Here is a 228,610-nt window from a genome sequence, read left to right on the forward strand (position 1 = left end):
AGCTGGTCGAGGCGGTCGGCGACGCCATGACCGGCTGAGCCCGGAACTTCCGGCGGAGACGGAACGACAAATGACCGTGACAGCACCTCGCACCGGGGCCGCCCGCTGGCCCGTGATCCGGCCCTGGCTCGGCGTCGCAGCCCGACTCGGCCTCGCCGCCGTCTGGCTGGTCGCCGGCGCGTCGAAGGTCGGCGACCTGGCCGCGTCCGGCCGGGCCGTGAACGCCTACCAGGTGATGCCGTACGACGTGGCGACCGTGGTCGGCGCGGCGCTGCCGTTCGTCGAGCTGGCGCTGGGCGTGCTCCTGCTGGTCGGGTTGGCCACCCGACTCAGCGCCGGGGTCTCCGCCGCACTGCTGGTGGTCTTCATCGTGGGGATCTCCTCGGCCTGGGCACGGGGTCTGTCCATCGACTGCGGCTGCTTCGGCAGCGGCGGGCAACTCGGCGCGGGGGAGGCCCCCAGTTACCTCCCGGAGATCCTGCGCGACCTGGGATTCTTGGTGCTGGCCGGATTTCTGCTGACCTGGCCACGTACGCCCATCTCGGTGGATACGTGGCTGTCCGGTGAACCCGCCGTGGAGGACGAGGATGAGTAGTCGCAAAGAGCAGCGGGACGCGGCCCGGGTGGTGCGTGAGCAGTTGGCCCGCGAACGGCGGCGCCGACGCACGATCTGGGTCTCCGTTGCCGCCGTCGCCGTGCTGGTGATCGCCGGCCTGATCGGCTGGGGCGTCTGGTCGAGCCAACGCTCGGACGGCTTCACCACCCCGCCCGGCGCGAACGGGCCCGGCACCGGCATCGTCACCGGCGACGGGCCGGTCACCATCGACGTCTACGAGGACTTCCAATGCCCGGTCTGCAAGCAGTTCGAGCAGGCCAGCGGGGCCACGTTGGAGCAACTGGTGGCCGAGAAGAAGGCGAAGGTCGTCTACCACCCGGTGGCCTTCCTCGACCGCTTCTCCACCACCGAGTACTCCACCCGCTCCTCGGCCGCCTCCGGCTGCGCGGCGGTCGGCGGGAAGTTCCATGAGTACGCCAAGGCGCTGTTCGACAAGCAGCCACCGGAGGGCAGCGCCGGGCTCACCAACGACGAGTTGATCGACATCGGCGTCGGCGTGGGGCTCGACCGTGGCTCATTCGGCGGCTGCGTCAAGGACGGCACGTACCGGACGTGGACCGGACACGTCACCGACCAGGCCAGCCGCGACAACGTCACCGGCACGCCGACCATCCTGGTCAACGGTAAGCCGGTAGAGGACCGCAGCCCGGACGGTCTCACCGCGGCCGTGGCGGCGGCCGGTAAGTGATCCGTACCCTGCTGGCCCGTGCCGGATTGGTGGCCGCCGCCGCCGGCGCGACCACCCTGCTCGCCGCGGCGCCGGCCGCCGCGCACGGCGCGGACGCCCCGGACGGCACCGACTACCGCACCCGCACCAGCGGCGTCGCGCCGGCCCGCCCCGGACTCGAGGTACGCGTCATCGAGGCGGGCGCCCGGCTGGAGCTGACCAACCGCACCGGCCGCCCGATCGAGATCATCGGCTACTCCGGTGAGCCGTACCTGCGGGTCGGCCCGGACGGGGTCTTCGAGAACACCCGGTCCCCCGCCACCTACCTCAACCAGACCATCGCCGGGGACACCGCGCTGCCCACCGAGGCCGACCCGGCAGCCCCGCCGTCCTGGCGGCGGATCGCCGACGGGACAACGGCACGCTGGCACGACCAGCGCGCGTTGTGGCAGGAGTCGGCACCACCGGACGCTGTCCGGGCCGCGCCGGACCGGGAGCACCGGGTCCGGGACTGGACGATCCCGCTGCACGACGGCGCCGACCCGGTGCAGATCAGCGGCACACTGGACTGGGTGCCGCCGCCGGACGCGTACACCTGGTGGGCGGTGACCATCGTGGGGCTGCTCGCCGTCGGCGCGCTCGGCCTGCTCGTCGCCACCGCGCCGGCCGGCGTCCGGGCGCTGTCCGCGCTCGGTGCGCTGCTGATCGTCGGCGGCGCGGTCGCCGTGGCCTACCCGGTGGGCCGGGAGCTGGACGCCGGTGCCCAGGGCGTCGGCGGGGTGCTGCTCGGGCTGCTGTCCGGGCAGGTCTGGTCCCTGCTCACCGGCCTCGGTGCGATCGCCGCCGGCGGCTACGCGCTGACCCGCCGCCCGGCCGCCGACTTCGCGATGGCGCTGGCCGGGGCCTGCGTGGCGCTCTTCGCCGGGGTGGCGAACGCCGCGGTGTTCGCCCGGTCGGTCGCCCCGGTCCCCTGGTCAGCCGAGACCGCCCGGATCATGGTGGCGCTGGTGCTGATCACCGGAGCCGGCGCGACCGCCGCCGGCGTCCTCCGCCTCCACGCCGCCTCCCGAACCCCCGCCGCGCCAGGCAGGGTGCGGATCACGGCTGAGGAGTGAAGCCGTAGGGGAGTTCCAGGCGGTGTTCGGCCAGCAGCGAGGAGTCGGCCAGGAGAGCCGGGGTGGGGGCGTCCGCCACGATCCGGCCGCCGTCCAGGATCACCGAGCGGGGGCACAGCTCCGCCGCGTACGGCAGGTCGTGGGTCACCATCAGCAGCGTCACCGGCAACTCGCGCAGGATCTCGGCCAACTCGCGCCGGGCCGCCGGGTCCAGGTTCGACGACGGCTCGTCCAGCACCAGGATCTCCGGGTGCATGGCGAGCACGGTGGCCACCGCCACCCGGCGACGCTGCCCGAAGGAGAGGTGCTGAGGCGCCCGGCCACGGTGCTCGCTCATCCCCACCGCGGCGAGCGCCTCATCCACCCGGGCGGCCAGCTCAGCCCCGCGCAGGCCCAGGTTGGCCGGCCCGAACGCGACGTCCTCCGCGACGGTGGGCAGGAAGAGCTGGTCGTCCGGGTCCTGGAAGACGATCCCCACCCGGCGGCGCACCTCGGCCAGGGTGGCCCGGTCCGGTGTGACGGTCAGCCCGCCGACGCTCACACTGCCCTCGGTCGGCGTGAGGATGCCGTTGAGGTGCAGCACCAACGTGGTCTTGCCGGCGCCGTTCGGCCCGAGCAGCGCCACCCGGTCCCCGCGCGCGACCGTCAGGTCCACCCCCTGCAGGGCCACCTGCCCGTCCGGGTACGCGTACCGGACACCACGAACGTCCAGCGAGACAGCGGTCTGCACAGCACCGATCATGTCAGCACGACAGCGGTGGCGGCGATGGAGGCCGCCAGCACCGGCACGGTCGCCGCGACCAACCACTGGCCAGGGGTGGCCGCGCCGTCGCCCTGCCACACCGCCGGCATACGGCCGGAGTAGCCCCGGGACAGCATCGCCAGGTACACCCGCTCACCGCGTTCGAAGGCGCGCAGGAACAGCGCCCCGATCCCGGCGGCGAAGCCGCGCAACTGCCACAGGAAGCGCGGGTCGTCACCCCGGGAGATCCGGGCGACCCGCATCCGCCGCGCCTCGCCGACCAGCACGTCGAGGTAGCGCAGCATGAACGTGGCGATCTGGGTGAACACCTGCGGGCAGTGCAGCCGATCCAGGCCGACGATCAGGTCCCGAGTGGTGGTCGTCGCGGCGAGCAGCAGCGAGGCGAGGACACCCAGGGTGCCCTTGGCCACGATGTTCCACGCGCCGTGCAGGCCGTCCTCGGAGAGCCGCAGGCCCAGCACGTCGACCCGTGGACCGCTGCCGAGGAACGGCAGCGCGACCGCGAAGAGCACGAACGGCAGCTCGATCAGCGCCCGGCTGAGCAGCCACCGCGGCCCCACCCGGGCCAGCGCCGCCACCGCCACCACCAGCAGGGCGTACGCCCCGAAGGCCCAGAACGCCGTGCGCGGGGTGGCGACCACGGCGACGGTGAAGACCACCATCGCCACGATCTTGACCTCGGGCGGGAGCCGGTGCACCGGCGAGTCCGACTCGCGGTACAGCACGTGCCCGTGACCGGCGCCCATTCGCGTACCCCTGCTCAGCTGGCCGCGTCGGCGCGGACGTCGTCGGACGCCGCGGCGTCGACCCCGGCGGGCGTCGTCGCGGTGGCCGTGCCCGCCGCCGTGCCCCGGCGGCGCAGCAGCCAGAAGCCGCCAGCGCCGACCGCGAAGGTGAGCAGCACTCCGAGCACCCCGGAGAGACCCGTGGAGAGGAAGCCGTTCTCCACGCCACGCACCCCGTAGTCGGCGAGCGGGCTGTCCGCCAACTCGTGATCCCGGGCCTGCTGGGCGGGGCAACTGCCGCCGGTGATGGTGTCGTCGGCGTCGACGGTGCAGCCCTTGAGCAGGGAGGAATCCAGCCCGTCGGGGTGGGAGGAGGCGTAGTTGCTCACCACGCCGGCCAGCAGCAGGGCGACCAGCAGGCCACCGACCAGGAAACTCCAGGAACGGTTCTTCACCGGACACCTCCGACGGCCGCAACGGTGGGGACGGCGGACGTGCGCAGCCCGCGGAGCGCGTACACCAGATCGGGGCGCACCTTCGCCACGGTCACCACGGTGGTCGCGGTGATCAGGCCCTCGCCGATGCCGATCAGCAGGTGGGCCCCGGCCATCGTGCCGGCCAGGCCGGTCAGGTTGCTGCCCAGGTCGGTGGTGCCGCCCAGCCAGTATTCGAGGACGAAGCCCTGGGAGGCGACGACGACGCTGAGCACGGCGGACACGAACGCGGTCACGGCCAGACCGGCCGGCGTGCGGGGCAGCACCCGCAACAGCAGTGCGATCAGCAGGTACGCCGCGGCGGTGCCGATCAGCGCCATGTTGGTGATGTTGAGGCCGAGCATCGCCACGCCGCCGTCGCCGAAGACCAGTGCCTGCACGACCAGCACCACGGCCACGCAGAGCGCGCCGACCCAGGGGCCGACCAGCATCGCGGCGAGCGCGCCTCCGAGCAGGTGACCGCTCACCCCCGCCGTGAAGATCGGAAAGTTCAGCATCTGGACGGCGAAGATGAACGCGGCCACCAGGCCGGCCATCGGCGCCAACCGGTCGTCGAGGTCACGCCGACCACGCAGGACGCAGGCGGTGAGCGCAGCGAGGGCGAGCGCCGCGAAGATCGCTGCGACGGGGCCCTCGATGATCCCGTTCGAGATGTGCATCGCCAGGGTTCTCACGCGACCTCCCACGCGTCAGCCGGCCCGGCCGGGTCGGCGCGATCAGCCTATTTCCCAAGCCTCGCTGTTGCCAGACTCTGGCAACAAGGCATGGTGTTGATCACCTTTGCGGCCGGGGAGCTCGGCCGGACGGCGCGCCGCCGACGACGGCACCGGCCGGTCCGGCGGTAGGGTCGGGGCCATGACCGCGCCCGACCGCCTCTCCCCCGGTGACCCCGCGCCCGAATTCACCCTCGCCACCGACACCGGTGACCAGCTCTCCCTGGCCGACCTGCGAGGCCGCAAGGTGGTCCTGTACGCCTACCCGGCGGCGATGACCCCCGGCTGCACCAAGCAGGCCTGCGACTTCCGCGACTCGCTCGCCTCCCTCCAGGCCGCCGGCTACGAGGTGGTCGGCATCTCCCCCGACAAGCCGGAGAAGCTGGCCAAGTTCCGCGACCGCGACGCGATCACCTTCCCGCTCGTGTCGGACACCGACAAGGCGGTCCTGATCGCCTACGGCGCATACGGCGAGAAGCAGCTGTACGGCAAGACCGTGACCGGGGTGATCCGCTCGACCTTCGTCATCGACGCCGACGGAAAGATCGAACGGGCACTCTACAACGTCAAGGCCACCGGCCACGTCGCCAAGCTCCGCCGCGACCTCGGCCTCGACTGAGGCTGTCGCACCGGATTCACGCGCGACCGTCCCGAGGGAGGCCGGGGCTCAACACCGTCCAAGCCAGACGCTCTAGACTCAGCGCGTTGGCGGGAGTGGCGTAATGGCAGCCGCGATAGGTTTAGGTCCTATTGTCCGAAAGGGCGTGGGGGTTCGAATCCCCCCTCCCGCACCAGTCAACGCACCCGGCCCGCCTGCGGGCCGAGCTTGTCGGGCTCGTCACGGTCGTGGGCCGTGGGCCTGGTCGCCGGGTCAGGATGATCGTCGTGAGCCTGCGCTTCATCCTCGACCCCGAGCTGACCCCCCATCTGCGCGCCGAGATCGTCGCCCTCTGGGTGGACGTCACCAACGCCGGCGGAGCGGTCGGCTTCGTGCCGCCGGTCACCACGGCCGACGTACGCGCCACCGCCGATCCGACCTTCGCCGGGATCGCGGACGGACCGGACCGGCTGCTCCTCGGGTACGCCAACGACCGACTGGTGGCCCTGCTGATCTTCAGCGACAACCGGTTCGGGCTGAAGGCGCACTGGTGCGTGCTGAAGCGGGTGATGGTCCACCCGGACACCCAGGGCAGCGGGTACGGCTCGGCGCTGATGCGCGAGGCCGCCCGGCTGGGGCGGGAGCTGGGCCGCGAGGCGCTGCACGTGACGGTGCGGGACGGGTTGGGGTTGGACGGGTTCTATCGCCGCCTGGGCTACCGGGAGATCGGCCGGCTGCCGGGCGCGCTGCGGCTGGCGCCCGGCGACGACCGGGACGAGGTCCTGATGTGGCTCGACCTCATGCCGACCGACTGACCGGTCAGCCTTCGCACCAGCGGGCCGTCGCGCCGGCCGGCCGGGTGGCCGCCGCGTCGACCACCGCCGGGGCCGAGGCGCTCACCGGCGTCTTCTGGGCCGGGCTGCGGGCCGCTGTCGGCGTTCCGCCGGGCCGGGCGGTCGACGGCCGGGACGGACGCGCGGTGGTCGCGGCCGAGCCACGGTCGTACATCCGCACCACACTGGTCTGCACCTGACCGGGCGCCATCCGGATGCCGGCGACGGTGACGCGGTGGCCGTACACGTCGCTCACCCGCAGGCTGTACGGGCCGGGGCCGGCGCCGGAGGCGATCAGCCAGTAGTTGTAGTCCTGGCGAGCGGCCGACCGCCAAGGGCCCGAGGTGCCCTGCCGGACCTCGACCGAGCGCAGTGGGTTGCCGTGGTTGCCGACGCGTACGGCGAACCACCACTGCGAAGCGCCCTCCTTGATCCGGAAGGTGAGTGGGCCGGGCAGCGGCGGGTTCACCACCGCGCGGTAGGTGACCGGGACGAGGCCCTGGACCGGGTTGGCGATCCGGGCGAACGCCTCCCGGGACAGGTCGAGATGCCCGGGGGCGCACTCCGGGCACTGATCCATGATCAGCACGCGGACCGTCCCCTTCGGGCCGGTCACGTCGAGGAATCCGCCGCAGGCGGCACCCGCCGAGTATTCCGTCGGGCCGAGTGCGACGTAGAGCCGATTGGGCGGCGCGGCCGGGTTCGAGCAGTTGCCGCCGGCGCCGTTCGAGTCGTAGAAGGTCGCTTTTCCGCTGTGCGCGGCGGTGCCGGTGGGCGGGGCGACGGCGAGTGGACGGCCGGCGGCGCAGGCCGGGGTGGAGCCCGCGCGCAGCGTCAGGGTCAGTCCGAGCACCGCCGCGAGGGCGGTGACACCGGCGGCGACCAACCAGGGCGCCGGGCCGAAGGAGCGCCGGGGTCGATCGTCCGGGGCCCGTTCCACATCCAGGTCGATGTCGACGCCGCCGGGAGCGCTTGCGTCCGTCACGCGGGCGATGCTGCCGGACCGCGCGCGAGGGGACAAGCCGGCTAAGCCAAAGCTAAGACAGCATCGACGGATAGTGAACGGTGGGTCAGGAGTCGACGACGATCGGCGCACCCATCGCCAGTGGTCCACTGTCGACGGGCACGAGGTGCAGCCCGAAGAGCAGCTTCTGCTGGACGTTGCGGTGCCGGCCGAGCGTGCGCAGTGGCTCTTTGCCGCGTACCCCGGTCTCCTGGTCGGTCGTGGTCACCACGCAGCGCTCGCACGGCCCCGCGGCGCGGAAGCGCAGGTCGCCGATGCGCAGCGACTGGCCGACCCAGTCGTCCTCGGCCCAGGCGGGCGCCCCCTCGACCACCAGGTTGGGCCGGAACCGTGCCATCGGCACCGGCTCCTCGCCGGCCTCGGCCAGCCAACCGTTGAGGGCGTCGAGGGAGGCGGCGTTCGCCAGCAACAGCGGGTAGGCGTCGGCGAAGCTGACCTGGTCGCCGGTGTCGTACGGGCGCTCCTCGACAGCCAGGTGCCGGGTTGGCTGGGCCAGCCAGACCAGCCGTACCGGCCGGCCGAGCAGCGCGCCGAGCCAGGCGTCGGCCGCCGGACCGGCGGCCAGGGCGGGGACCGGGATGTGCCGGTGGCGGAAGGTGCGCACGTCGATCTGGTCGCCGCCGGTCGGCTCGGGTACGTCGATGTCGGGCTGCCCGTCCGCGCGCAGCGACAGGCCACCGGTGTGGACGGCGGCACGCAGGGCGACCATTCGCGGCGTGTCCCGCTGCGTCACGCCGATGCCGTCGGCGTCCACGACCATCCAGCGCCGGTCGCCGGCCAGGCCCCACGGCTGCACGAGCGCACCGTCGTGGTCGAGCCGGTGACAGCCCTTGACGGGGTACGTGTGGATCGAGGTCAGCCGCACCCGGCAACCATGCCATGCCGTCGTCGCGGTCGGGGACCTCGCCGGTCCAGTTTGGCCTGATGGTGGGCGGTGGTGGCCGGACGAGGGTACTCGTTCGTAAATAAGGTTCAGTACGATCGCGCCCATGTCACGTCCTGAACAGACCGCCGATCCCGGCGCGGACCCGACCACCGGTGTCACCGACGGGCCGGAGCCGGTCGAGGGGTCAGAGCCGACCGAGACGTCCCCGGGCGAGGCGCCGCCGCGCCGTCGCCGGTGGCGGCGCGTCGTCCTGATCAGCCTGCTGGTGCTGGTGCTGGTCGGTGCTGGTGGCGTGGTGGCCGGTGGGCTCTACCTGCGATCGGTCGAGTCGGACATCGAGCGGGTCGACGCCTTCCAGGGTGTGCCCGAGGAGTCCCGCCCGCAGCCCGTCGTCACCGGAGCCATGAACATCATGATCCTGGGCAGCGACTCCCGCGATCCGGAGAAGACGAGCGGCTCGCGGACCGACACGATCATCCTGGCGCACCTGCCGAAGGACCGCTCGAGCGTCCAGTTGATCTCGATTCCCCGCGACACCTGGGTGGCGGTGCCGAAGTCCAAGGACGGCAACCACGGCGGTCGGGACGCGAAGGTCAACGCCGCGTACGCCTGGGGTGGGGTGCCCCTCATGGTGCAGACCGTGGAGTCGTTCACCAAGGTCCGGGTGGACCACGTGGCTCTGATCGACTTCGCCGGCTTCAAGGAGATCATCGACGCGCTGGGGGGTGTCGACATCAACTCGGAGAAGTCCTTCACCTCGATCCACCCGCCGTTCCGCACCTTCAAGCAGGGTGTGCAGCGGATGAACGGCGAGGCGGCGTTGGACTACTCCCGCCAGCGCAAGCAATTCGCGGACGGTGACTTCGCCCGGATCCGTCACCAGCAGCAGGTGATCCGGGCCATCATCGACAAGGTCTCCTCGGGCGGCATCATCACCAACCCCGGCAAGCTGAACAGCTTCCTCCAGGCCACCTCGGGCTCGGTCTCGGTGGACAAGGGCCTGTCTCTGCTGGACATGGCGACGCAGCTCCGCGACATCCGGGGCGGGAACATGATGTTCCTCACCAGCCCGACCAAGGGCACCGGGCAGGTCGGCTCGGAGAGCGTGGTGTTCGCCGACACGACCCGGGTCAAGTCGTTCTACGAGGCGGTCCGCCGGGACTCGGTCAGCGAGATCGTCAGCGCCGGAAAGAAGTGACCGGGCCGGTGACGGGGTGGGGCCGCGAGGCCGCCACCCCGTCACGGGTCAGTAGGCCCCGCGCCGCGCCAGCACCACGCTGACCGTCTTCCACAGGATGGCGAGGTCGTAGATCAGCGACCAGTTGTCGACGTAGTGCAGGTCCAGTCGGACCGCGTCGTCCCAGGTCAGGTCGGAGCGGCCGGAGATCTGCCAGAGGCCGGTGATGCCCGGTCGCACCAACAGCCGTCGCCGTACGTCGCCGCGGTAGTCGTCGTCCTCGGTGGGGAGTGGCCGCGGACCGACCAGCGACATCTGCCCGCGCAGGACGTTGATCAGTTGCGGCAGCTCGTCCAGTGAGAGCGCCCTGAGGTGCCGGCCGATCCGCGTGACCCGGGGATCGTCCTTCATCTTGAAGAGCAGCCCGTCGCTCTCGTTACGGTCCCGCAGAGCCGCCAGACGCTGCTCGGCGTCGGTGTACATGGTCCGGAACTTCCAGACCTTGAAGGCCCGACCCTCGTGGCCGATCCGGGTCTGTCGGAACATCACCGGGCCCGGGTCGCCGACCCGGATCGCCACCGCGATGGCGAGCAGCACGGGGCTCAGCACCACCAACCCGACCAGCGCGGTGAGCCGGTCGAGGACGCTCTTGGCCAGCAGCGACAGGCCGGAGATGGTCGGTTCGTCCACGTTGAGCAGGGGCAGACCCTCGATCGGCCGGACGTGGATGCGCGGCCCGGTCACGTCGGTCACCTGTGGGACCACCACCAGGTTCAGGCCGGTGCCCTCCAACTGCCAGGCCAACTTGCGCAGTTCGTACGACTCCAGGCTCGCCGGACCGCAGACGGCGATGGTGTCCGCACCGAGCTGCTGCACCAGCGGCACCAGGTCCCAGCCGACGTAGACCGGCACCGGCGCGGTCACCCGCTCGCCCGGCCGGGGGTGGCGGGGCAGGTGGATGGCGATCGGGTGCAGCCCGGCGCCCTGGTTGCGCGTCACCACCTCGTGCAGGGCGAGCGCGTCCGAGAGCCGCCCGACCAGGAGCACCTGCTGCGACGCCCGGCCGCCTCGTCGGATCCGCCGCAGCACCACCCGGGCCGCGAAGCGGGCCACCAACGTGTAGAGCAGCAGGCAGATGATGACGGCGGCGACCGTCGCCCGGGACAGGTCCTTCTTGAAGCCGAGCGCCAGGAACGAGACCGTGGCGGCCATCGCGAGGTTGGCCCGGGCCACCCGCTTGAGCTCCTCGGTGCCCAACCCGAGCACCCGCCGGTCGTACGCCCCGGCGGCGCCGAGCATGATCAGCCAGCCCAGGGGGACGCCGAGGTTCACCACCAGGGTGAACGAGCTGACGTCCCCGAGCACCTGCTGGTCCCAGAAGCCGGCGTCGGCCTCGTCGAGCAGGGCGACCACCGTCCGGCTTGCGGCCAGGGCGACGAGCACGTCGAGCAGGACGAGGCAGGCGACGTACCGCCTGCGCCAGTTGGACCGCGGCGCGACGGGACGCGCGAACACGGACCGGGCCATACCGTTGGAGGGAGGGGTGATCACCCCCAGCTCGGGGTCGTACCTCGGTGTCTGCTGGGGTGTGACAGCTGAGAGGAACTGGGTGTTGGCGGACACGAGCTTCCTTTCCACCGATACATGTCGTCGAAGCTGGGAACGGTTGGCACGGCGCTCACCCGGTCGCCGTGTCGATCCGCTCAGTCGGGGCTCGGAGCGGCTCCGCTGGGGCGCGGAAGCCGCCGCAACTCGTCGATCAGGGCGGCGTGGGCGGGCTTCGGGACCAGCGCCGCGTTGAAGAGGCAGGCCGCGCCGTACCCCTGGTGGTAGCTGGGGATCCAGCTGCGCGCGTCGGTGAAACCCCACACGGTGAACGAGACGCAGGCGGGCACGGCGAGACAGGCTTGGAGCATCTGCCGGTAGAGCGCCGCCTGGCGGTCCAGCTTCGCGGCGGTCTCCGGCAGCTCGATGCGGACGTCGAGTTCGGTGATCGCCACCGACACGCCGAGTTGCGCGAAGCGGCGCAGGTTACCCAGCAGGTCGCGTGGCTGCTCGTTCCACCTGAGGTGGCTCTGGAAGCCGACCCCGTCCACCGGCACCCCGGAGCGGCGTAGGTCCCGGACCATGGCGAGCAGGGCATCGGCCTTGCGGGTCCGACCCTCGACGCCGTAGTCGTTGATGAACAGCCGCGCGCCGGGGTCGGCCGCGTGCGCCCACCGGAACAGGTCGGCCACGTAACCGGGGCCCAGCTTGCGCAGCCACAGCGTCTCGCGCAGCGAGCCGTCCTCGTCCAGCGCCTCGTTGACCACGTCCCACGCCCAGACCCGACCCCGGTAGCGGGAGACCACGGCGGTCACGTGCTCACGGAGCACCGTCCGCAGCTGATCCGACGACCAGGACGGGTCCACCCACTTCGGTACGTCGCTCTGACCCAGCAGGGTGTGGCCGTACACCGCCTGGTCGTGCTGGTCGGCGAACTCGACGAGCTGGTCGGCGCCGGCCCACGCGTACACGTTGGGCGACGGTTCGAGGTTGCCCCATTTCATGGCGTTCTCGGGCGTGACGGCGTTGAACTCCGCGCCGAGCAGCTCGGCGTACTCCGGGTCGAGGCTCATCCCCCGGCCGTCCGCCGCCGACCCGATGCGGACGCGGGGCGGCATCAGGTCCCGGAGCACCGGCCGCTGGGGCACGGTGGGTGCCGAGCTGGTCGGCGCGGCGGGAGCGGCCCGGTCGCCGGGGGACCGCTTGGCGCCGCACGCCACCGCCAGGCCGGCCACCAGCAGCACGACCACCACCACCAGCGTGAGCGCCACGGGCAGCACCGGCACCCGACGGGATCGCCGGCCCGTGGGGTGGCCCGGCCCCATCCCCGGCGGCTGGACGAACGCCAGCCCCGGCGTGATCGGCTCCCGCTCCTGCGTGGTCACCCGGTCGGTCACTCCGGTGACGGACCCGCTGCGGGACCGAGCGCCCACGGCGCCCGGGTGAAGTTCCACCGTGCCCGCTCGGCGAAGACCTCGCGCGGCAGACCGGGCGTGCTCGGGTCGGTGAGCAGGCTGGCCATCATGCGTGTCACCTCCGCCGGGTCCTCGGGCACCCGGCCGAGCCGCAGCGTGGGCGGCTGGCTGATCTCGTCCAGAAAGTCGTCGCACTTCTGCTGGTACGGCACCAGTGCGAAGGGCACGCCGGCCAGGTAGGCGAAGACCGCCCCGTGCAACCGCATGTGCAGGCCCAGGTCACACTGCTTCATCTCGGCCCAGCACGCCCGTACGCCGTCGCGCGCGGTCACCACCCGGACGTCGCAGTGGTCGGCGACGGCGGCGCGGAGCCGCTCGCTGACCTGCTCGTCGCCGTGCTCGGGGTGGGTGTTGAAGACGAACACGGTGACGTCCACCGGCTCCTTGAGCACCAGCGCCCGAACGCCCTCGACCAGGGCGTCCTCGCGTCGCCGTACCTCCGGAGCGGCGGCCTCGTAGTCGACGCCGAGCAGGGTCACCCCGAGCCGCGCCCGGGCACCCGGGGCCGGGCGGGGTCGACGCGGCGGGATCGGCTCGCCGAGCGCCTCGGGCAGCAGACCGGCGAGGTCGCCCGCGGGGATGAGCAGACCGGGGTAGCCGGCCCGGCGGAGCACCTCCGCCGAGGCGGAGTCGCGGACACCGATGACGTCGATCCGCTTGAGCACCTCGACCAGGCGGCGTTCGGCGGCGGCGGACAGGAACGGACCGACCGAGACACCGACGGCCGCCATCGGATGCCCGGAGAACCGGCTGAACAGCGCGAACAGCTTCTTCTCGCTGAGCCGGCCCATGTCCCGGAAGACCGAGCCACCACCGAAGACCAGCATCGAGGACCGGCTCAGCAGGGCGGCCTTCGTGAGCAGTGCACCGGCCCGCTCGGCGGCCCCACGGCCGCCGTACCACCGAGCGCTCATGCCGGTGGTCCCCTCGGGCAGGTCGGCCATCGGCGGGGCGGCGAAGACGGGTTGCGCGGCACCCCAGTAGGTGCGGGTCGCCCAGTCCAGGACGACGCAGAAGGCGTTGTCCCCCACGTTCTCCATGCCGTAGTACCCGACGACGAGGGGACGCCGGGCCGCCGCGCTCGGTTCAGGACGCACGTGGAGTCTCCCTTGTCAGGCGCCGGCGCAGATCGTGCCACGGTGGCAGAGGAGCGTCACCGACCACCCGTCGGCGTACCGCGATCCAGAACAGCACACAGAGGACGATCTCGGCCAGGACGGTCGCCACTGCCGCACCCATGATGCCCCAGACCGGGGTGGCGATCGCCAGGGCCACGAGGAACACCAGGGCTCCCACCCCCTGGTAGGCGACCTTTCGACGGAGCAGGCCACCGCTGGTGAGCAGTGAGGCCACTGCGGCGCCTCCGAACCGGAACGGGATGGCCAGGGCGAGCACGGCCAGGACCCGGGCGGACTCCCGGTACTCCTCGCCGAGCAGGAAGGGCAGTGTCGGCAGCCCGCCGAGTGCCACCAGCAGCGCGATGACGGCGCCGAGCGCCACCATCCCGGTGCCGCCGTAGCGGTACGCCATCAGGATCGCCCCGCGGTCGGTGCCCGACCAGCGGTGCAGCTTGGCCAGGAAGTACTGCTGGTAGACCACCCGGGGGACGAGGTACACGGCGGTCAGCACGGACATCGGCACCGACAGCACCGCCGCCGCCTCGGGGCCGCTCACCTCGGCGACCACCACTGTGCCCAGGTACATGCCCAGCAGGTAGAACACGTTGCCCAGCACGAACGGAGTGGCGGCCCGGGCGACCCGGGTCACCGGCACCGCGGGCCCGGGTGGCGACGTGGTGTCCGGCCGCTGGTGCCCCTCCAGCGGCATGTCACCGCGGACGAAGGGCCGCATGACGAGCACGCAGGCCAGCACCGTGAGCAGGGCGACCACGGCGTAGCCGGCAGCGGCGGCCACCACCGACAACCCGAACAGCCACACGGCCAGCACCACCACGACCCGGCCCAGGTGCGGCGCGACCTGAAGCGCGGACAGGCCGGCGTACGCGCCGCGGAGCTGCTGCACCGACGCGACGAGGGCCAGACCGGCCTGCGCCACGATCACGCTGGCCAGGAGCGCGCGGACTGCCCCGGAGTCGGCGTCGGCGGGCCACTCGGCGAGGCTCCACGCCATCGTGGCGGCGACGAGCGCCGCACTCGCGACCAGCACCAGCCGGAGCGACGGACCCACCCAGCGGTGGGCCCGTCCGCCCTCCTGCCCGAAACGCTGCAACCACAGCTCGGAGACGCCGAACACCGCCAGCGGCGCGGTCAGCGACACCACGGCGAGTGCCGCGGTGAACGTGCCGAACGCGGCCTGCGGAAGGCTGCGGGCCAGCAGGATCTGCGTGGCGAACGCCGCGACGGTGACACCCACCTGGCTCAGGCCGAGCATGCTCAGGTGGGCCAACACGCGGATCACCCGGCCGCGCGGAGCCCGTGGGCGCGCCGGTACGGCGGGGTCGAGGTCAACGGATGCGGGTGACAAACCACTTGCCCGTCTCGCTCAGCGTTCGGAGCGCCTTGATGCCGAGACCCACCCCAGGCACCCGGGACGGCTGGTACATGTCGATCAGCCGGAACCAGAAGACCAACCCGCCGAGCCGGCCCCGGGTGACGTTGCCGTCGTGGCGTTGGAATCGCACGATCGGGTGGTCGAGGTGGCAGGGGTGCACACCGGACCGGAGTGCGCGCAGCATCAACTCGACGTCCTCGAAGAGCCGGAAGCTCTCGTCGTACACGCCGATGGTGTCCAGAACGTGCCGGTCGATGGTGGTGCCGGAGTGCTTGAACGGCAGGCGAGGGCGGGTCAGCACGCCGAGCAGCATCCGGTCGGCCGAGGCGTACTCGGGCAGCCGAATGGGACGGGTGGCGCCCCGGGTGATCTCGATGTAGTCGGCGTAGACCCAGCTCCGCCCGGTGGTGGTGAGCAGTTCGTGCAGTCGGGCCAGCGCGTCGGGGGTGAGTTCGTCGTCCGAGTCGAGCACGGTGACGTACCGGCCGACGGCTGCGCGCAGGCCCCGGTTGCGGGCCTCGGCGATGCCGGTGGGCGGCTGGCTCAACACCCTGACCCGGCGGTCCGCGGTGAGTCGCGCCTCCTCGATCACCCGGCCGACCGGGACCTGCGAGCCGTCGTCGACGATGACGAGCTCGAAATCCCGGAACGTGTTGTCCAGGACGCTGCGCACCGCGTTGACGAGCAGTGTCGCCCGGTCACGCACCACGATGCAGACCGAGAAGGTCGGCCGGACCAGTGGCGTGGTGACCGCGTCCACCGCGGGCCGCTCTATGGGCTCGACGGCCCCACCCTGCCGTGGCGGGTTGGGGTGTGCCCCTCGGACCGGAGCCGGGACGGAGGGGTTCATCACGTCGTACCGCCCGCCACCACCGACTCGTTGTCGGCGGGCCGCTCGGCGGCCGGCTCGGGCTGGTCACCCTCACCTGTCTCGACGTCCACGGCGAGCACCGCCAGCACGCCGAGGAAGAAGAGCCAGAGGAAGTACGGGTACGCCAGGGGCTTCTGGGTGAGCCCGAAGATGACGAGCGTCGCGAAGAGCACCAGCAGTGGCAGTCGACCGGACCGGCCGGTCTGCGCGCGGACGAGACGGTACAGCCCGACGAGGATCGCGGCGGTCAGGACGACGCCGACGACCCCCCAGATCACCATGACCCGGATCAGGTCGTTGTGCATGTCCCAGGGCTCGTAGCCGAAGCCGAACAGCCAGACGTCCAGCGACGAGCGGCCCAGGATCTCCGCGACGTCGTTCCAGATCGCGCCCCGGCCGTGCATGAAGGTGTCGGAGCGGACGTCGAGCGACCCCACCTCGGTGAAGGCCACCCGCACGCGTTCCCAGATGGCTCCGCCCCAGAGGCCACCGGCGACGGCGGCAACCACGACCACGGCGCCGCTCACCAGCAGCGCCGCCCGACGGTTCACCCGCGTGCCGGCCCGCCGGGAAGCGATGAGGTCACGGACCCGCCGCGCCTCGAAAGCCGCCACGATGATGACCAGGCAGATGAGCGTGAAGCGGTGCAGTGAGACGGCGCCGGTGGCGACGAACAGGCCGATCAGCGCGTACCGGACGGCGGCGGGCACTCGGAGCCGGTCCTTCAGGACGTAGACCAGGAACACCGAGAAGATGAGCAGTCGACCGAGCGACATGGGGTGGTAGTAGCCCCCGGAGGGGCGGCCGATCTTCTGCCAGTTGGCCAGCTCGAAGTAGAACGAGTACGGAATGACGCCGGCGACCTGGAGCCAGGCCAGCACACAGTGGACGATGGCGCCGAGCAGCACCACCCCGGTCACCAGGACGAGCCGGCGGGTGGAGATGAAGCCCCGGCGTACCAGCATCAGCCCGAGGAGCGCGATCGGAGCGAAGCCGACGATCAGCCGTAGCGCCTCGGCGGGAATGGCCCGGGTGGGTTCGAGGTGTGTGCCGTAGATCGGGTAACGCCGCACGTCGAAGAGGTCCAGCAGGTCGGCACGGGCGCCGATGAGCAGGTAACTGACCGCCGACATGACCAGCAGCAGCGCCAACCCACCCGCCATGAGCAGCAGCGGCCGGGGCGGCAGCCGACGGGCGCCGAGAGCGACCAGCCCGTACGCCGCGATCATCAACGCGGCCCCGATGGCGGTGAGCACCACGCCCAGGTCGACCCCACCACCGGCGTCCTTCTCGCCGATGTCGAGCAGTGGTTTCACCGCGACGAGCGCCAGGGCGGCGGTCACCAGGTGACTGGCGATCCGCTCGTGGCGGGGCGTCAGCACGTCCCCGTGCCCCGCCTCCGGCCGTGGTCCGCGGGCCGGAGTGGTCAAGATTCCCATCGCGGGCGTGTCTCCTCATCAGTGTCCGCCGCAGGCGGCGGCCGACATCGCGGGCACGCCGCCGCGCCGGCCGACGCCGTCCCGACCATCGTTCTCTGGCCGGCGATGACCGCCGATGGGCGGAGACTGAGCGGAATGTCGGAAATGGACATCCACTTTGCTCAATCGCCACCCGGCCTCAGAATCACGAGGACGATACCAAGGCAGGGCTGTTCTCCGGGGTCCGGCCATCGGGCAGAAGCACCCGTCGGGGCCTGATGCCGACCACCTTGGGTGGACATATCCGGTTGATTTGGTCGGCCCGTATCGGACCCACCTTGCGACGGCGGCGCACTCTCCGGCAAGCTGGACCGCCGTGTGCCCCCGATGCGACGTGGCACTTCGTCCGGCACGGCACCGCCGATCCGACCTGGACCAGCCTCGACTGTGGAACGGTGCGACATTTCGATGATTTCTGTGGTGATCGCCGCACACAACGAGGCCCGTGTCATCGGGGGTTGCCTCGACGCGCTACTCGCCGACGACGGCTCGGATGACCTGGACATCGTGGTGGTGGCCAACGGTTGCACCGACGACACCGCGCGGGTCGCCGCGCAGCGACCGGGCGTACGGGTCATCGAGGTGGCCGAGGCGGGCAAGGCCAACGCGCTCAACGTGGGTGACAGCGCCGCCAAGGGCTTCCCCCGGATCTACCTCGACGCCGACGTGGTGCTGACCCCGGGCGCGCTGCACCGGATGGCCGCGGCGCTGACCGAAGGCGACGCGGCACCGCTGGCGGTCATGCCCCGCCGGCACCTGGTGACCGAAGGCCGCCCGTTGGCGGTGCACGCGTACTACGCCATCAACACCCGGCTGCCGATCTTCGCGGACGCGCTCTTCGGTCGCGGTGCCATCGCCATCTCGGCGGCCGGCCACCAACGGTTCGACCGTTTTCCCGAACAGATCGCCGACGACCTCTTCCTGGATTCGCAGTTCTCGTCGGCCGAGAAGCGGGAGGTGGCCGACGCCACCTCGTACGTGCAGGCGCCGCGCCGCACCCGCGACCTGCTTCGCACCCTGGCTCGGGTCCGCGCCGGCAACACGATGCTGCGCGCGAGCCACACGGGCGTCCGGGCCTCGGTCCCCTCCTCCTGGCTGCGCGACGTGGTCCTGCCCCGACCGTGGCTCGCCCCGGCCGCCACCATCTACGTGGCGGTCACCGTCGCGGCCGCGCTCAAGGCCCGGCGGCACCCGCGCGATGCCTGGGGACGGGACGACTCGACGCGCTGAGCAGGCCCCCGCCGCGCGGTCCGGCTCCCGTCAGTAGCGGGGCCGGCGGCGGAGGAGCACCACCACGAGGACGACCAACCCGACCACCAGCGCACCCCCGAACCCCGCGAGCAACGCCATCGGAAGCCGGGACGAGCCGTCCGACTCACCGGCGAGCCGGGCCCGGTCCACGGCGTTCTGCCGGTACGCCTGCGCCAGCAGGTTGGCCGGTGAACTCGACGCGACCCGGTCGAAGCTGTCGATGGCGTCGTCGTTCCGGCCGGCGAAGAACGCGTCCAGCCCGTCCCGGTACACCCGGTCGGTGTCGGCGAGGCTGCTGCTGGCACCGGCCTCGCTGAGCAGTCCGGTGACCACCGCGACCGGCACCAGTGCGCGGTTCGCCCCGCCGCTGGCCGCCCGGTCGTTGTCCAGCACACCGACCACCCGACCGGCGGTGTCCAACGCGACGCCGCCGCTCGAATAGATGCCGACGTCGTCGTTGAGGCGGGACACGCTGACCGAGCCCTGGTTGGCGGTGCCCGCGACCTGGGCCGGCTTGCTCTCCACGGTGTAGGTCGCGGCCCGGAAGTCCGCGTCGGTGGTGCGGTAACCCATCACGAGCAGCGCGGCGCCCGGACCCGGCGCGCCACCGCTGGCCAACTCCACGGCCGGGAGGCTCGGCTGGGCCAGCTTGAGCAGCGCGAGGTTTCCGGCGTCGGGGTCGAGGACCCGCACCACCTGGCCGGGGATGGCGGGACTGGCGGTGAGGTCGCCCCGGGCGACGTTGAACTGGCCGAACACCTGACTGGTGGGCTCGGAGCCGGGTGTGGCTCCGGTGAACGCCGTGGTGCTCAGCCGAGTGCGGACGTACTCGTCCAGGCCAGGGGCGGCGAGCTTCTTCTGCTCGATGAGGATCCGGCCCAGCGTGTAGAGGGCCCGCTCACGGGCCGCGTCGACCGACGGGCGGACGCACTGACCGTTGGTGACCGCCTGCCCGTCCGGGTGCACCACGAAGCCGCTGCACCGCCGCTTGAAGGTGACCGGCGTGACGCTCAACGGGACCCCGGACTTCGCCTCCCGGAGGGTGCCCGTGAAGACCGCCTCCACGAACACCATCGACGGTGCGGCGACGGCGAGTGCACGCTCCTCGGGGCTGTACGGCGCGGCCTGGGCCCATGGCCTCATCCCGGGGTTGACCGCCTGGGCCGTCGGGAAGGCGGTCGTGCCGACCGCCGTGGGCGGGGTCTGCGGGTCGCTCGGGTCGTCGCCGCCGGTGAGTGCCCAGACGGTGGCACCGGCGCCCAGGGCGACGACCAGCGCGGCGGCGCCGACACCGACCCAGGGCCCGGTGCGCCGCTTGGGCGGCGGTGAGGGCTGGATCCGCCGGACCGGTGCGGTGAACGGATCGCGGACGTCGGACGGCCCGGGGGTGTCCGACGGGATCGTCGGGTCCGCGGCGGCGGAGGCGGCACCGGCGCCGGAGACCGGATGGGGCGCCGCGGAGACCGGCTGCACCGGGATGGGGCCGCCGTGCATCGCCCAGGGCGCGTGGGGCGGCCCGGAGACCTGCGGGGCGCCGGACACCGGCAACGGCGGTGCGGAGACCTGCGGCACACCCGAGACCGGCATCGGCGGCGCGGAGACCTGCGGCACACCGGACACCGGCATCGGCGGTGCGACCGGGTCGGTGGGACCAGGTGCCGGCGGAGTGTCCACCGTGGAGGATCCGACGACGGTGCCGGGAATCGGCTCGTAGTCCAAGCCCAGCGCCCGGAAGAGTTTCTCCGCGCCCGGGCCGGCCTCCGCCGGGTAGGCGACCCACGGTGCCGCGGCCCCGAAGTCCGCGTACGCGAACGGCTGGCCGCCCTGCGTCTGCGCCATGGCGTTCGCGGTGCCGACGAACGCCTCGCGCCAGGCGGGCGTCGCCGCGACGGTCGCGTCCAGCACGGCCACGGTGACCAGCCGACCCTGCTCGTCGATGGCCGCCCACGCCTTCCCCACCTGGCATCCGCCCAACATGTGGGTGAACCTGTACGGGCCGTCCGGCTGCATCCGCACTCCTCCGCTCAACCGCCGTGCGGATACTACAGAGGCCACGCTCAACCGGCTTCCCTCTGGTGACCGAGAGGTGTGCCACCGAACGGTTGCTCTCTGAAAGTTTTCATGCATAGAGTCGCAGCGTGAATGACGGAGGTGTCGAGGCGACGGCCGAGCAGGTGCTCGACCTGTTCGACGGGGTGCGCCTCACCCCGACCCAGCGTCGGATCGCACACTGCCTGGTCCAGCACGCGCCGGCCGTGGCCTACCTGTCCGCTGCCGAGGTGGCCGAGCTGGCCGGGGTCAGCCAGCCCTCGGTCACCCGGTTCGCCGTCGCGCTCGGCCACGACGGCTATCCCGCGCTGCGCCGCCGCCTGCGCGACCTCACCACCGCCGCGCCGGGCGGGCCCGCCGACGCCGGCAACGAGCTCCAGCAGGCGGTACGCGCCGAGATGGGCAACCTGGACCGGCTGGCCGGTCAGCTCGCCGACCGGGACCGGATCGCCGAGACCGGCCGGCTGCTCGCCGCCAGCCGCCCGCTGCCGGTGCTCGGTCTGCGGGCCGCGGCGCCGCTGGCCGCGTACTTCGCCTACTTCGCGGCGAAGGTGCACCCGGACGTGCGGGTCATCGACGACGGCGGCAGCCTGCTCACCGACCGGCTGGAGCAGGCCGCCGAGGCGGGCGCCTCGGCGGTGCTGGCCTTCGTGCTGCCCCGCTACCCCCGCGAGACCCTGGACGCGCTGCGGGCGGCGCGCACCGCCGGGCTGACCGTGGTGGCGATCACCGACTCGCCGGTCAGTCCGGCCACCGAGCACGCCGACGTGGTGCTGCCCGCCGCGGTCGGCGCCCAACTCGTCTTCGACCTGCACACCGCCCCGATGACCCTGGCCATGGTGGTGCTGCAGGCGATCTGCGACGCCGCACCGGCCGACACCCAGCGCCGGCTGGAGGCGTTCGAAGCCTCCGCGGCCCGCCGTCAGTTGTTCCTCGGATGACCGGAGGAGACCAGAGATGACCCAGCCCGTCCGTGCCGCACGAGGCAGCCAGCTCACCACCCGAGGGTGGCCGCAGGAGGCCGCCCTGCGGATGCTGATGAACAACCTCGACCCCGAGGTGGCCGAACGCCCCGACGACCTGGTGGTCTACGGCGGCACCGGCAAGGCGGCACGGGACTGGCCGTCGTACCACGCACTGGTCCGTACGCTGACCGACCTGCGCGAGGACGAGACGATGCTGGTGCAGTCGGGCCGCCCGGTCGGGGTCATGCGCACCCATGAGTGGGCGCCCCGGGTGCTGCTGGCCAACTCGAACCTGGTCGGCGACTGGGCGACCTGGCCGGAGTTCCGCCGGCTGGAGCAGCTCGGCCTGACCATGTACGGGCAGATGACCGCCGGCTCGTGGATCTACATCGGCACCCAGGGCATCCTCCAGGGCACCTACGAGACGTTCGCGGCCGTCGCGGCCAAGAGGTTCGACAGCACTCTCGCCGGCACGTTGACGCTGACCGCCGGCTGCGGCGGGATGGGTGGCGCGCAGCCGCTCGCGGTCACCATGAACGGTGGCGTCTGCCTGATCGTGGACGTGGACCGGACCCGGCTCGACCGCCGGGTGCACGACCGCTACCTGGACGAGGTCGCCGACTCCCTGGACGACGCGATCGCCCGGGTCCGCGCGGCGAAGCGGGAGCGCCGGGCGCTGAGCGTGGGCGTGGTCGGCAACGCCGCCGAGGTCTTTCCGGAGCTGCTGACCCGGGGCGTCGAGATCGACATCGTGACCGACCAGACCAGCGCGCACGACCCGCTGGCGTACCTGCCGCTCGGCGTGGAGCTGGCCGACGCCCGGGACTACGCGACGGCGAAGCCGGCCGAGTTCACCGACCGGGCCCGGGCGTCGATGGCGAAGCACGTCGAGGCGATGGTCGGCTTCCTCGACGCCGGCGCCGAGGTCTTCGACTACGGCAACTCGATCCGGGGCGAGGCGCAGCTCGGCGGCTACCAGCGCGCGTTCGACTTCCCGGGGTTCGTGCCCGCGTACATCCGGCCGTTGTTCTGCGAGGGCAGGGGCCCGTTCCGGTGGGCGGCGCTCTCCGGCGACCCGGCCGACATCGCCGCCACCGACCGGGCCATCCTGGAGCTGTTCCCGGAGAACGAGTCCCTGGCCCGCTGGATCAAACTGGCCGGCGAGCGGGTCGCCTTCCAGGGCCTGCCGGCCCGGATCTGCTGGCTCGGCCAGGGCGAGCGGGACAAGGCCGGCGTGCGGTTCAACGACATGGTCGCCTCCGGCGAACTCTCCGCCCCGGTGGTCATCGGCCGGGACCACCTGGACACCGGCAGCGTCGCCAGCCCGTACCGGGAGACCGAGGGGATGGCCGACGGTTCCGACGCGATCGCCGACTGGCCGCTGCTCAACGCGCTGGTCAACACGGCCAGCGGCGCGTCCTGGGTGTCCATCCACCACGGCGGTGGGGTGGGCATCGGCCGGTCGATCCACGCCGGTCAGGTCTGCGTGGCCGACGGCACCGCCCTCGCCGGGCAGAAGATCGAGCGGGTGCTGACCAACGACCCGGCGATGGGTGTCATCCGGCACGTCGACGCCGGCTACGACTCAGCCCGCGAGGTCGCCGAGCGCACCGGCGTGCGCGTCCCGATGACCGAGGGGCCGGCGTGACCGACGACCTGACCGCCCGGTTCCGGGCCCTGTGGGACGAGATCGCGCCGGTCGGGCGGGACGCCGGCAGCGGTGGCTACCTGCGTTACGCCCTGACCGAGCCCGAGCTGGCGCTGCGGGCTTGGTTCCGTTCGCAGGCCGAGCAGCGCGGCATGCCGGTCACCGAGGACGGCAACGGCAACCTGTACGCCCACTGGGGTGACCCGGAGTCCGGGAACGCGGTGCTGACCGGGAGCCACTTCGACTCGGTGCCGCACGGCGGGGCGTACGACGGGCCGCTCGGCATCGTCAGCGCGTTCCTCGCCGTGGACGAGCTGCGCGCCGCCGGCATCGCCCCGGACCGGCCGCTGGTGCTGGGTGCGTTCGTCGAGGAGGAGGGCGCCCGCTTCGGCGTACCGTGCCTGGGGTCGCGCCTGCTCACCGGTGCACTGTCGGTGGAGCGCGCGGCCGGGCTGCGCGACGCGGCCGGGGTGAGCTTCGCCGAGGCCCTCGGCGACCGGCCGGCGGGCGCCCGCCCGGAGCTGCTGGGCCGGTTCGGCGCCTTCGTGGAGCTGCACGTCGAGCAGGGCCGCGCGCTGGTCGACGCGGACGCGCCGGTCGCGGTGGCCAGCGCGATCTGGCCGCACGGCCGGTGGCGCTTCGACGTGGTCGGCGAGGGCAACCACGCGGGTACGACCCGGATGGCCGATCGCCGCGACCCGATGCTCACCTACGCGTTCACCGTGCTGGCGGCCAACAAGGAGGCCCGGCTGCGCGGCGCGCACGCCACGGTGGGCCGGGTGTCCGTCGAGCCGAACGCCACCAACGCCATCCCGTCGAAGGTGACCGGTTGGCTGGACGCCCGGGCCGCCGACCCGGAGACCCTGACCGGCCTGGTCGACGCGGTCCGAGGCAAGGTCACCGAGCGGGCCCGCCGCGACGGTACGGCGGTCACGCTGACCGAGGAGTCGGCGACGCCGCTGGTCGCGTTCGACGGGGGGCTGGCGGGTCGGCTGGCCACGCTGCTCGACGCGCCGGTGCTGCCGACCGGCGCGGGCCACGACGCCGGGGTGCTCGCCGCCCACCTGCCGACCGCGATGCTGTTCGTCCGTAACCCGACCGGGGTGTCGCACTCGCCGGCCGAGGCAGCCACCGACGTCGACTGCGCCGCCGGGGTACGGGCGCTGGCCCAGGTGCTCGAGGAGTTGACCCGCGCATGACCACCACCCGTTGGCTCGCGGAGTACGCCTGGCTGCCCGACCACGCCGAGCCCACGCCCGACGTGCTGATCGAGACCGACGGGGGGCGGATCACCGGCGTGACGCCGTTGACCGCCGGAAGTCGGCCGCCCGCCGGGGTCGAGGTGTTCCCCGACGCCGTGGCGCTGCCCGGGTTGACCCTGCCCGGGTTGGCCAACGCGCACTCGCACGCCTTCCACCGGGCCCTGCGCGGGCGCACCCACGGCGGCCGGGGTGACTTCTGGAGCTGGCGGGACCGGATGTACGACGTCGCGGCCCGCCTGGACCCGGACACCTACCTGGCGCTGGCCCGGGCGGTCTACGCCGAGATGGCGCTGAGCGGGGTCACCTGCGTCGGTGAGTTCCACTACCTGCACCACCGGCCCGACGGCGGCGCCTACGACGACCCGAACGCGATGAGCGCCGCGTTGGTGGAGGCCGCCGCGCATGCGGGGATCCGGCTCACCCTGCTGGACACCTGTTACCTGACCGCCGGCGTGGACGGCCAGGCCCTGGCGGGGCCGCAGCGGCGCTTCGGCGACGGTGACGCGGCCCGCTGGGCCGAGCGAGCGGCGGCGTTCCAGCCCACGGACTCCCACGCGCGGGTCGGCGCCGCCGTGCACTCGGTGCGGGCGGTCCCCGCCGACCAGCTCGGCACGGTGGCCGACTGGGCCCGGGAGCGGCAGGCGCCGCTGCACGTGCACCTGTCCGAGCAGCCCGCCGAGAACGACGAGTGCCGGGCCGTGCACGGTCGCACCCCGACCGCTCTGCTCGCCGAGCACGGCGTGCTCGGGTCGGACACCACCGCCGTCCACGCCACCCACCCGACCAGCGGCGATGTGACCCTGCTCGGGGAGAGCCGGACCGGCGTGTGCCTCTGCCCGACCACCGAACGCGACCTCGCCGACGGGATCGGCCCGGCGCGGCGGATGGCCGACGGTGGTATCCGGTTGAGTCTGGGCAGCGACAGCCACGCGGTGATCGACCTCTTCGAGGAGGCCCGGGCCGTGGAGCTGGACGAGCGGTTGCGCACCCGACGTCGTGGCCTGTTCACGCCGGTCGAGCTGCTGACCGCCGCCAGCGCCGCCGGGCACGCCGCGCTGGGCTGGGCCGACGCCGGGCGGATCGCCGTCGGCGCCCGCGCCGACCTGGTCACGGTACGGCTGGACAGCGCCCGCACCGCCGGGGTGCCGCCGGTTGGCGCGTTCTTCGCGGCCGGGGCGGCGGACGTCGACCACGTGGTGGTGGACGGCCGGGTGGTGGTCGCCGAGGGCCGGCACCTGAGCGTGGACGTCCCGGCCGAGCTGGCGGCCTCGATCGAGGCGGTGACTCCCGCATGAGCAGCCTGCTGGTGGACAACATCGGGGAGCTGGTCACCAACGGGACCGGCGAGGGCGTGCTGGGCATCCGCCGGAACGCCGCCGTGCTGGTCGAGGAGGGCCGGGTGGTCTGGGTCGGGCCGGCCGCGTACGCCCCGGCCGCCGACCGGCGGATCGACGCCGGTGGAGCCGCCGTACTGCCCGGCTTCGTGGACAGCCACGCACATCTCGTCTTCGCCGGTGACCGGGCCGCCGAGTTCGCCGCCCGGATGGCCGGCCAGCCGTACACCGGCGGCGGCATCCGGACCACGGTCGGCGCGACCCGGGCCGCCACCGACGGGGAACTGCGGGCCAACGTGCGCCGGCTGCGCGGGGAGGCGCTGCGCCAGGGCACCACGACCATGGAGATCAAGAGTGGGTACGGGCTGACCGTCGCCGACGAGGCCCGCTCGCTGCGGATCGCAGCCGAGTCCAGCACCGAGACCACGTTCCTGGGCGCGCACGTGGTGCCCGCCGAGTACGCCGACCGCCCCGACGACTACGTGGGGCTGGTCTGCGGGCCGATGCTGGCCGCCGCCAAGCCCTACGCGAAGTGGATCGACGTGTTCTGCGAGCGGGGCGCCTTCGACGTCGACCACGCCCGAGCCATCCTGGCCTGCGGTCAGGCCGCCGGGCTGGGCGTACGGGTGCACGCGAACCAGCTCGGCCCCGGCGCGGGGGTGCAGCTCGGGGTGGAGCTGGGCGCGGCGAGCGTCGACCACTGCACCCACCTGAGCGACGCCGACGTGGACGCGCTGGCCTCGACGGCGGTGGACTGGACGTCCGGCACGTCGACGACCACCGTGGCCACCCTGCTGCCCGGTGCCGAGTTCTCCACCCGCTCTCCCTACCCGGACGCCCGTCGACTGCTCGACGCCGGCGTCACCGTCGCGCTGGCGACCGACTGCAACCCCGGCTCGTCGTACACCTCGTCGATGCCCTTCTGTGTGGCCCTCGCCGTCCGCGAGATGGCCATGACCCCGGCGGAGGCGGTCTGGGCCGCGACCGTCGGCGGCGCGCGGGCGCTGCGGCGCGACGACATCGGCGTGCTCACCCCCGGTGCCCGGGCCGACCTCGTCGTCCTGGACGCACCGTCCTACCTGCACCTGGCCTACCGGCCCGGTGTTCCACTGATCCGCCAGGTCCTGCTCAACGGAGTGCCCCAATGACGACCGTGACCATCCAGCCCACCGGAATCTCCGCCGACGACGTGCTCGCGGTGGCCCGCGGCACCGCCACGGTGGTCCTCGACCCGGCCACCCGGGACGCGATGGCCACCAGCCGCGCGATCGTGGACGGCATCGAGGCCGCCGGACGGCCCGTGTACGGCGTCTCGACCGGGTTCGGGGCGCTGGCCAACACCTTCGTCGCCCCGGAGCGCCGGGCCGAGCTGCAGCACGCGCTGATCCGCTCGCACGCCGCCGGGGTGGGTGCCCCGATGCCACGCGAAGTGGTCCGGGCCATGATGCTGCTGCGGGTCCGGTCGCTCGCCCTGGGCCACTCCGGGGTCCGCCCGCTGGTCGCCGAGGCGCTGGTCGACCTGCTCAACCACGACATCACCCCGTGGGTGCCGGAGCACGGCTCGCTGGGCGCGTCCGGTGACCTGGCGCCGCTGGCGCACTGTGCGCTGGTGCTGCTCGGCGAGGGTTGGGTGCTCGGCCCGGCCGGCGAACGCCAGGACGCCGCCGACGTGCTGCACGCCGCCGGGCTCAAGCCGATCGAGCTGGCCGCCAAGGAGGGGCTGGCGCTGATCAACGGCACCGACGGCATGCTCGGCATGCTGTTGCTGGCCATCCACGACGCGGCGCACCTGTTCGCCATGGCCGACGTGACCGCCGCACTGGCCATCGAGGCGATGCTCGGCTCGGAGCGGCCGTTCCTGCCCGAGCTGCACGCGATCCGACCGCACCCCGGTCAGGCGGCGTCGGCGGCGAACATCCACCGGTTGTTGCAGGACTCCCGGGTGATGGACTCGCACCGCGACGACCTGGCGCACGCCGTGCAGGACGCGTACTCGATGCGCTGCGCACCGCAGGTGGCCGGCGCGGCCCGCGACACTCTGGACTTCGTCCGCACGGTCGCCGGCCGCGAGCTGGTGTCCGTTGTGGACAACCCGGTGGTGCTGCCGGACGGCCGGGTCGAGTCGACCGGCAACTTCCATGGCGCGCCGCTCGGTTTCGCCGCGGACTTCCTGGCCATCGCCGCCGCCGAGGTGGGTGCGATCGCCGAACGGCGGGTGGACCGGCTGCTCGACGTCACCCGGTCCCGGGAACTGCCGGCGTTCCTCTCCCCCGACGCCGGGGTGAACTCCGGGCTGATGATCGCCCAGTACACGGCGGCCGGCATCGTCGCCGAGAACCGTCGGCTGGCCGCCCCCGCCTCGGTGGACTCGCTGCCCACCAGCGGCATGCAGGAGGACCACGTCTCGATGGGCTGGGCTGCGGCCAAGAAGCTGCGGACGGTGCTGGACAACCTGACCAGCCTGCTCGCGGTGGAACTGCTGGCCGGCGTACGCGGACTGCAGCTGCGCGCCCCGCTGGTGCCGTCGCCGGCCGGCCGGGCCGCCGTCGCCGCGCTGGGCGGGGCGGCCGGCGAGCCGGGCCCGGACGTGTTCCTCGCACCGGTCATGGAGGCCGCCCGCGCGGTGCTGGCCGGCCCGGACCTGCGCGCCGCCATCGAACGGGAGGTCGGCCCGCTGGGCTGACCTCCGCCGAGTCGCTGTCGTCCGCCGCGGGTCAGGCGGCGGGCGGCAGCACCTTGGCGACCAGCTTGGCCAGCTCGCGCAGCGCCTTACCGCGGTGGCTGATGGCGTCCTTCTCGGCCGGGGTCAGCTCGGCGTTGGTCCGGTCCTGCCCGTCGCCCAGGAAGATCGGGTCGTAGCCGAACCCACCGTCGCCGCGCGGGGAGCGCAGCACCCGCCCGGACTGCCGGCCGTCGACCAGGTGCTCCTTGCCGTTGGGCAGCACCAGCGCCACCGTGCAGACGAAGGATGCGGCCCGCTGCTCGTCGGGCACGTCGGCGATCTGGTTGAGCACGAGCTGGAGGTTGGCGTGGTCGTCGCCGTGCTGGCCGGACCAGCGGGCGCTGAACACGCCCGGCATCCCGCTGAGCGCGTCCACGGCGAGACCGGAGTCGTCGGCGATGGTCGGCAGTCCGGTACGCCGGCAACCCTCCCGCGCCTTGATCAGCGCGTTCTCGCCGAAGGTCAGGCCCGTCTCCGGCAGCTCCGCGTACGCCTCGACGTCGTCCAGCCCGAGCAGGGCGATCCGGTGCGCGCCGAGAGCGCCGTCCAGGATCCGCTGCAGCTCCACGAGCTTCTTGCGGTTGCGGGTGGCGAGCAGGACCTTGTTCATGACAGAACCTTCCGCTGGGCTTCGGCCAACTCGGCGCACCCGGCCACGGCCAGGTCGAGCAGGCTGTCGAGCTGGTCGCGGGCGAACACGCCCGCCTCGCCGGTGCCCTGCACCTCGACGAAGTCGCCCGCGCCGGTGCAGACCACGTTCATGTCCACCTCGGCCGCCACGTCCTCCTCGTAGCAGAGGTCGAGTCGCGCCTCACCGGCGATGATGCCCACGCTGACCGCGGCCACCGAGCGGTGCATCACCTTGTCCGGCTTACCGGCGAGCGCCTTACGGGCGGCCAACCAGTCGACCGCGTCGTGCAGCGCCACGTACGCGCCGGTGATCGCGGCGGTGCGGGTGCCGCCGTCGGCCTGGAGCACGTCGCAGTCGAGCACCACCGAGTTCTCGCCGAGCGCCTTGAGGTCGATCGAGGCGCGCAGGCTACGGCCGATCAGCCGGGAGATCTCGTGGGTCCGGCCGCCGACCCGACCCTTGACGCTCTCCCGGTCGGAGCGGGTGTTGGTGGCCCGGGGCAGCATCGCGTACTCGGCGGTCACCCAGCCCAGCCCGGAGCCCTTGCGCCAGCGGGGCACACCCTCGGTGACGCTGGCCGTGCAGAGCACCCGGGTGCCGCCGAACTCGACGAGCACCGAGCCTTCGGGATGGGTGCTCCAGCCTCGGGTCAGGGTCACCGGTCGGAGTTGATTGGGCCCTCGCCCGTCAGGTCGCGCCATGCCTGCACCCTATGCGGTGCGGTGATCCACCTGCCCCGGGGTGCCCCGGCCGACCGTGGCGTCGTGGGTCAGACGTCGTAGCTGGCGCCGGGCCGGACCACCTCGAGCGGCCCGGTGTACGCGGTGGCGGCCGACTCGAGCGTGTGCGCCTCGCTGCCCCAGGCGGACACGAGGTGGGTGAGCAGCAGTCGGCCCACCTCAGCCTTGGTCGCCGCCTCGCCCGCCTCCCGGCCGGTCAGGTGCAGATCCGGCGGATTGTCCACGCCGTCGAGGTAGCTGGCCTCGCAGAGGAAGACGTCGGCGTTCTGGGCCAGCCGCAGCAGCGCCTCGCAGGGCGCGGTGTCCGACGAGTAGCACAGCGACCGGCCGTCGTGTTCCAGCCGCACGCCGTACGTCTCCACGGGGTGGTTGACCCGGTCGACGGTGACCGTGAACGGGCCGATCGGGAAGGTGCCCGGCTCGAGGGCGTAGAACTGGTAGACGTCCTCCACCGAGCTGTCGTCGCCGTACGCGGCGCTGAGCCGGTCCGGCGCGCCGGCGGGCGCGTAGACGGGCAAAGCCGGGTAGGGGCCGTCCGGGGCGTACCGACGGACCACCACGTACAACACGGCGTCGAACATGTGGTCGCAGTGCAGGTGGGTCAGCAGGATCGCGTCGGGGGCGTGCAGCCCCGCGTACCGCTGGAGGCTGGACAGCGACCCCGAACCGAAGTCGACCAGGAGCCGGAAGCCGTCGGCCTCGACCAGATAGGCCGAGCAGGGCGACTCGGGGCCAGGAAAACTGCCGGCGCTTCCCAGAACGGTCAGTCGCATCGAGTGGTCTCGCTGTCACTATCAGTAGCACCCGTGCCGGCGGTCGTCCCGGCCATGATCTCTACCGACGCGTACGCCACGCTGCGCAGCCTACGCTGGGGTAGCCGGCAGCAAGAATCATCCGCTGGAAGTTGTCACGAACGTGACACCCGCTCACTGGGCCCCGGACCGCGTACGGGCCGTCGACGCGCGTCGACGGCCCGTACCCGAGCAGAGCAGGCCGGTCAGGCCCAGAGCTGGCCCTCCAGGGCGTCCTCGGCGTCGGCCAGCGTGCCGCCGTACGCGCCGGTGGACAGGTATTTCCAGCCGCCGTCGGCGACCACGAAGGCGACGTCGGCGCGGCGGCCGTCGCGCACCGCCTCGTGCGCCACCGCCAGCGCGGCGTGCAGGATGGCGCCCGTGGAGAAGCCCGCGAAGATGCCCTCCACCTCGACGAGCTGCCGGGTACGCAGCACCGCGTCCCGGGTGCCGACCGAGAAGCGCCGGGAGAGCACCGAGGCGTCGTAGAGCTCCGGCACGTACCCCTCGTCGATGTTGCGCAGGCCGTAGACCACCTCGCCGTAACGCGGCTCGGCGGCCACGACCTGGATGCCCTCGACCTTCTCCCGCAGGTAACGCCCGGTGCCCATCAGGGTGCCGGTGGTGCCCAGCCCGGCCACGAAGTGCGTGATGGTGGGCAGGTCGTGCAGCAGCTCCGGCCCGGTCGTCTCGTAGTGCGCCCGGGCGTTGGCCTCGTTGCCGTACTGGTAGAGCATCACCCAGTCCGGGTGCTCGCTGGCGATCTGCTTGGCGGTGGCGACGGCCTGGTTGGAGCCGCCCGCCGCCGGCGAAAAGATGATCTCGGCGCCGTACATCCGGAGCAGTTGGACCCGCTCGGTGGAGACGTTCTCGGGCATCACGCAGACCAGCCGGTACCCCCGGAGCTTGGCCACCATGGCCAGTGCGATGCCGGTGTTGCCGCTGGTCGGCTCCAGGATGGTGTCACCCGCCCGGAGCCGGCCAGCCTCTTCCGCGGCGCGGACCATGAACAGCGCCGCCCGGTCCTTGATGCTGCCGGTCGGGTTCCGGTCCTCCAGCTTTGCCCAGAGCCGCACCGGCGGAGCACCGTCGGGCACCGTCGGGGACAGCCGGGGCAGGCCGACCAGCGGCGTGCCACCACAGGCATCGAGCAGGCTGTCGTACCGCGCCATGGCGGCCGCCCTCAGCGACCAGCGACGGCGCGCTGGCCGATCGCCGCCGCGGCGACGCCGTGCTGGCTGATCGCCGCTGCCGCCGCGCCGTGCTGGCTGATCGCCGCTGCCGCGGCGAAGCCGAACGCGCCGCCGGCGACCGCCGGCAGGATCGTCACGCTGTCGCCGTCGGTGACCTTGGCGTCCAGTGCGCCGAGGAAACGGACGTCCTCGTCGTTGACGTAGACGTTGACGAAGCGGTGCAGTGCGCCGGCCTCGGTGACCAGCCGGCCGCGCAGCCCGGCGTGCCGGGAGTCGAGGTCGGCGAGCAGGTCGGCGATGGTGTCGCCCGAGCCCTCGACGACCTTGGCGCCGCCGGTGTAGCTGCGCAGGATGGTGGGGATGCGAACCTCGATAGCCATGATGTGGTGCTCCTCGTTCGGGTGTGCCAACGGTGACGGGACGAAACGCTGCGGACGCTGACGGATCAGCGGTCGGAACACTCGTAGTCGACCGTCGCCGGGCTCTGCCCGAACATGTAGGACTGGACGGCGTGCGGGTCCACCCCGGCCGCCACGATCCGGACCGGCTCCTCGGTCACCACACCGTCGACGATCCGAAACGAGCGGATCTCCTCGGAGTCGGGCTCACGGGTGGAGACGAGCAGGTAGTGCGCGCCCGGCTCGCCAGCGAAGGAGACGTCGGTGCGCGACGGGTACGCCTCGGTCGCGGTGTGCGAGTGATAGATGATCACGGGCTCCTCGTCCCGGTCGTCCATCTCCCGCCAGACCCGCAGATGCTCCATCGAGTCGAACTCGTAGAAGGTCATCGAACGCGCGGCATTGTCCATCGGGATGTGCCGGGTGGGGGTGTCGCTGCCGACGGGACCGGCGACCACGCCGCACGCCTCGTCTGGGTGGTCCCGGCGCGCGTGGGCGACGATCGCGTCGATGATCGACCGGTCGATGCTCAGCACGTCCACCAGCCTAACGCCTGCCGGGTACGCCTCAGAAGTGGTGCCGGTCACCGCTAGTCGATCAGGGCGTTGAGCAGCGACTCCTGAAGATAGCCGAGGTACGCGTAGACCGAGAGCTGGAAGACCCTGCTGGAGGCCGGGTCCTCGGCGACCGCGTCGTCCAACTCCTCGCCGAGGTCCGTGCCGTCCTTGATCTCCAGCCGGACGCCCATCGCGAGCCGGGCGTCGTTCAACGCCCGCAGCCATGCCTCGGCCGCCTCGGCGTCCAGCCGCACCTCGCCACCGGAAGCCTCGGGCAGCGCGGCCAGGATCGCTCCCGCCTGGTCGATCTTCGCGGTCTTCAGGTCGCCCTCGGTGTAGCGACGGAATTCGGCGGAGCCCGCCGCGTCCTCCGGGTAGACCGCCGGAAAGAGCCGGCCGACCACCGGATCGGTGTGGTCGAAGCCGTCGGTGAGCAGGCCGACCACCTCGGAGGCGACCTTACGCAGCACCCGCGCCTCGTCGACGGCGAACGTGGCGACGTACCGACCGGCCTGGCGACGGAACATGCTCACGAGCGGTCCACCGTCGCCCACAGCCCGTACGCGTGCAGCTGCGACGCGTCGTGCTCCATTCGTTCCCGGGCACCGGTGGAGACCACCGCGCGACCCTTGTGGTGCACGTCCATCATGAGCTGCTCGGCCCTCTCCCGGCTGTAGCCGAAGAGCTTCTGGAAAACCCAGGTCACGTATGTCATCAGGTTGACCGGGTCGTCCCAGACGATGGTCACCCACTGCCGGTCCGACGCCGGCACCTCATCGGTGGCCGGCGTCTCGACCGGTGCAACCTGCGGAGCCGCCATGCCCCCCATCGTGCCACCGCTTTCCCGGAACCGAGGAACCGGAACGCCGGCCCGCCGAGGATCGCCAGCCTCGGCCGCCCCCGACCGGCGGCGACCGCCGTCGGACGCGCGGTGCGACACGGACCCGGACCGGGTGGCAGCGGCGCCGTCAGGCGAGCAGGATGCCGTGGTCGACTGCATCGTTGAGCACCACGCCCAGCGAGAGGCGGATCACCTCGAACCGTCGGGAGATCTCCCGCGACAGCTCCAGCTCGACCTCCCGCAGCGCCCGCTGGGACCAGGCACGGGCCGCGTTGTGGTCGCCGTTGCCCGGGGTACGCCATTGCTGCCAGCACCCGCCGGAGAGCGCCACCGCGACCGGTGGGAGCACCTCGTCGCGGGCTGCCGTCGGATAGCCGGCCAGCGCGTCGATCGCCTCCGCTCCGGTCAGCCCCGCCACCCCGGCCGTGCTGGTGATCAGCAGTACCCGGTCCAGGTCACGGCCGACCCGGTGATCGGTCAGGCCGTACTGCATGGCGATGGCGATCCGGCGGCGTACGCCCTCGACCGGTGGCGCGCCGAGCACCCGGGTCGCGGCGTCGGACACGATGCCTCGGACCGCGTGGTCGCACTGCGCGGTGGCCAGCAGCGACAGCGCGGCCATCTCCCGGTCCAGCAACTCGGGCAGGCCGGCGCTGCCGACCCCGAAGACGATCTCCTGGACCGCCCGCAGGTGGACGTTCGCCAACTCCAACGCCAGGTGCTGACGGATCCGCTGTGCGCACGAGCGGGTCTGCCGGTCGAGCTGCTCGGACCAGTCGCCCGGATCGGCGACGACGCTCACCCGACCGGTCTGGCCCGGCGGCACCGGCGGGGCCGCGCTCCCCCGCTCCAACGCCTCGCCCGCCGCCCAGTTGACCAACGCCCGACGCAGGTCGGCGGCCGAGTCGGCATCGTCGACGGGGAACCACCGCGCGCCAGCCAGCGCCGGAACCGCGGCCAACAGCGCCGCCCGGTGCGCCGCCACGGTCACCGCCACCGGGTCCACCTCCCCGGAGCCACCGCCAGCCGGCGGGACGGACGCCCCCGCGTCCTCCGTCGTCGCCGCGCTGTCGGCCAGCGGGGCCCAACCCGCCGCGCCGGGCGTGACCGCGAAGACGACCTGCACCGGGGTCGGGGCGACCTCGGCGAGCAGGTTGAGCTCCGCGGCGGTGAACGCCTGGTCGGCGGCGATCACGAAGAGCAGCGCGCCGGCCCGGCCGACCGCGTCGAGCAGCACCCGGCTCCCCGCCACGCCGAGCGCGCCGGTGTCCGGCGTGTCGATCAGGGTGAAGTGCCGCAGCAGCGGCTCGGGGACGCTCAACTCGACCCGTCGGGGTGGGCGGGCCAGCGCCGGACCGGCGGCGTCCCGGTCCGCACCGTACGAGTGCGGCTGGCGGTAGCCCGGCACGAACGCCGACCGGGTGGGCACCTTGGCGTGCCGCACCAGCAGCCAACTGCCCGCCGGCACGGTGAGCATGACCGGGTCGAGCCCGAGCAGGACGGCGAGCACCGAGCGCCGCTCGGCACCGGCCGGGCCGACGGCGACCACACCGAGCGGCTCCTCCGACCCGGGGCCGCTCACTCCGACCTCGGTGGGCAGCGGACCGCAGCGTGGCAGGTCGGCTGAGCCAGCCATGTCGTCCGACGAGTCGACGGCGGGGAGAGGACCCTGCTTCATCAGGCAGCTCCCGTGGCGGGCGACCGGACACGACCGGCCGCGAGGAGAAAATCCGGTGAAGTTACCCAGATGCCGGAAGAGTACGGGCGGTACCGGAACCTGGCGGAACACCGCGGATACTCACCGGTAATTGTGCGATTACTCAACTTCGCTGCGTGACGCTACACGCGCGGACAGATCTCGGTGGATATGCTGCCCGAATGAGTCGGTGGAAGTTCGTCGGCCGCACGGATGAGCTGAACCGCCTGCTGGCGGCGGTGACCGGCGAAGCCGGCCGGGGGCTCTTCTTCAGCGGCAGCGCGGGCATTGGCAAGAGCAGGCTACTGCGCGAGGGCGTGGCCGCGCTGCCCACCGACCGGCACGCCATCTGGTCCATCGCGGCCAGCGCCACCACCGCGGCGCTACCGTTCGGCGGGCTCGTGCAGGTCCTCCCCGCCGAACAGCCCGAGGGCCTCTCGCCCGCCGGCATCCTGCGCTGGGCGCTGGGCGTGCTGCACCAGCAGGCCGCCGGCCGGCGGATCGTGCTCGCCATCGACGACGCGCACCTGCTCGACCCGCCTTCGGCGGCGCTCGTGCACCTCGTCGCCCGCGACGAGAACGCCACGGTCATCGGCACCCTGCGCGACGGCGAGCAGATCCCGCTGCCGATTCGTGCACTCTGGACCGACGACCTCGTCGAACACGTCGAGCTGACTCCGATGCCACCGGCGGAGACCGCCGGCCTGCTGGCGGCGATCCTGGGCGGCCCGGTCGACGCCAGCTCCGCCGACCGCCTGGGCCGACTGTCCGCCGGCAACCCGCTGCTGCTGCGGGAGCTGGTGCACGCGGCCAACGGCAGCGAGGAGTTGCAGCGCACCTACGGGATCTGGAAGTGGACCGGGCGGCTGGAGCTGGCTCCCAACCTGACCGACCTGATCGACACCCGGGTCGGGCAGCTCACCGACGGCGTCCGCGCGGTCGGTGAGCTGGTGGCCTTCGGTGAGCCCCTCGGCCTGCACCTGCTCTACCAGGCGGCCGCGCAGGCCGACGTGGAGGCCGCCGAGGAACGCGGGCTGATCAGCGTCGTCCAGCACGACCGCCGCACCAACGTCCGGCTGGCCCACCCGCTCTACGGCGAGGTGCTGCGCCGCCGCTGCCCGGTCAGCCGCACCCGACGGCTCCAGGCCCACCTCGCCGAGTTGTTGGAGCGGGTCGGCAAACGCCGCCGGGACGACCTGCTGCGGGTGGCGGTGTGGCGCCTCGACTCGGGCACCGCGCAGGACGGCGCCCTGCTGCTGGACGCCGCCGTGCAGGCGTTCACCCGCTACGACGTACCGTTGGCGACCCGGCTGGCCCGGGCGGCCCTGAACGCCGACGTGGGCTCGGACGCGGCCGAGCTGCTGGCCACCATCCTGATGTTCGCCGACCGCCCCGAAGAGGCGATCGACGTGCTGGACGCGGTGACGCCCGAGTCCGGCGACGAGCGGCGGCTCTGCCGGTGGCTGACCGTGCGGGGCATGGTCAGCTACTGGGGCCTGAGTCGGGAATCCACGGTGGAGGAGATCGCCGCCCGGGTCGAGCAGCTCAGCGACTCCGCCGACCGGGCCCGCGTGCACGCCTTCGAGGCGACCATGCGGCTGCACGGGATGGACACGACCACCGCCGTACGGCTCAGCCAGCAGGTGCTCGACCGCCCGGCGGCCACCGTCGCCGCCCGCGAGTTGGCCCGCTGCACCATCGCGTACCTCCAGGCGGTGCAGGGCCAGTTGACGCTGAGCGGCACGGCGATCGCCCAGGTGCACTCCGCGGCCGCCAGCTGGCGCACCGACATGCCGTACCTGCAACTGGCCCTGGAGCTGGCCCGGGGCACCCGGCTCATGCTCACCGGCGACCTGACCGGGATCGACGCGATCGTGGCCGACGAGTTCGCCGACCTCGCCGGCGCCGGGGACTTCCGGCTCGGCACCGGCTACCTGGCGATCCTCCAGGCGTACGCGGCGCGGCTCCGCGGGCAGAGCGACGCGGCCATGCGGACCTCGCTGGGCGCCTGCGCGGTGCTCGCCACCAGCCGGGTCTACGCCGGCCTGGCGCAGGCCGAGCGGGCCCAGTGCGCGGCGCTGCGCGGAGAGGCGGCACAGGCGTCCGAGGCGATGGCCGAGGCCGACCGCACGCACGCGCCGGGCATGGCGGTGCTCTACCCGTGGCTGGAGCAGGCCCGAGGCGCCGTACTCGCCGCGTCCGGCGACCTTCCCGGCGCGATCAAGCAGCTCACCCACCTCGTGGACCGGCTCCGCGCGGACGGCTTCGCCGGGCACGAGGTGCACGTCCTGCACGACCTCGTCCGACTGGACCAGGCGGGCATGCCGGTCGGGCCCACCTGCTCCGACGGCAGCCGGCGTACGGTCGCGCAGCGCCTCGCCGAGCTGTCCGAACGGGTCGACGGGGTGCTTCCACCGCTGCTGGCCCGACACGCCCGCGCCGCGGTGACCGACTCCGCCACGGACCTGCTCGCGATCGCCGACGACTACGCCGCGCTGGAGCTGACCGTGTACGCCGCCGAGGCCACCGCCCAGGCCCTGCACCGGCTGCGCCAGCAACAGTCCACGGCGGCGGGCGCGGCCCGGGAACGCCTGGCCGGGCTGCTCGGCCGCTGCGATGAGATCCGCACGCCGGCTCTGTACGCGGGGGCGCCGGTGCTGAGCGAGCGCGAGTGGCAGGTTGCTCGGCTCGCGGCGCACGGCGCGACCAGCAAGGCCATCGCCGAGCGCCTCTACCTCTCCGCCCGTACGGTGGAGAACCATCTCCAGCGGATCTACACCAAGCTCGGTGTGACCGGCCGGGCCGAGTTGTGGGCGGCGCTGCGGTCGATCCCGGGCCACGAGGGCGGCGAGGCGAGCTGAACCTTAGGCTGGGGCGGTGAGCACCCTCCGCCCCGCGCTGCTGACCGACCACTACGAGCTGACCATGGTCAGCGCGGCCCTGAAGGACGGCACCGCCGACCGCCGCTGCGTCTTCGAGGTGTTCAGCCGCCGACTACCGGCCGGCCGCCGATACGGCGTCGTCGCCGGCACGGGCCGCCTGATCGAGCTGATCCGCGACTTCCGCTTCGACCCGACGGAGATCGACTTCCTGCGTCGGACCGGGGTCGTCGACGAGGCGGCCGCGGCCTGGCTCGCCGACTACCGCTTCACCGGCGACATCGACGGGTACGCCGAGGGCGAGCTCTTCTTCCCCGGTTCACCGATCCTCACCGTCACCGGCGGCTTCGCCGAGTGCGTGGTCCTGGAGACGCTCGCGCTCTCCGTGCTCAACCACGACAGCGCCATCGCGGCCGCGGCGGCCCGGATGGTGACCGCCGCGCGGGGCCGGGCGTTGATCGAGATGGGCTCGCGCCGGGCGCACGAGGAGTCCGCGGTGGCGGCGGCGCGGGCCGCGTACCTGGCCGGGTTCCGGTTCACCTCCAACCTCGCGGCCGGAGCGCGCTACGGCATCCCGACCGCCGGTACCGCGGCGCACGCGTTCACCCTGCTGCACGACGACGAGCGGGCGGCGTTCGCGTCGCAGGTTGCCACGCTGGGCAAGGACACCACGCTGCTGGTGGACACGTACGACATCAGCCAGGGCATCCGCAACGCGATCGCGGTTGCCGGTCCGGAGTTGCGGGCGGTCCGGATCGACTCGGGTGACCTGGCGGTGATCGCCCAGCAGTCGAGAGAGTTGCTGGACTCGCTGGGCGCCACCGAGACCAAGATCATCGTCTCCGGCGACCTCGACGAGTACTCCATCGCCGCCCTGGCCGCCGAGCCGGTGGACATGTACGGCGCGGGCACAGCCGTGGTCACCGGCTCCGGGGCACCCACCGCCGGGCTGGTCTACAAGCTCGTCGAGGTCGAGGGACGGCCGGTGGTGAAGCGCTCCGAGCACAAGGCGACCATCGGCGGCCGGAAGGTGGCGGTCCGCCGGCACAAGCCGACCGGCACCGCGACCGAGGAGGTCATCGTCCCGCAGGGCGTACCGGACCGGCAGCCCAACGACCGGATGCTCCAGCGCTCGTACGTGGTCGACGGCGAGCCGGTGGCCCTGCCCACCATCGAGGAGTCACGGGAGCACCTGCGGCAGGGCCTGATCTCCATCCCGTGGGAGGGTCTGAAGCTCTCCGCCGGGGACCCGGCGATCCCGGTGACCGTCGTACCCGCCGGATAGAACCCCCGTAGGCACCGCGCTGACGAATGGAGCGACCGTGCGCAACGCGCTGATCATCGTGGACGTGCAGAACGACTTCTGCGAGGGCGGCTCGCTGGCCGTCCAGGGCGGTGCCGACGTCGCCGCCGGCATCTCCCGGCTGCTCGTCGCCGAGCCGGAGCGGTGGGCGCACGTGGTCGCCACCAAGGATTACCACGTCGACCCGGGCGCGCACTTTGGTGATCCACCGGATTTCGTGGAGTCCTGGCCCCGGCACTGCGTGGTCGGCACCAGCGGGTCGGAGTTCCACCCCGACCTGGAGACCGGGCGGGTCGAGGCGATCTTTCACAAGGGCGAGCACGCGGCGGCGTACTCCGGGTTCGAGGGGCATGCCGCCGACGGCGAGTGCCTTGCCGACTGGCTGCGTCGGCACGACGTCGACCGGGTCGACGTGGTCGGCATCGCCACCGACCACTGCGTCCGGGCGACCGCGCTGGACGCCGCCCGGGAGGGCTTCGCCACCACCGTGCTGCTCGACCTGACCGCAGCGGTCGCCCCCGCGACGACCGACGTGGCGCTGCGGGCGATGGACGGCGCCGGGGTGACCCTGCACGGCGACCCTGTGATCAGGACCGCATGATCCGGTAATCAGGTGGTCATTGGTCCGCCGCCGGTCGAGGATGTGGCCGGAGGTACGGACCGTCGTGAACATGAAGCCTTACCGGCAAACGCTCGCCCTACCCGGCCTGCGGTCATTGCTGCTGGTCGCGGTGCTCGCCCGCATCCCGCTCACCGCGACCGGGGTGACGCTGACCTTCCACGTGGTGCTCGACCTCGATCGGGGCTACGGGGCGGCCGGCCTGGTCGGCGCGGCCAGCACGGTGGGCGCGGCGATCGGCGGCCCACTGCTCGGCCGGCTGGTCGACCGGCGGGGCCTACGCCCGGTCCTGGTGCTCACCGGGATCGTCGAGGCCGTGTTCTGGTCCACCGCGCCCTCGCTGCCGTACCCGCTGCTGCTGCCGGCCGCCTTCGTGGCCGGCTCGCTCGCCCTGCCCATCTTCTCGGTGGTCCGTCAGTCGATCGCCGCGCTGGTCCCGGAGGACGGGCGCCGACCGGCGTACGCGCTGGACTCGATGTCGGTGGAGCTGTCCTTCATGATCGGCCCGGCGCTGGCTGTGGCTCTGGTCACCGCGATCTCCGCGCAGACCACCATGTACCTCGTCGGCGCCGGCATCGTCGCCGCCGGGGTCGCCCTGTGGCTGCTCGACCCGCCGATCCGCAGCGCCACCGAGCCCGCCGGCCCGCCGCGCCGGGTGCCCCGCCGGGAATGGCTGACCCCGCGACTGCTCGCCGTGCTGGCCGTCAGCGCGGCGGCCACCCTGGTGCTCGGTGGCACCGACGTGGCGGTGGTCGCCGTGCTGCGGGCCAGCGGTGAGATCGGGTGGACCGGCGCGGTGCTGGCCATCTGGGCGGTCGCCTCGCTGGCCGGCGGTTTCGCCTACGGTGCCGTCCACCGCTCACTGTCTCCGCTGGCGCTGACCGCGGCCCTCGGTCTCTGCACCATCCCGGTCGGGCTCGGCGGCGCACACTGGTGGCTGCTCTGCCTGACGCTGATCCCGGCCGGGGCGCTGTGCGCACCGACCATCGCGGCCTCGGCCGACGCGGTCAGCCGGCTGGCCCCGGCCGAGGTCCGTGGCGAGGCCATGGGCCTGCACGGTTCCGCGGTCACCGTCGGCATCGCGGTCGGCGCGCCGCTCGCCGGCGCCGTGATCGACGCCAGCGCGCCGCTCTGGGGCTTCGTGGTGACCGGAGCGCTCGGCGCGCTGGTGACCCTGGTGGTGCTGCCGATCGAGCTGCGCCGCCGCCGAACCGCCGCAGCGGCGGCGGACCCGGCGACCACCGACGCCGACCTCACGAGCGCCACCCACTGACCCGCGTTCCCGCCACCCCGCGCTCCCCCGCCCTGCGTCTCGGCCACCCCGCGCTCCCCCCGCTCCCCCCGTCGCCGGGCAGGCAGGTGCGCTCGACCCAGGAAGTAGTGGCATCCGGTCGCACCGAGGCCACTACTTCCTGGATCGAGCGCGAACGTGGGAGTGTGGCGGCCGGCACGAGAGTGCCGGCCCGGGCAGGGTGGGGGGAGGCCCGGGCGGGCGCCGCTCCCGGTGACCCGGGGGCGGCGCCCGTCGTTGAGCTGTGGAGCTGAGTCCTACTTCCGGTCGAGGTCGCTGGCGACGTCCTCGCGGTAGCTGGCCCCGCCGTCCGACTCGCTGGTGAGCGGCTTGGAGCCGCCCTCCGGCGGGCCGGCCAGGCTCTGGCCTGCGGCCAGCTCCGGGAACTTCATGTCGAACGCCGGCCGCTCGGAGCGGATCCGGGGCATCCGGTCGAAGTTACGCAGCGGCGGCGGGCTGCTCGTCGCCCACTCCAGCGAGTTGCCGTGACCCCAGGGGTCGTTCACCTCGACCACCGGGCCGGTCTTGTACGACTTCCAGCAGTTGTAGATGAACGGCAGCGTGGAGATACCGGTGATGAACGCGCCGATCGTGGAGATCGTGTTCAACGTGGTGAAGCCGTCGCGGGGCAGGTAGTCGACGTACCGGCGGGGCATGCCCTCGTTGCCGAGCCAGTGCTGCACCAGGAACGTGGTGTGGAAACCGATCATGGTGAGCCAGAAGTGCACCTTGCCCAAGCGCTCGTCGAGCATCCGGCCGAACATCTTTGGGAACCAGAAGTAGATGCCGGCGAAGACCGCGAACACGATGGTGCCGAAGAGCACGTAGTGGAAGTGCGCCACCACGAAGTACGAGTCGGACACGTGGAAGTCGATCGGCGGGCTGGCCAGCAGCACACCGGTCAGACCACCGAAGAGGAAGGTGACCAGGAAGCCGATCGCCCAGAGCATGGGCGTCTCGAAGCTGATCTGGCCCCGCCACATGGTGCCGATCCAGTTGAAGAACTTCATACCGGTGGGCACGGCGATCAGGTAGCTCAGGAAGCTGAAGAACGGCAGCAGCACCTGGCCGGTGGCGAACATGTGGTGCGCCCAGACACTCATGGAGAGCGCGGCGATCGCGATGGTCGCGGCGACCAGACCCTTGTAGCCGAAGATCGGCTTGCGGGAGAAGACCGGGATGACCTCGCTGATGATGCCGAAGAACGGCAGCGCGACGATGTAGACCTCGGGGTGCCCGAAGAACCAGAACAGGTGCTGCCAGAGCATTGGCCCACCGGTCGCCGGATCGTACACATGGGCGCCGATGATGCGGTCCGCGGCGAGCGCGAAGAGCGCGGCGGCCAGCAGCGGGAAGACCAGGATGACCAGCAGGCTGGTGACCAGGATGTTCCACGTGAAGATCGGCATCCGGAACATGGTCATGCCGGGCGCCCGCAGGGTGAGCACCGTGGTGATCATGTTGACCGCGCCGAGGATCGTGCCCAGGCCGGAGATGGCCAGGCCCACGATCCACATGTTGCCGCCGACGCCGGGCGAGTGCTCGACGCTGCTCAGCGGCGCGTAGGCGAACCAGCCGAAGTCGGCGGCGCCACCCGGCGTGAGGAAGCCGGCGGTCGCGATCGTGCCGCCGAACAGGTACAGCCAGTAGGCGAAGCTGTTCAGACGCGGGAACGAGACGTCCGGCGCGCCGATCTGGATCGGCACGATGTAGTTCGCGAACGCGAAGACGATCGGCGTCGCGAAGAACAGCAGCATGATCGTGCCGTGCATGGTGAAGAGCTGGTTGTACTGCTCGGGCGACAGGAACTGCAACCCGGGCCGGGCCAGCTCGGCCCGCATGATCAGGGCCATCAGGCCACCGATCATGAAGAACGCGAAAGCGGTGACCATGTACATGATCCCGATTTGTTTCGCGTCCGTGGTACGCAGCAGCCGCGCGAGGGCCGACCCCTTGACCGGCTCCCGGACCGGCCAGGGCCGGGTCACGACCGGCTTGGGTGCGACGGTGGTCACGAGTGGCCTCCGGTTCTCGGTTGTCGCGCTCGGCACGCGCAGGTTATTCAGCGGGCCGTCATCCGCAAGGAGGATAGTCCCCGGCAGGTCGTAGCGCCGCGTGGGGTGGCGGACCCGATCTAGAGCGGGCCAACCAGCAACCGGTAGTGCTCCCCGAAGATCCGGCCGCCGCGTCCGCGCAGCAGCGGGTCGCGCAGCGCCGGCGGCACGTCCCGGGTCCGATTGCGGTCCCGGGTGCGGTCCCGCACCCATCGGGTACGCGGGCGACGACGACTCTCGTACGCCACCAGGGCCGCCTCGACGCTGCCGGCGGCGCGGAGCGACTCGGCCAGCACGACGGCGTCCTCCAGCGCCATCGCCGCCCCCTGTGACAACGTCGGCGCAGTGGCGTGCGCGGCGTCACCGACCAGCAGCACCCGCCCTCGGGACCAGCGGCCCAACTCCACCTCGTCGGTGATCCCGACGTGCACCTTCTCGAGCGTCGCCAGCACCTCGGGCACCGGGCCGCGGTAGTCGGCGAACAGGTCGCGCAGCCGGGCCAGCGGGTCGGCCGGCGCGACGGTGCCGGCCTCGTCGGCGTAGCAGTGCAGCCGTCCGGCACCGATCGGCACCATGAGGAAACCGGAGCGCTGCCCGAGCAGGGCGGTCCACTCGGTGACCGGCGGGCCGTCGCGCAGCACCGCTCGGTAGACCACCTGCCCGGCCGGACGGGGCGGCCCGCCGAGCGACGCCAGCGCGCGGACCGAGGAGCGTGGGCCGTCGGCACCGATGACCAGGTCGTACTCGGTGCGGGTGCCGTCGGTGAAGGTGACGCCGACCGCGCCCGGAAGCAGATCCAGGGTGCGGACCTCGGCCCCGTGCCGGACGGCGCCGCCGGCCCCGGTGAGCAGCACCCGGTGCAGTTCCGCCCGGGGCAGCGCCCGGCATTCGCCCACGCCGGCCCAGAGTGCGTCGAGGTCGACCTCGCAGAGCGGCAGGCCGGCGGCGTCGAAGAACCGCTGCCGTCTGATCACCTGGCCGAGCGGGCGGACCGGGTCGTGCAGGTCCAGTCGGTGCAGTGCGCGAGCCGCGTTGCCCAGCAGGTAGAGGCCGGTTTCGGTGGATTCCCCCGGTGGCAGCTTGTCGGTGACGTCCGGCCGGAAGCCCGCCAGGCGCAGCGCCCGGGCCACGGCCAGGCCGGCGATGCCCGCGCCGACGACGAGGATGCGCAGGGGGGAGCCACCCATGGTGGTGTACGCCTCCGGAGGGGGATTTCGGTACGCGTTGGAGGCAATACGCTACTCGGCGCAATTGGCGCACACCAGGGCCGATCGGCCCGCCCGAAACCGCTCGTCGGCGACCCGCGCCGCTTAGCTGGACCTCTGCGGACGACCGTCCGGAGGGCGCGTGGCAATCCTCACATTTCACCAGTTTGACGCTTCCGGTTGCGCATTAGTTTCAGGGATGTAAATGTGTCATAGAGCGTGGGAGCGCTCCCGCCCCAGCCCAAGACCATTCGGCGTCCCCGTGCGCCGCATCCAAGGAGCGTCATGAAACGTCCACTTCGAGCCCTGCTCGCCGCCGGCCTCCTGACCACCGGCTCACTGGTCGCCGTGGCACTCGGCGGCAGCGCCTCCGCCGACACGCAGATCTGCGAGCCGTTCGGGTCGACCGTCATCCAGAGCCGGTACGTAGTGCAGAACAACCGTTGGGGCACCAGTGCCCAGCAGTGCATCAACGTCACCGGCACCGGCTTCGAGATCACCACCCAGAACGGCAGCAACCCCACCAACGGCGCGCCCACGGCGTACCCCTCGGTCTTTCTGGGTTGTCACTACACCAACTGCTCCCCCGGCACGAACCTGCCGATCCAGGTAAGCCAGATCAGCAGTGCCACCAGCAGCATCGCCTACCGCTACGTCAGCGGCGCGACCTACAACGCCTCGTACGACATCTGGCTGGACCCGACACCCAAGCGCGACGGGGTGAACCAGATGGAGATCATGATCTGGCTCAACCGACAGGGCTCGATCCAACCCATCGGCTCGCCGGTCGGCACGGCCACCCTGGCCGGCCGGACGTGGGAGGTCTGGCGTGGCAACAACGGCGGAAACAACGTCATCTCCTACGTCGCGCCGTCGCCGATCTCCAGCCTGAACTTCAGCGTGCTCGACTTCATCAACGATGTCCGTAACCGGGGCGCGATCACCAACTCCTGGTACCTGACCAGCATCCAGGCCGGCTTCGAGCCCTGGCAGGGCGGCGTCGGCCTGGCGGTGACCTCGTTCTCCGCCGCAGTGAATGGTGGCGGCACCCCGACGGACCCGCCGCCGACCACCCCACCGCCGAGCGGCACCGGGTGCGCGGTGAAGTACACGCCGAACTCGTGGAACAACGGCTTCACGGCCGACGTGCAGATCACCAACACCGGAACCAGCACGGTCAACGGCTGGACGCTGACCTACAACCTGCCGAGCGGGCAGCAGGTGACCAGCGCGTGGAACGCCACGGTGAGCCAGAGTGGATCGACGGTGACCGCGCGGAACCTGAGCTGGAACGGCACGCTCGCGCCGGGCGGCACGGCCAGCTTCGGGTACCAGGGGACCTTGAGCGGGGCCTACTCGTCACCGACGAGCTTCACGCTCAACGGGGCAACCTGCGCCCGGGTCTGAGCAGTACCGCCACTGACGGTGGGGGCGTGACCATCCGGTCACGCCCCCACTACTGCCGAGACGCCAGCAGAGGCGGTAGGGCTACGGCGCGGGGTCCTTGACGACCTGCGCGTTGTACAACGCCAGTACCTGGGCCTCCGTCATCGCGCCCTGGTAGGTAGCGACGTCGTCGATCCGGCCGAACATCGGATTGAAGTCGCCCCAGCCGCTGCCGACCCGCAGCGGTCCGTTCGCCTGCCAGGGCTGCCAGGTCGAACTGAAAGGGACGGCGGACGGCTTCGTGCCGTTGGGGGCGACGTAGAGGTCACCGTCGACGTACAACCTCAACTCACGCCGGCCGACATCGGACACGCCGACCAGGTGGTGCCAACTCGTGTCCGCGTTCAGAGCGGGTACCACGGCGATGGTGGGATCGGGACCTCCGTCCTGGGTGACCGCATCCTTGAGGATCTTGAACTTCCACTCACCACCGTTGGCGGGCAGGTAGTAGAGGTAGAAGCCGTTGTTCACGCTGCCCTCCTGGGCCAGCACGAACTGCGTCACATCGGTGCGGTCCAGCCGGACCCACGCTGACACGGTGAACGACTGGTCGGTCCGCACCACCGGCGTGTGCTGCCAGACCGTGTACTGGTTACCTTCCGGGTCCGGCGGCGTGATCCCGTTCTTGACGGCGGAGCGGGCCCATTCCTTCGTCACCTCCGTGGACCCCGTCTGCTCGGGGTAGAACAAGCCGTCCAGTTCGAGGCCGTTGTCCCGGTTGCCGGCGACGTTCACGTCCGCGCCCCGCCGCAGGGCGAGCCACCTGCCGAAGCCGGTGCTGTCGGGAGCCTCGCACGTGTCGACGAGGTCCTGGGTCCAGCACCCCACGGCCCCTTCGAAGCCCCATTCGCCCACCAGAACCGGGTTCAGCATCCCCGGCTCGTCGACGCCACCCGAGTCGGCGTCCGATGCCAGCTGACCGGTGAAGTCGCCGCTCACCACCACCCGGTCGAAGATCTGCACGTCGGCCAGGTTGCCCTTCCACCAGGTGCTCCCCGACCGACCGATCAACACGGGCCACGCGGCGTCGTTGAACCCGGTGACGCCCGTGACCGTCGCCTCGAGCGTGCCGTTGACGTACAACTTCAGGGTGTGTTCGACCGCGTCGTAAGCCGTCGCGAGGTGGGTCCAGGCCCCGACCTGTGGCACGGTGGTGGACCGGGCGTTCCACCACGTGATGGAGCTGCCCGAGGTGACTGAGGGCATCTGCGCCAGCCAACGGTCGCTGCTCTTCTGGTACTGGAAGTACAGGGACGCGTTGCCACTTGCGTCCTTCGTGAGGACGGTGTGGTCTGCGGACTTCTCGGTCAGCCGTACCCAGGCGGCGACCGAGAAGCTGTTCGACGTGTTCAACGCGGCCGCCGGCGCCGTCAGGTACGACGTTCCGTTGAAGCTGGCGGACTCCCCACCGAGCAGCCGGGCATCCCGGGTCCAGCTGACGTTCGTCGGCGTGAGCGGCGTGTCACCGCCGAGCGACGGCTGACTGTCCGCGACGGCCTGCGCCTGACTCCGACCCGGATAGCTCTCCAGCCCCCACCGGGCGACCGCCGGGCTCGCCCGGCCGACGATGAACTCCTTACTGCCCCAGCCCTCGTTGAGGGTGGCGTCGACCGCGGAGACGTAGAGGATGTTCCGGCCGTACTTCGGCGCGGTCAGAGTGACCGTGGCGCTCTTCGGGGTGCCGCTGGCCGCGATCGGGGTGGTGGCGCCGGTCCAGCCGTACCTGAAGCCGGTCACATCGGTGGCGCTGGACTCGATCCTGAAGGTACCGGCCTTGCCCGGTCCGCTCGGGGCGGTGAGCACCGTGACCGTCACCGGTGGCACGGTGGTGTCGACCCTGAACTGGCACCAGCTCGACCATGCGCTCCACTGCCAGTACGGCCCGGGATCCTGCGCGGCGACCCGGAAGGCGTAGGTCTTCTCCTTGGCCGCGGTCACCGGGGCCGTGACCGCCCGGCCGTTCGCCGGCGCGGCGACCTTGGGCGGAGGGGGGAGCCGGGCAGGGTAGGTGTCCGTGAGGGTGCCGACACCACCCGCGGGCACCTCCACCCACTCGTACGTGCCGACCAGCGCCTGAGTGGTGTCGGCGTCGGGGTGGATCGCGGAGAGGGTGGGGGTCAGGGTGCCGGTGGTCATCACGCCCGAGGCCGGACAGGCTACCCCGGCGAGTTGGAGGTTGCTCGGCGTGCCCGGCCTCGAGTCGTAGTCGACGACGAGCTTCGCCTTGTTCGGCAGGAACTTCTTCCAACGGTCCTGCGCGGTCTCCCAGCCGCCGTCCGAGTTGCAGGCGCAGAAGCCGATCGTGATGGTGTTCCAGCTGCCGGTCGCGACGGTCTGCATCTGCTTGGTGACGGCCGAGCCGGTGAAGTTCATCGTCATGTCGGGCTGCGGCGAGTCGGAACAGCCGCTGCCCTTGTTGGCGTGGCCCTCGGCCGAGTCCAGCCACGTCTTGAGCCCCATCGACGAGAACGAGGCCCTCATCGTCGCGTTGATCCCCGACGCGAGGTACATGTGCGTCCACGTGTTCGTGCACGACCATGAGTGGTAGAGGCTCATCTGTACGTAGGCCGACTCGATGTGCTTGCCCTTGAGGGACACGCTGCCACTGGTCGTCGGGAACTCGAAGAACGACCGGAACCGCGACCCGACGCACGGCCCGTCGGGGCTGTACCCGACCCGAGCCACCGAGTAGTCGGTGTTGGAGCAGCCGTTACTGGTGGCGTAGGCCCACTTCGACTTCGCTACGGACCACGCGGGATCAACGTAGACGGGGTAGGTCGCGGAGGCGAGCAGCTTCGCGTCCGGCACCAGCCGTAGCTCACCGCGGGCAACCTGGACCGCCACGGCGGCGGTGCGGGCGCCGTCCCCGGCGGTCAGCGCGTCGGAGCGGGCCAGACCCGCCTCCTGCCCGGGCGACACGCTGCGGACCGGCTGGGACGAATCCCACATCACGGCCCGCTCCGCCGACGCTATCGGGGTGGTCCCCACCGCGGCTCGCAGCGAACCGTCGTGGAGCAGGGCGATCTCCGCGTCCCCGCCGGACTTCAGCGCGATCTCCCGGACGGCCGGGTTGGCGGCCGCCTGCGGGGTCTTGAGCACCAGCACGTGCGTGAAGCCGGTGTGGGTGGCCCGAACCACGAGGTCCACGTCCGGCAGGACGCCGGGATAGGTCGCCGAGTCGTTGACGACCACCGGCGTTGGCAGCCGACCCGGCCAGGACAGTGTCATCGTGCTGCCGGCCCGCTTCAGGGTGATGAGCGGCGTGGCGCCACCGGCCGAGAAGGCCACGTCGGCCACCGACGCGGCCGGTCGCAGCAATCCGTCGCCACCCTTACCCAGCGTCAGATCCACGTCGACCCACGTGCCGTCGGCGCCTCGGGTGCGCTGCGGTTCCACCGCCGACTCCAGCTGCAGCCGGCCGTCCGGCTGCGCCACCACCTGGGTGTACTCGGACCGGGAGACCTCGACCGCGACAGGCTGGCGGCACGCGGCAGCGGTCGCGACCGCATCCCGTTCGGTCGCCTTTGCCGGCGCGCACGCCGGAGCGGCCTGGGCGGGCGACGGCACCGAAGTCGCCACGAACACCACACCCGTGGCCGCGGCCAAGGTCGCGACGGTGAGCCCGGCCAATCGGCCCCGGATCCGGGGCGGTCCAGACATCGCCTGCCCGCCTGTGGGCATGGTCCTGCGTTTCGCCATCCTGATACTCCCCCGTGTGAGCAATTATGATCAGCGAAACGCTACGTAGCCGTAGGACGACAGACAATCGGCCGTTCAGTGCTCCAATTGTGGCGGGCTGCGGTCCTCTTCGGAGGACCGCAGGCCGCTCCATACGGACACCGTTGGGCGGCGCATGGCCTGGGAGCTGCGGGGGCGTGACCTGAGGTCACGCTGTGCCGGCCCGCGCCCCTCCCCAGCGGGCGCGGGCCGGAGTTCGTCAGACCCGCGTGAGCCGTACGGCGTCGGCGATGACCAGGCCGGCGCCGTTGCTCCACCGGCTCACCGCCACCCGGTTGGCGTCCCCGGCCGGCAGCGTGAACGTGCCGAGGACCCGCCACTGTCCACCGGTGGCCCGCTGGTCGACGATGACCGTCTGGTTGCCGGTGCTGGTGGCGACGATGTACGGGGCGGCGCTGTTGTAACCGGCGTTCGCGGGCCACCACGCCTCGACCCGGTAGCTGGCGGTGGCCGGCACGTTGAAGCGGTACCAGGCAGGGTCGCTGGCCGCGACCGGGTCGGCGTACCGGTAGTCCGCGCCGTACCGCTGCCCGGAGTACGACGACACACCCCAGTTGGCGCTGGCGGTGAACCGGCCGGCGGTGGCGTTGTCCACGATGGACGACCAGGCCGGGCCGCCGCCGGCCATCTTCGTGGCGACGTCGGCCCGCATCACGTTCAGGTCGATGAACGACGGGTCGATCTTGCCGCTGGTGCTGGTCTCCCGGTGCCCCCGGGCGTAGCTGCTGTCCCTGCCGAGTCGGGTGAGTACGGCGGCGGTGGCGGCGATCGACGCGTTGTACTGCGCGGCGGTCATCTCCTGGTTGACGCCGTTGTAGTCGATCTCCCACCCGATCATCAGGGTGTTGCCGTCGCCGGCGGGGATCGGCCCGCTGCCGCGACTCGCTCCGGCGTGGTTGCACCGGCCGGCGGAGATGACGTGGAAGACGCCGTTGTAGTCGACGAGCGCCTGGCAGAGCGGCCCGGCCAGGTCCGGCCGCCCGTTGATGCAGATGCCGAGCGCCGGGTGCGGGTTGCTGGCGCTGGAGGTCGAGGCGGTGTGGTGCCAGAGCACCCCGATCGGGTCGAAGGAACCCGGTCGCATCCGGTTGAGCCAGTCGCCCTCGACGACGACCTGGACCCCGGCGGCGCGCAGCACGTCTACGAGCCATCCGATGGTGGCCATCAGGACTCCCCGAGCAGGTCGGCCAGGCACTCGGGCTTCGGCGCGGCGGCGGCCGGGGCGGGTCGGACGACGATGGTCAGCGCGGCGGCCACCATGGCGGGGATGCCGAGCAACCCACGGCGGCGCAGACGGATGGATCGGGACGTTGCCATGGCGCTCCTCCAGCGGACGGCGTCGGGCTCGATCGGATCGACGATCGTGATGCCGCGCACGGTATCCCGTTACGAACGTCGATGTCGATAGCCTTCATGGCCGATGCGCTCACTGAAGGAATTTGGCAAACTCGACCGGTCAGACCTCGCCGAGAGCGTCGATGTCGCGCATCTCCTCCGCGGTCAGCGAAAAGTGGAAGACGTCGAAGTTGGCGCTGATCCGCTCCGGGGTCACCGACTTCGGGATCACCACGATCTCGTGGTCGATGTGCCAGCGCAGCACCACCTGGGCCGGCGAGACGCCGTGCGCGCTGGCGATCCTGGTGAGCACCGGGTCGCTGAGGTCGCTGGTCTTGAACGGGCTGTACCCCTCCAGCACCACACCCCGGTCCCGGTGCTCGGCGTGCCGCTGTCGGTCGTACAGCGCGGGGCTCCACGAGATCTGGTTGACCGCCGGATTCTCCTCGGTCGACTGGATCAGCTCGTCGATCATCGCGGTGCTGTAGTTGCTGACCCCGACCGCCCGAGCCAGGTCCTCGTCCCGGGCGGCCAACAGCTCACGCCACAGCGGGATGCTGTCCCCCGGCGACGACGGCGGCCAGTGGATCAGCCACAGGTCCACGTGGTCGACGCCGAGCGCGTCCAGGCTGGCCTCGAGCGTCTGTCGTTCCCGGCCCACCCGGTCCGGCGGAAGCTTGGTGGTGATGAAGATGTCCTCCCGGCGCAGCCCGCTCTCCTTGACCGCCCGACCGACCTCCTTCTCGTTGCCGTAGACGGTCGCCGTGTCGAGGTGTCGGTAGCCGGTGTCGAGCGCGGCCAGCACCGCGTCGTAGCCGGCCTGGCCGGTCGCCTGCCAGGTGCCGAAGCCGAGCAGGGGCATGTGCACGTCACCCGGGAGCAGGACGGTGGGCTGGTCGGTGAGGTCCATGCTGACCGTTCTACCCCGCCGGGCACCCGGCCGACATGCGAACCGGACACTCCGGGGTCCGCGCGGCGGTCGGGTTGTCGCGGAGAATGCGGGTGTGATGGGCTAGCTGAGCATCGACGCGGTCTGACCGTGAGGAGCGACGTGTACCTGACCCACCTGGAATGTCCGCGCTGCGGTCGGGAGCACGCCGCCGACCAGTTGCAGAACCTGTGCGAGTGCGGCTCGCCGGTGCTGGCCCGCTATGACCTGCCGGCGGTGGCGAAGGCGGTCACCCCGGAGCGGTTCCCGCTACGCCCGGCCGACCTGTGGCGCTACCGGGAGCTGCTGCCGGTCGGTGACCCGCGGTACGTCACCACGCTCGGCGAAGGCTGGACGCCGCTGCTGCGGGCCCCGGCGTACGGCGCCGAGATCGGCATCGCGGACCTCATGGTCAAGGACGAGGGGTTGGTCCCGACCGGCTCCTTCAAGGCGCGCGGTGCGGCGGTCGGCGTGAGCCGGGCCCGTGAGCTGGGCGTCGAGCGGATCGCCATGCCCACGAACGGCAACGCCGGGTCGGCCTGGGCGACGTACGCGGCGCGAGCCGGCATGCAGGCCACCATCGTCATGCCGCTGGGGGCGCCGACCATCTGTCGCCGTGAGTGCGTGGCCGCCGGTGCCGATCTGCGCCTGGTCGACGGGTTGATCAGCGACGCCGGCCGGCGGGTGGCCGAGCTGGTCGCGGAGTCGGCCGGGGCGATCTTCGACGCCGGCACACTGCGCGAGCCCTACCGGCTGGAGGGCAAGAAGACGATGGGGTACGAGATCGTCGAGCAGCTCGGCTGGCAGGTGCCCGACGTGATCCTCTACCCGACGGGCGGCGGGGTCGGCCTGATCGGCATCCACAAGGCGCTGCACGAGCTGCGCGAGCTGGGCTGGATCGGCGACAAGCTGCCCCGGCTGGTGGCGGTGCAGTCGACCGGCTGCGCGCCGATCGTCCGGGCCTTCGCGGCTGGCGAGGATCGGGCCCGACCGTGGGCCGACGCGCACACCGTGGCGTTCGGCATCAACGTGCCGTCGCCGCTGGCCGACGAGCTGATCCTGACCGCGCTGCGGGAGTCCGCCGGCACCGCGGTCGCCGTCGACGATGCCGACATCCTGGCCGACCTGCGGGCCTTCGCGACCCGGGAAGGGCTGCTGCTCTGCCCGGAGGGTGCGGCCTGCCTGACCGCGGCGCGGCAGCTCCGCGCCGGCGGTTGGATCCGCTCCGGGGAGCGGGTGGTGGTGCTCAACACCGGCGCCGGCTTGAAGTATCCCGAGACGGTCGACGTCTCCGACGTGCCGGTGGTGGCCTGAGTCAGAAGCTGCCCGGTTCGGTCAGCCGCCAGGCCGCGTTGATCAGGCCGATGTGCGACAGCGCCTGCGGCGTGTTGCCGAGCTGCGCCCCGGTCACCAGGTCGATCTGCTCGCTGAACAGCCCCACGTCGTTGGCGTTGCCCACCACCCGTTCGAACAGCTCCTCGGCCCGCCGCTGCTCGCCGGCCATCGCCAGACACTCCACCAGCCAGAACGAGCACAGCATGAAGCCGGCGGGGTCGCTCGACCAGCGCCGCACCAGCCCGGAATCGGTGCCCAACTCCCGCTCCACAAGCTCGATGGTGGCGCGCATCCGCGGGTCGTTGGCCGGCAGGAAGCGCACCACCGGTAGGAAGAGGGCGGACGCGTCCAACTCGACCGAGCCGAACGCGCCGGTGTACGCGCCGATCCGCTCGTTCCACCCCTCGCGGAGCACCACGTCGCGGATCTCGTCGCGGACTCGCGCCCAGCGGGCCGGGTCGGCCCCCTCGCCCAGTCGGTCGGCGAGCCGCACCCCCCGGTCCATCGTCACCCAACAGAGCACCTTGGACGACAGGTAGTGCCGCTCGATGTCCCGGGTCTCCCACATGCCCCGGTCCGGCAGGTGCCAGGTCGCGGCCACCTGCTCGACGAGCCCGAGCACCATCTCCCGCAGTTCCAGGTCGAACGTCGCGCCCAGATAGTCGCGCAGCCGGTAGACCGACGAGATCACCTCACCCGGCACGTCGAGCTGCCGCTGCCGCCAGGCGTCGTTACCGATCCGGACCGGCCGGCTGTCGGCGTAGCCGCGCAGGTGCGTGCAGTGGTGCTCGCTCAGGTCGCGCTCCCCCTCCAACCCGAACAGCACCGGCACCGGGTCCTCGCCGATCCGGCCGATCGAGCGGGCCACCCAGGCGAACAGTCGGGAGGCCTCGGTGGGGCAGGCCGCCACCCAGAGGGCGCGCATGGTCATCGAGAAGTCGCGCAGCCAGGAGTAGCGGTAGTCGTAGTTGCGGTCGCCGCCGATCCGCTCCGGCAGCGACGTGGTCAGCGCGGCGGCGACCGCGCCGCTGCGGGCGTACGTGAGGCCGGCCAGCACGGTGGCGCTGTGCCGGACCAGCTCGGGATACCGGCCGGTGTACCCGTGCGTCTCCCGGTACGCCTCCCACGCCCGTGTCGTCTCGGCGAGCGTGGCCACCGGATCCAGCCGGGCCGGCGGGTCGCCGTACGTCTCGCCGAACGCCACGTCCATCCCGATGACCTGGCCGACGGAGACCTCGAACTCGTGGGTCACCCGGTCCCGGCCGGCCCGCAGCGGCAGGTCACCGGCGCGCAGCGCCAGTACCGCCGGGCCGGCCCGGGCCACCACCCCGCCGTCCGGCTGCTCGTGCAGGTACGGGGTGAGCAGGCCGTACTCCGGGCGGGGCATGAATTCCAGCGCCATCCGGACCCGCCCGGTCAGCCCCTCGACCACCCGGATCAGCACGGCGGGTGAGTTCATGCCCATTTCGTGGGCGCGGGCGCCGATCTCCGCGGCGAGCGTGTCGGTGACCGCGACGCTGCCCTGCGGTGTGTGGTGCACCGTGCGCAGCACCAACGTGTCCGGCTGGTACGCGCGCTCCATCCGGTACCCCGGTCCACCGAGGTCGACCGGTGCCACCCGGAAATGCCCGGCCCGTGGGTCGAGCAGCCGCCCGAACACCGAGGCGCCATCGAACCGGCGTGGACACCACCAGTCGATCGAGCCGTCCCTGCCGACCAGGGCACCCGAGCGGGAGTCTGAGAGGAATGCGTAGTCGGAGATCGCCGGCTGCTGTTCCACCCGCCGCGGGTACCCGAATCGGTCCGGATCAGGCCGCCGCCCGCCGCGTCAGGACGTCGGCGGCTCGTCCTTGCCGGCCTCCTCGGCCTTGTCGGCCTCCTCCTTGGTCTTGTGTACGGCCTTGTCGGCGTGCTCCGGCGGGCCGTAGACGGTGTAGAGGACCAGCGGGTTGGGGCCGGCGTTGACGAAGTTGTGCTTCGTGCCGGACGGCACCACGACCAGGTCACCCGAGACGACCTTCCTCGTGTTGCCGCCGACGCGGGCTTCGCCGACGCCGCTCACGAAGGTCAGGATCTGGTCGACCTCGTGCACCTCCTCGCCGATCTCACCGTCCGGCGGGATGGTCATGATGACCAGTTGGGTGTGCTCACCGGTCCACAGCACACGCCGGAAATCCGGGCTCTTCTCGGCAACGGTCGCGATAGTGAAATGCTCCATGTCCGCGCTCATACCCAGTTCGGCGGCGCGTCACGCCGGGACTCGCAGATGGCAGAATTCCCCGCGCGTGGCAGGTTTGGATCCGTGCCGTCCGGGGATCGTCATGGTCGACCGGTGCTGTCGGCCGGTCGAGCCAGGTCCCCGCTGGCGTACTGCCGAACGGCTGCGACGGTGGGAGACGGCCAGAGCGCGGCGACGTTCCGACCCCAGGTCGAAGCGGCGCCGTGCGCTCATGTGCGCGTACGGTCAGCCGTCGCGGTGCAGCCAGGCGAGCAGGTCCGGCGGTGCGAGGCTTGCCACCCGCGCCTGGTAGCGGGCCAGCCCGGCCGCGTCCAGCAGCTCCCGCCCCTGCCCCGAGCTACCGCGACGGAAGAACGCCTGGCGGTCGCGCAGCACGCCGAGCGTGTCCGGGGCGAGCAGGTCGGCGCGCTCCCGCATCCGACCGAAGGTGGCCGCCTCGACCAGTTCGGGCCACCGCTCCGCGGGCACCGCGATGCCCCACCGGTCGGCCAGCCGGCGCATCTCGCCGTCCAGGTCGGCCCGCAGGTCGTCGTAGTGCACCAGCTCGACGTTCGGGTCGTGTCGGCGAGCCCAGGCGTCGTTCAGGTGCCGAAACACCCCGGGCAGCGAGTCGAGCGCGACGCGCGGGTCCACCTGCCGGTCGACCCAGTTCGGCAGCCACTGCTGCACCGGTGGGCGGGCCCGCGATGGCCCCGCGGGCTCGCCGGTCAGCTCACTGAGCCGTGCCCGGTCCAGGTTGCCGCTCTGGTGGTAGAGGGAGACCGCCATGTCCAGCGGATGCCGGGCCACCACCACGTAGTGCACCCGTGGGTCGAGCGGCACCCCGTCCAACGGGGTGTGCGTCTTGATGAACCGCCGGTGGCGCTGGCCGGCGAGCCGGCGGTACACCGTGTCCTGCGGCTCGACCAGCCAGTCCAGCCACGGCGACAGCTCGGAAAGCGGCGCCGGCAGCTCCGGCGTGCCCAGCACGAGCAGCGCGCAGATCATCTGCATCCAGGTGGTGCCGCTCTTGGACCGGGTGCTGATCACGATGTCGCCGTCGCGGAACGGGAAGCCGAGCCAGCGGGCGCTGTCCTCTTCGTCGGACTGGTAACGGTGGGCTGGCGCGGGCACCGAGCGATCGTAGTTGCTTCTACTGCTGCTCGGTGAACCCGAACTGGATGATGCCCTCATCGTCGACGGTGGCGTCGACCGAGGCGTCGCCGAGGAGTTCGGCGGCGTCCGCGTCCAGGAAGATCCGGGCGCCCTGGTTGTCGACAACCCGGTCGCCCTGCTCCGGCTCGGGCACCAACTCGACGGTGAGCGACCCGGCCTCGGCGTCGGCGGCGATCCGCACGCCGCCGTCCTCGGCGACGTCCTGCTGACTGGCCAGGTCACGGATGACGAGCACGGCGTTGTCGGTCATGGTGAGCATTGGCGGAAACTCCTCGTGGATTCTCGGCTCGCGGTCGGTTACCGCGCAGACCGGACAGTCGGCCCGCTAACGAGCACACGCGGGAGGCGACAGGAGGGGCGAACGGTCGTCGCCGTCGCATCGCATCGGGGCAGCTGACGGGCCCCGTCACCACCCACCGTGCCCCCTGCCCGGCGATCCGTCAAATAGAGCCGGGTCAGTCGAGAACGGCAGCCGGAGCGAGCAGAGCGCGGATCTCGTTGACCGCGGCACGGCCGGCCCGGTTGGCACCGATGGTGCTCGCCGACGGCCCGTACCCGATCAGGTGGATACGCCCGTCCGCGACCACTCTGGTGCCGTCCATCGTGATACCGCCGCCCGGCCCGCGCAGACCCAGCGGGGCGAGATGGTCGAGTGCGGCGCGGAAGCCGGTGCACCAGAGGATCACGTCCGCCGGCACGAACCGCCCGTCCGCCCAGGCCACCCCGTCGGGCGTGATCCGGTCGAAGACGGGTAGCCGATCGAGCACGCCGCGCTCGCGCAGACGGCGCACCTCCGGAGTGTCGACCAGCCCGGTCACGCCCACCACGCTGCCGGGTGGGCGCCCGGCCCGCACCGCCGCGTCGACCCGTGCCACAGCCGTTCGCCCCAGTTCGGGCCCGAACTCCTCGTCCTGGAACAGCGGTGGCCGGCGGGTCACCCAGGTGGTGGCGGCTGCGACGGTGGAGACCTCACCGAGCAGTTGCACGGCCGAGGTGCCGCCGCCGACCACCACGACCCGACGGCCGGCGAACCCCGCCGGCCCGCGGTAGTCGGCGGTGTGCAGCTGCCTGCCCCGGAAGGACGACCGGCCCGGGTAGTGCGGCCAGAACGGCCGGGTCCAGGTGCCGGTCGCGTTGACCAGGGCTCGCGCGGTCCACGTTCCGTGCTCAGTGCCGACGTCCAGCCGGCCGTCCGCCCGGTCGTGCACCGAACGGACCCGGACCGGCCGCCGGACCGGCAGGCCATACGCCCGCTCGTACGCGGCGAAGTAGGCGCTGACCTGCTCGGACGCCGGCCGCTGCGGGTCCTTGGCCGGGAAGGGCATCCCGGGCAGGTCGGAGAAGCCGTGCACCCGGTCCAGTCGCAGCGTCGGCCAGCGGTGCTGCCAGGCCCCGCCCGGGCCGTCGTCACCGTCGAGGATGACGAAGCCGGTGTCCGGGGCGAAGCCGGTGCGGCGCAGGTGGTAGCCCGCGCTCAGACCGGCCTGACCGGCTCCGATCACGACGACGTCGACAGAGTGGGTCTCCACGCCGGGTGCAACACCGGATCCGCCGTGGCTCTGCCCGGCGCCGGCCGTCGCGCGGCTCACAGACCCCGATTCCGGCACCGAGGCCCCGAGCCTTCCTTACGCTCAGTGAATGGAAGATGCCCGTCGTGCCGCAGCCGAGTTCCTCGGCACCCTGCTGCTGGTCTTCTTCGGGGTGGGCGCCGCCATCGCCGCGCGGGTCGAAGGTGGCGTGGTGGTGGTCGCTCTGGCCTTCGGCTTCGTGCAGCTCGCCCTGGTCTACACGATCGGCCCGCTCTCCGGCAGCCACGTCAATCCGGCGGTCACGCTCGGTGTGCTGCTGTCCGGAAAGATCTCGGTCATCGGTGCGGTGGCCTACTGGATCGCGCAGTTCGCCGGCGCGACCGTGGCGGGCTTCGTGCTCTGGGCGCTCGCCCGTTGGGGTGACGTCGCGGATCAGACCGGAGCGTTGGGGTCGAACGGGTACGGCGCGCACATCAACCGGGGCGGGGCGGCCGTGCTGGAGATCGTCCTGACGTTCCTGTTCGTGCTGGTCGTCCTGGTGGTGACCACCCGTAGCGAGAACCCCGGCATCGCCGGGGTGGCCATCGGCCTGGCCCTGGCCGCGACGCAACTGGTCGGCGTGACGCTGGACGGCGCGGCGGTCAACCCGGCCCGCGCCTTCGGCCCGGCCGTCTTCGAGGGTGGCGTGGCCCTGCGTCAGCTCTGGGTGTTCATCGTCTTCCCGCTGCTCGGCGGGGCGCTCGCCGCGCTGGTGGCCCCCATGATCATGGGGGCGCAGCGGCACTACTGGGGTGGGCACGACAAGTCGGTCGGCGGGCCGGCCCGATCCGATCGGCAATAACCTTCGCTCAACACCCTTTCGTGGCGAATACCTTCGTGGCAGCATCAGCGCATGCACCGTCGTCTCTTCCCGCGGTCCCTCGCGCTGCTCGCGCTGGTCGCCACCGCGGCCACCGCCGGTGCGCCCGGCGCCACCGCCGAGTCGCCGACCCCCTCGACGACCCAACTGCGCGCCACCATCGACACGATCCTCGCCGACACCCGGCTGGCCGGCGGGCAGACGTCCGTCGTCGTGGTCGACACCAGTACGGGGCAGACCCTCTACGACCGTAACGGTGACCGCCGGCTGATCCCGGCCTCCAACACCAAGCTGCTGACCTCGACTGCCGCCCTGGAGTTGCTCGGCCCCGGGCACCACTTCACCACCGACGTGCAGACCACCGGGAGGCGCCGCGCCGGGCTACTCTCCGGCAACCTCTACCTGCGGGGCGGCGGCGACCCGACGATGCTCGCCGCCGACTACGACGCGCTCGCCGCGCAGGTCGCAGCCGTCGGTGTACGGGTGGTCACCGGCAACCTGGTCGCCGACGACACCCGCTACGACCGCACCCGGCTCGGCCCCGACTGGACCTGGGACGACGAGCCCTACTACTACGCCGCCCAGGTCTCCGCGCTGACCGTCGCGCCGGACACCGACTACGACGCGGGCACCGTGATCGTGCACGCCGCCCCGGCCGACCGGGCCGGCGCACCGGCGGTGGTGAGCACCACCCCGGCCACCGGTTACGTCCGGATCGACAACCGCACCGAGACGGTCACCAAGGGCGAGACCTCGATCTCGATCGAGCGCGAGCACGGCGGCAACACGGTGGTGGTGACCGGGCAGATCGCGGTCGGCGACGAGCCGGCCAGCGACTGGGTGACCGTCTGGGAGCCCACCGGCTACGCCGCCGACGTGTTCCGGGCGGCACTGCAACGGCACGGCGTCCGGGTGCTCGGCCAGACACTGCTCGGCCAGCCCACTCCGGAGGCGGCCAGGCCGGTGGCCCGGCACGAGTCGATGAGCCTGGCGGAGTTGATGACGCCGTTCCTCAAGCTCTCCAACAACGGGCACGCCGAGGTGTTGACCAAGGAGATCGGGCGGGTGCTGTCCGGTTCGGGCACCTGGTCCGCCGGGCTCACGGCGATCAGCGAGTACGTCGCCGACACCGGGATGGACACCGGCACGCTGCGCCAACGTGACGGCTCAGGGCTGTCCCGGCGCAACCTGATCCCGGCGACGGAGTTCGTCGACCTGCTGGCCGCCGTACGAGCCGAGCCCTGGTTCGCGACCTGGTACGCGGCGCTGCCGATCGCTGGACGACCCGAGCGGTTCGTCGGCGGTACGCTCCGCAGCCGGATGGCCGGCACCCTGGCGGCGGGCAACGTGCACGCCAAGACCGGCAGCCTGACCGGCGTGTCCGGCCTCTCCGGCTATGTCACCAGCGCCGACGGTCGACTGCTGGCGTTCTCCATCCTGCTGAACAACTATCTGACGGCGTCGGTCAAGTCGCTGGAGGACCAGATCGCCGTGGCGCTGGCCGGCCATCGCGAGGGCGGCGCGGCGATCGCGGCGCGGACGGCACCGCCGGCGGTGCCGGACACGCCCCGGACGCCGGAGGGCGTGGAGTGCTCCTGGGTCAAGCCGATCACCTGCTGAAACGGCGAGACCGAAGCGTTCAGGCTGGGCGATCCGGCGGTGGGACCACCGCTGCCGGGTCGCCTCGCTCGATGAGCGCCGCGATCTCGGCGCCGCCCAGCCCGCGCAGCGTCAGCACGCGGGTGCCCCAGCGGTGCAGCCGACACGGGTGCGGGCTGGCGTCGTTGCGGCAGACCATGCCACCCGACCACCGCTGGGGAGCGTGCACCACCACCGCTCGCACGGCGAACTGGGCGTCCTCGACCGTCACGTACGGCGGCAGGGGAATGTCGCGAAGCACCTCCCCGGGCCTGTCGCCGGCGCCGGACTGAGCGACGGGTCGGACACGGTAGACGGTACTGCTGCTCATCTGCGCTGCCTCCACACTGGATGGACGGACGGGGACAGCAGAAAGTTACGGCACCCGCGACCCTGCGCGACGGACAAACTGTCCCGCCACCTCGCCGGTCAGCGCACCGCCACGGCCTGGAGGCCGACGTTGCCGCAGCGGTCGGTGAAGACCTTCTCGACGGTCCAGGTCAGGATCAGCCGAGCGTCCTTCGGCACCCGGAACCGGACGGTGAACTGGGCGGTCCGGCTGGTGTACGGGTCCTCCAACCGCAGCGTGCTGGCCGGCCCACCGGTCGACAGCCGTGCCTCCAACCGACCCCGGGCCATCCAGGTCCCGGCGTAGAGCTGGACCGTGCGCAGCTCGCCGCTGCCGGCCACGGCGAGGGTGAACCCGTTACCCACCCCGCAGGTGTAGACCCCGTTCGGAGTGTCGCGTACCGACCGCTCGGGCGCGCCGTCCCGCCAGCTGAAGACCTCCTGGTTGCCGTCCCACCCGACCCGGTTGCCGTGACCGCCACCGTCGACGATCTCCCCGGAGCCGCCGCGCTTGCGGACCGTGGACTTGCCGCCGCGCAGGCCCCAGAACAGCCAGTCCCGGGTGCCCACGGCGGTGAGGTCGACCTCGGCGGCCACGTCCGCCCGGCTCACTGACAACGTCGACCCTGCCGGTGGCGGCGGGGCCGGCGAGCTGGCCGACGGAGTCGGGTCGGGCGAGGGCGTCCGTTGCCGGGGGCGCAGGCCGGGCATCGCCGGCCCGGCCTCCGAGGTCCGCCCGTCCGCGCCGGGGAGGCCGGTGGGCCGGCCGGCGGACACGCCAGCCGGGCGATCCGCCGCGTCACCGTCCGGGTCCGGGTCGGATCGCGTGCCGAGGTACGACAGCAGCGCCACCAGGCACGCGAGTACGGCGACTCCCTCGACCGCCCAGCGCCGCCGCCTGCGGGTGCGGGCGAGGCGGCGCAGCGTGCTGCGGGTCTGCCCGGTGGTGGTCTCGGCTGGTCGATGCGGGGCAGGTCGGTCGGTCGACTCGTCCGCGGGCTGCGAACCCGCCCGCGTGCGGTCTTCGTCCGCCACCGACCCCTCCAACTCCGCCAAACCGGCCGCCTTCGACCGTCGCGGACCGCAAGAATCCACTGTGGATCGTTATTCGTTTGCACCGGTGTGGACGACACGCTAGATCCGGACGGGTGGGCGTGTCTAGTCCGTTACCGGACGGTATCGGACGGTCAACCGATCTGGAAGCCGAGCGCCTGCGCGACGATCACGGCCTGCTCGGCGTCGATGATCGCCCCGGCCCGCTCGACCGACACCGGGTCCAGGGCGGTGAGGTCGCTGCCGCGCAGGTCGGCGCCGCTGAGCCGGACGCCGGTCAGTTGCGCACCGGAGAGGTCGACGCCAGTCACCGTGGCGCCGGTCAGATGTGCGCCGGTCAGGTCGATCTCGCGCATCCGAACATCGGTGAACCGGACGCCGCGCAGGTCGGCGCCGGGCAGCGCGACGAAGGACCAGTCGCCGCCGGCCACCGTCAGCGGGCGCAGGTCGCACTCGCTGAAGACGCTGCCCACCAACTTGCAGCCGGTGAACTCGGCCTCGAAGAAGTTGCACCGCTTGAACGTGCAGCGGGTGAAGGCGGAGTCGAGGTGCCGGGAGGCGTTGAACAGCACGTTGCCGAACGTGCAGCCGGTGAAGACCGCGCCCCGGCTGACCGCCTCGGTCAGGTCCACGTGGAAGAACTCGCAGCCCACGAAGTGCCGGTCGGTGAGCTCCTCGGCGTACCAGTCCTCGTTGCGGAAGGTCACGTCCTCGGTCGACTTCGGCATTCAGCCAGGCTAGTGCCGGCCACCGACGGCGAGCCGATCGGCCCGCGGCTCCCCCTTCCGATACCGGCCTACCGACTAGTAGGTTCGGCGACGTGAGTGTGGCGCAGAGCATCGACCCGGACCAGATCGGCTTCGACCCGGCGCGGCTGGCGCGGATCGACGAGCATTTCGGCGCGTACGTCGACGACGGCCGGCTGGCCGGCTGGCAGCTGCTGGTGACCCGCCACGGCGAGGTGGCGCACTCCTCGACGTACGGGCTTCGGGACCGGGAGGCGGGCGCGCCGGTCGAGGCCGACACGCTCTGGCGGATCTACTCGATGACCAAGCCGGTCACCTCGGTCGCGGCGATGATGCTGTGGGAGGAGGGCCGCTTCGAGCTGACCGACGAGATCAGCCGCTGGCTGCCCGAGTTCGCTGACCTGCGGGTCTACTCGAAGGGGTCCACGCTCAAGCCGTACACCGTGCCGGCGGTCGAGCCGATCCGCGTGTGGCACCTGCTCACCCACACCGCCGGCCTGACGTACGGCTTCATGCAGACCTCGGTGGTCGACGGCCTCTACCGGGCGGCCGGCTACGACCTGTTTCCGCCGTCGGACGTCGACCTGGCCGGCGCCTGCGCGGCCTTCGGCGAGCTGCCGCTGCTGTTCCAACCCGGCACCGCCTGGGGCTACTCGGTCGCCACCGACGTGCTCGGCCGGCTGGTCGAGGTCGTCTCCGGGCAGAGCCTCGACGCGTTCTTCGCGGACCGGATCTTCGGCCCGCTGGGCATGACCGACACCCGCTGGTGGGTCGAGGGCGACGAGGCCGACCGGCTGGCCGCGCTCTACCTGCCGAACCCGCGCGGCGGCCAGGCGGTCCGCTACGACAGCGTCGGCGCGCTCGCGTACCGCAAGCCCACCCTGCTCTCCGGCGGTGGCGGCCTGATCTCCAGCGCCGCCGACTACCACCGCTTCACCCAACTGCTGCTGCGCGGCGGCGAGCTGGACGGGGTCCGCCTGCTGGGGCCCCGCACGGTGCGTTTCATGACCCGCAACCACCTGCCCGGGGGCCAGGACCTGGGCACCCTGTCCACCGGCGGCTTCGCCGAGTCCACCCTGGACGGTGTCGGCTTCGGCCTCGGCTTCGCGGTCGTCGACGACCCGATCCCCAGCCGGGTGCCGAGCAGCGTCGGCGAGTTCTACTGGGGTGGCGTGGCGAGCACCGCGTTCTGGGTGGACCCGTCCGAGGAGATCAGCGCGCTCTTCTTCACCCAGCTCATGCCGTCGAGCACGTACCCGGTGCGCTCCCAACTGCGCCAGCTCGTCTACGCAGCCCTGACCGACTGAGGGTGCGGGGGCCCGGCCGGTCAGTCGGCGAGGCGGGCCGGGAAGCCGCCGGTGGCGATCGGGCCCCACGCGTCGATGTCGACCCGGATCAGCGACTTGCCCTGACGCACCATGGCGCTGCGGTACTCGTCCCAGTCCGGGTGCTCGCCGGAGATGCTGCGGAAGTATTCGACCAGCGGTTCCACCGACTCGGGCAGGTCCAGCACCTCGGCGGTGCCGTCGAGCTGCACCCAGGGCCCGTTCCAGTCGTCGGAGAGCACGCAGGCCGAGACCCGGGGGTCGCGGCGGATGTTGGTCACCTTGGCCCGCTCGGGGTAGGTGGAGACGACCAGCCGCCCCTGGCTGTCGATGCCGGCGGAGACCGGGGAGGACTGCGGGCGGCCGTCGGCACGGGTGGTCATCAGGATGACGCGGTGTCGCGGCCGGAGGAAGTCGAGCAGGGCATCCCGGTCGACCCGGGTGTTCGTCGCGATGCTGCGTGCCATCACTCGTTCCTACCAGGCCGGCGGCGAAGCCGAGGCGCCGGGTTAGTGGGGCCGGGCCTCCGAGCCGTGGACCGCCTGGGTGGGCACCCGGGGCCGGCCCGACGGGCGCCAGGCACGGCCGTTGGCGTAGATCACCCGGAAACCGAGGTACGACGCGAGCGGCGCCCAGTGCGCCGAGCCCATCCGCAGCTCGGCGGCGTTGTGCCGCTGGCCGTTGGCCAGCACGTCGAGCAGGACGGTTTCGAATGCGGCCGACTCGACCCAGTCGACTTCACGGGTGAAACCGCAGATCAGCGCCGCGCCGGTGACCTCCAGGAAGTCGCGTAGCACCGCGTCCGAGGCGCGCAGCACCGAGCAGCTGCCGAAGTAGAGCCGGCGCCCCTCACAGCGCCCGGCCATCAGGTCGGCCACCTCGCTCAGCTCGACCGACTGCCAGTCGGTCAGGCAGAGCCGGCTCGGCTCACCGTGCATCGCGAAGAAGCCGACCTTGTGGTCGGCGTACTGCTTGAGCAGCCAACGGTCCAGGAAGTAGAACAGCTCGTCGCGGGTGGCCGCGTCCTTGTGGATAAAGCGGATCTTGCCCAGCCGTTCGAGCAACTCGAGGGTGGGCAGCACGGAACCCCGCTCGTTGAGGTCGCGGTGCCACTGACCCTCGACACAGAACACGCCACCACGTGCCACCTGCACCTCCGCCCTTCCGCCGCCCGAGCTGACGGTACCGGCCGCCTGTGGCCAGGCAACATCACCCTCGGTGGGACTGGTTGCGACGTTCGGTGTGGTTGGCCCACCCAAGGGGTGGATCGGAGGTAATTGACTGTTTCCTAAATCAGCCGAATTCACAGCCAAGACCCAGGCACAGGAGTTCGCGAGGACAATTCTCGTTAATTGCCGCCAACCACCCTGATCGGTGCGAGGGTGGAGTTCGCGGGACGTCCCGGTCGATGTCCTGGCGGCCACCCCATTCGCTCTCCTGTCGGGAGGACTTCTGTGCGCGTCAATACCTTGAAGCGAGCTGCCGTCGCATTCGCTCTGGCGCTGCCCGGTGCAGCGATCGCCTCGGTGGTCGCCGCGCCAGCGGCGCACGCGGATGGCTGCTACACCTGGACCCGCAACCTGTACCAGGGAAGCTCGGGCGCCGACGTTCGCCAACTGCAGATCCGGGTCGCCGGTTGGGCCGGCTACCGGGACATCGTGGAGAACGACGGCCGCTACGGACCGAAGACCGCCGCCGCGGTCAAGCGGTTCCAGCAGGCGTACGGGCTGCGCGCCGACGGGATTGCCGGCCCGCAGACCTACGGCAAGCTGTACCAGCTCCAGGACAACGACTGCACGCCCGCGCACTTCAGCCACGGCGAGTTGGACGATGGATGTGGCGGCAGCGGGTACGACGGTGGCCCGCTCTCGGAGGCCCAGACCCGGCAGAACGCGCTGCGCACGATGTGGAAGCTGGAGGCCCTGCGCAAGAGTCTCGGCGACAAGCCGCTCGACGTGTCCGGCGGGTTCCGCAGCCGGGCCTGCAACAACCGGGTCGGCGGCGCGGCGGACAGCCAACACCTGTACGGCAACGCGGCCGACGTCACCTCGCGGACGAAGTCGCTGTGCCAGGTCGCCCGGGACGCCCGCGACAACGGGTTCAGCGGCATCTACGGCCCCGGCTACCCGGACCACGACGACCACGTGCACGTCGACTCGCGGCGGGAGAACAACGCCGACCGCAGCTCGAACACGACGAGTTGGTCCGCACCGGACTGCGGGGTCGGCAACTGACCGGCTCGCAGGCATGAAGCCGGCCCGGCGCGGGGTGGGGAACCGCGTCGGGCCGGCGTCGTGTCGCCCCGGGTCGGGTGGTCGGCGGAAGCGCCGCTCAGCTCGCCCGGGGCCAGCGCGGCGTGGTGACGGGGGGAGTCACCGGCCGGCCAGGAGCGGTGGGCCGTACCCCCTGCGGGACGGCCCGCGCGGCCGGGCCCGGGTGGCCGCCGGCACGCGGGGCCGGGTAGCCGCCGGGGCGCGCGGGCGACGGCCCGGTCGCGGTGAACGGGAAGGGCACGTGCACGAACGGGTTGCCGTGTCGGATCAACGCCTCGATCTGCCGCTCGTTGAGCCCGTGGGTCTCCAACACCCGCCGCCCCCACCGGTGCAGGCGGCACGGGTAGGAGGCGCCGTCGTTGCGGCACAGCGGCCCCGTGGGCCACTCCTCCGCGGTGTGCACGACCACCGCACGGACCGCGAGCCGGACATCCTCGGGGGTCAGCGGTGCCGGCATTGGCACCTCTCCCAGTACCTGATCGATGGGATCCGTCGACTGCTCACCAACGCGCACGGCAGGCCTCCCGCAGTTCGGCAGCGGTACGGCGGACCCACCGCACCGACATCCTCGGGCATTGGTACGGCCGACACCGGACGAAAGTTCAATCCCGGTACGCGCTGAGCAGATCCTGCGGAGAGAGCACTCGTGCGCCCTCGACGGCTGCGCCGCTGCGGGAAACGACTACCGGCGGCACCGTCTCGTCGGCGCCGGGCAACCGGGACCGGTGCAGCAGCAGACGCCCCAGGTCATGCGCATCGAAGGGCCGGTTCTCCTGCCACTTGATCGAGCCGACGAAACTGATGCGTCGGGCCACCGGCCCACGATCGGCGCCCACAAGGTCGATCTCCGGATCGTTGGTCCGCGTCCAGTAGCCGCCGATCACCGCCGTCTCCGCCGGCAACTGCTCGCCGGGAAGCCGGCGCAGTGCCTCACGGATGACGGGTTCGATCGCCCGCCCCCGCCAGGACGCCCATGACGTGACGATCCGGGCCAGGGTCAGGTCGCCCCTGCCCCGCTCGATCTCCGCGAGGTGGGGCCCCAGGAACGACAGCCAGAAGCGCAGGTACGGGTCGGCCACCACGTACCGGGTCTCCCGAGACGGTCTCGTCGAGAGCGGAAGCGTGTCCTCCACCGCCCGTTTCTGGATCAGCAGGCGCAGGGCCCGACTCAACGACGCCTGTGGAAGGTCCCCCGCCGCACGGGCGATCAGCGAAAAGGTCCGTTCACCGGAACCGATCGCCCGCAGCACCAGACCCGCCTGCGATTGGGGCGGGAACTCGGCCGCCACCGCTCGCTCGCCGCTGACCAGCAGGGCCGACGTAGGATCCCGTACCGCTTCGCTCAGATACTGGTGCACCGATGCGCCGGCCGGCCATTCGTCGAGGATCAGCGGTAGGCCGCCCGACACCAGGTAGGCGTCGAACGCGTCGGCGGCGGACAGGTCGAGCATGTCGCGGACATCGGCGGGGCTCAACGGCGGGATGACCATCTCGGTGGCCCGCTGGTGGAACGGTCGACCGTAGGCGTTCAGGGCCTCCATCATCGCCAGATCCGATCCGACACAGATCAGCAGGACCGGCCGCCGGGACAGCTCGCGATCGAAGATCTTCTGCAGCGTCCCCTCGAAGCCCGGGTCGCTCGCGATGAGGTACGGCATCTCGTCCAGCACGACGACACTCGGCCGGTCGGTCGGCAGCGCGGCCACGAGCAGGGTGAGCGCCGCGTCCCAGGTCCGAGGTTGCTGCTCGCTGAGGACTTGAGCCCCCGGCAGCGTCGAGGCGGCCGCCGCCTCCACGAAGAGCGCGAGGTCCGCAGCCACGGTCGGCTGCGCCGAGGCGGTGAAGAAGAGGTGCGGCACCTCGGCTCGCTCGACGAACTCCTCCACGAGCCGGGACTTGCCGACGCGTCGCCGACCACGCATGAGAAGGGCACGACCGGGTCGACCAGCCCGGCCGCCGCGCTTCACCCGGCCGAGCATGGCGTTCAGCAGGGCCAGTTCCCGGTCCCGCCCGACGAAGCCGTCCACGCCACCACCTCTGATGCTTCCAAATTTGGAACACTCAGCGATGAGTGTATCAGTGGCACTACCACGGACGACGTTCTCGAGTCGGCGCAGGCCCGCTCAGACCAGGCCGGCGTCGTGCACCAGCAGGGCCACCTGGACCCGGTTGTTGAGGTCGAGCCGGGTCAACAGCCGGGAGACGTACGCCTTCACCGTCGCCACGCTCATGAACAGCTCCCCCGCGATCTCCGCGTTGGTGCGGCCCTTGCCCAGCGCGACGGCCACCTGCCGCTCCCGTTCACTCAGGCCGGTGAGCAGCCGCAGCGCCCGCTCCTGACGCGGGTCGGGGCCGACCGGGTGGGGGGCGGCGGCGGTCACGTGGGCGATCAGCGTCCGGGTCACCGTCGGGGAGAGCGTCGCCTCACCGGCCGCCACCCGCCGCACCGCGTGCACGATGTCGGCCGGCGGGGTGTCCTTGAGCAGGAAACCGGCCGCCCCGGCGCGCAGCGCCCGCAGCACCTGCTCGTCGGCGTTGAAGGTGGTCAGCACCAGCACCTCCGGAGGGGCCGGCTGGGCACGCAGTGCCTCGGTGGCGGCCAGCCCGTCCACCCGGGGCATCCGGATGTCCATGAGCACCACGTCCGGGGCGTACGCGGCGACCGCGGCCGGCACCTCGCTGCCGTCGGCCGCCTCGCCCACCACGGTCAGGTCCGGCAGACCGCCGAGGATCATCGAGAGCCCGGCCCGGACCAGCGCGTCGTCGTCCACGATCAGCACCCGCACCGGTGGCGTGCCGCTGTCGCCGGACTGCCCGGTCACGCCGGCCACGGCAGCCAGGCGGCCAGCCGGAAGTCGCCCGCGTCGTCCCGCCCGTACGCCAGCCGACCGCCGGCCAGCGTGACCCGCTCGGTGATGCCGACCAGGCCGGTGCCGGCGCCCGGCAACTCGCCACCGACCGGGGTGCCCACCGGCCAGCGGTTGCTGATCGCCACGGTCAGCCCGGTGCCCGACCCACCGGCCACGTCCACGGTGACGGCCGCGCCGGTCGCGTGCTTGCGGGCGTTGGTCAGCCCCTCCTGCACGATCCGGTACGCGGCCCGGCCCAACGCCGCCGGCACGGTTTCCGGCGCGGCGACGGTGTCGGTGACGTTCACACGGACCCCGGCCGCCCGGGACTCGGCGATCAGGGCCGGCACGTCGGCCAGGGTGGGTTGCGGGGGCTCCGGGGCGTCGCTGGCACCGTCCGCCCGGAGCACCCCGATCACCTCGCGCAGATCCTGGAGGGCGGCGTGCGCGCTGCCCCGGATCACTCCGGCGGCCCGGGCCACCTCGTCCGAGGGCGCGTCCGGGCGGAATTCCAGTGCGCCCGCGTGCAGGCTGAGCAGCGAGATCCGGTGGGCCAGCACGTCGTGCATCTCCCGGGCGATCCGGGTGCGCTCGAGCTGGCGGGCCTGTGCCACACGGAGCTGCTGTTCCGCCTCGGCCCGCTCGGCCCGATCCCGCAGCGACACGATCAACTGCCGGCGGGCCCGGACGAACATCCCCCAGGCCAGCACGGCGAAAGTGATCACCACGCCCCACAGCACGGTCGCCCAGTACGGCATCTTCGGGTCCGGACGCGCCCAACTGAAGACCAGGTTGGTGAGGAGCCCGGCACCGGTGACCGCGATCGTGACGGCGGTCCGGCGATGCACGACCACGGTGAAGTAGATGATCAGCAGTGGGATGGCGGCGGCCATCGAGAACAGGTTCAGGGGCAGGGTGGCCAGCGCCAGCCCGAGCGGCCACCGCCGACGTAGCCAGAGCAGCCCGCAGCAGACCAGCCCGATCAGCGCGTCGACGCCGACCATCCAGTCGTGCGGCAACGGGATCGCCGCCTCGGGGGCGGGCGACAGGCCGTCGGCGGTGGCGAACAGCACCCAGAGCAGCCCGATCAGGAAGGCGAGGCTGTCCACGATCCAGTCACGCGCGGTGCGGCGCGGGTGCGCCCGGTCACGCTCGGCGGGCACGACCAGCGCCCCGGGCAGCAGCCAGGGGTGTTCCGGGACGGCGAGGCTGGTCACGCCGCCAATGCTAGGCACCCGAGCGGCGCCACGACCAGCTACCAAAGTCGAGACCCGGGTATCGACCAAGGTCTGCTCGGTGCCGACCGCTGGCCGCAGCGGATGGCCGGTCGGCGCGGGCAGGCTCGACGACATGATCACCGTGGAGAACCTCACCAAGCGATACGGGCCACACCCGGCGGTGGACGACGTGTCGTTCCACTGCGAGCCGGGCACGGTCACCGGCTTCCTCGGCCCCAACGGCGCCGGCAAGTCGACCACCATGCGGATGATCTGCGGGCTCACCGCACCGACAGCCGGCCGCGCCACCGTCTCCGGGCGGCCCTACCGGGAACTGCCCAACCCGGGGCGTGAGGTCGGGGTGCTGCTGGACGCGTCCGCCCAGCACGCCGGGCGGACCGGCCGCGAGGCGTTGACGCTGTCCGCGTACACCATGGGTCTGGACCGGCGCGAGGTCGCCGCGAAGCTCGACCTGGTCGGGTTGAACGCGGTGGCCGCGAAGCGGCGGGTACGGGCGTACTCGCTGGGGATGCGCCAGCGGCTCGGGCTGGCGCAGGCGCTGCTCGGCGACCCCCGGGTGCTGATCCTCGACGAGCCGGCGAACGGCCTGGACCCGGAGGGGATCTTCTGGATGCGCGGCCTGCTGCGCGACTTCGCCGACCGGGGCGGCACCGTGCTGCTCTCCTCCCACCTGCTGCGTGAGGTGGAGGCGGTCGCGGACCGGCTGGTGGTGATCGGGGGCGGCCGGATCGTGGCCCAGGGCGACAAGGCGGAGTTGCTGGCCGGTGGCGGCACGGTGGTCCGAGCGCGCGACGACGCGGCGCTGCGCCGGGCGCTGGAAACGGCCGGCCTGACCGCCGCCGACAGCTCCGACGGGCTGCTCGTGCAGGCCGACGCCGAGGTCGTCGGCCAGGCCGCCGCCGATGCCGGTGTCGCACTGGCCGAGCTGCGGCCGGCCGGCGGCGGTGGCCTGGAACAGCTCTTCCTCACCCTGACCGCCGGCGAATCCACCAAGGAGGCCGTCCGATGACCACCACCACCGCGCCCACCGCCGACGCCGTCGCGCCCCGGCAGCACGCTCCGGTACGCCGCCCGTCGCTGGCCCGGCTGAGCGTCGTGGAACTGCGCAAGCTCGTCGACACCCGGGCCGGACGCTGGCTGTTGATCACCATCGGCCTGATCGCCGCGGTGATCGTCACCCTCCAGTTGATCTACGCCGAGGACGCCGACCAGACGTTCGCCAACTTCTTCGTCCCCTCGCTGCTGCCGGTGGGGGTGCTGCTGCCGGTGCTCGGCATCCTCTCGATCACCAGCGAGTGGTCGCAGCGCACCGCCCTCAGCACGTACGCCCTGGTGCCCCGCCGGGAACGGGTGGTGACCGCGAAGCTGGTCGCGGTCATGGTGGCGGCGCTCGCCTCGGTGCTGGCCAGCCTGGCCCTCGCCGCCGTCGGGACGCTGGTGGCGTCCGCCACCGGCGGTGCGGGCACCTGGCAGATCGACGTCGCGCTGATCCTGCACGCGGTGGTCCTCCAGGTCACCAGCGTGCTGATGGGCGCCGCCTTCGGCCTGCTGCTGCTCAACCCGCCGCTGGCGATCGTGGGCTACTTCCTGCTACCCACCATCTGGGGGGTGCTGGGCGAGATGGTCCGGCCGCTGCGCGGCCCGTCCGATTGGTTGGACACCAGCAAGACCATGGAACCCCTGTTCAGCAGCGACGCCCTCACCGGCGAGCAGTGGTCGAAGGTGGTGGTGTCCCTGCTGGTCTGGATGGTCCTCCCGCTCGCCGCCGGCCTGGTCCGTACGCTGCGCCGAGAGGTGTCCTGACCATGGACGCCGCTGACTACCGCCGACGCGCCGTGGTCAGCGGCGGCCCGCTGGAGCTGGCGGTCATGTGGGGTGGCTTCCCGCTGCTCGGGGCCGGCGCCGGTTGGCTGGTCGCGGCGGCGGTGGGCTGGCTCGCCGGGCTGCCCTGGGTGCCGTTCCACGATCTGATCGAGTGGCTGGACGGGCTGCCCGAGCGGCCGGCCACCGCGGGCACGATCGCGGTGGGCGTCCTGGCCGGCCTGGTCGTCGCCGGGATCGGCACCTTCGAACGGCTGATCGTCACCGTCGACGCGGCGCGGGTCCGGCTGCGCCGCGGCGGCGAGGACACCGACGTGGGCCGGATCGACACCCGCGCGGTCTTCGTCGACGGTAAGCACCTGGTGCTGCTGGACGCCGACGGCGCCGAGCTGGCCCGGGAGAAGTCGGATCTGCCGGCCGCCGGGCTGGCGACGGCGTTCCGGTCGAACGGCTGGCCGTGGGCGGACGACGACCCGCACCGGTCGGCGTACCGGCTGTGGGTGCCCGACCTGCCCGGGCTGCCCGCCGGGGCGGACGCACTGCTGCGGGCCCGCGAACGGGCGATCCGGAAGGAGCGCGGCGACGACATCCGGGAACTGCGCGCGGAGCTCGGTCGGATCGGGGTGGTGCTGCGCGACGAGGGGAAGCGGCAGTACTGGCGGCTGCACGGGCGCGCGGTCCTCCCCGGACCCGAGGAGCCGACTTCGGCCGAACGAGGGCCGAACGGGCGGTAGCGTTCCTCCCAGGAGACCCTGGGAGCGCGATGACAGAGCGGCAGCCGTACCGGGTGGTGGCCCGACACCCCGGCTTCGAGCTGCGCCGATACTCCCCTCACCTGGTGGCCGAGATGCAGGTCCAGGCGTCCTTCACCCGGGCTCCGATCGAGGCGTTCCGGCCACTGGCCGCGTACCTGGCGGGCGCCAACCGGGCCCGGGTGACGACGTCCGGGATGCCGGGGGGCACCGGCATGGAGAAGATCGCGATGACCGCGCCGGTGGTCCAGGTGGAGGGCGAGCGTCCCGGTGCGTACCTGATCCAGTTCGTCATGCCGGCCAGCTTCACCGCCGCGACGCTGCCCGAGCCGACGGACCCACGGGTGCGGATCCGCGAGATCCAGGGCCAGCTCTCGGCGGCGATGCGCTTCTCCGGACGGTGGACGGAGAAGGCGTTCGACGAGAAGGCCACCATGCTCGGCCGGTCGGTCACCGCGGCGGGGCTGCAACCCACCGGCGCGATCCGGTACGCCCGGTTCGACCCGCCGTGGAAGCCGTGGTTCCTGCGCCGCAACGAGGTCGTGCTGCCCGTCGTGGAGTGAGCTAGTGGCGGTCCTTCAGCGTCGGCCTGGCCAGCAGCAGGGCCATCCCGAGCCCGGCGAGCAGCCCGACCAGCGAGAGCAGCACGTCGGAGTCGGCGGAGTTGATCGGGCTGTTGCCGGCCAACGCCGTGAACTGCGCGCCGATCGGCACCAGCCCGATCATGGCGATGACCACGGCCAGCAGCAGCGACATCGGAGCCACCAGTGCCGCGACGGCCGCCAGCGCGTGGTGCCGCCAGACCGGCCGGCCACCCGGCCAGTCCCACGCCAGCAGGGTGACCCCGGTGAGCAGCACCGCGCCCAGAGCAACCTCCGGCAGCAATCGCGGACCCGGCGGAACAGCACGGATCCACCAGACCGCGAGCAGAGACGCCACGGCGAGGCCGGCCGCCAGCCCGCAGCGGGCCCGGGTCCGCGCCGGAGCCGCCGCCAGGGCGGCACCGATGGTCAGGGCGACCAGCAGCGCCGACGTGGCCAGGGCGCCCTGGTTCAGCTCCGGCTCCCGATCGGTCGGCGACTCCATGCCTGCGGCCACCAGCGTCAGCACCCCGGCCACACAGGCCGCGCCGGTCAACACCCTCCGCTCGGTGGCTGGCGGCGTGCCACGCTCCGACCACCAGAGGCCCGCCGCCAGCACACCGATCGCGACGCAGCCGCCGGCGGCGAGCAGCACGGTCGGCCGCACACCGGTCGGGTCGGCCCGGTCGATCGCCACGTCGGCGGCGACCCAGACACCGCCGAGCAGCACCGCCGGGCCGCTCCACCGCAGGCGGCCACGGCCGGCCAGCAGCAACCCCAGGACCACCGCGACGATCGCCGTGAACCGCAGGTCGCGCGCCCAGTACGCGTTGTTGCCCGGCAGCCGCTCGGACCAGGGGCCGAGCGGCTCGGTCAGCGGTTGCAGCACCGTCATGCCGACCGCCCAGAGCACGACGGCGGCGGCGGAGAGGAGCAGCCCGACCGGGCGCGCGAGACGCATCCGTGGACGATAGCCGCCCGCCGGCCGGCCCGGCGGCCCCCGAAGGGGCGACCGGGCCGGCACGCGGTTCACCCGGCGAACCTGTGGACCGGCGGCCGGCCGGGTCGGTGCCGCAGGAACCGCCACGTCGGCAGCACGCTCGCCAGCGCCGCCAACAGCAGGCAGAGCCCCACCACACCGGCGATCACCGACCACGGCACCACCAGGTCGACGGGGGCACCGACCTGCTCGGCGAGGCCGGCGCGGATGCTCAGCAGACCGACGAACGCGACGGCTCCACCGAGCACCGCACCGATCAGCACCACCAGGGCAGACTCGGCCGTGACCAGCCAGACGACCTGTCGCCGCGTCGCGCCGGCCAGCCGGATCAGCCGCAGGTCCGCGGCTCGGCCGGCGGCGGCCAGGAGGAGCGTGTTGACCACCGCGATGGACCCGTAACCCGCCGACACACCGATCAGCAGCAGCGTGAACAGCCAGACGAGGCGGTCCTCGGCGGCGTCGGCCTCGGCCGCCCAGGTGGCGACGTCGATGACCCGCGCGCCGGCTGGCGGATCGACCCGGTCCCGGACGTACACCGTCGACGTCAACGCCGACGGGTCGTGCGTTCGCACCACGGCCCGGGGCAGGAGCAGATCGCCGGGGATCGAGTCGTCGGTGACCACGGCGACGACGCGCAGCGGCACCGACACCCCGTCGGCGAAGACCACCGGGTACGGCTGCGACGGCAGCAGGTTCGTCGAGGCGGTGACCACCACCGTGCCGTCACCACGCAGGTCGTTCAGGGAGCCGGCGATGACGGTGAGCGCCCGGTTCGCGCTGGCGAAACCCGCCGGGTCCACGCCGAGCGCGGTCAGTGGCCGATCCTGCGGCAGTTGCCCGGGGTCGGTACGGAAGACCGTGGTCGGCAGGAGGGCGGTGCCACCGGTCGCGGCGACGGCCTGGTCCGACAGACCGGGTGCCCGGTCCGGCACGACGATCCAGCCAGCGTTCACGTTGTCCGCCCGACCCGCCGCGTACGCCGCGGTGGTGGTGCGCACCATCCCGGACACCAGCACCGCGAACGCGACCGTGAGCAGCACCGGCGCGGCGATGGACGCGGTCCGCCGAGTGGCGGTCAACGCCGCGCCTCGGACCAGCATCCCGATCGCACCGCCGGGCCGCCGCACCGGAGAGCGCAGCAGCCGCACCACCGGCCCGACCACCGCCGGGGCGAGCACGGTGGCACCGGCCACCAGGGCCATCACCGCGTACAGGGCGTACTGCGCCGCAACGCGGGCCTCGTCGGCGGTCGCCGTCCCGACGCTGAGCGCGAGCCCCACCGCGACGAGCAGCGCGCCGGTGCCGACACGTAGCCGCCCGATCGGTCGCTGCTCCACCGCCGCCTCGCGCAACGCCTCCAACGGGCGGACCCGCGCCGCCCGACGCGACGCCGACCAGACGGCCAGCAGCGCGACCAGCGGCCCGGCGACGAGCGACAGCGCGACCGGCCAGGGGGTGTACCGGACCCGGAAGGTAGCTGGCTCGAAGCCGACGTCGACGAGCAGCCGACCCAGGAGCGGGGCGAGTCCCGCGCCCACCAGCAGGCCGACGAGCCCGGCCGATGCGCCGACGATGAGTGCTTCCAGGTAGACCATGCGGCGGACCTGACGTGGGGTGGCGCCGACGGCACGCAGCAGGCCCAGCTCACGGCGGCGCTGCGCGATCGTGAACGCGAAGGTGGACGCGACCACGAATACCGTGACGAAGCTGGCAAGGGCCGCCGTGGCGGTGAGCACCTGCATTCCGATCCAACGGGTGCGGGCGTCGTTCCGAGGCTCCAGCGCGCCTCGCCCGTCGCCGGTCAGCACCCGCCCGTCGACGCCGACGACTCGGCGGGCCGCCGTGGCGACCCGCTCCGGGTCGGCCCCCGGCGCGAGCACCAGCCCGATGGCCTGGACTCCGGGCGCGAACGCGGCGGCGACCTCGTCCGCGACATGGATGCCAGGCCCGTCGACCACACCGGTGACGGTGTACGACTCCGGACCGATCGCGGTCAGCAGGGTGACCGGCGCGCCGGTGCGCAGCCCGAGCGCGCGGTCGACGACCACCTCGCCGGGCCGACGGGGCGGTTCGCCAGCCGTGAGACGCAGGCCACCCAACCGGGCGCTGGACCAGCCGTGCCCCTGGCGGGCGTCCTCCCGCCGGGTATCGGCGGCCGAGGGTCGGCCGTCGACGAGCGGCTGGGCGTAGAAGGTCCGATCCGGCACCGCCGCCACGACGTCCGGTAGGCCGGCCAGTCTGCCGACCAGCTCCGCCGCAGCGATGGCGGACCAGGGCCGGGTCGGCATGAACTCGTCGGCCGACGCGCCCGCTTCGGGGCTCTGCACCACGACCGCGGCCTGCGCCAGCCGGTCCGGCACCTGCGGACGCCCCGAAGCGAGCAGCAGGGTGGCGGCCGCGACCAGCGCGACCCCGATCGCGACGGCCACGAACGCGCTGGCCGACCGCCGGATGCTCACCATGACCGCTCCGCGACCGTCGTCGCCGCGTGCGGGGACGGGCTCACCGGGCCCGCCTCCCGCTCGGCGATCAGCGCCGCGACGGCTGCGGCGGTGATCCCGCCGGTCAGCTCGTCGGCGAGCCGACCGTCGGCGAGCAGCAGGACCCGGTCGGCGTACGCGGCGGCGGTGGGATCGTGGGTCACCATGACGACCGTCTGCCCGTGGTCGTCGACGAGCGCGCGCAGCAGTCCGAGGACCTGCCGGGAGGTGGCGCTGTCCAACGCGCCGGTCGGCTCGTCGGCGAACACCACCGCCGGTTTGGTGATCAGCGCCCGGGCCAGGGCGACGCGCTGCTGCTCACCGCCGGAGAGTTCACTCGGCCGGTGCCCGGCCCGCTCGGCCAGGCCCACGCTGGCCAGCGCCGCCTCGACGTCCCGGGTCGGCGGGCGGCGGCCGGCGAGGCGCAGCGGCAGCTCGACGTTCTGCGCCGCGGTCAGGGTGGACACCAGGTTGAACGCCTGGAACACGAACCCGATCCGGTCGCGGCGCAGCCGGGTCAGCTCGTCCTCCCCCAGCTCGTCGAGCCGGGTGCCGTCGACGGTGACGGTGCCCTCGGTCGGGCGATCCAGGCCGGCCGCGCAGTGCAGCAGGGTCGACTTCCCGGAGCCCGAGGGGCCCATCACCGCCGTGAACGTGCCGCTCGCGAAGCTCGTCGTCACGCCGTCGAGCGCCGTCACCCGTCGACTTCCCGTGCCGTACACCGCGCGTAGCCCCGTCAGGGTCACCGTCTGTGTGGTCATGACCGCCACGGTGCCGGGTCGCCGGGTCGCCGCGCGTCGTGCCGTGGCCGGCACTTTCCGACCCTCCCCTGGGCGGAGCCGGGTGCCCGGACCCGGCCGCACGTCATCCTCGGGAATGACCTCCTGCGGGTGGACGCCGTCGCCCCGCCCGACGGATACCGTTCCTACGGTGACCGCTCTCCTGTTGACCCGGCGGCTGCGACCGGTGGATCTGTACGCCGTGGACGCCGTGCTGGCCGTCGCCGTCGGCGGACTGCTCTGCCCGTACGCGGCGCTCGAGTCGCCGCTGCACGGTGGCGTACACGAGCCGCTCTGGGTCTCCGTGCTCGTCGGGATGGCCCTCGGGCTGCCGTTGGCCGTCCGGCGACGGTGGCCCGTCACCGTCGCCGTCGTGATCAGCTGCATCACCAGCGGGACGCTGGTCACCGGCGTGATTCCCAACTTCGCCGCCGCCGCACCGGCGTTCGCCATCGGCCTGTCCTTCTACACGGTGGCCGTGTCGACGGCCACGCGCCGGTCGATCCTCTGCGCCGCGGGCTGTCTCGCCGTGGTGAGCGTCGCCCTGGTGCTGACCGCGGGTGACCTCTGGTCGCGGACCGGCGCGGTCGTCTACGCCCTCGTCATGATCGCGCCGGCGTGGTTGATCGGCTGGCTGATCCGAGAGCGACGCGCGCTCGCCGCCCATCAGAGTGACCACCTGGTCCGCCAGGCCACCACAGAGGAGCGGCTGCGCGTGGCCCGGGAGCTGCACGACGTGGTGGCGCACACGCTGAGCCTCATCGTGGTGAAGGCGGCCGTCGCCAACCACGTCGCCGAGGCGGACCCCCGCGAGGCCGGCAACGCGCTGCGGGTCATCGAGGAGACCGGCCGGAACGCCCTGACCGACGTCCGCCGAGTGCTCGGCGTGCTGCGCGAGGGCACCCCGTACGCGCCGGCACCCGGGCTGGACGAGCTGCCCGGGCTCGCCGAACGGGCGGCCATCGGTGGCGTCGACGTGCGGCTCGACGTGCAGCGGGAGGAGCCGGCCGGCCCGGTGCCGGAGTCGGTCGGCGTTGCCGCGTACCGGATCGTGCAGGAGGCCGTGACCAACGTGGTGAAGCACGCGGCACCGGCCGCCTGCTGGGCGACGGTGACCGTGACGGCAGACGAGGTACGGGTGCAGGTGACCGACGATGGCCGACGGCCGGTGCTGCTCGCCGGGGAAGGGCACGGGCTGATCGGGATGCGTGAGCGGGTGGCGTTGCACGGTGGAGAGTTGCGAGCTGGACCGCGCGCCGATGGAGGCTTCGCGGTGTCCGCCCGCCTGCCGTACCGGGCTGTCCCGTGATCCGGGTGTTGATCGCCGACGATCAGGCGCTGCTGCGCGGCAGTTTCCGGCTGCTCGTCGACCTGACCCCGGACTGCACCACCGTCGGCGAGGCCGGCACCGGTGTCGAGGCCGTCGCGCTGACCGCCCGGCACCGGCCGGACGTGGTGCTGATGGACGTACGGATGCCAGAGATGGACGGCATCGAGGCGACCCGACGGATCTGCGCCGACCCGGCGACGGCGGGTACCCGTGTGCTCATCCTGACCACGTTCGACCTCGACGAGTACGTCTACGGCGCGCTGCGCGCCGGGGCCAGCGGCTTCCTGCTCAAGGACACCCCACCGGCGGAGCTGCTGGCCGGCATCCGGGTGGTCGCCTCGGGTGAGGGGTTGCTGGCGCCGACGGTGACCCGCCGGCTCATCGACGAGTTCGCCCGGCGACCGGAGCCGGCACGGCCGTTACCGCGCAGGCTGGACGGGGTGACCGACCGGGAACGGGAGGTGCTCGCGCTGATCGCCCGAGGTCTGTCCAACGCGGAGCTGGCGGCGCACCTCAGTCTCAGCCTGGCCACGGTCAAGACGCACGTCGGGCGGCTGCTGACCAAACTGGCCGTCCGCGACCGGGCGCAGCTCGTGATCGTCGCGTACGAAACGGGGCTGGTCGGGCCGGGCGTTCCGGGCCCGACCGCTCTAGGCTGACCGGGCCGGCCCGGCACCCGAGGAGGACCGTATGACCAGGTACGTCGCCCTGCTGCGCGGGGTCAACGTCGGCACCACCCGCCTCGCGATGGCCGACCTGCGCCGGCTGGTCACCGACCTCGGGCATGACGGCGTCAAGACGTACCTGCAGAGCGGCAACGTGGCGTTCGACAGCTCGGTGCAGGATGCGGACAAGCTGGCCGGCGGCATCGAGCGGGCGCTCGCCGACGAGCTGGGGTTGACCGTACCGGTGCTGGTGCGCAGCGCCCGGGAGCTGGCGGCGGTGGCCGGCGGCAACCCGTACGCCGGGCAGCAGGACGACCCGACGAGGCTGCTGGTGGCCTTCCTCGCCACCGCGCCGAAGCGGGCCGCGGTGGACGCGCTCGCCGTGCCCGGTGGTGAGAACGTGGCCTTCACGGTCACCGGGCGCGAGGTCTACCTGCACTTTCCCGAGGGCGGCTACGGGCGGTCGAAGTTCACCAACGCGTACCTGGAGAAGAAACTCGGCGTGGTGGGCACCACCCGCAACTGGAAGTCGGTGCGCGCCCTCACCGACCTGGCTGCCGGCTGACCCGGCGAGCGGCCGCGGCGGTAGCGCCACGACCGCTCGCCCGAGCCGGTCAGAAGTGGTACGCGGTCTCGTACTCGGGCACCAGCACCTTGCTGCGCGGCGAGATCCGGCGCACCGCGGCGATCATCTCGTCGAGCCGCTTGCGGTCGGTCTCGGCGACCGTCGGCGGGTTCTGCAGTGCCGTCTCGAAGTTGTCCCAGTGCACCGGCACCACGACCTTCGGGTAGTCCAGGCCCTTCAGCAGCCGGGGCAGATAGTCGCCGGTCGTGGTGGCGTTCTGCAGGGCCACCATGGCGACGTCCGGTGCCAGACCGCTGAGGTTCCGCTCGGCGACGTCACTGGCGCCGGTGAAGTAGACCGACGGACCCCCGTCGACCCGCATCAGGTAGCCCAGCGTGTCCCCCTCCGGCAGGTCGGCGATGGTCGCCGGCAGCGCCGGCTGGGTCACCCGCACCCCGGGGAAGGCCAGGGAGTACGAAGGGTTGCGGCTGTGCAGCGAGCCGACCACCTCGATGGAGTGGTCGCCGAAGTCCAGCACCTCCCCACCCTTCACCGAGCTGAGCTGCGTCGACGGCACCTTGTAGGCCAACCCCAGGTGGTACGCGGTCAGCGTGCCGAACACCCGGGCCCCGGTCCGGCCGGCGATGTACGGCACGTCCATGAAGTGGTCCCAGTGGGTGTGCGTGACCAGGATCGTCATGGCCCGGTCGACCCGCGGGTCGATCACGTCGGGGCGCACGGTCAACTTGGTCGCCGGCTTGAACTCGCCGGTGAACAGGCCGGTGTCGATCCGGCTGAGGAACGGGTCGACCAGCACCGTGCGGTCCCCGATGTCGACGCGCCAGCCGGCCGTACCCCACCAGCGGAAACTCACCGCGCCCTTGCGCCGGGTGGTGGGCGCGGCGGCGGGCGCGGCGGCGGCGGCCAGCGGCGCGGCCTGGGCCGAGGCGGAGGTGGCGGCGAGGCCACCGGCGGATACCAGGGCGGTGGTGGCGGCGGCGTCGCGCAGGAAACGACGACGGTCGAGACTGGGCATGCGGATCTACTCCCCGTGGTCGGGTGACCGGCCGGGTGACCGGTCGGGACGAGCCAAGCAGCGCCCACCGGCCCAGGTCCAAGATCCAATGCCGCCGACTCCGATACGTCTGCGCATATCGGGCCAGCTCAACGCCCGCGCCCCGGCGACTCGGGCGGCGCAAAATCAGGTGCCGCGCAGCGCCTCGACGGCCGTCCGGGCGGCGTGCCCCAGCGCCAGATCCACCTCGATCCGGCGCGGGGCCAGTTGGTCGGAGCGGGCGAAGACGGCGATGGCGTACCGGCCGCCGTCGGGGTACTCGGCGACCCCGGCCTCCATGTGCAGACCGGGCAACGTGCCGGTCTTGCCGGACACCCGTACGCCGGGCGGGAACCCGGCGGCCAGCCGGGTCCAGAAGATCTGCTGGGCCATCCAGGCGCGGACCATCGCGCAGGCCTCCGCCGGCCCGGCCTCGTCCCGCCAGATCAGCGTGAGCAGCCGAGTGATGTCCCGCGCCGTGCTGGAGGTGGTCCGCGACGGGTCGAAGACCCGCATGGCCCACACACGCTCCGCCGGCAGGGTGGGAAAGATCCGGGCGAACTCCGCTTCGGTACGCGCGCCCACGTCGGCGAGCATCGACTCGACCAGGCCCCGGGGGCCTTCGCGCAGGTGGGTACGGGTCAGCCCCAGCTCGACGGCGAGCATCGGCAGGAGGTCCGGGCCGACCCGGCGCAGCAGCAGGTCGGCGGCGGTGTTGTCGGTCACCGACATCGCGAAGTACGCGAGGTCGCGCAGCGACACCTCGGCGTCGTCGGTGCAGCCGGCCAGCCCCCACCCGCCGAGCCTGTCGTCGGCGGTGACCAGGACCCGCTCGGTCGGGTCCAGTTGCCCGGCGACGACCTGCCGGGCGAACTCGAGCACCAGCACGACTTTGAAGATCGAGGCGATCACCACCTGCTCGTCGGCCCGTACGGCCACCTCCCGGCCCGCATCGACCGAACCGTCGGCGTTCAGGTCCACGGCGTCCAGGTCGACGACGTGCAGGCTGGCGGTCAGCCCGACGTCGGCGAAGATGCCCTCGATACGTTCCCTCACGTCCACCCCGGCACGGTATCCACCGGCACGGTGCCGGCGCTGGCGTAGGGTCCGGCCGTGGACCTGCTCCGACACCTGCGGCACTTCGTGGTGGTCGCCCATGAGCTGCACTTCGGGCGAGCCGCCGAGCAGCTCGGGATGGCCCAGCCGCCGCTCAGCCAGTCGATCCAGCGACTCGAACGCGAGCTGACGGTGGAGCTGTTCGACCGGTCCCGCCGCCAGGTGGCGCTCACCACGGCCGGTGAGCTGCTGCTCGGCGAGGCGGAGGAGCTGTTGGCCGGCGAGGGACGGCTACGCAACCTGATGGGGCAGGTCCGCGCGGGTGCGCTGGGCGTGCTGCGGGCCGGGGTGCCGCCGGAGACGCCCGCCGTGACCCTGCGCACGCTGCTGGACGCGCTCACCGAGCGGGCACCGGGGCTGGACGTGGAGCTGCACGAGCTGACCAGCGGCGAGCAGGTGCGGATGCTCACCGAGCGGACGTTGGACGTGGGGTTGGTGCACCACCCGGTGCCGGAGGACGGGCTGCGGTTCGGCGCCCCGGTCGACGTACCCCTGGGGGTGTTGCTGCCGCGCACCTCGCCGCTGGCCCGCGACCGGGAGCTGCCGCTCGCCGCGCTGGCCGGCCTCGACCTGGTGGCCGCGCCCCGGGCCACCGCGCCCGGCTGGCACGACCACCTGCTGGCGGTGTGCGGACAGCACGGCTACCGGCCGGCGCGGGTGCGGCCGGCGCGCAACCCGGAGTTCCTCTTCGGTCTGGTGCTGGCCGGCGGGTCGGTGGCCGTGGAACCGGCGACGGTGGCCCGTCGGGAGCCCCGGATCGCCTGGCGGCCGATCGCCGACGCTCCGCTGGCGAAGCGCACCTCGGCGGCGTGGCCGGACCGGTCGGCGCATCCGGCGGCGCCGATGTTCGGGCAACTCGCCGCCGAGGTGCTGGCCGGAGCCGACCCCGCGCCGGCCGCGTCGACCTCGCTGCCGGCGGAGCGACCCTGGCCGGTGCTGTTCGACTCGACCGGGTGACCGCTGCGGCGTTGCGCTCGTCACCCCGGTTTCGGCGGTGAATCGGCCAACCGCCCGGGTATGGAAGACAGGTGGCACGACCAAGACGCGAAGGAGCCGCAGTGGCGAACACGATTCCTGATATCAGCCTGAACGACGGCAACACCATTCCGCAGCTCGGCTTCGGGGTGTTCCAGATCGAGCCGAAGGACACCGTCACGGCGGTGACCACGGCTTTCGAGGCGGGCTACCGGCACGTTGACACCGCCGAGATGTACGGCAACGAGGCCGAGGTGGGCGAGGCCGTGCGCGTGTCCGGCCTCGACCGGGACGCGGTCTACGTCACCAGCAAGCTGAGCAACGCCTTCCACCGCCCGGACGACGCCCGCAAGGCGTTCGACTCGACCCTGTCCGCGCTGAAGATGGACTACATCGACCTGTTCCTGATCCACTGGCCGCTGCCGACCCTGTACGACGGCGACTTCGTCTCCACCTGGAAGGTGCTCGAGGAGTTCCAGCGCGACGGCCGGGCCCGCTCGATCGGCGTGTCGAACTTCCAGGTGCCGCACCTGGAGCGGCTGGCCGCCGAGTCGGACGTGGTGCCGGCGGTCAACCAGATCGAGGCGCACCCGTACTTCACGAACGACGAGGTCCGCGCCTATGGCACCGCGCACAACATCCTCACCGAGGCGTGGTCGCCGATCGCCCAGGGCAAGGTGCTGGGCGACCCGACGGTGACCGACCTCGCCCAGCAGCTCGGCCGGACCCCGGCGCAGGTGGTGCTGCGCTGGCACGTGCAGCGCGGCGACATCGTCTTCCCGAAGTCGAAGACCCCGAAGCGGATCGAGGAGAACACCCGGATCTTCGACTTCGAGCTCGACGACGCGGCGATGGAGCGCCTCACCAGCCTGGACAAGGGCGAGGCCGGCCGGCAGGGTGCCCACCCGGACACCTTCGACTACCTCCCGAGCTGAGCCATCGACCTGAGTCCGCCCGTCCGGCGGCGCATGTCTCGGCGAGCTTGACCTCGAGTGCACTCCAACCGGCAGGGTGGCACCCGGGCGCCCACCGGTTGGGGCGCACGAGAGGAGATCCCATGCGGTATCGCACGATCGGCACCGACCCGGCTACCCGGCGTGAGGTGAGCGTGCTCAGCCTGGGCGCGATGCTCTTCGGCAGCGCCACCGACGAGGCCACCTCGTACGCGATCCTCGATCGGTATGTCGAGGCCGGCGGCACCTTCATCGACACCTCGGACAACTACGCCTTCTGGGTGGACGGCGGCCAGGGCGGCCAGAGCGAGGAGTTGCTCGGCCGGTGGCGGCGCAGCCGGGGCGTCGGCGCCGAGATCGTCATCGCCACCAAGCTGGGTGCCCGCCCGCTCGCCCCGGGGACCAGCTACCTCGACAACGCGGAGGGCCTGTCGGCGAAGGTGATCCGCGATTCGGCGGAGCGCAGCCGGGACCGGCTCGGCGTGGAGCGGTTGGACCTGCTCTACGCCCACATCGAGGACCGGACGGTGCCGTTGACGGAGACCGTCGAGGGCTTCGCCGAGCTGGTCGCCGAGGGCACGGTGGGCCTGCTGGGCGCGAGCAACCACCGTGCCTGGCGGGTGGAGCGGGCGCGCGCGCTGGCCGCCGCAGCCGGCCTGCCGGGGTACGAGGTGCTCCAGTACCACCACAGCTACCTGCCCCGGCGCACCGATGTGACCCGTCAGCTGGACCCGGACGGCGATCCGGGTGCCGCCGGCGGCGACCTGCTCAGCTACCTGCGTGCCGAGCCGGAGCTGACCCTGGTGGCGTACTCGCCGCTGTTGAAGGGGGCGTTCACCCGGGCGGACAAGCCGCTGGGCGCCGAGTACGACATGCCGAGCGCGCCGCCCCGGCTGGCTGTGCTGCGCGAGGTGGCCGGGCAGACCGGCGCGACGGTCAACCAGGTGGTGCTCGCCTGGTTGCTGGGCGGCGACGTGCCGTCGATCCCGCTGGTGGGCGCGTCCTCGGTGGCCCAGCTCGACGAGAGCCTGGCCGCGGTGGACCTGGAGTTGACCGCCGAGCAGCGGCACCGCCTCGACACCACCTGGTGAACGGCACGACAGTCGGCCGCCCCGCCGGCGTCAGCTCTCGGCCGGCGGGGCGGTCAGGTCGATCTGCCAGTCGTTGGCGCGCATCATCTGCCCCGGCGGGTACTCGAAACCCGTCTCGCCGAGCAGCGTGAACCCGGCCTTGCGGCACACCGCGTTCGAGGCGGGGTTGCCGACCGAGGGGTAGGCGTGCGCGTAGCGGCGGGTCCGTCGGGCGCGGGCCACGTCGACCGTCGCACGCACCGCGACGGTGGCCAGCCCCTGCCCCCGGTACGCCGGCAGCACCGCCCAGCCCAGCTCGTACACCGGCTGCTCGCGCCACTCACGAGCCCAGTAGCCGACGCTGCCCACCCGCGTGTCGTCCGTCAGCACCAGGGTGAACATGCAGCCCTGCCCGGTCTCGGCGAAGTGCACGTACTTGTCGTGCCGGGCGAGCACCTGCTCGTCGGTCTCCGGGCCGCCGGTGTGCCGCCGGGTCTCTGGTGTGTTGAGCTGCCGCAGCAGGTCGAGGTCGTCCTCGCTCCACGGCTCGATGCGGACCTGTGCCATGCCGTCCCCTGTTCGTCGGCCCCAGTCAAGCCGATGCCACCGACATTCGGCCGGCGGCCCGCTAGATCGGATCTAGCGGGCCGCCGGCCGCCCTCTCGCGCCTGTCGGGTGGGACCGAGAGGCCGGAGGGGGGAACGATGACACCGCTCAGGATCGCCGTGATCATCGGCAGCACCCGGGAGGGGCGGGCCGGCGACCGGGTGGCCCGCTGGTTCGTCGACCAGGTCGAGCGGCACGACGACCTCGCGGTGACGGTCGTTGACCTCACCGAGTACGACTTTCCGACCAGCTATCCCGCCGAGCCGACCGCGTCCATCCGGGCGTTCGTCCGCGAGGTGGGCCGCGCGGACGGGTTCGTCGTGGTCACCCCCGAGTACAACCACAGCTTCCCGGCCCCGTTGAAACAGGCGATCGACTACGCGTACGACGAGTGGCAGGCCAAGCCGGTCGGCTTCGTGTCGTACGGCTGCGGCTCCACCGGCCTGCACGCGGTCGACCAGCTCCGCACGGTCTTCACCGCTCTGCACGCGATGACCGTGCGCGACGTCGTCGGGATCGACCTGCTCGGCGGCGAGCCTTCGGCGCTCGGCGCCGACGAACTGTGCCGCGACACCAGCGTCCTCCTCGACCAACTCCGCTGGTGGGGGCTGGCGCTGCGCGACGGTCGCGCCGCCCGGCCCTACGTCTCCTGAACACGTCTGACGAGAGGTTAAGGATCATGAGTAGACGCGCCACCGGCCTGGCCATCGAGGCCGAAGGGCTCACCCGCTCCTTCGGGGACACGCGAGCGCTGGCCGGGATCGACCTACAGGTGCCCGCCGGCACCGTCTACGGCCTGCTCGGCCCCAACGGGGCGGGCAAGACCACGGCGGTCCGGGTGCTCGCGACGTTGCTGCGGCCCGACGGCGGCGCGGCGCGAGTCTTCGGGCACGACGTGGTCACCGAGGCCGACAAGGTCCGGGCCCGGGTCAGCCTCACCGGCCAGTACGCCTCTGTGGACGAGGACCTGACCGGTACGGAGAACCTGGTGCTCCTCGGCCGCCTGCTCGGCCTGCGCAAGCCGGCCGCTCGCGAGCGCGCGGCGGCCCTGCTCGCCGCGTTCGGGCTGACCGAGGCGAGCGACCGCCAGGTGAAGAAGTATTCGGGTGGGATGCGGCGGCGCATCGACATCGCGGCCAGCATCCTCAACACGCCTGACCTGCTCTTCCTCGACGAGCCGACGACCGGTCTCGACCCGCGCAGCCGCAACCAGGTGTGGGAGATCATCCGGGCCGTGGTGGCCCACGGCACGACGGTGCTGCTCACCACGCAGTATCTGGACGAGGCCGACCAACTCGCCGGCCGGATCGCGGTCGTCGACCACGGCCGGGTGATCGCGGAGGGCACCCCGGGCGAGCTGAAGTCGTCGGTCGGCTCGGGCACCGTCCACCTGCGGCTGCGCGACCCCGGGCAGCGGCCCCAGGCCGAACAGGTGCTCCGCAAGGCGCTGGACGTACCGGTGCAGCTCGACGCCGATCCGGTGTCGTTGACCGCCCGGGTCGGCGAGGCCGGCAGCGACCTCGACGCCAGCGCTCAGGCCGCCCGCGCGCTCGGTGACCTGGCCAGCGCCGGCATCCTCGTCGACGACTTCTCACTCGGTCAGCCGAGCCTGGACGAGGTCTTCCTGGCCCTGACCGACCACCCCGCCGTACCCGCCGACGAGCGGGACGAGCAGCTGGAGGCAGCCCGATGAGCAACGCCACGACCACGACCGAACGGGCGCCGTCCGTCTACGTCCCGTCCGCCGAGGCACTGGCGACCGTGCTCGCGCCCGGTGCCCGACCGTCCCGGCCGAGCGCGCTGGGCGCGTCCCTCACCTTCGGCTGGCGAGCCCTGCTGAAGATCAAGCACGTGCCGGAGCAGCTCTTCGACGTGACCGCGTTCCCGATCATCATGGTGCTGATGTTCACGTACCTGTTCGGTGGCGCCCTCGCCGACAGCCCCCGCGACTACCTGCAGTTCTTCCTGCCCGGCATCATGGTGACCAGCGTCGTGATGATCACCATGTACACCGGCGTCGGGCTCAACACCGACATCGAGAAGGGCATCTTCGACCGGTTCCGGACGCTGCCCGTCTGGCGACCGGCCGCCCTGGTCGGCATGATCTTCGGTGACGTGCTGCGGTACATCCTCGCCGCCCTGGTGATCCTCGGCGTGGGGCTGGCACTCGGCTTCCGGCCCGCCGGCGGGGTGGCCGGCGTGGCCGCCGGGATCGGGTTGCTGGTGATCTTCTCGTTCGCGTTCTCCTGGGTGTGGACGTTCTTCGGGCTGATCCTGCGCAGCGAGAAGTCGGTGATGGGGGTCAGCATGATGGTGCTGTTCCCGCTGACGTTCCTGAGCAACGTCTTCGTCGAGCCGAGCACCATGCCCGGCTGGCTCCAGGCGTTCGTGAAGGTCAACCCGGTGACGCAGTTGGTGGCCGCGGTCCGCTCGGTGATGGCCGGTGAGTCGGACCCGTCCAGCATGATGTGGCTGCTGGTGTGGAGCATCGGGTTCGTGGTCATCTTCGGCACGCTGACCATGTACCGCTACAACCGCCGCTGACCCCTCCTACCGCGACGCGAGGTCGGCGATGTCGGGGTGTCCCGACGTTGGTGATAGCCCGACATCACCGACCTCGTGTCAGTGTCAGAGGCGCCAGGGCAGCGGCTCGGGCGGCAGGTAGCGACAGGTGCTGCCGGTCGACACGGCCTCGCGCAGGTGGCCGGCGAGCGCCGGGTGGCGCTCGCCGACCTTGCGCAGCGTGTCCCGGATCCGCGCGGTCACCGTCTTGCGGGCCCGCTCGGCCTCGTCACCCAGTCGGCGGCTGCGGCCGGCCAGCCCCGCCGCGGCGCGCAGCTCGTCGAGTAGCGCGCTGCGCTCGGCATCCAGCACGGCGACCTTCCGGTCATCGTCGCGCGCTGCGGCCCGGTCGATCTCCTCGTCGAGGCGGGCCAGGTGCCGCCGGTAGCGGGCCTTCGCCTCATCGTCGAGCACCGGGTCGCCACCCATCCGACGGGCGGCGACCAGCTCCGGCCCGGCCGCCGGATCGAGCAACTCCACCGCCGGCACGTCACTACCCGGTCGACTGAGCAGCAGGTGCAGGTCGTGCAACCCCTTGGCGTCGGGCAGGTGCACGACCGCGCCGGCGTAGGCGAGCTGCCAGACCGGCCCGTCGCGCCGGAACTCGTACTCCTGGATCGACTGCGTGACCGGCGCGACCTGGCCGGGCGCGGCGAGCTGGCCTGACCCGAAAGCTTGCGCCGACCCGACAGCCCGGCCCGGCCCCGCGGCCGCGCCAGGCGCGACGGCGTGGCCCAACCCGGCTGCGGCCTGGGCCGGTGCGGCGGGCTCCATGGGGGTCGGGTCGGCGAGCCGGTGAAGCACCTGCGTCATGCCGAGAGCGGTTGCTTCCCGGATGGTGGTGGCGCGCAGCGCGGCCAGCGTCGCGGCGTCGGCCGGGTGCCCACGACTGGCGAGTGCGTTGGCCAGGCCGGCGCGGGCGATGAGTGACCAGGGGCGGGAGCCCAGCCGGTCGGCGGAATCGCGAGCGGCTGTAAAGCCGGCGATGGCGTCGTCCCAACGATCCTGGGCCGCGTCGAGGGTTGCCAGCCAGTGGTCCACCGGGCCGCTGATGTCGCAGCCGAAGAGTGCCACCGCCCACTCCCCGCGGTGCGGGGCGAGCGCGGCCCGCGCGGCGTCGCAGCGCTGCGGGTCACGGGACGCGGCGGCAGCCTGCGCGCGTAACCGCAGCCAGAGCGGCGACACCGGACGCGGGTAGTGGGTGGTGGTGGCCTCGATGCCGCTGGTTAGTTGGATCGCCGTCTCGTCGCTGCCGCGCTCTGCCGCGATGATCGCCCGCAGCAACTCCCGGTAGGGGTAGTCGATCGGGGTCAGCGCGTCCAGCAGGGTGTCGGCCTCGGTGAACCGACCCTGCAGCACGAGCCGAGACCAGCGCAGGTGGTGGCCCATGAACCCGAACTCGGCATGGCTCGGGTCGGCGACGTCGGTGAGATCGGTGAACCGCTCGTCAGCCTCTGCGAAGTCACCCCGGAAGGCCGCGATGATCCCGCTGTCGACGGCCACCGCCATCCGGTGTCGGGCGAAATCGAGCTGCCGATCCACGCTGACGAAGGTGGTGAACTCCTCGATGAAGCGGGGGTCGCCCAACTCCAGCAGCGCCACCCAACGTAGCGAGGTGGCCCACAGCTCGGTCTCCCGGTCTCCCCTCCCGCGGGCCACGTCCCGGATCTCGGCGGTCAGCGCGGCTCGGGCCGCCGCGGTGCCCAGCCCCCAGGTGGTGTCGTGGCGGGCCCAGAGGCTGAAGGTGAGCGCCTCATCGTCCTGCTTTCGACGGGCGATCGTCTCGGTGGCGGTGATCAGGTCGGCGATCAGCCTGCCAACCGACGCGTCGACGTCCGGTTCGTCGATCAGCCGCCGGTACGCCTCGCGCACGAGCTCAGCCGCCTCGACCGAGTGGGCGATCTCCACCTGGCGGGCGCGGTTGACGATGAGCGCGACGCGGGCCAGCAACGCAGGATCGTCGAGTGTGCGCGCCAGCGTCCCGGCCTCGGTGAGTAGTTTCGCGGCCTCGTCCCGGCCGGCGTGGTGGTATTGCGCCTCCCCGAACTCGACGAGGATCCGTACTCGTTGCGCCCGGTCCTCGACGACCTCCAACGCCCGGCGGAAGTGCACCGCAGCCTCGTCGGTGGCCAGCCGGGCGAACGCGTCCCGGCCGGCGGCGACCAGCAGCGCAGCCACCTGGGCCTGGTCGAGTGTTGGGCCGGCGAGGTAGGCGTGGCGGGCGAGGTCGGCGGGGATCAGCCGGTCGGTGAGTTCCCGCAGGTCGTCGACCGCCCGGACGACGGTGCCGTGCCGGGCCTGCCGGTCGTCGTCGCTCAGACCGTCGTAGAGGGTCTCGCGGACCAGGTCGTGGGCGAACGCGAATCGACCACCGCCGCGGGCAACCACCAGCCGGGCGGTCACGGCACGATCGAGCAGCCGGTCGACCTGCGCCACCGGAGCCGCCACGCAGGCCGCGAGGACCTGACGGTGGAACTCGCGACCCAGCACGGCGGCGACGGTGAGCGACTCGACCACGGCCGGGGGCAGTTGGGCCAGCCGGCGGCGCACCGCTTCCCGTACGCCGGGTGCGATCGTGTCGGCCGCGTCGTCGGCGTGCCAGAGCCGGGCGGTCTGCTCGACGAAGAACGGGTTGCCGCCGGTGCGCCGGTGCACCTCGTCGACGAGGCCGGCGTCGGGCTCCCGCCCGGCGGTGCGGGTCATCAGGGCGGCCACCTCGTCGCGGGAGAGGCCGGTGAGGGTAATGGTGGTGGCCTTCGCGACCAGCGGCATCAGCAACGGGCGCAGCGGGTGCTCCCCCGACTCGACCTCGGCGTCGCGGTAGGTGCCGATCAGCAACAACCGCTCGAACCAGGTGTGCTGGGCGGCGAAGCTCAGCAGCCGTAGCGAGGCCGGGTCGGCCCAGTGCAGGTCGTCGAGGACGACCACGACCGGCCGGTGCTGGGAGACCGCGACCAGCGCGGCGGTCACCGCGTCGTACAGCGTGAACGCCTCCCGGTCGGCGATGTCGCCACCCGTGTCGACGCCGGCCCAGTTGACGTTGCGACCGGCCTGCTCGTTGTTGCTGGCGTTCGCCCCGTCGAGCAGGGCCGCCAGGGCGGGCTCCGCGGCCTGCCGTGTCAGTGCCCAGTCGTCGACGGAGCGCCGCAGGCCGCGCAGCACCTGCACCCACGGCCAGTAGCCGGGGGCGCTGTCGGAATCCCAGCAGGCGGCGCCGAGCACCAGCGCGCCACGCTGTCGGGCTTCCCGCGCTGCCGCCGTGACAAGGGTCGTCTTGCCGATGCCCGGCTCGCCGGTGACCAGGACGAGGCCACCGTGGCTGGTGGCGGCACGGTCCAGCTCAGCGCGCAGCAAACCTGCGGGATGATCCCGCCCGATGATCGCGTCGCCGCGCCGCGCGTCCATGGCTTCCAGACGGTACTGGACCCCTCCGACGGTGGCGGTCGAGATTTGACAGCCCGATAGCTAGCGGTTATCTATTAGCGGTCCATCCGAGAGGGCGTGCCGAAGTGCAGGACGTGGTGTTGGCCATGCTGGCCAAGGAGCCGGCGCATGGGTACGAGCTGCGCAGCCGGATGCGGAGCGCGCTCGGCCCGCTCGGCGAGGCCATGAACGCGGGGCAGATCTACGTGACGCTGGCCCGGTTGGCAAAGGCCGGCCTGGTCACCTCGGAGCGGGCCGACGGCCTGCCGGACCGGCCCGATCGACGGGTCTACGCGTTGACCCCGGCCGGGCAGCAGCGGGTCGCCGGCTGGCTGACCGAGGTGAGCTGGCCAAAGCCGGACCTCACGGAGTTTCACCTGAAGCTGGTCGCCGCCGCGGCTGCCCGGTTGGCCGATCCGGTGGCGTTGGTCGACGCGCAGCGGCGTGAGGTGCTGCGCCGGCTGCGCGACGCGCAACGCGCGGCGTTGGCGCGGTCGGTGGATCCGGTTGCCGGGTTGCTGTTGGAGGGCGTCGTGTTGCGGTTGCGGGCTGACCTGGAGTGGCTGGAGGCGTGCGAGCGCACGTGGTCCGAGCGTGATCGAGCGGGGCGGAAGGCGGGGGAATGACCGGGTTGATGGCGGTGCGGACACGTGGGTTGAGCAGGTGGTACGGCTGGGACAACGCGCTGGTGCGCGCGGTCGACGACGTCGACCTGGAGGTGCCCTCCGGGCAGACGTTGGCGATCATGGGGCCGAGTGGCTGCGGTAAGTCCACCCTGCTGCACCTGCTGGGCGGGCTGCAACGCCCCACCCACGGCGAGGTGTGGCTGGCCGACCGCCGGATCGACACGATGAGCGAGCGCGCCCTCGCCCGGCTGCGGCGCGACACCATCGGGCTCGTCTTCCAGTCCTTCCACCTGATGGACGAACTCACCGCGGTGGAGAACGTCGAGATGGCCGCCCTGCTGGCCGGGTGGTCGCCGGGTCGCGCTCGGCGGCGCGCCCTGCACCTGCTCGACCAGGTCGGGCTGGCCGACCGCGCCACGCACCTGCCCTCGGCCCTGTCCGGCGGCCAGCGCCAGCGGGTCGCCATCGCCCGCGCGATGAGCAACGAACCGCAGGTCGTTCTCGCCGACGAGCCGACCGGCAATCTGGACAGTGCCGCCACCCTGGAGGTACTGCGGCTGTTCGAGGAGCTGCGCACCAGCGGGCAGACCCTCGTGGTGGTCACGCACGACGCCCGCATCGCGGCGGTCGCCGACCGGGTGATCTCGATGCGGGACGGCGCGTTCGCCGACGACAGCCTGCTCGTCGGCGTTCATGGCGGGGTGCGCTGAGGTGGCGGGCCGGCTGCTGCTCGTATGGCGGCTGCTCGTACGGGACCTGCGCCGACACCGGACCGAGACCCTGCTACTGCTGATCGCGATCACCGCGGCGACCGCGACGCTGACCCTCGGGCTCACCCTCCACGAACTCGTCGCCCGCCCGTACGAGCAGACCCGGGCCGCCACCGTAGGCCCGGACCTGGTGGTGCAGGCGGGACAACCCGGACCGCATTCGCTGGACGCGCTCGCGCCACTGACTACCCTGCCGGGCGTCACCAACCACAGTGGGCCGTACCCATTGGCCTTCCTGGCTCTGACCGCCGGTGACACGACCGCACGGGTCGTCGTCGAGGGCCGCGACGGTACGCCGGCTGCGGTCGACCGGCCGGCGGTGACCGACGGCACCTGGGTACGCCCCGGCGGCGTGGTCGTCGAACGCACCTTCGCCGACGCCCTCGGCGTACGCGTCGGCGACACGGTAAGCGTCGACGGCCACCCGCTGGGCGTGACCGGGTTCGCGGTCACCGCCGCCAGGCCTGCATACCCGCGCGCTGGGTGGCACCTGCCCGGCAGCATCCTGACCGAGGGCGGCGGCCTGGTCTGGGTCGAACGGGGCGACATCGCCACCCTCGCCGGCGAGCAGCCGCTGTCGTACACAGTGAACCTGAGACTGGCCAACCCGCAGGCCGGTGCCGCGGTGATCGATCCGTCGGGCGGAGATGCCCGCTTCCGCGGCTGGCGCTTCAGCACCGGGCAGGAGATCGCCGAGACCAACGGCAGGCTGAATGCTCCGGCACAGCAGGCCCTGACGATCGGCAGCTGGCTGCTGACCGCGCTCGCGGTGGTCGGCGTCGCCGGCATCGTCGCGGGCCGGGCTATCGGCCAACGCCGTCGGGTGGGGCTGCTCAAGGCCGTCGGCGCCGGGCCCGCCATGATCGCCGCCGTCCACCTCGCCGAATACCTCGTGATCGCGCTCGCCGCCGCCGGCACCGGCCTGGCCGTCGGTTGGCTCGCCGCGCCCCCACTGTTCCGCCCGACCGCCGGGCTCCTCGGCTCGGTCGGCGTCCACCCACCACCGCTGCGGATGGTGGCCGCGGCCACCGCGCTCGCCCTGACGATCGCCGTGGCGGCGACCCTGGTGCCGGTGCTACGCGCCGCCGCCACCGACACCACTCATGCGCTGGCCGATGCCGCCGCGGCGCCGCGCCGCCGACGCTGGGTCATCTCGCTGTCCCGTCGACTGCCCACCGCCCTGCTGATCGGGGTACGCATCAACGCACGCCGGCCCCGTCGGGCCTGGCTCGTCACGGTGAACACCCTGATCACCACGACCGCGCTCGCCGCCGCGCTGATGGCTCTGGCGCAGGAGCGCAGCCCGGTGGATCTTGGCTACTCGAAGTTGCCGGACGCCCGTGACGAGCGAACCACCCAAGCCATGATCCTCGTCGTCTGCGTGGTGTGTTTCCTGGCGCTGCTCAACACAGTCGTGAGCACCTGGACCGCGGTCCTCTCCACCCGGCACCCGCTGGCGGTCACCCGGGTGCTCGGCGCGACCCCCGCCCAGGCTGGCGCGGGCTTGGCCGTGGCGCAGCTCCTGCCCGCGATACCTGGCGTCGCCGCTGGACTACTCCTCGGCATCTTGACCTTCTTCGCCGGCGACGACAACCAGCACGCCCCCGCCTCCTGGATGCTCACCGCGGGGCTCGGCGTTCCGCTCGCCGTCGTCATGCTCACCGCCATCCCGGCCGTGGCAGCCGCACGCCGCCCGGTCGCGGACACCCTCCAGGCCGGGGTGCGCTGACGTGGCGGGCCGCCTGCTGCTCATCTGCCGACTGCTGTCCCGAGGGCTGCGTCGGCACCGGACCGAGAACCTGTTGCTGCTGGTCGCGATCACCGCCGCGACCGCGACGTTGACCCTCGGCCTCACCCTCAACGAACTCGTAACCCGCCCGTACGAGCGGACCCGGGTCGCCACCGCGGGCCCGGACCTGGTGGTGGAACCGGGCTTCCCCGGGCCGCAGGCCCTGGCCGCGCTCGCCCCGCTGACGACCAGGCCCGGCGTGACCGAGCACAGCGGGCCGTACCCGCTGGCCTTCCTGGCGCTGACCGCCCGCGACACGACCGTCCGGGTCATCGTCGAGGGCCGCGACGGCACACCGGCGGCCGTCGACCGACCCGCGGTGACCGACGGCACCTGGGTACGCCCCGGTGGCGTGGTCGTCGAACGCACCTTCGCCGACGCCCTCGGATTACGCACCGGTGACACGGTCAGCGTCAACGATCATCCGCTGCGGGTGACCGGGTTCGCGGTAACCGCCGCCAGGCCGGTGTACCCGCAGGTCCACTGGCACATGCCGGGCGGGAACCTGGTGGAAAAGGGCGGCCTGGTCTGGGCTGATCACCGCGACATCGTCACCCTCGCCGGTGATCAGCCCTTGTCGTACTCTCTGAACCTCAAACTGGTCGATCCACAGGCCGGTGCCACCGTCGTCGACCCGTCGGGCAACGATCCCTCCTTCCGCGGCTGGACCTTCCGGTCAGCGCGGGACATCGCCAACAGCAGCGGTCGGCAGAACAGGCAGGCGGAGACCGCCCTGGTGGTCGGCAGTTGGTTGCTGACCGGCCTCGCGGTGGTCGGCGTCGCCGGCATCGTCGCGGGCCGAGTCATCGCCCGGCGCCGCCGGGTCGGATTACTCAAGGCCGTCGGCGCCGGGCCTGGAGTGATCGCCGCCGTCCACCTGGCCGAATACCTCGTGATCGGGCTCGCCGCAGCCGGGACCGGCCTGGCTACCGGCTGGCTCGCGGCGCCCCTGCTGTTCCGCCCCAGCGCCGGATTCGTGGGCACCGTCGGCATGAACCCGCCGCTACGCGTGGTGGTCGCCGCCACCGCGTTCGCCCTCGCGATCGCCGTCGCGGCGACCCTGGGGCCGGTGCTACGCGCCGCCGCCACCAGCACCATCCACGCGTTGGCCGACGCCCCGACGCCACCACGTCGTCGGCGGTGGGCCATCTGGTTGTCACGCCGGCTGCCCACCGCCCTCCTGATCGGCGTACGCATCAACGCGCGTCGGCCACACCGTGCTCGGCTTGTCACCGTCAACACTTTGATCACCACGGCCGCGCTCGCCGCCGTCCTCACGATCCTGGCGCAGGACGACGATCCGCTGAATCTGGGTTACTCGGAACTCCCCGACCCCCGCAACGAGCGCACCCTTCAGGCCATGCTCATCGTCGCCGGGGTGGCCTGCTTCCTCGCGCTGCTCAACACCATCGTGAGCACCTGGACAGCGGTTCTCGACACCCGGCACCCGCTGGCGGTCGCCCGCGCGCTCGGCGCGACCCCCGCTCAGGCCGGTATGGGCCTGGCGGTGGCGCAGCTCCTTCCCGCCCTACCCGGCGTCGCGGCCGGGATCCCCTTCGGCACCGAGATGTACCTGTTCTTCGACGGCGAGCGATACCCACCCGCCGCCTGGGCGCTCACCACAGCATTCGGAGTTCTCGTCGCCGTCGCCACGATCACCGCCATCCCCGCTCTGGCCGCCGCACGCCGCCCGGTAGCGGACACCCTCCAGTCCGCAGCGAACTGACAACGGCCGGCCGCCGCTGACGGTAGGTAGGTAGCTGAGCCCTTTGGAGCTGATGGCGTAGACGGATCAGGCGTTATCCTTCCGCAAACTTCCCTATCGGGGGTACGGTAGGGAGCGATGAAGGAAGACATGTACTCGGTCGAGCAGGTTGCCGAGCGGCTTGGGCTGCACGTACGGACCGTGCGCGGCTACATCCGGTCTGGCCGGCTGCGGGCTGTGCGGATCGGCAAGCAGTACCGGATCGCCGCTGGTGATCTCGACGCGCTCACCGGGCAGACCCGGGCTGCCGCCACCGCGATCGGGTCGGCGGAGGTGTCGAGCATCGTGCAGATCGACGGCGTCGACCGGGTTGCCGCCGACCGGCTCGGCTCGCTCATGCTGGCCACCGCCAACACCAACCACGACCCCGCACGCCCGCTCCGAGTGCAGACAGTGCACGACGAGGAGCGGCACCGCATGAAGATCATCATTCTCGGCGAGCCCGCCGCCACCGCCGAGTTGCTACAGCTGCTCGATGCCGTACTCGACGCCGACAACGGCCTGATCGACCGGGAGGTCCACGATGCCTGACGAGATCCAGGACCGCGCCGGGGTGCCGGTGCTGGTCTGCGACCCGGCCGGCCCTCTGGTGGCCACCGAGCAGGACGCGCTGGACCTGATCGGCGCCGCCTTCGCCGGTGCGCAGGTGGTCGCAGTGCCAGCCAGCCGGCTCGACGAGCGCTTCTTTACGCTGGGCACGCGCTTCGCCGGCGAGGTGATGCAGAAGTTCGTCAACTATCACCTCCGGCTGGTCGTGGTCGGTGACATCTCGGCGCACCTGGAGGCCAGCTCGGCGCTGCGCGCCCTGGTGCACGAGTCCAACCGGGCCGAGCACATCTGGTTCGTCCCCGACCTCGACGCCCTCGACGCTCGCCTCGGCGCTACGGCGTAGCCATTTCGTCGTCGCCGAGGGGCCAGCGGTCGCGGAAGACCGCCATCTCCACCGCGTCCGGGTCGATGCCTCTGGCCTGCGCCTGTTCTGCCGCCCAGCGCAGATAGGCAAGCCACTCCTCCGACGACCACCCGGATCGACGGGTGACGCCGGCCTCGACGGGCAGCCGGCCGCCCACGACGCGGTCGAGGATCAGCGGTTGCACGCCACCCGCCCCTCGCCGGTAGCCAGCGAAGTAGAGGACCTTCGTGAAGAACGCCGGCCCCAACCAGGGCAGCCGAGCCTGCTGGGGATCGCGGAAGCGGCGGTAGGCCGTGAGCAGCGCTTCCTCGTCTGGCGGGGACGCCGACACCGCCGCGAGTGCACCGGTCAGGCGCTCGCCGTCCGGGTCGCCAGCGAGTGACTTGGCTGCGCGCCAGGGCCCGTACCCGATTGGGCCGTAGCCCCACATCAGCACGGCGGTCAGCAGTTGCCGCGCGCTCGCCGAGCCGGCCCGGTACGCGTCGGCCACCGCGAACACGTCGCGCCGCCAGACCTGCCCAGTCGACGGGAAGCCGGTGGGCCAGGCATCCGGCGGCAACGCCTCCCGCCACCGGTCGAGGTGCACCGTGATCGGGGCCTGCTCCCCCGGCAACGCCACGTGTCCAGTCATTCGCATGGTCGCCTCCCTCGAAGGGCGGAGCGGCCCGTCGGACCCGCAGATCTCCGCCGGCCGAACGCTACGGTCGGGCCCTTCCACCCGCTGTCCGCCGACGCCATATCGCGGTATCGAGAGCGCAATCCAACAGCGCAGCCGCCCGGGGTTCGCGGGCGGCGGCACCGGGTCGGTGACTGTTACGCCGTGACGCAGATGCCGTACGCCGTGTCGAACCAGTTGCCGGCGCACGGTTCTCCTCGTACGCGCCGGAGGCCGCGGACGTCAGCGCGGTGGCGGGGCGCCGCCGAGCCGCCGGATTTCCTTGTGCTGACGTGTCTCTCCCGTCCGGGGCCTCGGCGGCGGCGCGCGTGGGTCGCGAGATTCTGTGGGAACCGCCGCCGCCGAGGCCGGTCATGATGACGACCTCACGGCAGGTAGCGGGCTGACCCGGCAATATCGTCAACTTGACTACGCCGCGTAACGGAGCGCGTCAGCCTTTGCCCGCGATGGATAGCCTGGCGTCGAACGGTCGACGGCCGCACCGCGACGATCGGCACCAACGCCTTCGTGGTGCTCTAACAGTTCCTGGCCACCACCGAACACAGCGTGCCGCATCTGAGCTGACTGGCGCCGACGGAGGGTCGACGACGGGCATGAGCGATGGCCTTGATGACCTCCTACAGGACCCGCCGGTCACAAAGCGACTGAGGCGCTGGGCGGAGTTGCAGGGTGGCTCGGTGCGAGCACCCGTCCGGCCGTCGCGTACCCGCGGATACACCGACGCCTACCTGGTCACCATCATCTTCAGCCGGCACGTCCAGGGGTCCGAAAACAGCACTCAGCGACTCATCGTCAAGGTGCAGGGCCGTGAGACGAGCGAGCCAGCGCGACATGAGCGGGCGCTCAGGTCCAACAGGAGCTTCGCCGCACGTCATCTGGTGCGACAGCCCTTTGCTAGGCAGGATGTCGATGAGGACCGCATCATGACCTTCCAGGAGGTCGCCCACGACGGTGGCCCCGTGACCACCATGAATGACATCGATGAGGAATTCCTGGTGCAGGCCTTCACCGTGGTGATGGACCGGGTCCTTAACGACTGGAACCAGACCCCGGCCGACGCAGGCCGCATTGACCGGCCGGTCGGCATCACCACCGTCGGCGCGTACCTCCGGGGCGAACTGGCTGTCGCCGACGCCTTGGACGAACTGCCCCGCCGGGTGGCTCACGCTGGTCTGCTCGACCAATCGAGCGATTGGATGATCATCGATGGCGTCGTCGTTCCGAATCCGCTACGGCTACTCGATCCAGAGTCACCCTTTGCGGGCATCACGATCAACTACATCCAGGGGTACGCGCACGGCGACCTGCACGGCGCCAACATCATCATCCCCCTCGACGGCGCGCCACGACCCGACGCGTTCCGGCTGGTCGACCTCAGCGCCTTCGAGAGGGAGGCGCCGCTCAGCCGAGATCTGGTCGGCCTTCTCCTGACCACCGTTCTGCGCCATGTGGCACTCAGGCTGGCAACCGAGGGATCCGGCCTTTCTGCGACGCAGGCCGAGGCACTCCTTCACAAACTGCTCCACCCGGTCGTCAGCCAGCCGAGCCCGGCCCTGCCTCGACTGCTGGATCAATTGGTGAACGCCGCCCATTGGCTCGGGCTGAGCGTTGCCGAGGGCGCCTGGCGCCTGGAGTGGCGGACGCAGTACCGACTCTCCCTGATTAGCCAGGCGCTGATCTGCACCACCTTCGACAACCTCTGCGACTCCGGACGTCGGTGGTGCTTCCGGCTGGCCGCCGAGGCGTACCGCGAGGAATTCTTCCCATCGACGATGGGGCCGGCACCGGACGGTCTGCCCGTACTGCCGCGCCTCAACGCCCCCTAACCCGACCGTCGCCCCCACCAGGGCCGACGACGCTCGGCGGCGGCGCGATCACCGCTCCGCCCGGTTGTGGTGCCGCAGCCGCAGACCGACCTCGGCGGTGTCGAGCGAGGTGAGCGTCTGCTCGAGCACCGTGGCGTCGTACACGCCCTCGTCCTGGAGATCCAGCAGCCGATCCCGCCGTACGTGGATGAGCGCGAGGCGGTGCTGAAGTTCGTCCTCGCCCTCCCCCTGCGGCACGGTGACCTCGGTCAGGTCGGCCTCGAGCGCGGCCCGCTGCCGGCGCTGCTCGTCGACGTCCGGGGTGCTCGGTCGGACCCAGCGCACCAGCGGCACGAGTACGCCGCCCTGGAGGAGCAGGGACAGCAGGGCGGTGATGAAGGCCAGGAGGATGAGGTCGGAGCGGTGGGCGGTGGACTCCGGCAGCGTCTGCGCAGCGGCGACGGTGACCGCGCCCCGCATCCCGGCCACGACCATGACGACCCCGTCCCGCCAGGAGAGCGGATGCCGCAACACGTAGTCGATGTCGTTGAGCATCAGCCGGGACCGCCGGCCCAGGCGATGCCACCGGCTCTCCGAGATCCGGCGTCCGGATCGCCGATCCGCGGCTGTGCCACCGCGCGGCCTGCGGCCGAGGCTGCGCGTCACCGCGTCCGCGTTGCGCTCGGCGATCGCCTGGACGGCGTCGCGCAGGCCGGACTGGGAGTGGCGCGCCCGGTGGGCGTCGAAGCGGAGAAGCCCGATGAGCGGGAGGACGTACGCCGCCCGGACGGCCAGCAGCACCACGACCGCGAGGAACGCGAGCAGGGCGACCAGGGGAAGGCCGGTCGGCCCGACGCTGGCGTCGGCCACGAGGGCGGACACCTGCAGCCCCATGAGCAGGAAGATGGCACCCTCCAGGAACAGCTCGACCGTCCGCCAGTTGTTGCCGTCCGAGAGCCGCTGGTCGGCAGGCAGGTGGCGGGGGCCGGAGCGGCCGGTGACGATGCCCGCCACGACGGCGGCGACGAGACCGGACCCGTGCAGCAGACCCGCGGGCACGGCCGCCAGGAACGGCACGGTGAACGAGATCAGGGTCGAGGCGGTGACGTCGGGAATCCGGGCGCGTAGGCGTACCACGAGGGCGCTTATGAGACCGCCCACGACGACGGCGACCAGCACCGACCACAGGAACTGGCCCACGGCCTGCCAGAACGAGAAGGTGAGGGCGGCGGCCGCTACGGCGGTCCGCAGCACGACCAGGGCGGTCGCGTCGTTGAGCAGCGACTCGCCCTCCAGGATCGTGGTGAGGCGGTAGGAGATCCCGACGCGACGGGCGATGGTGACCGCGACGGCATCCGTCGGCGAGAGGATGGCGCCCAGGGCGACGCCCCACGCGAAGCCGAGATCCGGGAAGATCCAGGCGAAGACGGCACCCAGCAGCAGCGAGCTGACCAGGACCAGGAGGACCGCCAAGCCGCTGATCGCGTTGAACTCACGCCGGAAGTTCATCGCCGGCATGGAGACCGCCGAGGAGTAGAGCAGCGGCGGCAGCACACCGGCGAGCACGAGCTCCGGGTCCACCTCGATCGGCGGGACGCCGGGGAGAGCGGAGACGCCGATCCCGATCAGCACGAGCAGCAGTGGGGCGGCCACTCCCCAGCGCGGGCCGAACGCGGTCGTCACGGCGATGGCGACGGTGGCGAGGACGCCGCTGAGGATGAGCATCTCCACGCCTGCCCCCTCGTTCGCCTCGCCCTCACCCCTCCGCGACCTCCATCATCTCGTCGCGAAGCAGCGGAGTTGGCATAACGGCCGCGAGCGGGCACCACCCATCGGGCCGCCAGCCTGATCGGGCCGCCTGCCACCTCAGTTCCGTCTCGGGCATCCGGGGGACAGGCGGCGGGGTCGTGCACCCTCCTCTGGCCGTCGACGCCCTGCCCCGGGTTGCTGTGTCACCCCCTTTGCTCTGCTTCACTCGGCGCAACACTTACGGCACTTTTCTGTTGCGTCCGTTGAAGCAGAGCAAAGGACGAACAACTAGCCCAGCGACCCCCGCGCCAGGGCACCGCAAGGCCACCTGAAGGCGGCCGAAGACGGGGTCTCAGGCGTGGAAGCTACCGAAGACCTCGCCTCCCGACCAGCGTCAGGCTTCCGAGGATCGCCCCGCCCGACAGCGGCCAATCGCACGGGCCGGCCGGAGTGCGTCGGCTGCGGTGGCCGGCCATCAGTGGGTGAAACTCTCGGGTAGGTGAATGTGCTCGGCGGGGATGCCGAGGGCATGCAGCCGGCACCGTGCGCGGGTCACCATCGCGGGTGGCCCACAGAGGTAGATGTCCTGACCGACGCGGTAGTGCCGGAGCGCCATGGTGAGGGCGTCGCCCTGCTCGACCGGCTCCGCACAGGGGTCCGACGAGAACGCCGGCACGACGGTCAGCCAGTCGTGCGCGCACTGCAGCTTGTCGAGGGTGACCGGGTCGTACAGGTCGGTGAAGCTGCGCGCGCCGACGATCAGTGTCACCCGTCGGCCGTCCGGTGCCGCGGCGAGCTGCTCGACCAGGGCGCGCAGTGGTGCCAGGCCGGTGCCGCCGGCGACGAGCAGCAGATCGTCGGGTCGCGCCGGATCGAGGCCGAGGCCGGTGTCGCATGGTGGGCCGAGCCAGATCAGCTCGTCGGGGCGTACCTCATGGACCAGGCGGTGGGAGACGGCCCCGGCGGGGACGGCACGGACGTGCAGCTCGACGGTGCCGTCGGGTCGGGGCGCGTTGGCCGGGGAGAGCCAGCGCCACTGCCTCGGCAGGCGTGGGGTGCACACCGGGATGGCCTGGCCGGGGTGGTGGGGCAGGCGCCGCCAGGGTCGTACCGTGAGGATGGCGATACCGGGCGACGGCCGATCGTGGTCGACGACCTGGGCCGGCCACCAGGCCGGGCCGTCGCCGACGCCGCCGGCGGCGCAGCGGATGGCCTGCGTGGCGCGGCCCGCGGCGCGGTGCCCGGCCTCGGTGAGCGCCGGGTTCCACAGTGGGTGGGCGTGGCGTCGGATGGTGGCGAGCAAAACGTCGCCGACGGCGGCGGCGTGTGGGAGCAGGCCATAGAGGCGGTACGCGCGGGCGAGCACCGTGAGCAGCGCCGCTCGGCTCGCCGGGTCGCCGTCGTCGGCCAAGAGGCTGCCGAGCGCCGCGAAGAACAGGGGCGCGTCACAGTGCGGGAGCAGGCCGGGCTGGCGGTCTTCGAGGGCACACCAAAAGTCACCAGCCGCCCGGTCGTCGACCGCCGCCCAGGCGGTCGCCAGGTTCACGCGACCACCTCGAACGCCCGCCGCACCTGGGCGATCTGCCCCTCCGGCAGCTCGGCCGCCCAGAGCACCCCCACCAGGTAGTCGACGATCCGCTGATGCTGTGCCTCCGTCAGCCCGAGACCGCGCCAGCCGGCCGCCGCAGGCTCGCCATCGAGGGCGTTCGCCAGGCTCGCGGTGAGATGCGCGGCGAGTCGGTCCAGGTCAACCCCGATGAGGTACGGCGACAGCTCCGCATCCGCCACGACCAGCCGCAGCCAGCGGGTGACCGCCTCCGCGGCCGTCATGCGCTTGCCTTCTTGTGGATGTCGTTCAAGTTGGGCATGCCGGCTCCGGGGTGTCGACGGATGAGGTGGCGCCGGGGCGGGCGGAGTCGGAACCGCGCCACACAGTTCCGGCGCTCGACACCCGCCCCGGGGCCGTGCGTTCAGCCTCGGGGCTTCGCCGCTCAGGAACTACAGCGTCGAGGGAGCCGAAGTGGCGCATCAATGAGGCAGACACGTACCCGCAGCGTCGTCGATTGGTTACTAAAGTGGCGGCAAGTGGAGGGAGCAACGTCGTGGCCTTGAAGCGGCACCGGCTCTGCCATCGGCGGAAGGCACTCGGGCTCAGCCAGGAGCAGTTGGCCGAAATCCTCGGCGTTGAACGGTCGACCGTCGTCCGCTGGGAGGGTGCCGAGACGGATCCTCAGCCCTGGCATCGGAGCCGGATCGCCGACGCATTGCGAGTTACTCTCGAACAGCTCGACGAGATGCTCGCAGATGTGTCGGTGGCAACGCGCAGGGGGCGGATCATGGGGGACGAGACCCGCGACGCCGCAGTCGGGGCCGCTCGCTCAGACCTACTTACCGGCCTGCGCACGTTCCTGACCAGCTACCTACCTGACCGACCGGTTGAGCAGGTACGGCCACTCGCTGACGTGCGGCGAAGCGTCGGCAGGGTTCACGGCTTGTACCAGCGTGCGAGCTATAGCTCCGCGGCTCGACTGCTGCCCGACGTGCTCGGGCAGGCCACAGATCTGGCCACGCATGCACCCGGGGCTCAACGAGTTCGCGCATTCCAGCTGCTCGCCGCCGCCTACATTGCGGCCTCGAAACTCGCTGCCAAGGTCGGTGACGGCGAGAGCGCCTTGATGACAGCGGACCGGGCGTCGACCGCCGCAGGGCTTGCCGGTGATCGCGCACTGCTGGCAGTCGCCGCCTACCAGGCGGCGTGTGGACTTCTCCGATTGCCAGGCAGAGCGGACCAGACAGCTCAAGTTTTGGAGAGCAGCATTGACCAGCTGGCCTCCGAAGGTCCGGTGAATGATCCTGAGCTGATCTCCGCACGGGGCGCCCTGCTTCTCTTGGCGGCCGTAGTCGCCGCAGGCGGCGGTGAGCAGAAGGCGGCCGGTCGGCTACTGAGCCAGGCCGATGGGCTGGCCGCTGAGCTGGGGTCGGATCGCAACTGCTTGTGGACGGGCTTCGGCCCGACCAACGTCGCCATCCATGCGGTCTCTGCTGCGGTCCGGGCCGGCGACCCAGATCGAGCTGTCGCGGTCGCCATGCAGCTCGACACCTCGAAGTTGCCTGCGGTGCTTGTCGGTCGACGGGCTCAGGTACATGTCGACCTGGCGCTAGCCTCGATGATGGGCGCGGCGGACAGGTCCGCAGCGGTATTGCATCTGCTCGAAGCCGAACGGACAGCCGCCGAAGTGGTGCAGGCCAACGTCCATGCTCGTGAGCTCATCCGTGATCTGCTGTCCAAGGAGCGTCGCGCCGCAACGCCAGGGTTACGGCCCTTGGCAGAACGGGCAGGCTTGCTGGTATGAGCAAGCGCCCTGTACTCGCCCTCGTCGTCTCGGCCGCGCCACCTGTACTGCGCATCAACGAACTCATCGACCTACTGATCGGCGATGGTTGGAGAGTCTGCGTGACAGCGACGCCCACTGCTGCCACCTGGATTAACCAGGACGCCCTTGCTCGACAGACGGGCTACCCGGTGCGGGTTGAGTGGCGGCTCCCTGGTGATCCAGAACCCCATCCAGCCGCTGACGCGACTGTGGTCGTCCCGGCCACCTTCAACGTCATCAACAAGTGGGCGCTGGGGATCAACGACAACGTGGCCCTCGGCATCCTCAACCAGGCGCTCGGCTCGCGCCTGCCCGTCTACGCGTTTCCCAACGTCAAAGCGGAACTCGCTGCTCACCCAGCGTATGAGGTGAACCTGCGCCAGCTAGCTGCCAGCGGCGTGGCCATCAAGCCCCTCGGATTTGACGCAGACTGGCTCCTCGTTGCAGGAAGGTTGTCCCGGCAGGAAGTGCTCGGTTAGCCGCACCCCTATCCGTCAACCCCGACCTCCTGCCTAAATCGTTGGACCTGAAGGGCATCGCCTCATGATCAGGTCGACCTCACCCGCTTTTGGTGTCGAGTCACCGAACAGGCTGGTCTGCGTGGGCTTTGTGTATGGCCGCGCAACCTCCTCCAAACGATGCTCTGGAAACGCAGCCAACAAAGCAGCTCGCGTTGCACTCAGCGTCAGTTCACCGGCTCCAGTGCGAACGTAAACAGTTCCATCGGATGCAAGCGTAGGGGCAGCTTTAGAGAAGACGGACTCAAGAAGCCCAATATACCTTGCACCATTCTCGAACTTGCCCCTCATTTCACTCGTACCAGGAACCCTGTAAGCGTTCGGTGCACCGCCTAACAACCAGAGCCTCAGCCACTGGTCATAATGATAATTAGTCAGGCCAAAGTACGGTGGCGAGGTAAAGATCAGCCCGACCCGCCGCCGCTGCTGGCGCAGCCTGCGACTAATCGCTACGAGAGCCTCGCCCGCATCACCCAAATGCATCTCGCTCTTCGCCGTGACTGGCACACCCTTCGCATACCTCCAGGCGAGTCGCTTCACCATGAAATCCACGGGATCCATGTCAGGGGGCGCAAGCCGACGCTCTTTCCACCACTTGACCGCGTAATCCGGCGCCATCGACTTAGTTTGCCGCATTTGATTCGATAACGCAGAGCCGTGCTTGCCATGAAGGTAAACCAAGAGTAGCGCCATCGCGGTGCGATCCACGGCAATATTCCGCCAATCTAGCAAATCGCGAGCCGCGAGAAGGAATGCGCGCACCTTTACAGCAAAGCAATGATGGAAGAATTCGGGCAAAGATTCGGCATTCTCCATGTAAGTCGAGGCGTTCCCGGCAAGCCATCGCAGGCGGGTCACCACAGATTCGTGCGGCGCTGGCTCCAATTTCGTTCTTGCGTAGCACCAACCTACAGGATTTATCTCGATACCAATCGCCCTGCGACCCTGACATGCAGCACTAAAAACAGCCGTTCCGCGCCCAGCAAATGGATCCAGCACAGTGTCCCCAGGGGCAGTGAATCGGGAGATAACATCGTCCGCGAAACGAGTGGGAAACATTGCGTAATAGGGTCCCACTCCTTCCCACCGACGGCTCGCCGACCCATAGTCGCGCTTCGACTGCACCATCAATCATCCTTCATTAAAGCTGCGGCCAGTTGCTTCAGAACCTTCTCGCCGAGATGCAGTGGAATCGCAGCATGAGCGTGGGCAGATACGATTGGCGTCAATGCATTCTCAAAGCGCGAAGAGACAAGCTTGTCCAGCAATTCACATACCAGCGGGAGCTGGGGGTAACGCGAGACGTCGGAGGTATCGAGCGTATCCTGATCATCGTCAAGAAAGGGGATGTTTGCAACAATCCGTGACCCATTTGCTGTCTTATAAAACAACTTTCGCCCAAAGTAAGTGTCCGCGCCATAACGTTTACCACTATTCGAGTAGATTATCCGCTTCTTGATGTACCCGTCGTCAGGGAGGAAGTAAGAACGATTAGCGAACAAAGGAGTATCCTCGTCCACCATTATATCGATGTCTGCGAAGTGTTCGACAAACGTTCCGCCTTTCTCGATTCCGATAATCAATAGATCTGATCCGCCTCCCTGCGCAACTTTGGCGTTGAGACGTTTCAACTCCGTACTTATGGCCGCACTCAACCATGCCGGATGGCCAAATATGGCCAGTGGCCCGTCAATAATGAAGGCGATCTTCTCAACTTTCGAAAGCATTCCCCGGGATTCGAAGCAACGGAGGAGATGGACTAGAAGCAGCCGCTCCCAGACTTGCATTACTTCACCCAGAACCTCACCGTTGGAGGAGTCATCCCTGAAGCCTTCGTGAACCCTGAGCGCATCGGTCGAGAAGATTGCTCGACGTTTCTGGCACCCGCACTCTGTCAGTCCAGTTCGGACTAGGACGCTTTCACCGCACCCATCGTAAGAATACGGACACCGCTGGGGCTTAGTGTCAGGCTTAAGTCGCAGGAGTGCCTCGTAGGTTTCGATAAGCCGGACGTGGTCGTCGTCGTCAACTATTGCATCGTGGAACAGATCGTATAACTCAGCCCTGAACGAATCTCTAGCCGAAATATGCTCCCTGGTCACGACGTTGCTACCCGGCAGCGCGGCAGGCAGCGTCGCGGCTTCCTCAGTCGTTCGGAACTTGACTGGGTCAACCGGCCTTTGCTCGTCTAAAGCATCGATGAGCTTTAGGTTAAGCAGCACACTTGCGACAGTTATATAGCCGACGCGTGCTCCAGGATACCCATTCGTTACCTTGACCTCGGCATTACTCCCGTCGATGGCAAGTACCAGCTCAGGCAGGGCGACGTCCGAGGGAGGTGCGTCTAGGGGTTTTGGCAAACCTTCCCCGGCGCCGTCAACACGTACCCTCTTCGCTCGGGTTAATAGTGCTCTCACCTGGTCCGAGTCAGCTATACGTTGAAGCGGTCGATAGGCCGCAAACTCGCCCTCGTAAGGCATCAGGACTCACCCTCGACGGCACTATGATCGATAGAAAATCGGTCGACCTGGATGGGTACAACATAGGGATTCGAAAGAGTCTTCAGCCGGATAAACCCAGGATCTTGGGCTCTAAGGATACTTGCCTCGAAGTCGGCGAAGTCGTAGAACTTGCGCAACTCTTTGGTCTCATCGGTATTATTCAAGTGACCGATGAACCAGTTTGCAGTATTCCGCAAGATGTTCCGCTGGATAGAGCTAACTTCTTGCGTTGCGTATACCAACCCAATGCGATACTTGCTACCTTCCTTTGCAGCGCGGACCCAAACATCAGTGAAGTCCGTTTGACTGGCGGAAGGCAAAATATTGTGAGCTTCCTCGACGTATACGAGCACCTCTGGTGGCGATGAAGCGTTTCGAAATTTTTGCTGATTCTCTTCGAAAATCCGCCACATGATTCGATCCGCCGACGTTCTGTTGATTAACGGATCACCACTCGATTGGTCAACAATTACAAGGCGCCCGGATTCTAAGTGAGTATAGATATCCTCGGCGTAATCCGTGCTTGTGCTATGGGTATGCTGTCCCGCGACTCTACCTATTTGCTTCGATCCATTAGCGTAGAAGAACATCTCCAGAATCTTTTTAAGATCATCATCGGCCCAAGAGCCGGTAGAGCTTCCTTTCACATACTCCTGGTCAAAGTCGCCGAAAGCCGAGCCGCCATCTACTATGTAATTGCGCAGATAAGTGAGCGCCGTAATAAGTTCCGACCACGTCGGTGATCTCTTCGAAAGTATAGCGGCGCACGTTGCGTACTGCTTCGGCTCCTTACCCCCCGACGAAGCGAGAGCATTAATGAACTGCTCTCCGAATAGCCTACTCCTGCCACTCGCCATCGCTGGTCGAATTTCTTCTGAGGCTTCAAATCCAGCTTTTACTAGGAGAGCTCGATAACATAGAACCCGCCGGTGGTACCGAATCGCGCTTCCCCCGAACGCATCTTCGGGCGGTGTAAAATTCACATCGCGAAAGTTTGCGATGAATTTCGTCGTATCTCCCGCTAACGCGGTGTCGATTATTTGTTTCCCTACCTGGAGGTTTTCGGCAACGTGGAAGTTCAATAGCATAAGTTTTCGTCCAGGGTCATTCGGATGAGGCACAATCCCATAAGTCACCACATCTTCTTTGAACTGACCCGGGTTGTTGGGTGCTACAGCCCACACGTTCTTGATAGCCGTAGGGTTCCGCTTTTCGTCGGCATCTTGCGTGTTATCGTTTGCGTATTCGCCATCTGGATCGAACACAATCTGGCCAATGCGACGAGGGGCCGGTGCCCAACGGAGCGCAAAAATCGACCGCAACACGATCTTGGTCGTATTCGATTTGCCCATTCGAGTCATGCCGAACAAGGCAGTTTTTTGAGCTAGAAGATCAATTGGAGTAATCGAGACACCAACGGTATTTACTTGCTGGAAACTCCGATTCGTTGACGCGTAGCGGACTCTTCCCACTGGCACCTGCAGCCCCCCACCATCCTTGTGGCGGCGCGGGTCTCGGTAGTTAACTATCCTGCCGAGCGTCGCCGCCCGAGGCTTGAAGACTTTTAACCCTCGATTCGGGTAGTAATTGCTCAAATCTGCCCCGAAAGTGAGCGACCCTCCAATTCCTTCAATATCGTCGACGTGAAAAGTCCCCAGGACGCGACATCTAACTCCCGCGTAGCTCAATAGGTGGTTGGTTGCGGGATCCATCACGTCCTTGTGATCCCAACTCTTCTCTCGCTCGCCTGAGACTCGTTGCGCTGTCTCGACTCGCACCCGAAGGGCTTCTTGAGCATTCGGCAGGTTGGCTTGGTCTAGGACTCGGAGAAGGACTATCGAGGAATCCTCCTCCTGCGTGTCTATCTTTTCGCCCTCAATAATTCTTGTCGCAAGGAGGAATGATAGTGCAGGTATGCCGCCTACCTGCCGTCGATGATGATCGTGTATCTGAACGAGAGCTTCGTTGTAGCCGAGTGAGTAGACTTCGCCAACGTAGGCCTCGAAATCTAGCAGATCAAGGAGAAGGCGGGAATCCGGATCATTGTCATCGTCAGATCCATTATCCTCAATTTGCTGTTTGATCGTACTAAAAATGCCCATGCTTCCTCCCTGCAAACTCAGTGAGCAATTCGGTCTCGAACTATGCCTTTCAGCTGGTAGTGACTGTCTGACCGATTTCTTACGCCATCAGAGAATTTTGGGTTCCAAGAACTTCTAACCGCTGCCTTAGAGCGGCAGCTTGCGCGGACAGTTCATCTATTCTCGAAGCGACTATTCTCGCGAAAGACCTGGGATCATTATTTCCGGATTCCCCCGGCCGCTGTTCGAGACTAATTCGGAGGCCATCGCGCTCCGCGAGTATTCGCGCAAGACGCAACTCAAGGACAGCGGCGTCGGCGTTTTCTGCGCTGCCGCCTGCCATCGACGAACTGGACAATCTACTTAGCTGAGTAGCGGCGGCGTGACCCTGCCACGAGTCCGTGTCTGGTACTGCAGCGCCCTCGGAAATTCGTTCGACCTCGTCGTAGGTCTTAGTCTCCAACGGCGCTCCTAGAACTTCGTGGGCGCCCCGAAGAAATTCCTTGGGCGTTAAGATCAGGAGTTCTGCCGCTGCCCGTGACCGCATTTCTTCATGGAGGGCAGGCCAAGGCCTCAGCGGCTTCCCATTATTATCCAGTTCGTACCAGTCGCCCTTGGTGTCTCCGGAAACAAAGATGAGTGATCGAGGTTTAGCTAAACTGGTCGCGAAAGAGATCATCTCTTCCCAGATGATGTAGTCGCCAGCCGCCCTGAGATCTGTATCTTTTTGGCCATCCGCGAAACCTGGTGGTATTTTGTTCGGATACCTGTAGTTGATTGCGATTTCGACCAATGCGCGCGTCGCCCCTTGCGCAAGCGGTGCCCCTACCGCGCCTGCAAAAAGTCCCGCAATTTGTGGAAGCAGTGGATCGTTTCCGCCTACGTGCTGAGGGCTCACAGCCTCCTCGGACTTAAGCCGCCTTAGCTTTTCAAGCAGATGCTTCTGCCAATCTTTCATCACGTCGTCGATGTCGGCGTCTGCAACCAGCTCTACGACCTCATCCGCGGCATCTTCATCTTGGGTCATCTCGCGAATCAGGTTCGCGACTTCCTCGCGTGATTCACGAATTAGGCGAGAAGCTGCTTGAAATTTGGTGCTGACATTCTTCCCGGTCGCCGATAATTGCGCGAGGCGCCCCTGGACTGCACTAGCCCTATTCCTCGAGAACTCGATCCCAACCTGATAGGGGAGCCAGAGGCGCTGCCGCTTCGCGAACAACTCGAGAGCAGATAATACTTGTTCACGTCCTGCCTTGGTGTAGCGGTAAAGGTCGAGTAGGACGTTCGCGTCTAGAATTACAGCCGCATCCTCGAAGAATTTCTTCGCCACGGACCCGGGTGGCGACATTTGCTGCGGCGTGAGCCACGATTCATACCGGGTCAGAAGGAGCCCCTCGGGCTTATCCTCAGACATAATCTTCTCCGCGAGGAACGGGAATCGCGCTAGGTTGCTGGACCTCCTGCGTCAGGGGCTGCCGGGCGCCCGCGCTGTCGGGATCCAAAACGAGGAAGCCGAGGGAGATCGATCCGGCTGACGGACCCGATTTGCAGCTTGCCGGCTCAGTGAGGGCCCGCTTGGCGTCATCGCATTCAACGAGCGCTGGCACGCCCGACCGATGCAGTTTGTAGGTCGCGGCAGACGAGGGTTGCCGGCGCGGAGCGACCAGCGAGGCGTTCATCGGAAACCCCAATTGACCCCGGGCAGCTTCTTGAGTCCGGTCGACATCGCCCCTCACCTCCCCACAAGGCGTGTCGGGGACATTACCGGCAGAGGCACTGTTAGCGGGACCCTATGTATTCAGCCGATCGGGTTGGCCTGCCTGGCCTCTCTGCAGTGTCAATGGCCTCCGGAGTGGATACGACGTAAGGCCATGGGCTGTCGGCAGACACGATGTTTACACTGGTGAGAGCACCGACCGTGTTATTCGAAGACTTCACCCCCGCCCAAGCGGAGAAGTCAAGACTGGGGGTGAGCATTGCCGTGTTAAGGGCCTGGCTCTGTCGGCAAACTGACAGGCCGACGGGAAACTCCAACGTGCGGACAGCGGGCTCCCGCATTCTCCCGCTAGGTTTCCTACGTGACGGATCTTGAGCGGGGCATTTACGAACACCTGATCACTCGTGAGCTGGCCGACCATCTCCAGCACGTCGACCCCGCCCTGGTCCAGCGCAACATCCTCAACCCCGCCGACGCGCACAACACCCTCGCCCGGCACATTGCCGAGCTGGCCAAGCGCGCCCTGCAAGCCCTCCCTACCGGCGACGACAAGCTCCACCGCCAGGTCGACCTGGCCAACCGCATCGCAGAAACCATCGCCGCACTGAGCCCACAGGCTGCGACGGAGCAGGACCAGGTAACCGACGCCAAGCACCTGCTCCACGCCATCGCCGCCCCACCAACTCCACCCGCGCAGCCCACCTTTCCGCAGCGCCCCGCCACCCCGCTCTCCACCGGCGCGCTGCTGGTCAACGGCCGTCACCAGCCCCGCATCGGCCACGAGGTCAACCACGAGATGGCCTCTGCCGACCAGGTGGACCTGCTCTGTGCGTTCATCAAGTGGTACGGCCTGCGCATCGTCGAGCCCGCCATCCGCGAGGTCATCGGGCGAGGCGGCCGAGTCCGGGTCATCACCACGACCTACCTCGGTGCCACCGATCAGCGAGCGCTGGACCGGCTCGCCGAGCTGGGCGCTGAGGTCAAGGTGTCGTACGAGACCAGGACCACCCGGCTACACGCCAAGGCGTGGCTGTTCCGCCGGGGCAACGGCACCACCACCGCGTACGTCGGCTCGTCGAACCTGTCGAAGACCGCGCTGGTCGACGGCGTCGAGTGGAACGTCCGCATCTCGAACATCGAGCAGCCGCACGTCATCGACACCTTCACCGCAACGTTCGAGGACTACTGGAACGATCCGGCGTTCGAGGAGTACGACGCGGCCCGGGATGCCGAGCGGCTCAGGCACGCGCTCAGCGGGGAGCGCCGCGACGAGGCTCCGACCGAGATCTCCAACCTTGACGTGCGCCCGTACCCGTATCAGGCCGAGATCCTGGCTGACCTGGACGCGGAGCGGCAGGTGCACGGCCGCTACCGGAACCTGGTCGTGATGGCGACCGGCACCGGCAAGACGGTGGTCGCCGCGCTGGACTACCGCCGGCTGCGCAGGGCGGGTCAGGCAGAATCGCTGCTCTTCGTGGCCCACCAGGAGCAGATCCTGCGGCAGAGCCTGTCGACGTTCCGCCAGGTGGTGGGGGACGGCAGCTTCGGCGAAACGCTCGTCGGGGGCAAGGTGCCGCAGGACTGGCGGCACGTCTTTGCCTCCATCCAGTCGCTACATCGGCGGGAGATCGACCCCGAGGCGTACGACATGGTTATCGTCGACGAGTTCCACCATGCAGAGGCGCCGACGTACACCAAGTTGTTGGGCCGACTGCGGCCGCGCGTACTCCTGGGACTGACGGCGACCCCCGACCGGGCCGACGGCACTGACGTGCGCGGGTGGTTCGGCGGCCGGACGGCCGTCGAACTGCACCTGTGGGACGCGTTGGAGCGGCAACTGTTGGCGCCGTTCCAGTATTTCGGGTTGCACGACGACGTCGACCTGTCGCAGTTGGCGTGGAAGCGCGGTCAGGGGTACGACCTGGCCGAGTTGGGCGGCCTCTATACCGGCAACCACGCTCGGGCGCGGACAGTGCTGCGAGCCGTGAACGAAAAGGTGGACACCGGGCGCATGCGGGCGCTCGGGTTCTGCGTGAGCATCGGGCACGCGGAGTTCATGGCCGACTGGTTCCGTCAGCACGGCGTACCGTCGGCCTCGGTTACCTCGAAGGTCGACCGCGCCGCGCGGGACGTGCTGCTGCGGGACTTCAAGTCGGGCAAGCTGCGGGTGCTCTTCACGGTGGACCTGTTCAACGAGGGCGTCGACCTGCCGATGGTCGACACGATCCTGATGCTGCGGCCCACCGAGAGCGCCACGATTTTCCTGCAACAGCTCGGCCGCGGGCTGCGCCTCGACGACGACAAGCCCTGCCTGACCGTGCTCGACTTCATCGGTGGGCAGCACGCCAACTTCCGCTTCGACCTGCGGTGGCGGGCACTGACCGGGGTTACTCGCCGGGCCATCACCGAGGCGGTTCGTGACGACTTCCCGAGCCTGCCCAGCGGCTGCCACGTCGAGCTGGACCGAGTGGCCAAGGAGGTCGTGCTCCGCAACCTGGAGAAGGCGATGCCCACGTCGAAGCCCGGCCTCGTCGCGGAGCTACGGCAGCTCGGCGACGTCAGCCTGGCGACGTTCCTCCGTGAGACCGGCTTGGAGATCGAGGACGTGTACCGCTCGGCCAGCGTCGGTGGATGGACGGGGCTGCGCCGGCTCGCCGGCATCGAGACGTCCGCCCCCGGGCCGCACGACCGGGAACTGGGCCGGGCGATTGGCCGCATGCTGCACACCGACGACGTGGACCGTCTGAGGCTGCTGACTGAGGTCGCGGGCGGTCGGCCGCCGTACGCCGAAGCTGGTCGGCTATTGGACATGCTGCACTTCAGCCTGTGGGGGCCGAACGCGGCGCTGGCGTCGCGCGACGAGCGGCTGGCTGCGCTCTCGAAGGAGCCGGCTCGCTGCGCCGAGTTGCAGCAGGTCGCCGAGGTGCTGCGGGACCGCATCCACCGCGTCACGCCGACTGTCGTTACGGGTGATGTGCCGCTGCGGGTACACGCTCGGTACAGCCGCAACGAGGCATGCGCGGCCTTCGGTATGACCAACCCGGGGTCGCTGCGCGAGGGGGTGAAGTGGCTTCCCGACGCCCAGGCCGACCTGTTCTTCGTCACGCTGGTCAAGTCGGAGGTGCACTACTCCCCCACCACGATGTACGCCGACCGGGCCATCACCGAGACGCTGTTCCAGTGGGAGTCGCAGAGCACCACGTCGTCGGAGTCGGCGACTGGGCAGCGCTACCGCCAGCACGCGTCACGCGGGTCGACGGTGCACCTGTTCGTGCGGGAGACCAGGATTCCCGACCGCGACCTGGGCGCGCCGGCATATCTGTACGCCGGCCCGATGACCTATCGGGAGCACACTGGCGACCGGCCGATGCGGATCATCTGGCGGCTTCACCACGCCCTACCCGCCGACGTGTATGCCGCTGCGCGGGCCATCGCTGCGTAGCCCTCCCGGCCAAAACCGCGGTTAAGCGGCGGCCGCGTTCGGCGCGAACCTGACGTCGAGCCGCATGTCAAGGTTGCGCTCTACGCCTTCGAAGCGGACAGCCGTGCGCGCAGGCGCGGAGTGAGCATGATTTTGTAAGGCAGATCGCGAAGTTCCCCCGCGGTTGTCGAGAAGCCCTGCTCCGTGAGCGTCGCGGCCATGTCGTGCCATGGGTGTTCGTCGTTCGACGTCTCCCCGTCGTCCGGCAGCACGACGTTTCGAACGTTGTCTAGCACCCGATCCTCGGTCAGGTAGAGCGCAAGAGTGGCTGCGCCGCCGGTCGACGGCACGCTGGTCCAGCCCAGCTCCCGCAGCAGTACAGGCTGCCCTTCAGAAAGCTCTGCGAATTCATTTACAGTGAAATCGAGCCTGCTGCCCGGGTTCGCACCGACACCCTCCGTCGGAGGCAAGTCGCACAGTGCATAGAGGGCGATTATTCGAGCAGTCATGAGCAACATCCTACGGGCTGCAGACGAGCCACTGGGGCACGCTGTGAGCAGTTGCCACCGCCACAGCGCACCCCGAGTTAAACCGCAATCAGTTGACGGCGCAAGGCAACTCGCGCACAGCGGTAACCGCTTGCTCGGGAGAGTCCACTTGACCAATCAAATCGACGTCGATACGACTCCGCCACGACACTACAGCGGAGCTCTGGCAGGTCGCACGCGCGTTCGCGCGGTTCGCGGAACCGCTGCCAGAGTAGACGGGGCTCTTCGACCCACTGCCCTTGACCCGCCAACTGCCGTCTGAGTAATACTCCTCAAGCCAGATCTTCACCGTCGCCCGCGTGCCTGATGCGCAGTTGATGTTAATCCACCACCCGTGCCCGGTGGCATCGTTGCCGGTCTTGTGGACATAGTCGCCGTCCGTGACGAACGCGCATGGGGCCAGCGCCACCATGTCTGATGCGCTTGCGCTGCTGCCGCGCTCGCTCGCCGGCGCAACTGCGGGATGGGCAGCCTCGGGTGCCGAGCCGCTGTCGGCAGCGGCAGGGGTGGCAGGTAGGGCGGTAACGGCCAGGAACACCCCTAGAGATAGGGCGATCAGTCGACGCCCACCAAATGGCGCAGCAATACCAGACGATCCTGCTCGCATGCTTCTCCCTTTTTGACCGAACAATTCCAGGACAATTCAGGTGCAGCGGTGGCCGCAGGGACCAGCACGGTTGCCGCAGTAGCGCTTATTGAGAGACTTCCATGCGGCTGCGACCACGTCAAGGCTTGGTGGATTGATTCGGTGGAGCCTGGCGCTCATATGCACATTTCGAGGGAAAAAGCCAGGAGTCGATAATTTGAGCGTGCGTCGTGAATGCCGTCGCCACCGCCTGTTTACCGCTCCGCGCGGCGCGCGACAAGACCACTTTTGTTTCCGAAAGCCCGACCGCCTTACGACGCTCCTTTCAGGGATGCAGTTCCCGCGCGCCGAGTGCATTTCGCATAGCTCAATGAGCAGTGCACTCGCGTTTCACAGCGCTCCTCTTTCCTCGATCGCAACGTGACAGCGCAAAACGCATAATGATGCGTGGAGGCGGCGCGGGGAGGGCACCGACCGGACGCGGCGGCGCTTTGGCGACCGCAACAACCTCGCCGTCTACACGCCTCCGAGTGATCGGCGTTAGGTTGCTGGGATGGAACAGCGAATAAGCCTGATCACCCTGGGAGTCAGGGACCTACAGCGGTCGAAGGCGTTCTACGAGCGGCTGGGCTGGCAAGGCCAGGAGGTCGAGGAGACGGTCTTCCTCCAGGCCGGCGGCTTGGCCTTGGTGCTCTGGGGACGCGACAAGCTGGCCGAGGACGCGGGCGTCGACGACCCGGGCACCGACGGCTTCGGCGGGATGACCCTCGCCCAGAACGTCCGGTCCCGGGATGAGGTCGACGAGCTGATCGGCACGGCGGCGGCCGCCGGGGCCGAGGTGACCCGCCCGGCTCGGGAGACGTTCTACGGCGGGTACGCGGCCTACTTCGCCGACCCGGACGGTCACCTCTGGGAAATCGCCTGGAACCCCGGCTTCACCCTCGGTCCGGACGGCACCCTCACCGTCCCCGACTTCAGCGCCACCGAATGAGGCGGGCCGCAAGAGACGACATCGCAAGGCAACGCGTCACGGGCAGGGCACCGGCAGTTGAAATGGACCCAGACATGCCGAGAGCGCTGTGGAGTCCGGCGAAGGCGACGGAGTTGCGGTAGGCGAGGCCGGGGCAGTGGGCGAAGCCGACGCACTGGGTGGGGGCGTGGTCGGAGCCGGACGGGGCCTCGGCGTCGACGTGGCGGACGGAGCCGGAGCACTGGGCACGCCCGGAGCGACGGACGGCACCGGACCAGCAGGCGGGACCCGAACCGCAGGCGGAACCGGAGCGATCATGGGCACCGGGCTGGACGACGGCACCACCGGCCGAACGGCGGCGCCACCCGACAGCACCCCGCTGGTGGCCCGTACCGCAGCATCGCCCGCAGTGGACGTACCTCGCTCGCGCTCGTCCAAACGAGACGGGGTGACAGCGTCAACGGCGTTGATGGTGCCCGCCTCCGCCCGGCCCACCGAACTGCCCGATTCCGGCCCGAACGCGCCAGCCGTCAGCGTCGCGAACATCGTCGCCGCGACGGCGGCAACGGCGACCGCCCGCCGATCGGGCCGCACCGCCGTCGTCGGCGCCTCGTCCGGCGAGACCACCGCCACCGGCACCGGCCGGTCACCCCGATGAGCCGCCAGCAGGGCGTCGAGCTGCGCGACAACCGCAGCCCGGGACCCGTCGAAGATCGCGACGGCGAGGGCCAGGTAGAAGCGGGCGTTGACCGCGGCGGCGGCCGGCACCCGCAGCCCGGTGAGCCGACCGTGGTCGGTGGTGTGCAGCAGCGTCAGCGGGACGTCGGGGTGGTGTGCGGCGCCGAGCAGGTCCGCGTACCGCCACTCGCGCCGGTGATCCCGTCCTGCGAAGGCCACCCGCCGGCTGGTCACGACGGCCATCCCGGTGTCGACGATCCGCAGACCGTCCGGCAGGGCGTCGTTCGGGGTGTCGGCGAAGTCGCTGGGGCCGGGCGTGGGCAGTCCGAGAACGTGCCGCGCCTGGACCTCGACCAGCGACGCGACGGGCAGGACCCGGAAGACGAGTTCGTCGTCGTCCAGGTCCACCGCCAGGCCGGTACGCGGCTGCGTGCAGCCGAGGAACTCGGCCGCCTCGATCCGTAATCGGGTCAGGTGGTCCTGGCGTCGGAGCCAGGCGACGGAATCGCTCCGGTACGCGCGCCGCCGCCGCTCGTTCTCGCGGTCAGCCCAGGTGAGCTGCCAATGGGTCGCTGAAGTCACGGTCACAGGCGATACAACCGCTCATGTACGGGACAGGGAACGCGACCCAGATCGATGTACCCCTTTGTTCCCGAAAGGAGAGATTTTACAGACCAGCACCACCCCCGCTCCGCCGACGCCCCATTCCCCCCGCCTCGCCGATCTTGCAGTTTCGGTCGCCGATATGCGTGGGATGCCCGCTACGTCGAGGCAGCAAGTGCAAGATCGCGGGAGGCAGAGCGAGGCTCAGCGGGGCAGAGCGGGGCGGGGCGGGTTGACGGACCAGCCACCGCCCTCACCAGACGGCCACGCCGACTAGCGCTTCGGTACGAGCGCGAAGTGCACCGTACGGCCGCTCCTGCTCCGCCCGAGGCGGTGCATCAGGGGCACGAGCACCCCGTGCAGCAGCGGGTACTTGCGTCGCAGGCTGCGGGCTGCCTCGGCGTACTCCTGGCCGGTCAACGGGCGGGCGGTGGCCTCGATGGGCGGGCCGGTCGGCGCGCCGCGCTGGGTCGACGGGGCCACGGTGACGGCCGGGTTGTTGCGGATCCGCACGGTCTTCCAGGCCCGTTCGAAGCTGCGCACGTATGCCTGGTCGCCGGCCACCGCGATGCTCACCGGCGTCGCGACCGGTCGGCCATCCCGGCGGTACGTGGTCAGCACGACCGTCTTCTGCCGCTCGAACGGGGCCAGCTCCGGCGCACTGGCCGGCGTGACCGAGCCGATCACCCAGCCCAGCTCACTCCACCGGTATGCAAATGCCACCACGGCCACCACCACGGCACCGGCGATCGCGATGGTCTGCCCGGTGGTGCCGCCGAGGTTGCGGTCGACGAGGTGGATGATCGTGTGGGCCGTCCCGCCGACCGCGTAGCCGGCCAGCGCCACGGTGAGCGCGTCGGCCCAGATGATGGCGAGCAGCAGGGTCACGCCGATGCCGAGCTGGAAGGCACCGATGTCGTGCACGAAGTGCCGGGCGGGCGGGAAGTTGGCCCAGTTGCTGAACGCGGTCGGCGCGAGCATCGCCCAGACGCCGACGATCGTGGAGGCCAGCCCGAGCAGGGCGGCGGCGGTTCTGACGAGTCCTCTCATGCTCTTATGACGAGGCCGCGCGCCTCTGCGTGACGAGGTGGAGCCGGGCCGGTGGGCCGGCCCGGCTCCACCGCTGGTCACTGAGCGTGCAGGGTGGTGAAGAAGTGGCGCAGCTCACCGGCGAGGAGGTCCGGCTCCTCCAGCGGCATGAAATGCCCGCCCCGGCCCGGCTCGCTCCAGTGCCGGATGTCGGTGCAGGCCCGCTCGGCGATCTCGCGGGGGAAGTTGGCCTGCGCGGGTTCGGTGCTCACTGTGAACGCGGCGGGCACGGTGATGTCGGGTCGCGGGGTGTTGTGGTCGAAGTCGGCGTACTGCCGGAACGACGATCCGATCGAGTCGCTCACCCAGTAGAGCGTGATGATCGTCAGCAGGGTGTCGGCGTCGATGCTGTTCGCCAGGTCCCCGTGGTTGTCGCTCCAGTCCCGGTACTTGTCGACGATCCACGCGGCCAGCCCGGCCGGTGAGTCGGCCAGCGCCGCCGCGAGGGTGTCCGGCCGGGTGCCCATGATCGAGCTGTAGCCGCCGTCGGTCTCGTCGTACGCGGCCTCGGCGTCCAGGAACGCCTGCTCGGCCGGGGACAGCGGCCGGGCGTCGAAGCTGGCCGGGAACGGCGGGTGGATCATGTGGATGCCGGCCACCTGCTCCGGGTACAGGGCACCCAACCAGCCGGTCACCACCCCGCCGACGTCACCGCCGAAGGCGCCGTACCGCTGGTAGCCGAGCACGTCGGTCATCAGCTCGTGCAGCGTCCGGGCCAGCAGAGCCCGGGTCACCGGCTCGTCGGGTGCCTCCGAGAAGGCGAAGCCGGGCAGCGAGGGCACCACCACGTCGAACGCGTCGGCGGGGTCACCCCCGAAGCGCGCGGGGTCGGTCAGCCGGTCGACCAGCGGCAGCATCTCGACGAAGCTGCTGGGCCAGCCGTGGCTGAGGAGCAACGGCAACCGCGCGCTCGTACCGGCCGGCCGCACCGCGCGGACATGCAGGAAGTGCAGCTTCCGGCCACCGACAAGGGCCACAAACTGGGGGTACGCGTTGAGCTGCGCCTCGCGGGCCCGCCAGCCGAAGCCGGTCCGCCAGTAGGACACCAGGTCCTTGAGGTAGTCGGGGTCGACCCCGCCCTGCCACGGCTGGTCGCCGCTGCGGGTGGTGAATCGGGTACGGGCCAGCCGGGCCCGCAGATCGTCGAGGACCGCATCAGATACGTCGATGCGGAACGAGGAGAAAGACATGTGTCCTCCGGGATAGGGAGGGCGCACTCCCCGACGCGAAGAGGTCAGCTGAGGGGGACGGACGAGAAGGGCGCCCAGACGTGACAACGGGTGTTCACGGGGCTCACCTCCTTCTCGTCGCTGACGAAGATCACCCTACACAGGACCGCGCCGCCACCCAAGGGGGTGTGGCGGCGCGGCACCGTGTGGTCGGATCAGGCCGGGTGGCCGCCCTCGGGCATCTCGAAGACCTTGCGGACGTCCACCTCGACCTCACCGATCGTCTCGGCGAAGACGTCGGCGAACCGCCGGCCCCATTCCACCGCCTCCTCCTGGGAACGCACGTCCAGCAGGGCGAATCCGGCGATCAACTCCTTGGTTTCGGTGAACGGCCCGTCGGTGACGGTGGTCTTTCCACCGGTGACGGTGATCCGGGTGGCGCCCTTGGAGGTCTCGCAGAGCCCTTCGGCGGCGAGCAGCACCCCGGCCTTGGCCACCTCCTTCTGGAAGCTCTCCATCCGGGCGATGAACTCCGGGCTCGGGTTGAAGGCACCCGGCAGGGTTTCGTCGAGCTTGTGCATCAGCATGTAGCGCATTGGTGTGGGCCTCTCGTGATCGATGAACACGTGGTCAGCGGGTGAGCGGTCGAGCGCAGAGAGCGGTGAGCCAGCCGAAGGTGACGACGCTGGCGAGCGCCATCCGGACGCTGATGCTGCCCTGGTCGGGGAAGGCCAGCACCGCGACGACGGCCAGCGCGCTGAGGAGGGAGAAGGCCGCCCACCCGCGCTGCCCGGCCCGCCACCAGGTGCGGGCGAAGACCAGGAAGGCCACGGACAGCGACCCGAACGCCAGCCCCGCGCCGACACCGTGGCCGACGGCGTGCCAGCTCACGGTCGCGGGCGCGCCCTCCGGCGCACCGGTCGGCCAACCCATGCTGGGATCGGAGACCAGCACCCCGGCGACGATCAGGCCGAGGCCGTGCACCGCGATCAGCGCCGGCCCCCACGTCCCGCCCGGCTCGCCGCGCAGCGTCCGGCGCAGCCCGACCGCGCCGGCGAGGGCGAGCAGGCCGGTCACCACGAAGTTGGCGGTCTGGATCCAGCCCAGGTCGCCCAGGGCGAGCAGGCTGAGCGGTTGCCGGGTCAGGTCGAACCCGTCGCGGGTGAGCACCTGGGCCGCGGCCACCACCGCGAAGAGCGGGCCGGCGAGAACTCCGCCGGTCAGCAGGGCCCTGGTCGTCGTACGCCGAGAGTCAACGCCTGCCACCGCAGACCCTGCGCCCGTGGCGTTCGCCGTCGTCGTCATGCCGATCTCCTCGTCTCAGCCGGCCGGTCGCCGGTCCCGCGCGCCGGTGCGAGCCGGCTTTCACAGACGCGTCGAGCGGTCCGGCCGGGATACGACATGACGGCCAAAGATTTTCCGGAGTTTTTTCAGCGGGTCGGCGCGACGCCCCGAGCGCAGTCGGCGGCGCGGGCGAGCAGCAGTGTCCGCTCCCGTTCGTTGCCGGTGAGGTGGGCGGCCCTCTCGAACTCGGCTCGCGCCTCGTCGTAGCGGCCCAACTTGGCCAACAGGTCTCCGAGAACGCTGGGCAGCAGGTGATAGTCGGCCAGCGCCGGCTCGTCGGCCAGCGCCCGAGCCAGGTCGAGACCGGCGGCCGGGCCGGCGGCGAAGGAGACGGCGACGGCCCGGTTCAGCTCCACGACCGGCGACGGCACGACCCGGGCCAGCTCCGCGTAGCCGGCCGCGATCCGCGTCCAGTCCGTCTCCTCCGGGGTACGCGCCCGAGCGTGGCAGGCCGCGATCGCGGCCTGCAGGGCGTACGGGCCGGGTGGTCCGTCGGCGGCGCGGGCCCGGTCCAGTGCGGCCAGACCCCGACGAATCAGCATCCGATCCCAGCGTTCCCGGTCCTGTTCCATGAGCAGGATCGGCTCGCCGGTGGGATCGACCCGGGCAGCGGTACGCGATGCCTGGATTTCCAGCAGCGCGGCAAGGCCGTGCACCTCGGGCTCGTCGGGCATCAGGCTCTGGAGGACGCGGGCCAGGCGGAGCGCGTCCGCGCACAGGGCTGGGCGCATCCAGTCGTCGCCAGCCGTCGCCGAGTAACCCTCATTGAAGATCAGGTAGATCACCTCCAGCACGGAGGCGAGCCGTTCACCACGCTCGGCGACGCCGGGCACCTCGAACGGCACCTTCGCCTCGGCCAGGGTCTTCTTTGCCCGGGTGATCCGCTGCGCGACGGTCGTCTCGGGCACCAGGAACGCTCGCGCGATCTCCTCGGTCTTGAGGCCGCCGAGCATCCGCAGGGTCAGCGCCGCCCGCGCCTGCGGCGACAGCACCGGGTGGCAGGCGGTGAAGACCAACCGCAGTAGGTCGTCCTCGATTCGTTCCTCGAAGGCGGCGTCGAAGTCCGGGGTGAACTGCTCGTCTTCGAGGTCGTTGCCAAGTTCGACGACACGGCGTTCGAGCAGGCTCCGGCGGCGCAGCGCGTCGATCGCCCGCCGTTTGCCGACGGTGGTCAACCAGGCGCCCGGGTTGGTCGGCACGCCGTCGCGCGCCCACTGCTCGAGTGCCGCCACCAGGGCGTCCTGCGCCAACTCCTCGGCCCAGCCGACGTCCCGCACCAGGCCGGCCAGGGCGGCGATCACCCGCCCGGCTTCGATCCGCCAGACCGCCTCGACCGTGCGGTGCACCCGCTCATCCCCCATGACCGCCCATCAGAGCAGGCCGAGGTCGCGGGGACAAGGAACGTCCCCGTTCGTCAGCCCGCCCGTCGGGGGTGTGTCACCGGGCCGGGCAGTGGACCCCGGGCCGGAAACCGCGACGACACCCTCGGCGGGTACGCGTCGACGTGCTCGGCCCACTGCTCGGCGGCGACCGCCAGCGCGTCCGCCGACACGGTGAGGACCAGCGGGTAGACGGCGGTGATCGGGCGGCGCATCCACGGTGGCAGCGACTCGGCGGAGAACTCCACGGTCAGCTCCAGCCGACGCCGACGGATCGCCCGGGTCCGCAGGACCAGGTTGGGTTCGGTGAAGCGGACCAGCGCCGGTGGCGGGTTCAGCCCGACGGCCGCCTCGGCTTGCCCGCGGAGCCAGCCGCCGAGCGCGCGGGCCTCCTCGACCATGAGGCTCGGGTAGTGGTGTGCCCAGTGCTGGCCGTCGGCGGTGCGGGCGTCCACCTCGATGAGCAGCCAGTCGTGCCAACCGGGCACGGCCCGCTCGGGATCGTCGGGCGGCTCGACGCCCGGCTGGTAGCCCACCGGGCGGATGCGCACCCGGGCACCGTCGTCGGACCGGATCTCCACCCACCAATTCTCGCCGATATAAACCGGCGAGTAACCAGAATTCGGGATTAACCGGTCACCGTCCGTCGGACGCCACGGTGCTCGGCGCAGGCGCGCGACGTGCCGCCGGTCAGGCTCACCGCGCCGTCGCGGCACTGCACGAGGTAACCCCGACCGGCCCAGAACTGCGGTACGCAGTCGAACCAGTCGCACACCTCGGCCGCCGGTTTGCGGATCCGCGGGCCGCCGCAGTAGTCGTACCCCAACGGATTGACCGGCGCGCCACAGCGCGCGTCGCGACTCGCGGTGGGCGACGGACGCGGCGACTTCGTCGGCTTCGGCGACGTGCCGCGCGCCGGCGCGGACGCCTTCGGGCGGGCCAGCGCGGGGACCGCGCTGGTGGTGGGCGCCGGGGTGGCCGCGACGGCGACCTCCGCGCCGCCGTTCGGATCGGAAGGGTCCGACTCGAACAGCGCCGCCGGCACCAGCAGCGCGATGGCCGCGGCCACCGCGACGGTACGCCGACCGCCCGGCACCCGCGACGTGAGCCGGGCCTGCGCGGGGGTGTTCACGGCCGGCCGGAACGGCTTGAGCTGGCCGTGCTCGTCGATCAGCTCGTCGAGTTGAGTGAGGACAGCGGCGCGCTGCTCGATCGCGTCGGCGAAGGCCAGGGTGAGCTTGAACCGGAAGTCCGGCGCCGCGTCGGTGGGCAGCATCAGCCCGGAGATCCGCCGCCGGTCCAAAACCTGGATCAGGGTGACCGGCGCGCCCGGGTCGTGGGACAGGCCGGTCATTCGGCCGTACGCCCAGTCACGCCGCCCACGTCCGCCGAGCAGCACCAGTCGACGACTGGTGATCACCGCCATGCCCGCGTCGGTGACCCGGACGCCGTCCGGGCGGCGCGGGCGCAGCGGCCCGGGTGGTGGAGCTACCGCCAGGTCCGGCGCGGGGAGCACGATGGTGTGCCGCATCTCGACCAGTTGCGCCGCCGGCAACGCCCAGAGGACCACCTCTTCGCCGGCCAGCTCCAACGGCAGGCCGGCGCCGGCCTGTGCGGTGCCCTGGAAGTCGGCGGCCAGGGCGCGTAGCCGCCGCAACTCGTCGTCGCGCCGTCGCCACGCTGCCTCGGCGCCGCGGTACGTGCTGACCCGCCGCACGTTCTGCCGGTGCGCCCACCGGTACCGCCATGTAGAACCCGTCGAATCAGTCAATGCCACGCCGACTCCTCCGCCGCGCAGGCCACCAATCTGGGTGTCACTGGGTTCAACAGTCACCGCGCGTCGCCCGGACACGCCGGATCGGGCAAACTATCCGATCGTCGGAACAACCAGGACGATAGGGCGATACTGTTGCGTCGATTCACCTTTACCGAGGGGGTGCGCGCCGTGCCGCAGGACACCCGGCCCGGCGTGGTCATCGGCGTCGACATCGGCACCACGAGCACCAAGGCCGTCGCGTACGACACCGCTGGCCGGCAACTCGCCAGCCACTCGACCGGCTACCCGCTGGACAACCCCCAGCCCGGGTACGCCGAGCAGGACCCGCAACGCATCCTCGACGCCGTGCTGGAGTCGGTCCGTGCGGTGGTGACCGACCTGGTCGAGCCGATCGCCGGGCTGGCGTTCAGCAGCGCGATGCACAGCCTCATCGGGCTGGACCACGGCGGCAACCCCGTCACCCCGTCGGTGACCTGGGCCGACTCACGCTCCACCCGACAGGCCGAGCGGCTGCGGGCGGTGCCGTCCGGGCTGGCCCTGCACCGACGCACCGGGACGCCCATCCACCCGATGGCGCCGCTGCCCAAGCTGCTCTGGTTCGCCGAGCTGGAGCCGAAGCTCTTCGACGGGGTCGTGCACTGGGTGGGCATCAAGGACTGGGTGCTTCTGCGGCTCTGCGGCACGCTGGTCACCGACCACTCGATCGCCTCGGCCACCGGCCTCATGGACATCCACCGACTCGTGTGGGACACCGAGGCGCTGGCCATCGCCGGCATCACCGACGAGCAGCTCCCCCACCTCGTCGCCACCACCGCCGTACTCCCCGGGCTCACCCCGCAGGCCGCGGCCGCCACCGGCCTGCCGCAGCGCACCCCGGTGGTGGTGGGTGCCGGTGACGGGCCACTGGCCAACCTGGGCCTGGGCGCGGTGCACCCCGGCATGGTGGCCTGCTCGATCGGCACCAGCGGCGCGATGCGGGTGATGGTCGAACGCCCCGGCGTGGACCCGCTCGGCGGCGTGTTCTGCTACGCGCTCACCGAGGACCGTTGGGTGGTCGGCGGCGCGATCAACAACGGCGGCATCGTGCTCAAGTGGGCCGGTGACGCGCTCGCGCCGGAGCTGGGCGAGCACGCCCACGCCGACCTTGTCGCGCTGGCGGCCCGGGCACCGGTCGGCTCGGGCGGGCTCATCATGCTGCCGTACCTCCTCAGTGAACGCGCCCCGCACTGGAGCGCCCTGCCGCGCGGCGCGTACGTGGGGTTGACCCACGGGCACCGCCGCGAGCACCTGGTGCGGGCCGCGTTGGAGGGGGTCTGCCAGCAGCTCGCGCTGGTGCTCACCTCGGTACGCGCGGCCGGCAACGAGGTCCGCGAGATCCGGGCCGGCGGCGGCTTCGCCCGCAGTGGCCTGTGGCGGCAGATGCTCGCCGACGTGCTCGGCCTGCCGGTGAGCTTTCCCAGCGGGCACGAGGGGTCGAGCTTCGGCGCGGCGCTGCTCGGCATGCAGGCGCTGGGGCTGATCGACTCCATCGACGTGGCCGCCGACCTGGTGCAGATCGAGGAGACGGTACGCCCCGACGCGACCGCCGCCGCCACCTACTCGTCCCTGCTGCCGCTCTTCGCCGAGCTGTACGACGCGCTGGTGCCCACCTTCATGTCGCTGCGCCGGCTGGCACCCGGCCTGCCACCGGAGCCCACCCCCGCGCCGCCACCCATGTGACCCTGCCCGTCGGCCAGGGTCAGGGCGCCTCCACGCTCGCGATCAGGTAGCGGCGTACGTCAGCGCCGAGGATGGCCGCCGACTGCTCGTCGCTCGGCCCGGAGCCACGGAACGCCTCCAACTGCTCCGCGGACTCCCACCGCTCGTAGACGTGGATCCGCCCCGCGTCCAGCGGGTCGGCCGCGAGCAGGAAGTCGAGACAGCCGGCGGCGGCACGTGCCTGCGCGATGGTGTCCCGGCAGGCCGACAGGTAGTCGTCGCGCGCGGCCGGGTCGACGGACAGGCTGCCTGCAATGATCAACACGCGCGCTCCCGGGGCGGTAGTTTCTGGTGAAGGTGATACTCCAGAGTCAGGTCAGGCGCCGGGAATGTTCGCCGGCGGGTCCTCACCGACGAGGTCGGCCGCCGGCGGGTCGGCCGCCACCGCCAGACCGAAATCCGAGTACGTCAGGTCGAGCTGCGCGGTCTTCGACTGCTCGCTGGCCAGCTCGATCCGGTAGCGGACCAGCCGCCCCTGCTCGTCGACGGCGGCGGTGAACGGCACGGCCGCCGCCCGGTCGCCGAGCACCTTGCCCACCCCGGAGCCCAGCACCGCCCCACTCTGCCGCAGGTCCAGTGTGCCGGCGTACTCCCGTACCCCCGTCTGTTTGACCGCGGCCGGCGCGGTCAGCGTGCCGGCCAGCTTGGTGTTGTCCAGGCCCTGCTTGCCGCCCGGCGCGCCGGGGGCGCCGACGTGCCACCAGGTCTTGCCGTCCCAGACCTGGACCCGGCGGTCCGGTGCGGTGACCCGGACGTAGACGTCCGGGCCGGTGGTCAGCCGCTCGATCTTCACCTCGCCGTTGGGCACCTTGAGGGAGGTGGTCTCCAGGCCGCGCCGGGCCTTCGGGTCCCAGACCAGCACCGTGCTGTCCCCGCCCGCCGTGCCGCCGGTGCCGACGGTCAGCTTGTACGGCTGCTCGTCGACCTTCTTGGCGGCGGCGACCAGCACGCCGACCGGGTCGGTCGGTGCCGGTACGGGCGACGCGCTGGCCACCGGACGGGCCGCGTCCGGCTCGTCACCGGTGGCGACCAGTGCCCACACCCCGGCGGCGACCGCCACGGCGAGGACGGCGCCAGCGGCCACCAGCTTCGGCTTCTTCACGGTCATCTCCCCCGAGCGGCGCACCACCGGCCGGTGGCCGATCGACGCTGACCGCGGTGCGGTCCGGCCAGAGTAGCCGGACCGCGTCGCGTCACGCGCGGCTGATCGCGTTGGCGTGGATCGCCTCGTTCAGGTACGCCGTGAGGCCCGGGACGATCTTCTCGTAGTACGCGGTGAAGCGCTCGTCGGCCACGTACATGTCGGCCAGCCCGGTGTGCACCTCGTACGAGCACTCGTAGAACCAGCGGCTGATGATCTGCCGGTGCTCCTCGGCCAGCTCCCGCGCCTCCGGGCCGTCGGCCGGTGCCCCCGAGGCCATCAGCGCGACGATCCGTCGGCCCCAGTCCTCGTTCTCCGCCTTGTGCCGCAGCCAGTCGTCCTTGCTGTAGCTGGCGACCCGCCGGTTCGACTCCCGGTACGCGTCGGTGTCGCCCCAGCGCCGCTCGGCCTCGGCCTCGTGCTCCTCCGGGTTGACGTCGCCGAAGACCTCGAACCGTTCCTGCGGGGTGAGTTGGATGTTCAACTTGCTCGCCTCCATCGCGAACTCGATCGCCGTGACCATCTCCTGCAACCGCTTGACCCGTGCCGTCAGCAGCTCGTGCTGGCGGCGCAGGTGGGCGGCCGGGTCGGCCGCCGGGTCGTCGATGATCGCGGTGATCTCCTCAAGCGGGAAACCCAGTTCCCGGTAGTACAGGACGAGCTGCAACCGCTCCAGGTCCGCGTCGCCGTAGCGGCGGTAGCCGGCCGTGGTCCGCCCGCTGGGCGAGAGCAGCCCGATCTCGTCGTAGTGGTGCAGCGTCCGGACCGTCACGCCGGCGATTCTGGCCACCTGACCCACCGTGTACGCCATGGTTTCCCTCCCTTCCGGGAACCAGGCTGCCGCCTGCCGCTACGTGAGGGTCAAGGCCGATTCTGGCCCACCGCGGCGGGGCGGTCCGGCCGTCCGTACAGATAGCCCTGGCCCCGGGGGCAACCGATGGCGGTGACCGCCGCGTGCTGCCGCTCGGTCTCCACCCCCTCGGCGACCACCGCCAGGTCGAACGCGCCGGCCAGCCGGGTGACCATCTCCACCGTGGCGTACGCCCGGTCGTCGGTCCCGAGGCGGGCCACGAACGAACGGTCGATCTTCAGCTCGGTGGCCGGGATGCGGTGCAGGTAGCTCAGCGACGAGTAGCCGGTGCCGAAGTCGTCGATGGCGATCTCGATGCCCAGCTCCCGGAGCTGACGCAGTCGCTCCAGCACCGCGTCGGTGCCCTCGATCAGCGCCGACTCGGTCAGCTCCAGGGTCAACGCGCGCGGTGCCAGCCCGGCCCCGGCGATGGCCGCGGTGACCGTGGCGATGAGGTCCGGCCGGCGCAGATGCGCGGCGGCGATGTTCACGGCGACAGTGGCATCCGGTGCCCGGTCCCGCCAGGTCGCCGCCGCCCGGCACGCCTCGTGGATGACCCAGCGGTCGATCGGCACGATCAGCCCGGTCTCCTCGGCCAGCGGCAGGAACCGGGCCGGCGGCAGCACCCCGAGCCGGGGGTGCCGCCAGCGCACCAACGCCTCCGCGCTGCGTACCGCGCCGGTGGCCAGGTCGACGATGGGCTGGTACTCCAGGTGCAGCTGCTCCTCGTCGACCGCCCGGCGCAGGTCGGCGATCAGCTCCGCCCGCGAGACGGCCGATTCGCGCAGCGCCGGGGTGCACGTCCGGTACGCGGACTTGCCCGCCGCCTTGGCCGCGTACATGGCGATGTCGGCGTCACGCAGCAGATCGGTGTGGGAGGTGTGCTGCGGGCCGTACTCGGCGATGCCGATGCTCGCCGACGGGTGGACACCGACGTCCTCGTCGCCGTCGGAGGGCTTCAGGGCGTCCAACAGCCGTTCCGCCAGCCGCTCCGGCGACACCGGCCCGTCGCCGTCGACGAGCACCGCGAACTCGTCCCCGCCGAGCCGGGCGATGGTGCCGTCGCCGTCCACCGCGGTCCGCATCCGGGCCGCCAGCCCGGTCAGCAGGGTGTCGCCGGTGGCGTGCCCGAAACGGTCGTTGACCTGCTTGAACCCGTCCAGGTCGAGCAGCAGCACGGCCACCGGCCGCCCGTCGCGCAGCGCGAGGCGCAGTCGCCGGTTGAACAGCAGCCGGTTGGGCAGCCCGGTGAGCTGGTCGTCGTACGCGAGCCGGCGCAGCCGGGCCACCAGACCGAGGTTCTCGTTGGCGGCCAGCCCCTGCCGGACGGCGAGGGCGGCGAGCAGCGCCATCATGGTCACGAAGATCGGTTCCGGGGTGTGCCCGGTGGGTTGGCGGGTCACCACCACCGCGATGATCGCCCCGCCCACCGGCAGGTACGGCAGCGACACCCGCCACCACGGCGTACGCGGCGACTCGGCGGTGTCGTCGGCGGTGTCGTAGTCCGGCGGCGGCGGGCACCGGGTGGCCAGGCCGATCAGCAGGTAGCTCAACGGCCAGCACAGGTCGATCGGATGACCGGCGACGTAGTCGCCGCGTACGACCAGCGACACGTAGCCGACGTCGGCGACCACCCGGATGGTGAGGCTCGCCGCGAGCACGCTCATCGGTCGCCACACCGATCGGACCGGCCCGGCGACCGCGACCAGGATGGTCAACTGCATCAGGTCGAACATCGGGTAGAGCAGCCCCAGCGTGCGCGCCGGGTCGGCCAGCTCGGCGGAGGCGACCCCGCGGAACACCAGCACCCAGCCGACCGGCACCAGGGCCAGCGCGACGATCACCCCGTCCAGCAGGGTCCGGGCACGCCCGACCGCGGTCCGGGGAGCGGAGGGCGAGCAGAGCAGCACCGCCGTGCCGGTGATGATGCCGACGGTGAAGACCGCCCCGACCAGCGGGGTGTGCGGCAGGTCGCCGCCGACGAGCCGCTGTACGGTCCAGATGGCCCGACCGGCCGCGGCGAGCGCCATGGTGATCGCGAGCAGCGACCAGAACCGGCGCAGCGGGCTCGGGTGGCGACGGGCGACTCGCGCGCAGGCGACGGTGGCCCAACTGGCGACCAGCAGCGCGCCCAGGTCGCTGACCAGCGCGGCGTTGGGCAGCTCGGCGACCAGCCAGCACGCCTCAGCGAGCAGCACCGCCCCGGCGACGAACAGCCCGGCGCGGCCCGGCCGGGTGGTCGCCCCCGCAGCCTGCTTGACCCCCTGTGGCGACACGTCGCTCCGGCTCTTCGTCGTGCGTGCACCCTCGGACGATCCGGTCCACGGCGGCAAACTCCGAAAGCCTAGTCAGCACCCGAGCCCCTCGCCAGGGCCCGGGCGTCCACAGAGGATTCTTCGCGCTCCCGGTCTGGCCGGCGCCCGTGCGCGTTGACCGCTCGTGGCCGGTCCAGGTCCGGTCAACGGCCGGCGGAGCGGTTCCACGGTGAGCGGGGCAGCGAGGTGCCGGCCGGCGGGCGGCGGGTGCGGCGGCGTCTGCGCCGACCAGGGGTGCAGGGCGGTCGGGAGACGGTGTGCACCGCGGGGCCGCCGGACGCGCCCGGCCAGCCGATCAACCAGCAGAGAAAGGGTGGCATCAGCAACTCAGCCGACCGGGAGACGCTCGGCGTCGGACTTGGCGATCGCGTACTCCGCCGAGCAGAACGTGCACTGCTGCGCGTACCGGGTGCGGATCGGGATGAGGGGGATGAAGAAGAGGGTGAACTTCGTCGATCGGCGGGTGATCACCTGTGCGGCGTGGTTGCCGCAGTTGCGGCAGACCTGCTGCACGACACCCAACCGGTTGACTTTGGTCCGAAGGCCGAAGATGAAGAACATCGCTCGTCAGTACCCACTCCGCCCCTGCCAATCACCACGACACGGGAACGCCGATATCGCGGTATCCCGTCGGGCCGGACACCGTGATATCGGCGATCTCGAGGTGATCAGAGCTCGAGCGGCGTCAGCCGGCAGCTCCGCTCGGCTCCGGCTCCAGGCCGGGCACCTCGGCGGGAAGCCAGATGGGCTGCCAGTCGGGCACCTCGTGGTAGCGGCGCAGCTCGGCCAGCCCGGACACCGTCCCGCTCCAGGCCGCGTACGGCGGGTTGGCCTCGTCGAAGCCGCTCTGCACGAACGTCAGCGTGGTGCGGCCATTGGACTCGGCCAGCTCCCAGGTCGTCACGCCGACCGGTCCCCAGTCCACCGACATCTTCCGGCCCGGCTCGACGTCGAGCACCTTGGCGGCGTACCCGGCGTCGAAGCCGCCCATGGCGTACCGGCCGCCGGCCCAGGGCTCGATGCCGATCGGGTAGCCGAACCAGGCGCTGGCCTGCTCGGAGTCGGTCAGCGACTCCCACACCTTGTCGGCGGGAGCGGCGATGACCAGCTCACCCCGGAGGTCGGCGGAGGTGAAGTCGGTGCGGGGCAGCAGCGGCCGGCCCTCCAGGTGGGCGGCCAGGTTGGCGATGGAGAGCGCCCAGTACGTCTGGAGCACACCGCGGATGCTGCTGCCGCTCATCGCCTCGGCGAAGTCGAAGTGGCTCTGCAACAGCGTCAGCACGGTGCTGGTCGGGCTCTCGGCGGTGAGCTGGAGATCGCTGGTGGTCTTCACCCCGTCGAGCAGCCACTCGAAGCGCAGCGTGTCGTCGTCGGCGTGCAGCAGGCTCTGGTGCGGGGCGTCCCCCTCGGGGGTGTAGCGGCCCCAGAACTCGTACCGCTGGGGCAGCTCGACCTCGGCGTGCTCGGCCAGCCAGAGTCGCAGCTCGGCCGGGTCGGTCAGAGCCTGGCGGACGCGCTCGATCGGCGCGGAGAGACGGGCCTGCACCTTCAATGGTTCAGTCATGGTCGTTCCCTTTCGGATAGCAGGCCACGGCGAGTTTGAAGGCATCCCCTTCGCTGCCGCCGTAGCGCGTGAACAGATCCTGAAGTGCGGTTTGCAGGTCGTGCAGGAACTCCTGGCGACGCTCAGCCGGCACCCTGATCTCGCCGGACACCCCGATCGAGGGCAGCTCGGGCGCCGCCCGGTCCAGGGCGGCGACGTCGGCCTGGACCTCCTCCATCAGGTCGAGCAGGTAGCCCAGGCTGAGCTCGTCGCGGGCCCGCCGCAGCCCGATCCGGCCGATCAGCCGCGGCGAGAGCCAGTACGACCGGGCGGCCGCCTGGTAGATGCCCTCGGTGATGCCGCGGACCTTGCGCTCGTTGACCAGCTCGACCAGGCCGGCCGCGACGAGCTGCTTGACGTGGTAGTAGACGCGCTGTGGCGTCTGGTCGAGTCGGGCCGCGACCTCGGTGCAGGTGCGCGGCTCGGCCAGTTGCCGCAGCACCTCCACGCGCTGCGGCTTGAGCAGGACTTCGGCCTGCTCGATCTGCTCCAGGTACAGGACGTCTCTCATGGCAAAATCAGTTTGTACGTACAAAATTTGTTTGTCAATGGGTTCGACGAAAGCCGCGCCGATCCGGCGCGGCTTTCGTCAGTACGACAGCGTCACGGCAGCCAGTCGGGCCGCAGCGGGTAGCTGCTCTCGCCCGCCGGCCCGGTACGCGTGGCCAGCACCTGGTGCAGCTGGATCTCGTTGCGCTCGAACGCCATCCGCGAACCCGCCATGTACAGACCCCACACCCGGGCGGTGCCCGCGCCGACCTCGGAGACGCAGAAGTCCCAGTTGTCGACCAGGTTGCGGCACCAGGCGGCCAGCGTCAGCGCGTAGTGCTGGCGCAGATTCTCCTCGTGGTGCACCTCCAGCCCGGCGTCGTGCACCTCGCTGATCAGCCGACCCGGGCCGGCCAGCTCACCGTCGGGGAAGACGTAGCGGTCGATGAACGCGCCGGAGCGGTGCGGCGCCCGGTTGTTCGACCGGGTGATGGTGTGGTTGAGCAGCCGCGCGTCCGGCCGCAGCCGGCTCCGCAGGGCCCCGAAGTAGGCCGGGTAGTTGCGCACCCCGATGTGCTCGGTCAGCCCGATCGACGAGATGGCGTCGAACTGCTCGGCCGGGGCGTCCCGGTAGTCCATGTGCCGGACCTCGGCCAGCTCGGCCAAGCCCTCCCGCTCGATGGCGGCCTGCGCCCACTCCGCCTGCGCCTTCGACAGCGTGACCCCGAGCGCCTTGACGCCGTACTCGCGGGCCGCGTGCCGGACCATGCCGCCCCACCCGCACCCCACGTCGAGCAGCCGCATCCCCGGCTTGAGCGCCAGCTTGCCGGCGACCAGGTCGTACTTCGCGGCCTGGGCCTGCTCCAGCGTGTCCTCCGGAGAGTGGAACACCGCGCAGGTGTACGTCATCGACGGGCCGAGCACCTTCTCGTAGAAGGCGTTCGAGACGTCGTAGTGGTGCGAGATCGCCGTGCTGTCCCGCACGCGCGAGTGGACCAGCCCGTTCATCACCCGCTTCCAACGCGGCTGCGCCTCCTGCGGCGGAGCCGGCGGCGGCAGCAGCCGCTCCCAGCCCAGCCCGCGGACCAGCGCCAACCCCTCGGCGAGCGACGGTGGCCTGATCCGCAGCTCGTCCTTGAGCACCTGCAGCGCCTCGTACGGGTCACCCGGGTGCACCCCCTGCAACGCCAGGTCACCACTCACGTACGCCCGGGCCATGCCCAGGTCGCCAGGTGCGGTGAGCAGGTACGACAGACCCCGCTCGGTACGGATCGAGAGGGTGATGCCGGCGTCGGACGGGCCGACTTCGCTGCCGTCGTACCCGGTGATCCGGACCGGCAACGGCCCGGAGGTGACCGCGCGGACGACGTCCGCGACGGTCGGTACCGGTTGCCGGCCCCCCGCCGGCGGGGTGGCTGGGGCGCTCGCCGCCCCCTGGTCTCGGTCGGTCAGGCTCATGCTCGTGCTACCGCCTTTTCGTACAGTCCCGTCAGCCGGTGGTCCGGGTCGTAGCGGTCCTTCACCGCACGCCACGTGTCGCCGCCGTAAAGCCGGTCGAAGGCGTCCCGGTCGTAGTACGCGTCGGAGTAGAGCGACTTGTGCCCGCCCAGCTCCGACACCCTGCGTTCGATCGTGCGGTTGACGTCGCCGTCGGCGGCGCCCTGCGCGATCGGCACGCTCCCCCAGAACCCGATGTTGACGTAGTCCTGCCCCGGCCGGAGCGGATACAGCGGCCAGGACCGCGCCGAGCCGGGACCCGCCGGCTCGCGCAACCGCAACGGACAGAGCCACACCGGGGTCATCCCCACTGCGCCGGAAAACCAGCGCAGGAAGTCAGCCGTCTGGTCCAATGGAATCTCCACGTCCTGCACGACCCGCTCCCGGGCCGGCTGGCCGCGCAGCCGGTCGAGCCGGGCCGCCACCTGGTGCCGGTGCTCCAACCGGACCAGGCGGTGGTAGACGTCGCTGCGCCGCCAGCGCGACGGCCAGAGCCGCCGCACCACCGGGTGCTGCGCGCCGAACGCCGACGAACACCAGAACCAGTCGGTGTCCCAGCGCCAGAGATAGTCGTACGCGGTCAGCACGTCGCGGCTGCGGTCGCGCAGCGACCGGTAGTAGATCGCCTGGCCGGTGTAGTCGCTGGGCGGATCGGCCTCGTCGGTGAACGTGGCCAGCACCAGGTACGACTCGTCGGGGCTGAACATCACCCCGTCCATCGCGTCGACCGGCTCGCCGGCCCAGGAGCTGGTCGCGGTGATCTCGGCGATCGCGTCGGTGAGCTCGTCCAGCCGGTGGAACCGGATGTTGCGCAACGCCACGTACCGGCCGATCGGTTGCAGCTCGATGCGCAGCCGGGTGGCGTAGCCGAGGCTGCCCAGCGAGTTGGGGAACGCGGCGAACAGGTCGGCGTGCTCGCCGGCCGGCCGCGCGGTGATGATCTCGCCGGAGCCGGTGAGGACGTCCAGCTCACGCACCGACTCGTGCGGCAGGCCGTTGCGGAACGAGGTCGACTCGATGCCGAGGCCGGTGACCGCACCGCCCAGGGTGATGGTGCGCAACTGCGGCACCACCAGCGGCATCAACCCGTGCGGCAGCGTCGCGTCGACCAGGTGTTCGTAGGTGCACATGCCCTGCACGTCGGCGGTGCGTGCGGCCGCGTCGACCGAGAGCACCCGGCCGAGGCCGCTGACGTCGAGCCCGGGAACCCGGGGCGCAGAGCGGGGGCGGAATAGGTTGGAGGTTCGTTTGGCGAGCCGAACAGGCTCGCCAGTGGGCACCGCGGCGTACGACCGTCGCAGCGTGTCCACCGCTTGATCATGGTCAATGGGGTGATCCACACGCTCAGCGCGCATGTGATCACCTTACGCCCGGGCCAGGGAAACGGTGGGATGTCGCCGGTCACCATTTCCCGTCCGCTGCCAGCCGCGACGGCTAGCGTGGCGTGCATGCCGTCGCCCGCGATCGTCGCCCTGGACGCCGTCGGTCTGCCCTACCGACTGGTCCGGCACGGCCCGGTCGACAGCCTGGGAGAGGCCGCAGCGGCCCGCGGTGTGGCCGTACCGGACGTGGTCAAGACGCTCGTGGTGCGTCGGGGCGTGGACGACCATCTCTTCGTGCTCACCCCCGGCGACCGGGTCATCTCCTGGCCGAAGCTGCGCGCCCTGCTCGGGGTGCACCGACTCTCCATGCCGGACGCGGCGGGCGCCCGGGCCGCCACCGGCTACGAACGCGGCACCATCACCCCGTTCGGCGCGACCACCGCCTGGCCGGTGATCGCCGACGAGCGGGTACGCGGTCGGGAGATCTCCCTGGGTGCCGGTGAACCGGGCCTCGCCATCGCGGTCGACGCCGATGCCGCGATCGCCGCCCTCGAGGCCACCGTCGCCGACGTCACCGATCCCCAGCCGACCCGCTGATCGCCGGCGGGGCGACCTAGTGTTGGTCGTATGCCGAAAGCTGTCTGGAACGACCTGGTCATCGCCGAGAGTGACGACACCGTGCTGGTGGAGGGCAATCACTACTTCCCCCGCTCCGCCCTGCGCGACGACGTGATCCGCGACTCCGCGACGCACACCGTCTGCCCGTGGAAGGGCACCGCCTCCTACTTCACGCTCGCGCACGAGGGCAGCACCAGCGAGGACGCGGTCTGGTATTACCCGGAGCCCAAGCCGGACGCCGAGATGGTGCGCGATCGGGTGGCTTTCTGGAAGGACGTGCGCGTCGTCGACTGATTCATCCGCCCTCGCTGGCCCCGGGCCGCCGCGGTACGTGAGGATGGCGGTATGTCCGCGCCCGAGGAACGCCCCGACCGCGCCGGCACCGTCTACGGCGGGCGCCCGGCGTCGCGCCCCGGCCTGCTCGGCGACCCGATGCTGCGGATAGCGCTGGGAATCGGGCTGGTCGGCGTACTCCTGGGGGTGGTCTTCGCGACCGGTCTGCTCGGCGGCGGCGACGAGCCGGTGGTGCCCGCGACCGTCGGCGCGGCCGAGCCGACGGTCGCGGCCGCGTCCACCAGCCCGTCGGTCGAGCCGAGCCCGACCGAGCCGTCACCGAGCCCGGCGGCCACCACTGCGGCGGTCCCGGCCGCCGGGGCGCTGCGGGCCGCCTCCGGGCTCTGCCTCGGGCTCGACGGCACCGGTGAGAAGGCGGCGGCCAAGCTGGCCGCCTGCACCGGCGGCCCGGAGCAGCAGTGGGTCGCCAGCCCTCCCGGCGCGGCCGCCGTGACGCTGACCAACGCCGCCTACGGGCAATGCCTCGACGTCGAGGGTGGCAGCACGGACGACAGCGCCCCGCTGATGCAGTTTCCGTGCCACGGCCAGGCCAACCAGCAGTGGCGGCTGACCGCCACCGGCGCCGGCCCGGTGCTGCTCATCGCGGTGCACAGCGGCATGTGCGGGCAGGCCGACGACGACGGCGTCGAGGTCGGGGACGAGATCCGGCAGCGGCCCTGCGACGGCCGCCCCGCCCAGCAGTGGACCCTCGGCTGACGCGCCTCCCGCCTCAGCCCCGGAAGCTCCAGGCGCGGGGTGCGGTCGCCGCGACGAGGACGGTCTCCGGCACCGGCTGGCCCGGCCGGCGGCGCAGCAGCAACGACAGCCCCGCCGCACCGATCGACAGCGCCCCGGCCGCGTACCAGGCCAGCGCGTAGTTGCCGAGCTGATCCCGGACCAGCCCGGCGGCGGTCGCGGCGAACGCGGCGCCGAACTGGTGGGCCGCGAAGACCCAACCGAAGACGACCGCACCGGCCGTGCCGAAATACTCCCGGCACAGCGCCACCGTCGGCGGCACGGTCGCCACCCAGTCCAGGCCGTAGAAGATGATGAACACCAGCATGCTCGGCTTGGCGGTGCCCGCGAAGAGTGACGGCAGCACCAGCAGCGACAGCCCGCGCAGCGCGTAGTAGAAGGCCAGCAACAGCCGACTGTCCACCCGGTCGGTGAGCCAGCCGGACGCGATCGTGCCGACGATGTCGAAGAGCCCGACGAGGGCGAGCAGCCCGGCCGCAGTGGTCTCGGCCATGCCGTGGTCGTGCGCCGCCGGCACGAAGTGCGTACCCACGAGCCCGTTGGTGGTGGCGCCGCAGATCGCGAACCCGGCGGCCAACAGCCAGAACGGCCGGGTCCGGGCCGCCGCGGCCAGCGCGCCGATGGCCCGGGTCGCCGCGCCGCCGGTCGGCGGCGTCGGCGCTGTGACCTCGGTCGCGCCGTAGGCGGGCAGGCCGAGATCCGCCGGGTGCTCGCGCAACAGCCACACCACCAGGGGTACGACCAACAGCGCGGCTCCGGCCACGACGAGCGCCGCCGTGCGCCAGCCGTGGTCGCGTACCAGTAGTGCGAGCAGCGGCAGGAAGACCAGTTGCCCGGCCGCCCCGCCCGCGGTCAACACGCCGGTGACCAGGCCCCGGCGGTGCACGAACCAGCGCCCGGTGACGGTCGCCACGAAGGCCAGCGCCATCGAGCCGGTGCCCAGCCCGACCAGCACGCCCCAGCAGAGCAGGAGTTGCCAACTGGCGGTCATGAAGACCGTCAGGCCGCTGCCCGCGGCGACGAGCAGCAGTGCGACGGCGACCACCCGGCGGATGCCGAACCGGTCCATCAGCGCGGCGGCGAACGGCGCGGTGAGCCCGTACAGCAGCAGGTTGATCGAAACGGCGGCGGAGATCGTGGCCAGCGGCCACCCGAACTCCTCGTGCAGTGGGTGCAGCAGCACCGAGGGCGTGGCACGGAACCCGGCCGCGCCGACCAGCGCCACGAAGGCGACGGCGGCGACCAGCCAGGCGGGGTGCAGGCGGCGGTTCTTGGTCACGCTGACCAGTCTGCGGGGGCACCGCGACGACGACGAGTGGCCGGAAAGCCATCATGCGCAATAATCGGGCCATGACCCTACGTGCGCACCGGATCGCCGTACTCGCCCTCGACGAGGTGGTCGGCCTCGACCTCGGCACCCCGTCCCAGGTCTTCGGCACCGCCCGGGACGCCGACGACACCGACTTCTACGAGGTGAAGGTGTGCACCCCGGGTGGCCGGGCGGTCCGCAGCGCCGCCGGCTTCCAGGTGCTCCCGGATCACGGGCTGGAGCTGCTCGACACCGCCGACACGGTGATCATCCCGGGCATCCACGGCGGCAGCGCGCTGGCCACCGGCGACCTCGATCCGGAGGTGGCCGGGGCGCTGCGGTCGGCGTACGAGCGGGGTGCCCGAATGATGTCGATCTGCACCGGTGCGTTCGTGCTCGCCGCAGCCGGGCTGCTCGACGGCCGGCGGGCCACCACCCACTGGGCGTACGCGGACCGGTTCCGCCAACTGCACCCTCGGGTGGACCTCGACCCGGACGTGCTCTTCATCGTCGACGACCGGATGCTCAGCTCGGCCGGGGTGGCCGCCGGCCTCGACCTCTGCCTGCACGTCATCCGCCTCGACCACGGCAGCGAGGTCGCCAACCGGGCGGCCCGCCGCTGCGTGGTGCCACCCTGGCGTGACGGCGGTCAGGCGCAGTACATCGAACGGCCGGTGCCGAAGCCCAGCGACACCAGCACCGCGAGCGCCCGGGAGTGGGCCCGGCAGCGGCTGCACGAGCCCGTCGCGCTGCGCGACCTGGCCGAACAGGCCCGGATGAGCGTACGAACCTTCACCCGCCGCTTCCGCTCCGAGACCGGGCTGAGCCCGGCGCAGTGGCTGCTCCAGCAGCGCACCGATCACGCCCGACTGCTGCTGGAGACCACCGACCTGACCGTCGAGCAGATCGCCCACCGCTGTGGTTTCGGCACCGCCGCCGCCCTGCGCCAGCAGCTCCACCAGCGCATCGGCGTAGCGCCCTCGACGTACCGCCGAACGTTCCACCCGCGCCCCGAGCTGGTCGAGGGCTGATCAAGCGCGCGCTCCCCGCGCGACGTGCTGCCGCGCTGCCCCGCGCCAGGCGCTGCCGGGTCGAACCGGCCGCGCCGCACCGGGACGGCTCAGGTGCGGAGGGCGTGCAGTTGCGCCTGGTGTTTGGGGAGGTGGACCCGGGTGTGCAGGTCCAGGGTGCGAGACCAGGGCAGCGGCTCGTCGACAACGAGGTCGAAGCCCTCGCGCAGATGGGTCTCGACCGGGGTCTGTGCCGCCAGGCCGAGCCGGTCGACCAGTCGGCAGAGCTTCTCGCTGGTGCCGTGCAGCAGCTCGGTCAGCCCACGCAGGCCGCCCTGCTCGAGGACCAGCGCGTCGAGCTGCGGCCGATGCATGTCGTCCAGGTCGTAATAGGCGAACGTGGACCCGGCGAGCAACGCCTCGGTGGCCTGGATCATCAGCTCGTCGTTGGCGACCAGGTGCGCGACGATCTGCTCAGCGCTGAGCTGCTCCTCGCCGGTCGGCGCGGCAAAATGCCCCGCGTCAATCTCGCCGAGAACCGCCCCGTAGGCCCGCCGCAAACCCCCACTCTCCACGCCCCCAGTCAACCCCTCCCCAGCCCGCCCCACCCCCGCCACCCGCGTCGATCATGGGCTTGTGGTGCCCGTTTCACCCGGAAGAGCAACCTCTGTCCACCACCACAACTCCATGATCGGCGGGGCTGGGGGCGGGGGTGGGGTTAGTGGCGGGACTGGCGGGAGCGGAGGTAGTCGCTGACCACGTACTCGCCCAGATCGTCGGCGTCCGGCGTGAACATCCGGCCCCGGCTGCGGCGGGCCACCGCGTCGACGAAGCGGCGCAGGCCCGGGTCGTCGCCGAGCATGAACAGGTTGAGCGTGGCGCCGTAGCGGCTGAGCCGGTCCACCTCGCGGACGGTCGCCTCGATCGTCTCCGGCAGTGGTGGCCAGTGGAACAGGGCCTCGCCGTCGTCCGGGTCCAGGTGGGCGGTCGGCTCGCCGTCGGTGACCACCAGCACCACCGGCTCGGCGTCCGGGTGCCGGCGCAGGTGCCGACCGGCCAGCCGCAACGCGTGCTGAAGGTTGGTGCCCTGTTCCATCTCCGGCTCCACCGCGGCCAACTCCCGCTGGGTGAGCATCATCGCCTCCCGGCCGAAGCCGACGATCTGGAGGGCGTCCTGCGGGAAACGGGTCTCCATCAGGTGCGCCAGCGCCAGTGCGGTCTGTTTCATCGGGCCCCAACGACCCTGCGAGATCATCGAGTACGAGAGATCGACGCAGAGCACCACCGCTGCGGACGACCGTCGTTCGGTCTCCACCACCTCGAAGTCGTCGACCGCGAGTTGCACCGGCACGGTCGGCCCGGCCCGGCGTACCGCCCGGGTGAGCGTACGGACGACGTCCAACGGCTGTTCGTCGCCGTACTCCCAGGGTCTTGACCCACCGCTGACCTCGCCGGCGGCTCCCGCTGAGCGCAGGTCGTGCTGCCCGCGCGGCCCGGCGGTCAGGTCCGCGAAGACCCTCCGCAGCGCGGTCCCACCGAGCCGGCGCAGCGCCTTCGGGCTCAGGGTGAGCCCGTCCGCGTCCCGGCTCACCCAGCCCTGCCGACGTAGCTCCCGCTCCAACTCTTGCAGGCGGCGGACATCGTCAGCGGCGTCCCGGCCCAGCGTCCGGGCCACCGCGTCGACGTCGACGTCGTCCAGGGTGGCCCCCGGGTGGTCCTGGTCGAGCTGGTCCAGCAGGTCGTCGAGCTCGCCGATCTCGCCCAACGCGCCGGCCGCGTCGGCGTAGTCCAACGGCTGGTCGCCCCGGACCCGCTCACCGCGCCCCCACCGCAGGTCCGGGCGCAGCGCCCGCAGGTTGGCGTCGAGCGCGGACAGTTCCCCGGCCAGCCGGTCGCCCAGCGACTGCTGCATGAGCCCGGCCAGCTCGGCGCGCTGCCGTTCGGAGAGCGAGTTCATCAGCCGCTCGCCCGCCGCCGAGCGGCGAGCCAGCACGTCGATCAGCTCGTCGACGGTCTCCGGCCGCTCCGGGAAGAAGTCGCCGTGTCGGCGCATGAACTCGGCGAACGCGTCGGTGGTGTCCTCGGCACGGCCGTGCCGGGCCAGCAGGTCGTTCAGGTCGCGCATCATCTCGGCGAGCCGCTGCTGGGCGGCCGGGTCGGCGGAGGCGCGGACCGCGTCGCGCAGCCCGGCGAAGCGCTGACCGAGCACGTCGTCGCGGAGCTGGTCGAGGATCTGCTGGTACGACCGACGGGCGTCCGCGCTGGCCCACGAGTATTCGGCCAGCTCCTCCACCGCCCGAGCGGTGGAGCGGGGCAGGTTGTCGAGCATCGACTCGGCGAACCGTGCCGCGTCGTCGTCGCGACCGCGCAACTCGTCGCGCTCGGCGGCGAGTGCCTGGTCGAGCAGGGCCTGTGCCCGGGTCACCGCGCCGTCCAGGTCGCCGCGGCGCAGCGCCTCCCGACGCAGTCGTCGAGCCCGCGCGGCCAGATCGTCCAGGCCGCCGCGCCCCTGCGGGCCTCGACGCAGCAGGTCACGCAGCGCCTCCCGCAGGCTGCCGCCGGCCAGCACCTCGGCGCCGACCGCGTCCACCGCCTCGCGCACGTCGTACGGGGGCGCGAGCGGGTCGGGTCCGCCGCGCCACTGCCCGTACCGGAACCGGTTGCCGGCCACGGTCAGCCCCGGCCGCCGTAGACGGTGCGCCCGGAGTCGTTGACGTCCTTGCCGAGCCGGCGGGTCAGGTGCAGCCCCTCCAGCACGAACTCGACGGCGGCGGCAGCCTCCTCCGGGGTGGGGGCGTCGCCCAGGCCGAGCCGGTCCAGCACCTTGGCCAGCCCCGGCACGGTGCCCACCTGGCGCAGCAGTTCGGCGGCGCCGACCAGCTCGCCGGTCTCGATCGCGGTGCCGTCCTCGACCAGGCTGGTGAAGCCGGACAGGTCCAGCCCGGCCAGGTGCGCCCGGAACGTCTCGGCGGTAGCGGTACGCAGCAGGTGGGCCAGGACTTCGATCTCCCGTCCCTCCTCGCCACTCTCGAACTCCACCTTGCCGCGCAGCGTGCTGGTCACCGACACCGCGTCGCCGACCCGGGCCACCGCGGCCTCGGGGCGGCCGTCCGGGGTGCTGACGGCGGCGAGCAGGCCGGCGCGACGCAGCGCGGCACCGGCCACCGTCTCGGCGGCGGCGATGGCGAAGCGGGCGGAGACACCGGAGCGGGGGTCGACCGACGGCGACTCGCGGACCGCGCGGGCGAACCGGGCGAGCACCTCCAGCACGTGCTCCGGCACCTCGGCGACCAGGTCGGCCTCCTGCCGGATCAGCGCCAGCTCCAGGGCCAGGTCGACCGGGTAGTGGGTACGGATCTCCGCGCCGAACCGGTCCTTGAGCGGGGTGATGATCCGGCCCCGGTTGGTGTAGTCGTCCGGGTTGGCGCTGGCCACCAGGAGCAGGTCCAGCGGCAGGCGAAGCTGGTAGCCGCGGACCTGGATGTCCCGCTCCTCCAGCACGTTGAGCAGCGCCACCTGGATCCGCTCGGCCAGGTCGGGCAGCTCGTTGACGGCGAAGATGCCCCGGTTGGTGCGGGGCACCAGCCCGAAGTGGATGGTCTCCGGGTCGCCGAGGGTGCGGCCCTGGGCGATCCGGATCGGGTCGACGTCACCGATCAGGTCGCCGACGCTCGTGTCCGGGGTGGCGAGCTTCTCGCCGTAGCGCATCGAGCGGTGCAGCCAGCCGACCGGCTGGTCGTCGCCGGCCTCGGCGACCTGGACGCGGGTGGCCGGGGTGAGCGGGTGCAGCGGGTGCTCGTTGAGCACCGAGCCGGGGATGACCGGGGTCCACTCGTCGAGCAACGCGCCCAGCGCGCGGATGAGTCGGGTCTTGCCCTGGCCGCGCTCGCCGAGCAGCACCATGTCGTGCCCGGCGAGCAGCGCCCGCTCGACCTCGGGCAGCACGCTGTCGTCGTAGCCGACGATGCCGGGGAAGCGGGTCTCGCCGGCCCGCATGCGGGCCAGGAGGTTGTCGCGGAGTTCCTGCTTGACGGTGCGGTAGTGGTGACCGGCCGCCCGCAGCGCGCCGAGCGTGGCGGGCAGGTCGGCCGGTGGAACCGGAATTACCGGGGAAGGCGCAGTCACCCGACCCACGCTAGCTCACATGTGCGGGGGTGCCCCAGGCATCGAGGGGCACCCCCCCCCTCCGCCCCTTCAGCCACGACCGCAGCTTTGGCAGGCCCCGCGGCGGCGCAGGTGGTACGCGTAGGTGGCGGCGCCGAGCGCCACGCCCCACAGCGGCCAGAGCAGTGCCGGTGCGCTGGCCACGCTGAAGTCCTGCCAGAAGTCGGGCTGACTGAACAGCCCCAGCGAGGCCGCGGTCACCGCGATGGCCACCAGGCTGGCCGGCACCACGGCCAGCTTCACGGGCACCCGACGGCCGGCCAGCCTGCCCATCCAGCGGGGGAAGCGCTCTCCCCAGCGCTGCACCAGACCGAGGGTGAGGATCGCGCCGACCGTGGCGAACGCGCCCAGCCCGAACCCGGCCCACACCAGCCCGGTCTCCTGCATCTCGTCGAGGAACTGCCGGGAGATGCCCAGCGGGATGCCGACCGTCCAGGCGAACCGGGTCGACGCGTACGCCAGCGGGATGACCGCGGCGATGCCGACGGCCCACCGACCCCAGCGCGCGGCGGCGACCGGGGTGGTCCAGCCCCGGCCGGTGTCGCTCCGACCGCAGGCGACGCAGGCCCCGGCGGTACGACGTTGCCAGGCGAGCACCGCCCCGGCCAGCAGCAGCCCGCCGGCCAGCGCGGCGAACCGGGCGAACAGCGCCCAGGTGAAGATCTCGGCGTAGTCGACCGGCGGCCAGCCGAACGGCGCCCCGATGATCAGCATCGGCAGGTAGCCGAGGATGACGAGCACTCGGGCGTCCGGAACGACCACGGCGAGCACGAACGCCACCGCCCAGCCGTAGCCGGAGAGCAGTGCCCGCAGCGGGCCGGGTGGGCGCACCGCCGGGCGGCTCATGGCCAGCGCCGCCACCGCGGCGGTCAGCAGCACGCCGGCGAAGAGTGGGGTGGCCACCTCCACCGGCACCAGGCGCAGCAGGTTGACGTCACCCCCGTGCGGATCGTTCGGGCCGAACGGGTAGCCGTTGCCGTTGAGCGTGCTGAGCAGCGCGAGGACGCCCCAGAGGGCGAGCCAGGCGGCGGCCATCGGGGCGAGTCGGTCGGGCCAGCGGGAGTCGGGACGGGGTCGGATGGCAGTGATCGTCGTCATGCTCCCAGCCTCGGCCGACGAGCGGCCGGCCCCCTCCCGGGCGACGGTGAACCCGCTCCCCCGCAGGAGGGATCGACGGAGGACCGTCAGCCGGACGGGGTGACGAAGCCGGACTCGTAGGCGGCGATCACCGCCTGGGTGCGGTCGCGCACGCCCAGCTTGGCCAGCACGTTGCCCACGTGCGTCTTGACCGTCTCCACCCCGACCACGAGGTGCGCGGCGATCTCCGGATTGGACCGGCCGGTGGTCATCAACCGCAGCACCTCGGCCTCCCGCTCGGTCAGCCGGGCGGCGCGCAGCCGGTCGCCGCCCGTCGGCCCGTACGCCCCCACCAGTTGGCGGATCGCGGCCGGGAAGAGCAGTGACTCCCCGGCCGCGACCACCCGGACCGCCTCCACCACCTCGGCCGGCCGGGCTCGTTTGAGCAGGAAGCCGGCCGCGCCGGCGCGCAGCGCCTCGTAGACGTACTCGTCGTTGGCGAAGGTCGTGACCACCAGCACCCGGGGCGGGTTGGCGGAGGTGGCCAGCAGGTGTCGGGTGGCCTGGATGCCGTCGATGCCGGGCATCCGCACGTCCATCAGCACCACGTCGGGTCGGTGCCGGGCGACCAGCGGGGGCACCTCGGCGCCGTCGGCGGCCTCGGCGAGCACCCGCAGGTCCCCTTCGGCGTCGATGATGGCCCGCAGCCCGACCCGGATCAGTTCGTCGTCGTCGACGATCAGCACCCCGGTGGTCATGGGTTGTCCTCGTACGGCAGGCGGGCCCGGATCAGCCACCGGTCGCCGTCCGGCCCCACGCTGAGCCGGCCGCCGAGCAGCAGCACCCGCTCCCGCATGCCGTCCAGGCCCCGACCGCCCCGGCCCGGGTCGGCGCGCGCGGGACGCCCGACCGCGTTGACCAGCTCCAACTCCAGCGCATCGGGATGCAGGTCCAGCCGCAGCGTCACCGGCCCGTGGCCGTACCGGGCGGCGTTGGTCAGACCCTCCTGGACGATCCGGTAGCCCTCCCGGGAGACCGCCGCGGGCACCCGGGCCGGGTCGCCGGCGCGATGCGCGTGCACCGCCAGCCCGGTCGCGCGCGCGTCGGTGACCAGCCGGTCCAGGTCGGCGAGGGTACGCTGCGGCGCCGCCACGGATGGGTCGCTCCCGTTTTCCCGGAGCAGTCCGAGCACGTGGTCCAGCTCGTCCATCGCGGTGCGCCCGACGTCCTCGATAGCGGTGAGCGCCCGCCGGACGAACTCCGGATCGGTGTCGAGCACTTGACGGGCCGCGCCCGCCTGGAGGGTGGCCACGGTCAGCGCGTGGCCGACCGAGTCGTGCAGTTCCCGGGCCAGCCGGTTGCGCTCGGCGAGCCGGGCGGCCCGGGCCTCCAGCGCGGCGATCCGCTCCGCCGGGGCCGGCCCGAGCAGCACCGGCGCCATCGACGCGGCGAGGGCGCCGAGCCCGGCGACGGCGTAGCCGAGGCCGACCAGCAGCGCCACCCCGGTCAGGGTGAGCCAGCCGCTGTCCCGCCCGTCCAGGGGCCCGAACCGTTCCCGGTCGGACAACGCGGCCCCGACGCCGAACTGCTGGGCGATGAAGGCCAACGCCATGGGTAGGGCGCTGACCAGCGCGACCATCACCAGCCCGCCGACGATGAGGTGTGTGGCGATCCAGAGGGCGCTGCGCAGCCGGGTCTCCCGGTCGCCGCGATGCCCCGGCGCGGGCTCGGGCAGGTCGACACCGAGCAACGCCCGCACGGCGGCGATCTCCAGCGCGCGGCTGCCGCCCAGCAGCAGCGGCACCCCGGCGATCAGCAGGGCGATCACCAGCAGGACGAACACCAGCGGGCGGGGGATCTGCGAGTCGGTGAGCAGGCTGGCGAAGGTCGCCGCGAGCAGCCCGTACGGCAGCGCCAGCACCCCGCCCAGCAGCAGGAACACGCCACGCCGCCAGGTGCTGCCGGCCACCAGCGGAGCCAACGCCGCTCGGAGGGTCACCCGGCCATTCTCCTGCCGGGTCTGGCCTGCGCGACTCCCCCGTGCCGGGGAGATCTCAGCGGTGGTCGGCCACGTACCCCTGCGGGTCCTTGTCCCGGAAGGGCAGGTCGCGCCCGTTCTTGTGCTCGCCGTAGAAGGTCAGCCAGCGCTGGCCGAGCTCGGCGCGCAACTCGAAGCCGGCATGCCGCCGGAAGTCGGGCAGCGCCTCGTCCTCCTCCTCGGCCAGGTGCTCGCTGTTCTCCTTGCGGGCCGTGCCGACCGCCGCCCACCAGGGGTCCGAGCCGACCGGGTGCAGCTTCGACTCGGCGATGGCGTCGCGGATCTTGTTGTGGTCACCGATCGCGTCGGCGGTCTCCTCCTCGCCGTCGTCGCCGTGCTTCACCAGGTGCGGGTAGAGGATCGCCTCCTCCGCCTCGGCGTGGATGTCCAGGTGCAGGGCGAGGGCGTCCCAGATGGCCAGCAACTCCTGCTCGTCACGGGCGTCGTCGAGGCGGGCGAAGCCGCGCCGGAAGGCGGCGTGGTCGTCCAGGATCAGTGCGGTGATGTCGTCCACTGTGCTCACTCTCCGGTCGAGCGCGAGGTAACGCCTGGTCTCGAAGCTACCCCGTTGTCCGGGTTCGCAAGCCTGATCCCGCCTCTCACCGGCCGGAGCTAGGCTCATGATCGTGACCTACCTCGCCGCGGATGACCGCTACGACTCCATGACCTACCGGCGCAGCGGCCGCAGTGGCCTGCGGCTGCCCGCCATCTCCCTCGGTCTGTGGCACAACTTCGGTCCGGACCGCCCCTTCGAGCGTCAGCGCGACATCGTCCGGCGCGCCTTCGACCTGGGCGTCACCCACTTCGACCTGGCCAACAACTACGGCCCGCCGCCCGGTGCGGCCGAGGAGGCGTTCGGCCGGCTGCTCGCCACCGACCTGAAGCCGTACCGGGACGAGCTGGTCATCTCCAGCAAGGCCGGCTACCTGATGTGGCCCGGCCCGTACGGCGAGTGGGGCTCGCGCAAGAACCTGATCTCCTCGCTCGACCAGTCGCTGGGCCGGATGGGCCTCGACTACGTCGACATCTTCTACTCGCACCGGTTCGACCCGGACACTCCGCTGGAGGAGACGATGGGCGCGTTGGACGCCGTCGTCCGCTCCGGCAAGGCGCTCTACGTGGGCATCTCCAACTACAACTCGGAGCAGTCCGCCCGGGCCGCCGCGATCCTGCGTGAGCTGGGTACGCCGCTGCTGATCAACCAGCCGTCGTACTCGATGCTCAACCGCTGGACCGAGTCCGACGGCCTGCTGGACACGCTGGAGGAGGTCGGTGCCGGCTGCATCGCGTACAGCCCGCTGGCCCAGGGTCTGCTGACCGACCGCTACCTGGGCGGCATCCCGGCCGACTCGCGGGTGCGCACCAGCGTCTTCCTCAACGAGAGCGACCTCAGCGACGACAAGATGGCGACCATCCGGGGGCTCGGCGCGGTCGCCGAGCGGCGTGGGCAGTCGCTGGCGCAGCTCGCGCTGGCCTGGGCGCTGCGCGATCCGCGGATGACCAGCCTGATCATCGGGGCGAGCAGCGTCGAGCAGTTGGAGACGAACATCGCCGCGCTGGGCAACCTCGACTTCACCGCCGAGGAACTGACCGAGATCGGCCAGCACCTGGGCTGAGCGCCGCTGGGCCGGCGGCCCGGGTCACCAGATCCGGCGCCGCCCGGCCCGGTGGTTGCGTACCTCGCACTGCCGGCCGTGCGGTGCGCCGCTGGGCCGGCGGAGCCGATTCGCGACCAGTAGCGCCAGGACCAGCACGACGGCCGCGCCGGCCAGCACCGGCCACCGGGCACCGAGGTTGGTCACCGACGCCACCGGCACGCCCCGGTCGGCCGCCGCCGCCACCGCCGGGTCGGTGGCCACCGCAGCGCTGGCGGCGGTACGCGGCGGAGCGGCCGCGCCCTTCTTCGGAGCGGCCTTCGTCGGCGCACTGCCACCTCGCGCGGTGCGGAACACCACGTCGGAGCAGGAGTAGTAGGTGTCCGGAGTGTTGGAGTTCTGCCAGATCGTGTAGATGAGGTGTCGGCCGTCGCGGCCCGCCGGCAGTCGACCTGCGAGCTGGTACGCCCCGGACCGCACCGGCGGGTCGGTCAGCGTCAGAAACGGCCGGGTCTCCAGATCAGCCCAGGTGAGCGGCTTGCGAGGGTCGTAGCTGGGCCGGGTGACGTAGAGCCGGAAGGTGCCCCGGTGCTCGATGGTGCTCCGGTACCGGAACGTGAACTTCGCGCCCGTGGTCAACTCGGTGCTCGGCCAGTCGGTGCGGGGCAGGTCCAGGCCCCGGTACGCGGACAGTCCGCCGCTGCACAACTCCCCGTCCGGGATCCGTTCCCGGTCTCGACCGTTGATCGCCGCAACACGTACGTTGTCCCATTCGCGTACCGCGGCGCCCGCCTCGACCGCCGCCCGGCAGGCGCTGGTGGCCGCGTACCGGCCCTCGGGCCCGCAGGCCGCGGCCCGGCTGATCGGGTCGGTGGGCGCGCCGTGCGCGGCGGCGGGCGCGGCCGTGAGCGGCACGGTCGCCCCCGCGAGCAACACGGCGGCGAGCACTCGACGCATGGTCATGACATGACCTCCCGGGCAGTGGTACGGGCGCGGGGCGGCAAAGGTTCGACGTCGGGGTGGCCGGGAATCGCGGCGGGGGCCGGGGCGTTTCGATAGTCGGTACGGACAGAGGCCAAACCCCCAGGCCGAGGAGGCAGACATGAAGGTACGTAGCTCGTTGCGCGCACTGAAGCAGAAGCCGGGTTCGGTGGTGGTCCGCCGTCGTGGCCGGGTGGTCGTGGTGAACCGCGCGAACCCGCAGTGGAAGAGCCGCCAGGGCTGACCAGCCCTCAACCGGACATACAGTCGACAAGCGCCCCGGCCGGGATCAACCGGCCGGGGCGCTTTCGCGTTCCCGGACCTACCAGGGCAGGTGCCCGTTGCCTGGTAGTGGCAGGGCCAGCCACCGATGGGCGAGCGGCCCTACCGTGGGTGACATGGATGGCAAGAACCCGCTCGGTGACTTCCTCCGCGCCCGACGGGAGCTGGTCCGGCCCGAGGACGCCGGCATCGGCACCGGCGTTGGCCTGCGGCGGGTCCCCGGCCTCCGGCGGGAGGAGGTCGCCCTGCTCGCCGGCATCAGCTCGGACTACTACCACCGGCTGGAGCAGGGCCGGGACCGCAACCCCTCGGGGCAGGTCCTGAAAGCGCTCGCCCGCGTGCTGCGGCTGGATGCCGACGCGACCACCCACCTGATCCGTCTGGCCCAGGAGCAGGGCTGCCCCCGCGCGGCCCGTGCGCGGACATCGCCCCCGGCCCGGGTGCCGGTGAGCATCCGGCAGCTCATCGACGGGTGGACCAGCAATCCCGCGTACGTGCAGACCAGGTTCTTCGACGTGGTCGCGGTCAACACCCTGGCGGCGGCGTTGTCACCGAGTTACCAGCCCGGCGTCAACCTGCTGGAGGCGGTCTTCCTCGACCCGGCGGAGCAGGCGCTCCGGCGGGACTGGGACGAGATGACCGAGGAGGGGGTCGCCAGCCTGCGCGCCCACACCGGGCCCGAAACCAACGACCCACGGCTGGTGGAACTCGTCGGCGAGTTGTCGGTGCGCAGCGAGCGGTTCCGGCGACTGTGGGCACGCCATGACGTGCATCCGCAGCGCGGGCACCTCGTACGGTTTGCCCATCCGCAGGTCGGCGACATGGACCTTCAGTCGAACAAGCTCACCATCGGCGGTGCCGACGGCCTGATCCTGGTCGTCTTCCACGCCGAGCCCGGCAGCCGGAGCGCGGAACTGCTCGGCATCCTGGGTAGCCTCACCGCCGCCGCTCAGCCCGCGGCTCCCGACCCGGTCGGCGACGCACGACGGGCACCCGTCAGACCTGACGAGCGGCCGCCGGACCGCACCTGACAGCCGTCAGGGGTCCCCCGCTGCTGGCGCACCGAGCCGGCAGGGGACGTCATCGCGAGCCGCATTGTCGTACGGTGTCTCCGCCGTAGCCGTCCGCACGTGGACGGCCGGCGGCAGGCTGGGCGCGCGATCAGGCAGGGCGTGTCCGCCGACGGGGGAGGACGACATGGCCCAGATGCCGATGGGCGACTTCGGCGCGGCGACCGAACGGTTCGTGGCGTCCTGGACGGCGGGTGTCTCGGAGCGGGCAACGCAGGCTCAGGCGCTCTCCGAGCGGGTGGCGGCGATGTCGGCGACCGCCGACGGCGCCGACGGCGCGGTCCAGGTCACGGTGGCCGCGTCGGGTGTGCTGACCGACCTGCGCCTCGATGACCGGGTGCTGCGGTGGCGGTCCGACGAGATCGCGGCCGAGGTGCTGACGGTGATGCGGCGCGCGCAGGGCCGGCTCGCCGCCCAGGTGGCGGAGGCCGCGGCGGAGACCGTCGGCCCGGCCTCCGACACCGCTCGGGCGGTCGTCGCCAGCTACGAACGCCGCTTCCCCGAGCAGCCCGAGGACGACACGGGCGACCCGGGCCCGGAGGCGGCGGGCCGCCGTGGCCGCCGCTGAGGGCTTCGAGGTCACCAGCGCGGCGCTGATCCAGCACGCCCGCTCGGTGGACCGGATCGCCGGTGAGGTGGACACCGCCCACAACGCGGCGGCGCACGTGGTGCTGGGCGCCGAGGCGTACGGGAAACTGCCCGTCTGCCAGGCGATCCCGATGTTCCTGGATCTGCTGCAGGAGCGGGCGGTGGCCGCGCTGGCCGCCGCCGAGGAGTCCCTGCGCAGCGCCGTGGGTGGGCTGGAATCCAACGCCCGCGCCTACGACGAGGCCGACTCCGGCATCTCCTCCGGCTTCGGCGGCATGTACCGATGAGCGCCGACGCCGCCAACCCGCTGATCGCGGCACGGGTGGACACCACCGGCTGGTACAGCGGCGTCGGGGTGGCCGAGGGCATCGCCGGGTTACGCGCCGGCGTCGAGTCGGGCTCCTGGGTGGACGCCACGATCGGCGGCGTCGGCGCGTCGATGGAGGCGTTGGCGTTCTGCACCGACCCTCTCGGATCGCTGGTCTCGTGGGGCGTGGCGTGGCTGATCGAGCACGTCGAGCCCCTCTCCGACGCACTCGACTGGTTGGCCGGCGACCCGGACCAGATCACCGCGTACGCGCAGACCTGGCACAACGTCGCCCGGCACGTCGGCACGCAGGCCACGGCCTTCGGTGCGGCGGTGGGCGGCGACCTCGCCGACTGGGCGGGGGCGGCGTCGGACGCCTACCGGGCGTACGCCGCGCGGCACGTGGGCAGCCTGCACGACATCGCGTCCGCCGCCGACCTGATCGGCATGCTGGTCGAGGGTGCCGGCCTGCTGGTGGCTCTGGTGCGCGAGCTGGTCCGGGATCTGATCGCCGACTTCGTCTCGGTGCTCGCGGTGCGGCTCTGGGAGTGGCTCGCCGAGGCCGGCCTCACCCTGGGCCTCGCCACCCCGTGGGTGGCCGCGCAGGTGTCCGCTCTGGTGGCGAAGTGGGTCGCGAAGGTGGCCAAGGTGCTCACCGCTCTCGCGTCGAGCGTCAACCGGCTCCGTCCCATCCTCTCCCGCCTCGGCGAGCTCGTCGACACGTTGGAGGCGGTGCTGAAGAGCCTCCGGCGCACCCCCGGCGGGGGCCCCACGGGCCCGGACGTGCCGACCACCGGTCCTCGGGTCGACGGGCCACCAACGGGCGGCGGCGACGGACCCGGCGGCACCACGACAGGCCCAGGCAGCCCCGACGGGACGGGCGCTGGGCATCCCGACGAGACCGGTCCGGGCGGCTCCGCCACGGACGGCTCCGCCACGGACGGCTCCGCCACGGACGGCTCCGCCACGGACGGCTCCGCGACGGACGGCTCCGACGCGGACCCCGCCGGCCCGGATCCCGCCGACGCGGGGCCGGACCCGGCAGACGGGCCGGCACGGCCGGCCGACCAACCGGACCCGCAGACGTTTGCCAGCAACTCCGACGGTGCCGCGTGGGGGCGGGACACCTGGGCGCAGGCGCAGGCCGACCTCACCCCCGACCAGGGCGACGCGCTTCGGTGGTACACCGGTGAGAAACCGCCCGGAGCACCCCCGTGGCCACCGGACTACAAAGACATCAACGGGGCGCTACGCGGGCATTCGCCGATGAGCCCGGAGCTGTCCGAGGTCGTCACCCGCATCGACGAGTCGATGAACCTGCGCCCGGTGCCGAACGACGTGATGGTCACCCGGGAGACCGGCCTGAACGCCTTCGACCGCGACCCCGCGCAGCTCGTCGGCAGCACTCAGCACGAGCCGGCGTATTTGTCGACGGCGCTCGGCCCGGACCCCGACTTCGCCCCGCACAAACCGGTCGTCCTGCACCTGGAGGTGCCCGCCGGCACCCCCGCGATGTACGTTGACGGCGTCTCCGACTTCCCCGCCGAACGGGAGTTGCTGCTCGGTCGGGGGCAGACGTACGTCATCGACTCCGCCGACTACGACGCCGCCGGCCGCCTGCACGTCCGCGGCCGCATCGTCCCCGGCACGGGCAACTGAGAGGTGTCATGATCCGCGGCCCGATGTCGGAGGATCCGGAGTTCCGGACCGTCTCCGTGCCCGACAACTACCCGGACAGCACGACGTCGCCGATACGGGTTCTGCCGGTGCAGCTCGGCGGGCGGACCATCGGCTACCTCTGGGCGGCCGTCACCGACGACGCGGCCGGTTTCGTGGAACGCGCCGATGCCCGCCACGTCGGGCTGAACGCCGGCATCGGCTGGGTGCAGCGCATCCGCTGGGCGAAGGCCAACCAGGTGCGCCCGCTCCAGGTGCTGCGGCACTGGGCCGGCAAGCCGGAGCACGCGAAGGCCGGCTTCGTGCCGGACGTGGCCCCGCAGGAGACGCCGAGCCTGGCGGCGCTACGGGCGTACGCCCAGGGACCCGAGGCGTAGCAGGCGCGACACAAGCATCAGGCCAGCCGGCGAACCCCTCAGTGAGGGGAGCCGACTGGCCTGATGACAGAAGGGTGGAGCCGAGGGGACTCGAACCCCTGACCCCCACACTGCCAGTGTGGTGCGCTACCAGCTGCGCCACGGCCCCTTGCTGTCGTCCCGGTTGCCCGGGCACTGGGAAACTATACACATCCCGGCCGGCATGGTCATCTCGCGGGGTCCCCGCCCAACCAGGGTCAGTTGAGCGACACGTCAGGCGGGAAGTGGGCGACCGCGGCCATCATCCCGCCCTGCCGGCGCAGCACCATCGGCCACAGGTCGTCCGGCCGGTCGACGAAGGCGTCGCCGGGCAGCGCGTCCAGCAGGAACCACGATCCGTCGGCGATCTCCTGCTCCAACTGCCCGCTGCCCCAGCCGGAGTAGCCAGCAAAGACCCGGATGCCGCCGATGCTCTCCCGCAGCCGCTCCGGGTCGACCGAGAGGTCGATGGTGCCGACCGCGCCGGAGACCTGGTGGAAGCCCTTGAGCCGGCGCAGCGGGTGCCGCATCCGGGCGAGGCAGATGGCCGAGTCGGGCTGCACCGGGCCGCCCTCGAAGAGCACGGCCGGGTCGCGGGCGAGGTCGCTCCAGTCACCGAGCACCTCGGCGACCGGCACCTCGGTGGCCCGGTTCAGCACCACCCCGAGCGCGCCACCCGGCTCGTGGGCCACCAGCAGCACCACCGTCCGGTCGAAGTTCGGGTCCTTGAGCGCCGGAGTCGCGACCAGTAACCGTCCGGTCATCGTCTCCATGGCCCGCCCGCCGATCGCCTGGCCCTCTCCCTGCATCCCACCACCCGTCAACCGTGAGCCCGGGCCGGGAATCCGTCACCCACCGGATTTCCGCCGTGCACCGGGAACAGCCGCGCTGTCAACGCCATGCCTGGCACCATAGCCTGCGTCCCGGGTGCTGGCTAAGGTCTGACCGGCGGGTGATCGGACGGGCCGGCAATGTCATGGACAGTCGTGAAACGCCCGAAAAGCCCCTCGCATCCCGATAGATTCGGCAGGTCGGCCGACTACCGCCCTGTCGTCCCGGCAGCCCGCAGCGCGCGCCGCGACACGGAGGCAGGTGGCGATGGCAACGGTCCGGGACGCGACGTACGACGTGCTCCGCACCCTCGGCATGACCACCATCTTCGGCAATCCCGGATCCACCGAGGAACCGTTCCTGCGGGACTTCCCGACCGACTTCCACTACGTGCACGCACTGCACGAGGCGACCGCGGTCGCGATGGCCGACGGCTACGCCCAGGCGACGGGCGCGCCCGCGCACGTCAACCTGCACACCGCCCCGGGCACCGGCAACGGCATGGGCAACCTGGTCACCGCCTGGCACAACAAGACGCCGCTGATCGTCACCGCCGGTCAGCAGACGCGGGAGATGCTCCTGCTCGAACCCCGGCTGACCAACCGCCGGGCCGCCGAGCTCCCCCAGCCGTACGTCAAATGGGGTTACGAACCGGTCCGGGCGCAGGACATCCCGGCGGCGCTACTGCGCGCGTACGCGACCGCGATCCAGCCACCGGCGGGGCCGGTCTTCCTCTCCCTGCCGATGGACGACTGGGCCCAGCCGGCCGATCCGCCGCCCGCCCCGCGCTCGGTGGCCACCCGGTTCGCGCCGGACCCCCAGCGGCTGGACGAGTTCGCCCGGGTGCTGGCCGGCAGCCGGGACCCGGTGCTGGTGTTCGGGCCCGGGGTGGACCGGTCCGGCAGTTGGTCTACGGCGGTCGTGCTGGCCGAGCGGCTGGCCGCACCGGTCTGGTCGGCCCCGGCCCCGGAACGGGGTGTCTTCCCGGAGGACCATCCCCTGTTCCGCGGGGTCCTGCCGTTCGCGATCGGGCCGCTCGCCGAGGCGTTACGCGGACACGACACGGTGCTGGTGATCGGCGCCCCGGTGTTCCGCTACTACCCGTACGTCCCGGGCGAGCACCTGCCCGCCGGCACCCGCCTGCTGCACATCACGGACGACGCGGACGAGGCAGCCCGGGCACCCGTCGGGGACAGCCTGCTCAGCGATCCCGGACTGGCCCTGACCGCGCTGGTCGAGCGGGTGCCGGCCGCCGACCGTACGCCACCGACGCCCCGAACCGCGCCGGCGCCGCCGGAGATCACGACGCCGTTGAGCGCGGACGCCCTGTTCGCCACGTTGGCCGCGCACTGGCCGACGGACGGGGTGCTGGTCCAGGAGTCACCGTCCAACCTGGCCGCACTGCGCCGCCAGCTGCGGATCAACCGGCCGGCGTCGTACTTCACGATGGCCAGCGGCGGTCTCGGCTACGGCCTGCCGGCGGCGGTCGGGGTGGCGCTCGCCGAGCGGGACACCGGACGCGGCCGGCCGGTGGTGGCGGTGGTCGGCGACGGCTCGTTCCACTACTCGGTGCAGGCGCTCTGGACCGCCGCGCGCCTGGCACTGCCCGTGGTGGTGATCGTCCCGATCAATCAGCAGTACGCGATCCTCAAGGCGTTCGCCGAGCTGAAGGACACCCCGGGCGTGCCCGGACTGGACCTGCCGGGGCTGGACGTCACCGCGATCGCCGCCGGCTACGGCTGCCGCACCGAGGTGGCGGAGACACCCGACCAGCTCGGCGCGGCGCTCGCCGCCGGGCTGCGCGCCGACCGTCCCACCGTGCTGCCGGTGCCGATCAGCACCGAGGTGCCCAGCATCCTCTGACCGGCCGACGCGGTGTCAGCGCGGGGCGATCGTCAGCGGGCCGCCGGTGGCGACGTTCAGCACCGGCCGGTTGCCCAGCGGCGCGGCCAAGGTGACCGTGACCGGCTCCAACTTGAGCAGGTCGATGCAGACGCCGGTGGACCTGGTCACCGCGCCGCCCACCACCACCGCGTCCGGCCCTTCCCGCACCAGCGGGGTGATCCCGGTGTCGCAGGCTCCGACACCGAGCCGGACGGTCAGCCGCGCACCGTCCACCGCCGTCAGATCCTGGGCTGCCACCAGCCCGTCCGGGAGCGGCCGGGCCGGCGCGGTGGGCTCGGGGACTCCGACGATCGCCTGCGGCGCGACGGCGAGCCGGGCCACCGGAGTGGCCAACTCCTTCACGGTGAACAGCCAGGCCGGGACCTGCGCCTCGCCGCGGCTGGTGCGTACCGGCGCGGTGCCGAGCGTGACACCGGTGACGGTCAGCGGTAGGCAGGCGGTCAGCGGAGCGCTGCTGACCGCGCCGTCCGGTCCCGGTTCGACGGTGGGGCCGGGGGTCGGCCGTCCGGGCCGCTTCGGCCGCCCCGGGCACGGCAGCGGATCACCCTGGTCGAGCTGCCGGTACGCCTCGGCCGCGCTGACCAACGGCAGGGTCAGCGTGCCATCCGTAAACCGGATCTCGGCGCCGACCCGGGTGGGCGGGATCGGGACCTCCGCGCGGTACCAGCCGGCCCGGAAGGCCTGCTCGGTCTCCGGCGTGAAACGCGGGTCACCGGTGAGCACGGTCGGCCCTTCCAACGGGACGTACCCGGTGCGCCACTCCGGGCCGGGCCGCCACGCTTCGGTGACCTCGGTGGCACGCTGGTCGAACGCCTCCGAGCGGCCCGTCGGGGAGGACGGGCCGACGGCGGGGTCGGCGCCGGTCTCGGCGCAGCCCGCCGCGAGCACCAGCAGGGGCAGACTGAGCAGCAGGACCGTTCGACGCATCCCGGTTCGACGCGCCCGCCGACGGCCCGGTTCCCGCGCCGCCCAGCGACGATCTGGGCTCCAAGCCGATGGCCAGCAGCTCAACCGCCCAGCGGGTGCTCCGCCAGTCGGCGCAGTTCGCTGGCGGCGGCGTGCGCGTCGATGTCCCGCCCGCCGGTGGGACGGCCCGTGGTGATCGCGTCGGCGAGCGCCCGCAGCTCGGACGGGGGCAGGGTGGGCAGCCCCATGCCGCGCAGCGGAATGGTGACCCGCCGTCCGCTGTCCGGGTCGGTGGCCACGATGGTCGACGCCCCGCGCTCACGTACCCGCAGGTGGTCCTTCACCGTCCCGCGGTGCGGGACCATCCCTACGTCGATCCGAGCGGTGGCGAGGTCGACGGTGCGGCTGCCGAACGCGCCGCGCACCCGCACCCGGCTGCCGTCCAACCAGGCCGCCATGCGCAGCACCCGCAGCACGAGGAAGACGCCGAGCACGGCGAACGGCAGCCCGCACAGCCCGACGAGCGGCGAGACCGCACCCCCGCCGGAGTCTCGCAGCCCGGACGGCAGCATTCCGGGCGGCAGGTCTCGAGCCTCCTCGTAGGAGGCGAACCCGTCGCCCGGGCCCGTCAGCCGGCGCAGCAGCCCGGCGGCGACCAGCGGCAGCAGCACGAACGCCGCACCGACAGCCGCGAAGAGAATCCCCACCACCACCGAGAGCACGCGCTGACTGGGTGACGCGCCGACGGACAGTCGTAGCTTCTCGTTGGTCACAGCCGGCAGCGTAGGCGAGTCCCCAACACCGGCGGACCATGCCACCCGGCGGACCGTGCCACCCGGCGGCCGTGCCACCCCCACAGTGCGCCGGAGCGCTCCGGTGAGCCACCGCACGGGTCGGGCCAGCCACCGATCGTCTCGCCGCCGCCCTTTGCTCTGCTTACGCGGACGCAACGGCGAACGTCCGCTATCCGGACAGTCAATGTCGCGTGGGTTGAAGCAGAGCAAAGGTAGCGAGCTTGGTGGTCGCGGCGGCCGCGGAGACAGAGGGCGGCCGCGCTGGACGCGGACACAGAGGGCGGCCGCGCCGGACGCGGAGGTAGAGGGGGCGGCCGCTACCGGCGACGACGTGGAGGCGGGGATGCCAGCAGCGATGGCCCGGATACGACGATGCGCCCCGGCCGGTGGCCGGGGCGCATCGCTCGAGGTGGTGGAGGTGCCGGGAATCGAACCCGGGTCCTTCGCCGGTTTGTCAGGGCTTCTCCGAGCGCAGCTCGCTATGCCTCTACTCGGCCCCACCGCTCACGCGAGCAAGTTGGTGTGACGGGCCCAGTCGCTGATTAATCTCGCCGCACGGACCCCGCGACCGGGTCCGATTGGCCAGCCTCCTAGCTGATGCCGGCGACTGGGACGAAGGCGTTCCCAGGCCGACAGACTTAGCTACTCGCCTCAGGCGGCGAGAGCGAAGTCAGCGCGATTTTGCTTGGCGCTTATAAGTTTCCGACGACCGATTCTCGAGACGACGTCGGCTTCCTCGGCTCGCTTCCCCTGTCGCTGCGTACGAAGTCGAAACCAGTCACCCCCTCGACAGGCCGCCGATGTGGCGGCACTGACAAGACTAACGCCTGCCGCAACGGGATTCATCCCGAGCCCCGGGCCGGCGCGCCGACCAGGACAAACGAGACAAACTAGTCGTCCATTCCCTTGCCGCGCCGACCAGCGACCTTGGCGATCTCCCGGTCCGCGTCCCGCTTGGCGAGATCCTGGCGCTTGTCGTACGACTTCTTACCCTTGGCCAGGGCGATCTCCACCTTGGCCCAGCCGTCGGAGAAGTAGACCTGCAACGGGACGATGGTGAAGCCGCCCTCGCGGGTCTTGTTGAGCAGCCGGTCGATCTCGATCCGGTTGAGCAGCAGCTTGCGGGTACGCCGGGGCTCGTGGTTGGTCCAGGTGCCCTGGGTGTACTCCGGGATGTGCATCGAGTGCAGGAACAGCTCACCGTCGCGCTCCTGGGCGAACGCGTCCACCAGCGACGCCCGCCCGGCCCGCAGCGACTTGACCTCGGTGCCGGTCAGCGCCATGCCCGCCTCGTACGTGTCGAGGATCGAGTAGTCGTGGCGCGCCTTCTTGTTGGAGGCGACCACCTTGCGCCCCTTTTCCCGTGGCATCGGTGCCACCCCCTCTCCTGGCGTCCGCGACCGGGCTCACCCCGGCCGGACAACCGATCATGCTACCCGAATGACAAGGACCCTCCCGCGCCGTTTATTTCCGGCGGCGGGAGGGTCCCTGGGAGACCACGGGACGACCCGTACGGTGCCTAGACCCGCAGGTAGAAGCGCAGGGTGATCCAGGCGGTGCCGGCGCTGACCAGACCGCCGACGCCAGCCATCAGCGGGAAGATGAACAGGATGTCACCCCAGCTGATCGGCGAGAGCAGGCCCTGCAACGCGCTGAGTGACCCGTCGAAGAGCAGATACTTCGCCGCGATCAGAGCGACCAGACCCAGCAGCGAGCCGATCAGGCCGGCCACCACCGCCTCCAGCACGAACGGTGCCTGGATGAACCAGTTGGACGCGCCGACCAGCTTCATGACCGCGACCTCACGCCGCTTGCTGTACGCGGCCACCTGGATGGTGTTCGCGACGAGCAGCAGGGCGGCGATCGCCATGACGATGGCGGCAGCCAGGGCGATGTTCTGGATCGAGGTGAGGATGTTGAAGATCTTGTCCAGAAGTCGGCTCTGGTCGACGATCTCGTCGACACCCTCGGTGCTCTTGTACTGGTCGTAGATGTTCTTGTACTGCTCGGGGTTGTTCAGCTTGAGCCGGAACGACTCGGGCAGCTGGTCCGGCTTGACGGCGTTCACCAGGTCCGGCGCGTCCTGGTACATCGCCTTGAAGCGCTTGTACGCCTCGTCCTTGTTGACGTAGAGGACGTCCTTGACCAGCGGGTCGCTCTTCAGCTTGCCGTCCAGGTCGGTGCGCTGCTGCTCACTCACGTCCTGCTTCAAGAAGATCGAGACTTCGATGTTCTTGTAGTACAGGTCCTTCATGTCGTCGACCTGGCGGTACATCAGACCGCTGGCGCCGAGCATGGTCAGCGACACCGCCATCGTGATGATCATCGCGATGGACATGGTCACGTTGCGCCACAGTCCGACCAGTACCTCGGACAGGACGTATTTCAACCGCATCGGGATTTCCTCCGGGTCTCCGGCATGAGGTGTTCGTCGTCAAGCTGCGCAGGGGTGAAGCGCCGGCTCACCCGTAGACACCGCGGGCCTGGTCACGCACGATGCGGCCGCTCTCGATCTCGACCACGCGGCGACGCATCTGGTTCACGATGTTGGAGTCGTGGGTGACCATCACGACGGTCGTGCCGGTGCGGTTGATCCGGTCCAGCAGACGCATGATCTCGATCGAGGTGTCCGGGTCCAGGTTTCCGGTGGGCTCGTCCGCGAGCAGGATCAGCGGCCGGTTCACGAATGCCCGGGCGACGGCGACCCGCTGCTGCTCACCACCGGAGAGCTCATGCGGGTAGCGGTGCTCCTTGCCACCGAGCCCGACCAGCTCCAGCACCTCGGGCACGACCCGGCGGGCGACCGCCTTGGTCTTGCCGATCACCTCAAGGGCGAACGCCACGTTCTCGTACGCGGTGCGGTTCGGCAGCAGCCGGAAGTCCTGGAAGACGCAGCCGATCGAACGCCGGAAGTGGGGTCGCTTCCAGGAGCGCATCGAGGTGACGTCCTTGCTGTTGACGATGACCCGCCCCTTGTTGGGGGCGACCTCGTGCAGCAGCATCTTGATGATCGTGGACTTGCCGGAGCCGGATGGACCGATGAAGAAGACGAACTCGCCCTTCTCGATCGAGACGGACACGTTGTCGAGCGAAGGCCGGGACGCCTTCGGGTACGTCTTCGTCACTTGCTCAAGCTGAATCACGGGTCGTGAGTCTACGCGGTGTAACGACAGAGCCAAGCCCCACGCCCCGCAGTTGCGGCACAGGTTCTCAATTCAGGCCTTCACCAGGAGATCGACGACGCGCTCCGCCCACGTACGGTTACGCACCGTCGCCAGCGAGTTGGCGCTGCTTGCGCCAACGGATGCCCGCCTCGATGAAACCGTCCAACTCGCCGTCGAAGACCGCGCTCGGATTGCCGGTCTCCTGCTCGGTTCGGAGATCCTTCACCATCTGATACGGGTGCAGGACGTACGAACGCATCTGGTCGCCCCACGAGCCGGCGGCGTTCTCCTTGAGCCCCTCCAGCTTGGCCTGCTCCTCCTGGCGCTTGCGCTCCAACAGTCGAGCCTGGAGCACCCGCAGCGCGGAGGCCTTGTTCTGCAGTTGGGACTTCTCGTTCTGGCAGGTCACCACGATGCCGGTGGGGATGTGGGTGAGCCGGACGGCCGAGTCGGTGGTGTTGACGCTCTGCCCGCCCGGGCCGGAGGAACGGTAGACGTCGACGCGTACCTCGTTCTCCGGGATGTCGATGTGGTCGGTCTGCTCGGTGACCGGCAGGACCTCGACGCCCGCGAAGCTGGTCTGCCGGCGGCCCTGGTTGTCGAACGGGCTGATCCGGACGAGCCGGTGGGTGCCCGACTCGACGCTGAGCGTGCCGTACGCGTAGGGCACCTTGACCGCGAAGGTGGCCGACTTCAGGCCCGCCTCCTCGGCGTACGAGGTCTCGTAGACCTCGGTCGGGTAGCCGTGCCGCTCCGCCCAGCGCAGGTACATCCGCAGCAGCATCTCGGCGAAGTCCGCCGCGTCCACGCCACCCGCGCCCGCCCGAATGGCGATCAGCGCCTCCCGGGAGTCGTACTCACCGGAGAGCAGGGTGCGGACCTCCATGTCCTGGATGGCCTTGGTCAGCCCGGTGATCTCCGACTCGACCTCGGTGAGCACACCCGGGTCGGATTCGGCTTCAGCCAGCTCCAACAGCACCTGGGCGTCGTCGAGCTGGGAGCGCAGGCTGCCCAGCTTGCTGATCTCGCCATTGACGTACGACAGCTGCGAGGTGACCTTCTGAGCCTTGGCCTGGTCGTCCCACAGGTCGGGGGCGGACGCCTCCTGCTCGAGCCGAGCCTTGTCCTCGTGCAGCCGGTCGAGGTTGAGGACGGCCTCGATGTTTCGCAGGGTCGCGTCGAGGTCCTTGAGCTGTTCGGCGTAATCGGCAGCGGTCACAACAGGTAAGCGTACTGTGTCACCCGACGGGAGCGGTCTTCAGCCAGGACAGGGCCGCCTTGTGGTAGGCGACGGCGAACTCCAGGGCGCTGGCGTCGTACGTCTCGCCTTCTCGTTTGGCGTTCTTGACCTGCTCCCGGACCTGCGCCAGGGCCTCGGTGTGGTACTCGTTGGCGGAGGCGTACAGGCCCTTGAGCTGGCTGGCGGAGTGCAGGTTGCCGAAGGCCATCCGAAGCGCTATCGGGTTGCGGATGGTGTCCCGCCCCGGGTTCTCCGCCAACCAGCGGGTGAATGTCCGTTTTCCGCTGGCGGTGAGCGCGTACGGCTGGCTCATCCGCGGCCCGGGCTTGCCGAGCCGTACGTAACCCCGCTCGGCCAGCACCGGCAATTCCCGGTAGACCTGACTGCGGGTCATCGACCAGTAGGGCGCCAGCCGGCGCTCGGCGGCGGCCATCAACTGACCGCCCGTCATGGGGCCCTCGTGGAGCAGCCCGAGCAGGGCTGCCGCTGTGGGGTTGACTCCGGAATCCGCCATGGCCGTTACGCTGCCACTTTGCGCTCCCGGCGTCCAGGATTTGGCAGTTTGCCACCCGACAGGTCTTCCTATGTGCACTGTCGGCGGCAGACAGTCCGTTGAGGACTATCGATGAATTGGGCCAATCGGCCGACCACCGGCGGCGCCACGCGCGCCGCCGGCGGCCGTCGAGCGTCACCCCATGTGGGGGTACGTGTGGTCGGTCGGTGCCACGAAGGTCTCCTTGATCGTCCGCGGCGACACCCAGCGGACCAGGTTGAGCCAGGAGCCCGCCTTGTCGTTGGTGCCGCTGGCCCGAGCGCCACCGAAGGGCTGCTGCCCGACCACGGCACCGGTCGGCTTGTCGTTGATGTAGAAGTTGCCGGCCGCGTAGCGCATCCGCTCACCCACCGCGTCGATCACCCGGCGGTCGGTGGCGAACACCGACCCGGTGAGGGCGTACGGGGCGATCGACTCGGCCTGCGTGACCACCTCGTCGAAGCGGGCGTCGTCGAAGACGTGCACGCCCAGGATCGGCCCGAAGTACTCGGTCGTGAAGGTCTCGTGGGCAGCGTCCGAGCACTCGAAGAGCGTCGGCCGGACGAAGTACCCGACCGAGTCGTCGGCGGTGCCGCCGGCCAGCACCCGACAGGAGTCGTCGCCGCCGATCAGCTCCAGCGCCGCGGTGTGCCGGGCGAACGCCTTGTCGTCGATCACCGCGCCACCGAAGTTGCTGAAGTCGGTCACGTCGCCGTACGTCAACGAGTCGGCGGTGGCGGCGAGCCGGTCGCGCAGCCCACCCTCCCAGAGCGAACGCGGCACGTACGCCCGCGAGGCCGCCGAGCACTTCTGGCCCTGGTACTCGAAAGCGCCGCGGATCAGCGCGGTGTGCAGGGCGTCCACGTCGGCGCTGGTGTGCGCGACCACGAAGTCCTTGCCGCCGGTCTCGCCGACCAGGCGCGGGTAGCCCCGGTAGCGGCTGATGTTGTCGCCCACGGTCCGCCACAACTGCTGGAAGACCTTGGTCGAGCCGGTGAAGTGGATGCCGGCCAGGTCCGGGTCGGCGAGGACGACGTCGGAGACCTCCTCGCCCCGGCCGGTGACCATGTTGATCACACCGGGCGGCAGGCCAGCGGCCTCGAACAGCCGCATGGTGAAGTGCGCGGCGAACTGCTGGGTCGGGCCCGGCTTCCAGATCACCGTGTTGCCCAGCAGGGCCGGCGCCGAGGGCAGGTTGCCGGCGATGGCCGTGAAGTTGAACGGGGTGACCGCGTAGACGAAGCCCTCCAGCGGGCGGTGGTCGAAGCGGTTCCAGACCCCCGGCGAGGAGGCCGGCTGCTCCTCGAGCAGGCGCCGGGCGAAGTGCACGTTGAACCGCAGGAAGTCGATGAACTCGCAGGCCGCGTCGATCTCCGCCTGGATCGCGGTCTTCGACTGGCCGAGCATCGTGGCGGCGTTCAGCGTGTCCCGCCAGGGGCCGGCGAGCAGTTCGGCGGCACGCAGGAAGATCGCGGCGCGCTCCTCGAACGGCAGTGCCCGCCACATCGGGGCGGCGTCCTTGGCCGCCTTGATGGCGGCGCGGGCGTCGTCGTGGGTGGCGTGCGCGGTCACGCCCAGCACGTGCGCGTGCCGGTGCGGCTGCACGACGTTGATGGCGTCACCGGCGGCCATCCGCTGCTCGCCACCGATGGTCATCGGCAGGTCGATGCGCTCGGCGGCGAGCTCGGTCAGCCGCCGCTGGAGCCGGTCCCGGTCGGGGCTGCCCGGCTCGTAGTTGCGAACCGGCTCATTGCGCGGCTCGGGTACGGAGAACACGGCGTCCATCAAAGGCTCCTGGCGATCTCGACTGCAGTGGCGAAACCGGACCCGCGGGCGCCGACCGGACAGTCGGACACCGGACGCCGCACGGGAGGGCCGAGCAGCGGCGGGACCTCCTGCGATTGTTCCATGCGGGGGTCTCCGCCTCACCTGCACCACCGCCCCGAACCAAGGACCGCCCCGCCCATCCTCTCCTTACCGACCGGGTCCGGACCGCCGACCCGACCGGGCAGCGGGCACCCGTCCGGCGCAGGGGCCGGTCGGTCGTAACGACAGCGGTCGTCCCGGGGCGGCGGGATGCGCGGCGGGCCCGCGTACCCTGAATGGTCGGTGACCTGCCGCCTCGAAGGGGAGACGATGACCAAGCAGCCCGGCCGCGTCCCGGCCGCGGAGTCGGACGAGCCTGCGGTCGACGCGGCCGTCCCCGACGGCGGGCCGACGCCCGCGCCCTGGGCGGCGGTGCTCGCGCTACTGGCGCTCGGTTGGCTGGGTGCCATGCTCTGGTCGACCCGCGAGGCGATCACCTCAGCGGCGGCTGGCATCACCGCGATCAGCCTCTCCGCGTTCGCCCTGCCCGGTGTCATCTCGGCCGCGCTGGTGGCTGGGGCGTCCACCGCCCTGGCCGGCGGCAACCTGCTGGCCCGGCGGTACGGCGACCGGGCCACGCTGCGCTTCGTCGGGGCGATCGGCGCGGGGATGGTGGTCGGGCTGGCAGCCGCGTTGGCCATCAACCTCACCTACTTCGACACCTCGACCACCAACGTCATCGCCGGCACCACCGCGGCTGCGGCGATCATCGGTGGCGCGGTCGCCGGCGCGCGGACGGCGCCGGCGGTCGGTGCGGTGGCCGCCGCCGCGCTGGGCACGCTGATCTTCGTGGTCGCGTTCAGCCCCGCCCGGGACCCGCTTTTCGACCTGTTTGGCGCGGGCGACACTCAGGAGTCGCTCGTCAACGCGGCGAAGTGGGTGTCGCGCACCGAATCGCTCATCGCGGGGCTGCTCGCCGGGCTGCTCGCCTTCGGCTACCTGCGCTGGGCGCGTCGACGGGCCGTCCGCCACGATCCCGCGTCGCCGGAGCTGCGCTGGCCGGCCTACCTGCTCGCCGGCGCCGGGCCGGGGCTCCTCCTGCTGCTCGCCGAGGTGATCATCCGGATCGGCGGCCGGTCGCTGCTGGACCTGGCGAGCGCGCTCAGCGAGGCGGACTCGGTGGCGCAGACCTCGCTGGGCACGTCGCGGGTCGACAACGGCATCTGGGTGCTGTTCGTGGGGGCGCTGACGGCGCTCATCGCGTTCGGCCGCACGCTCGGTCCGGCCCACGCCGACGACGAGCCCGCCGATACCGAGCCTGCGGAGACCGCCGACGACGAGCCTGCGGGCGCTGACCCGACCGCGGCGGACCCGGCCCGCTGACCGCAGCCGGTCGGCGATCCGCTCAGCTGGCGGCGCGTAGCAACAGGTCCAGCTCCGTGATGTCGTACCACTCCAGCTCGTGGTCCTCGGCGCCATCGACCGTGAACTGGGCGTCCGGGTCGCCCGCGGCGGCCTCGGCCACCACGTCGGCCGCCGCCGCGACCTCCTCGACGGCGTCCGCGCCGTCCACGTGGATCGCCGCCACGGCGCCCACCGGCACACCGTCCGCCAACGTCACCGTGCTGGATCCCAGCTCCCCGTCGCCACGGCCGAGCGCGCTCGACGGCAGGTCCGCCGAGACCACGACCCGGCGGCGGGGTGCCGTCGCATCGGCCCGGAGCAGGTGCAGGGCGTCCTGGGCGGCCCGGGTGAAGGCGACGTACTCCAGCTCCTCCTCGTCGCCCTCGGCGTACCACTCGCGCAGCGCCGGGGTCACCGCGTGCGCCTGAGCAGCGGGCAGCCCCTGCTCACGTAGCTGGACCAACATCGGTACGGTCGCTGGCACGTACACCCGGACAAGCTCCTCGGTCACCGGTCGTCTCCCCGCTCAGGTCCTCCACCGGCGGCCGCCGGCCCGGGCGCAGATCATGCCGCACGCCGTGACCGTCATACACCCGGCCTCCGGCCGGTGGAAGTTACCCCGCCGGTGTGTCCGCCGCGCCTGACTCGCTCGGGTCTTGGGCGGCCGGGGCCATCGGTGGCAAACTGAGGCAAACGACATCAACCCCGGGAGTTTTCGTGGAGCCGAGGTTCCTGCTGCTCTCCGACGTCGCCGCCGAGCTGAACGTGTCGGACTCGCAGGTCTACCACATGGTGCGCAGCGGCGAGCTGCCGGCGATCAAGATCGGTGGGCGCGGGCAGTGGCGGGTCGAGCGCGCTCGGCTGGAGGAATACATCGAGCGAAAGTACGCCGAGACCGCCGACTGGGTGCGGATCAATCCACTCACCGACCGCGACCCGGAGTAGCGTTCCCGCGCCTCTCTGCCATTGACCGGGGCTGTTCCATCGCTCAGAATCGGAGTTGTCGAAGGCAAACGTAGGTAAACACAAGATCAAGGGGGCCAAGATGAGCCAGCCGCGACCAGGTTCATCCCGTCCAACCGTGCGGCTGCGCCCCGTCCCGCCCATCGACCCGCCCTACGCGGACGAGGTCGACGGGACGTACTGGTCGACGCCGGCCCACGGCCAGCTCGCCCTGGACCTGTTCGCCTCGACCCGGCCAGACCCGATCCGGCCGCCGGAGCGCCGCGCCGCCCTCCGGCGGGTGCCCACCCGACCCGGCACGCACCCCGGCGCGCCGAAACGGCCCGTGACCACGCCGGAGCCGACCCGGGCGGCGCACCGCTTCGTCGGCACCTGCCTCGAGGTCACCAACGGCTACCGCTCGCCAGCGCAGTTACGGCCGCTCCTCGACCCGGCCCAGGCCGGCGAGCTACTGACCGAGCTGGCCAGGGCCACTGAGCGGGCCGCCGGGGCCGGCACTCCCGGACGGACCGGACCGACCGGCGGCGCCGGGCGGGCGAACGCGGCCCTTGTTGCCGGCCGGCCCGGAGCAGCTGGAGCGGTCGACAACGCCGGACGGGCCAGAGCGGCCGGTGTTGCCGGACGGTCAGGAGCGGCCGGTGCCGGACGGCCCGGAGCAGCCGGTGTTGCCCAACGGGCGGGAGCGCCCGAGGCCTCTGGGGTGCCCCGGCGTCGCGCGGCGCGGCCGGTGGTTCGGCTGCGCCTGCTGCGGGTCTGCGAGCCCCGGGAGGCCGCGGTGGAGGTGGCCGCGGTCTTCACCGGCGCGGGCGGGTGCAGCTGGGCAATGGCGCTGCGTCTGGAGCACCGCCGAGGCCGCTGGCTCTGCACCGCCTTGCAGGTCCTCTGAACCGCACAGACGACCAGGGCGCGTTCGGCTCGGTTTCGAGGAAATCGGGTCATCGAGAGGCCGTTGATACCCCGACCCGCAGGGGATCGAGTTGATCAATTGCTGGTGCCGGGTTGCGCGCTCGGGGTGGAGACACGGACGGGCCCCGGCCGATTGGCCGGGGCCCGTCAGGTGCTGTCTGTCGGTCAGTTGCCGCCGTTAGGCGCGCCGTGGCAGCGCTTGTACTTGCGACCCGAGCCACACGGGCAGGGCGCGTTGCGGGACGGGCCCTCCGCCTGGTTCGCCTCCGACCGACGCGCGCCGGGCGACGGAACCGCCGGGCCGCTCAGACCGGAGGCCGGCCGCTGCGGGGCGGACGGCGCGGTCCTGCCCGGCGCCGCCGGGGCACCCGAGGCCGGTCGGCCCAGACCCAGCGCCGGAGCCTGCTGCTCGGCCTGCTCGACGGCCACCGCACCCGGGCTGGCCTCGCCATCGATGGTGGGAGCGGAATATTGCAGGCCCTGTCGCTGCGGCGCGCGGTTGAGACCCTTGGCGCGGATCTCCACCGGCTTGTCGAGCAGCGTGACCTCTTCCGACTCCGGGTCCGCCTCGGGCTCGGTGACCTGGACGTCCATGTTGTAGAGGAAGCCGACCGTCTCCTCCTTGATGCCGTCCATCATGGTGGCGAACATGTCGAAGCCCTCGCGCTGGTACTCCACCACCGGGTCGCGCTGCGCGTACGCACGCAGGTTGATGCCCTCCTGGAGGTAGTCCATTTCGTAGAGGTGCTCGCGCCACTTGCGGTCGATCACCTGGAGCAGCACCATCCGCTCGAGCTGGCGCACCCCCTCGGCGCCGAGCTGCTCCTCGCGCCGGTCGTACGCGGCGTTCGCGTCCTCCTTGAGCCGGGCGACCAGGAAGTCGGCGTCCATGCCGGCCCGTGAGCCGCCGGCCTCCTCCTCCAGCTCCTCGATCGTCAGAGCGACCGGGTAGAGCTGCTTGAGGCTGGACCAGAGCTGCTCGAGATCCCAGTCCTCGCCGTACCCGTCGGAGGTGGCGCCCCGCACGTACGCCTCGACCGTCTCGTCGATCATGCCGCGGACCTGCTCGGACAGGTCTTCGCCGTTGAGCACGCGGAGCCGCTCGGCGTAGACGACCTGGCGCTGCTTGTTGAGCACCTCGTCGTACTTGAGCACGTTCTTGCGGATCTCGGCGTTCTGGCCCTCGATCTGGGCCTGGGCGCTCTTGATCTGCCGGGTGACCATCTTCGACTCGATGGGCACGTCCTCCGGGATGTTGAAGCGGTCCATGACCGCCTCGACCGCGCCGGCCCGGAAGCGCCGCATCAGCTCGTCCTGCAGCGACAGGTAGAAGCGGGACTCGCCCGGGTCACCCTGCCGGCCGGCGCGACCCCGCAGCTGGTTGTCGATCCGCCGGGACTCGTGCCGCTCGGTGCCCAGCACGTACAGGCCGCCAGCGGCGGTCACCTCGTCCGCCTCGGTGTCGCAGGCCTGCTTCCAGTTGGGCAGGACCTCCTCCATCGCCTTGGCGTAGCCTTCCTCGTCCTCCGCAGGGTCGAGGCCGCGCTGGCGCAGCTCGTTCGCGGCGAGGAACTCGGCGTTGCCGCCGAGGAGGATGTCGGTGCCGCGGCCGGCCATGTTGGTGGCCACGGTGACCGCGCCCTTACGCCCGGCCTGGGCGACGATCTCGGCCTCCCGGGCGTGGAACTTGGCGTTCAGCACCGAGTGCGGGATGCCGCGTCGACGCAGCAACTGAGAGAGGATCTCGGAGTTTTCCACCGAGACCGTGCCGACCAGCACCGGCTGGCCCATCTGGTGCCGCTCGGCGATGTCCTCGATGACGGCGTTGAACTTGGCCTTCTCCGTCTTGTAGATCACGTCCGGACGGTCCTCACGGACCATCGGACGGTGGGTCGGGATGCTCACCACGCCGACCTTGTAGACCTTGTTGAACTCGCCGGCCTCGGTCTGCGCCGTACCGGTCATGCCGGACAGCTTGTTGTAGAGGCGGAAGTAGTTCTGGAGGGTGATGGTGGCCAGGGTCTGGTTCTCCTGCTTGATCTCCACCCCCTCCTTGGCCTCGATCGCCTGGTGCATGCCCTCGTTGTAGCGGCGGCCATGCAGGATGCGGCCGGTGAACTCGTCGACGATCAGGACCTCGCCATCGCTGACGATGTAGTCCTTGTCGCGCTTGTAGAGCTCCTTGGCCTTGATGGCGTTGTTGAGGTAGCCGACCAGCGGAGTGTTCACCGACTCGTACAGGTTGTCGATGCCGAGCCGGTCCTCGACCTTGGCGACGCCCCGCTCGGTCACCGCGATGGTGCGCTTGGCGTGGTCGACCTCGTAGTCGCCCTCACCGTCGGTGCCGGGCTGGAGCCGGGCCACCACGCCCGCGAACTCGCCGTACCAGCGGGCCGAGTGCTCGGCCGGGCCGGAGATGATCAGCGGGGTGCGTGCCTCGTCGATCAGGATCGAGTCGACCTCGTCGACCACCGCGAAGTTGTGCCCGCGCTGGACCAGCTCGTCCTGCGACCAGGCCATGTTGTCGCGCAGGTAGTCGAAACCGAACTCGTTGTTGGTGCCGTAGGTGATGTCGCACTCGTACGCGGCACGGTGATCGGTGGCCGGTCGGTTGGGCAGCACCACGCCGACGGTCAGCCCGAGGAACTCGTGCACGCGACCCATCCAGGCCGCGTCGCGCTGGGCGAGGTAGTCGTTGACCGTGACCACGTGCACGCCATCGCCGGAGAGCGCGTTGAGGTAGACGGCCATGACCGAGGTCAGCGTCTTGCCCTCACCGGTCTTCATCTCGGCGATGTTGCCGAAGTGCAGCGCCGCGCCGCCCATCACCTGGACGTCGTACGGGCGCTGGCCGAGCACCCGCGCGGACGCCTCGCGGGCCACCGCGAACGCCTCCGGCAGCAGATCGTCGAGGGTCTCGCCGTCAGCGAGCCGCTCCCGGAACTGCTCGGTCATGCCGCGCAGCTCCTCGTCGGTGAGGTTGACGTAGTCGTCCTCGATCGAGTTGACGGCGTTGGCGATCGCCTTGAGCCGGCGCACCATACGGCCCTCGCCCGCGCGAAGGACCTTTTCCAGAATCGACACGGATCAACGCTCCCCTAGACGGTCTCGAACCATCGTAGGCGCTCCGTCGGCGCGATGGTCACTGGTGGCGGTGGTCCGCTCCGCCGAACCCGACATAACGTGCGCCCGAGGCGGGGACCGGTGGTTATCTGGTTACGCCGTCGGCGAACGTTCCGGCACGATGCACGGGTGGAGCCTGTGGAGATCATCGAGGACGGCCTGCTGCTGCGACCCTGGCGGGAGACCGACGCCGACGCGGTACACCGCGCTTGCCAGGACCCGGACATCCAGCGCTGGTTGACCGTACCGCGCCCATACCTCCCGGAACACGCACACGGGTTCGTCACCGAGCTGAGTGGGCGGGCCTGGGCGCAGGGCACCGGAGCGCCGCTCGCGGTCTGCGACGCGGCCACCGGCGAACTGCTCGGCTCCTCCGGGCTGGTCGTGATCGACACCGCCCGCTCCGGCGAGATCGGCTACTGGACCGCCCCGTGGGCGCGCGGCCGTGGGGTGGCCGTCCGGGCGGCCCGGGCGGTGGCCCGCTGGTCCTTCGACACTCTCGGGCTGCGGCGGCTGGTCTGGCAGGCGGAGGTGGGCAATCACGCCTCCCGCCTGGTCGCGCTCCGTGCCGGGTTCCGGATCGAGGGCGGGCTGCGGTTGGCCGACCCGCCGCCGGGCGGTCGTTCGGACGGGTGGATCGGTTCGTTGCTGCCCGGCGAGGTGTCCGACCCGGGGTCGGCCGGGCCGGCCGGTCCGGGCACCCTGGCTGCTCGGCGGGCCGCCGTCTTCGGCCGCCCGCAGCCGATCCTGTTCGCCACCACCAAGGCCGGCGAACTGCGGCTGCGGCCGATGGAGGAGCAGGACCTGGACGCGGTGACGGAGACCTGCCGAGACCCGGAGACCGCTCGCTGGACCACCGTGCCGACCCCGTACGAGCGGGCCGACGCGCAGTGGTATCTGGGCTTCAGCCAGGGCGCCTGGGCCCGGGGCGACGCCGCCTGCTGCGTGATCGCCGACCCAGACGACCGGTACGTGGGCTCGGTCGACCTGCGCCTGTCCCCCGCCGATCCGCTGGTGGCCGACGTGGGCTTCATGACGGCTCCGGCGGCTCGGGGTCGGAGCTACATGCCGGCCGCGCTGGTCGCGCTGAGCGCCTGGGGCTTCACGACGCTGGGGCTGGCCCGGATCGAGTGGAAGGCGAACGTGGGCAACACGGCCTCCCGGCGGGTGGCCGAGAAGGCGGGCTTCACGTTCGAGGGGATCGTCCGGTCCGGCGTGCAGCACCGGTCCGAACGCCTCGACGCCTGGGCGGGTGCGCTCCTCGCCGAGGACCTGACGTGATCCCGCAGCAGGTCGTCGAGGCGCACGGGGTCCGGCTGCGCCCGTTCCGCGCCGACGACACCGCCGACGTGGTGGCCGGCTGCGCTGATCCGCTCACCCAGCGGTTCATCCCGGCCCTGCCAAGCCCGTACACCGAGACCGACGCCCGCTTCTGGATCGACGCGGGCGCCCCGGCGGCCTGGACCGGCGGCGGCGCCGCGTACGCCGTCGCGGACCCGGCCACCGACCGACTGCTCGGCGCGGTGGGGTTGAGCAACCCGGTGCCCGCGCGGGGCCAGGCGGAGATCGGCTACTGGGTGGTGCCGGCGGCGCGTGGGCGCGGGGTGGCCAGCGCGGCCACCCGGGCGCTGAGCGAGCAGGCGTTCGCCACCGGAACGCTCCGGCTGGAGTTGCTGACCCATGCGGAGAACGGGCCGAGCCAGCGGGCGGCGCTGGCCGCCGGTTTCCGGCACGAAGGGGTACGCCGGTCGGCCGGCCCCGGCCGCGACGGCGGCCGGGAGGACCTGCTGGTCTGGGTACGCCTCGCCGACGATCCGCCCGGCCCGGCGGCCCGCCTGCTGCCCGACCTGCCGGACGGGGTGCTCACCGATCAGGTGGTGGCGCTGCGCCGGCTCGCCCCGGACGACGCGGAGATGATGTACCGGCTGCACAGCCGGCCGGAGGTGGTGGCGAACCAGGCGCCGCCGGTGCCGCCCGAGTGGGCCGCGATCGAGCGGCGCTGCCGGCTCGCGGAGAGCGGCTGGTTGACCGGGGACATCGCCCGGCTGCTGATCACCGACGTGGCCAGCGGTGAGCCGGTGGGCAGTTGTGGGCTGTCGTTCACCGACGTGGCCAGTGGCGAGGCGTCGGTGGGCTACGCGTTGCTGCCGGCGTGGCGAGGCCAGGGGTACGCCACCCGCGCCGTCCGGCTGCTCGCCACCTGGGCCTTCGGGCCGGCCGGCATCGCCCGGCTGACCGCCGGCACCGTGCCGGACAATGTCGCCTCGCACCGCGTGCTCGAACGGGTCGGCTTCCAGCGGGAGGCCCTTCAGCGCTCCCGCCTGCCCGGCCTGGACGGCACCCGCCTGGACGACCTGACCTTCGCCCTGCTCCCCGCCGAACTCCGCTGACCGACCAATGGAGCTGTGGTGGGTCTTCCCCACCACAGCTCCATGGTCAACGCGGGTCGGGGCCCGGGTTACCTGTCGAGGGAGATGATGCCGTAGTCGTAGGCGTGCCGGCGGTAGACGACGCTGGGGCGGCCGGACTCCTTGTCCTGGAACAGGTAGAAGTCGTGGCCAACCAGTTCCATCTCGAACAACGCGTCGTCGACGGTCATCGGTTCCGCCGGATGCACCTTCTCCCGGGCGATGTGCCAGGGCTGCTCGTCGTGCTCCTCCTCGACCCGCTCCGCCAGGGCGGTGCCGGCGCGGGCACCGTCGCCGTTCGCACTGAGCGGGGTGGCCACCAGGTCCGCGACCGGGAGGTCGGCGGTGGCGGCGGCGACGGAGAGCGGTGCGTGCCGACCTCGGTGTACGCGGCGACGGTCGGCCGCGCGGCGCAGCCGGGTGTCGAGCTTCGCGATGGCCGCGTCGAGCGCGCTGTAGAAGTCGTTCGTGCAGGCCTCGGCCCGGATTACCGGGCCCCGGGAAACGCAGGTGATCTCCACCCGCTGGCAGTGGTCGGCTTGGCGCGGATTGCGCTCGTGAAACAGCTCGACATCGACACGAATGAGTTTGTGGTCGTAGCGTTCGATCTTTGCGAGTTTCTCGGCTACGTGCACCCGGTAATGGTCCGGCACTTCGACGTTACGGCCCTTGACCACGATGTCCACGTGACCTCCCTTGTTCGGATGGTCTTCGATCCGGTAACCCGATCGTGCGCCGTGGGGAGCCCCGCTGGCGTCGACCGGCTAATACGGTTACGCCTCCTCTCACCGCCGGGGTGGGTGGAACGACCTCCTACCCCCGACAGCAAAACGCTAACTCCAGTTCGCCCGGCAGTCACCCCATGTTGCCGAGAACGCCCAGGATTTTTCGCACCTCATACACCAAGGGGTGAAACGGAAACACGAAGGGTTACGAATGGTGTCGTTTCTCGGTCGCCGCGAGTACCGCCGCGACGCCCGGTGCACGCCCCGTCGCGGCCAGCACACGGGCCGCCGCGGCCAGGGTGACCCCGGTGGTGACGATGTCGTCGAGCAGCACCACGAACCGCTCACCGCCCGCGACGGGCGTACCGGAACGGGGCCGGAACGCCGCCTCGGCCGCGGCCGCCCGGCCGGCGCTGTCCAGCGTCACCGAGTCGGGCCGGGGCAGCGCGCGCAGCGGCCGGTACACCCGCACCGGCCAACCTCCCCGACTGAGCCGGGCGGCGCACTGCCGGGCCAGCCGACCCAGGTGGTCGCCGTACCGGGCCCGGGCCGCCGCCGCGGTGTCCGGCACCGGCACCAGCGCCAGTGGGCGCACCCCACCGACCGCTGCGGCGACGACCTCGGCGAGCAGCGCGCCGAGTGGGCGGGCCAGCCCGTGCCGGCCGTGCTCCTTGTACGCGAGCAGCGCCTCACGCAGCGGGCCGGCGTACGGGCCGAGGGCGGCGCATGGCGGCAGGCCCACCGGAGCGGGAGTGGGTTGCACCGGTCGGGGCCGCAGCGCGCTCAGCGCCGTCACGCAGGCGGGGCAGACCCCGTGCCGGAGGCCGGGTCGGCGCTCCCGACAGCCCGCGCAGTCGGCCGGCAGCACCAGGTCGCCGAGGTCCGCCCAGAGCCCGCGCACGGCGTCAGTAGAGGAAGAACGGGGCCGACGGGTTGCCTGGGCGGACCCCGGCCGGCGGTGGGTTGATGTTCAGCACCTGTTCGGGTCGGATCCGGTCGAACGGGCTGCTGCGGTACGCCACCCCGTTCGCCTCGTACATGAGGGCCCCGCTGGGCAGCGACACCGTCCGGTTGGCCGGGTACGCCGACAGGTGGGTCACCTTGGCACCCACGTCGGTCTTCAACGGCGTCTCCATCGCGCCGTCCACGCTGATCTCGTAGATCGCCGGTTTGCCGGCCGACCCGGCCAGCACCAGCCGATCCTCGCCGACCCAGTCCACGGCGCTGAGGCTGGTCAGCGAGGTCACCACCTGCCGGAGCGGGCCGATGGAGACACCCCCGTCCAGGTTGACGGCCGCGACGTAGAGCCGACCGCCGGCGATCAGGGCGGCCCGCTGGCCATCCAGCGAGGTGGCCACGGCGGTGACCTCGACCGAGGGCAGGTTGATCGGCACCGGGTACATCATGGCGGCCTGGTCGAAGCGGTAGAGCTGCCCGTCGGCCACGACCAGGCCCTGGGCGGGGCGGTCGTCGACCGTACGCAGCCACACCGGGCGGCTGATCGAGGCGTACTCCGTCCTGCCGCTGAGCACGGCGACCGGTACGACGCCGGCACCGACCGCGAGTCGTTGACGGCCCTTGCCGCCGGCCACCACCATGGCGGCGAGGATCCTGCCGTCGGACCGACCGAACCCGGCGGAGACGATGTTGCGGTTGGTCGCGGGCACCAGCGGCATCGCGCCGCTGGGCTCGCCCGCGAAGTCCAGCGGATGGATGCTGCCCTCGTACACACAGAACCGTTGCGGGCTCTCGGTGCCGGGGTAGAGCGGCTTCGCCTCCCGGCGCGCGCTCAGGTCCTGTACGGGCTGCGCGTTGTTGCGGATCTTGAGCTCCAGCTCGCCCCGCAGGTCGCCCAGCGACCAGGCGATCTGGGTGATCAACTGGTCGATCCGGGTCTGGTCTTCGCCGGACATGTCCAGGTTGACCTCCCACCGGTTGTTCGCGCCGGTGGCGTTGTTGATCAGCTCAGTGCGGTCGGGCAGCCCGACGACCCCGGGGCGCAGCCAGTCGGACGGCCCGGCGACGAGCCACTTCACCACCTCGTTGACCCGGCGCTCGCTGGGCACCGCCTGTGGCAGGTAGCGCTGGTCGGGCACCAGTCGAGTGCGGTCGGAGTTCCAGAAGTAGATCGTCTCTTCCTGGTAGTACTGCTGGAGGGCGACGTCACTGAGCAGCAGCACGTTCGGCGGGTCGAGGACGTACAGGCCGGCCCGCTCGTCGTCGGGAGCGCCAGCGAGCGCCGCGCTGCGCAACTTGAACTCGTACTCCGTCTCGGTCGCCACCGGCGGAGCCAGGGTGCCGTTGGCCCGCAGCAGGCCGACCTGCTGCACCTTGATCTTGACCGTGGTGGTCGAGTCGCTGTTGAAGGTGAACACCTGATCCTGTAGCCGGACCACGGTGAACCCGACCTCGCTGCCCTGCTTGACCTGTAGCCGGGACTTGTATTCCGGAGCGACGAACTTCGTGACCCGTTCGTACGCCCGGTCCGACTCGCCGGCCGCGGCGGAGAGGAAGTTACGCACGAACGCCTCGTTGTCGCTGCCGCTGGCCGTACGCGTCGGAGGCTCGCTGCGGCGGCCGTTGCCCGAACCGGCCTCCGTCGCGGTGCCGCGGTTGCCGTCCACCCGCACGTCGGAGGCCACCGGGATGCCACACCCGGCACCCACCAGCAGGACCGCGCCGACCGTCCCGAGCAGAACCTGTCGCCTCACGAACGCACCTCCGTCCGCTGCTCGTCCTCGGTCGGCGCCGGGCCGATCGCCAGCGCACCATCGGTGCCGGGCCCGATGGCCAGCGGGCCACCACTGCGGGGGCCGCCGAACGGCAGTGCCGCGTCGGCGGGCACCAGCCGAAGCGGCGACGTGGTCAGCCGGTCACCGGCGCGCGCCGGCAGGGTGAGCCGGAACTGCGCGCCCTGCCCGGGCGCACCCCACGCCTCCAGCCAGCCGCCGTGCAGCCGGGCGTCCTCCAGGCTGATCGACAGGCCCAGCCCGGTGCCCCCGGTCTGCCGGGCCCGGGACGGATCGGCCCGCCAGAAGCGGTTGAACACCAACTTCTCCTCGCCCAGCTTGAGCCCCACGCCGTGGTCCCGAACGGTGATCGCCACGGCTGTCTCGTCGATCCCCAGGGTGATCAGCACCGGACGGGCCTCGCCGTGCTCGACGGCGTTGCCGACCAGGTTGCGCAGCACCCGCTCGACCCGGCGCGGGTCGACCTCGGCGATCACCGGCGTGCCCGGCAGGTCCAGCTCGATCGGGACGCCCACCCGCTCGGCCAGGCCGGCCAGCCGGTCGACCACCCGGTGCACCACCGGCACCAGGTCGGTCGGCTCGGAATCCAGCATGGCGAAGCCCGCGTCGAACCGGCTGATCTCCAGCAGGTCGGTGAGCAGCTCCTCGAACCGGTCCAGCTCGGCCTGCAGCAGCTCGGCGCTGCGGGCCACCGCCGGGTCGAACTCGTCGCGCTCCGCGAAGATCAGATCGGCGGCCATCCGGACCGTGGTCAACGGGGTACGCAGCTCGTGCGAGACGTCGGAGGTGAACCGGCGCTGCAACCGGGACATCTCCTCCAGGCGCAGGATCTGCCGTTGCAGGTTGGTCGCCATCTGGTTGAACGACGCGGCGAGCAGGGCGAGATCGTCCTCGCCGTTGACCACCATCCGCTGGTCGAGCAGGCCGGCAGAGAGCCGCTGGGCGGTCCGCGCGGCGACCCGGACCGGTTTGACCACCAGCCGAGTGACCAGGGCCGCGAGCAGCCCGAGCAGGACCACCAGGGCGATGCCGGTGGCCACCACCGTGGACCGGGCATCGGCGGCGGTGGTGTCCTGCCGGGTCAGCGGCACGAGATAGTAGAGCTCGATCTGGCCGAAGCGGGTGGGCACCGGGGAGCCGTAGACCAGGTATTTGGTCGGCTCCCCGGTGAGCCGCCCGGTACGGATCTGGCTGGCCACCTTGCCCTCGGCCACCGCGGCCCGCAACTCCCGGCTGATCAACGGCTGGACGTTCGCCGCCGGGGCGGTGCGGGTCAGGTTGGCGTCCGGGTAGCGGTCGGCGGTGATCGCCACCACCACCCCACTGGTCTGCTGGGGATCACCGCCGGCCAGGTAGTTGACCGTGCCCTCGATGGTCTCCTGGAGCTGCGCCTCCTGCGGCTGGCCGTAGAGGCCGACCTGCTTGGCCGCGTAGTCCGCGCCGCTGTTGACGCGTTGCCGGACGTCGGTGCGGGCGTTGTCGAGCAGGATCGTGGTGATCTTGTCGGCGATGAGGTACGCGAAGCCGCCGACCAGCAGGCTGGAGGCGACCAGCGTGATCGTCACCACCCGGACCTGGAGCGATCGGCGCCAGGTCTGGTGCACCCGTGCCACCGTGCGGGCGACCCGGCCGCTGTGCACACGCCAGAACTCGCGGCCAGCGCCGGGGCGGCGGCCAGCCGTGGTCAGGGGGTGCGGGGGCGGAGAGGTCGACACAGTGTGACCAGGCTATCCGGTGCCCGCCTTGTAGCCCACGCCCCGCACGGTGAGGATGATTTCCGGTCGCTCCGGGTCCGGCTCGATCTTGGCGCGTAGCCGCTGCACGTGCACGTTGACCAGCCGGGTGTCGGCGGCGTGCCGGTAGCCCCAGACCTGCTCGAGCAGCACCTCGCGGGTGAAGACCTGACGCGGCTTACGGGCGAGCGCGACCAGCAGATCGAACTCCAGCGGCGTCAGCTTCACCTCCTCGTCGTTGCGACTGACCGTGTGCGCGGGCACGTCGATGGTGATCTGGTTGCCGGGCGGCCCGATGGTCAGCATCTCCGGTGCCACGTCCTCGCCCCGGCGTAGCCGGGCCCGCATCCGGGCGACCAGCTCCTTGGGCTTGAACGGCTTGACCACGTAGTCGTCGGCGCCGGACTCGAGGCCGAGCACCACATCGACCGTGTCGCTCTTGGCGGTCAGCATGACGATCGGCACGCCGGATTCGGCGCGGATCGACCGGGCGACGTCGATACCGCTCATTCCGGGCAGCATCAGGTCGAGCAGGACTATATCGGGCCGGCTGTCGCGGAAGGCGGCCAACGCCCGCTCGCCGTCGGCGACGAACGAGGGCAGGAAGCCTTCGCTACGCAGCACGATGCCGAGCATCTCGGCGAGCGCGGGGTCGTCGTCGACCACCAGTACCCGGGCTCTCATGGGATTAATATTGCATCCCCGTTCAGTTCGGTGGGACCGGCGTCAGGCCGGCTAGCATCATGATCCCCCTTCGGCGCCGTCCGGCGCCACCGCCGCCCAGCCGATGGCGCTGCGGCGATCAGCCGAAGAGTGCCCGGCCCCAGTGGTCCCCACCGTCGGCGACGCCGGGCGGGCAGGCGAACAGGCCGCTGGAGACGTGCCGAAGGTACTCGTTCATGACGTCGTGCCGGGCCAACTGGGTCTGGATCGGCACGAACTGTCGGCGCGGGTCCCGCTGGTAGGCGATGAAGAAGAGGCCCGCGTCGAGTCGACCGAGACCGTCCGAGCCGTCGACGAAGTTGTAGCCCCGGCGCAGCAGCCGGGCGCCGTCGTTCCGGGTGGGGTGTGCCAGCGTGACGTGGGAGTGCTCGGCGATCACCGGCTGCCCGTCGTCGCCCCGGGCGGCGAAGTCCGGCTCGTCGAACTCGTCGGCGCGGCCGAGCGGGGCGCCGCTGCCCTTGGCCCGACCGACGATCTCCTCCTGCTCGGCGAGCGAGGTCCGGTCCCAGGTCTCCACCAGCATCCGGATCTTGCGGGTGACCAGGTACGAGCCGCCGGTCATCCAGTCCGGCCCGTCGCCCGGCTGCACCCACAACTGGTCGCGCAGCAGGTCGGTGTCCTCGGCCTTCAGGTTGGCCGTGCCGTCCTTGAAGCCGAACAGGTTGCGGGCGGTGGCCTGGTCACGGGAGGTCGACGAGGTACGGCCGAAGCCGAGCTGCGACCAACGCACGCTCACCACGCCCATGCCGAGCCGGGCCAGATTGCGGATTGCGTGCACCGCGACCTGCGGATCGTTGGCGCACGCCTGGACGCAGAGATCGCCGCCGGAGAGCTGCGGCTGCAGCGCGTCACCGGGGAACTTCGGCAGCTCGGCCAGGGCTGCCGGCCGCCGGTCGAGAATGCCGAACCGGTCCCGGCCGTCGGCGTCGCGGAACAGCGTCGGCCCGAAGCCGATGGTCAGGGTGAGCTGCGACGGAGGCAGGCCGAGCGCCTCACCGGTGTCGTCCGGCGGGGCCTCCGGCATCCCGCCGACCGCGCCCAGCACCCCGGCGTCCCGCCCGCTGGTCATCCGGACGGCCGCGGCCGTCCACTCCTCGAGCAGCTCGAGCAGCCGGGCCCGATCCTTGGTGATCACGTCGAAGGCCACGAAGTGCAGGCGGTCCTGGGCGGGGGTGACGATGCCGGCCTGGTGCTCGCCGTAGAACGACACCGCCCCGGCCGGGTGGTCGTTGGCCGCTGCCGGCCCACGGGAGCCACTGACCAGCGCACCCGCACCGGCGGCCACCCCGGCGACTCCGGCCACGCCGGCGCCGGCGAGCGTGATCGCTCGCCGGCGCGTCAACCTGCGTCCACTCATCGGCTCGACTGCCCCTGACGTCCGTTACTTGGCGACGACCGCAGCGATCTTGCTGATCGGCTCGGCCAACGCGTTGATGCCGTCGGAAAGTTCCTTGAGCTCGGCCTTGCTCAGCGTGGTGTGCAGCTTCCACCCGTCGCCGTCGCGGTGCTTGCCGAGCTGCGTCTCGACGTTGGCGAACTCGGTGTCGAGCTGCTTGACCAGCTCCGGCGAGCGCTGCTCGAGCGCCGGCCGCAGTGCGGAGACGGCCGCCTTGGAACCTTCCAGGTTGGCGGCGAAGTCCCACAGGTCGGTGTGCGAGTAGCGGTCCTCCTCGCCGGTGATCTTGCCGCTGGCCACCTCGTCGAGCAGTTCCTTGGCGCCGTTGGCGAGCTGCAACGGGGAGAGCTTCTCGGCGTTGGCCTTGGCCACGATCTCCTTGACGTCGACCAGCAGCCGGTCGGCGATCGGGCCGTCCTTGCTGATGTCGCCGGACTGCCAGAGGTCCTTCTCGATCCGGTGGAAGCCGGTGAACTCCATCCCCTCCTCGATGACCTCCTCGCGGCCGTCGATCTTGGGGTCGAGGTCACCGAAGATCTCGGCCACCGGCTCGATCCGCTCCCAGTAGGTGCGGGCGACCGGGAACAGCGCCTTGGACTTCGCCACGTCGCCGGCCTTGACCGCGCCGACGAACTCCTCGGTCTTCTCGAGCAGCGCCGTGGTCTGGCTCTTGACGTAGCGCTGGTAGTTGTCGGTGGCGTCGGCCAGCGCGGCGTCCGCGGTGAGCGGCGCGGCCGACCCGCTGACCTTGAGCGCGCCCCGGATGCCCTTGCCGCTCATCCCCGGCTTGCAGGCCGTCTCGTACGTGCCGGCCGGCAGCTCCACGTGCAGCTCGCGGCTCAGCCCGGGGGCGATGTTCTCCACCTCGCCCATCACCCGGTCGCCCGAGGCGTACACGTAGAACTCGGTCACCTTGGCACCGGAATTGGTGATCTTGAAGGTGGCCGTCCCCGCGCCGAGGTCGGTGGACCCGACCTCGCAGGCGGTGTCGGTGGCCTTGACCGCGATCGGGCCGCCGGCCGCGCCCGAGTCACCCTTCTCCGAGTCGGAGCAGGCGGCCACACCGGCCGTGGCCAGCACGCCGGCCGCGGCAAGCGCGAAAAAGCGGGGGGTACGCATCTGAGCTGTCTCTCCTCGTGGGGGGGTCAGGCACGCTGCGGCGTGGACGCCGCCTCGGTCGTCGGAACTGCCGCGACGGGTGGCGGCGTACGACGGGTCGGTCGCAGGAAGAGCAGGAGGACGGGCACGGCGTACCCGACCCAGGCGATCGTCTCCAGCACCGTGGGCGCGGGGGTCACGTTGAACATCCCGGCGAGCAGGGCGGCGTACCAGGTGCTCGGGTCGAGCACGGTGGTGATGTCGAAGGCCAGGTCGTTCAGGCCGGGCAGCACACCGGCCTCCTGGAAGTCGTGCACGCCGTACTTGAGGATGCCGGCGGCGACCAGGATCAGCAGCGCCCCGGTCCAGGTGAAGAACTTGCTGAGGTTGATCCGCAGGGCGCTGGCGTACAGCAGCACACCGATGACCACGGCGGTGGCGATGCCGCCGATCAGCGCGAGCAGCGGGCCGCTGTCGCCGGACGCCCCCTGGGCGGCGGAGTAGAAGATCAGCGCGGTCTCCAGGCCCTCGCGGATCACCGCGAGGAACGCCATTCCGGCGACCGCGAGCGAGCCGACGGCCAGCGCCTCGGTGAGCTTGCCCCGCAACTCACCGGCGATGCTCCGGGCGGCGCGGCGCATCCAGAAGATCATCCAAGTGACGAAGACCACGGCGGTGACGGAGGTGATCGCCTCGAACAGCTCCCGGTCCTCGGAGCGGGCCAGCAACGTGGTCGAGGTGTACTCGATCAGCCAACCGAAGAGCACCGAGAGGGCCACGGCCAGGCCGACGCCCGCCCAGACCTGGGGCAACCGGTCCCGGCGCTGCGACTTCACCAGGAAGGCGACCAGGATGCTGACCACCAGGGTGGCTTCCAGACCCTCCCGCAGGCCGATCAGGTAGGTGGCGAACATCCGAGCTCCGAGTCCTTAGGCACGCCTCAGCTAACTTAGGGCAGCCACACCTTCCTCCAGTTCAGACGGCTCGTCAAGTCGTTCATCACCAGGTCACACAGCCTCTGGCCGACCCTCGGACGATCGGCGATCGGCTCCGGCCGTTCGGTTGTGGCAGGATCCCCGCCGTGAAGGGATTCCTGCCGTGGCTGGCGGTGCTCGCCGTGGTGCTGCTGCTCAGCGCGTTGCGTCAACGGGCACTGGCCACCGCCGTGTCGCTGGGCTGGTTGGCCTGGTGTGCCTGGACCTGGTTCCGCCCCACCCGCCGCCCCTGACCGGCCCGCCGCCCCTGACCCGGAAACGACGGACCGGGCCGGCTGCGAGCAGCCGACCCGGTACGCGAACGTCGATCAGTAGCGGTAGTGATCCGGCTTGAACGGGCCCTCGGTGGAGACGCCCAGGTACGCGGCCTGCTCCTTGGTGAGGGTGCTCAGCTTGGCGCCGAGCGCGCCCAGGTGCAGCCGGGCCACCTTCTCGTCCAGGTGCTTGGGCAGCACGTAGACGCCGACCGGGTACTCCTCGGTCTTGGTGTACAGCTCGATCTGCGCGATCGTCTGGTTGGCGAACGAGTTCGACATCACGAAGCTCGGGTGCCCGGTGGCGTTGCCCAGGTTCAGCAGGCGGCCCTCGGAGAGCACGATGATGGCGTGCCCGTCGGCGAAGCGCCACAGGTCGACCTGCGGCTTGATGTTGACCCGCTCGACGTCGGAGCGCTTGGCCAGGCCGGCCATGTCGATCTCGTTGTCGAAGTGGCCGATGTTGCCGACGATGGCCTGGTGCTTCATCCGGGCCATGTCCTCGTTGGTGATGACGTCGAAGCACCCGGTGGCGGTGATGAAGATGTCCGCCTGCTCGACCACGTCGTCCAGGGTGGCGACCTGGTAGCCGTCCATGGCGGCCTGCAACGCGCAGATCGGGTCGACCTCGGTCACCACGACCCGGGCGCCCTGGCCCCGCAGCGACTCGGCGCAGCCCTTGCCCACGTCGCCGTAGCCGAGCACGACCGCCATCTTGCCGCCGATCAGCACGTCGGTGGCCCGGTTGATGCCGTCGATGAGCGAGTGCCGGCAGCCGTACTTGTTGTCGAACTTGCTCTTGGTCACCGAGTCGTTGACGTTGATGGCCGGGAAGAGCAGGGTGCCGCCGCGGTGCATCTCGTAGAGCCGGTGCACGCCGGTGGTGGTCTCCTCGGTGACGCCCTTGATGCCGGCGGCGATCCGGGTCCACCGCTGGTTGTCCTCGGCGAGCGAGCGGTGCAGCACCTCGAGGATGACCGCGTACTCCTCGGAGTCGGCGGACTCGACCGGCGGAACGACCCCGGCCCGCTCGAACTCGGCGCCCTTGTGCACCAGCAGCGTGGCGTCGCCGCCGTCGTCGAGGATCATGTTCGGGCCCTCGCCGCCCGGCCAGGCGAGCACCTGCTCGGTGCACCACCAGTACTCCTGCAGGCTCTCGCCCTTCCAGGCGTACACCGGCACGCCGGAGGGGGCGTCGGGGGTGCCGTCCGGGCCGACGACGATCGCCGCGGCGGCGTGGTCCTGAGTGGAGAAGATGTTGCAGGACGCCCAGCGCACCTGCGCGCCGAGGGCGACCAGGGTCTCGATCAGGACTGCGGTCTGGATGGTCATGTGCAGCGAGCCGGTGATCCGCGCGCCCGCGAGCGGCTGCGCCTCGGCGAACTCGCGGCGGATCGACATCAGGCCCGGCATCTCGTGCTCGGCGAGCTGGATCTCCTTACGCCCGAACTCGGCGAGCGACAGATCCGCCACCTTGTAGTCGCCCTCAGCGAGGGTGCTCGGCCGAGCCTCGGACGGCGTACCGCTGGCGGAAGCCGGGAGGGTGCTGGTCATAAAAGCTCCTGTCGAACGATGTCTGCGCCGACCTTCCACCTTACGCGCGCCGATGAACGGCAAAGGGGGACGGTCCACGGACAGCGCACGGGGCGGTCGGTGATGGGCTGACTTCCGCCCATTTCCGCCCGCCCCGCACATCCCCCCGGTTTGGTTCCCCGCACGCTGTCGGACCGTCGTCGCGATAACGCTGCGTACTCATAGAGTCACACTAAGGAGCGACAGCGTCAAGCTATTCCGGGAAAGTCGGACTTGCGGCGTGTTGGTCGGATGGTGTCAGCGCAGGCCGGTCGTCGCCACGTACGCCTCACCGGCGCCGCTGAGGTGCAACGGCCCGCCGGCTGCGGTGCCGACCGCGGCCTGGCCAGAGCCGATCGTCAGCGCGCCCGCGCCGTCGTCCACGGTGACCGAGCCGGCGCCGCAGAGCACGACCCGCGGCCCAGGCAACGCCAACGTGACCTCCGGTACCTCCGCACCGACCCGCACCCGGTGCAGCGCGAAGTCGTCCACGGGCACGCTCCAGCAGGCCACCCCCGGGCCGACCGGCTGCGCCGTCCGGACCGGGTCGTGCAGCACCTCGAAGCGCAGCACCCGCATCAACTCGTCGGCGTCCACCCGCTTGGGGGTCAGCCCGCCGCGCAGCACGTTGTCGCTGGCCGCCATGATCTCCACGCCACAGCCGCGCAGGTAGGCGTGCAGGTTGCCGGCGGGCATCCAGATCGCCTCCCCCGGCACCAGCCGTACGTGGTGCAGCAGCAGCGCGACCAGCACGCCCGGGTCACCCGGGTACGCCGCAGCCAGCCGGCGAGCCAACTCCGCGTCCTCGCCGTCGGCCGGTGCCGCCACCACGGATGCCAGCAACTCGACCCGCTCCGCGATCGGCCAGGAGAGCAGGGTCTGCACCGCCGTCCGCAGCCCCGCCGGCCCGGTCCGCAACGCGTCGACCACCGGCGCCAACGCCGGTACGCCGAACGCGGCGAGCGCGTCGGCCGACTCCGTCGGCTCCCGGAAACCGCACAGCGCCTCGAACGGGGTGAGCGCCACCAGTAGCTCCGGCTTGTGGTGCGGGTCGGAGTAGTTGCGCTCCCCCTCGGGTCGCGCCGCGTCCGCCGCGTAGCCGGCCTGGGCCTGCTCGGCGTCCGGGTGGGCCTGCAGGCTCAGCGGCGCATCGGCGGCCAGCACCTTCAGCAGGAACGGCAGCCGGGTGCCGAACCGATCCGCGACCCGCTGGCCGAGCCACTGCCCCGGCTCGGCACGCACCAGGTCGCAGAGGCTGTGCCGCAGGCCGGCCCGCTCGACGCTGGCCGGGGCGCCCGGGTGCGCGCCCAGCCACAGCTCCGCCTCCGGGCCGGCGCTGGGCACCGGCCGCCCCTGCAACAACGCGATCGCCGAGCGGGACCCCCAGGCGTAGTCACGGATCGGTCCGTACAGCAGCTCCACCCGTCAGCCCCCGGACGCCTCGCCCGGCGCGTCCTGGGACTGCGACACGGCGGCCGCACCGTTACCGGCCCGGTCCGCAGCGGGGTTGTAGATGTCCGGCTCCAGGTAGATCACCTGGGCGATCGGCACCGCGGCACGGATCCGCGCCTCCACGGTGTTGATGCCCCGCGCCAGCTCGTGGGCAGTTTCCCAGGCCGGCACCCCGATCTTCGCGGCCACCATCAGCTCTTCCGGCCCCAGGTAGAGCGTCTTCATGTGGATGATCCGCTCGACCTCGGGGCCGTCGGTGACGGCGTGCTCGATGGCGGCCAGGTCCTTCGCCTCGGCACCCTCACCGAGCAGCAGGCTCTTTGTCTCGATAGCCAGCACGATGGCGATGGTCACCAGGAGGATGCCGATCATCGCGGTGCCGGCGGCGTCCCACCGGCCGTTGCCGGTCGCCAGCGTCATGCTGACGCCGAACAGGGCGAAGACCAGACCGACCAGCGCGCCGAAGTCCTCCAGCAGCACCACCGGCAGCTCCGGCGCCTTGGCGCGACGGATGAAGCGCACCCAGGACTGGTTGCCCCGGATCTGGTTGGACTCCTTGATCGCGGTCCGGAAGGAGAACGACTCCATGACGATCGCCGCCACCAGCACGGCGACCGGCAGCCAGTGCCAGGACTTGATGCCCCCCTCGTGACTCCACTTGTGGTAGGCCTCGTACAGGGCGAACAGGCCACCGATGCTGAACAGCACGATCGACACGATGAACGCGTAGATGTAGCGCTCCCGGCCGTACCCGAACGGGTGTTCCGGGGTCGCCGCCCGCTTGGCCCGCTTGCCGCCGAGCAGCAACAGGGCCTGGTTACCGGAGTCGGCGACCGAGTGGACCGCCTCGGCCAGCATCGACGAGGACCCGGAGAGCAGGAACGCGATGAACTTGGTGATGGCGATGCCGACGTTGGCCAGCAGCGCGGCGACGATCGCCTTCGTCCCGCCGTTCGCGCTCATGCCGCCACGCCGCTCGATCGCGCACTACGTTCGTTCACTGGTTCGACAGCTCCTTCATTTCGGTGATGGCTGGTACCGCCATCGGGTCCAGCCCGTGGGCCAGGGCTAGGTAGATCGAGGCGAAGTCCGGTACGGCGATCAGCGAGGCCAGCCGCTCCAACGCGGACCCACCCTCGGCGGTCACCACGTCACAGCGCACCCCACGGCGCTCGGCGAGGGTCTGCACCGCGTCCGCGCGGCGCTCCTCGACGGCGAGGGGCTCGTCGGTGTCGTCCTCGGCGTTGAGGCCGCCGTCGCGCAGCAGCACCAGCCGCAGCCGGGTGCCCTCGCCGTCGTCCTCCGGGGAGTCGGCGAAGATGTCCCGCTCGCCCTCGGCCAGGCCGCCGAAGACGCCGTCGAGCAACCCGACCCGACCCCGACCGGCCTCGCCGAGCGCCCCGGTGACCACCGGGTAGCGGGCGTTGGCCGACAGGGTGTCACCGAATCGCCGGGCCGCGACGGTCGCCAGCGGGGACGAGCCCCAGACGATCGGGACCGAGCCGGCCAGACCCAGGGCCAGTGCCTTCGCCGGGTTGACGAAGGACTCCGCGGTGGAGCGGCACCGGTCGGCGTCCGCGTCGAGCCGGGCCGCGGTCTCCGCCAGGTCCGCCTCGTTGACCTTGACGAGCCCGAGGGAACGGGCGGCGAGCAGGACCGGCACGGTGAGCGCCCAGAGGCTGGCCCGGGCCGGCGCGCGACGGGGCACCGGGATGAACGGCGCCCTGGCCCGCTCGGCCACCGACTGCAACTGCGAGTCCGGTGCGCCCACGGCGACCAGCCGGGCGCCGCGTCGGTGTGCCGCCTCGGCGGCGCCGAGCGCTTCCGGGCTACGGCCGGACGCGCTGATCGCGATCACCACGTCGGCCGCGCCCACCCAGCCGGGCACGCCCGCGCTGCGGTGCGCGATGACCGGAACCGGGCAGCGCGGCCCGGCGACCGTGGCCAGCACATCCCCGGTCCGGCCGGCGGTGCCGATGCCCGCGATCACGACGGCCCGAGGCCGCCCGTCGTCGGCGAGCACCGACAGGTTCGCCTCGGCGGCCAGCGCGGCCGACTCACGGACCTGCGCGCCGGCCGACGCGGTGTGCCGGAGCATGCCGCCCGGGTCGTGCTCGGCCAGGGCCTCCGGATTGTCGAGCAGTGCCTCGTCGGCGTCGCGACGACCGCTGACCCCGGCCGTACCGTCGATCATGACGGCTGCCCCGGGCCGCCGCGCGCCTCGTCGAGCAGCAGCACCGGTACGTCGTCGCGGACCTCGAAGATCCGGCCGCACTCCGTGCAGGTCAGCGTCTGCGCCTCGGCGTCGTAGTCGAGCGGGGCGTGGTGCGTGTCCGGACAGGCGAGGATCTCGAGCAACTGCGGATCCAGGGCCATGGCACGGCTCCTTCCACGTGTGCGGCTTAACCGGCGGCGGTGCCGCTCGGCGCAGGCGATCTTATCGGCGAACCCGGCCCAGCACCTCGTCACGGAGCGAGACCATCCGCTCGCGGGTGGGTGCCTCGACGTTGAGCCGCAGCAACGGCTCCGTGTTGGAGGCTCGCAGGTTGAACCACGCGCCGTCGAGGAAACGCAGGGTGAGCCCGTCCATCTCGTCGACCGCCGCGTCCGGGTACGCGGCCCGCACCTCGGCTACCGCGGCGGCCTGGTCGGCCACCGTCGAGTTGATCTCACCGGAGGCGACGTAGCGCTCGTACTCGCTGGCCAGCACGGACAGGGGCAGCGACTGCTCGCCGAGCGCGGCCAGCGTGTGCATCGCGGCCAGCATGCCGGTGTCGGCGAACCAGAAGTCCCGGAAGTAGTAGTGCGCCGAGTGCTCACCACCGAAGACGGCGTTGGTGCGGGCCATCTCCGCCTTGATGAAGGAGTGCCCCACCCGGGCGACGACCGGCTTGCCGCCGTGCTCCCGGATGATCTCCGGAACGGCGCTGGACGTGATCAGACCGTGGATCACCGTGGAACCCGGGTGCTTGGCCAGCTCACGCGCGGCGACCAGGGCGGTGATCGCCGACGGCGACACCGGCTCGCCGCGCTCGTCCACCACGAAGCACCGGTCCGCGTCACCGTCGAAGGCCAGCCCGATCTCGGCGCCGTGCTCGACCACGGCGCGCTGGAGATCGACCAGGTTCGCCGGGTCCAACGGGTTGGCCTCGTGGTTGGGGAAGGTCCCGTCCAGCTCGAAGTAGAGCGGCACGATCTCCAACGGGAGAGCGGCGAGAGCGGCGTCGCCGAGCACGGTGGGAACGGTGAAACCACCCATCCCGTTGCCGGCGTCGACCACCACCTTCAGCGGCCGGATGCCGGACAGGTCGACCAGCTTGCGCAGGTACGCGGCGTAGTCGGGGAGCAGGTCACGCCGCTCGGCCGGCTGGGTCGGCTCACCGGCCGGACGGGACCCGCCCGAGGCCAGCAGGGCCTGGGCCCGCTCGCGGATCTCGCCCAGCCCGCTGTCCTGACCGATCGGCCGGGCGCCCGAGCGGCACATCTTGATGCCGTTGTACTGCGCCGGGTTGTGGCTGGCGGTGAACATCGCGCCCGGCAGGTCGAGCGAGCCCGAGGCGAAGTAGAGCAGGTCGGTGGAGGCGAGCCCGATCTCGATCACCGAGCGCCCCTCGGCCCGCACACCAGCGGCGAAGGCGGCGGCGAGCCCGGGCGAACTGGCCCGCATGTCGTACCCGACGACGACCGCGTCGCCCGGCTCGTCCGAGGCGTTGAGCAGCTGGGTGAAGGCAGCCCCGAGCGCCTCGGCGACCCGCTCGTCCCACTGGTCCGGCACCGTCCCTCGGACGTCGTACGCCTTCACGATCTGGGACAGATCAGACACCGGTTCCGCTCCTCGGCCGCAGGTTAACAACGAGCCTGAGCGTATCGGAGGGTCAGGGTCGAGCCCCGCTCAGCCGGGGAGCCGGGGCATGAAGACAGTGTGGTCGTCGCCAGCGGCGGCCGGGGGCGGGTCACCGGGCGCTGGCCGGGTCACCGGAGCACCCGGCATCGGCTGCGTTGCATCCGGCGTCGACGTGGGAACGGACGGCCGGGCCCCGTAGACCCCGCCGGCGGCGGGCCGGGGAGTGGGCACCGCACCGTAGCCACCCGTTGGCGGCTGCTGGCCGTACACCGGACCGGGTTGGGTGGGCGCGGCCGGCGACCCACCGCCGGAGCGGTAGGTGGTGCCGCCGGGGTTGCCCGGCAGTGGCCCGCGCGGCTCGTCGGCCGGGCTGCGGTCCTGCCGCGAGCGGCGGAGCAGCAGCACGATGAGCAGCAGCCCGACGGCCACCATCGCGATGCCGAAGAACATCACGGGCGAGGCTCCGGAGGACGATTCGTCAGCAGCTGCGGCAGCGGGCGACGCGGACACGTCACCCAGCGCGGCCGGGTCCACCACATCGGTGGCCGTGTCGGCCTCGGTCACGACCGGGCTCGGGGTGGGCGTGGGCTTCTTCGATCGCGTGGGGGTGGGCGACGCGGAGACCACACCACCCGTCACCTTCGACGTGTCGGTCGCACGACCCAACGACTGGCCGTTCATGCCGGCGACCTCACCGGTCACGACGAGCCGGCCACCGGGAGCACCAGCGGCGAACGCCACCCGGTACCGCACGGTGGTGCCCTTGCCCTTGCACAGGGGCTTGGTCGACGAGGTCCACCCGACCGTCACGCTGCCACCGCCGCCCGAGACACCCGCCGGGACCCAGTGCCCACCCACGGCGACCTGCACCGCCACCTGGTTGGACTGCAGACCGTCAAGGCGAAGATTCAGGGCGGTACGCGGAATGACACAGCCGTCGGAGCGCTTACGCACCGCGACGTTCACCCCCTGCGCGGAGCCACCGGCGGCGAAGCTGCTGGCCGCACCCACCCGGACCGAGTCGTCGTCGGCCAGCGCCGGCGTGGCACCCAGCATCACCAGGCCGCCCAGCAGACCGCAGACCGTCGCGAGCCGTGCCGCGCGTCGACGCACCGTCATGATCACCTCACCGTTCCGCCCCGGGTGGGGTCCGCGGGTCAGGCTACTACCGGCCCACCCCCATCACTGGTTATAGAGCGGCCCGCATGTGTGCCGCGTTACGCTCCACGGCCCCTCCGCCCCGGTCCGCTCAGGTCGCGCTCTTGGGCCCCGGTCCGCTCAGGTCGCGCCGTTGGGCCCCGGTCCGCTCAGGTCGCGCGGGCAAGGGCGTCCCGGCAGAGCCGGTCAGCGGTACGGGTCGTCTCCGGCAGCCGGTAGCGCGGGGCCAGCGCGAGCACCTGTGCATCGGCGTTGTCCAGGCTCATCCGGTGCCCGACGCTGACGAAGACCGGCTTGACCCCGGCCTGGGTCCGGAGCACGCGGCCGACCACCTCGTCCCCGTCGCGCAGCGGCGACCAGGCGCCACGGTCGGTGCGCGGCGGAGACCACTCGCCGACCAGCGGCGTCTTCGCCACCCCGATCGCGGGCAGCCCGGTGACCACCCCGAGATGACAGGCCAGCCCGAAGCGACGGGGATGGGCCAGCCCGTGCCCGTCGCAGACCAGCAGATCCGGGAGCGTGGCCAACCGCTCCAGCGCGGCGAGCAGCGCGGGCAGCTCACGGAAGGCGAACAGACCGGGGACGTACCCGAACGCGGGCCGACCCACGCTGACCGCGGAATCCACCACGGCCAACGTCCGAGCGTCCAGCACCGTCACGGCCGCCGCCAGAAGATCACCGCTCTGCGCGTACGCGACGTCCAGCCCAGCCACCCTGGCCGGCGCACCCGGGCCCGGCCCAACCAGGTCAGCCAACGGCCGCAACTCCTCCTGCACCGCCATCGCCTCCGCAACAGTGCGCGGCGCCGACGGTGTCGCTGCCTGCGGCGGGCCTGATCCAGCCACCGCCCGCAGCGGCGTCGACCTTGATCCACTCGACACCAGCGATATCGGGGCATCACCGGCCCCCCGATACCCCGACATCACCGACCCGGAGTCGATCACCGTCGGTGCGAGCCGTCGGCAGCGTCGCCGGTGGCGTTGTCGGCCGGGCCGTCCTCAGCGGACGGACCGCGCGGGAATGCCTCGACCGACGGACCGGTCGGGTCGGCCTGGGTGGCGTTGCTGCCCGGGTCGGGCTGGGCGGACGAGCTGGTCGGACCGCTGCTGGTAGCGCTGACGCCGCCAGCCGAGTCACCCTCGCCGGTGTCGCCGCTGGCGCGATCCTTCGTCGCCCCGAAGGCGATCGTGAGGGCGATGCCGATGGCGAAACCGAAAGCAACGCCACTGGCACCGCCGACCATGATGCCGATGACCACGCCAATCAGGATGCCGGCCGACGGCGCCCAGGCCCGGGACCGGGTGCTCTCCGACTTTGGCTCTGCCATCCGTCGATGCTATTCGGACCCGGCGAACTCCACCCGAGTTGAATCGGCCTCCCCGCCCTGCGTCTTGGAGAGGCCCAGCTCTTCGCGGGCCGCCCCGACCCAGTTGGCCACACCGTGCGCGCCGCAGTCAGCCGCGAGCCCAGCCGCCTCGTCGAGCAGCCCGCGGGCGGCGTTCTGATCGCCGTCGGACGCCGCCAGGTAAGCCAAGCCAATGAGGTTCGCGGCAACGCCAGCATCAAAGGACAGTTTCCGGCGCAGTCGGGTCGACTCCGTCAACAACTCCCGCGCCTCATCGACACGACCCACGGCCAACTCGCCGAAGCAGAGATGCCGCAGCACGTACGACAGGGTCAGCTCGTCCCCCGCTGCGGTCGCCAGCTCCCGCGCTCGGACGAAGGCCGGGGTGGCGGTCGCCTGGTCCTGACGGATCACCTGATGGACCGTGCCCACCCAGAAGAGAGACTCACCCTCGCCCCGAGCATCACCCAGCTCGCGATAGAGCTGGGCGGCCCGTTCGAAGAGCGTCAGTTCGGCCGCGTCCTCCAAGCCGGTATCGAGGAAACGGGCATGCAGGATCCGTCCCCGGGCCAGGGCAACGTCAGCCTCCAGGCCCGCGAGATCACGCTCCGCCTCGTCCAGCACCTGCGCATCGCCGCCGAAGACCGCCCGCTCGTAGCGTTCCTGCGCCCGCTCCAACCGAACGTCCAAACCCTTGGCCGTCACTGGCTCACTCCTCCGTCGATCCGCTCGTAGAGCAGGTCGGCGTGCCCCTTGCCAGTACGGGCACTCCTCAAAACCGTGCTCCTGCAGCCCCGACGGTCGCCTCACGCTGCAGCCCATGCCGTCGGGTCTAACGCCCCGCTGACGAATCGCTCGGCGCAGCCCATCTCGGACAACAAGCCGTGCGGTGGAGTCAGCCACGTGGCGATCTTTGTCGAATCCGTACCGAACCCGCAACCGCCAGTTACACCGAGGTAATCGATGACCGATCGGCTCCGCGTCTCGCACTGAGGTTCGAGCGCGACCTGCAGCGGATCGGCTAGCCGCGCGGCCGGGCGCGACCGGGATCCGGCTGCGTCACCGTTTCCGCAACCATGGCCCTAGCCGCGCGCTCTAATAGCCCCTGCCCGATGGCAAGTCGAGACGACGCACGGGCTGGGTTATTGGCCCTCGGTCGGCGGAAGGCGGCCGCCACGGGCACCCGCAGCGAACATCGCAAGGATTGCTTCCTCGTCGGGCAAGCTGGCACCACCCGCAACGATTCGAGCCACGCTCTGGGCTGCCGCGCGGTCGACGGTTTCGTAGCGATCGAACTTTCGGTAGTCGTTCAAGAAGCGCACAACCAGGCCCGGGTCATAGGCCCAGGCTCGATTACGGTGATCCCACAGGATTGCCTGACCGGTGCCCGCATCCATGACAAACAGGCCAGCTGGTCCCTCCGTTCTCTCGTCATCCCGGTAGATCGCGTAGTACGTCAACAAAGTCGTCTAACCCGCCGCCAGTTCGGGATCGGCACCAGGATCACCAGCCGCACGAAGCTGCTCCTCGAACATCACGAACGTCCGCTGCCGAATGCCCCTGATGAGAGCCTCCTCTTTAGGCGTCAAGTAGCGCTCCTCGGCGTTGGCCAGATCCTCAATTGACCGCACCGTCTCGTAGAGGGCGTAGATAGGCCCATCCCCACTCAGGTAATGGGCGCGGAACGCCTCCACTTCCTGCACGAACTCTTCAGCGGTGCGAGTGAAGATGTCACCCCCGACGGCTAGCGTGATCTTCACGAAGAGGTCGTTTTTCTCCTGCCAACCTCCCGTGTCAATGAAGACCCGCCATACCCGAGCACCACCGTCAGGCGTCTCCACGATTTTCACCGGGGATCCGTAGTAGAGGTAGTAGGAGGGGAGCAGAAGGCCATCGGACATTAGGTATTTCCCTCGAAGGTTGACTGTAGTGCCTGCCAGAACAACTCTTGCTCGCGACGACGAATCCCGCCCGTGATCACGCGCTCCCGCAGCGTCAACGATCGCCCCTCCGCCTGGGCAAGGGCTTCAACGTCACGCCGCACTTCATAAAGCACATGCTCCCAAACCGCCACAGCATCAAGCGCGGCCAGGTGCAGCCGAAATTCCGCCACGTGACCGTTCTGCGTGCGTAGCCCCAGCTGCACGTCCCGGTAACCGCTGCTTATCGGCGAGACGAAACGGTCTTCGCAACTTACGATCTCGACTCCCGGGTGATCCCGTACCCGGGCGAGTGCGGCGTAGGGGTCGTCGAGGCGCTGAAACTCGACTTTTGCGGCAGCAAGGTCGAGCAACTTCGACGCATCACCCTGCTGCATATTGACCTTGTCTTCGGCTCGGCGTCGGTCCTTGGGCTGAGGACGCCAGCCCGGCTCACCGACGCGATGGTCATCCACCTGGGCGAGGGCCACCGCGAGCTGGTTCAGCTCTTCCTGAGCCACGGCTGCCGCTGAATAGAGGTCGTCGAGGTAGCGCTGCCGGTAGGCATCATCAGCACGGCGACTTTCGTCGAACCCTGCCTGCGCAATCACCCCCGGGCGCGACCGGACGCTGGCACTGATGCGGCGCTGCTCGTCGCTGAGGGGAGTTGGCTGCGGAGGAGGCACCTGCTGGACACTCTCTGCCTCCAGGCCTGCTGCCTCCTGCTCGGCGAGATCGTCGAGCACCTCGCCGAGCACGTCGATCGCCTGCCGATGACTAGCCAGATGATGCAGGGTCAGCGGACGGGCAGTGAGCGAGTTGGCCAGTTCCGGCGTCGCCAGGATCATCCGAGCGAGGTCCGGCCGCTGTACCAATTGCCGGACCAGGGAGTGAGCCAGCTCTGGCTCGTTCGGGGGTGGCTCTCGCCCCGTGCTGTCCAACATGGCTTGGACGCGGGCGTCTGCGAAAAGTTGCGCTACGTCCCGGGCCGCTGCCTCGTCAAGGTCCGGTACGAGACGGCGGAGGGTCGGCGCATCCACTGCTGAGGCAAACTCAGCCGGGCTCACCCCGGCCGCGAAGACTTGATCCATCTCGGTACTGCGCAGCAGGATGCTCCGGGTCTGGTCCAACTGGTCAGACTCAGCCGTGCCGTCGTCGCCCAGGGCGGCCGGATCGACGGACCCCGGGCCGTCCAGCAGCAAATACATCCGGTTGATGTACGGGTCGCCGTGACCGCCGTCGTCGCGCGCTGGTGGATGGTCCGGCAGGTCGGGACGCTCGCTGAATCGACCCCGGGGCAGCCCGCCCAGCGGCATCGGCCGGCCGTCGCCGCTCAATAGCAGCGCGTCGATGCCGACCACGTCGGGGTACAACGGCCGGTCTCGAACGAGCCCGCTCTGCGGGTCGGCGTAGAGCACGGTGCCGTTCTGATTGAGCGCCACCCAGGCGTGCGAGCCGCCGTTCGGCCACTCGGTGATCAGGAACGCGTAGCTGCCGTGGCCGCCCAGCAGCAGTTGGTCGTGCAGATTGGCGTAGCCCCGGTCGGCGACCTGCCGCGCCTGCGCGGGGTGCGGACTCTGGCCATTGGCCGGGGCGAGCAGCCGCTGGAAGCGTCCGCCGGTCACGTCCTCTACCCGGCCCGGCCCACCCGCCTCACCCCGGATCGGACGTCGGGTGTCGCCGTCGAGGTAGCCGTCGAAGGTACGCGGTGCCGATACCCGGGGGCGCCCGTGCACCCACGTTTCGTAGAGCGACAGAGTGCAGTCCAGGCAGTTGATGCCCCGGGTGGCGTCGGCCCGGGGACCGCCGTCGTTCAGAAGCCGGAACCAGCCGCCGCGCCGGGGGTCGGCGGTGCGGGTGACGGTGCCGTCCGGCTCGCGAGGCACCCGCCGTTCGACGTCGACCTGATGCAGGGCCAGCGGCGGGCGCAGCCCTCCGGGCCGCCCGTACGGCCGGGTGTCGTCGATCGGCGGCGGCACGTCGCGGCCACTGAGCCCGGACCGGTCAGCGGTCTCCACCGCGCCGAGGGCGAGGGCGCCCACGTCCTCGTTGGCCTGCCGAAAGTAGGCGTCGCCGATGTCCACGACGGGCGGCGCCGTGGTGCCGGCCAACACCGCGTCGGCTAGGTCAAGACATTCGGTGTACGCGCGCACCTCGTCGTTCGCGGTCCGCTGCCAGCCGTCGGCCCAGCGCGGATGACCGGTCTCGCGCAAGTTGTGGGCGTAGCTGGCGTACTCGCTGGCCCGTCGGTCATGCTCCGCGGCCTGGGTACGCAGCCGGATTGCCTCAGCCTGCCGGCGATTGTTCTCGAACCGGGTCCGCTGGGTCTCGTAGTAACCCTGGTAGCGCCGCCGCTCGACCGCGTCCGCCTCGGCTGCCCAGCGCGCCGCGTACCAGTCGCTGCTCTCCCAGCCGGGCAACGAGGGGTCGTCGAGCGCCGCCACGTCGGCGGGGATCGACGCTCGACCGCGAGCCGGATGGTCGGGCACGTGGACCGGCGCGAGCGCCTCCCGGACCCGGAACCGCGCTGGCACAGGGGATCGGCCCACCGCCGTCCCGTCCGACGAGCCGATGACCGTCGTGCCCCACGCACCGAACCCCGCTGCCCCGGGTGTGGTCACGACGCCGGGAGACAGACCCGCCACCGGACCGGCGGACGCAACCGGCGGTGCCGGGCCATTGGACGTGGCCGGTGGCACCGGCCCGCTAGACACGATCGGCGGGGCCGGAACGCTGGACGCAACGGGCGACGCCGGACGAGCGGACGCAACCGGCGAGGCCGGGCCAGCCGACAGGACCGGTGACTCCGGACCAGCGGACGCAACCGGCGACGCCGGCCCAGCAGACGCAACCGGCGACGCCGAACCAGCGGCCACAACCGGCGACGCGACCGACGACGCGACCGACGACGCGACCGGCGACGCCGGAGCGATAGACGTGGACGATGGCACCGGAGCGGTGGACGCAATCGGCGGCACCGGACCGGTAGCCGTGCTCGGGGAGTTCGCGGGCGGCGCGTTGGCCGGCGCGGCACTAGCCGCTGGTCCGCTGGTCGAGTCGGGGGTGCCGGCTACCGGCGTCGTGACAGTCGAGAGCGTGGGATCGGCGACCACCGAGGAGAGCGTGGGATTGGTCGCGACCGGCCCGTCCACCGAGGTCGCCGTGTCCGGCGGGAGCGCCGAACGACTCACCTCGGACGGCCCGGCCGCGGTGAGCGGGGGCGACGCCCCGTCGGGAGACGGCGGCAGCCCGGCCTCGCGCGGCAGACCAACGTCCGAGGCCGCCGGCGAAGCCGCCTCCGCAGGGGATGCCTCCACACCCGAAGACGACGCGAGCGAAGACGCCGTAGCCGAAGACACCGCATCGGAGGGCACCCCCGCCACCGCGTCCGCGGGGGAATCGACCGGCGGGAGCCAGGGACCGGCGAGCGAAGCTCCCCCGAGAGCGTTGGCCTGCGCGTCGAGCCGCGCGTGCAACGCCTTGTCGGCCTGCCCGGTCGCGGACCCGGTGACCCCGGACGCGGCAGCCCGGACGATGTCCTCCACCGGGGTCAGACCCTGCCCGGTGGCCAGGCCGGCGGCGCTCTCGGCGAGCATCTCGCCGGTCATCTCCCGACCCAGGTGCTCCCCGACCTTCGCCGCGCGCCCGGTCGCGTGCCGGCCCAGACCGGCCAGCGGTGCGACCGCCCCACCGGCGAGCCCACCGACCGCCGATGCGCCCAGATCGGTCATGTCCAGGCCGTGGGCCCGGCCGGTGGAGTTCTGGTACGCCTGGGTGGCCAGGCTGATCCCGGCCTCCTCCCCCGCCTCCTCCAGACCCTCGCGGGTGGCTCGTTTGGCGAACCCGCGTACGCCACCCTTCGTGACCTCCTTGGCGGCCCGCTCGCCAGCCTCCTTGAGCCCGTGTTTGAGGGTCTTGCTGGCCAGTTGCCCGAGCAGTCGCTTGATGATCTGCTGGATGAGCAGCCGGGTCGCGGTGATGGCCGCACCGGCGGCCGGGGTCGCGGCACCGGCGGTGAGCAGCGCCGCCACGGCCAGCGAGAGCAGCTCGATGACCAGGATGCCCAGCTCGATCCAGACTTCGAGCTTTGCGCCCTCGATGTCACAGCCGCACTCCTCGACCAGCCGGCCCAGGTCGGCGGTGACCGCGAGCAGCACCGGCAACGGCGCCTCGTCGCCGTCGGCGACCGCCCGCCAGGCGGCCTCGAAGGCGGCGTCGACCGCGCCGACGCCGCCGTACCCGCTGCGCACCTCGGCGGCGGCCGCGGCGGCGTCGGCCTGTGGGCCGGCGAGGACGGAAGCGACCGCGTACCACTGGTCGGCGAGGTCCCAGACGGCCCGCTCGTTGCCCTCGGGCCACTGCACGCCGACCACCCAGTCGAGGGCGTCGTAGATCCAGCCCGGGACGTCCCAGGGTGCGAAGTCCAGTGGGTGGGGAATCGGGCTGGGCAGCACGCTCATCCGGATCGCCCCTGCCGTCAGCGCTGGTCGGCGGCCCGGTCGAACCGGCTGGCGCTGGCCCTGTCGGTCTGCACACTGGCGTCGACCGCGTGGACCACGTCGGTGCCCAACTCGGTGAGTCGGTTGCCGACGCCCGTCCAGGCTCGCAGCAGGGTCTGCTCGAACCCGCGGTAGCTTCGCTCGAACGCGGCGCCGATGTCGTCGCGCCCCCACGGCCGAGCCGCGCTGGCGACCTCGATCTCGCCGCCCTCCGCCGCGCGGCGGGCGGTCACCGCCTCGCCGGCGAGGGCCAGGTCGGCGCCGCCCCGCTGGGCCCGGGACGGGTCGAGCCAGAGCTGCCCGTCGGTCATGTCGCCCCCTCGCCCCGCCCGAGCACGCTGTCGGCCCGGCCGAGCAGCGCACCAAAGTCACCGGTACGCAGGAACTCCACCGACCCGGAGCCGGCCGGCATGCTCTCGGCCACCAGGTCACGGGTGGCGGTGGTGGCTGCGGTAGCGGCAGCGCGGACCGTCTCGGTGATCTTGCGGCTCAGCGCCTCGGCGTCCCGGTCGCGGTAGACGGCCGGGTCCAGGTCGATGGTGATCAGCTCGCCCCGGGCCCCGACGGTGGCGATCACCTGCCCGTCGGCCGACCGCCGGGTCACCCGCAGCTCGGCGAGTCGCGTCTGCAGACTGTCCAAACCGGATCTGAGCTGCTGGTATTGGCCGTACACGTCGTCGAATCGGGCCCGTAGCTCGCGATTGGCGTCCCGCTCCACGCGTTCGCTCACCGCCGCACCTCCCGGTCACCGTCGGTATTGCGAACCATACCGGGCGCCACCGATCCTTGTGGTCCGGTAGTTTCGGTGCGTGATCGACCGTCAACAGGCCGAGCAGCTCGCGGCCGCCTGGGCACGGCGGGATTCGCTGCGTCTCGGCTTCGAGTGCACCCCGACGGTCGACGAGTTCGACCTCGGTTACGTCATCACGTCCACCGTGTCGACGGAGGCGCGGACGGTCCCCGGTGACCTGCCGACCACGGTGGTCGACAAGCAGACCGGCGAGGTCACCACCTGGCCCCGGGTGCCGAGCGCGGTGGTGGCGGAGACCTACCGGCGCAGCCGGCCGGACGGCCCCACGGCACCGCGCACCGTCGACCCGGAGAGCCGGCTGCTGCGCGACATGCGGCGGCTACCCACACCGGACACGGTCGCGCAGTTGACCGTGGGCGGCCGGATCTGGACGGCCCAGGGCGCGAAGGGTGACGTGCCGCTGCACCACCACCCGCTGGTCCGCGCCTACCTGGACGCGCTGCCGCCCAGTGAGCTGGTCCGTGGTGGCGAGCGGCACGCGGAGCTGATCGTCGTCTCCGACGTGCTGCACGAGTACGACCACCGGCGGGCCGCCGAGGGCATCGCTCCGATGGGCCCTGCCGACGCGGCGACCCTGCTGGACGAGGCCCGATTCGAGACCGTGCTGGTGCGCGAGCCGGGTGACCCGGCGGCCGGTCCGGCCGAACGACCCTGCGACTCGTGCATCAACTTCCTGGTGCACGCCAACGTGCTGCCGTTGTCCGAGCGGGCATTTTCGCAGCCCTGGTCGCCCGAGGCGCAGCCCGACCCCGATCCGGGCCGCTTCCCGCCCGAGGTGGCCAGTGCGCTGGTGGCAGCGGGCTGGCGACCGCACATCGGCGATCGGATCATGGCCGCCGCTGCCCTGCGGGACGTCACGGCGGTGTCGGGGCAGGCCCACGAGCACGCGGCCTTTTCCGCTGCCATGGAGGCGTTGACCGCGTTCCCGAGTCTCGTCGGTGCCCGGCGCGGCCCGGGTGAGCAGGTGTGGATCTCCCGCTTCGACATCCGTCCGCACGCCATCGCGCACACCGCCGACACGCTCGCCGACTTCGGCGCGGTGCTCGGCGTACGGCTCTTTCCGATCGGCAGCGAGCAGCAGCAGAGCATCCTGGCGGTGGACGAGCGCGGCCGGGTCTTCGCGCTGGATCAGGCCGGCGAGTGGTTCCTCGGCGACACCATCGATGCCGCGTTGACCACCCTGCTGCTCGGCCGGGCCCCCGCCCGGGTCCGTGACGACGGCACCTGGCAGGCCAGCTAGGACGCAGGCCGACCAGAGCGCGCGCCGGCTGGGGCGCAGACCGACCAGAGCGCGCGCCGACTAGAGCGTGAACCCGGTCAGCACCATGACCCGGGCCTCGGTGTAGTCGTCCATCGCGCTGCGCAGCCCTTCCCGGCCGACGCCGCTGCCCTTCACCCCGCCGTACGGCATCTGGTCGGCCCGGTACGACGGCACGTCACCGACGATCACCCCGCCCACCTCGAGCGCCCGCGCCGCGGAGAACGCCACGTCCAGGCGCCGGGTGAACACGCCCGCCTGCAGCCCGTACACCGAATCGTTGACGGCGGTGAACGCGGCCTGGTCGTCGGCGACCGGGGTGACCACCAGCACCGGCCCGAACACCTCCTCGGCGACGACCTTGGCGTCCGCCGGCACGCCGGTGAGCACGGTCGGGGGGTACGTGGCGCCGTCGCGGTCGCCGCCCACCTCGACGGTGGCGCCAGCGACGACCGCCTCGGCGACCCACGTCTCGACCCGGCGGGCCGCGTCCTCGGACACCAACGGCCCCACGTCCGTCAGCTCGGCGGCGGGGTCGCCGGTGCGCAGTGCGCGCACCGCTGTGACCAGCCGGGGCAGGAGCTCGGCGTAGAGCGTGTGGTGCACGTACACCCGCTGGACCGCGATGCACGACTGGCCGGCCTGGTAGTTGGCGAAGGTGGCGATCCGCTGCGCGGCGAAGTCCAGGTCGTCGTCCGCTGCCCAGTCCGCGCAGATCACCGCAGCCGCGTTGCCGCCCAGCTCCAGCGTGACGTGCTTCTCCGGCACCTGCCGGCGGATGGCCGCGCCGACCGGACCGGAGCCGGTGAACGACACCACCGGCAGCCGAGGGTTGGAGACGAGTTCGGCGGCCCGGGAGTTCGGCAGCGGCAGCACGGAGAACATGCCCGCCGGCAGGTCGGTCTCGGCCAGCAGCTCGCCGAGCCGCAGCGCGGTCAGTGGTGTCGCCGGGGCCGGCTTGACGATGATCGGCGCGCCGACCGCGATGGCCGGCGCCACCTTGTGCGCGACCAGGTTGAGCGGGAAGTTGAACGGCGCGATGCCCAGCACCGGCCCCTTCGGCACGCGCCGGACCAGCGCGATCCGCCCGTCGGCCGCCGGATCGGTGTCGAGTCGTTGCAGGTCCCCGGAGAAGCGCCGGGCCTCCTCGGCCGCCCACCGGAAGGTGGAGACCGCCCGCCCGACCTCGGCCCGCGCCCACTTCACCGGCTTGCCGTTCTCGGCGGTGATCAGCGCGGCGAACTCCTCGGCCCGTTCGGCGAGCCGGCGGGACACGTGGTCCAGGGCCGCCGCGCGCGCGTGCGCGGGCAGAGCCGCGGCCTGCGCGGCCACCCCGGCCGCAGCGGCGACGGCGGCTTCGACCTGGTCGGCGGTGGCGAGAGTGGTACGCCCCACCGGGCGACCGTCGTACGGATGGTGGACGGTCAGCTCCCCCTCACCGTGGGCGGGGCGGGACGCGACGAAGAAGGCGACGGGCTCCACGCCCAGCAGCGTAGACGAGACAGCAGTCGACGGAAACAGTTGCTGCATCCCTTGTCTGCCGCGAATTCAGTAGCGAAGATGGCATACAGATCGCGATTACCGCCGCAGAACCGCGCCCCCGGCCCCTTCGGAGTGAACCCGTCATGAGTGACCAGCAGCAGCTGCGCAACTTCGTCAACGGCTCCTACGTCGACCCGGCCGACGGTGGCTACGCCGACCTGATCGACCCCTGCACCGGCGAGGTGTTCGCCCAGGCCCCGGTCTCCGGCGCCGCCGACGTGGACGCCGCGATGGCCGCCGCGGCCACCGCTTTCGAGAGCTGGCGGGAGGTGACCCCGGCCGAGCGGCAGCGGGCGATGCTCAAGCTCGCCGACGCGGTGGAGGCGCGGGCCGCCGAGCTGATCGACGCCGAGGTGCGCAACACCGGCAAGCCGCGCCAGCTGACCGCCGAGGAGGAGCTGCCGCCCGCGGTGGACCAGCTCCGGTTCTTCGCCGGTGCGGCCCGGCTGCTGGAGGGGCGGTCCGCCGGGGAGTACCTGGCCGGGCACACCTCGTACGTGCGGCGCGAGCCGATTGGCGTCTGCGCCCAGGTAACCCCGTGGAACTACCCGCTGATGATGGCGGTGTGGAAGATCGCCCCGGCGCTCGCCGCCGGCAACACCGTCGTGCTCAAGCCGTCGGACACCACGCCGGTGTCGACGTTGCTGCTCGCCGAGATCGCCGCGGAGTTCTTCCCACCGGGGGTGTTCAACGTGGTGTGTGGCGACCGGGACACCGGTCGTACCCTCGTCTCGCACCCGACCCCGCAGCTGGTGTCGATCACCGGATCGACCCGGGCGGGCATGGAGGTCGCCGCCGCGGCGGCCCCCGACCTGAAGCGGACCCACCTGGAGCTGGGCGGCAAGGCCCCGGTGGTGATCTTCGACGACGCGGACGTGGCGGCGGCGGCCGAGGCCATCGCGCTGGGCGGCTACTTCAACGCTGGGCAGGACTGCACGGCCGCCACCCGGGTGCTGGCCGGCCCGGGCGTCCACGACGACTTCGTGGCGGCGCTCGCCGAGCAGGCCCGCAACACCAAGACCGGCGCCCCGGACGACGCCGACGTGCTCTACGGCCCGCTGAACAACGCCAATCAGCTCGCCCGGGTCAGCGGTTTCGTCGATCGGCTGCCGGACCACGCGGCGATCCAGACCGGCGGTACGCGACAGGGCGACCGCGGCTACTTCTACGCCCCGACCGTGGTCTCCGGGCTACGCCAGGCCGACGAGATCATCCAGGACGAGGTGTTCGGGCCGGTCATCACCGTGCAGCGGTTCTCGGACGAGGACGAGGCGGTGCGCTGGGCCAACGGGGTCGACTACGGCCTCTCCGCCTCGGTCTGGACGCGGGATCACGGCCGGGCGATGCGGATGACGCGTCGACTGGACTTCGGCTGCGTCTGGGTGAACACCCACATCCCGTTCGTCTCCGAGATGCCACACGGCGGCTTCAAGCACTCCGGGCACGGCAAGGACCTCTCGGTCTACAGCCTGGAGGACTACACCCGGATCAAGCACGTCATGCACAACATCGAAGGCTGACACCGGTGACCACATCTGACGAGTTGCACAAACGGCGCGGCGCTGCCGTCGCCCGGGGCGTCGGCAGCGTCATCCCGTCCTACGTGGACACCGCCTTCGGCGCGACGATCACCGACGTCGACGGACGGGAGTGGATCGACTTCGCCGCCGGCATCGCGGTGACCAGCGTCGGCAACTCCGCCCCGAAGGTCGTCGAGGCGGTCCGCGCGCAGGTCGAGCGGTTCACCCACACCTGCTTCATGGTCGCGCCGTACGAGTCGTACGTGGCCGTGTGCGAGCAGCTCAACGCGCTGACGCCGGGCGGGTTCGAGAAGCGCTCGGCGCTGTTCAACTCCGGTGCCGAGGCGGTGGAGAACGCCGTGAAGGTGGCCCGGCACGCCACCGGGCGGCCGGCGGTCGTGGTCTTCGACCACGCGTACCACGGCCGGACCAACCTGACCATGGCGTTGACCGCGAAGAACATGCCGTACAAGCACCGCTTCGGGCCGTTCGCCGGGGAGATCTACCGGGTGCCCATGTCGTACCCGCTGCGCGACGGCGGGCTCTCCGGCGCGGAGGCCGCGGCACGGGCGGTCGAGATGATCGAGAAGCAGGTCGGCGCGGAGAACGTCGCCGCGCTGCTGATCGAGCCGATCCAGGGCGAGGGCGGCTTCGTGGTGCCCGCGCCGGGTTTCCTGCCGGCCCTACGGGCCTGGGCGACGGCCGCCGGGGTGGTCCTCGTCGCCGACGAGATCCAGACCGGCTTCTGCCGTACCGGGGACTGGTTCGCCTGCCAGCACGAAAGCGTCGAGCCCGACCTGGTCACCCTGGCCAAGGGCATCGCCGGCGGGTTGCCGCTCGCCGCGGTGACCGGGCGGGCCGAGCTGATGGACGCGGTGCACGTCGGCGGCCTCGGCGGCACGTACGGCGGCAATCCGATCGCCTGCGCCGCCGCGCTGGCCACCATCGAGACCATGCACGAGCTGGACCTGGCCTGCGCGGCTCGACGGATCGAGGCGGCGCTGGTCCCCCGCCTGCAAGCCATCGCCGACCGGGATGGGCGGGTCGCCGAGGTACGCGGCCGGCGCGCGATGCTCGCCGTGGAGCTGGTCCAGCCGGGCACGCTCGTCCCCGACCCGGCCGCCACCGCGGCGGTCTCGGCGGCCTGCCACGCCGCCGGCCTGCTCACCCTGACCTGCGGCACGTACGGCAACGTGCTGCGCCTCCTGCCGCCGCTGGTGATCTCCGACGAGCACCTCGCCCGTGGGGCGGCCATCCTCGACGCGGCGTTCGGCTGAGCTGACGGCTCGGGCGCCCGCCTCGCCGGAGGGCGCCCGACCCGCGTCAGCGCAGCAGCTCGACGGTGTTGCGACGGACCACGTTCTTGCCCGGCTCGCGGATCTGGTCCATGGCGGCGGCGTTGAGCAGCACACAACTGCCCGACGGGCCGGTCACCGTCACCGTGGTCACCCGGTTGTTGTCCAGGTTGGTCACCCGCAGCCGGGTGCCCACCGGGAACCGGTTGCTGCTCGCGGCCGGCGCGCCGCCCTCGGCGGAGAAGGTGATCGAGCCCGGGCAGACCGAGCGGGGTGCCGGGCCGGGCACCCCGGGTGACGCCGCACCGGGGCGCGTCGAGCCGGCGGCCGGCGGCGGGGCGTCGCCGTTGAGCCGCTCCACCACGTTGCGCCGGACCACGTTCTTGCCCGGCTCGCGGACCAGCTCCATGGCGGCGGCGTTGAGCAGCACACAACTGCCCGACGGACCGTTCACCGTCACCGTGGCGACCCGGTTGTTGTCCAGGTTGGTCACCCGCAGCCGGGTGCCCACCGGGAACCGGTCGCTGGTGGCCGCCGGTGCACCACCCTCCGCCGAGAAGGTGACCGAGCCGGAGCAGACGGACTGCCGTGCCGCAGTGGTGCCGGCGAACCCGAATCCGGTCCCCACCGCCACGCCCGCCGCGGCGAGCACCGCCACGGTCGCCGCCAGCACGTGCCTGCGCTGCACCCTCATCGCCGTTCACTCCCGTCCTCGGTGGTGTCTACGACGCCTGGTACGGACGGGAGCGCCCTACCGTTCACCCGGTACGGGCACCGGCTCCCACGGCGGCCAGGTCCACCGGCCCGTAGCAGGTGCTCGGCGCGCCCGTGATCAACGCCCAGTAACGGTCGCCGTACGACCAGTGCCACCACTCGGTCGGATAGTTGATCATCCCCGCGCCGCCGAGCACGTCCACCATCATCTGCCGGTGCCGGCGCGCGGTCGCGCTGATCTGGGGGGCGTCGGTGAAGCAGGCGTTGCCGCTGTCCTCCGGGGTGTCGTCGATGGCGGTGCCCAGGTCCAGCTCCACCCCGTCCTCGGTGCACAGGGTCAGGTCCACCGCACCGCCGGTGCTGTGCGGGGCCACCTCGACGGGCGAGACGAACTTGCAGGTCTCCCGGTGCAGCCGCTCCGGGGACCACTCCGGGTACCGCCGACGCAGCTCGTCGCGGTAGCCGGTGAAGATCGCCAGCTGGGCCTGGTACGGCCGGTAGCCCTCGACGACCAGCAGGCGAATCCCGGCCGGCAACGCCCGCTGCGCGGCCAGCAGCCGATCGGCCACCCCGGTGCGCAGCCGGGCGTACGCCCCGGCCGGATCAGCCGCACGGTCGTCGAGTCGCAGCTCCGGCAACTCGCGCAGGTCCACCAGCGGGTCGCCGTCGTCGGCACTGGGCACCGCCGCCACCCGAGGGTCGGAGAGCAGGATCATCGGGTGCTCCCCGCGGTGGTCGCGGCCCGCTCGGCCGGACGCCGGCCCGCCAACCGAGCCACCAGCGCCGCCTCCACGTTCCCACCGGTCACCACCACGCCGATCGTCCGGCGCTGCTCCGGTTGCACACCGGTCCGGGCCGCGCCGGCCTCGGCCGGGAGGCGCAACGCACCGGCCAGGCCGGCCGCCCCGGACGGCTCGGCGAGCACCTTCGCCTCCATCAAGAGCAGCCGGAACGCCTCCGCGATCTCGTCGTCGTCGACCCGGACGACCCCGCGCAGGGCCGTCCGCGCGATGGCGAACGGCAGCTCACCGACACAGGACGGCCGCAGGCCGTCGGCGATCGTGGGGGCCGGCGCGACGGGGATCCGCCGACCGGCCTCCAGGCTGCGGGCCAGCGAGTCGCAGCCCACCGGCTCCACGCCGTACACCTCGATGCCGCTGCCGGCGGCGGCCAGGCAGGCGCCCGCCACCCCGCCACCACCACCGACCGGTACGACCAACGCGTCCAACGGAGTGCCGGCACGCTCGGCCTGCTCGATCAGCTCCAGGCTGGCGCTGCCCTGCCCGGCGATGACGTCCGGGTGGTCGTACGCGTCGACGACGGGGTGGCCGGTCTCGGCACTGAGCCCCCGGGCCGTCGCCACCCGCTCCTCGACGCTGGTGCCGGCGAACACCACCTGGGCCCCCGCCGCGCGAGCCCCGTCGACCTTCGTCGGAGCGGCGTCGACCGGCAACACCACGGTGGCCGCGAGCCCGTGCTCCCGGGCTGCCAACGCCACCGCCACCGCGTGGTTACCGGTGCTCTGCGCGATCACTCCCGTGTGGCCGGCCTCGACGAGCCGGCCGACCGCCCGGAGCGCGCCCCGCATCTTGTACGAGCCGCCGTGCTGGAGGTTCTCCGCCTTGAGCAGGACCCGGGCCCCGGCCATCTCGTCGATCACCGGGGACCGCAGCACGGGAGTGGGGACCACCCGGCCGGACAGCCAGCGGGCCGCCTCCTCGACATCGGCCCGGACCGGGCCGGCGGTGCGTGACATGGTTCTCCTTCAGGCTGCGGGCCTCGGCCACGCCGGGGGTGGGATCCAGCGGTCTATGGAAGCACCCGCCGGAGTGATCCGCCACGGCCGTCCGTTCCGTGGGCAGAGCGGGTGGCAATCAAAGGTGAGCTGCGTCACCATGGGGGCGAGGAGGTCGCCCGATGGCTGACCCGTGGCTCGCCCTGGAGTTCGGCGTCGATCCGGCGGAGCGGATCGCGCAGGTCGGTGCCGCCCACGAGGCGTTCCTCACCGCGGGCGCCCCGTCGCACCGGGTGCGGGACGTGGTCCGCCGCTCGTGGGAACGCTCGTCGCGCCTCGATCCTGAGGCCACCCCACCCGTGGACCTGGCCGACGACGCGTTGGCCGACTACCGCACCGCCCACCCGCTGGCCCGGGTGTTGCCGCTGTTCCGCGACCTGCTTGGCGGTATCGCCCAGGACGGGGCGCACCTGATGGCGGTGTGCGACGCGTACGGGCGACTGCTCTGGGTGGAGGGGCACCCGGGGGTGCTGCGGCACGCCGAGCGGATGAACTTCGTGCCGGGCGCCCGGTGGGACGAGTCGCACGCCGGCACGAACGCCCCCGGCACCGCCCTGGCCGTGGACCACAGCGTGCAGATCTTCGCCACCGAGCACTTCAGTCGGCCGGTGCAGCGCTGGACCTGCGCCGCCGCGCCGATCCACGACCCGGCCACCGGGCGGCTGCTCGGCGCGGTCGACATCACCGGCGGCGACCACCTGGCCAACCCGCACAGCCTCGCGCTGGTCCGGGCAACCGCGCGGGCCGCCGAGGCGCAGCTCGCCGCCGACCGGCCGGTGGAGCCGGGCGTCACCACCGTGACCGCGCTCGGCCGCGACGAGGCCGAGCTGCGGGTCGACGGGCGGCGCATCCGGCTCGGCCGCCGGCACAGCGAGCTGCTGGTGCTGCTGCTCGACCATCCCGAGGGGCGCACCGGCGAGCAGCTCGGCCTGGACCTGTACGGCGACGACCGGCTGCACCCCGTCACCCTGCGCGCGGAGCTGTCCCGGCTGCGCCGGGTGCTCGGCCCCGAGCTGCTCGACTCCCGCCCGTACCGGCTGCGCGGCACCGTCCGGGCCGACTTCCGTACCATCGCGGACCAACTGGACCAGGGCGATCCGGCGGGCGCGCTCGACGCGTACCCCGGGCCGTTGCTGCCCGGCTCGGACGCGCCGGGAGTGACGCGACTACGCCGGCTGATCGACGGCCGGTTGCGCGCGGCCGTGCTGGCCGCCGCGGACCCGGCGCTGCTCGCGGCCTGGACCGCGACGCCGGCCGGCGCCGACGACCTGACCGCCTGGCAGGCCCTGGCCGGGGCATTGCCGACGGGCGCGCCACGCCGGCCACTCGCGCTGGCCCACATCGACCAGCTCATCCGGGAGTACGACCTGCCGCGCGCAACGTTCCTGCAACGTCGCGGAAACTAGCGTCGCCGTCGGCACCGCACACCGACGGCGGAGGTAACCATGACGCGCTACGACGCGCCCACCCACTGGCAGTCCCGCTACGACAACTTCATTGGCGGCGAGTACGTCAAGCCGCACCTCGGCGGCTACTTCGAGAACCCCAGCCCGGTCACCGGGCAGACCTTCACCGAGGTGGCCCGAGGCACCGCCGAAGACGTCGAGAAGGCCCTGGACGCCGCGCACGGCGCCGCCGACGCCTGGGGGCGTACCTCGGTGGCCGAACGCGCGCTGATCCTCAACCGCATCGCCGACCGGATGCAGGACAACCTGGAGTCGCTGGCCATCGCCGAGAGCTGGGAGAACGGCAAGCCGATCCGGGAGACCCTCGCTGCCGACATCCCGCTCGCGATCGACCACTTCCGCTACTTCGCCGGGGCCATCCGCGCGCAGGAGGGCTCGCTCGGCGAGATCGACGACGACACCGTGGCGTACCACTTCCACGAGCCACTCGGCGTGGTCGGGCAGATCATCCCGTGGAACTTCCCGATCCTGATGGCCACCTGGAAGCTGGCACCCGCGCTGGCCGCCGGCAACGCCGTGGTGCTCAAGCCGGCCGAGCAGACCCCGGCGTCCATCCACTACTGGCTGTCTCTGGTGGCGGACCTGCTGCCGCCCGGCGTCGTCAACATCGTCAACGGTTTCGGAGTGGAGGCCGGCAAGCCGCTGGCGTCCTCGGCCCGGGTCGCCAAGGTGGCGTTCACCGGCGAGACCACCACCGGGCGGCTGATCATGCAGTACGCCAGTGAGAACATCAAGCCGGTCACCCTGGAGCTGGGCGGCAAGAGCCCGAACATCTTCTTCGACGACGTCAGCGCTGCCCGGGACGACTTCTTCGACAAGGCGCTCGAAGGCTTCACCATGTTCGCGCTCAACCAGGGCGAGGTCTGCACCTGCCCGTCCCGGGCGCTGATCCAGCAGGGCCACTACAGCGACTTCCTGGCCGCGGCGGTGGACCGCACGAAGGCGATCGTCGCCGGGCACCCCCTGGACACCGACACGATGATCGGGGCCCAGGCTTCCAACGACCAGCTGGAGAAGATCCTGTCCTATCTGGACATCGGCCGGCAGGAAGGCGCTCGCGTGCTCACCGGTGGGGCACGCGCCGACCTGGGCGGCGAGCTGTCCGGCGGCTACTACGTCGAGCCGACCATCTTCGAGGGCGACAACTCGATGCGGATCTTCCAGGAGGAGATCTTCGGGCCGGTGGTCTCGGTGACCTCCTTCGCCGACCTCGACGACGCCGTCAAGACCGCCAACGACACCCTGTACGGGCTCGGCGCCGGCGTGTGGACCCGGGACATGAACACCGCGTACCGGGCCGGGCGGGCCATCCAGGCCGGGCGGGTGTGGACCAACTGCTACCACGCGTACCCGGCGCACGCGGCGTTCGGCGGGTACAAGCAGTCCGGCATCGGTCGGGAAAACCACAAGATGATGCTGGAGCACTACCAGCAGACCAAGAACCTGCTGGTCAGCTACTCCACCCAGAAGCTCGGCTTCTTCTGATGGACGTCGTCTCCGTCACCCCTGCGGCGGCCGAGCTGATCCGGTCGCTGCGGGGGCGGCACGGGCCGCTGATGTTCCACCAGTCCGGCGGCTGCTGCGACGGCAGCGCACCGATGTGCTACCCGGCGGGCGAGTTCCGGACCGGCTCGGCCGACGTCCTGCTCGCCTCGCTCGCGGTCGACGGGGTGTCCGAGCCGGTCGAGTTCTGGATGTCGAAGTCCCAGTGGGAGCTGTGGAAACACACCCGCCTGACCGTCGACGTAGTCCCCGGTCGAGGCAGTGGCTTCTCCCTGGAAGCCCCCGAAGGACTCCGCTTCCTCATCCGCTCCCAACTAGCAGCCTGAGCCCTCCGCCCCGCCCTGGCTCGCCCCCGGCTCGCCCCCGCGATCTTGCACTTTGTGTCGCTCAGGTGTCGCTATTGCGGCAATAGTCCAGGCAGAAAGCGCATGATCGGCGGGGCGGGGGCGGGGGCGGGCATGGGCGGGGCGCGGGCGCGGGCGAGGGCGAGGGCGAGGGCGGGCGCGGGGCAGGATGAGCTAGGAGAGTGCTGCGCGAATTGTGGCCGTGATGTATTGGGGGCGTCGGTAGAGGTCACGGTCGGTGAAGTAGCGCATTCGCCAGCCGTTCGCGTCGAGCCAGTTGAGCCGTTCTCGGTCGTAGCGGAGTCGATTGCGGTCCAGATGCGACAGGCCGTCGTACTCGATGCCGACTCGGCGTTCGCGATACCCCAGATCAAGCCGATAGAGAGGGATGCCCTGACGGTCATAGACCCACATCTGCGGCTCCGGCGACGGCAGTCGTCCATCAATCAGAATCAGTCGTATCTGACTCTCCTGTCGGCACTCTGCCCGCCCATCAGCCAACGACACGAGCTCACGGGCCTGCCGAATGCCACGCAGTGCCCGGTGAGTCGTCAACTCTGCGAGCAGGTCTTCCTGGGTGACCGCGCCCGACCGGAGCGCCGCGTCGAGTACTGGGAGCGCGTCGATCCGCCGCACGGCACGGGCCAGGTCGACGGCACAGCGCGCCGCCGGGACACAGGGCAGACCCCCGACGAGGACCGGCCGAACGGGCACGACCGTGTGGTGTACGACCAGTCCGGGCAAGCGAGGCTTCGGCACATCGGCGGGCAACTGGATGTGCACGAGGTCGTCCCGTAACACCCCGAAGCCGTGCCGACGCGCCGCGCTCTGTCTGGCCAGCATGGCCGCACTGGGAAGACGCAGCAGCAACGCCCGCAATTCATCATCATCGTCACTGGGATGCGCGGTGTATACACCCCTACGCACCCGGAGCAGTTCCTCGCGGCCGAGCCGGGTCCGGATCCGCCGCACGGTCAGTGTTCGCATCAACGCATCGGTACGCCACAACTGAGTAGCCATGCCGGCAGACTGACTGCCTTAAGGACCCAAACGGGGCCCATGCTCCGAACCTGTGGACAAGAAATTCCCCTGTGGACAGCCCGCAATCCAGTGCGCTCCTCTGCTAGCACCCCAAACGTGCCTTCCCTCGCAACGCGATCTTGCACTTTCTGCCCCCAAGATGCCCGTTATGCGAAAAATGCGGGGGCAGAAAGTGCAAGATCGCCGCAAACCCCCGCGCGGCACCGAGCCGGGTCCGCCGGGCCGGTCGTGGCGGGGCCGATCGGCTTATCGTTCCTCCAGTTTCCAGGGTGACCCGTAGTCGGTCAGGAGCTCGAGGAAGGGCACCGGGGGCAGCGCCTCGGGGCCGAGCACCCCTACGCCGGCCCAGGCACCACTGGCGAGCAGTTCCAACGCGACCACCGGGTTGACGGCGGTCTGCCAGACCACCGCCTGATGGCCGTACTCCCGCATCGACCACTCGTTGTCGACCACGTGGTACAGGTAGACCTCCCGAGGCTGCCCGTCGGGGCCGAGCCCACGCACCCAGGTCCCCGCGCAGGTCTTGCCGCGCATCCGGTCCCCGAGGGTCGCCGGGTCGGGCAGGCTGGCCGCGACGACGTCGCGCGGCGACACCTCGACGCCGCGTACCCGGACCGGGGAGACCGCGTCCAAACCGACCTTGTGCAGCGTCTTGAGCACCTCGATGAACTCGTCGCCGAGGCCGTACTTGAAAGTGACCCGCCGGGCCCGCACCCAGCGCGGGATGAGCAGCACCTCCTCGTGCTCGACGTTGACGCACTCGACCGGCCCGATGCCCTCGGGGAAGTGGAAGACCTCCGGCTCGCTGAACGGCTCGGTCGTGTACCAGCCTCGATCCTTCTCCCAGATCACCGGCGGGTTGAGGCACTCCTCGATGGTCGTCCAGATGGAGAACGAGGGCGCGAAGTCGTAGCCGTCGACGGTGAGGTTCGCCCCGTCCCGGACGCCGATCTCGTCGATCTCGCTGAACAGCTCGTCGGCGGCGTAACGGGCGAACACGTCGGACAGGCCGGGTTCGACGCCGATGCCGCAGAGTGCCAGCCGACCGGCCGCGGCCCAGTCGTCAGCGCGGGCGAACTGCTCGTCACCGAGCATCACCCCGGTCTCGGCGTACGGGCGCGACGGGTGTGGGCGGGACAGCGACATCGCCATATCCAGGTAGTCCGCGCCGGCCGCGAACGCACCATCGAAGATCGGCATGACGAAGCGCGGGTCGACCGCGTTGAGCACGTGGGTGATCCGGTGCTCCCGACAGAGCGCGGCGACCGCGTCGGCCGAGGCCGCGTCGACCTGGGCGGCGACGAAACGGTCACCGTGCCCGGCGACGGCGCGCTCGGCGCGGCCCGGGTCGTGGTCGGCGACCACCATGGTCTCGAAGAAGGTACGTCGGGCGGCGATGGCGACGGCCGCGGAGCCGACGCCACCGGCGCCGACGAGCAGGACACGCATCAGGAATCAAACCCCAAACCGAGACGATCGAGAGTACGGAGCCAGAGGTCGCGCCGGCCGTCGCGCGCGTCGGCGCGGGCCAGTGACCAGCGGGTGAGATTGATGCCGACCGCGCGGACGGGTTCCGGCGGGAACGGCAGTGGCTTGCGGCGGACCAGTTCGAGCCGGGTCAGCGGGGTGTCCCCGCCGGCCAGCAGGTCGAGCAGCACCCGCGCCCCGAAGCGGGTGGCGCCCACGCCGAGGCCGGTGTAGCCGGCCGCGTACGCCAGCCGGCCGTCGTACGCGGTGCCGAAGAACGGGCAGAACCGGGTGCAGGTGTCGATGACGCCACCCCAGCGGTGGCTGAAGCGCACGTCGGCGAGCTGCGGGAAGGTGGTGAAGAAGTGCTCCGCCAGGGTGGCGAACGTGGCCGGGCGCTGCTCCAGCTTTGGCGCGACCCGGTTGCCGTAGTGGTAGACGGCGTCGTAGCCGCCGAAGAGGATCCGTCCGTCGGCGGTGATCCGGTAGTAGTGGAACAGGTTGCCGGTGTCGGCCAGCCCCTGCCGGTTGCGCCAGCCGATCGCGTCCCGCTGGGCCGGGGTCAACGGCTCGGTCATCAGCACGTGGTCGTATACCGGCACCACGTACGCCCGCAGCCGGCGGAGCAGCGGCGGGAAGGCGTTGGTGGCCAGCACCACCCGCCGGGCCCGTACCGTGCCGGGCCGGCCACCTACTGGTCCACCAGACCGGCCCGAGCTGGCCGGCACGTCGGCGGGGTCGGTGCCGAGCGTCGTGGCGTACAACGCGGTGCGGTCGGCGCGGAACCCGGTGACCCGGGTGTGTTCGTGCACCCGCACGCCTGCTTCGAGGCAGGCGCGGCGCAGCCCCCAGGCCAGCTTCGCCGGGTCCAGCATGGCGACCCGACCGGCGTCGAACAGGGCACCCAGGTACGTCGGCGAGTTCACCTCGGCGCGCACCTCGTCGGCGTCGAGCAGCCGCACGGAGTGGCCGTACCGGCGGGCCAACTCGGCGTCGGCGGCGAGCCCGTCCAGCTGGTACGGCGCGACCGCGACCGCCAGTTCGCCGGTGCGCTCGAAGTCGCAGTCGATGCCACAGGCGTCAACGGTCGCGGCGATGGCGTCCAGATTCTCCCGGCCGAGGCGTTCCAACTCACCGACCTCGGCGGGGAAACGGTCGACACCGTTAGCCAGGCCGTGGGTGAGGGAGGCGGCGCAGAACCCTCCGTTGCGCCCGGACGCGGCCCAGCCGCACGTGCCGGCGTCGACCAGCAGCACGTCCGCGTCGGGGTCGGCCTGTTTGGCGAGCAGAGCGGCCCAGAGCCCGCTGTACCCGCCGCCGATCACCAGCAGGTCGGCGTGCTGCGGGCCGGCGAGGGGCGGCAGCGGGTCGGGGCGGCCCGGGCGGTCGAGCCAGTACGGCACGGGCGCCGCGTCGGCCAACGCGCGGCCAGTATCCGGGAGGATCATGACGGGCGGGCCTGGACCGGGCCGGCACGGCGCGGGCTCGAGACGCGGCCCTGAGCCCGGCCCGCTCGCCGCGGGCTCATGACGGCCGGCGCGTTGGGCCGACCGGCAGGGCGGCGCGGCGGGCTCGGCGGCCGCGGAGCGAGCTGAGCCCGACCAGCAGCAGCGCGATCGCGAACATCGCGGTGCCGATGACGTTGACCTGGGGTGGGATGCCCCGCTGGGCAGCGCCCCAGACGTACATCGGGAACGTGACGGTGGTGCCGGCGTTGAAGTTCGTGATGATGAAGTCGTCGAAGCTGAGCGAGAACGACAGCAGCGCGGCGGCCACGATGCCGGGCAGCACCAGCGGCAGGGTGATCCGTCGGAAGGTCTGCCACTCGTTCGCGTAGAGGTCCATGGCGGCCTCCTCCAGCCGGCGATCCATCCCGGTGAGCCGCGCCTTCACGGTGACCACCACGAACGAGACGCAGAACATCACGTGCGCGACGACGATGGTCCAGAATCCCTGCGGCACCCCGGCCGAGACCAGGAGGGCCAGCAGCGAGGTGCCCATCACCAGTTCCGGGGTGGCCATCGGCAGGAAGATCAGCACATTGATTCCCGAGCGCCCCCGGAAGCGGTGCCGGACCAGGGCGAACGCCATCAGGGTGCCGAGCACGGTGGCGACCACCGTGGCGAGGAAGCCGATCTGCACACTGCGCAGGACCGCGTCGCACATGTCCGAGGTCGCACACGGTTGTCGCCAGTTGTCCAGGGTGAACTCGTTGAAGTCGTACGACAGCCGACTCGACGGGCGGTTGAACGACAGCCCGGCCACGACCAGGATCGGCAGGGCCAGGTAGCCGAGCACCAGCAGCGCCACGATCATCACCCAGCGGTCGGCCAGCCAGCGCGAGAGCCTCACAGCACCTCCTCCGTGCCGGCCCGGCGCAGATAGCCGAAGACCACCGCGAGGATCGCCGCCATCAGCAGGAACGACAGCGCGGCGCCCTGCGGGTAGTCCAGCCGGACCAGGAACGCCGAGTCGATGACGTTGCCGATCATGTATTCGTTCGGGGTGCCGAGCAGCTCGGCGTTGATGTAGTCGCCGCTGGCCGGGATGAAGAACAGCAGCGTGCCGGCGACCAGACCGGGCATCGACAGCGGCAGGGTCACCCGGCGGAACGACTGCACCGGGCTGGCGTACAGGTCGCTGGCCGCCTCGAGCAGCCGGTGGTCCAGCCGCTCCAGGTTCGCGTACAGCGGCAGCACCAGGAACGGCAGGAAGTTGTACGTCAGGCCGAGCACCACCGCGAACGGGGTGGCCAGCAGCCGGCCGTCCGGCCCGAGCAGGTGGACGTCGCGCAGCAGACCGACCAGCGCGCCGTTGTCCGACAGGATGGTCTTCCAGGCCAGCGTGCGCACCAGGAAGCTGGTGAACATCGGCGCGACCACGCACACCAGCAGCAGGTTCTTCCACCGGCCGGCCTTCTGCGCGATGGCGTACGCCAGCGGATAGCCCAGCAGCAGCGCCAGCACCAGAGCCAGGCCGGCGTAGCCGAACGAGCGCAGGAACTGCGGCCAGTACGCCTGGAGCACGTCGGGATAGTTGCCGAATGCCCAGGTCAGCGCGTACCCGGCGGACAGTGAACCGCTCGGGTCGTAGAGGCTGGCGGCGGCGAGCTGCACCAGTGGCACGGCGAAGAACAGCAGCAGCCAGGCCGCGCCGGGCAGCAGCAACAGGTACGGCAGCAGCCGGTACCGCCCGGACCGGGCGGCCGGTGGCGCAGGTGTCGACTGCCCCGATCCCATCGGCACCTGGGCCAGGAGGGTCACGGGGTCGCCCCCACCGGCTCGTCCAGGTGCGGACTGGTCCGGTCGTCCTCGCCGGGCTCGCGGGGCAGCAGGAACGCGTGCCGAGGATCCCAGTACGCCACCGCCTCGCCGCCGACGGGCAGTTGCGCCGCCGTCCCGCTGTTGGCCGCGAAGACCGACAGTTCGGTGCCCCAGCCGGTGCGCAGCAGGTACTGGGTGCTGACGCCGACGTAGGAGGCATCGGTGATGACCCCGGTGACGTGCTGCCGACCCACGGGGACCTGGTCGGCGGAGCCGACCAGGTGCAGCTTCTCCGGGCGTACCCCCAGGTGGACCGGCCCTCGGTCGGCCCGGGCGCGGCCGACGGGCACCGAGAAGCGCGCGCCGTGCGCCGTCACGGACACCTCGCCCCCGCCTGCGCCGGTGGCGTCGGCGGCGAGCAGGTTGGATTGGCCGAGGAAACTCGCCACGAACGCGGTGGCCGGATACTCGTAGATGTCGGCCGGGGCGCCCTGCTGCTCGATCCGGCCGGCGTTCATCACCGCGACGGTGTCGGCCATGGTCATGGCCTCCTCCTGGTCGTGGGTGACGTGGACGAAGGTGATGCCCACCTCGGTCTGGATGCGCTTGAGCTCGATCTGCATCTGCCGGCGCAGCTTGAGGTCGAGCGCGCCCAACGGCTCGTCGAGCAGCAGCACCTGCGGCTGGTTGATCAGCGCGCGGGCGAGCGCGACCCGCTGCTGCTGGCCGCCGGAGAGCTGGGCCGGGCGGCGGTTGCCATAGCCGTCGAGCTGCACCAGCGACAGCATGCGCAGCACCTCGTCGTCGACCGAGCGGATGCCACGTCGGCGCAGGCCGAAGGCCACGTTCTCGAAGATGCTGAGGTGCGGAAAGAGCGCGTAGCTCTGGAAGACGGTGTTCACCGGCCGCTTGTACGGTCGCAGCCGGGCGATGTCCCGATCACCGAGCAGCACTTGACCGCTGGTCGGCTCCTCCAGGCCGGCGATCATCCGCAGCGTGGTGGTCTTGCCGCAGCCGGACGCGCCGAGCAGTGCGAAGAACGAGCCCTGTGGGACGGTCAGGCTGAGGTCGTCGACCGCCGTGACGATGCCGAATCGCTTGGTGAGGTTGGCCAGTCGCAGGTCGCCGGCCGGCGTCTCGCGTCCCATCGTCGTCACGCGCCGATGACCTGCTGGAACTTGCCCTCGTACTCCTTCTCCTGCTTTTCGTCGAGGGCCATGAACACCGCCGACTTCGCCAGCAGGGCGTCGTCGGGGAAGATCAGCGGGTTGGCGGCCAACTCCGGGTCGATCTTCTCCATCTCGGCCTGCGCGCCCTTGACCGGGCAGATGTAGTTGACGTACGCGGCGAGCGTGGCGGCGACGGCCGGCTCGTAGTAGTAGTTGATCAAGGCCTCGGCGTTGCCCTTGTGGGTGGCCTTGTTCGGGACCATCATGTTGTCGCTGTAGAGGATCACGCCGGAGTCGGGCGCGACGAACTGCACCTTCTCGTTCTCGCTGGAGAGCTGGATGACGTCGCCGGACCAGCCGATGCACGCCGCGATGTCACCCTTGGCCAGGTCGGGTGCGTAGTCGTTGCCAGTGAACTTGCGGATCTGCCCGGAGTCGACGGCCTTCTTGAGCTTGTTGAGCGCGTCATCGAACTGGGCGGCGGTGAACGTGGCCGGGTCGTGCCCGTTGGACTGCAACAACAGGCCCATGGTGTCGCGCATCTCGCTGAGCGCGGTCACCTTTCCCTTGAGGTCGGGGCGGGTGAGCAACTCGTCGACGGTACGCAGCTCCTTGGTGACGCTGCCGTTGTACGCCAACCCGGCGAGGCCCGACTGCCATGGGATGGAGATCCGGTTCTCGCTGTCGAAGGAGCGGTTGAGCAGCGAGGGCAGCAGGTTGGCCTGGACGTTCGGGATCTTCGTCGGGTCGAGCTTCTGGATCCAGCCGAGCCGGATCATCCGGGCCGCCATCCAGTCGGTCAGCACGATGATGTCCCGGTCGGTGCTCTGGCAGGCGGCGAGCTGGTTCTGCACCTTGCCGAAGAACTCGTTGTTGTCGTTGATGTCCTCGGTGTACGTGACCTGGATGCCGCTCTTGGTTATGAACTCGTCCAGACTGGGCCGCTTGGACTCGTCCTTCTCGTCCACGTCCATGTACTGCGGCCAGTTGGAGAAGGCAAGCTTCTTCTCGGCGCCGGAGAGGTCCTCGCTGACGCAGCCGGCCTCGGTCTGCTGGGCGCCCTTGGTGCCGCAACCGGCGAGGCTGCCGCCAGCGGCGAGCAACGCGGCCGAACCGAGAGTGCCGGTGAGCAGTCCACGCCGGGAGAGGGGCCGGAGGGGAGCACGCATGACGACTCCTAGGGGTCAGTGCCATGGACGACTGATCCTGACATGAGACATGCTCACTCACAAGGGATTCCGTTGCGGGAATAGCGATGTACGACGAAATACGCCAGACTGCGCGGGGACACACGCGCGACATCATGATTCGGCACAGGGGGAGCGAACGATGACGAACCGCCAGCAGGAGAACGGCAACAGCGGGCGGCGCGTCGCTGTCCGTGAAGGTGCCAGTCACGTTCTGCTGGATGACGTGGCCAAGCGGATCATCGAGCAGCTTCAGGAGGACGGCCGCCGCCCGTACGCCACCATCGGCAAGGCCGTCGGGCTCTCCGAGGCGGCGGTCCGTCAACGGGTGCAGCGGCTACTCGACGCCGGCGTGATGCAGATCGTCGCGGTCACCGATCCACTTCAACTCGGCTTCCCCCGACAGGCGATGATCGGCCTGCGGACCGACGGGGACCTGGAGGCGGTGGCCGACCGGCTGGCCGAGCTGGAGGAGGTCGACTACGTGGTGATCACCGCCGGGTCGTTCGATCTGCTCACCGAGGTGGTCTGCCGCAACGACGACCACCTGCTGGAGATCCTGCAACGACTGCGCGCGGTGCCCGGGGTGCTCTCCACCGAGGCGTTCGTCTATCTCAAGCTGCGCAAGCAGACCTACAGCTGGGGTACGGCCTGACGGGTTGCTCGCCTTGGTTCGCTCGACTTCGCGGATATCGGGGTGCCCGCGCCGCCGCGATGGCCCGACTTCCCTGATCCCGAGTGGATCGACTAGCCCTGCTGCCGCAGCGCCGCCACGAACGACGTCCAGGCGGTCGGCGGAAAGGCGATCGTGCCGCCGTCGCGGTCCTTGCTGTCGCGCACCAGGACCCGGCCGGGCAGGTTGTCGGCCACCTCGACGCAGTCGCCGCCGTTGTTGCTGCTGCGGGTCGCGGTGCGCCAACGGGCGTCGGTCATGTCCATGTCGTGGCCACTTCCCTGATCAGCTCGATCGATCGACGCTGGGGGAACGCCTCGCCGGTGACGCTCTCCCACCTGCGTCCCAGGTTAGCGACGTCGATGGGATCGGTCACGACCTGACCACGGATCTGGTTGTCGAGATACACCAATTCGGTTCCGTCGGGCAGGCGGCCCAGCACGAAGGGACCGGCCAGGCCGGTGTGCCACGGGGTCTCGGCCGGGATCACCCGGACCTGCACGTGCTCCCACTCGGCGACCTCGGCCAGGTGCGCCAACTGCCCGGCCATCGCCGACCCGTCGCCGACCGGCCGTCGCAGCACCACCTCGTCGATCACGGCGATGAGCTGCGGCGGGGCGTCGCGGTCGAGGATCGCCTGTCGGTCCAACCGGCCGGCCACAATTTCGTCCACTTCGGACGGTGGGACCAGACCGCCGGTGCTCAGCACCGCTCGGGCGTACCCCTCGGTCTGGAGCAGGCCCGGCACGAGCAGCGGCTGATACGACCGCAGCGAGATGGCGTCCTGTTCGAGGTCCGCCCAGGGACGGAACCAGGGCAGGTCGCGGCGACGGAACGGCTCCGGCCAGAGGTCGGCCGCGTCCCGGCCGAGGACGCCGGCCACCGCCATGCGGGTACGCGGGTGCGGGATCCGCCCCGCAGCGAGCCACCGCGCCGCCGACTTCGGATGGACGCGGACCTTCTCCGCCAGCGACTCGGCGGTCTCCCCCGCCGCCGCCATCGCCACCCGCAACGCCTCGTTCGCCACCGGATCCTCCCGTCGGCCAGGCCCACACCGCCGCTACGCTCGTGCGCACCGCAGCCCTTCTCGGTATACGTTGCGGCGCACGTTAGCCACGCTGCGTGTCTGTGTCCGCTGCCTACCGGCGTGTTGCGGTGAACGTGTTGGCCCCCATCTGAGGCGCCCCGCAACGGCCCCAAAAGCGTCCCCACCGCGTCCCGGGGTGATCGCCGCGTGTGATCCACACCAGATCCCCGATATCGCGGCATCCCCCGCTGCCCGACACCCCGACTTCAGCGATCTCGGGTGGATCACTCGCCCCCCGCCCCGCCAAAGGCGTCGCCCCACACCTCGATCTTCCGGCAGGCCGGCCATCGGGCGCGCTACCGCCGATGCGGAATCCGTTGCATCTTCGATACCTGTTTGCTAAATCCGTCGCTATCAAGCCCTGGCACCACCGATACCACTTGCCTCAGGGGTGCAGGCTGTGCGATAACCGTGGGCAGAGCGGCCGGCGTCACCCCTGGACCGGCCCGACGATCGATGGGGCTGACATGGCCAACGCCACCGACCACCTCTGGATGCACTTCACCCGGATGGCGAGCTACTCCGCCGGCGAGGTGCCGACCATCGTGCGCGGCGAGGGCGCGTACGTGTGGGACGCCCAGGGCCGTCGCTACCTGGACGGGCTCGCCGGGCTCTTCGTCGTCAACGCCGGCCACGGCCGCACCGAACTGGCCGAGGCAGCCGCCAAGCAGGCCGGCGAGCTGGCCTACTTCCCGCTCTGGTCGTACGCGCACCCGAAGGCCGTCGAACTGGCCGAGAAGATCGCCACGCTCACCCCCGGCGACCTGAACCGGGTCTTCTTCACCACCGGCGGCTCGGAGGCCGTCGAGGCCGCCTGGAAGCTGGCCCGCGCCTACTTCAAGCGCACCGGCAAGCCCAACAAGCACAAGGTGGTGAGCCGGTACCTCGCCTACCACGGCACCTCGATGGGCGCGCTGTCGATCACCGGCCTGCCCGGCATCAAGAGCGACTTCGAGCCGCTGGTGCCCGGCGGGATCAAGGCCCCGAACACCAACTTCTACCGGGCGCCAGAGCATGGCGACTCACCCGAGGCGTTCGGCCGCTGGGCCGCTGACGAGATCGGCCGAGCCATCGAGCGGGAGGGGCCGGACACCGTCGCCGCGGTCTTCCTGGAGCCGGTGCAGAACTCCGGCGGCTGCTTCCCGCCGCCGCCCGGCTACTTCGAGCGGGTCCGGGAGATCTGCGACGCGCACGACGTCCTGCTCGTCTCCGACGAGGTGATCTGCTCCTGGGGTCGACTCGGCGAGTACTTCGGCGCGGTGCGCTACGGGTACCAACCGGACATCATCACCACCGCCAAGGGCATCACCTCCGGGTACGCTCCGCTCGGCGCGATGATCGCCAGCGACCGGTTGATGGAGCCGTTCCTCACCGAGACCGGCATGTTCGCCCACGGGGTGACGTTCGGTGGCCACCCGGTCTCCTGCGCGGTGGCCCTGGCCAACCTGGAGGTCTTCGCCCGCGAGGACCTGGTCGGGCACGTACGGGCCAACGAGGGCGCGTTCCGGTCCACTTTGGAGAAGCTGAACGACCTGCCGATCGTTGGCGACATCCGCGGCGACGGCTACTTCTACGGCATCGAACTGGTCAAGGACAAGATGACCCGGACGACCTTCGACGACGCCGAATCCGAGCGGCTGCTGCGCGGATTCCTCTCCACGGCGCTGTTCCAGGCCGGGCTCTACTGCCGCGCCGACGACCGGGGCGACCCCGTGGTGCAGCTGGCCCCGCCTTTGATCGCCGAGCAGCAACACTTCGACGAGATCGAGCAGATCCTCCGCACAGTGCTCACCGAAGCCTGGACCCGCCTCTAACCCCAACCAGTCCAGCCCCAGCCCCAGCCCCGCGGCTCAACCCACAGCTCAGCCCGCAGCTCAGCCCGCGGTGATCATGAGGTTAGCGGGCGAATTCGTGATCGAAACCCCCGTCAACCTCATGATCGCCGGGCCGAGCCGGAGCCGAGCCGGGGCCGGGCCGAGCCGGGGCCGGGCCGAGCCGGGGCCGGGCCGAGCCGGGGCCGGGCCGAGCCGGGGCCGGAGCCGGGGCCGGCCGCTCGGCTGGGGCCGGGGTGGCCCGGGGTTAGTGGTTCGGGGGGATTACGCGGAGGTGGCCTCGGCGGCCGGTCGGGTGGGGGTCTTTCGGGTGCTGGTCGTCCGCTGGGGGGCGGGGGGCGGGGCGGGCCGCCTCGCGGACCGCCTCGGCCAGTGCGACCAGGTCGTCGGTGGTGGGCGGCGGGGGCTCGAACTCGCCCTCGTGCCGGACCACGTCCCAGCCCCGCGGAGCGGTCAGGCTGCGGGCGTGCGGCTCGCACAGGTCGTACGTGTGCGGCTCGGCGAAGGCCGCCAGCGGACCCACCACCGCGGTCGACTCGTTGTAGACATAGGTCAAAGTGGCGACGGCCTGCCGAGGGCAGCCGTTACGGGAGCAGCGCCGAGTTGACCTCACGGCGGCAGGGTATCCCCATTACCGGGTCCGGCGCGACGGTTCGCGTTGCGACACGCCCGTCGTGGTGATCACAATTCGCGAGCTGGGTCGCGCCGCGCCACGGTAGCGGCGCTGCCGCTGGCCAGCTCGGAGTGGGCGCTACCCTTTGCCTCATGACGAGCCCGGAACACCGCCGCCCCGGCTCCGGCCGGCGCGCACGCGACCGGCACGGGCGTGGCCTGCGCGGGCGGTTGGTGCCGGCGACCGTACCGCTGTCGCGGACCAAGGCGGAGGTCTTCGACGACCTGGTCCTGGACACCGTCGAGACGCTGGAGCGGCGGTTCGCCAAGGAGCTGGCCGGGGTCGAGTTCGCGGTCGAGGACGTCCCGCCGGATCTGAACGTCTACGACTCCGATGTGCTGGAGGACGGCGAGGTCCCACTGGCCCGGCTGCTGCCGGGGCGCCCGGGCCGACAGGAGGTGCCGCCGCGGATCGTGCTCTACCGGCGGCCTCTGGAGTTCCGGGCGATGGACCGTGAGGACCTCGCCGACCTCGTACACGACGTGATCATTGAACAGGTGGCGAACCTACTCGGGGTCGACCCCGACGAGCTGGCCTGAGCCGCCCGCCACAGCCATGCCTTCGGGGCGAGTCGGGCGGCCCCCACCGCCCCGACCCAGCACCGCTCAGGCGGCCCGCCGCTTCAACTTGCGCCGCTCCCGCTCCGAGAGCCCACCCCAGATGCCGAACCGCTCGTCGTGCCCGAGAGCGTATTCGAGGCATTCGGTCTTGACCTCGCAGCGCGAGCAGATTCGCTTCGCCTCACGGGTCGAGCCGCCCTTCTCGGGAAAGAACGCTTCCGGGTCGGTCTGCGAGCACAGCGCCCGCTCCTGCCACTCCGGCGCGTTTCCGAGCAGGTCGGCCACCTCAAGCTGGCCGTCCATCAAATGCCTCCTTGTCGCGCACCGGCGTCATCGCCGCTGCAACCCCCCACGCGAAAGGCGTGCTTGTCCGTCCGGTCCCGTTTTGTTGCGTTCCGTGCGAACAACCCCATTCAAATTACACGCGTGTAATGCGTGCGCCGTCAAGCCAAACTTGATAATGGAGTCGCCCTCCCGACACCCCCGGGCGGCCACTCGCACCGTCCCAGCCTCGCAACCTGCCCTATCGATTCAGACCCCGGCCGAGTAACGCCCTCCCCGGCGAGTTGCACGACTTTTCTGCCGTGGCGCTCCACCGACCCGTCGTCGACACGCCGACGCCAGGAACACCGGACAGCCCCTTCCCCCAAAGCTGATCTTGGTGGGGCACAGGTTAACGCGGCACGGCCCAGACTGCCCGTCCAGTCGCGGACAGCGCGTGCGCCCCGCCCACAATGTGGACGGGGCGCGACGAAAAACAGGGTCAGTACGGTCAGCCGGCGACCCGAAACCCGCTGCTCGGCCAGTTGAATTCGGCTATCCCTCCACCATGGACAGTAACTTCGCCTGCGGGCGTATCGTTGTCCCACCAGACGGTATAAATACCCGCCGCCAGACCGGGGTAAACGGCGCTGTGGAACGAGCCGTCGCGCACCCGACGCTCCCGTACCGCCGAGTGGGTCCGGCGGTTTTCACCCCGACTGATCTCGATCTCTCGACCGTGCAGGTCTCCACCCGTGTAGACGATCAGGGCACCGGTCTCACCACCCAGATCGAGAACGACGCTGCCGGTCTCCGACGGTCCGTACGTCTGCTCGGTCATCCGCTGCTCCCTCCGCCCCGGTCAGGACGACGCCGGCGGGTTGTTGAACCCGTCGTACGGCGTACCCAGGTAGGGGAAGTTGGCGAGGAACGGCGCGGTCACGTCGGCGGCGCTCAACCCGGGGGTGACCGCGGCGGCCGCCGCGTCCGGGTGGAAGGTCTTGTCCACCAGTGGGACGGTCAGGCCGGCGATCGCCCGCAGCGCGATGCTGACCACGTCGTCGGCGACCCGCCGGCCGTTCGGGAAGCCGGCCAGGTCACCGCCGAGCACCCCGAACCGGTCCGGCTGCCGACTCGGCGCGATCGCGGTGTTCAACCGCAGCATGTCCGCCTGCACGTCACCGGTGGCGTTGGTGAAGCCGTCGATCAGCCCGGCCGGTACGCCGGTGAGCAGGATCGCCACCAGGTCCGCCCGGGCCTTTCCCGCCTTGGTGAGCTTGTCGAGGTTGGGGAAGACGTCCGGGTAGAGCGCCGGCAGCAGCGCCGCCAACTCGGGATGCTCGACGAACTGCGCAAACCGCTTGTCCTCCGAGGGCGGCAGTGAGTTCCACAGGTCCTTCTTGGACATCGGCACGACGACCTCGTTGAACAGCGGATTGCCCAGCCGGGAGACCTGGGTGAACGGGCCGCTGGTGGTGTCCGCGGCCCCCCGGTCACCGAGCACCCGGACCTGCCGACGCGAGGCCGAGGTCCACACCCCGATCACCGAGGCCGCGTCCCCCGTGCCGTACCGCTTGGCACCCCGGCGCACCCGGTTGAGCGGCACCTGCACGGCGATGCTGTGCACGTTCATCCGGTCGGTGGCGTTGACCGGCTCCCCCTCGGCCTTGAAGACCTTCTTGCCGGCCACGTGCAGTTGCTGGAACGGCCGCAGCGTGCCGAGATCGAAGATCGCTCCGAGGTCGACGAAGAAGCCGTCCGCCCGCTGCCCGGCGAAGACCCGCTCCCCCGTGGAGAGCGAGTACGTGGCCTGCCGCACCAGCTCCGCGTACCTGGGGGTGGACAGGGGGCCGACATTGCACGGCGGGCAGGGCAGCTTGTGCGCGAGCCGGTGCTCCCGGCCGTCGGCCACCCGGGTCAGGCTGTAGAACTGGCGCCGGTTCCAGTTCCTGCTGTCCAGCGAATCGATCGGGCCGGTGTTGTAGAGGAAGCTGT

At 71.2% G+C, this 228,610-nt stretch carries 212 protein-coding genes, 2 tRNA genes, 1 other RNA gene and 1 pseudogene (2 of these 216 only partly in view); 77 read left to right on the forward strand and 139 right to left on the reverse strand.

Annotated features, from left to right (window positions below; all coding sequences use genetic code 11):
- The 4 genes in view from V6V47_RS08425 to V6V47_RS08440 are tightly spaced (at most 32 nt apart) and all read left to right on the forward strand, a layout consistent with a single transcriptional unit that may run on beyond the window.
- Window positions 1-38, forward strand: partial view of a sigma-70 family RNA polymerase sigma factor gene (locus V6V47_RS08425; protein ID WP_334627512.1) — the end only. Its footprint begins 553 nt before the window's first position; the window shows 38 of its 591 coding nt (coding positions 554-591); its start codon lies off the left edge, out of view; the stop codon is at window positions 36-38.
- 32 nt (window positions 39-70) lie between these two features.
- Window positions 71-595, forward strand: coding sequence for a MauE/DoxX family redox-associated membrane protein (locus V6V47_RS08430; protein WP_334627513.1), 525 nt, complete (start codon window positions 71-73; stop codon window positions 593-595).
- Window positions 588-1,304, forward strand: coding sequence for a DsbA family protein (locus tag V6V47_RS08435; protein ID WP_334627514.1), 717 nt, complete (start codon window positions 588-590; stop codon window positions 1,302-1,304). The genes V6V47_RS08430 and V6V47_RS08435 overlap by 8 nt, the downstream gene beginning before the upstream one ends.
- On the forward strand, window positions 1,301-2,398 hold the full coding sequence (locus V6V47_RS08440) for a hypothetical protein (protein WP_334627515.1): 1,098 nt from the start codon (window positions 1,301-1,303) through the stop codon (window positions 2,396-2,398). The genes V6V47_RS08435 and V6V47_RS08440 overlap by 4 nt, the downstream gene beginning before the upstream one ends.
- On the opposite strand, the gene V6V47_RS08445 is transcribed toward V6V47_RS08440, so the two are convergent.
- From V6V47_RS08445 to V6V47_RS08460, 4 genes are read right to left on the reverse strand one after another with little or no spacing between them, the layout of a single operon-like run.
- A complete protein-coding gene (locus V6V47_RS08445) occupies window positions 2,382-3,140 on the reverse strand; it encodes an energy-coupling factor ABC transporter ATP-binding protein (protein ID WP_334627516.1) in 759 nt (252 codons plus the stop codon). The two genes, V6V47_RS08440 and V6V47_RS08445, sit on opposite strands and share 17 nt — an antisense overlap.
- Window positions 3,137-3,907, reverse strand: coding sequence for a cobalt ECF transporter T component CbiQ (gene cbiQ / locus V6V47_RS08450; RefSeq protein ID WP_334627517.1), 771 nt, complete (start codon window positions 3,905-3,907; stop codon window positions 3,137-3,139). The genes V6V47_RS08445 and cbiQ overlap by 4 nt, the downstream gene beginning before the upstream one ends.
- A 14-nt stretch (window positions 3,908-3,921) precedes the next feature.
- Entirely contained in the window at window positions 3,922-4,341 is a 420-nt protein-coding gene (locus V6V47_RS08455) for a PDGLE domain-containing protein (RefSeq protein ID WP_334627518.1), read from the reverse strand.
- Window positions 4,338-5,054 carry an energy-coupling factor ABC transporter permease gene (locus tag V6V47_RS08460; protein ID WP_334627519.1) on the reverse strand — a complete coding sequence of 239 codons (717 nt, stop codon included), beginning with the start codon at window positions 5,052-5,054 and terminating at the stop codon, window positions 4,338-4,340. The genes V6V47_RS08455 and V6V47_RS08460 overlap by 4 nt, the downstream gene beginning before the upstream one ends.
- A gap of 181 nt (window positions 5,055-5,235) precedes the next feature.
- Here V6V47_RS08460 and bcp point away from each other — a divergent pair, with 181 nt between their 5' ends.
- From bcp to V6V47_RS08475, 3 genes are all read left to right on the forward strand, one after another.
- Window positions 5,236-5,712, forward strand: coding sequence for a thioredoxin-dependent thiol peroxidase (bcp, locus tag V6V47_RS08465; protein ID WP_334627520.1), 477 nt, complete (start codon window positions 5,236-5,238; stop codon window positions 5,710-5,712).
- Window positions 5,713-5,801: 89 nt separating this feature from the next.
- Window positions 5,802-5,887: transfer RNA gene (locus tag V6V47_RS08470), tRNA-Leu, on the forward strand.
- 91 nt (window positions 5,888-5,978) lie between these two features.
- The gene (locus V6V47_RS08475; RefSeq protein WP_334627521.1) at window positions 5,979-6,506 is read left to right on the forward strand and encodes a GNAT family N-acetyltransferase; all 528 of its coding nucleotides are present in this window, start codon (window positions 5,979-5,981) and stop codon (window positions 6,504-6,506) included.
- A gap of 4 nt (window positions 6,507-6,510) precedes the next feature.
- On the opposite strand, the gene V6V47_RS08480 is transcribed toward V6V47_RS08475, so the two are convergent.
- Together V6V47_RS08480 and V6V47_RS08485 are read right to left on the reverse strand one after the other, a co-directional pair.
- Window positions 6,511-7,509 (reverse strand): expansin EXLX1 family cellulose-binding protein, encoded by a 999-nt coding sequence (locus V6V47_RS08480; RefSeq protein ID WP_334627522.1) that lies wholly within the window; start codon window positions 7,507-7,509, stop codon window positions 6,511-6,513.
- Window positions 7,510-7,594: 85 nt separating this feature from the next.
- A complete protein-coding gene (locus V6V47_RS08485) occupies window positions 7,595-8,413 on the reverse strand; it encodes an MOSC domain-containing protein (protein ID WP_334627523.1) in 819 nt (272 codons plus the stop codon).
- A gap of 124 nt (window positions 8,414-8,537) precedes the next feature.
- Here V6V47_RS08485 and V6V47_RS08490 point away from each other — a divergent pair, with 124 nt between their 5' ends.
- On the forward strand, window positions 8,538-9,632 hold the full coding sequence (locus V6V47_RS08490; protein ID WP_334627524.1) for an LCP family protein: 1,095 nt from the start codon (window positions 8,538-8,540) through the stop codon (window positions 9,630-9,632).
- A gap of 48 nt (window positions 9,633-9,680) precedes the next feature.
- On the opposite strand, the gene V6V47_RS08495 is transcribed toward V6V47_RS08490, so the two are convergent.
- The 6 genes from V6V47_RS08495 to V6V47_RS08520 all read right to left on the reverse strand — a co-directional run bounded on the left by V6V47_RS08495 (window position 9,681) and on the right by V6V47_RS08520 (window position 17,452).
- Window positions 9,681-11,138, reverse strand: a complete 1,458-nt coding sequence (locus V6V47_RS08495; RefSeq protein ID WP_334627711.1) for a sugar transferase — start codon at window positions 11,136-11,138, stop codon at window positions 9,681-9,683.
- A gap of 176 nt (window positions 11,139-11,314) precedes the next feature.
- On the reverse strand, window positions 11,315-12,541 hold the full coding sequence (locus tag V6V47_RS08500) for an endo-1,4-beta-xylanase (RefSeq protein ID WP_334627525.1): 1,227 nt from the start codon (window positions 12,539-12,541) through the stop codon (window positions 11,315-11,317).
- Between the two features lie 8 nt (window positions 12,542-12,549).
- Window positions 12,550-13,728, reverse strand: a complete 1,179-nt coding sequence (locus tag V6V47_RS08505) for a polysaccharide pyruvyl transferase family protein (RefSeq protein ID WP_334627526.1) — start codon at window positions 13,726-13,728, stop codon at window positions 12,550-12,552.
- Window positions 13,718-15,040 (reverse strand): lipopolysaccharide biosynthesis protein, encoded by a 1,323-nt coding sequence (locus tag V6V47_RS08510; protein ID WP_334627527.1) that lies wholly within the window; start codon window positions 15,038-15,040, stop codon window positions 13,718-13,720. The genes V6V47_RS08505 and V6V47_RS08510 overlap by 11 nt, the downstream gene beginning before the upstream one ends.
- A gap of 55 nt (window positions 15,041-15,095) precedes the next feature.
- Window positions 15,096-15,902, reverse strand: a complete 807-nt coding sequence (locus V6V47_RS08515; protein WP_334627528.1) for a glycosyltransferase — start codon at window positions 15,900-15,902, stop codon at window positions 15,096-15,098.
- Window positions 15,903-15,991: 89 nt separating this feature from the next.
- Window positions 15,992-17,452 carry a hypothetical protein gene (locus tag V6V47_RS08520; RefSeq protein WP_334627529.1) on the reverse strand — a complete coding sequence of 487 codons (1,461 nt, stop codon included), beginning with the start codon at window positions 17,450-17,452 and terminating at the stop codon, window positions 15,992-15,994.
- Between the two features lie 447 nt (window positions 17,453-17,899).
- Between V6V47_RS08520 and V6V47_RS08525 the strand changes: the two genes are divergently transcribed.
- Complete coding sequence (locus V6V47_RS08525; protein ID WP_334627530.1) at window positions 17,900-18,721, forward strand: glycosyltransferase family 2 protein; 822 nt, start codon at window positions 17,900-17,902, stop codon at window positions 18,719-18,721.
- Between the two features lie 30 nt (window positions 18,722-18,751).
- Here V6V47_RS08525 and V6V47_RS08530 read toward each other — a convergent pair whose 3' ends face one another.
- Entirely contained in the window at window positions 18,752-20,752 is a 2,001-nt protein-coding gene (locus V6V47_RS08530) for a trypsin-like peptidase domain-containing protein (RefSeq protein ID WP_334627531.1), read from the reverse strand.
- Between the two features lie 128 nt (window positions 20,753-20,880).
- Between V6V47_RS08530 and V6V47_RS08535 the strand changes: the two genes are divergently transcribed.
- From V6V47_RS08535 to hutH, 6 genes are read left to right on the forward strand one after another with little or no spacing between them, the layout of a single operon-like run.
- Complete coding sequence (locus V6V47_RS08535; RefSeq protein ID WP_334627532.1) at window positions 20,881-21,732, forward strand: MurR/RpiR family transcriptional regulator; 852 nt, start codon at window positions 20,881-20,883, stop codon at window positions 21,730-21,732.
- Window positions 21,733-21,748: 16 nt separating this feature from the next.
- The gene (hutU, locus tag V6V47_RS08540) at window positions 21,749-23,404 is read left to right on the forward strand and encodes a urocanate hydratase (RefSeq protein ID WP_334627533.1); all 1,656 of its coding nucleotides are present in this window, start codon (window positions 21,749-21,751) and stop codon (window positions 23,402-23,404) included.
- Window positions 23,401-24,603, forward strand: coding sequence for an allantoate amidohydrolase (locus V6V47_RS08545; RefSeq protein WP_334627534.1), 1,203 nt, complete (start codon window positions 23,401-23,403; stop codon window positions 24,601-24,603). Before hutU ends, V6V47_RS08545 begins: the two co-directional genes overlap by 4 nt.
- Window positions 24,600-25,961 (forward strand): formimidoylglutamate deiminase, encoded by a 1,362-nt coding sequence (locus V6V47_RS08550; RefSeq protein ID WP_334627535.1) that lies wholly within the window; start codon window positions 24,600-24,602, stop codon window positions 25,959-25,961. The genes V6V47_RS08545 and V6V47_RS08550 overlap by 4 nt, the downstream gene beginning before the upstream one ends.
- Window positions 25,958-27,148 carry an imidazolonepropionase gene (gene hutI / locus V6V47_RS08555; RefSeq protein ID WP_334627536.1) on the forward strand — a complete coding sequence of 397 codons (1,191 nt, stop codon included), beginning with the start codon at window positions 25,958-25,960 and terminating at the stop codon, window positions 27,146-27,148. The genes V6V47_RS08550 and hutI overlap by 4 nt, the downstream gene beginning before the upstream one ends.
- Window positions 27,145-28,683: a histidine ammonia-lyase gene (gene hutH, locus V6V47_RS08560; protein ID WP_334627537.1), complete on the forward strand. Its 1,539-nt coding sequence runs from the start codon at window positions 27,145-27,147 to the stop codon at window positions 28,681-28,683. The genes hutI and hutH overlap by 4 nt, the downstream gene beginning before the upstream one ends.
- Before the next feature lie 31 nt (window positions 28,684-28,714).
- On the opposite strand, the gene rdgB is transcribed toward hutH, so the two are convergent.
- From rdgB to V6V47_RS08605, 9 genes are all read right to left on the reverse strand, one after another.
- On the reverse strand, window positions 28,715-29,332 hold the full coding sequence (gene rdgB, locus V6V47_RS08565) for an RdgB/HAM1 family non-canonical purine NTP pyrophosphatase (RefSeq protein ID WP_334627538.1): 618 nt from the start codon (window positions 29,330-29,332) through the stop codon (window positions 28,715-28,717).
- Window positions 29,329-30,054, reverse strand: coding sequence for a ribonuclease PH (gene rph / locus V6V47_RS08570; protein ID WP_334627539.1), 726 nt, complete (start codon window positions 30,052-30,054; stop codon window positions 29,329-29,331). The genes rdgB and rph overlap by 4 nt, the downstream gene beginning before the upstream one ends.
- 68 nt (window positions 30,055-30,122) lie before the next feature.
- Window positions 30,123-30,866: an MBL fold metallo-hydrolase gene (locus V6V47_RS08575; RefSeq protein ID WP_334627540.1), complete on the reverse strand. Its 744-nt coding sequence runs from the start codon at window positions 30,864-30,866 to the stop codon at window positions 30,123-30,125.
- 224 nt (window positions 30,867-31,090) lie between these two features.
- The gene (locus V6V47_RS08580) at window positions 31,091-32,056 is read right to left on the reverse strand and encodes a PLP-dependent cysteine synthase family protein (RefSeq protein ID WP_334627541.1); all 966 of its coding nucleotides are present in this window, start codon (window positions 32,054-32,056) and stop codon (window positions 31,091-31,093) included.
- 11 nt (window positions 32,057-32,067) lie between these two features.
- Complete coding sequence (locus V6V47_RS08585) at window positions 32,068-32,457, reverse strand: MoaD/ThiS family protein (RefSeq protein ID WP_334627542.1); 390 nt, start codon at window positions 32,455-32,457, stop codon at window positions 32,068-32,070.
- Window positions 32,458-32,522: 65 nt separating this feature from the next.
- A complete protein-coding gene (locus V6V47_RS08590; RefSeq protein WP_334627543.1) occupies window positions 32,523-33,011 on the reverse strand; it encodes a M67 family metallopeptidase in 489 nt (162 codons plus the stop codon).
- A 53-nt stretch (window positions 33,012-33,064) separates the two neighbouring features.
- Entirely contained in the window at window positions 33,065-33,559 is a 495-nt protein-coding gene (locus V6V47_RS08595; RefSeq protein ID WP_334627712.1) for a DUF2017 domain-containing protein, read from the reverse strand.
- 2 nt (window positions 33,560-33,561) lie between these two features.
- Window positions 33,562-33,852, reverse strand: a complete 291-nt coding sequence (gene clpS / locus V6V47_RS08600; RefSeq protein ID WP_334627544.1) for an ATP-dependent Clp protease adapter ClpS — start codon at window positions 33,850-33,852, stop codon at window positions 33,562-33,564.
- Between the two features lie 148 nt (window positions 33,853-34,000).
- Window positions 34,001-35,551 (reverse strand): hypothetical protein, encoded by a 1,551-nt coding sequence (locus tag V6V47_RS08605; protein ID WP_334627545.1) that lies wholly within the window; start codon window positions 35,549-35,551, stop codon window positions 34,001-34,003.
- Between the two features lie 200 nt (window positions 35,552-35,751).
- On the opposite strand from V6V47_RS08605, the gene V6V47_RS08610 reads away from it, so the two are divergent.
- From V6V47_RS08610 to V6V47_RS08625, 4 genes are read left to right on the forward strand one after another with little or no spacing between them, the layout of a single operon-like run.
- Window positions 35,752-38,430, forward strand: a complete 2,679-nt coding sequence (locus tag V6V47_RS08610; protein WP_334627546.1) for a LuxR C-terminal-related transcriptional regulator — start codon at window positions 35,752-35,754, stop codon at window positions 38,428-38,430.
- 16 nt (window positions 38,431-38,446) lie between these two features.
- Window positions 38,447-39,733: a nicotinate phosphoribosyltransferase gene (locus V6V47_RS08615; protein ID WP_334627547.1), complete on the forward strand. Its 1,287-nt coding sequence runs from the start codon at window positions 38,447-38,449 to the stop codon at window positions 39,731-39,733.
- A gap of 37 nt (window positions 39,734-39,770) precedes the next feature.
- On the forward strand, window positions 39,771-40,352 hold the full coding sequence (locus tag V6V47_RS08620) for an isochorismatase family protein (protein ID WP_334627548.1): 582 nt from the start codon (window positions 39,771-39,773) through the stop codon (window positions 40,350-40,352).
- Between the two features lie 40 nt (window positions 40,353-40,392).
- Window positions 40,393-41,643: an MFS transporter gene (locus tag V6V47_RS08625; protein WP_334627549.1), complete on the forward strand. Its 1,251-nt coding sequence runs from the start codon at window positions 40,393-40,395 to the stop codon at window positions 41,641-41,643.
- A 275-nt stretch (window positions 41,644-41,918) separates the two neighbouring features.
- Here the strand turns inward: V6V47_RS08625 and ctaD are convergent, their stop codons facing one another.
- Complete coding sequence (gene ctaD, locus V6V47_RS08630) at window positions 41,919-43,676, reverse strand: aa3-type cytochrome oxidase subunit I (RefSeq protein ID WP_334627550.1); 1,758 nt, start codon at window positions 43,674-43,676, stop codon at window positions 41,919-41,921.
- Window positions 43,677-43,795: 119 nt separating this feature from the next.
- Window positions 43,796-44,902 carry an FAD-dependent monooxygenase gene (locus tag V6V47_RS08635; RefSeq protein ID WP_334627551.1) on the reverse strand — a complete coding sequence of 369 codons (1,107 nt, stop codon included), beginning with the start codon at window positions 44,900-44,902 and terminating at the stop codon, window positions 43,796-43,798.
- A 303-nt stretch (window positions 44,903-45,205) separates the two neighbouring features.
- Here V6V47_RS08635 and V6V47_RS08640 point away from each other — a divergent pair, with 303 nt between their 5' ends.
- Window positions 45,206-46,327, forward strand: coding sequence for a GH12 family glycosyl hydrolase domain-containing protein (locus V6V47_RS08640; protein ID WP_334627552.1), 1,122 nt, complete (start codon window positions 45,206-45,208; stop codon window positions 46,325-46,327).
- A gap of 81 nt (window positions 46,328-46,408) precedes the next feature.
- On the opposite strand, the gene V6V47_RS08645 is transcribed toward V6V47_RS08640, so the two are convergent.
- The 4 genes from V6V47_RS08645 to V6V47_RS08660 all read right to left on the reverse strand — a co-directional run bounded on the left by V6V47_RS08645 (window position 46,409) and on the right by V6V47_RS08660 (window position 52,349).
- On the reverse strand, window positions 46,409-50,065 hold the full coding sequence (locus V6V47_RS08645; RefSeq protein ID WP_334627553.1) for a LamG domain-containing protein: 3,657 nt from the start codon (window positions 50,063-50,065) through the stop codon (window positions 46,409-46,411).
- Between the two features lie 238 nt (window positions 50,066-50,303).
- The gene (locus V6V47_RS08650) at window positions 50,304-51,269 is read right to left on the reverse strand and encodes a golvesin C-terminal-like domain-containing protein (RefSeq protein WP_334627554.1); all 966 of its coding nucleotides are present in this window, start codon (window positions 51,267-51,269) and stop codon (window positions 50,304-50,306) included.
- Window positions 51,269-51,421, reverse strand: a complete 153-nt coding sequence (locus V6V47_RS08655) for a hypothetical protein (protein WP_334627555.1) — start codon at window positions 51,419-51,421, stop codon at window positions 51,269-51,271. Before V6V47_RS08655 ends, V6V47_RS08650 begins: the two co-directional genes overlap by 1 nt.
- 139 nt (window positions 51,422-51,560) lie before the next feature.
- Complete coding sequence (locus tag V6V47_RS08660) at window positions 51,561-52,349, reverse strand: aldo/keto reductase (RefSeq protein ID WP_334627556.1); 789 nt, start codon at window positions 52,347-52,349, stop codon at window positions 51,561-51,563.
- Between the two features lie 141 nt (window positions 52,350-52,490).
- Between V6V47_RS08660 and V6V47_RS08665 the strand changes: the two genes are divergently transcribed.
- On the forward strand, window positions 52,491-53,681 hold the full coding sequence (locus V6V47_RS08665; protein ID WP_334627713.1) for a threonine synthase: 1,191 nt from the start codon (window positions 52,491-52,493) through the stop codon (window positions 53,679-53,681).
- Between the two features lies 1 nt (window position 53,682).
- Here V6V47_RS08665 and V6V47_RS08670 read toward each other — a convergent pair whose 3' ends face one another.
- The 5 genes from V6V47_RS08670 to V6V47_RS08690 all read right to left on the reverse strand — a co-directional run bounded on the left by V6V47_RS08670 (window position 53,683) and on the right by V6V47_RS08690 (window position 58,625).
- Window positions 53,683-55,482 (reverse strand): glycoside hydrolase family 15 protein, encoded by a 1,800-nt coding sequence (locus tag V6V47_RS08670; RefSeq protein WP_334627557.1) that lies wholly within the window; start codon window positions 55,480-55,482, stop codon window positions 53,683-53,685.
- A 48-nt stretch (window positions 55,483-55,530) separates the two neighbouring features.
- The gene (locus tag V6V47_RS08675) at window positions 55,531-55,920 is read right to left on the reverse strand and encodes a cupin domain-containing protein (protein ID WP_334627558.1); all 390 of its coding nucleotides are present in this window, start codon (window positions 55,918-55,920) and stop codon (window positions 55,531-55,533) included.
- A gap of 246 nt (window positions 55,921-56,166) precedes the next feature.
- Complete coding sequence (locus tag V6V47_RS08680) at window positions 56,167-57,054, reverse strand: sulfotransferase domain-containing protein (protein ID WP_334627559.1); 888 nt, start codon at window positions 57,052-57,054, stop codon at window positions 56,167-56,169.
- A 19-nt stretch (window positions 57,055-57,073) separates the two neighbouring features.
- Window positions 57,074-57,355, reverse strand: a complete 282-nt coding sequence (locus V6V47_RS08685) for an adhesin (protein ID WP_334627560.1) — start codon at window positions 57,353-57,355, stop codon at window positions 57,074-57,076.
- A 196-nt stretch (window positions 57,356-57,551) separates the two neighbouring features.
- The gene (locus tag V6V47_RS08690) at window positions 57,552-58,625 is read right to left on the reverse strand and encodes an NAD(P)-binding domain-containing protein (RefSeq protein ID WP_334627561.1); all 1,074 of its coding nucleotides are present in this window, start codon (window positions 58,623-58,625) and stop codon (window positions 57,552-57,554) included.
- 109 nt (window positions 58,626-58,734) lie between these two features.
- On the opposite strand from V6V47_RS08690, the gene V6V47_RS08695 reads away from it, so the two are divergent.
- Window positions 58,735-59,466, forward strand: coding sequence for an MIP/aquaporin family protein (locus V6V47_RS08695; protein WP_334627562.1), 732 nt, complete (start codon window positions 58,735-58,737; stop codon window positions 59,464-59,466).
- 51 nt (window positions 59,467-59,517) lie between these two features.
- Complete coding sequence (gene dacB, locus V6V47_RS08700; RefSeq protein WP_334627563.1) at window positions 59,518-61,104, forward strand: D-alanyl-D-alanine carboxypeptidase/D-alanyl-D-alanine endopeptidase; 1,587 nt, start codon at window positions 59,518-59,520, stop codon at window positions 61,102-61,104.
- A 19-nt stretch (window positions 61,105-61,123) separates the two neighbouring features.
- Here the strand turns inward: dacB and V6V47_RS08705 are convergent, their stop codons facing one another.
- The 3 genes from V6V47_RS08705 to V6V47_RS08715 form a co-directional block, all read right to left on the reverse strand.
- A complete protein-coding gene (locus tag V6V47_RS08705; protein ID WP_334627564.1) occupies window positions 61,124-61,453 on the reverse strand; it encodes a hypothetical protein in 330 nt (109 codons plus the stop codon).
- Window positions 61,454-61,551: 98 nt separating this feature from the next.
- The gene (locus V6V47_RS08710; RefSeq protein WP_334627565.1) at window positions 61,552-62,505 is read right to left on the reverse strand and encodes a hypothetical protein; all 954 of its coding nucleotides are present in this window, start codon (window positions 62,503-62,505) and stop codon (window positions 61,552-61,554) included.
- A 152-nt stretch (window positions 62,506-62,657) separates the two neighbouring features.
- Window positions 62,658-63,251, reverse strand: coding sequence for a pentapeptide repeat-containing protein (locus V6V47_RS08715; RefSeq protein WP_334627566.1), 594 nt, complete (start codon window positions 63,249-63,251; stop codon window positions 62,658-62,660).
- Between the two features lie 92 nt (window positions 63,252-63,343).
- Between V6V47_RS08715 and V6V47_RS08720 the strand changes: the two genes are divergently transcribed.
- A complete protein-coding gene (locus V6V47_RS08720) occupies window positions 63,344-64,576 on the forward strand; it encodes a serine hydrolase domain-containing protein (RefSeq protein WP_334627567.1) in 1,233 nt (410 codons plus the stop codon).
- Between the two features lie 20 nt (window positions 64,577-64,596).
- On the opposite strand, the gene V6V47_RS08725 is transcribed toward V6V47_RS08720, so the two are convergent.
- Together V6V47_RS08725 and V6V47_RS08730 are read right to left on the reverse strand one after the other, a co-directional pair.
- Entirely contained in the window at window positions 64,597-65,061 is a 465-nt protein-coding gene (locus tag V6V47_RS08725; protein WP_334627568.1) for a PPOX class F420-dependent oxidoreductase, read from the reverse strand.
- Between the two features lie 42 nt (window positions 65,062-65,103).
- The gene (locus V6V47_RS08730) at window positions 65,104-65,742 is read right to left on the reverse strand and encodes a DUF6642 family protein (RefSeq protein WP_334627569.1); all 639 of its coding nucleotides are present in this window, start codon (window positions 65,740-65,742) and stop codon (window positions 65,104-65,106) included.
- A 306-nt stretch (window positions 65,743-66,048) separates the two neighbouring features.
- Here V6V47_RS08730 and V6V47_RS08735 point away from each other — a divergent pair, with 306 nt between their 5' ends.
- Window positions 66,049-66,828 carry a D-Ala-D-Ala carboxypeptidase family metallohydrolase gene (locus tag V6V47_RS08735; protein ID WP_334627570.1) on the forward strand — a complete coding sequence of 260 codons (780 nt, stop codon included), beginning with the start codon at window positions 66,049-66,051 and terminating at the stop codon, window positions 66,826-66,828.
- Window positions 66,829-66,925: 97 nt separating this feature from the next.
- Here V6V47_RS08735 and V6V47_RS08740 read toward each other — a convergent pair whose 3' ends face one another.
- The 4 genes from V6V47_RS08740 to V6V47_RS08755 all read right to left on the reverse strand — a co-directional run bounded on the left by V6V47_RS08740 (window position 66,926) and on the right by V6V47_RS08755 (window position 70,933).
- Window positions 66,926-67,324, reverse strand: coding sequence for a hypothetical protein (locus V6V47_RS08740; protein WP_334627571.1), 399 nt, complete (start codon window positions 67,322-67,324; stop codon window positions 66,926-66,928).
- 145 nt (window positions 67,325-67,469) lie between these two features.
- Window positions 67,470-68,894, reverse strand: coding sequence for an ATP-binding protein (locus V6V47_RS08745; RefSeq protein WP_334627572.1), 1,425 nt, complete (start codon window positions 68,892-68,894; stop codon window positions 67,470-67,472).
- 96 nt (window positions 68,895-68,990) lie between these two features.
- Window positions 68,991-69,707, reverse strand: a complete 717-nt coding sequence (locus V6V47_RS08750; protein ID WP_334627714.1) for a response regulator transcription factor — start codon at window positions 69,705-69,707, stop codon at window positions 68,991-68,993.
- The gene (locus V6V47_RS08755; protein WP_334627573.1) at window positions 69,686-70,933 is read right to left on the reverse strand and encodes a sensor histidine kinase; all 1,248 of its coding nucleotides are present in this window, start codon (window positions 70,931-70,933) and stop codon (window positions 69,686-69,688) included. The genes V6V47_RS08750 and V6V47_RS08755 overlap by 22 nt, the downstream gene beginning before the upstream one ends.
- A gap of 133 nt (window positions 70,934-71,066) precedes the next feature.
- Here V6V47_RS08755 and V6V47_RS08760 point away from each other — a divergent pair, with 133 nt between their 5' ends.
- The 4 genes from V6V47_RS08760 to V6V47_RS08775 are packed head-to-tail and all read left to right on the forward strand — an operon-like array spanning window position 71,067 to window position 74,090.
- Entirely contained in the window at window positions 71,067-71,963 is an 897-nt protein-coding gene (locus V6V47_RS08760) for an ABC transporter ATP-binding protein (RefSeq protein WP_334627715.1), read from the forward strand.
- Window positions 71,960-72,757 carry an ABC transporter permease gene (locus tag V6V47_RS08765; RefSeq protein WP_334627574.1) on the forward strand — a complete coding sequence of 266 codons (798 nt, stop codon included), beginning with the start codon at window positions 71,960-71,962 and terminating at the stop codon, window positions 72,755-72,757. Before V6V47_RS08760 ends, V6V47_RS08765 begins: the two co-directional genes overlap by 4 nt.
- A gap of 2 nt (window positions 72,758-72,759) precedes the next feature.
- Window positions 72,760-73,509 (forward strand): YqeB family protein, encoded by a 750-nt coding sequence (locus V6V47_RS08770; RefSeq protein WP_334627575.1) that lies wholly within the window; start codon window positions 72,760-72,762, stop codon window positions 73,507-73,509.
- 29 nt (window positions 73,510-73,538) lie between these two features.
- Window positions 73,539-74,090, forward strand: coding sequence for an SOUL family heme-binding protein (locus V6V47_RS08775; RefSeq protein ID WP_334627576.1), 552 nt, complete (start codon window positions 73,539-73,541; stop codon window positions 74,088-74,090).
- 1 nt (window position 74,091) lies between these two features.
- On the opposite strand, the gene V6V47_RS08780 is transcribed toward V6V47_RS08775, so the two are convergent.
- From V6V47_RS08780 to V6V47_RS08790, 3 genes are all read right to left on the reverse strand, one after another.
- Entirely contained in the window at window positions 74,092-75,069 is a 978-nt protein-coding gene (locus tag V6V47_RS08780; protein WP_334627577.1) for a hypothetical protein, read from the reverse strand.
- 68 nt (window positions 75,070-75,137) lie between these two features.
- Window positions 75,138-77,570 carry an ABC transporter permease gene (locus V6V47_RS08785; RefSeq protein ID WP_334627578.1) on the reverse strand — a complete coding sequence of 811 codons (2,433 nt, stop codon included), beginning with the start codon at window positions 77,568-77,570 and terminating at the stop codon, window positions 75,138-75,140.
- On the reverse strand, window positions 77,564-78,349 hold the full coding sequence (locus tag V6V47_RS08790; protein ID WP_334627579.1) for an ABC transporter ATP-binding protein: 786 nt from the start codon (window positions 78,347-78,349) through the stop codon (window positions 77,564-77,566). The genes V6V47_RS08785 and V6V47_RS08790 overlap by 7 nt, the downstream gene beginning before the upstream one ends.
- 169 nt (window positions 78,350-78,518) lie before the next feature.
- On the opposite strand from V6V47_RS08790, the gene V6V47_RS08795 reads away from it, so the two are divergent.
- From V6V47_RS08795 to V6V47_RS08805, 3 genes are read left to right on the forward strand one after another with little or no spacing between them, the layout of a single operon-like run.
- Complete coding sequence (locus V6V47_RS08795) at window positions 78,519-79,676, forward strand: sensor histidine kinase (protein ID WP_334627580.1); 1,158 nt, start codon at window positions 78,519-78,521, stop codon at window positions 79,674-79,676.
- A complete protein-coding gene (locus V6V47_RS08800) occupies window positions 79,673-80,356 on the forward strand; it encodes a response regulator transcription factor (RefSeq protein WP_334627581.1) in 684 nt (227 codons plus the stop codon). The genes V6V47_RS08795 and V6V47_RS08800 overlap by 4 nt, the downstream gene beginning before the upstream one ends.
- A 31-nt stretch (window positions 80,357-80,387) precedes the next feature.
- Window positions 80,388-80,927 carry a DUF1697 domain-containing protein gene (locus V6V47_RS08805; protein WP_334627582.1) on the forward strand — a complete coding sequence of 180 codons (540 nt, stop codon included), beginning with the start codon at window positions 80,388-80,390 and terminating at the stop codon, window positions 80,925-80,927.
- 49 nt (window positions 80,928-80,976) lie between these two features.
- Here the strand turns inward: V6V47_RS08805 and V6V47_RS08810 are convergent, their stop codons facing one another.
- A complete protein-coding gene (locus V6V47_RS08810; protein WP_334627583.1) occupies window positions 80,977-81,963 on the reverse strand; it encodes an MBL fold metallo-hydrolase in 987 nt (328 codons plus the stop codon).
- Window positions 81,964-82,128: 165 nt separating this feature from the next.
- Window positions 82,129-83,037 carry a serine hydrolase gene (locus V6V47_RS08815; RefSeq protein ID WP_334627584.1) on the reverse strand — a complete coding sequence of 303 codons (909 nt, stop codon included), beginning with the start codon at window positions 83,035-83,037 and terminating at the stop codon, window positions 82,129-82,131.
- Between the two features lie 57 nt (window positions 83,038-83,094).
- On the opposite strand from V6V47_RS08815, the gene V6V47_RS08820 reads away from it, so the two are divergent.
- The 3 genes from V6V47_RS08820 to V6V47_RS08830 all read left to right on the forward strand — a co-directional run bounded on the left by V6V47_RS08820 (window position 83,095) and on the right by V6V47_RS08830 (window position 86,116).
- The gene (locus tag V6V47_RS08820; RefSeq protein WP_334627585.1) at window positions 83,095-84,054 is read left to right on the forward strand and encodes a LysR family transcriptional regulator; all 960 of its coding nucleotides are present in this window, start codon (window positions 83,095-83,097) and stop codon (window positions 84,052-84,054) included.
- A 101-nt stretch (window positions 84,055-84,155) separates the two neighbouring features.
- Complete coding sequence (locus V6V47_RS08825; RefSeq protein WP_334627586.1) at window positions 84,156-85,007, forward strand: aldo/keto reductase; 852 nt, start codon at window positions 84,156-84,158, stop codon at window positions 85,005-85,007.
- A gap of 122 nt (window positions 85,008-85,129) precedes the next feature.
- A complete protein-coding gene (locus V6V47_RS08830) occupies window positions 85,130-86,116 on the forward strand; it encodes an aldo/keto reductase (RefSeq protein WP_334627587.1) in 987 nt (328 codons plus the stop codon).
- 30 nt (window positions 86,117-86,146) lie between these two features.
- Here the strand turns inward: V6V47_RS08830 and V6V47_RS08835 are convergent, their stop codons facing one another.
- Window positions 86,147-86,662 (reverse strand): GNAT family N-acetyltransferase, encoded by a 516-nt coding sequence (locus tag V6V47_RS08835; RefSeq protein WP_334627588.1) that lies wholly within the window; start codon window positions 86,660-86,662, stop codon window positions 86,147-86,149.
- Between the two features lie 137 nt (window positions 86,663-86,799).
- Here V6V47_RS08835 and V6V47_RS08840 point away from each other — a divergent pair, with 137 nt between their 5' ends.
- The 3 genes from V6V47_RS08840 to V6V47_RS08850 are packed head-to-tail and all read left to right on the forward strand — an operon-like array spanning window position 86,800 to window position 89,245.
- Complete coding sequence (locus tag V6V47_RS08840; RefSeq protein WP_334627589.1) at window positions 86,800-87,354, forward strand: NADPH-dependent FMN reductase; 555 nt, start codon at window positions 86,800-86,802, stop codon at window positions 87,352-87,354.
- A gap of 26 nt (window positions 87,355-87,380) precedes the next feature.
- The gene (locus V6V47_RS08845; RefSeq protein ID WP_334627590.1) at window positions 87,381-88,394 is read left to right on the forward strand and encodes an ATP-binding cassette domain-containing protein; all 1,014 of its coding nucleotides are present in this window, start codon (window positions 87,381-87,383) and stop codon (window positions 88,392-88,394) included.
- Entirely contained in the window at window positions 88,391-89,245 is an 855-nt protein-coding gene (locus V6V47_RS08850; RefSeq protein ID WP_334627591.1) for an ABC transporter permease, read from the forward strand. The genes V6V47_RS08845 and V6V47_RS08850 overlap by 4 nt, the downstream gene beginning before the upstream one ends.
- A gap of 84 nt (window positions 89,246-89,329) precedes the next feature.
- Here V6V47_RS08850 and V6V47_RS08855 read toward each other — a convergent pair whose 3' ends face one another.
- Window positions 89,330-92,668, reverse strand: coding sequence for an ATP-binding protein (locus tag V6V47_RS08855; RefSeq protein WP_334627592.1), 3,339 nt, complete (start codon window positions 92,666-92,668; stop codon window positions 89,330-89,332).
- Between the two features lie 104 nt (window positions 92,669-92,772).
- Here V6V47_RS08855 and V6V47_RS08860 point away from each other — a divergent pair, with 104 nt between their 5' ends.
- From V6V47_RS08860 to V6V47_RS08885, 6 genes are all read left to right on the forward strand, one after another.
- Complete coding sequence (locus V6V47_RS08860) at window positions 92,773-93,312, forward strand: PadR family transcriptional regulator (protein WP_334627593.1); 540 nt, start codon at window positions 92,773-92,775, stop codon at window positions 93,310-93,312.
- Entirely contained in the window at window positions 93,309-94,022 is a 714-nt protein-coding gene (locus tag V6V47_RS08865) for an ABC transporter ATP-binding protein (RefSeq protein ID WP_334627594.1), read from the forward strand. The genes V6V47_RS08860 and V6V47_RS08865 overlap by 4 nt, the downstream gene beginning before the upstream one ends.
- 1 nt (window position 94,023) lies before the next feature.
- Window positions 94,024-95,811 (forward strand): FtsX-like permease family protein, encoded by a 1,788-nt coding sequence (locus V6V47_RS08870; protein ID WP_334627595.1) that lies wholly within the window; start codon window positions 94,024-94,026, stop codon window positions 95,809-95,811.
- 1 nt (window position 95,812) lies between these two features.
- Entirely contained in the window at window positions 95,813-97,597 is a 1,785-nt protein-coding gene (locus V6V47_RS08875) for an ABC transporter permease (RefSeq protein WP_334627596.1), read from the forward strand.
- Between the two features lie 117 nt (window positions 97,598-97,714).
- Window positions 97,715-98,167 (forward strand): helix-turn-helix domain-containing protein, encoded by a 453-nt coding sequence (locus V6V47_RS08880; RefSeq protein WP_334627597.1) that lies wholly within the window; start codon window positions 97,715-97,717, stop codon window positions 98,165-98,167.
- Entirely contained in the window at window positions 98,160-98,528 is a 369-nt protein-coding gene (locus V6V47_RS08885) for a DUF4180 domain-containing protein (RefSeq protein WP_334627598.1), read from the forward strand. Before V6V47_RS08880 ends, V6V47_RS08885 begins: the two co-directional genes overlap by 8 nt.
- Here the strand turns inward: V6V47_RS08885 and V6V47_RS08890 are convergent.
- On the reverse strand, window positions 98,518-99,186 hold the full coding sequence (locus V6V47_RS08890; RefSeq protein WP_334627599.1) for an 8-oxoguanine DNA glycosylase OGG fold protein: 669 nt from the start codon (window positions 99,184-99,186) through the stop codon (window positions 98,518-98,520). The two genes, V6V47_RS08885 and V6V47_RS08890, sit on opposite strands and share 11 nt — an antisense overlap.
- A gap of 716 nt (window positions 99,187-99,902) precedes the next feature.
- Here V6V47_RS08890 and V6V47_RS08895 point away from each other — a divergent pair.
- Entirely contained in the window at window positions 99,903-101,051 is a 1,149-nt protein-coding gene (locus V6V47_RS08895) for a hypothetical protein (RefSeq protein ID WP_334627600.1), read from the forward strand.
- 48 nt (window positions 101,052-101,099) lie between these two features.
- On the opposite strand, the gene V6V47_RS08900 is transcribed toward V6V47_RS08895, so the two are convergent.
- From V6V47_RS08900 to V6V47_RS08910, 3 genes are all read right to left on the reverse strand, one after another.
- Window positions 101,100-102,755, reverse strand: a complete 1,656-nt coding sequence (locus tag V6V47_RS08900) for a cation:proton antiporter (protein WP_334627716.1) — start codon at window positions 102,753-102,755, stop codon at window positions 101,100-101,102.
- A gap of 499 nt (window positions 102,756-103,254) precedes the next feature.
- Window positions 103,255-104,325 (reverse strand): FAD-binding oxidoreductase, encoded by a 1,071-nt coding sequence (locus tag V6V47_RS08905; RefSeq protein WP_334627601.1) that lies wholly within the window; start codon window positions 104,323-104,325, stop codon window positions 103,255-103,257.
- Window positions 104,322-104,609: a hypothetical protein gene (locus V6V47_RS08910; protein ID WP_334627602.1), complete on the reverse strand. Its 288-nt coding sequence runs from the start codon at window positions 104,607-104,609 to the stop codon at window positions 104,322-104,324. The genes V6V47_RS08905 and V6V47_RS08910 overlap by 4 nt, the downstream gene beginning before the upstream one ends.
- Window positions 104,610-104,881: 272 nt before the next feature.
- Here V6V47_RS08910 and V6V47_RS08915 point away from each other — a divergent pair, with 272 nt between their 5' ends.
- Together V6V47_RS08915 and V6V47_RS08920 are read left to right on the forward strand one after the other, a co-directional pair.
- Window positions 104,882-106,132, forward strand: coding sequence for a helix-turn-helix transcriptional regulator (locus tag V6V47_RS08915; RefSeq protein WP_334627603.1), 1,251 nt, complete (start codon window positions 104,882-104,884; stop codon window positions 106,130-106,132).
- A complete protein-coding gene (locus V6V47_RS08920) occupies window positions 106,129-106,632 on the forward strand; it encodes a flavoprotein (RefSeq protein WP_334627604.1) in 504 nt (167 codons plus the stop codon). The genes V6V47_RS08915 and V6V47_RS08920 overlap by 4 nt, the downstream gene beginning before the upstream one ends.
- A 33-nt stretch (window positions 106,633-106,665) precedes the next feature.
- On the opposite strand, the gene V6V47_RS08925 is transcribed toward V6V47_RS08920, so the two are convergent.
- The 5 genes and pseudogenes from V6V47_RS08925 to V6V47_RS08940 all read right to left on the reverse strand — a co-directional run bounded on the left by V6V47_RS08925 (window position 106,666) and on the right by V6V47_RS08940 (window position 112,667).
- Window positions 106,666-107,529: a hypothetical protein gene (locus tag V6V47_RS08925; RefSeq protein ID WP_334627605.1), complete on the reverse strand. Its 864-nt coding sequence runs from the start codon at window positions 107,527-107,529 to the stop codon at window positions 106,666-106,668.
- A 66-nt stretch (window positions 107,530-107,595) separates the two neighbouring features.
- Window positions 107,596-107,799 (reverse strand): annotated as a pseudogene (locus V6V47_RS32695) (DNA methyltransferase); the annotation flags it as partial.
- Window positions 107,799-109,151: a DNA double-strand break repair nuclease NurA gene (locus V6V47_RS08930; protein ID WP_334627606.1), complete on the reverse strand. Its 1,353-nt coding sequence runs from the start codon at window positions 109,149-109,151 to the stop codon at window positions 107,799-107,801. The gene V6V47_RS08930 and the pseudogene V6V47_RS32695, both read right to left, overlap by 1 nt.
- Window positions 109,151-111,274 (reverse strand): helicase HerA domain-containing protein, encoded by a 2,124-nt coding sequence (locus tag V6V47_RS08935; protein WP_334627607.1) that lies wholly within the window; start codon window positions 111,272-111,274, stop codon window positions 109,151-109,153. Before V6V47_RS08935 ends, V6V47_RS08930 begins: the two co-directional genes overlap by 1 nt.
- Before the next feature lie 79 nt (window positions 111,275-111,353).
- Window positions 111,354-112,667, reverse strand: a complete 1,314-nt coding sequence (locus V6V47_RS08940) for a PIN-like domain-containing protein (protein ID WP_334627608.1) — start codon at window positions 112,665-112,667, stop codon at window positions 111,354-111,356.
- A 664-nt stretch (window positions 112,668-113,331) separates the two neighbouring features.
- On the opposite strand from V6V47_RS08940, the gene V6V47_RS08945 reads away from it, so the two are divergent.
- On the forward strand, window positions 113,332-116,412 hold the full coding sequence (locus tag V6V47_RS08945) for a DUF3427 domain-containing protein (RefSeq protein WP_334627609.1): 3,081 nt from the start codon (window positions 113,332-113,334) through the stop codon (window positions 116,410-116,412).
- An 80-nt stretch (window positions 116,413-116,492) separates the two neighbouring features.
- Here the strand turns inward: V6V47_RS08945 and V6V47_RS08950 are convergent, their stop codons facing one another.
- Both V6V47_RS08950 and V6V47_RS08955 read right to left on the reverse strand, forming a co-directional pair.
- Window positions 116,493-116,900, reverse strand: a complete 408-nt coding sequence (locus V6V47_RS08950; RefSeq protein ID WP_334627610.1) for a hypothetical protein — start codon at window positions 116,898-116,900, stop codon at window positions 116,493-116,495.
- 88 nt (window positions 116,901-116,988) lie between these two features.
- A complete protein-coding gene (locus V6V47_RS08955) occupies window positions 116,989-117,546 on the reverse strand; it encodes a hypothetical protein (protein WP_334627611.1) in 558 nt (185 codons plus the stop codon).
- A gap of 532 nt (window positions 117,547-118,078) precedes the next feature.
- Here V6V47_RS08955 and V6V47_RS08960 point away from each other — a divergent pair.
- Window positions 118,079-118,516, forward strand: coding sequence for a VOC family protein (locus V6V47_RS08960; RefSeq protein ID WP_334627612.1), 438 nt, complete (start codon window positions 118,079-118,081; stop codon window positions 118,514-118,516).
- A 36-nt stretch (window positions 118,517-118,552) separates the two neighbouring features.
- Here the strand turns inward: V6V47_RS08960 and V6V47_RS08965 are convergent, their stop codons facing one another.
- The 8 genes from V6V47_RS08965 to V6V47_RS09000 all read right to left on the reverse strand — a co-directional run bounded on the left by V6V47_RS08965 (window position 118,553) and on the right by V6V47_RS09000 (window position 126,534).
- Entirely contained in the window at window positions 118,553-119,755 is a 1,203-nt protein-coding gene (locus tag V6V47_RS08965) for a hypothetical protein (protein WP_334627613.1), read from the reverse strand.
- A 294-nt stretch (window positions 119,756-120,049) separates the two neighbouring features.
- Window positions 120,050-120,826, reverse strand: coding sequence for a PPOX class F420-dependent oxidoreductase (locus V6V47_RS08970; protein WP_334627614.1), 777 nt, complete (start codon window positions 120,824-120,826; stop codon window positions 120,050-120,052).
- 77 nt (window positions 120,827-120,903) lie between these two features.
- Window positions 120,904-122,055 carry an epoxide hydrolase family protein gene (locus tag V6V47_RS08975; RefSeq protein WP_334627615.1) on the reverse strand — a complete coding sequence of 384 codons (1,152 nt, stop codon included), beginning with the start codon at window positions 122,053-122,055 and terminating at the stop codon, window positions 120,904-120,906.
- A gap of 194 nt (window positions 122,056-122,249) precedes the next feature.
- On the reverse strand, window positions 122,250-122,621 hold the full coding sequence (locus V6V47_RS08980) for a YciI family protein (protein ID WP_334627616.1): 372 nt from the start codon (window positions 122,619-122,621) through the stop codon (window positions 122,250-122,252).
- Window positions 122,622-122,664: 43 nt separating this feature from the next.
- Complete coding sequence (locus V6V47_RS08985; protein WP_334627617.1) at window positions 122,665-123,339, reverse strand: DUF998 domain-containing protein; 675 nt, start codon at window positions 123,337-123,339, stop codon at window positions 122,665-122,667.
- A 125-nt stretch (window positions 123,340-123,464) separates the two neighbouring features.
- Window positions 123,465-124,739 carry an RNA polymerase sigma factor gene (locus tag V6V47_RS08990; RefSeq protein WP_334627618.1) on the reverse strand — a complete coding sequence of 425 codons (1,275 nt, stop codon included), beginning with the start codon at window positions 124,737-124,739 and terminating at the stop codon, window positions 123,465-123,467.
- Window positions 124,740-124,792: 53 nt separating this feature from the next.
- On the reverse strand, window positions 124,793-125,338 hold the full coding sequence (locus V6V47_RS08995; RefSeq protein WP_334627619.1) for a WapI family immunity protein: 546 nt from the start codon (window positions 125,336-125,338) through the stop codon (window positions 124,793-124,795).
- A 47-nt stretch (window positions 125,339-125,385) separates the two neighbouring features.
- Window positions 125,386-126,534 (reverse strand): hypothetical protein, encoded by a 1,149-nt coding sequence (locus tag V6V47_RS09000; protein WP_334627620.1) that lies wholly within the window; start codon window positions 126,532-126,534, stop codon window positions 125,386-125,388.
- A gap of 168 nt (window positions 126,535-126,702) precedes the next feature.
- On the opposite strand from V6V47_RS09000, the gene V6V47_RS09005 reads away from it, so the two are divergent.
- Entirely contained in the window at window positions 126,703-128,253 is a 1,551-nt protein-coding gene (locus V6V47_RS09005) for a gluconokinase (RefSeq protein WP_334627621.1), read from the forward strand.
- 19 nt (window positions 128,254-128,272) lie between these two features.
- On the opposite strand, the gene V6V47_RS09010 is transcribed toward V6V47_RS09005, so the two are convergent.
- The 9 genes from V6V47_RS09010 to V6V47_RS09050 all read right to left on the reverse strand — a co-directional run bounded on the left by V6V47_RS09010 (window position 128,273) and on the right by V6V47_RS09050 (window position 137,542).
- Window positions 128,273-128,557, reverse strand: coding sequence for a putative quinol monooxygenase (locus V6V47_RS09010; protein ID WP_334627622.1), 285 nt, complete (start codon window positions 128,555-128,557; stop codon window positions 128,273-128,275).
- 51 nt (window positions 128,558-128,608) lie between these two features.
- Complete coding sequence (locus tag V6V47_RS09015; RefSeq protein ID WP_334627623.1) at window positions 128,609-129,394, reverse strand: hypothetical protein; 786 nt, start codon at window positions 129,392-129,394, stop codon at window positions 128,609-128,611.
- Window positions 129,395-129,485: 91 nt separating this feature from the next.
- Window positions 129,486-130,244, reverse strand: a complete 759-nt coding sequence (locus tag V6V47_RS09020) for a MerR family transcriptional regulator (protein WP_334627624.1) — start codon at window positions 130,242-130,244, stop codon at window positions 129,486-129,488.
- 50 nt (window positions 130,245-130,294) lie between these two features.
- On the reverse strand, window positions 130,295-132,559 hold the full coding sequence (locus tag V6V47_RS09025; RefSeq protein ID WP_334627625.1) for a putative bifunctional diguanylate cyclase/phosphodiesterase: 2,265 nt from the start codon (window positions 132,557-132,559) through the stop codon (window positions 130,295-130,297).
- 366 nt (window positions 132,560-132,925) lie between these two features.
- Window positions 132,926-133,159 carry a zinc-ribbon domain-containing protein gene (locus tag V6V47_RS09030; protein ID WP_334627626.1) on the reverse strand — a complete coding sequence of 78 codons (234 nt, stop codon included), beginning with the start codon at window positions 133,157-133,159 and terminating at the stop codon, window positions 132,926-132,928.
- Window positions 133,160-133,283: 124 nt separating this feature from the next.
- A complete protein-coding gene (locus V6V47_RS09035; protein ID WP_334627627.1) occupies window positions 133,284-134,162 on the reverse strand; it encodes an SRPBCC family protein in 879 nt (292 codons plus the stop codon).
- On the reverse strand, window positions 134,155-134,712 hold the full coding sequence (locus tag V6V47_RS09040; protein ID WP_334627628.1) for a helix-turn-helix domain-containing protein: 558 nt from the start codon (window positions 134,710-134,712) through the stop codon (window positions 134,155-134,157). Before V6V47_RS09040 ends, V6V47_RS09035 begins: the two co-directional genes overlap by 8 nt.
- A gap of 92 nt (window positions 134,713-134,804) precedes the next feature.
- The gene (locus V6V47_RS09045; protein ID WP_334627629.1) at window positions 134,805-136,148 is read right to left on the reverse strand and encodes a class I SAM-dependent methyltransferase; all 1,344 of its coding nucleotides are present in this window, start codon (window positions 136,146-136,148) and stop codon (window positions 134,805-134,807) included.
- The gene (locus tag V6V47_RS09050; protein WP_334627630.1) at window positions 136,145-137,542 is read right to left on the reverse strand and encodes an FAD-binding oxidoreductase; all 1,398 of its coding nucleotides are present in this window, start codon (window positions 137,540-137,542) and stop codon (window positions 136,145-136,147) included. The genes V6V47_RS09045 and V6V47_RS09050 overlap by 4 nt, the downstream gene beginning before the upstream one ends.
- Before the next feature lie 93 nt (window positions 137,543-137,635).
- Here V6V47_RS09050 and V6V47_RS09055 point away from each other — a divergent pair, with 93 nt between their 5' ends.
- The 3 genes from V6V47_RS09055 to V6V47_RS09065 are packed head-to-tail and all read left to right on the forward strand — an operon-like array spanning window position 137,636 to window position 139,177.
- The gene (locus tag V6V47_RS09055) at window positions 137,636-138,106 is read left to right on the forward strand and encodes an aminoacyl-tRNA deacylase (RefSeq protein WP_334627631.1); all 471 of its coding nucleotides are present in this window, start codon (window positions 137,636-137,638) and stop codon (window positions 138,104-138,106) included.
- A gap of 30 nt (window positions 138,107-138,136) precedes the next feature.
- Window positions 138,137-138,421 (forward strand): DUF427 domain-containing protein, encoded by a 285-nt coding sequence (locus V6V47_RS09060; RefSeq protein ID WP_334627632.1) that lies wholly within the window; start codon window positions 138,137-138,139, stop codon window positions 138,419-138,421.
- Window positions 138,422-138,472: 51 nt separating this feature from the next.
- Window positions 138,473-139,177: an RICIN domain-containing protein gene (locus tag V6V47_RS09065; protein WP_334627633.1), complete on the forward strand. Its 705-nt coding sequence runs from the start codon at window positions 138,473-138,475 to the stop codon at window positions 139,175-139,177.
- Window positions 139,178-139,190: 13 nt separating this feature from the next.
- On the opposite strand, the gene V6V47_RS09070 is transcribed toward V6V47_RS09065, so the two are convergent.
- Window positions 139,191-140,495 (reverse strand): MFS transporter, encoded by a 1,305-nt coding sequence (locus V6V47_RS09070; RefSeq protein WP_334627634.1) that lies wholly within the window; start codon window positions 140,493-140,495, stop codon window positions 139,191-139,193.
- Window positions 140,496-140,548: 53 nt separating this feature from the next.
- On the opposite strand from V6V47_RS09070, the gene V6V47_RS09075 reads away from it, so the two are divergent.
- Complete coding sequence (locus tag V6V47_RS09075; protein ID WP_334627635.1) at window positions 140,549-141,556, forward strand: GlxA family transcriptional regulator; 1,008 nt, start codon at window positions 140,549-140,551, stop codon at window positions 141,554-141,556.
- Between the two features lie 89 nt (window positions 141,557-141,645).
- Here V6V47_RS09075 and V6V47_RS09080 read toward each other — a convergent pair whose 3' ends face one another.
- From V6V47_RS09080 to V6V47_RS09110, 7 genes are all read right to left on the reverse strand, one after another.
- Window positions 141,646-142,110, reverse strand: coding sequence for a hypothetical protein (locus V6V47_RS09080; RefSeq protein ID WP_334627636.1), 465 nt, complete (start codon window positions 142,108-142,110; stop codon window positions 141,646-141,648).
- Window positions 142,111-142,253: 143 nt separating this feature from the next.
- Complete coding sequence (locus V6V47_RS09085; RefSeq protein WP_334627637.1) at window positions 142,254-144,206, reverse strand: VWA domain-containing protein; 1,953 nt, start codon at window positions 144,204-144,206, stop codon at window positions 142,254-142,256.
- A gap of 2 nt (window positions 144,207-144,208) precedes the next feature.
- Window positions 144,209-145,669 (reverse strand): sigma 54-interacting transcriptional regulator, encoded by a 1,461-nt coding sequence (locus tag V6V47_RS09090; RefSeq protein WP_334627638.1) that lies wholly within the window; start codon window positions 145,667-145,669, stop codon window positions 144,209-144,211.
- Window positions 145,670-145,729: 60 nt separating this feature from the next.
- Window positions 145,730-146,797 (reverse strand): hypothetical protein, encoded by a 1,068-nt coding sequence (locus V6V47_RS09095; protein WP_334627639.1) that lies wholly within the window; start codon window positions 146,795-146,797, stop codon window positions 145,730-145,732.
- Window positions 146,798-146,883: 86 nt separating this feature from the next.
- Window positions 146,884-147,534, reverse strand: coding sequence for a response regulator transcription factor (locus tag V6V47_RS09100; protein WP_334627640.1), 651 nt, complete (start codon window positions 147,532-147,534; stop codon window positions 146,884-146,886).
- A complete protein-coding gene (locus tag V6V47_RS09105) occupies window positions 147,531-148,775 on the reverse strand; it encodes a histidine kinase (RefSeq protein WP_334627641.1) in 1,245 nt (414 codons plus the stop codon). Before V6V47_RS09105 ends, V6V47_RS09100 begins: the two co-directional genes overlap by 4 nt.
- A 55-nt stretch (window positions 148,776-148,830) precedes the next feature.
- Complete coding sequence (locus tag V6V47_RS09110) at window positions 148,831-149,328, reverse strand: hemerythrin domain-containing protein (RefSeq protein ID WP_334627642.1); 498 nt, start codon at window positions 149,326-149,328, stop codon at window positions 148,831-148,833.
- 106 nt (window positions 149,329-149,434) lie between these two features.
- Here V6V47_RS09110 and mgrA point away from each other — a divergent pair, with 106 nt between their 5' ends.
- Complete coding sequence (gene mgrA / locus V6V47_RS09115; protein WP_334627643.1) at window positions 149,435-150,430, forward strand: L-glyceraldehyde 3-phosphate reductase; 996 nt, start codon at window positions 149,435-149,437, stop codon at window positions 150,428-150,430.
- A gap of 24 nt (window positions 150,431-150,454) precedes the next feature.
- Here mgrA and V6V47_RS09120 read toward each other — a convergent pair whose 3' ends face one another.
- Window positions 150,455-151,372: a lytic polysaccharide monooxygenase auxiliary activity family 9 protein gene (locus V6V47_RS09120; protein ID WP_334627644.1), complete on the reverse strand. Its 918-nt coding sequence runs from the start codon at window positions 151,370-151,372 to the stop codon at window positions 150,455-150,457.
- Between the two features lie 139 nt (window positions 151,373-151,511).
- Here V6V47_RS09120 and V6V47_RS09125 point away from each other — a divergent pair, with 139 nt between their 5' ends.
- The 6 genes from V6V47_RS09125 (at window position 151,512) to V6V47_RS09150 (ending at window position 155,691) form a co-directional block, all read left to right on the forward strand.
- The gene (locus tag V6V47_RS09125; protein ID WP_030490864.1) at window positions 151,512-151,634 is read left to right on the forward strand and encodes a 50S ribosomal protein L36; all 123 of its coding nucleotides are present in this window, start codon (window positions 151,512-151,514) and stop codon (window positions 151,632-151,634) included.
- A gap of 154 nt (window positions 151,635-151,788) precedes the next feature.
- Window positions 151,789-152,703 (forward strand): helix-turn-helix domain-containing protein, encoded by a 915-nt coding sequence (locus V6V47_RS09130; RefSeq protein ID WP_334627645.1) that lies wholly within the window; start codon window positions 151,789-151,791, stop codon window positions 152,701-152,703.
- Between the two features lie 166 nt (window positions 152,704-152,869).
- The gene (locus tag V6V47_RS09135) at window positions 152,870-153,310 is read left to right on the forward strand and encodes a YbaB/EbfC family nucleoid-associated protein (RefSeq protein ID WP_334627646.1); all 441 of its coding nucleotides are present in this window, start codon (window positions 152,870-152,872) and stop codon (window positions 153,308-153,310) included.
- The gene (locus V6V47_RS09140; protein WP_334627647.1) at window positions 153,297-153,617 is read left to right on the forward strand and encodes an ESX-1 secretion-associated protein; all 321 of its coding nucleotides are present in this window, start codon (window positions 153,297-153,299) and stop codon (window positions 153,615-153,617) included. The genes V6V47_RS09135 and V6V47_RS09140 overlap by 14 nt, the downstream gene beginning before the upstream one ends.
- Window positions 153,614-155,296 (forward strand): ADP-ribosyltransferase, encoded by a 1,683-nt coding sequence (locus tag V6V47_RS09145; protein WP_334627648.1) that lies wholly within the window; start codon window positions 153,614-153,616, stop codon window positions 155,294-155,296. Before V6V47_RS09140 ends, V6V47_RS09145 begins: the two co-directional genes overlap by 4 nt.
- Window positions 155,297-155,319: 23 nt before the next feature.
- Window positions 155,320-155,691: a hypothetical protein gene (locus V6V47_RS09150; protein ID WP_334627649.1), complete on the forward strand. Its 372-nt coding sequence runs from the start codon at window positions 155,320-155,322 to the stop codon at window positions 155,689-155,691.
- Between the two features lie 75 nt (window positions 155,692-155,766).
- Here V6V47_RS09150 and V6V47_RS09155 read toward each other — a convergent pair.
- Window positions 155,767-155,839 (reverse strand) — tRNA-Ala (locus V6V47_RS09155).
- Between the two features lie 88 nt (window positions 155,840-155,927).
- Window positions 155,928-156,518 carry a YqgE/AlgH family protein gene (locus V6V47_RS09160; RefSeq protein WP_334627650.1) on the reverse strand — a complete coding sequence of 197 codons (591 nt, stop codon included), beginning with the start codon at window positions 156,516-156,518 and terminating at the stop codon, window positions 155,928-155,930.
- Window positions 156,519-156,807: 289 nt separating this feature from the next.
- Here V6V47_RS09160 and mdlC point away from each other — a divergent pair, with 289 nt between their 5' ends.
- Window positions 156,808-158,403 carry a benzoylformate decarboxylase gene (mdlC, locus tag V6V47_RS09165; RefSeq protein ID WP_334627651.1) on the forward strand — a complete coding sequence of 532 codons (1,596 nt, stop codon included), beginning with the start codon at window positions 156,808-156,810 and terminating at the stop codon, window positions 158,401-158,403.
- Between the two features lie 15 nt (window positions 158,404-158,418).
- Here the strand turns inward: mdlC and V6V47_RS09170 are convergent, their stop codons facing one another.
- The 9 genes from V6V47_RS09170 to pruA form a co-directional block, all read right to left on the reverse strand.
- On the reverse strand, window positions 158,419-159,372 hold the full coding sequence (locus V6V47_RS09170) for a hypothetical protein (protein ID WP_334627652.1): 954 nt from the start codon (window positions 159,370-159,372) through the stop codon (window positions 158,419-158,421).
- A gap of 80 nt (window positions 159,373-159,452) precedes the next feature.
- The gene (locus V6V47_RS09175) at window positions 159,453-160,124 is read right to left on the reverse strand and encodes a hypothetical protein (RefSeq protein ID WP_334627653.1); all 672 of its coding nucleotides are present in this window, start codon (window positions 160,122-160,124) and stop codon (window positions 159,453-159,455) included.
- A 431-nt stretch (window positions 160,125-160,555) separates the two neighbouring features.
- Window positions 160,556-160,931, reverse strand: a transfer-messenger RNA (tmRNA) gene (ssrA, locus tag V6V47_RS09180).
- A 104-nt stretch (window positions 160,932-161,035) separates the two neighbouring features.
- Entirely contained in the window at window positions 161,036-161,515 is a 480-nt protein-coding gene (gene smpB, locus V6V47_RS09185; RefSeq protein ID WP_334627654.1) for an SsrA-binding protein SmpB, read from the reverse strand.
- 149 nt (window positions 161,516-161,664) lie between these two features.
- Window positions 161,665-162,540, reverse strand: a complete 876-nt coding sequence (ftsX, locus tag V6V47_RS09190) for a permease-like cell division protein FtsX (protein ID WP_334627655.1) — start codon at window positions 162,538-162,540, stop codon at window positions 161,665-161,667.
- Between the two features lie 67 nt (window positions 162,541-162,607).
- Window positions 162,608-163,288: a cell division ATP-binding protein FtsE gene (ftsE, locus tag V6V47_RS09195; protein ID WP_328423791.1), complete on the reverse strand. Its 681-nt coding sequence runs from the start codon at window positions 163,286-163,288 to the stop codon at window positions 162,608-162,610.
- A gap of 118 nt (window positions 163,289-163,406) precedes the next feature.
- Complete coding sequence (prfB, locus tag V6V47_RS09200; protein WP_334627656.1) at window positions 163,407-164,528, reverse strand: peptide chain release factor 2; 1,122 nt, start codon at window positions 164,526-164,528, stop codon at window positions 163,407-163,409.
- A 19-nt stretch (window positions 164,529-164,547) separates the two neighbouring features.
- Window positions 164,548-165,063: a PadR family transcriptional regulator gene (locus V6V47_RS09205; RefSeq protein ID WP_334627657.1), complete on the reverse strand. Its 516-nt coding sequence runs from the start codon at window positions 165,061-165,063 to the stop codon at window positions 164,548-164,550.
- A 174-nt stretch (window positions 165,064-165,237) separates the two neighbouring features.
- Window positions 165,238-166,866 (reverse strand): L-glutamate gamma-semialdehyde dehydrogenase, encoded by a 1,629-nt coding sequence (gene pruA, locus V6V47_RS09210; protein ID WP_334627658.1) that lies wholly within the window; start codon window positions 166,864-166,866, stop codon window positions 165,238-165,240.
- A gap of 351 nt (window positions 166,867-167,217) precedes the next feature.
- Between pruA and V6V47_RS09215 the strand changes: the two genes are divergently transcribed.
- Window positions 167,218-168,270, forward strand: a complete 1,053-nt coding sequence (locus V6V47_RS09215; protein ID WP_334627659.1) for a hypothetical protein — start codon at window positions 167,218-167,220, stop codon at window positions 168,268-168,270.
- A 22-nt stretch (window positions 168,271-168,292) separates the two neighbouring features.
- On the opposite strand, the gene V6V47_RS09220 is transcribed toward V6V47_RS09215, so the two are convergent.
- Window positions 168,293-168,802: a DUF6912 family protein gene (locus V6V47_RS09220; protein WP_334627660.1), complete on the reverse strand. Its 510-nt coding sequence runs from the start codon at window positions 168,800-168,802 to the stop codon at window positions 168,293-168,295.
- Window positions 168,803-169,008: 206 nt separating this feature from the next.
- Here V6V47_RS09220 and V6V47_RS09225 point away from each other — a divergent pair, with 206 nt between their 5' ends.
- Together V6V47_RS09225 and V6V47_RS09230 are read left to right on the forward strand one after the other, a co-directional pair.
- Complete coding sequence (locus V6V47_RS09225) at window positions 169,009-169,236, forward strand: helix-turn-helix domain-containing protein (RefSeq protein ID WP_334627661.1); 228 nt, start codon at window positions 169,009-169,011, stop codon at window positions 169,234-169,236.
- Window positions 169,237-169,372: 136 nt separating this feature from the next.
- The gene (locus tag V6V47_RS09230) at window positions 169,373-170,140 is read left to right on the forward strand and encodes an Rv3235 family protein (RefSeq protein ID WP_334627662.1); all 768 of its coding nucleotides are present in this window, start codon (window positions 169,373-169,375) and stop codon (window positions 170,138-170,140) included.
- A gap of 185 nt (window positions 170,141-170,325) precedes the next feature.
- Here the strand turns inward: V6V47_RS09230 and secA are convergent, their stop codons facing one another.
- Window positions 170,326-173,244 (reverse strand): preprotein translocase subunit SecA, encoded by a 2,919-nt coding sequence (gene secA, locus V6V47_RS09235; protein ID WP_334627663.1) that lies wholly within the window; start codon window positions 173,242-173,244, stop codon window positions 170,326-170,328.
- A 168-nt stretch (window positions 173,245-173,412) separates the two neighbouring features.
- Here secA and V6V47_RS09240 point away from each other — a divergent pair, with 168 nt between their 5' ends.
- Together V6V47_RS09240 and V6V47_RS09245 are read left to right on the forward strand one after the other, a co-directional pair.
- The gene (locus V6V47_RS09240; protein ID WP_334627664.1) at window positions 173,413-174,564 is read left to right on the forward strand and encodes a GNAT family N-acetyltransferase; all 1,152 of its coding nucleotides are present in this window, start codon (window positions 173,413-173,415) and stop codon (window positions 174,562-174,564) included.
- On the forward strand, window positions 174,564-175,673 hold the full coding sequence (locus V6V47_RS09245) for a GNAT family N-acetyltransferase (RefSeq protein WP_334627717.1): 1,110 nt from the start codon (window positions 174,564-174,566) through the stop codon (window positions 175,671-175,673). Before V6V47_RS09240 ends, V6V47_RS09245 begins: the two co-directional genes overlap by 1 nt.
- Before the next feature lie 68 nt (window positions 175,674-175,741).
- On the opposite strand, the gene hpf is transcribed toward V6V47_RS09245, so the two are convergent.
- From hpf to efeU, 8 genes are all read right to left on the reverse strand, one after another.
- Complete coding sequence (gene hpf, locus V6V47_RS09250; RefSeq protein WP_334627665.1) at window positions 175,742-176,377, reverse strand: ribosome hibernation-promoting factor, HPF/YfiA family; 636 nt, start codon at window positions 176,375-176,377, stop codon at window positions 175,742-175,744.
- Between the two features lie 244 nt (window positions 176,378-176,621).
- Window positions 176,622-177,284, reverse strand: a complete 663-nt coding sequence (locus tag V6V47_RS09255; protein WP_334627718.1) for a ComF family protein — start codon at window positions 177,282-177,284, stop codon at window positions 176,622-176,624.
- 37 nt (window positions 177,285-177,321) lie between these two features.
- Window positions 177,322-179,127, reverse strand: a complete 1,806-nt coding sequence (locus V6V47_RS09260; RefSeq protein WP_334627666.1) for an LpqB family beta-propeller domain-containing protein — start codon at window positions 179,125-179,127, stop codon at window positions 177,322-177,324.
- Window positions 179,124-180,881, reverse strand: a complete 1,758-nt coding sequence (gene mtrB, locus V6V47_RS09265; protein WP_442934205.1) for an MtrAB system histidine kinase MtrB — start codon at window positions 180,879-180,881, stop codon at window positions 179,124-179,126. The genes V6V47_RS09260 and mtrB overlap by 4 nt, the downstream gene beginning before the upstream one ends.
- Before the next feature lie 12 nt (window positions 180,882-180,893).
- Window positions 180,894-181,583, reverse strand: coding sequence for an MtrAB system response regulator MtrA (gene mtrA, locus V6V47_RS09270; protein ID WP_007455837.1), 690 nt, complete (start codon window positions 181,581-181,583; stop codon window positions 180,894-180,896).
- Between the two features lie 118 nt (window positions 181,584-181,701).
- Window positions 181,702-182,979: an iron uptake transporter deferrochelatase/peroxidase subunit gene (gene efeB, locus V6V47_RS09275; protein WP_334627667.1), complete on the reverse strand. Its 1,278-nt coding sequence runs from the start codon at window positions 182,977-182,979 to the stop codon at window positions 181,702-181,704.
- Between the two features lie 24 nt (window positions 182,980-183,003).
- Complete coding sequence (gene efeO, locus V6V47_RS09280; protein WP_334627668.1) at window positions 183,004-184,137, reverse strand: iron uptake system protein EfeO; 1,134 nt, start codon at window positions 184,135-184,137, stop codon at window positions 183,004-183,006.
- A 26-nt stretch (window positions 184,138-184,163) separates the two neighbouring features.
- Complete coding sequence (gene efeU, locus V6V47_RS09285; RefSeq protein WP_334627669.1) at window positions 184,164-185,030, reverse strand: iron uptake transporter permease EfeU; 867 nt, start codon at window positions 185,028-185,030, stop codon at window positions 184,164-184,166.
- Between the two features lie 167 nt (window positions 185,031-185,197).
- On the opposite strand from efeU, the gene V6V47_RS09290 reads away from it, so the two are divergent.
- Entirely contained in the window at window positions 185,198-185,344 is a 147-nt protein-coding gene (locus V6V47_RS09290; RefSeq protein ID WP_334627670.1) for a hypothetical protein, read from the forward strand.
- A gap of 75 nt (window positions 185,345-185,419) precedes the next feature.
- On the opposite strand, the gene ahcY is transcribed toward V6V47_RS09290, so the two are convergent.
- The 15 genes from ahcY to V6V47_RS09365 form a co-directional block, all read right to left on the reverse strand.
- Window positions 185,420-186,919: an adenosylhomocysteinase gene (gene ahcY / locus V6V47_RS09295; RefSeq protein WP_334627671.1), complete on the reverse strand. Its 1,500-nt coding sequence runs from the start codon at window positions 186,917-186,919 to the stop codon at window positions 185,420-185,422.
- 276 nt (window positions 186,920-187,195) lie between these two features.
- Window positions 187,196-188,359 (reverse strand): mannose-6-phosphate isomerase, class I, encoded by a 1,164-nt coding sequence (gene manA / locus V6V47_RS09300; protein WP_334627672.1) that lies wholly within the window; start codon window positions 188,357-188,359, stop codon window positions 187,196-187,198.
- Window positions 188,360-188,362: 3 nt separating this feature from the next.
- Window positions 188,363-189,352: a cation diffusion facilitator family transporter gene (locus V6V47_RS09305; RefSeq protein WP_334627673.1), complete on the reverse strand. Its 990-nt coding sequence runs from the start codon at window positions 189,350-189,352 to the stop codon at window positions 188,363-188,365.
- 34 nt (window positions 189,353-189,386) lie between these two features.
- Window positions 189,387-190,583 (reverse strand): SIS domain-containing protein, encoded by a 1,197-nt coding sequence (locus V6V47_RS09310; RefSeq protein WP_334627674.1) that lies wholly within the window; start codon window positions 190,581-190,583, stop codon window positions 189,387-189,389.
- A complete protein-coding gene (locus tag V6V47_RS09315) occupies window positions 190,580-190,765 on the reverse strand; it encodes a Trm112 family protein (protein WP_334627675.1) in 186 nt (61 codons plus the stop codon). The genes V6V47_RS09310 and V6V47_RS09315 overlap by 4 nt, the downstream gene beginning before the upstream one ends.
- Before the next feature lie 61 nt (window positions 190,766-190,826).
- Window positions 190,827-192,212, reverse strand: a complete 1,386-nt coding sequence (locus V6V47_RS09320) for a phosphomannomutase/phosphoglucomutase (protein WP_334627676.1) — start codon at window positions 192,210-192,212, stop codon at window positions 190,827-190,829.
- A 69-nt stretch (window positions 192,213-192,281) separates the two neighbouring features.
- The gene (locus tag V6V47_RS09325; protein ID WP_334627677.1) at window positions 192,282-193,352 is read right to left on the reverse strand and encodes a hypothetical protein; all 1,071 of its coding nucleotides are present in this window, start codon (window positions 193,350-193,352) and stop codon (window positions 192,282-192,284) included.
- 188 nt (window positions 193,353-193,540) lie between these two features.
- Window positions 193,541-194,173 carry a deoxyribonuclease V gene (gene nfi / locus V6V47_RS09330; protein WP_334627678.1) on the reverse strand — a complete coding sequence of 211 codons (633 nt, stop codon included), beginning with the start codon at window positions 194,171-194,173 and terminating at the stop codon, window positions 193,541-193,543.
- 158 nt (window positions 194,174-194,331) lie between these two features.
- Entirely contained in the window at window positions 194,332-194,718 is a 387-nt protein-coding gene (locus tag V6V47_RS09335) for a hypothetical protein (RefSeq protein ID WP_334627679.1), read from the reverse strand.
- Between the two features lie 9 nt (window positions 194,719-194,727).
- Window positions 194,728-195,441 carry a tetratricopeptide repeat protein gene (locus tag V6V47_RS09340; RefSeq protein ID WP_334627680.1) on the reverse strand — a complete coding sequence of 238 codons (714 nt, stop codon included), beginning with the start codon at window positions 195,439-195,441 and terminating at the stop codon, window positions 194,728-194,730.
- A 437-nt stretch (window positions 195,442-195,878) separates the two neighbouring features.
- Entirely contained in the window at window positions 195,879-196,196 is a 318-nt protein-coding gene (locus V6V47_RS09345; protein ID WP_334627681.1) for a hypothetical protein, read from the reverse strand.
- Window positions 196,197-196,205: 9 nt separating this feature from the next.
- Entirely contained in the window at window positions 196,206-196,637 is a 432-nt protein-coding gene (locus V6V47_RS09350; RefSeq protein ID WP_334627682.1) for a hypothetical protein, read from the reverse strand.
- Window positions 196,637-201,115: a toxin glutamine deamidase domain-containing protein gene (locus tag V6V47_RS09355; protein ID WP_334627683.1), complete on the reverse strand. Its 4,479-nt coding sequence runs from the start codon at window positions 201,113-201,115 to the stop codon at window positions 196,637-196,639. The genes V6V47_RS09350 and V6V47_RS09355 overlap by 1 nt, the downstream gene beginning before the upstream one ends.
- Before the next feature lie 17 nt (window positions 201,116-201,132).
- Window positions 201,133-201,465, reverse strand: a complete 333-nt coding sequence (locus tag V6V47_RS09360; RefSeq protein WP_334627684.1) for a hypothetical protein — start codon at window positions 201,463-201,465, stop codon at window positions 201,133-201,135.
- A complete protein-coding gene (locus V6V47_RS09365; RefSeq protein WP_334627685.1) occupies window positions 201,462-201,884 on the reverse strand; it encodes a YbaB/EbfC family nucleoid-associated protein in 423 nt (140 codons plus the stop codon). Before V6V47_RS09365 ends, V6V47_RS09360 begins: the two co-directional genes overlap by 4 nt.
- Before the next feature lie 79 nt (window positions 201,885-201,963).
- On the opposite strand from V6V47_RS09365, the gene V6V47_RS09370 reads away from it, so the two are divergent.
- Window positions 201,964-203,205, forward strand: coding sequence for an SUKH-3 domain-containing protein (locus tag V6V47_RS09370; protein WP_334627686.1), 1,242 nt, complete (start codon window positions 201,964-201,966; stop codon window positions 203,203-203,205).
- A 60-nt stretch (window positions 203,206-203,265) separates the two neighbouring features.
- Here the strand turns inward: V6V47_RS09370 and V6V47_RS09375 are convergent, their stop codons facing one another.
- On the reverse strand, window positions 203,266-204,705 hold the full coding sequence (locus V6V47_RS09375) for an aldehyde dehydrogenase family protein (RefSeq protein ID WP_334627687.1): 1,440 nt from the start codon (window positions 204,703-204,705) through the stop codon (window positions 203,266-203,268).
- 143 nt (window positions 204,706-204,848) lie between these two features.
- On the opposite strand from V6V47_RS09375, the gene V6V47_RS09380 reads away from it, so the two are divergent.
- Together V6V47_RS09380 and gabT are read left to right on the forward strand one after the other, a co-directional pair.
- Window positions 204,849-206,285 carry a gamma-aminobutyraldehyde dehydrogenase gene (locus V6V47_RS09380; protein WP_334627688.1) on the forward strand — a complete coding sequence of 479 codons (1,437 nt, stop codon included), beginning with the start codon at window positions 204,849-204,851 and terminating at the stop codon, window positions 206,283-206,285.
- Between the two features lie 5 nt (window positions 206,286-206,290).
- Complete coding sequence (gene gabT / locus V6V47_RS09385; protein ID WP_334627689.1) at window positions 206,291-207,562, forward strand: 4-aminobutyrate--2-oxoglutarate transaminase; 1,272 nt, start codon at window positions 206,291-206,293, stop codon at window positions 207,560-207,562.
- 46 nt (window positions 207,563-207,608) lie between these two features.
- Here the strand turns inward: gabT and V6V47_RS09390 are convergent, their stop codons facing one another.
- The 3 genes from V6V47_RS09390 to V6V47_RS09400 form a co-directional block, all read right to left on the reverse strand.
- Window positions 207,609-208,274, reverse strand: coding sequence for a hypothetical protein (locus V6V47_RS09390; protein WP_334627690.1), 666 nt, complete (start codon window positions 208,272-208,274; stop codon window positions 207,609-207,611).
- 64 nt (window positions 208,275-208,338) lie between these two features.
- Window positions 208,339-209,010 carry a M15 family metallopeptidase gene (locus V6V47_RS09395; RefSeq protein ID WP_334627691.1) on the reverse strand — a complete coding sequence of 224 codons (672 nt, stop codon included), beginning with the start codon at window positions 209,008-209,010 and terminating at the stop codon, window positions 208,339-208,341.
- Entirely contained in the window at window positions 209,007-210,050 is a 1,044-nt protein-coding gene (locus tag V6V47_RS09400; RefSeq protein ID WP_334627692.1) for a threonine ammonia-lyase, read from the reverse strand. The genes V6V47_RS09395 and V6V47_RS09400 overlap by 4 nt, the downstream gene beginning before the upstream one ends.
- Window positions 210,051-210,211: 161 nt before the next feature.
- On the opposite strand from V6V47_RS09400, the gene V6V47_RS09405 reads away from it, so the two are divergent.
- From V6V47_RS09405 to V6V47_RS09415, 3 genes are read left to right on the forward strand one after another with little or no spacing between them, the layout of a single operon-like run.
- Window positions 210,212-211,495, forward strand: coding sequence for a GAF domain-containing protein (locus tag V6V47_RS09405; protein ID WP_334627693.1), 1,284 nt, complete (start codon window positions 210,212-210,214; stop codon window positions 211,493-211,495).
- Window positions 211,496-211,534: 39 nt separating this feature from the next.
- Entirely contained in the window at window positions 211,535-213,040 is a 1,506-nt protein-coding gene (gene adh / locus V6V47_RS09410; protein ID WP_334627694.1) for an aldehyde dehydrogenase, read from the forward strand.
- Window positions 213,037-213,384 (forward strand): DUF779 domain-containing protein, encoded by a 348-nt coding sequence (locus tag V6V47_RS09415; RefSeq protein WP_334627720.1) that lies wholly within the window; start codon window positions 213,037-213,039, stop codon window positions 213,382-213,384. Before adh ends, V6V47_RS09415 begins: the two co-directional genes overlap by 4 nt.
- Before the next feature lie 192 nt (window positions 213,385-213,576).
- Here V6V47_RS09415 and V6V47_RS09420 read toward each other — a convergent pair whose 3' ends face one another.
- The 7 genes from V6V47_RS09420 to V6V47_RS09450 form a co-directional block, all read right to left on the reverse strand.
- A complete protein-coding gene (locus tag V6V47_RS09420; RefSeq protein WP_334627695.1) occupies window positions 213,577-214,422 on the reverse strand; it encodes a DUF559 domain-containing protein in 846 nt (281 codons plus the stop codon).
- A gap of 267 nt (window positions 214,423-214,689) precedes the next feature.
- Window positions 214,690-215,892 carry a saccharopine dehydrogenase family protein gene (locus V6V47_RS09425; protein WP_334627696.1) on the reverse strand — a complete coding sequence of 401 codons (1,203 nt, stop codon included), beginning with the start codon at window positions 215,890-215,892 and terminating at the stop codon, window positions 214,690-214,692.
- Window positions 215,892-217,358 carry an NAD(P)/FAD-dependent oxidoreductase gene (locus V6V47_RS09430; protein WP_334627697.1) on the reverse strand — a complete coding sequence of 489 codons (1,467 nt, stop codon included), beginning with the start codon at window positions 217,356-217,358 and terminating at the stop codon, window positions 215,892-215,894. Before V6V47_RS09430 ends, V6V47_RS09425 begins: the two co-directional genes overlap by 1 nt.
- 76 nt (window positions 217,359-217,434) lie before the next feature.
- Window positions 217,435-218,262, reverse strand: coding sequence for an ABC transporter permease (locus V6V47_RS09435; RefSeq protein ID WP_334627698.1), 828 nt, complete (start codon window positions 218,260-218,262; stop codon window positions 217,435-217,437).
- Window positions 218,259-219,173, reverse strand: a complete 915-nt coding sequence (locus V6V47_RS09440; RefSeq protein WP_334627699.1) for an ABC transporter permease — start codon at window positions 219,171-219,173, stop codon at window positions 218,259-218,261. The genes V6V47_RS09435 and V6V47_RS09440 overlap by 4 nt, the downstream gene beginning before the upstream one ends.
- Entirely contained in the window at window positions 219,170-220,321 is a 1,152-nt protein-coding gene (locus V6V47_RS09445) for an ABC transporter ATP-binding protein (RefSeq protein ID WP_334627721.1), read from the reverse strand. The genes V6V47_RS09440 and V6V47_RS09445 overlap by 4 nt, the downstream gene beginning before the upstream one ends.
- 5 nt (window positions 220,322-220,326) lie before the next feature.
- The gene (locus V6V47_RS09450; protein WP_334627700.1) at window positions 220,327-221,511 is read right to left on the reverse strand and encodes a polyamine ABC transporter substrate-binding protein; all 1,185 of its coding nucleotides are present in this window, start codon (window positions 221,509-221,511) and stop codon (window positions 220,327-220,329) included.
- A gap of 160 nt (window positions 221,512-221,671) precedes the next feature.
- Between V6V47_RS09450 and V6V47_RS09455 the strand changes: the two genes are divergently transcribed.
- Window positions 221,672-222,184, forward strand: coding sequence for an Lrp/AsnC family transcriptional regulator (locus tag V6V47_RS09455; protein ID WP_334627701.1), 513 nt, complete (start codon window positions 221,672-221,674; stop codon window positions 222,182-222,184).
- 92 nt (window positions 222,185-222,276) lie between these two features.
- On the opposite strand, the gene V6V47_RS09460 is transcribed toward V6V47_RS09455, so the two are convergent.
- A complete protein-coding gene (locus tag V6V47_RS09460; protein WP_334627702.1) occupies window positions 222,277-222,468 on the reverse strand; it encodes a DUF397 domain-containing protein in 192 nt (63 codons plus the stop codon).
- Window positions 222,459-223,202, reverse strand: a complete 744-nt coding sequence (locus tag V6V47_RS09465; protein WP_334627722.1) for a DUF5753 domain-containing protein — start codon at window positions 223,200-223,202, stop codon at window positions 222,459-222,461. The genes V6V47_RS09460 and V6V47_RS09465 overlap by 10 nt, the downstream gene beginning before the upstream one ends.
- Window positions 223,203-223,756: 554 nt before the next feature.
- Here V6V47_RS09465 and V6V47_RS09470 point away from each other — a divergent pair.
- Window positions 223,757-225,103 (forward strand): aspartate aminotransferase family protein, encoded by a 1,347-nt coding sequence (locus V6V47_RS09470; RefSeq protein WP_334627703.1) that lies wholly within the window; start codon window positions 223,757-223,759, stop codon window positions 225,101-225,103.
- A 265-nt stretch (window positions 225,104-225,368) separates the two neighbouring features.
- On the opposite strand, the gene V6V47_RS09475 is transcribed toward V6V47_RS09470, so the two are convergent.
- Complete coding sequence (locus V6V47_RS09475; protein ID WP_334627704.1) at window positions 225,369-225,734, reverse strand: DUF3499 domain-containing protein; 366 nt, start codon at window positions 225,732-225,734, stop codon at window positions 225,369-225,371.
- Window positions 225,735-225,886: 152 nt separating this feature from the next.
- Between V6V47_RS09475 and V6V47_RS09480 the strand changes: the two genes are divergently transcribed.
- Window positions 225,887-226,333, forward strand: a complete 447-nt coding sequence (locus V6V47_RS09480) for a metallopeptidase family protein (RefSeq protein WP_334627705.1) — start codon at window positions 225,887-225,889, stop codon at window positions 226,331-226,333.
- 66 nt (window positions 226,334-226,399) lie between these two features.
- On the opposite strand, the gene V6V47_RS09485 is transcribed toward V6V47_RS09480, so the two are convergent.
- From V6V47_RS09485 to V6V47_RS09495, 3 genes are all read right to left on the reverse strand, one after another.
- Window positions 226,400-226,657 carry a WhiB family transcriptional regulator gene (locus tag V6V47_RS09485; protein WP_007455784.1) on the reverse strand — a complete coding sequence of 86 codons (258 nt, stop codon included), beginning with the start codon at window positions 226,655-226,657 and terminating at the stop codon, window positions 226,400-226,402.
- Window positions 226,658-227,126: 469 nt separating this feature from the next.
- Window positions 227,127-227,456 (reverse strand): phospholipase, encoded by a 330-nt coding sequence (locus V6V47_RS09490; RefSeq protein ID WP_334627706.1) that lies wholly within the window; start codon window positions 227,454-227,456, stop codon window positions 227,127-227,129.
- A gap of 21 nt (window positions 227,457-227,477) precedes the next feature.
- Window positions 227,478-228,610: the 3' portion of a DUF4331 domain-containing protein gene (locus V6V47_RS09495; RefSeq protein WP_334627707.1), read on the reverse strand. The gene runs 262 nt beyond the window's last position; the window shows 1,133 of its 1,395 coding nt (coding positions 263-1,395); the start codon falls outside the window, past its right edge; the stop codon is at window positions 227,478-227,480.

It is taken from the genome of Micromonospora sp. CPCC 205539 (genome assembly GCF_036906815.1).
In the GTDB taxonomy this organism is placed as follows: Bacteria; Actinomycetota; Actinomycetes; order Mycobacteriales; family Micromonosporaceae; genus Micromonospora.

Coding starts and splice junctions, on each gene's coding strand:
- V6V47_RS08830 (WP_334627587.1), top strand. CDS start 85,130: ATGCGGTATCGCACGATCGGCACCGACCCGGCTACCCGGCGTGAGGTG.
- V6V47_RS09470 (WP_334627703.1), top strand. CDS start 223,757: ATGGCCAACGCCACCGACCACCTCTGGATGCACTTCACCCGGATGGCG.
- clpS (WP_334627544.1), bottom strand. CDS start 33,852: ATGGCGGCTCCGCAGGTTGCACCGGTCGAGACGCCGGCCACCGATGAG.
- pruA (WP_334627658.1), bottom strand. CDS start 166,866: ATGGACGCCGTGTTCTCCGTACCCGAGCCGCGCAATGAGCCGGTTCGC.
- V6V47_RS09050 (WP_334627630.1), bottom strand. CDS start 137,542: ATGCGCGCTGAGCGTGTGGATCACCCCATTGACCATGATCAAGCGGTG.
- V6V47_RS09480 (WP_334627705.1), top strand. CDS start 225,887: ATGACGAGCCCGGAACACCGCCGCCCCGGCTCCGGCCGGCGCGCACGC.
- V6V47_RS08740 (WP_334627571.1), bottom strand. CDS start 67,324: ATGCCGGCACCGCTGACCCCCGAGGATGTCCGGCTCGCGGTCCGTGCG.
- rph (WP_334627539.1), bottom strand. CDS start 30,054: ATGGCGCGACCTGACGGGCGAGGGCCCAATCAACTCCGACCGGTGACC.
- V6V47_RS09460 (WP_334627702.1), bottom strand. CDS start 222,468: ATGGACATGACCGACGCCCGTTGGCGCACCGCGACCCGCAGCAGCAAC.
- V6V47_RS09305 (WP_334627673.1), bottom strand. CDS start 189,352: ATGAGCGCGAACGGCGGGACGAAGGCGATCGTCGCCGCGCTGCTGGCC.
- V6V47_RS08770 (WP_334627575.1), top strand. CDS start 72,760: ATGGACGCCGCTGACTACCGCCGACGCGCCGTGGTCAGCGGCGGCCCG.
- V6V47_RS09020 (WP_334627624.1), bottom strand. CDS start 130,244: ATGGCGTACACGGTGGGTCAGGTGGCCAGAATCGCCGGCGTGACGGTC.
- V6V47_RS08955 (WP_334627611.1), bottom strand. CDS start 117,546: ATGCGAGCAGGATCGTCTGGTATTGCTGCGCCATTTGGTGGGCGTCGA.
- V6V47_RS08935 (WP_334627607.1), bottom strand. CDS start 111,274: ATGGGCATTTTTAGTACGATCAAACAGCAAATTGAGGATAATGGATCT.
- V6V47_RS08610 (WP_334627546.1), top strand. CDS start 35,752: ATGAGTCGGTGGAAGTTCGTCGGCCGCACGGATGAGCTGAACCGCCTG.
- V6V47_RS09350 (WP_334627682.1), bottom strand. CDS start 196,637: ATGTCCGATGGCCTTCTGCTCCCCTCCTACTACCTCTACTACGGATCC.
- V6V47_RS08550 (WP_334627535.1), top strand. CDS start 24,600: ATGACCACCACCCGTTGGCTCGCGGAGTACGCCTGGCTGCCCGACCAC.
- V6V47_RS09130 (WP_334627645.1), top strand. CDS start 151,789: ATGGATGGCAAGAACCCGCTCGGTGACTTCCTCCGCGCCCGACGGGAG.
- V6V47_RS08645 (WP_334627553.1), bottom strand. CDS start 50,065: ATGGCGAAACGCAGGACCATGCCCACAGGCGGGCAGGCGATGTCTGGA.
- V6V47_RS08635 (WP_334627551.1), bottom strand. CDS start 44,902: ATGGGTGGCTCCCCCCTGCGCATCCTCGTCGTCGGCGCGGGCATCGCC.
- V6V47_RS09335 (WP_334627679.1), bottom strand. CDS start 194,718: ATGGCAGAGCCAAAGTCGGAGAGCACCCGGTCCCGGGCCTGGGCGCCG.
- V6V47_RS08715 (WP_334627566.1), bottom strand. CDS start 63,251: ATGCCGAAGTCGACCGAGGACGTGACCTTCCGCAACGAGGACTGGTAC.
- V6V47_RS08660 (WP_334627556.1), bottom strand. CDS start 52,349: ATGGACCTCACCGACCAGCCCACCGTCCTGCTCCCGGGTGACGTGCAC.
- V6V47_RS08975 (WP_334627615.1), bottom strand. CDS start 122,055: ATGTCTTTCTCCTCGTTCCGCATCGACGTATCTGATGCGGTCCTCGAC.
- V6V47_RS08520 (WP_334627529.1), bottom strand. CDS start 17,452: ATGGGAATCTTGACCACTCCGGCCCGCGGACCACGGCCGGAGGCGGGG.
- V6V47_RS09315 (WP_334627675.1), bottom strand. CDS start 190,765: ATGGCCCTGGATCCGCAGTTGCTCGAGATCCTCGCCTGTCCGGACACG.
- V6V47_RS08760 (WP_334627715.1), top strand. CDS start 71,067: ATGATCACCGTGGAGAACCTCACCAAGCGATACGGGCCACACCCGGCG.
- V6V47_RS09420 (WP_334627695.1), bottom strand. CDS start 214,422: ATGGCTACTCAGTTGTGGCGTACCGATGCGTTGATGCGAACACTGACC.
- V6V47_RS08625 (WP_334627549.1), top strand. CDS start 40,393: ATGTGGCCGGAGGTACGGACCGTCGTGAACATGAAGCCTTACCGGCAA.
- efeU (WP_334627669.1), bottom strand. CDS start 185,030: ATGTTCGCCACCTACCTGATCGGCCTGCGGGAGGGTCTGGAAGCCACC.
- V6V47_RS08805 (WP_334627582.1), top strand. CDS start 80,388: ATGACCAGGTACGTCGCCCTGCTGCGCGGGGTCAACGTCGGCACCACC.
- nfi (WP_334627678.1), bottom strand. CDS start 194,173: ATGGCGGTGCAGGAGGAGTTGCGGCCGTTGGCTGACCTGGTTGGGCCG.
- V6V47_RS09040 (WP_334627628.1), bottom strand. CDS start 134,712: ATGAGAGACGTCCTGTACCTGGAGCAGATCGAGCAGGCCGAAGTCCTG.
- V6V47_RS08840 (WP_334627589.1), top strand. CDS start 86,800: ATGACACCGCTCAGGATCGCCGTGATCATCGGCAGCACCCGGGAGGGG.
- V6V47_RS09390 (WP_334627690.1), bottom strand. CDS start 208,274: ATGAGGGTGCAGCGCAGGCACGTGCTGGCGGCGACCGTGGCGGTGCTC.
- V6V47_RS09485 (WP_007455784.1), bottom strand. CDS start 226,657: ATGGACGGCCAGCTTGAGGTGGCCGACCTGCTCGGAAACGCGCCGGAG.
- V6V47_RS09045 (WP_334627629.1), bottom strand. CDS start 136,148: ATGAGCCTGACCGACCGAGACCAGGGGGCGGCGAGCGCCCCAGCCACC.
- V6V47_RS08900 (WP_334627716.1), bottom strand. CDS start 102,755: ATGCTCATCCTCAGCGGCGTCCTCGCCACCGTCGCCATCGCCGTGACG.
- V6V47_RS08865 (WP_334627594.1), top strand. CDS start 93,309: ATGACCGGGTTGATGGCGGTGCGGACACGTGGGTTGAGCAGGTGGTAC.
- V6V47_RS08780 (WP_334627577.1), bottom strand. CDS start 75,069: ATGCGTCTCGCGCGCCCGGTCGGGCTGCTCCTCTCCGCCGCCGCCGTC.
- V6V47_RS09135 (WP_334627646.1), top strand. CDS start 152,870: ATGGCCCAGATGCCGATGGGCGACTTCGGCGCGGCGACCGAACGGTTC.
- V6V47_RS08950 (WP_334627610.1), bottom strand. CDS start 116,900: ATGACTGCTCGAATAATCGCCCTCTATGCACTGTGCGACTTGCCTCCG.
- V6V47_RS09170 (WP_334627652.1), bottom strand. CDS start 159,372: ATGCGTCGAACGGTCCTGCTGCTCAGTCTGCCCCTGCTGGTGCTCGCG.
- adh (WP_334627694.1), top strand. CDS start 211,535: ATGACGCGCTACGACGCGCCCACCCACTGGCAGTCCCGCTACGACAAC.
- efeB (WP_334627667.1), bottom strand. CDS start 182,979: ATGAGTGGACGCAGGTTGACGCGCCGGCGAGCGATCACGCTCGCCGGC.
- V6V47_RS08785 (WP_334627578.1), bottom strand. CDS start 77,570: ATGGTGAGCATCCGGCGGTCGGCCAGCGCGTTCGTGGCCGTCGCGATC.
- V6V47_RS08920 (WP_334627604.1), top strand. CDS start 106,129: ATGAGCAAGCGCCCTGTACTCGCCCTCGTCGTCTCGGCCGCGCCACCT.
- V6V47_RS08595 (WP_334627712.1), bottom strand. CDS start 33,559: ATGTTCCGTCGCCAGGCCGGTCGGTACGTCGCCACGTTCGCCGTCGAC.
- V6V47_RS08495 (WP_334627711.1), bottom strand. CDS start 11,138: ATGGCCCGGTCCGTGTTCGCGCGTCCCGTCGCGCCGCGGTCCAACTGG.
- V6V47_RS08855 (WP_334627592.1), bottom strand. CDS start 92,668: ATGGACGCGCGGCGCGGCGACGCGATCATCGGGCGGGATCATCCCGCA.
- V6V47_RS08990 (WP_334627618.1), bottom strand. CDS start 124,739: ATGGGGGATGAGCGGGTGCACCGCACGGTCGAGGCGGTCTGGCGGATC.
- V6V47_RS08685 (WP_334627560.1), bottom strand. CDS start 57,355: ATGCTCACCATGACCGACAACGCCGTGCTCGTCATCCGTGACCTGGCC.
- V6V47_RS08675 (WP_334627558.1), bottom strand. CDS start 55,920: ATGGAGCATTTCACTATCGCGACCGTTGCCGAGAAGAGCCCGGATTTC.
- V6V47_RS08655 (WP_334627555.1), bottom strand. CDS start 51,421: ATGGCAACGTCCCGATCCATCCGTCTGCGCCGCCGTGGGTTGCTCGGC.
- mtrA (WP_007455837.1), bottom strand. CDS start 181,583: ATGAGAGCCCGGGTACTGGTGGTCGACGACGACCCCGCGCTCGCCGAG.
- V6V47_RS08910 (WP_334627602.1), bottom strand. CDS start 104,609: ATGACGGCCGCGGAGGCGGTCACCCGCTGGCTGCGGCTGGTCGTGGCG.
- V6V47_RS09360 (WP_334627684.1), bottom strand. CDS start 201,465: ATGACCGACGGGCAGCTCTGGCTCGACCCGTCCCGGGCCCAGCGGGGC.
- dacB (WP_334627563.1), top strand. CDS start 59,518: ATGCACCGTCGTCTCTTCCCGCGGTCCCTCGCGCTGCTCGCGCTGGTC.
- V6V47_RS08530 (WP_334627531.1), bottom strand. CDS start 20,752: ATGCAGCCGGACGGCCCGTACAGGTTCACCCACATGTTGGGCGGATGC.
- V6V47_RS09445 (WP_334627721.1), bottom strand. CDS start 220,321: ATGGGACGCGAGACGCCGGCCGGCGACCTGCGACTGGCCAACCTCACC.
- V6V47_RS09160 (WP_334627650.1), bottom strand. CDS start 156,518: ATGCAGGGAGAGGGCCAGGCGATCGGCGGGCGGGCCATGGAGACGATG.
- V6V47_RS08970 (WP_334627614.1), bottom strand. CDS start 120,826: ATGAGAGGACTCGTCAGAACCGCCGCCGCCCTGCTCGGGCTGGCCTCC.
- V6V47_RS08880 (WP_334627597.1), top strand. CDS start 97,715: ATGAAGGAAGACATGTACTCGGTCGAGCAGGTTGCCGAGCGGCTTGGG.
- V6V47_RS08605 (WP_334627545.1), bottom strand. CDS start 35,551: ATGAAGCAGGGTCCTCTCCCCGCCGTCGACTCGTCGGACGACATGGCT.
- V6V47_RS09380 (WP_334627688.1), top strand. CDS start 204,849: ATGAGTGACCAGCAGCAGCTGCGCAACTTCGTCAACGGCTCCTACGTC.
- V6V47_RS09215 (WP_334627659.1), top strand. CDS start 167,218: ATGACCAAGCAGCCCGGCCGCGTCCCGGCCGCGGAGTCGGACGAGCCT.
- V6V47_RS08980 (WP_334627616.1), bottom strand. CDS start 122,621: ATGCTGATGCACAAGCTCGACGAAACCCTGCCGGGTGCCTTCAACCCG.
- V6V47_RS08930 (WP_334627606.1), bottom strand. CDS start 109,151: ATGCCTTACGAGGGCGAGTTTGCGGCCTATCGACCGCTTCAACGTATA.
- V6V47_RS08445 (WP_334627516.1), bottom strand. CDS start 3,140: ATGATCGGTGCTGTGCAGACCGCTGTCTCGCTGGACGTTCGTGGTGTC.
- V6V47_RS08725 (WP_334627568.1), bottom strand. CDS start 65,061: ATGGCACGCAGCATCGCGACGAACACCCGGGTCGACCGGGATGCCCTG.
- V6V47_RS09395 (WP_334627691.1), bottom strand. CDS start 209,010: ATGATCCTGCTCTCCGACCCTCGGGTGGCGGCGGTGCCCAGTGCCGAC.
- mdlC (WP_334627651.1), top strand. CDS start 156,808: ATGGCAACGGTCCGGGACGCGACGTACGACGTGCTCCGCACCCTCGGC.
- ahcY (WP_334627671.1), bottom strand. CDS start 186,919: ATGACCAGCACCCTCCCGGCTTCCGCCAGCGGTACGCCGTCCGAGGCT.
- V6V47_RS08765 (WP_334627574.1), top strand. CDS start 71,960: ATGACCACCACCACCGCGCCCACCGCCGACGCCGTCGCGCCCCGGCAG.
- V6V47_RS09055 (WP_334627631.1), top strand. CDS start 137,636: ATGCCGTCGCCCGCGATCGTCGCCCTGGACGCCGTCGGTCTGCCCTAC.
- V6V47_RS09310 (WP_334627674.1), bottom strand. CDS start 190,583: ATGATCGACGGTACGGCCGGGGTCAGCGGTCGTCGCGACGCCGACGAG.
- V6V47_RS09120 (WP_334627644.1), bottom strand. CDS start 151,372: ATGACCATGCGTCGAGTGCTCGCCGCCGTGTTGCTCGCGGGGGCGACC.
- V6V47_RS08695 (WP_334627562.1), top strand. CDS start 58,735: ATGGAAGATGCCCGTCGTGCCGCAGCCGAGTTCCTCGGCACCCTGCTG.
- hutI (WP_334627536.1), top strand. CDS start 25,958: ATGAGCAGCCTGCTGGTGGACAACATCGGGGAGCTGGTCACCAACGGG.
- V6V47_RS08705 (WP_334627564.1), bottom strand. CDS start 61,453: ATGAGCAGCAGTACCGTCTACCGTGTCCGACCCGTCGCTCAGTCCGGC.
- V6V47_RS09400 (WP_334627692.1), bottom strand. CDS start 210,050: ATGTCACGCACCGCCGGCCCGGTCCGGGCCGATGTCGAGGAGGCGGCC.
- V6V47_RS09125 (WP_030490864.1), top strand. CDS start 151,512: ATGAAGGTACGTAGCTCGTTGCGCGCACTGAAGCAGAAGCCGGGTTCG.
- V6V47_RS09325 (WP_334627677.1), bottom strand. CDS start 193,352: ATGACGGTGCGTCGACGCGCGGCACGGCTCGCGACGGTCTGCGGTCTG.
- V6V47_RS08585 (WP_334627542.1), bottom strand. CDS start 32,457: ATGGCTATCGAGGTTCGCATCCCCACCATCCTGCGCAGCTACACCGGC.
- V6V47_RS08490 (WP_334627524.1), top strand. CDS start 8,538: ATGTCACGTCCTGAACAGACCGCCGATCCCGGCGCGGACCCGACCACC.
- V6V47_RS09150 (WP_334627649.1), top strand. CDS start 155,320: ATGTCGGAGGATCCGGAGTTCCGGACCGTCTCCGTGCCCGACAACTAC.
- V6V47_RS09060 (WP_334627632.1), top strand. CDS start 138,137: ATGCCGAAAGCTGTCTGGAACGACCTGGTCATCGCCGAGAGTGACGAC.
- V6V47_RS09145 (WP_334627648.1), top strand. CDS start 153,614: ATGAGCGCCGACGCCGCCAACCCGCTGATCGCGGCACGGGTGGACACC.
- V6V47_RS08810 (WP_334627583.1), bottom strand. CDS start 81,963: ATGCCCAGTCTCGACCGTCGTCGTTTCCTGCGCGACGCCGCCGCCACC.
- V6V47_RS08430 (WP_334627513.1), top strand. CDS start 71: ATGACCGTGACAGCACCTCGCACCGGGGCCGCCCGCTGGCCCGTGATC.
- V6V47_RS08885 (WP_334627598.1), top strand. CDS start 98,160: ATGCCTGACGAGATCCAGGACCGCGCCGGGGTGCCGGTGCTGGTCTGC.
- V6V47_RS08850 (WP_334627591.1), top strand. CDS start 88,391: ATGAGCAACGCCACGACCACGACCGAACGGGCGCCGTCCGTCTACGTC.
- V6V47_RS08575 (WP_334627540.1), bottom strand. CDS start 30,866: ATGCGACTGACCGTTCTGGGAAGCGCCGGCAGTTTTCCTGGCCCCGAG.
- V6V47_RS09205 (WP_334627657.1), bottom strand. CDS start 165,063: ATGGCGGATTCCGGAGTCAACCCCACAGCGGCAGCCCTGCTCGGGCTG.
- V6V47_RS09490 (WP_334627706.1), bottom strand. CDS start 227,456: ATGACCGAGCAGACGTACGGACCGTCGGAGACCGGCAGCGTCGTTCTC.
- V6V47_RS09035 (WP_334627627.1), bottom strand. CDS start 134,162: ATGACTGAACCATTGAAGGTGCAGGCCCGTCTCTCCGCGCCGATCGAG.
- V6V47_RS08960 (WP_334627612.1), top strand. CDS start 118,079: ATGGAACAGCGAATAAGCCTGATCACCCTGGGAGTCAGGGACCTACAG.
- V6V47_RS08640 (WP_334627552.1), top strand. CDS start 45,206: ATGAAACGTCCACTTCGAGCCCTGCTCGCCGCCGGCCTCCTGACCACC.
- V6V47_RS08940 (WP_334627608.1), bottom strand. CDS start 112,667: ATGTCTGAGGATAAGCCCGAGGGGCTCCTTCTGACCCGGTATGAATCG.
- efeO (WP_334627668.1), bottom strand. CDS start 184,137: ATGCGTACCCCCCGCTTTTTCGCGCTTGCCGCGGCCGGCGTGCTGGCC.
- V6V47_RS08580 (WP_334627541.1), bottom strand. CDS start 32,056: ATGGCGCGGTACGACAGCCTGCTCGATGCCTGTGGTGGCACGCCGCTG.
- V6V47_RS08775 (WP_334627576.1), top strand. CDS start 73,539: ATGACAGAGCGGCAGCCGTACCGGGTGGTGGCCCGACACCCCGGCTTC.
- V6V47_RS09425 (WP_334627696.1), bottom strand. CDS start 215,892: ATGCGTGTCCTGCTCGTCGGCGCCGGTGGCGTCGGCTCCGCGGCCGTC.
- V6V47_RS08435 (WP_334627514.1), top strand. CDS start 588: ATGAGTAGTCGCAAAGAGCAGCGGGACGCGGCCCGGGTGGTGCGTGAG.
- V6V47_RS08525 (WP_334627530.1), top strand. CDS start 17,900: ATGATTTCTGTGGTGATCGCCGCACACAACGAGGCCCGTGTCATCGGG.
- V6V47_RS09355 (WP_334627683.1), bottom strand. CDS start 201,115: ATGAGCGTGCTGCCCAGCCCGATTCCCCACCCACTGGACTTCGCACCC.
- V6V47_RS08890 (WP_334627599.1), bottom strand. CDS start 99,186: ATGCGAATGACTGGACACGTGGCGTTGCCGGGGGAGCAGGCCCCGATC.
- V6V47_RS09030 (WP_334627626.1), bottom strand. CDS start 133,159: ATGTTCTTCATCTTCGGCCTTCGGACCAAAGTCAACCGGTTGGGTGTC.
- hutU (WP_334627533.1), top strand. CDS start 21,749: ATGACCCAGCCCGTCCGTGCCGCACGAGGCAGCCAGCTCACCACCCGA.
- rdgB (WP_334627538.1), bottom strand. CDS start 29,332: ATGAACAAGGTCCTGCTCGCCACCCGCAACCGCAAGAAGCTCGTGGAG.
- V6V47_RS08985 (WP_334627617.1), bottom strand. CDS start 123,339: ATGACGACGACGGCGAACGCCACGGGCGCAGGGTCTGCGGTGGCAGGC.
- V6V47_RS09430 (WP_334627697.1), bottom strand. CDS start 217,358: ATGATCCTCCCGGATACTGGCCGCGCGTTGGCCGACGCGGCGCCCGTG.
- V6V47_RS09065 (WP_334627633.1), top strand. CDS start 138,473: ATGTCCGCGCCCGAGGAACGCCCCGACCGCGCCGGCACCGTCTACGGC.
- hutH (WP_334627537.1), top strand. CDS start 27,145: ATGACGACCGTGACCATCCAGCCCACCGGAATCTCCGCCGACGACGTG.
- V6V47_RS08845 (WP_334627590.1), top strand. CDS start 87,381: ATGAGTAGACGCGCCACCGGCCTGGCCATCGAGGCCGAAGGGCTCACC.
- cbiQ (WP_334627517.1), bottom strand. CDS start 3,907: ATGGGCGCCGGTCACGGGCACGTGCTGTACCGCGAGTCGGACTCGCCG.
- V6V47_RS08790 (WP_334627579.1), bottom strand. CDS start 78,349: ATGACCACACAGACGGTGACCCTGACGGGGCTACGCGCGGTGTACGGC.
- V6V47_RS09100 (WP_334627640.1), bottom strand. CDS start 147,534: ATGACCACCGGGGTGCTGATCGTCGACGACGACGAACTGATCCGGGTC.
- V6V47_RS09450 (WP_334627700.1), bottom strand. CDS start 221,511: ATGCGTGCTCCCCTCCGGCCCCTCTCCCGGCGTGGACTGCTCACCGGC.
- smpB (WP_334627654.1), bottom strand. CDS start 161,515: ATGCCACGGGAAAAGGGGCGCAAGGTGGTCGCCTCCAACAAGAAGGCG.
- mgrA (WP_334627643.1), top strand. CDS start 149,435: ATGATCGTGACCTACCTCGCCGCGGATGACCGCTACGACTCCATGACC.
- bcp (WP_334627520.1), top strand. CDS start 5,236: ATGACCGCGCCCGACCGCCTCTCCCCCGGTGACCCCGCGCCCGAATTC.
- V6V47_RS08650 (WP_334627554.1), bottom strand. CDS start 51,269: ATGGCCACCATCGGATGGCTCGTAGACGTGCTGCGCGCCGCCGGGGTC.
- V6V47_RS09405 (WP_334627693.1), top strand. CDS start 210,212: ATGGCTGACCCGTGGCTCGCCCTGGAGTTCGGCGTCGATCCGGCGGAG.
- V6V47_RS09465 (WP_334627722.1), bottom strand. CDS start 223,202: ATGGCGGCGGCGGGGGAGACCGCCGAGTCGCTGGCGGAGAAGGTCCGC.
- V6V47_RS09095 (WP_334627639.1), bottom strand. CDS start 146,797: ATGACGACGATCACTGCCATCCGACCCCGTCCCGACTCCCGCTGGCCC.
- ftsX (WP_334627655.1), bottom strand. CDS start 162,540: ATGCGGTTGAAATACGTCCTGTCCGAGGTACTGGTCGGACTGTGGCGC.
- V6V47_RS09455 (WP_334627701.1), top strand. CDS start 221,672: ATGACGAACCGCCAGCAGGAGAACGGCAACAGCGGGCGGCGCGTCGCT.
- V6V47_RS09075 (WP_334627635.1), top strand. CDS start 140,549: ATGCGCAATAATCGGGCCATGACCCTACGTGCGCACCGGATCGCCGTA.
- V6V47_RS08835 (WP_334627588.1), bottom strand. CDS start 86,662: ATGGCACAGGTCCGCATCGAGCCGTGGAGCGAGGACGACCTCGACCTG.